The following is a 226,111-nucleotide window of genomic DNA, read 5'->3' as shown; positions in this document are numbered from 1 at the left end:
ATCAGCGAGTGCGTCTTGAGCACGCCGGAGGCGCCCAGCGCGCCGGCGGCGGCACCGATCAGCACCATCGGCACGAGGTCCGTGCCATCGGCCGTCGGCGGGGTGGCGATCGCCATCAGCGGCGCCATGATCGCGACGCCGCCCAGGATGTTGAGGGCGGTGTCGTCGCCGTTCGCATCCGACCAGCGCACGAGTCCGTCGAGGTCGGCGTCGTCGCCGCGGAACTCGCCGCGAACCTCCCACGATGAGCGGTCGGCCGCGAGCTTGAGGCCGATGAGGAACGAGACGATGCCGTCGGACGGGTTGGGCGGCAGGTCGTTCGACGCGGCGGGCAGCCGGCCCTCGGTGGCGGTCTCGATGTCGAACTCGCCGTAGATCTCCAGGCGCGTGAAGATGTCCTGCTCGATCCGCACGCGGACGCCGATCTTGCGGAAGCAGTCCGGTCGGCCGGGCTCCTGCGGCACCGGGTCGACGTCCGGCGTCACCGGCGTCGGGGAGGCCGGGCGGTCGAGCGTGGCGCTGCCGGAGAGGGTGACGTCCGCCGTGGTGGTCGAGGCGGTCGCGCGGCGCCACTCACCGGACCCGGACGGCGGCTCGCCAGCCGCGGGGGTGACGGCGCGGTCGTGGCCGTGCGCGGTGCCGAGCGCGACGTTCGTGATGCCGAGGTCGGCCAGCATCGCCTGCAGCACCGCCATACGTCGTTCGCTCAGCGCCCGGTTGTAGTCCCGCTGCTCGGGCCTGCCCTCGTAGGAGGCGAAGCCGTCGATCACCCAGGCGACGCCCGGGTAGCGGGCGAACCGCGTCGCGGCGCCGTCGCGGAAGAACGGGGCCGTCAACGATCCGCGCTGACCGAGCTGCGCCTGCTGGCTCGTGTTGCCGGCGTCGCGCTGGTAGGTCGCGAGGGCGGTCGCGGTCGCCGTCTCGTTCGCCCGCGGCGACGCGAACGTGAAGAAGCAGTCCTCCCTCACCTCGACGCCGACGACGCGTTCGCTGACGCTCACGGCCACCGACGATGCGCCGGGCGCGACGGCGACCGTCACCTCGCCGCCGGCCGCGGTCGTCTGGCTCCCGGCGGGCGTGGTCCAGGTGAGCTCGCCATGCGCCGCGGGCGCGTGCAGTACCACCTCGGTCGCCGTCTGGCGCGCGATGCGGATGACGACCTCTGCTGCAGGCGGGCGGGTGATGGTGGCCGGATTGGTGCTGGGTGCCGGCTCACCATCGCCGGGTCGCGCTGCCGTCCGGAGGGAGACGGTGAGCGCTCGCGTGGTGGTGTGCGCGCCGGCATCGTTGACCGTCGCGGAGACCGAGGCGGGCGTCGCCAGGGATCCCAGCGGGGCGCGGTCTCCCGAGACCGCGGTGCCGCCGATCACCAGCTGGTAGGTGTGCGGGGCGAGCCCGCCATTGGCGTCGGCGACGATTGTCGAGCCGGCCGGCGCCTCGGCGCTGGTGGCATCGGCGGCGATGGGGATGAGTTCACCGTTCGGGGTGTGGATGCGCAGCCCGAGCGTGGGCGCGCCGCCGCGGTTGACGACCTCCACCTGGAACTCGCCGCTCAGGCCGTCGCTGTCGCCGATGCCGACGTAGAGGTCGCGCACGCCGGCGCTGACCGCGATGCCCTGCAGGCCATCCGGTGCGACGAAGATCCGGGCCTCCGGCAGCCACAGCCCCTGCCAGTCGTCGGGGAGGCTGATCACGTCGGCGCCGGGGCTCGACGGGGTCTCGGTCTCGCTCATGTCCAGCACCGCGGAGCGGAAGGCGAAGCCGAACGTCGCGTCGGGGCCGCTCAGCGCATACGGCGGCACCATCTGGATGAACTCGTAGAGGCGCTCCGGCCCGGGGTCGTCGTCGTCGGTCGACGCGCCGAGCATCCGGGTCGAGAAGGCGCCGTCGGCCGGGCGCTCGATGCGGATCCGCACACGCGGCAGGCGGAACTCGACATGCTGCTTCGACGGGTCGGGTCGCAGCTGGCCGCGGCTGTCGAGCAGCGCCGGCACCAGGCGGGGCGGGCGGAACAGCAGGCCGGGCGTCCTCAGGGTCACGCGGATGCCGCCGTCGGGGTCGCCGCCGGGCGCATCCAGCGCGAGCGCCACCCTCACGTTGACGGTGGGGTCGGGCATGACGAGCACGCCGTCGTCCGCACCGCCCGGTCCCACGGCGGAGCGGCTGGGGACGATCGTGAGCGGGTCGTCGCCGCCGAGGTCGTCCTCCCAGACGCGCCACGGATCGCCGTTGCTGTCGACGATGTCCTCTGGCTCGTCATCCAGCCGAGCGAGCAGCGGTTCCAGGCGCTGCAGGGCTGCCGGATCCTCCACGCTGGAGGCGATATCGTCCCAGACGGCCATAGACGTCACTCCCTCGGCCGAGCCGAGGGCTTGGACCGGGCCTCCTACCGGTGACCCGAACCCCCGGACTCGTTCGTGAACGTATGCCCGCCCCGATCGGCGGTCAAGGGGCGCAATTTCGCGCGCGATGCCGGGCTTGCGCTGCGTGCGGGTCCGCGAGGCCCGCGCTGAGCGCGGGTGCTGCTCAGCCCTGAGCAGTCACCTCGAGCGGCGCGCCGGCGGAGGCGCGCCGCCTGGGCTTGAGCTTCAGCGCGTGCCGCTCGATGAGGAACCAGCTGGCAGCCGCGGCCGCCAGCGTCACGCCGATGCTCGCCGCCACGTAGAGGGGCACGCCCAACTCGTGCACGCCCGCCGATGCCAGCAGCTGCTGCACCGGGAATGCGTAGATGTAGGTGCCGTAGGAAAGATCGTTGCGCAGCCGCATCCGTGGATGCTGCACGAGTGCACCGATGCCGAACATGGCATAGGCGAGCGGCAATGCGCCCAGCAGGCGGTAGTCGGGCAGCCACATGGTGGCGATGGTTGCGGCGCTCGCGAGGGCCACGAGCGGCCAGGTGAGCGGTATGCGATGCGCGTAGATGTGCAGCAGCGCTCCGGCAAGGAACATGGTGCCGAACCGTGCGGCGGTCGCGACGTAGAAGTTCTCGATCGGGCCGTAGCCGGTGCCGATGACGGCCACGAGGCCAAGCACGAATGCGGCGGGCAGGATCCACGAGCGGCGCAGGAGCCCCAGCACGCCCAGCGCCAGCACGCCCACGTAGCAGAGGAATTCCCACCAGAGCGTCCACATCGAGCCGTTCCAGGTGGCCGTGAACGGCACCCCGAGCGGGGTGTCGCCGATGCGGTCCTGGAACATGCGAAGCGCCGCGTTCTTCAGCACGTAGGTGACGCTCTCGACGGAGATAGCGCTGCCGTAGCTGCCGCTGGTGGCGAGCATCGTCGCCACCGGCGCGATCAGGAACGCGGTCACGACCAAGCACACCCAGAAGGCGGGGAAGATCCGGAGCACCCTGGCCATCAGGTACGGGAACCACCGCGGGTTGCGCAGCCAGCTGCCGAGAATCAGAAAGCCGCTGATGGCGAAGAAGCCATCGACAGCGGTCTGCCCCATGAACTGCTGCAGCGGGTGCCACTCGATGCGGTTGCCCGAGAGCGGGAAGGAGTGCCAGACGATGACGAGCAGGGCGAGCGCAAGCCGCACAGCGTTGAGCGCGTTCGCGCGGGGCTCGTACCGCTCGGCGATTGTCGGCCCCATCAGCCTCATGCTCGCGAACCTACTCCTCGCTTGCGTCGCATCGGCCCTGCGCGGCTCAGGCTCTCGTCAGCGTCGCACACGACATGGGCGATCACGCTTCGCCCGCGACCGCGCCGGTAGCATCGAGGGTGGTGCCATCGGCGCCGCAGTGACCCCCGCATCCAGCCAGAGAGCGAGCGCATGAGCACCTCCGCCGCCAACGAGCCGAAGTCCGCCAAGGCGACCGACGGGGCAGCGTGGGATGCCCAGGTGCTGGCGGGCCAGTCCCGCGCCCACTACATGCAGTCGGATGCGTGGGCCAGGACCCGCGAGCAGAGCCCCTGGAGGGCGCTGCGCGACGTCGTCGCGGTGCCGACCGCCGACGGCGGTGAGCGCGAGCTGCCGATCCAGCTCTTCGAGCGCACCGCGCCGCTCGCCGGGCGCATGCTGTTCCTGCCGCGCGTCTCCGGCATCGACGCGGCGGCGATCGACGCGATCACCGCGCGCGCCAAGGCCTACCCGAAGCGCTGGTTCGGGTTGAAGATGGAGACGTTCCAGGCTGAGGACCCCGAGCTGATCGCCGCGTTCGAGCGCAACGGCTGGGTGCCCGCGGCATCCAGCCAGTATCAGCACGCGGTGGCCGTCGACCTGACGGGCTCGCTCGACGAGGTCGCGGCGCGCTTCAAGAAGCGCGCCCGCAACTCCTACCGCGCTGCCGAGAACAAGTTCGGCGTGACGGTCGAGAAGACCGAGATGACGCCCGACAACGAGGCGGAGATGCACCGGCTCATCGGCGAGACCAAGACGCGCTCGGGCGGCTACTTCCGCCACCCGGAGTACTTCCAGCGCATCTGGGATGTCTACAAGACGGTGGGCCAGGGCCACTTCTACGTCGCGTACTACGAGGGCGAGGTGCAGTCGATGGCGTTCGTGATGCGCTTCGGCGACACCGCCTGGTACAAGGATGCGGGCTCGATCCGCGAGAACGCGAAGATCTTCGCGCCCTACCTCATGCAGTGGAAGATCATGCAGGACCTGCACGGGCAGGGCGTCACGCTCTACGAGCTCGCGAACATCCCCGACCCGGTCGAGTGGGAGACGAGCGAGATCCGCGGCCTCTACACGTTCAAGACCGCGTGGGCGCAGGAGCCGGTGAAGTACATGCCGACGTACGAGCTGCCGCTGAGCAGTCGCTTCGCGCTCTGGCAGAAGGCGGGCCGCTGGCTGCGCGCGGTCTACACCCGCCGCACCGGCGACGCCTGGTACTGACCTCCGCCCCCGCCCCCGCCCCCGCCTCACCCCGCCCGCGCCCCCGCCCCGCCCACCCCACCCGAGCATCCGCGACTCCCGCCGGGGGTCGAGCGTCCCCGAACGGCGCGGTTGGCGACGGCAACGCGCCGTTTCGGGAAGCTCGACGGGGGAAGCGGGCGCGACTCTGCGGGTTCTCGCAGTGTCAGCGCGGGGTACGGCGCTGCGGTGACTATCCTCGCGGTGTGCGTGATGACGAGACCGAGATCCAGGGCGACCCAGCGGTGCCGACCTCGGGCGACGGCGCGCCGCGCGACGAGGCGATGACGGCCGAGCCGACGCCGGATGCGCGGGGTGCCGACGCGCCCCGGACGCACGAGACCGGCGCGGTGAAGCGCGAGGGCGAGTGGGAGGCGTGGGCGCACGCGCTGCGCTCCATCGGCGGCCGCAGTCCGCTCACCGACTTCATCGACACCACCGCCACCCGCATCGAGCTCTCCACCACCCACCCCGGCGGCCTGGCGCAGTTCATCACCGGTCGCCCGACCGCGCTCTCGAGTCTGATCCGCGACGACCTGGCACTGCGCGCCGCTCGCTCGGCCGCCGCCGCGATCGCGTCCAAGGGCGTCGAGCTCGCCGCCGCACGATCGATCGATGCCGTGCACCTCGGCATCGGCATGGCGCGCTTCCCGCACGGCGACCGCGAGGTCTACGGCCCGGTGCTGCTGCGCCCGCTCGTGGTGCGCCGCCGCGGGCGCGACTTCGAGCTGCAGCTGCTCGGGCGCCCGTTCGTGAACCCGCGGCTGGCGAGCATCCTGCGCGCGCACCACGGCGTGCGGGTCGACGAGCGCCAGCTCACCGAGCTCGGCTCCGGCAAGGGCACCTTCACGCCCAACGCGGTGCTCGACGCGCTCCGTCAGGCGGCGGCACACGTGCCCGGCTTCGCGGTCGAGGCGCGGCTGCTCGCCTCCACCTACGCCGACGTCGGCGAGCCGATGGCCGCCGACCTGCAGCAGCAGCAGCACGATGTGCTCGATGCCGTTCGCGGCGATGAGCAGGCCGCGTGGCGCGTGCGCGAGGGGCGCGCGGGCATCGACGAGACGCCGCAGGACAAGCGCGACCCCGAGATCGACCGCCTGGTGCTCGATGCGGATGTCGAGCAGGACGCCGTCATCGCCGAGGCCGCGGCCGGCAACTCGCTCGTCGTCGAGGCCCTGCCCGGCACCGGCCTGACGCAGACGATCGTCAACACCGTCGCGGCGCTCGTGAGCGACGACAAGCGCGTGCTGGTCGTCAGCCCCCGCCGTGCCACGCTGCGCGACATCGCCGATCGCCTGGCCGCGAGCAAGCTCGCGGGGCTCGCGGTGTCGGAGGCGACGCTGCGGCGCGACCTCATCGCGGCGATCCGGCGCATCGAGGGCTCCGAGCGCCCCGAGACGAACGAGATCGACGAGGCGATGCTGCGGCTGCGCAAGGTGCTGCTCGACTACCGCGCCGCGCTGCGTCGGGTCGATCCCGAGCTGCACGTGTCGGTGCTGGATGCGCTGAAGGAGCTCTCGCGGCTCGCCATGCTCCCGATTGCGCCCTCGACGCGGGCGCGCCTGAGCGCCGAGGCGACGCGGCAGCTCGCCACCGACCGTCCCCGCGTCGCCGCCACCGTGCGCAAGGCGGCCGATCTCGGCCAGTTCAAGTACGGGCCGAGCGACACGCCCTGGTTCGGTGCCTCGTTCGCCACCTCGGCCGACGCATCCGCCGCCTTCGAGGATGCGCAGGCGCTCGCCGGCGGCGACCTCCTCGCGCTGCAGAAGGAGGCGCGCACGGTCATCGGCGCCACGAAGCTGCGCCCCGCGGCGACGCTCACCGAGCTCGAGATCCAGGTGGCGCTGCTCACCGACGTGCGCGCGACGCTCGACGACATGACGCCGTCGGTCTACGACCGGCCGCTGGGCGAGCTGATCACGGCCACGGGCCCGCGACGGGAAGCGATCCAGTCGCTGGGCAGTATGCAGCGCCGTCGCCTGCGGAAGCTCGCCGAAGAGCACGTGCGCCCCGGCGCCCACGTGCCCGACCTGCACGACGTGCTGGTGGCAGCCCAGCAGCAGCGGCGGCTGTGGTCGAAGTTCGCCCCGGACGGCTCGATCCCGTCGGTGCCCGCGGGCCTCGCGGCGCTCGACGTCCGCCTGCGCGGGGTCGTGCATCGCCTCGACCGGCTGGATGCCGCGCTGCACCCGGAGACGAAGAGCGTCGACCTGCCGCTGGCAGAGCTGACGGATCGCATCGCCGAGCTCGCGGCTCCCAGCGACGCGCTGCAGAACATCCAGGAGCGCGCCCAGCTGCTCGCCTCGATCGAGCGCCTCGGCCTCGACGAGCTGCTCACCGACCTGGCCGACCGGCACGTCGGCGACGAGCAGGTCGAGCACGAGCTCGACCTGGCCTGGTGGCAGTCGGCGCTGCAGGCGATGCTCTCGAAGGAGCGGGCGCTGCTGCGCGGCAACACCGACGTGCTGCGCCGCCTCGAGCAGGATTTCGCGCTCGTCGACGAGGCGCACGTGGATGCGTCGAGCGCCCGGCTCGCGCACCAGATCGCGCAGCAGTGGCGCCTCGCGATCGACGACCACGCGAAGGAGGCGGAGGCGCTGCGGGCGCTCGTGCAGGCCGGTCCTGTCGACGCCGACGAGCTGCAGCGCGCCGCGCCACACCTGACGCGCGCGGTGGCGCCGGTGTGGCTCGCCTCGCCCTACGACCTGCATCGAGTGCCCAAGCGCATCCCGTTCGACACCGTCGTGATCGCCGACGCGGGCGCGATCACGATCGCCGAGGCGGCCGGGGCGATCAGCCGCGCCCGCCAGGTGATCGCGGTGGGCGACTCGGTGACGCAGACGCCCGCGCCGTTCGACGTCGGCATCTCCACGCTCGGCGTGCGGCCCAGCGCCGAGCTCTCGACGCCCGACGAGCTGCACGCCGAGTCGGCGCTGTCTCGCCTGGGCACGGTGCTGCCGACCCTGCACCTCACCCGCTCCTACCGCACCGGCGGCGCCGACCTGGTCGCGGCCGTCAACGACCGCTTCTACGAGGGCCGCATCGAGGCGCTGCCGTGGGCGGGCGCCTACCTCGGCCACGCCTCGCTCACCGCGCAGGTCGTGCACGGCGCCTACGGTCTGCCCGAGCAGGGAGCCGCCACGGTCGAGAGCCCGGACGCCGAGGTCGAGCGCATCGTGCAGCTGGTGACGCAGCACGCCAGGCAGCGCCCGCAGGATTCGCTCATGGTGGTGACGGCGAACGAGAAGCACGAGGTGCGGGTGCAGCAGGCCGTGATGGCCGCGCTCGCGGGCAGCAGCGCGCTCACCGACTTCGTGGTCGCCGACCGCGAGGAGCCCTTCGTGATCGTCGACGTGACGCACGCCAGCGCGCTCAGCCGCGACCGGGTGATCTTCTCGGTCGGCTACGGCCACACCCGGCACGGCAAGAATGTCGACTTCGGCTCGCTGGGTCAGCCGGGCGGCGAGCGACTCCTCGCTGTGGCCATGACCCGAGCGCGCAAGTCGCTGCAGATCGTCACCGCGTTCGACCCGGCGGAGCTCGACCCCGAGCGGCTCGAGCACGGCGCCGCGCAGCTGCGCGAGATCCTGCTGGATGCGATCGCCGGCGATCGCCCGCACTCGTACCACGGCGGCGATCCGCTCATGATCGACCTCGCGACGCGGCTGCGCCGCAGGGGCCTGCGCGCCGACGTCTCCTACGACGGCCAGCTGCCGCTGGTGGTCGCCAACGGCGGCATCTGCGCCGCGATCGAGGCCGACCACGACGATGGCGACCGCACGCTGCGGGAGGCGCTGCGCCTGCGCCCGGATGTGCTGCGGCGCTTCGGCTGGCACACCATGCGCGTGCACGCCTTCGAGCTGTTCACCGACCCCGAGGGCGTGGCCGACCGCATCGCGGAGCTCGTCGGGGCGGATGCGTCGACGTCGTGAGCGACGCGGGCTCGGCGCCCGAGCCGGCCGATGACGAGGCGGCAGCCGACGAGCAGCAGCCGACAGACGAGCAGCAGCCGCTCGTGATCCGTCGGCGCGGCCGTCGCGTCTCCACCGAGCCGCCGCCCGGCTACACGGGTGAGCCCGCGAGCGAGCGCCAGCAGTCGAGCGAGAACGACGCACGCCTCAGGGGCGACGTGCCCCCGCACTGGGGCTGACGCAGCTCGCCGAGTCGTCAGGCCGTGGGCGGGGTGCCCTGCTGCGCGCGCAGCAGGTCGCGAATGTCGTGCAGGATGTCGACATCCGTCTCGGCCGGCTCCTCGGGCAGGATGCCCTTGCGCAGGTCGTGGTATTCCTTCAGCTTCGTCATCGGCAGCACGAGCACGAAGTAGACGATCGCGGCGATGATGATGAAGTTGATGATCGCGGCGATCAGCAGGCCGATCTTGAAGATGCCGATCTCGGCACTTGCGAGCTCCTCGGCGTTGAACGCCTGCGCGAGCAGCGGGTTGATGATCGCCTCGGTGAACGCGCCGACGATGGCCGTGAACGCGGTGCCGATGACCACGGCGACGGCGAGCTCGACGACGTTGCCCTGCAGCAGGAACTTCTTGAAGCCCTCCATGGGGATCTCCTCGTGTGTGGGGTGCGGCGCGGTGCGCGGTGGCGCACGGTTCGGCTACGAGGCCGAGGACGCTCCGCCGCTCGGGGCGGGGGATGCGGCGGCGGGCTTGGCCTCGCCAGACGACTTGGGGGAGGCGCCCGTGCTCGACTTCGCGGAGCCGGCACTCGCTGCCGCGCGGGAGTCGGTGCGGTAGAAGCCGGAGCCGTTGAAGGTCACGCCGATCGAGCCGTACTGCTTGCGCAGCGCGCCGCCGCACGCCTCGCAGACCGTGAGCGCGGGCTCCGCGAAGCTCTGCCGGGCGTCGAAGGCATGACCGCACGCGGTGCAGGCGTAGGCATAGACGGGCATGGCTTCAGCTCCTGGTGGTGATGCGGGTGATCCCGGATGGGGTGACGACACCGTCGACGGGCTGGTCGTAGCTCGCGGAGGGCACGCTGTCGAAGAATTCGTCGTCGTGCACCACGGCATAGACCGGAGGACAGTCTGCCATGGCGGCGATGGTCCTGTCGAAGAATCCTCTGCCTCCGCCCAGGCGCGAGCCGTCGCGGCCGACCGCCGTTGCGGGGATCAGCATCAGATCCACGTCGTCGAGCGCGGTCGGCGGCAGCGCGTCGCTCTCGGGCTGCGGCATGCCCAGCGTCGCCTCGATCGTCTCGGTGCCGTCGTGCTCCGCCCAGTCGAGCAGGCCGTCCTCGCGGATGACCGGCAGCAGCACGCGGATGCCCTGCGCGCCCGCCCAGGCGAGGAAGCGTCGGGTGTCCGGCTCGTCCGGGGTCGACAGGTAGGCGGAGATCGTGCGCGCGCCGTGCGCGATCACGAGCTCCTGCAGGTGCGCCGCGATGGCGGACGCCTGCGCCTGGGCCCACGCGGCGCCGCGTTCGACGCGCAGCGTCCGCAGTTCGCGACGCAGCACGCGCTTGGCATCTTCGATGGCGGTTTCATCCTCAGTCACAGCCCGGAATCTAGCGGGTCGACGCGCGCACTGCACGATCCGGCGCGGGGCGGCGAGATGTCCCCGGCCGCCCCGGCCGCGACTAGTCTCGATCTGTGTTCGACACCGCGCCCCGGCTCATCTATGGCGACGTCACGCTGCGCGGCATCCGCCCGCGTGACGCGCGGGTGCTGGAGACAGAGCTGCTGCAGAACCGCCCGTGGCTCGAGCGCTGGGAGGCGACGCTGCCGGGCACGCGGCCGACCGGGCGCTTCGACACGCGAGCCTCGATCCGATCGCTGCTGGAGGCCGACCGGCAGGGCACCGCACTGTCGCTCGCGATCGAGGTCGACGGCGAGTTCGCGGGGCAGCTGAACGTCGCGAACATCACCGGCGGCGCGCTCGCTTCCTGCACGCTCGGGTATTGGATCGCCCGCCGCTTCGCCGGCAGGGGAGCGACGACCACGGCCGTCGCGCTGGCGACCGATCATCTGATGCGCGGCATGGGGCTGCACCGGGTGGAGATCTGCATCCGTCCGGAGAACGTGGCGAGCCTGCGCGTGGTCGAGAAGCTCGGCTTCCGCTATGAGGGCTGCCGCCGTCGCTACATCCACATCGACGGCGACTGGCGCGACCACCTGTGCTTCGCGCTCGTGCGCGAGGAGCTCGACGAGCCGGTGCTCGACCGGTTCCTGGCGGCCCGGGTGCCACCGTTCGACCGATCGGTCTACCCGATGCAGGTCGGCGGCGACCCGCGAGGCACAACTTCACCCTGAGGGTGAACGAACCGCCGCAGCACCTGCGGCGCTCGGGGTCGCGCCGCCACTACCGTGCAGACCATGCCAGAGCTTGCAGGTCTTGGGACATCACTCGTCCTCATCGTCGCCGTCGTGCTCTGGGTCGCCTATCTGGTGCCGGTCTGGACCCGCAAGCGCGAGTACCTGGCCACCGAGCGCAACGCGATCCGGCTGCAGCAGACGCTCCGCATCATGGCCGAGTCGGCGGAGGCGCCCGAGGAGGTGCAGCTCGAAGCCGACGCCCGCACGATCGCGGTGCAGCAGAAGGCCGTCGCCAAGGAGGCGCGCCTCAAGCAGGCGATGGAGCACGCCAAGGCCGTCGCCCGAGCCCGAGAGCTCGACGAGCAGATCAAGGCGGTCGAGCGCGAGGTGCGCGCGGCCGTGAAGTCGACGGTGTCGCGGTCGCAGCGCCTGCGCCGCACCCGCCTCGCGTGCTTTGCGCTGGTGCTGCTGGGCGCCGTGGCCATGGCTGCGGGCGCACTGGTGCCGGGGCTGCAGCTGCTGCTCGCGGTCGGCGCCGCGGTGGCGGTGCTGGGCGTGGCGGGGCTCGTCGCCGTGAACGCATCGGCAGCGAAGGTGCGGCGCGTCGCGGTCGCGACCGCGCCCCGCGTGAAGGATCTGGTCGAGGCGCGCGAGGTCGCGGCTGAGGCGGTCGCCAGCGAGACGCGCATGACGGCGGAGATCGTCGCCCGCAACGCGCTCCGCACCGAGGAGGTGCTGGGGTCGCGTCAGTGGACGCCGCAGTCGGTGCCGGAGCAGCGACTCCCGGCCACCTACACGGCGCCGCGCCACCCGAGCGACGAGCTGCTCGCGCGTGCTCGCCAGCAGCTGGCGGAGGATCGCCGCGCGATCTCCGGTCCCGTCGCGCGCGTCACCCAGCTGGAGCAGAGCTTCGACGCCATCATCGGCGGCGACGCGCCCGCGTCCGAGACCGAGCAGGAGCGCCGCCTGCACCCGACCGAGCCCGCGCTGCCGATCCGCCGGGTGCAGCAGGGCCGTGCCGTCGCTGTCGCCGAGTCGCTCGAGGTCACGCGTGCCGATGCGCCCATCGAGACGGCCCCCGACGAGCACCGCCTCGCGCCGCGCGTCGCGCAGCCCGCGGCGAGCGGATCGCGGTTCGCATCGATGGGCCTCGTCGACGACGCGCTCGCGGATGTCGACGTGCACGCGGCCTTCCTCCGTCGCGTCGGCTGAGCGACCAGGGCTGACCCGGCGATGGATTTCGTCGGTGGCGCGATCGTCGTATAGTCTTCTTCGGTCCGGGCCCGTGGCGCAGTTGGTAGCGCGTCTCGTTCGCAATGAGAAGGTCGGGGGTTCGATTCCCCCCGGGTCCACCCATGACACGAAGAAAGCCTCCGGCCATCGGCCGGAGGCTTTCTTCGTGCTCGCGCGCGCTACATCGAGAGCGTGTTGATGGTCTTGGTCACCGTGCCGCCGTCGTTGGCGAGGAACACGATCTGCCCGAAGTCGACGGTCGACCAGCCGTCGGTGTCGTCGGTCAGGGCCTCTGAGGCGAAGATGGCCCCGGTGGCCTCCTCTTCACTGCACGTCTCGAACTCGTAGGTGGCCTCGTTCTTCTCGAAGTTGCGACCCATCAGGAGGTACATGGGCTCCAGCAGCATCGAGAGGTCGAAGTCGTCGGTGCCCGGCCCGGACTCGCGCAGCTGCTTCCAGTCGCCGGACGGGTTCGTCTCGCCGTCGAGCCCGAGACCGGCGTTGACGCCAATGACGCGGTTCGCGGAGACCAGCGACATCTTGAGCTTGGTCAGACCGGGGAGTTTGAGATCGGCCATCGCTCCGGCGATCAGCTGGATCATCTCCTCGACCGCGCGCTGGACGTCCTCGTCGCTGTCGCCCTCGAGCAGTGAGAGTAGCAGCACGTAGAGGAACTCCGTGTCCGTCGTGCCCCGCATCTGCTGCAGATAGTCGTTCTTGCAGTGCTGCAGGAGCTCCCGCTGCAGCAGCTGCCAGTTCGGCAGGTAGCCGTTCTGGGCGATGATCCAGCGGGTTCCGGAGAAGGAGAAGGGGTGGCAGTTCTCGTCGGCCAGCACGACCTGCGCGTCGTAGGCGCCCGCCCGGACGTGGGCGAGCATCGTGCTCGCGCGGAGGCTTGGCACGATGCGCTCGACGTTGTCGTCGTAGAAGGCGGCGACGGGCCGGCGGTAGATGAACGGCTCCTCCGGCTTGAGGAAGTGCTCGCTCCACGCGCCGAACCCCCACCCGGCAAGCTGGAGCTCCGGGTGGCGCTCCGGGTCGAGCGCTTGGTTGATCAGGCTGTTCGTGGGCTCGAGCAGCAGTTGCTCCAGCGGAGTCTCCTGCCCGATGAAGGCGAGCACTCGGCACATAGGGGTCCTCCGCTGACGGTTGCTGGGTGATGGTCGCCGTCAGCCTATGGCCCGGTGAACTCGGCCGTGGACGGCGCGAACCGTCCGCGCCATGCTGAGCCCATGGGGGAGCGATACGAGGTCGGCGACCAAGGCAGCCCGAGACCGCTGCGGTACGCGATCAACGTCACGCTCGACGGCTGCTGCCATCACGAGGCGGGGCTGCTTCCCGACGAGGAGTCGATGCGCTTCTGGACGACCGAGATCGAGCGAGCGGATGCGCTGCTCTACGGCCGGGTCACCTACGAGATGATGGAGTCGGCCTGGCGCCGGCCGGTATCGGGTGCCTGGCCCGACTGGATGGAGCCGTGGGAGATCCCGTTCGCGGAGGCCATCGACCGGACGAGGAAGCACGTCGTGTCGAGCCGCCTCACCGGCGTCGATTGGAATGCCGATCTCGTGCGCGGCGACTTGGAGCAGGCGGTGCGACGGCTCAAAGGACAGCCTGGCGACGGTCTCGCGGTCGGCGGGGTCACGCTGCCGCTCGCGCTCGCCGATCTGGGCCTGATCGACGAGTACCTGTTCGTCGTGCAACCGGTGCTCGCCGGCCGCGGACCCACCCTGCTCGCCGGCTTGCGTGCACGCGTGCAACTCGAGCTCGAGGATCGCCACGAGTTCGCGTCTGGGGCGGTCGCTCTGCGGTACCGGCCGGCGCCGTGACACCGGCGAGCGTACGGTTCGTCAGAGGAGCAGCGGCAGCAGCGAGACGACGAAGCCCAGCAGCCCGAGGGCGGTCAGGATCCCGCCGAAGATCAGCAGCAGCCGCTGGGTCGCGCTGGGGCCGCCGAGGCGCATGCGCGAGGGGTGCCGGTCGCTCACCTGCGCATCCTGCTCATCGGCATCGTCGAGTCGCTGCCGCTCATGCCTCGAGAGCAGGCGCTCGTGGAAGCCGCCGCCCGCGTACCAGCGGGCACGAGCCCGATCGCCGAGCGGCACGACCGCGATCCTGGTCGGTGACCAGGAACCGCCGGATGCCCGCAGGAGCAGACCGGCGAGCAGCGTGGGGATGCCGGGCACCAGGCAGAGCCAGGACATGAGTTCGCCGATGCCCGCGGCTGCGTCGATCGGCTGCACGGCTCAACGGTAGCGGTGCGGCCGCGCCTCAGCCTCCCGGCTGCACCGCATCCTTGTCGCGCAGGATCGCGGGCAGCACGATGTGGGCCTCGGGGATCATGCCCGGCGTCACGCGCTGGCGGAAGATCCAGTAGCTCCAGGCCTGGTAGGCGAGGATGATCGGCAGGCCGACGACCACGACGATGGTCATGACGCCGAGCGTGTACGGGCCGCTGGCCGCATTCATGAGGGTGAGGTCGAACGCCGGATCGATCGTCGACGGCAGCACCCGCGGGAACATGCCGGCGAAGATCGCGGCGGTGCCGAACAGGCCGAAGCCCGCATAGCCGGTGAAGGCGAACCCTTCCTTGCGGCGGCGTGCCTGGCTGAGGCCGAACGCGCCGGCTGCCACCGCCAGCACGACGGCCGCCCAGGAGACAGCGTTGCCGCCGTGCTCGAGCTGCACCCAGATGGCCCACACGGCCGCCGGCAGCAGGCACAGCGGCGCCCAGCGCGCGGCGAAGACCGCGGAGCGCTCCCGCACGGGCCCGTCGGCCTTCAGCGCCAGGAAGGTGGCGGAGTGCGCGAGCGAGAAGCCCACGACCGCGAGCCCACCGAGGATCGCGGGCGCGGTCAGCCAGACGAACGGCCCGCCGACGCGGTCGCCGTTGGCATCGATCGGCAGGCCGAGCGAGGTGAGGCCGAGCATGGCGCCGACGCAGAAGGCGGCGACCAGGGAGCCGATGCCGATGCCCGCCGTCCACAGCGCCCGCCAGCGCTCCGTGTGCACCTTGCCGCGCCACTCGATCGAGACCGCGCGGATGATGAGGCCGAAGAGCGCGATCGTGAGCGGCAGGTACAGGGTCGAGAACAGCGACGCGTACCAGAGCGGGAAGGCGGCGAAGGTGCCGGCGCCCGCGGTGATCAGCCACACCTCGTTGCCGTCCCAGACGGGACCGATGGTGTTGAGCATCACGCGGCGCTCACGCTCATCACGGGTGCTGAAGAGCATCCGCATGCCGACGCCGAGATCGAACCCCTCCAGCAGCAGGTAGCCCATCCACAGCGCGGCGATGATGATGAACCAGGTGACGGCAAGCGGTTCCATGATGGCTCCTCGGGTGCTCTGGCGGCTCAGTAGGCGAACGACAGCACGTCGTGATCGCCGTCCTGCCGATCGGGGTCGTCGCTCTTGGCGTGGTCGGGTGCGAGCTCGGGCATCGCGCTCGCGACACCGCCGCGCACGTAGGTCGCGAGCAGGCCCAGCTCGACCACCATCAGCGCCGCGTACACGGCGGTGAGAGTGATGACGGAGAAGAGCATCTCGCCGGCCGTGACTGCGCCGGAGACCGCCGCGGCGGTGAACATGAACACGCCGTCGATGCCGGACGGGTCGGGGTTGGGCGCGACCACGAAGGGCTGGCGGCCGATCTCCGTGAAGATCCAGCCGGCGATGTTGCCAGCGAAGGGCGCGAGGATGCCGAGGATCGCCAGGCGCATGATCCAGGGCGATCGCGGCACCGTGCCCTTGCGGGTCAGCCAGAGCGCGACCAGCGCGCCGAAGGCGGTGATGCCGCCAAGGCCGATCATGAGGCGGAAGCCCCAGTAGGTGACCCACATCGGCGGCACGTACTGCACGTCGGTGCCCGCCAGGTCGCCGTAGATCGCCTCGTTCGGCACCGTCTCGCCGTACTGGTTCCGGTACTGCGGCTCGAGGTCGGAGATGCCGGGCATGTCGGCGCCCCATTCACCCGTGCCGAGGAAGCCGAGCAGGCCGGGGATCTCGATGACGGTCACCACCTGCGTGCAGTCAGTGGCACCCGGGTCGCCGATCGAGAGGATCGAGAAGGCCGAGCCGGTGTGGCAGGCGGCCTCCGCCGAGGCCATCTTCATCGGCTGCTGCTCGTACATGAGCTTCGCCTGCCAGTCGCCCGTGAGCCCGGTGCCGCCGAAGGCGACGATCGCCATGACCGCGCCGAACCGCAGCGACCACAGCCAGACGCTGTGGTCGGCCCTGTCGCGACCGACGACGCTCGGCGCCTCGCCGACGATGACGCGACCGGCGGCATCCCCTTCGGTGCCGACCGTGTCGATGCCGTCGTGGCGCCGCCGCCACAGGTGGTACCAGCTGATGCCGATGAGGAACATGCCCGCGACGATGAGCGCTCCGAAGATCGTGTGCGTGACGGCGGCGAGCGCGGTGCTGTTGGTGAGCACGGCCCACACGTCGGTCATCACGGGGCGGCCGTCGACGAGCTCGACGCCCACCGGGTGCTGCATCCAGGAGTTGGCGACGATGATGAAGTAGGCCGACAGCCACGAGCCGATCACCGCGCACCACAGCGCCGCCAGGTGGAGGCTTTTGCGCAGCCTGCCCCAGCCGAAGATCCAGATGCCGAGGAAGGTCGACTCGGCGAAGAACGCCAGCAGCCCCTCGAGCGCGAGCGGGGCGCCGAAGACGTCGCCCACGAAGCGGGAGTACTCGCTCCACGCCATGCCGAACTGGAACTCCTGCACGAGCCCGGTCGCGACGCCGAGGATGAAGTTGATCAGGTAGAGCTTGCCCCAGAACTTCACCATGCGCAGGAACTTCTCGTCGCCGGTGCGCACCCAGAGGGACTGCATGATGGCGATGCTCATGCCGAGCCCCAGCGTGAGGGGCACGAGCATGAAGTGATAGACGGTGGTGATGCCGAACTGCCATCTGGCGATGTCGAGGACGTCCACGCGGGGTCTCCTTCGCGAGCCTGCCGGCGGAGGGGGCCGCCTGCTGCAATTCTACATGATGTAGAACTAGTTCGACACGAGTGCGAAGCAGTTCGACGGCCGGTAGAATCATCGGCGACGGCATCCGCGCGGATGCCTGGGCTTGACTCGCGTGGCACGAGCGGCGGATTCGGAGGTGGCGCATGGGCACGCTTGGCGAGCTGGAGCGCGCGGTCATGGATGCCGTCTGGGATGCAGCGACGCCGCTGACGGCCTACGACGTGCAGGAGCTGCTGCAGCAGCAGGGGCGTGCGCTGGCCGCCACCACCCTGCTGACCGTGCTGTCGCGGCTGGAGAAGAAGGGCTTCGTGGCCTCCGACCGCGCCGCGCGCCCCTACCGCTACGCGGCCGTGGCCGCGCGTGCCGACCACGTGGCCGAGCTCATGCACGAGGTGCTGGGCGAATCGCGCGACCGCATGGCGGTGCTCGAGCGCTTCGTGGGCAGCGTCTCCGACGAGGATGCCGAAGTGCTGCGGCGGCTCCTGCGGAACGCGAGCTGACGGCGGCGATGACCGTGGTGCTGTCGGCCGCGAGTGCGCCCGACGGCGTGCTCGTGATCCCGCAGCTGCTCGTGCCGGCGGGCGCGCTGGTCTGGGCCGTGGTCGTGCTGTGGCTGGCGTCGCTGCTGCTCGCGTGGCCCGTGCCGGTGTTGCTCTCGCGCGCCGAGTGGCCGATGCGCTCCCCGGTCACGGCGCTGCTCGTCTGGCAGGGCGTCGGGCTCGCCGGTGGCCTGTCGATGATCGGCGCGCTCGCGCTGACGGGGCTCGCGATCGCGCCGCAGCATCCGTGGCTGGCGCTCGTCCCTGCCGCGCTGTTCGCGCTGTACCTGCTCACGCACCTCGGCGTCACGATCGTGCAGGTCACGCGCCAGCGGCACCGGCACCTCGCCCTGCTCGACATGCTGACCGCGCCGCACCCGACCAGGGCTCGCACGCGTGTGCTCGACGACGCGGTGCCCGTCGCCTACTGCTTGCCGCGCGGCGCGGGCTCGGTGACGGTGCTGTCGCAAGGGCTGCTGGATCGGCTCGATGCCGACGAGCTGGTGGCGGTCATCGCGCACGAGCGCGCCCACGTCGAGCAGCGGCATGACATCCTGCTGCTCGCGTTCCGCGCCTGGCGCTCCGCGCTGCCGTGGTTCCCGGTCGCCGCGCTCGCCGATGCCGAGGTCGCGGCGCTCGTCGAGATGCTCGCCGACGACCACGCCCGGCGCGAGGTGCGCGACCCGGTGCTCGCCCGCGCGATCCTGCAGGTCGGCGCGCACGGGGTGCCGGGCGCCGAGCCAGAGACCGACGCGGCTGGTTCCACGCGCGGTCGCGACCGCTTCCGCCGCCTGGCCCCGTAGCCGCCCTCCCGCCGGCGCCCGCAGCTCCTCCCGTCGCCCCACCCCGTCCGTCAACCGGCCCTGTGGTCCGGCAAGCGCCTGAGACGGTTGCCACACCACCAGGCCGGTCGACGGACGGCGGTGCGCGCGGCGCGGGCGTCAGTCAGGGCGAGCAGCCCACGCGCGAGCAGCGGAGCTTCGGTCAGCGCTAGGGCGATCAGCCCAGGAACGATCAGCGCAGCGTCACGACGACGTCGCTCGGGTGGCGGTCGGCCTCGCGGTGCGAGACGAGCACGACGACGCGGTCGGCGGTGGCGGCGCGGACGTCGGCCATCATCGCCGATGCCGTCGGGGCGTCGAGGTGCGCGGTGGGCTCGTCGAGCAGGATCACGTCGGCCCGCGTCAGCAGAGCGCGGGCGACCGCGAGCCGCTGACGCTCCCCGCCGGAGAGCGCAGAGCCGCCGCCGCCGACGCGGGTGTCGAGCCCGTCGGCGAGCGTGTCGAGCAGCGGTGCGAGGCCGGCCCGCTCGAGTGCGGCGCGCAGCACCTGCTCATCGGGCGCGTCGGCGCGGGCGCGCGCGAGCAGCAGGTTGCCGCGCAGGGTCGAATCGAACACGTAGGCGTCCTGCGGGCACCACGCGACGGCGGCGCGCCACGCGTGCTCATCGAGCTCGGGCAGCGGCGTGCCGTCGGCACGGATGACGCCGCGCTCGAGCGGCAGCGCGCCCATGATCGCCGAGAGCAGCGTCGACTTGCCGGAGCCGGAGGGGCCGTCGAGCACGAGCCAGCGCGCCACCGTGGCCGCCCCGTCGACACCCGTGACCGCCACGTGCGGCATACCGGGGTAGCGCACGGCGACGTCGTCGAGCTCGACCGCGGTCACGGGCGTCGCGGGCGTGACCTCGCCCCACTCGGGCCGCGGCGCCGGCCGCAGCACGGGACCGAGCCTGGCGAGCACCGCGCGCATGGCGGGGAGCCGGTGCACGGCGCCGACCAGGTCGGCGAGCGGCTCGAGCAGAGCGAGCGAAAGCAGCGCGATGACGGCGGCGCCTTCGGCGGATAGCTCGGGCGCGAGGACGGGGACAAGGAAGGCCAGGGTGCTGACAGCGGCCGTGATGACCGCGGTGCCGAGTCCTGCGGCCCAGGCGGCGCGACGCTCAGCGCTCGCGAGCCGCTCGGCGGACTCGTCGAGCTGGGCGAGGGCGGCGGCGGCCACGCCGTTGCCGCGCAGGTCGGGGGCGGATGTCGCGAGGGCCGCCGTGCCGCGCACGAGCTCGGAGCGGGCTGCCACGCGGTCGCCGGCGGCGCCGCGCTCGGCGGCGATCGCGAGGGCAGCGGCGAGCCCGGTCGCCAGCACCAGCACGAGCGCCACGACCACGGTGAGCTGCGGTGCGACGAGGGCGGTCGTGACGACGGTGCCCGCGATCACGACGGTGCCCACGCCGATCTGGGGGAGCACGCGCGGCAGCTGGTCGCGCAGCTCGTCGGCGAGAGTCACGAGGTAGTCGAGCGGCGCGCCGCCTTCGAGCAGGCGACGGGAGCCGGCGCCGCGCGCGGCGATCGCGCGCCACAGGCGCAGTCGCAGGTCGTCGACGACGCGGAACGCGGCGTCGTGCGTGACGAGCCGGTCGGCGTAGCGGCCCACGGAGCGGAAGATGCCGAACGCTCGCACGCCCACGATCGCGACCATCAGCACCATGATGTGCTCCTCGAGCGTCGCGCGCACGATCAGCCAGCCGGAGACAGCGGTGAGCGCGAGACCCATGGCGATGGCGACCGACGCGAGGGAGATGGAGGCGAGCGAGCGGCCGAGGTGGGGGCGGAGGAGGGTGCGGAGCTTGAGGCGGGGGGCCGGAGTCTCGTGGGGCGTGGTCTCGTGGCGCTGGGTCTCGTGACGCGTGTCGGCTGCTCCGGCGCGCTCCTCGACCGGCGGGAGGTCGGCGCGCTCCTCGACCTGCGTGGCGGGCGGGGCGGGCCGCGGGGCGCCGACCTGGATCGTCATGGTGGCGAGCGCGAGGGTCGCGGGCTCGTGGCTGGCGAGCACGACCACCGCGCGCTCCGCACGCCGCAGGATCGCCGCCCGCACCCGGTCGGCAGCGACCCGGTCGAGATGCGCGGTGGGCTCGTCGAGCACGAGCAGCGTCGCACCCGCGTCTACTCGCGCCAGCGCTCGCGCCACCGCGAGGCGGCGCTGCTCACCGGGGCTCAGCTCGGCGACGGCGCTGTCGGCGACGTGCCCGAGCCCCAGCTCCTCCAGGGCGGCGAGCGCGTCGCCGCCCTGCGAGTCGTCGGCGTACAGGGCGAGCTCCTCGCGGGGCGTGCCGGTGAACCCGCGGGGCGCCTGCGGGGCCCAGCCCACCGCATCCGCGCGCACGCCGTGCACCGCACCGCGCACGTCGGCGTCGGCGGGCAGCGTGCCCGACAGTGCGGCGAGCAGGGTCGACTTGCCCGCACCCGAGGGCCCCGCCACCGAGACGATGCCGGTGAGGCTCGCCGTGACGTCGACGAGCGTCGGATCGGCGCGCCCGGCGTAGCGCACGGCGAGGCCATCGAGGCGCGGTGCGCCGGTGGCGTCGCGCACATCCGCGGGCGCGGGTCGATCGATGATCGCCTGCGAGCGGTCGAGCGCCGAGAGGCCATCCTGCGAGGCATGGAAGGCCGTGCCGACCTGGCGTACGGCATTGAAGGCCTCAGGCGCGAGGATCAGCGCGAGCAGCGCCGGCTCCAGCGCCATCGTGCCCTGCAGCAGTCGCAGCCCCAGGAAGACGGCGACGATCGCGACCGAGATGGTGGCGACGAGCTCGAGCGCCAGGGCGGAGAGGAACGCCCAGCGGAGCGTCTCCTGCGTGCGGTCGCGGTAGCCGCGCTGCAGCTGCTCGAGCGCCTTCGCCTGCTCGTCGACGCGGCCGAGCCCGACGAGTACCGGCAGGCCGCGCGCCAGCTCGGCGAGGTGGTCGGCGAGCCGCGAGAGCGCGGTGAGCGCTGCGTCGGTGCGCTGCTGGGTGTGCTTGCCGATCAGCACCATGAAGAAGGGGATGAGCGGCACGGTCAGCACGATGATCACGGCGCTGACCCAGTCGGCACCCAGGATCCGGATGCCGACGAGCAGCGGCACGACGGCGGCGGCGATGATCGCCGGGATGGTCTGCACGTAGTAGTCGTCGAGGTCGTCGAGCCCGTCGGCGGCCAGCACGGCCGTGCCGCCGCCCCGGGGTTCGCCCGCCGCGATGCGGCGCCAGAGCTGCCCGCGGATGCGTCGCTTGACGTCGGTGGCGATGCGGCGCGCGAGCACCGAGGTCGACCATTCGGCGCCGGCGCGGAGCAGGGCACCGAGGATGCCGAGGATCACGATCGTGCGGATGCTCTCGGCTGTCAGGCCACCGTCGGCGAGCGCGGCGATCCCGCGTGCGATCGCCTCGGCGACGAGCACGAGCCCGCCTGCCCGCAGCGCGGCCAGCATGCCCAATGCGTACACGCGCCCCTTCGGCACCGGGCCGAGCGCCGGTCGGCGAAAGCCGGGCGCGTTCGCGCTGCGCCCGGCTTCCAGCACCCACGGGTCGACGCTCGGGCTGTCGGGCGTCGCGCGTGGCACCCCTCCAGCATCCCATCCGCGCCTATGGGTGGGCTTCCCTGCCGCATTCCTGATCGCCTGCTTCGTTGACCCCCGCGCGGGCGTGCGCGCACACTGACCGCAGGTGGCGAGAGGAAGGCGATGCAGTCGATGCGCACGGACCCGGTCGGGCAGGACGGCACGCTCGGGCAGGACGGCACGGTCGGGCAGGACGGTACGGTCGGGAGCGCCGCGCTGCGCGACGTGCTGCGACGCTACGACGCGAAGACGCGCAGGTGGTCGATCTCGAAGGACAGCGACTTCTGGCGCACGGTCGCGATGGCGCACGTGCTCGGCATTCGCGGCGCCGGCAAGCGCATCGCCATCATCGATGGCGGCTTCGACCGCGCAGTGCCGGCGCTGCGGGACGCGCCGCTGCTGGGGATGAATCCGGCGGATCCCGCAGCCCAGCTGCACGGCACGATCGTCGCGCTCCTGGTGCTGGAGGTGGCTCCCGAGGCGCAGCTCGAGCTGCACGCGGTCCGTGGCGAGCACGGCATCGACCCCGAGCGCGCCGCCGCCGCGTTCGCAGCGGCGACCGCCAACGGAGCCGACATCATCAACCTCAGCATCGGCCAGCAGCACGCTGTCGACCTGCGCGCGGCGGTGGGCAGCTGGCTCGCCGGCATCGAACGCTGGCCCGAGATGCAGCAGAGCGACTTCGACTTCTGGGTCGCCGATGCGCTCGGCCGCGCCGATCGCTGGGCCCCGTTCCTGACCGTGCCGGCGGATGCGCTGGTCGAGGCCGCGCGCGCGGCGCGCGAACGCGGCGTCACGGTCGTGGCCGCGGCAGGCAACGACGCAGAGCACTGCTTCACCCCAGCGGTGGATCCGGCCGCGATCTCGGTCGGTTTCCTGCGTGAGCGACGCAGTGGCGCATCCGCGGGCAAGGAGGTCGCCGTCGCGACGGGCCCCCGCTGGTACGACCAGACGACGTTCGTGGACGTCTCGATCGTGCAGCCGCTCGAGCTGCTTGGTTCCAGCCTCGCCGCGCCGCTGGTCGCGGGAGCGGCCGCGCTGATGCCTGTGCCGGAGCTGCTCGGCGCCTACCGGCGCGTCGCGGCGGTCGGCGCGCTCGCCAGCTCGCTCGTGGCGCGTCCCGACGGCGCCCAGTGGAGTCGACGGCAGATTGAGACGACCTGCGAGTTGTACCTGCGGGCGCTGAACGCCTCGCCGCACAGGCACGTCACGAGCGGTGTCGCCGGCCCGTGCGTCGACTGCGCGCTCTGGGAGGTGCAGGTGCTGAACGACTTCGGCCTGTTTCACCTCGAGCGGCGATCGATCGACGAGGCGCGCCGATTCCTGGCGTGCGCGGTCGATCTCGCTCCCGAGAACCCGCACGCACGAGGCAATCTCGGCATGACCCTGGCGCAGCACGCGGCGCGGGCTGTCGACGACGGCCGGGTGCAGGAGGCGAGCGCACTCCTGGGTCAGGCCGCCGAGCACTACGCGACGTCGACGCGCATCCGGCTGGCGAGCGACTCGTTGCGGACCGATGCATGGAAGTACGAGGCTCGGCAGCGGGAGTTCGCCCAAGGCTCAGCGGATCCTGCGTTGTGGCGCACCCGGTTCGACGCGCATGCTGAGCGGCACGGAGGCCACCCCGACGGCCCCGGCTGACGGAGGAGAGGATCCCATGACCGAGATCGAGCTGGTGTTCGCAGAGGAGGAGTTCGGCTCGCTGCGAGACGGGGTGCTCGCGCTCGAGCAGAGCGGCGAGCTCGAGAGCGATGCCGTCGCGCTGCGAGCGGTGCAGCAGCAGACGGGCGGGCCGAACGAGATGTTCGTCGTCGAGGCGCTGCTCATCGGCGGCGGCGTCCTGGCCGTGGCCAAGCTGCTGTACCGGTGGTGGAAGGAGGCGCAGCCGGGCATCGTCATCGACCAGCGCCCCGGCGCGACGAAGAACGTCTATCGTGACGCGGCGGTTCCCGGCAATGCGATCGTGACCTTCGGTGCCGACGGCGGGGCCGCCACCGTCACTGTGCAGGATGAGGCAGTGGATGCCACAGAACGCATCATCGGGAAGGTGCTGGACGTGCTCGCGAAGCCGGTCGAGGCGATCGGCACGACACTCGCTGAGGCGCTGCAGGGCGCGCTGAGCGGCGAGCAGGCCGCGGTGTCCGAGGGCGAGACGACCGACGGCGCGGCTGCCGAAGCCTGAGCGGGCTCAGTCGAGGAAGTCGGCCAGTCCCGTCAGCAGCCGGTCGATCTCGGCATCGTCGTTGTAGGGCGCGAGTCCGACGCGCACGCCGCCGTCAACGTCGAGCCGCAGCGCGGCGAAGGGCTCGAGCGCGTAGAAGCTGCCGGCCGGCGCGACGACGTCGCGCTCGGCGAGGAAGCGGAAGGCGTCGCCCGCGTCTCGGTCGGCGAGCGTGAAGAAGAGCGTCGAGGTGCGGTCGGCGGCGATCGAGTGCAGCGTGACGCGCTCGCCGAAGTCGGCGAGACCCTGCTCAATGCGGCCGCGCAGGCGCAGCTCGTGCTCGTCGATCGTCTCGTTGGCGGCGATGAGGCGCTCGCGACGGGACTCGCCGTCGCCGAGGCTGGCGATGAAGTCGACCGCGGCGGTCGCGCCGGCCATCACCTCGTAGGGCAGGGTGCCGAGCTCGAAGCGCTCCGGCACGCTGTTGCTCGAGGGCAGCAGCTTGTCGAAGCGCAGCGTCTCGAGCAGCGCGGGGTCGGCGGCGAGCGCGGCGCAGTGCGGGCCGAAGAACTTGTAGGGCGAGCAGACGAAGAAGTCGGCGCCGAGCGCCGTCACGTCGACCGACGAGTGCGCGGCGAAGTGCACGCCATCGACGTAGACGAGCGCGCCCACCGCGTGCGCGCGCTCCGCGATGCGCACGACGGGCGGCTTCGTGCCGAGCAGATTGGATGCGGCGGTCACGGCGACCAGCCGCGTGCGGTCGGTGATGATCGTCTCGAGCGACGACAGATCGAGCTCGGCGGTGACAGGGTCGAGCTCGAGCCAGCGCACCGTGACGCCGACGCGCTCGGCTGCCTGGATCCACGGCCGGATGTTGGAGTCGTGGTCGAGCTGGCTGACGACGATCTCGTCGCCCTGCTGCCAGTCCTTCGCGAGCGTGCGGGAGATGTCGTAGGTGAGCTGCGTGGCGCTGCGCCCGTAGACGATGCCTCGCGGGTCGGCGCCGAGCAGATCGGCGTAGGCGCTGCGGAACCCGGTGACGGCGGCATCCGCGTTCCGCTCGCCCAGCGTGACGGTGCCGCGGTTCGACAGCGGTGCGGTGAGCGTGCGGGCGATCGCCTCGCCGACGACCGTCGGCGTCTGCGTGCCGCCCGGGCCGTCGAAGTGCGCGAGGCCGGATGCGAGCGAGGGGAACTGGGTGCGCAGTGCGGCGACGTCGATGGTCACGGTGCTCCTTCGGCAGCGGCGCGCTCGGACGGCGCCGTCGAGGCAACTCTGCCACTCGCGAGCCGTGGGCCCGCTCAGCCGGAGCGCGGACGCCCCGAAATGCGGCTCGCGGACGCACGCTCAGGACTCGAAACGATGTTACGCAATTCTTGTCGAGGTGCCTGCCTGCGGGGGTACGGTGTCGCCGTGACGCATCTGCTCGTGACCGCAATGCCGTTCGCCGGGCACGTCCGGCCGATGACAGCGGTCGCGGGCGCGCTCCTCGATCGCGGGCATCGCGTCACCGCCTATACGGGCGCCGAGTACGCGGATGCGTTCGACGAGCTCGGCTGCGAGGTCGTGCTGTGGAAGGACGCGCGTGACTTCGACGAGCATCGCATCAGCGAGACATTCCCGGCGGTCGGCTTGCCCGGCAGGCTCGGCGATCTCGCCAACCTGCGCGACCTCTTCATCGGCACCGCTCCCGGCCAGGTCGAGGACATCGTCGCGGCCCACGAGCGGACGCCGTTCGATGCGATCGTGGGTGATGTGCTGGCGGTCGGATCGGGGCTCGCCGCCGAGGTGCTCGAGCTGCCGTGGGCGACGGTGTCGCTGGTGCCGCTGACCCTGCGCAGTCAGGATCTGCCGCCGTCTGGTCTCGCGCTGCAGCCGGGGCAGACGTGGCTCAGCCGGGTGCGCGATGCGGCGCTGCGAGCGATGGTGCCGACGGCGAAGGAGCCGATCGAGCAGGCCTACCGGGCCGCTCGCAAGGCGACCGGGCTGGGTCCCGGCAAGCCCTTCGACCAGGCGATCTACGCGGAGCGACTGGTGCTCGCCACCGGCTCGCCACAGCTCGAGTTCCCCCGCAGCGACCTGCCCGACAGTGTGGAGTTCGTCGGGATCCTCGAGCCTCGGATTCGGCCGATGGGGTCGCTGCCACTCTGGGCGGAGACGCTCGCGGACGAGCCACGGCCGGTGGTGCTCGTGACCCAGGGCACGTTCGACACCGATCCCGAGGAGCTGCTGCAGCCGGCGCTCGACGGGCTGGCCACCGACCACGTGCGCATCATCGCGACCACCGCGGGGCGCGACGTCGGCGACCGCGTGCCGCCGAACGCCCGGCTGGTCGACTTCATCGCGCTCGGTCCGATCCTCGGGCACGTGCGGGTGGGTGTCACGAACGGCGGTTGGGGCGGCGTGCTGGAGATGCTCGCGCACGGCGTGCCGCTCGTCGTGGCCGGCAGTCACCTCGACAAGCCGGAGGTCGCGGCGCGCGTGGCGTGGTCGGGTGCGGGCATCGACCTGCGCACGGGACACCCGCGACCCATCCGGCTCAGGAACGCGGTGCGACAGGTGATCCGCGAGCCGTCGTTCCGCGAGCGGGCGCTCGAGATCGCCGAGGAGTTCCGCAGGCTCGGGGGAGCGCGCCGAGCGGCCGAGTCGATCGAGAACGTGCTGCTGGCCGGGTGACGTGCCCGCGACGCGCCAGCGTCAGCGAGCCTGCGGCACGATCGTCAGCGCTCCTGCGGCACGACCGTCAGCACCCGGCGCACGAAGTCGTCGAAGGCATGCATGTAGTCCTGCAGGAACTGCTTCGTCGACTCGTTGACGACGTTGTCGTCGGCGTCATAGTCGTCTTCGTCGAAGGTGACATATGCCTCGATCTCGTTCATGAGCGGGGCGTTGCAGTACGACATGATCGCCTTGAGCTGCTGCTGGCCGACCGCCGTGCCGATGCCGCCTGGCGATGCCCCGGCGATGCCGACGGGCTTGCGCGCGAACGAGTTGGATCCGTAGGGCCGCGACGCCCAGTCGATGGCGTTCTTCAGCGTGCCAGGGATCGAGCGGTTGTACTCCGGGGTCACGATGAGGATGCCGTCGGCGGCTTCGATCTGCTGCTTGAGCGCCGTCGCCTCCGGCGGGTAGTTGTCGTCGAGCTCGCGGTTGTAGAGGCCGAGCGTGTCGATCTCGATGAACGAGCACTGCAGGGCGTCGGGCGCGAGCTTCATCATCGCGTGCGCGAGGCGGCGGTTGATGGACGACGAGGCGATGCTGCCGCAGATCACGCCGATCGAGTAGGGCGGTTCGTGGTGGAAGGTGTCAGCCATGGCGCCATAATGCACCCGTTGCCTGAGCGTCGGGCGTTCAGCCCGTGTAGCCGCGCGGGTTCTGCTGCTGCCAGCGCCACGCATCCCGCACCGCGTCGTCCAGCGACCGCGTCGCGCGCCAGCCGAGGCGGCCGAGTGCGAGCGTGGGGTCAGCAGTCGAGATCCCTGCGTCGCCGGGCCGCCGGGCGACGATCTCGTGCGGCAGCGCGCGCCCGACGGCCGCCTCGAACGCGCGCAGCACGTCGAGCACCGAGGAGCCCTCGCCTGTGCCGAGGTTGACGGTCAGCACGCCGGGCGTGAGCGCCTCGAGTGCGGCGACGTGGCCCTCGGCGAGGTCGACGACGTGGATGTAGTCGCGCACACCGGTGCCGTCATGGGTGTCGTAGTCGTCGCCGAAGATGCGCAGGCGCTCGCGAACACCGGCGGCGACCTGCGCGACGAACGGCATGAGGTTGTTCGGGATGCCCTTCGGGTCTTCGCCGATGTCGCCTGAGATGTGCGCACCCACCGGATTGAAGTAGCGCAGCACAACGGCCTGCAGGCCGGCGTTCGCCGCCGCCGCATCCGTGATGATCGACTCGATGACCGCCTTCGTGCGGCCGTACGGGTTCTCGAGATCGAGCCCGACCTGCGCGTCCTCGGTCAGCAACGCACCTGGCTGCTCGTAGACGGTCGCGGAGGAGGAGAACACGAAGCGCTCGACGGCGTGCTCGGCCATCGCCTCGAGGGTGGCGATCGCCGTGCCGAGGTTGACGCGGTAGTACTCGAGCGGCTTCGCGACCGACTCGCCAACGGCTTTGCGGCCGGCGAAGTGGATCACCGCGTCGATGCGGTGCTCGACGAGCAATCGGCCGACGAGCTCGCGGTCGCCGGCGTCGCCGATCACGAGCGGGATCTCGGTGTCCGCGAGGCGAGCGGCGCGGCGCACGGCCTCCTCGCTGGCGTTCGACAGGTCGTCGAGGATGACGACATCGTGCCCGTGCTCGATGAGGACGATCGCCGTGTGCGAGCCGATGAATCCGGCGCCACCGGTCAGCAGCACGCGCATGGGGCCTCCTGGGTTCGAGTGCGAGAGCAGTCTAGGCGGGGCGCTCGGCTGGGCTTGAGGACAAGCGTCCACGATGCTGAGCGAGACTGCTCGCCGAGTCTGAGGTGCGTGACGGATGATCGTGTCATGACGATCTACACGCTCGACAACGGTGTCGAGTACGAGGTGGCGGAATGCCCGCTCTGTGGGCTCGTCGCGCCCCGACCCCGTGCGTGGGACGGCCTGCTGCACTGTCAGTGCTGCGACATGATGTGGCGCGAGCTGCCGCAGGCAGCGGCCCTGCCCGGCGCAAGACCCGCGGCATAGGGATAGCGCGTCGAGGTGCGGCCGGGCCGGCGCCGCTTCAGGCTGCGGGCTGGAGGTACAGCTCGCTTGGATCGACGTCGGGGGCCCAGCCGCGTCGGCGACGCGGCGCGCGGACCTTGGGTATGACGACCCATCCGCTCGGCCCCTTGATGACCTGCAGACGCCCCCGATGCACCTCGTGATGATGGTGGATGCAGAGCATGATGCCGTTGTCGATATCGGTCAATCCGCCGAGGCTCCAGAACGTGATGTGGTGCGCCTCGCACCAGCTGATCGGCGCGCTGCAGCCGGGCGCTCGGCAGCCCTTGTCGCGAGCCGCGAGCGCGCGGCGCTGGGCTCTGGAGAACAGCCGCTGCGTGCGGCCGAGGTAGAGGGGGAGCCCGTCGGCGCCGGTGACGACGGCCTGGATATGCGCGTCGCACATCATCGCCATGGCGATCTCGACCGGCACAGGCTCGCCGGTGCGCTCATCGGTGGCACTCCCACCAGGTTCGCCGTCGAGCGCGGCTCGGTAGGTGGCTTCAGAGAGGTGGAGCACGACCGTTGGCGCTTCGCCGCCGACGCGCGGCGCGTCGCTCTGCTCGACGGCAGTGCTCATCATCGCGATGAGTGCATCGGCCATCTTCTGAGGCCGCGTGCGGTCGTCGATGACGAGCTCGGCCTGCTCGCGCTCCTCGTCGGTGAGGAACACGGGCTTCCGCGGTGAGGTGAACGGGTCCATGGCGGCGACGAGCACTGCTCCCTGATCTGGGGGTAGCGCGAACCGTCCGGCAAGCATGCCGTCGGCCCGGGTGCCGTAGGTGAAGCTGCGCCGCAGCAACTGCTCCTCGTAGCGCGGCTCGACGCCATCGGGATCGAGCCCGTTGCGCCACCTGCGGGCGAGCTTCGCCAGCAGGAGCGGGGTCATCGGCTGTTCGATCACGCCGTCGTCCGCGGGATGCGAGCCGCGTGCGCCGAGCGCCGACGCGGTGAGCGCTCGATCGGCGGCCTCGAGGTCTCCAGGGTTGGCGCGATCGGGCGAGTCGCCGAGGCCATCGATGATCGCGGCGGCCTGGTCGATCGTCACGGTGCCCGTCATGACGGCGTCGCCCAGCGCCGGGAATCGGGCAGGCACGGCTCCGCCCGAGAGAGCCACGCGCGGGCGCAGTGCGGCCGAAACCTCCAAGAGGCGTTTGCCGACCTGGTGCGCGATGCCGAACTCGGTGGTGAGCATGTCGAGCGGGTCGCGGTAGCCGCAGGCCACGGTGAAGCGGTCGTCCTTCGGCAGGCCGTCATGCCGCTTCGTGATGTCGTCGGCGATGCGGATCCGCAGCGCGTCGGTTGCGCGACCGAGGTCGCCGACCAGGCCGACGGCCAGGCGGCGCTGCTCGTCGTCGAGCCGGGGGAGCAGGGCATCGACCACCCCGGCTGCAGCAGCGATTGCGCCGATGGCCTCGTGGAGGGAGACCGCCACGTCGGCCGTCGTGCCGCTCGCCTGCTCCGTCATGATCGCTTCTCCCGTCTTCCTGGGGCGATTTTATCGAACGTACGTTCGATTCGCGCGAACTGTCCACAGGGCTGGGACGGGCGCGCCTCGTGATCGGGGAGCCTGCACGGGAAGGGCCGGCCCGCGCGGCAAGGGAGGACCGGAACGACCCGGGAAGGTGGCCAGACTCAGGGTCGAGCGGGCAGCGCCGCCTCGCCCTCCGCGAGGAAGCGGTAGACGAGCGCGTCGGCGCGCTGCTCCTTCGGCAGCGACAGCGCCGCGACGAGCACCCGTCGCGAGCTGAGCACGGGGGCGGGCGTGGTCGCGAGGTCGTACTCCGAGTAGCCGGTCGCGCCCCACTTCGACATCCGATGCTCCCAGTGGAAGAGGTCGTAGAAGTCGTAGCCGCGCAGCGCATCGACCGAGAACTGCGTCCACCCCATCCACCGCTCGAATTCCGCGACCAGCTCGGGGTCGCGGGCGAACGGCGAGGCCGTGAACTTGCTCGCGAGCAGCTCGGGGCGCAGCTCGCGATCCGCCGTGTTCGTGTACATCCCGGTGATGATCGCCCCGCCGACACCGAAGATCGTCGCCGCCTTCGCGGGCGCGGCCAGGTAGAGCGCGTTGGCGAGCGCCGCGTAGCGCTGGTAGGTGGGGAAGGTCGCGTTGTAGAGCGCCGCGAACGGCGACGTCGGCGACATCGGTGGCACGTCGATCGCCATGTGGTGCAGGCCGGCGGATGCCGCGATGCGGCTGGCCGTCAGCAGGTCGTTGCGGGTGCTCTTCTGCGGCCGATGCAGCGCGTGGTAGGTCAGCGCGACCGCGTCGGCGCGGCGCAGGTCGATGAGACCGGCCTCCAGCACGGCGCGCGAGTCGCGGCCCGCGGTGAGCGTCAGCACGGTCGCGTCCTCGACCGAGATCCAGTTGCGCACTTGCTGCTGCAGCGCATCCCTGAATCGGGTGGCCGCCTCGAGGGCGGGCAGCTCGACACGATCGGCACGCGGCCAGAACCGCTCGTGGGTGATGTCGCTGCCACGGATGGTGAGGCGCGCGTTGGCATAGACCTGGCCGACGCCGTCGTGGCTGGTGATGAGGCCCGGCAGCCACTTGCCCGCCGACTCTCGGTAGTCGGGGTGCGACATCACCCAGCGCACCCGCGAGCTGTCGAGCCCGCCGGTCAACTGGGAGAGGATCTCGGTGTGCGATGCGAGCGCGATGCCCGATGCGCCGCGACGCCAGAAGACAGAGCGCGTCGCGAGCGGGTCGCCGTAGACGTCGAGTCGGTCTCCCCGGGCGACGAGCACGACGTAGCGGCCGGAGATCCACGCGATCGTCTCGTCGAGCGCATCGGTCTGGGCTGCGACACCGCGCGCCTGGGTGACCGCCCGCACGATCCGGTCGGCGACCGTGCGTCGCCGGGTCGGGCCAGCATCGTCGAACGCGTGCCCCAGCACGAGCACCTCAGCTGCCGGAGAGGAGGATCGCTGCCGCTCGAGATCCGGATCGAGGCGCACGTGCCAGCGGCCGACGCTCGCGTGATCCCAGTACTCGTGCGGCGCGAAGGGCGTCGAGCCGTCGGTGACGACGAATCCCTTCGCGAAGGTGTTCTTGTAGCCCCACACCTTGAACGCCGGCCGCAGCTGGTGCTCTCGCTGGTGCAGCTCGCGCACCGCTTGCCGCCGCTGGCGCTCGCGGTGCTTGCCGAGCAGTGCGTCGAGCATGTGGCGTCCCATCGTGGGCTTTGTGACCGGTCGCTGCGCAACCGGTGTCTGCGACCGAGGCTAGCGAAGCGTCAGCGCGCGAGGCCCGCGCGACGCCGCGCGGAGCGACGACGCGCCGCGCGCACGATCGCCTCGATGGCGACCGCGATGAGCACGCCGATCACGGCGCCGGCAGTGTTCGCCACGACATCCTTCGCCGAGGCCACGCGCCCCGACAGCAGCACGTGCTGCACGAGCTCGATGCCGACCGTCGCCGCGAGGCAGAGCGCCAGCGCGAGCCACCAGCGGCGGGCGCCGAGCAGGAATACGAGCAGCGCGGCCAGCGGCACGAACATCGCGACGTTCGCGAGCACCTCGAGCCGCGTCCAGTAGACCCACTCGAGCATCTCGCGCGCGTGGAACCACTCGATGCCCTGCAGCACGCGCGGCTTGAAGCGCAGCAGCAGGTGTGAGGGCCAGAGGGTGAGCAGAGCCACGACCGGCAGCGCCAGCAGCAGCCCAATCGCGCCCACGCGACGCAGCGGCGCCGATGACCGGGGAACGAAACGCACCGAGACCCCGGGCGCGCCAGCAGCGCCATCGCGCCGCGATGCGGGGGGATCGATGCTGCTCATGCCTCGATTCTCCCGGTCCTGGCTGTGGCCCGCTCGGTGGCGGCTAGGTTCGAGCCATGTGCCGTCACCCAGAAGCGAGGCCACCGCACGAGGGACCCTTCCGCATCCTCACGGTCTGCACCGGCAACATCTGCCGTTCGCCGCAGGCCGAGCAGCTGCTGCGGGCGCGGCTGCCGCAGGCGGTGCCAGGCGCCGGCGAGTCGATGCTCGAGGTCACGAGCGCCGGCACGATCGCGCTCGACGGCAACCCGATGGAGCGCGACGCGGCAGCCGAGGCGATCCGGCTCGGCATCGCCGACACCGAAAGCCATCGGGCGCGACGGCTGCGGACCGCGCAGATCGAGCACGCCGACCTCGTCGTCGCGCTCGCGACCGAGCATCGCGGTGCCGTCGTCCGCGCGGTGCCGTCCGCGCCCCGGCGCACCTTCACGCTCATCGAGTTCACGCGCCTCGTTGAGATGCTCGCGGACGACCGTGCTTCTGGCCGGGTGGTTCCGCCCGGCACCGATGGTGCGGTGGCGTTCCTGCGCCGCGTCGTCGAGGCCGCTGCAGATGCGCGCGGCCTGCTGCCGCTCGCCGCGACGAGGGAGATCGACGTCGACGATCCGTATGGCAGATCCGCGCGCGCCTACCGGCGGTCGGCGGATGCGGTGGCCGAGCACGTCGATCGGCTCGGCATCGCGCTCGGCGCGCTCGCGAGAAGATAGAGAACGTGAAGCCCCTCAACACCCTCCGCACCGGCCTGTGGCACCTGCGGAAGGGCGGCGTGCAGCAACTGCAGGATTGGCGACTGCGCCGCACGATGACGGAGCGGAACGGCGCCAGCGGGCGTGCGCGCGACCTGGCGACCGAGATGCCCGTCTGGCCGGTCGCCGACCGCGGCACGCGCCGCCCACACCTGCGAGTCGGCACCATCATGGACACCTTCTCGGCCAGTGCGTGGGGCTACGAGTTCGACCTCGTCGAGCTGCAGCCGAAGGCGTGGCAGGAGCAGCTCGCGCAGCATCCGATCGACCTCTTGTTTGTCGAATCGGCTTGGTCGGGCTCCCGCGGCGCGTGGAAGTTCCAGCTCAGCGGCCCGAAGGCACCGCCCGAGGCGCTGCGCGCGCTCGTCGCACACTGCCGCGAGCAGGGCATCCCCTCGGTGTTCTGGAACAAGGAGGATCCGCCGCACTTCGACGACTTCCTCGAGACCGCGCGCCTCTTCGACCGAGTGTGCACGACCGACGCCAACCTGCTCGACCGCTACCAGGAGGCGCTCGGCCACGACCGCGTCGACGTGCTCGGCTTCGCCGCGCAGCCGGCGCTGCACCACCCGATGCGGCAGCAGGGGCTGCATCAGGAGCTGGATGTCGCCTTCGGCGGCAGCTACTGGTCGCACAAGTTCCCCGAGCGGCAGGCGCAGATGGATCTGCTGCTGGGCGCTGCCGCCGATGTCTCGGAACGACGCGGCATCGGCTTCGACATCTTCTCCCGGTTCGAGAACGATCCGAAGTATCGCTTCCCGGAGCGCTTCGAGTCGTTCGTGCGCGGCTCGCTCGACTATGACCGGATGCTGAGCGCCTACCGCGCCTACAAGGTGATGCTCAACGTCAACTCGGTCGTCGACAGCCCGACGATGCTTGCGCGCCGCGTCTTCGAAATCCTCGCGAGCGGCACTCCCGTGGTGACGACGCGCAGCCCCGCGGTCGAGCACTGGTTCGACGACTCGGAGATCTCGATCGTCGATGACGAGCAGGAGGCCGCGCTCGTACTGCGCGCGCTCGTTCGGTCACCCGAGCTGCGGGATCGGCAGGTGCATCTGGCGCAGCGACGCATCTGGCGCGAGCACACCTTCTCGCGGCGGGCCACGCAGGTGCTCGAGTCGGTGGGCATCGCTGACACGGCAGCGTGGCGCCGGCCGCGCGTGAGCATCGTCGCGCCGACCATCCGCCCGCATCTCGTGCCCGGCATCATCGCCACGGCCGGCCGCCAGGTCGACGTCGACGTGCAGCTGCTGCTCCTGCTGCACGGCTTCGACGCCGACGACGCCGACCTGCAGGCCATGGCCCGCGAGGCCGGTGTCGCCGAGCTCATCGTGCTGCGCGCCGACCGCGACACGACCCTCGGCACCAACCTCAACCGGCTCGTGCAGGCGAGCAACGGCGACGTGATCGCGAAGCTCGACGACGACGACCTCTACGGCGACCACTACCTGCTCGACTCCTGCTTCGCGCTCGACTACTCGGGCGCCGAGCTGGTCGGCAAGCATGCGCGATACCTCTACCTCGAGTCGCTGGATGCGACGGTGCTGCAGTCACCCGAGCGAGAGCACCGCTGGACCGACCTGGTGGGCGGCCCCACGATGGTCGGACCGCGCGCAACGTGGGAGGCGACGCCGTTCGAGGACCGCACGCTGGGGGAGGACACCACCTTCCAGCGGGCGGTGCTCGCGGCTGGCGGTGGCATCTACAGCGCCGACCGCTTCAACTTCATGCAACTGCGGGCTGCGCGCAGCGGCCACACGTGGCACATCGAGGACGAGCGGATACTGGCGAACGGCGATGTGCACTCGTTCGGGCGTGCGACGGACCACGTCCTGCTCTGACTGCGCTGGTGACCAGCGCTCCGCGATGGGCTACGAAGCCGCAGTGAACCCTGGGAGGCCGTGCACCTCGCGCAGCTGCCGCAGGACCTCGCGGTAGACCTCCGGGGAGTAGTGGAACGGAGCGAGCCCCCAGCGATGGCCGGGGTCTGCCAGCACGAGCTCCTCCGGCAGGGTGATCATCCGGAAACCGTGAGTACGGAGCTCGTCGTAGTAGCGCCGGAAGCGCTGGTTGGCATCCGACGCGCGCACGCCCATGCTCCACGGCGACGGCTTGCCTTCCGTGGTGCGAACCGCCCACGGCACCTCCAGCACCACGGTGCGGTCGAACAGGGCCAATTCCCGCAGCGATGCGACGAACGCGTCGAGCTGCGTACGCCAGAGCGCGAAGTGCTCGTCACTACCGAACGCGAGGTGCTCGGCCTCGTCGAGCCTCGCAGCGACGGAGGGCACCTTGATGGTGTCGATGCTGCGCGTGACGATCGAGCCATCCGCGAAGCGGTGCACGCCGTGGCGCTCATCGGCGAGATCCCAGAGCAGCACGTCGGTCTCGGCGGCGAGTGTTCGAAGGCGGTCGAGCAGTCCGCCAGAAAAATCTGCCTCGATCATGCGCGACTGGAACGCAGATGAGATGTCGGTGAGTTCCGGCAAGTGGTCAGACGCGTTGCTGCCAACCGAGAGCAGGGACTGCCTGGCGATGTAACCCCGGAGATCTACGGCATCGGTAGGAGCGAACTCGATCGTGTCCCGCGCAACGCAACTTCCGTAGACGAGCACGCGGGGACGAACTGGAACGGGATCGGTCACGGAACTCCAACACGGTGGTGCGCCCAAGAGGGCTTGTGGCGATCAAGGATAGGGGAAATCTCTATGCGCTGGATGGGGCCAAGTCAAGCCGCTTCCCTCAGGCGTACCCCAGGACACGCTAAGCGCGATACCCTCGTACCGCTCGCGCTGCAGAACTGACTGCGCGAATGTCGCGAACCAGGGGGACCGTCGGGTGAGTACGCCTTCGTCAATGCAGATCGTCAGCGTCATCGGATTGGGCTATATAGGCCTGCCGACGGCTGCAGTCTTGGCGCAGGCCGGCAAGACGGTTATTGGTGTCGACGTGAAGCAGTCGAACGTCGATGCGATCAATGCGGGTCGCGTGCCGTTCGTAGAGGAGGGCCTTGAGACAGTCGTCGCCGGCACCGTGGCACAGGGGAAGCTCAGTGCGCAGACCGAAACGCCCGAAGCTGACGCCTACATTGTCTCCGTCCCCACTCCGTTCAAAGGCGACCACGAGGCTGATCTCTCTTACATCGAGGCTGCCGCTCGGGGGATCGCGCCGAAGCTGAAGGGCGGCGAGCTGATCGTACTGGAGTCCACTTCGCCACCCGGTGCGACCGAGCAAATGGCCGAAGTGATCCTGAGTGAGCGCTCAGACCTTTCTGATGAGCCAGGTCTCGCGAACTCCCTTTACTTCTCGCACGCGCCTGAGCGAGTGTTGCCTGGCCGCATCATGATTGAGATGGTTGAGAACGACCGTATTATTGGCGGCACCACGGCAGAGGCCTCCGAGATGACCCGCGAGTTGTACGCGAGTTTCTGCAACGGCGAGCTGCTCGTCACCGACGCCAAGACTGCCGAGATGGCGAAGCTCACCGAGAACGCGTTCCGCGACGTCAATATTGCGTTCGCGAACGAGCTCTCGATCATTGCCGAACGTCAGGGCATCGACGTCTGGGAGCTCATCGAGCTCGCCAACCATCACCCGCGCGTCAATATTCTGCAGCCCGGCCCGGGCGTGGGCGGTCACTGTATCGCCGTGGACCCATGGTTCATCGTCTCGTCCGACCGTGAGTTCTCTAAACTCATCGCCACCGCGCGTAATGTCAATGATTCGAAGCCGGAAATGGTCGTCGCCAAGGTGCTCGAGCGAGCCGAGCGGTTCAAGGCTGCGACCGTGGCCGCGCTCGGCATCGCGTTCAAGGCGAATATAGACGATCTTCGCGAGTCGCCGAGCCGCAACATCGCGGCTGCGCTCGCGGAGCGCCTTGAAGGCGGCAGGGTGCTGGTTGTGGAGCCCAACGTCGAGGAATTGCCGAAGGAACTCGCCGAGCGCGAGAACGTCGAGCTCGTCGGACTTGAGGAGGGCATTCAGCGGGCTGACATTGTGCTTCTTCTGGTCGACCACGACCAGTTCAAGATTCTTGACCGCGAGCAGCTGTACGAGAAGATCGTGATCGACACCAAGGGCCTCTGGCGCCAACCAGGTCGGTGACCATTGTCCAAGAGCGATTCTGCCACCGCGCGGCGCTGGCGACGGGTCTGGCGCCGACGGGAAGCCATCGGGTGTCTCCAAGGCGCACGCCACGCGCTCGAAGATGCCAGCCACTGGTGCCGCGAGGCAGCAGAGGAGAGCGGATTGGCCGTACGCCTCGCTAGGCGTGCGGTCCGCTGTAATTCCGAAGGCTCGGTGCCGCGGATGGCATGCGTTGCCGCGACGCCGATAGATTTGCCAGGAACGTCTCGTGCGGTGCCCGGGCATTGGACGATGATCTGAGACGAGGGAAATATCATCATGGCGAGATTCGAACGGCTGCGCAGAGCGCAAGAGACGCAGCCTGAGCTGAAGAGCACGCCGAGCGCTGATGATCTGATACGAGCTCGCTCGCTCGCCGAGATGCCAGGCAGTTTCGAGCAAGCGCTCGCGGCCTATCGACAGGCGGTCGAGTCGACTGACCGAGACCAGCGCGTCGTGCTTGAGTACGCCCGGTTCCTCGTCGCGCATGCTAAAGGCGGGGCGGCTGAAGAAGTGTTGGCGCAGTTGCTTGCGCGCGACGGATCGCAAGTTGATGCGCTCGAGTTATACCTTGAATTGGTTCGCGAGCTTGAGCTATCGTCTCGTCGAGTAACCTGGGCCCTGTCACGGCTCTCGCACAGCATCGCTCAGAATCCCGGCGCCCATAGGGCGGCACTCGACTATGCCATTCCCTACAAGTTGAAGTCAGTGCTGGAAGTGATCGCGGCGGAGTCTGATCCGGTCAGCCGAGCGGTTGTGCGCATACATACTGCCTACTCTGACAAGGAACCGCTTGACGGAGTTCTCCGCTCGCTCGAAGTTGAGTTGAAACCGAATGACGTCATGCGCGCGCATCTCACCGCTCTTCTGGGTCGTGGAAATCGAGATGTCGCAACGAGGTTGCTCGCTGAAGCTGACCCGCGGGCGGTGCCGGTCAACGCTCTCCGGCGTGCGATTCGGAGAGCGCGAGCAGGCGGGCATGAACAGCGAGCGTTGCAGTATCTCGACGCCTACTTGCGTATTCTGCCGGATGACGGATGGGCACGTGGACTGCGGGCGGGTTTTCAGCGAGACGCTGACAGTAACTCGCGCCTCGCGAGGGAGGGCTATCCCTTCCCACTCCTGCGTGATGAACCCGTGTACAAGCCTCAACCGAAGCGCGTCTTCTATCTGCTGCACAATTCGCTGCCGCATCATTCTGCGGGCTACGCGACCCGCACGCACGGCCTGCTCTCGGAACTCAATAGGTCTGGGTGGCAAGTCGATGGTGTCACTCGGCTGGGCTACCCATATGACATGCCCGGGAAGTCCACGATTCCCGATGTCGATCGGTCAGAGGCCATCGGCGAGGTTACCTATCGCAGATTGAATCAAGGTCGCGAGATTGAGAAAAAGAACCCGCTGCTTCCTTACACTGACCGGTACGTTCAGTCGCTCCATGATCTAGCGCGCGAGCACCGACCGGCGCTGCTCCACGCAGCCTCAAATCATTGGAACGGGATTGCCGCCGTCCGAGCGGCGCGCGAGCTGGGAATCCCCTCGATCTACGAGGTTCGCGGGCTGTGGGAAGTGACGCGCGCGTCGCGCGACCCTGAGTGGATGCGCGGCAGCGGCTATCAGTTTATGGCACGGATGGAAACTGACGCGGCTAAGGGTGCGACTCGGGTGCTCGCAATTACCAACGCTCTCCGAGATGAACTGATTGAGCGGGGAGTAGACGAGCGCAAGATTTCGGTCGTTCCAAACGGCGTCGACACCGATCGATTCACGCCGATTGCTCGAGATGAGGAACTGGCAACACGACTCGGAGTCGTTGGGAAAACCGTAATCGGCTACGTCGGATCCATTCTCGACTATGAGGGCATTGACTTGCTGATAGAGGCGGCCGCTGAACTGGCCCGCTCGCGCTCTGATTTCCACCTCTTAATCGTCGGGGATGGCGCGGAGTTGGAGCGTCTCCGTGCGATGGTAGACGACCGATCCCTCGAGAGTGTCGTGACGTTCACTGGACGCGTTCCGCACGAAGAGGTCGAACGCTACTACTCCGTTATCGACATTGCGCCTTTTCCTCGGCTTCCTCTCCCCGTATGCGAGATGGTCTCACCGCTGAAGCCTTTTGAAGCGATGGCGATGGGGAAGGCCGTCGTCGCCTCGAACGTCAACGCACTGGCAGAGTTCGTTCGGCCGGGCGTCAATGGGCTTCTTCACGAGAAGGGGAACGGTGCCAGCCTCGCGGCCGAGCTGGAGCGACTGCTCGACGATCGCGACCTTCTAAGGCGTACAGGCGACGGCGCGCGTAGCTGGGTAGTTGAGCATCGCGACTGGCGTGTGCTGGCGCAGACGATCTCAGCGGCTTACTCCGACCTGCTCGGGTGAAAGGCCCGAATCGTAGCCGCAGCATCATGCGCTAGCGCGAACCGCCGTTCTGCTCGCGTGCAGTCGCTGCACATTGGTCTTGAATGGTCGTTCATCCAGCGCGATCGGTATCCGGCAGGGCGGCTGGAGATAAGACCATTGCAGCGCTCATGACCCGGGCCACGTTGCTCGCACGACGAGCATGACCGAAACTATGGCTATTCACGGCGCTTTGAACAACGTCTGACGCTTCTTGCGCAATTTTTACTCCAAGCAGATCGCGCACATCGGGCGTCAAGCAGGTTTCGAAGTCGCGAGCCAGGATCTCGAAGGCGCTCGGGCCGCCGGATTCCGGAGTCGGCTGCGGCGCTGTAGAGGCGTAGACCGCGCCGAACTCATCTGCGGCGTCGACAGGGACCCGAGTCACTCGTGAACGATCGTCATTGCTCGGAGCCTTCCCAGGCATGTCGTATTGCAGATCCATGACGCCCGGCAGCGAACTTTCCATGACATCGAACATCACACGTCGCCCGCTGCCGGCATGGCGAACCGCTGAATCCATTAGCCAGCTACTGAGAGGGGTCACGTTGACTTTGGTCTGTGCGAATAAACCGCCGTGGAAGCGCCCCCTGAACTCCCTGTAGTGCCGAACCAAAGGGTGGATGCTGTCGTCTTCGCGCTCCCACCGCTTGAGCAAGCGGGATATGTCCTCGCGCCATCCAGCGATCATCTCCGGGGGGCCGTCGCTGCTGAAGCCGTGCACAAAATCGTCCGCGTCTTTTTGCGGATAGAAGGGCCGGTGGCCCTCCCCGCCTAATCCTGAGAGATTAACGCTCCAGGAAGCGAGTCGAACTTTCGGCAAGTAGATCGGGAGATAAAGTCCCAGGCATAGATCGCGCCACCCTTCGTATGACTCCTTCGCCGAATACGGCACCACGTCGAGAGGAGCGAGCGGTCTATTGACTGTTGCGCCGTAGCGTGCTGCTATCTGTTCGGCGACCGCGAAGTCCGCTCGTTGCGCCACAGATTGGCCGGAGACGAGTTGCACCACTGTGTCGAGCGGTGTGGCCGCGGCCGCACTCGCGGTCAAGGCGAAGACGGCTCGAGAATCGATCCCACCAGAGAGGTCGGCAGTCAATCGCACCTGGTCGTCGCGCAGCAAGGTACGCAACCGGACTGTCCAGGTGTCCAGGAATCGTTTCAGGGCGAACCGGTAATCGAGCGCTTCGTTTAGCGGAGCCACCGTTACCTCGCGGGGGCCGCGTGCAGTGAGCACCAACTTGCGTCCGAGGGGGACGAGTCGAATGTCTGCGAAAACGGTATCCGGCGTGCTGAGCTGCTCGACGAACGTGGTCGGTAGGCGCAGGGCGACGAGTTGCGACGGATTGGGCCGCAACTCGATGCCCGCTGCCCGCAGGTGCTGGGCCATGCGTGACAGTGAATTTGAGACGCACCAAATCCCGTCCAAGGAATAGCAGAATAGCTTCATTAGCCCAGCATGATCTACGCCTATCTCCGGACCCTCGTTGCCCGGCACGACTGTGACGTAGCAACCGTCTTCTCCGGGGTACACGAACTGGTCGCTGATCTCTCGATATGCCGCTGCGCCAGGGCTTCCCACCACGAGGTCCACGCCTGCGAACGCATAGCCGAGGAAGAACGAATTCGGGACGCCCGTAAAGCTTGAAACAAGTAAGTCAGCTGTCCCTGTTCAGGGGCGCCCGATGTGGCGGCATTCAAGTTGTCGACCTCGTCTTCTTTATCGGGGCAATGGTACGCGATCGCGGTCGCGCGTCCATGGCTGAGCACCGTCGGAGGCGGATCGAACAGAGGGAGCCACTCAGATCGCCTCCTTGAGCATGTTCGCGACAGCGTTTTGAGGCGTCCCGCTCAGCGCGATGTGCGCTTGCGTGAGCAACGCTTCGACGTCTGTCTGATGCACCTGCGCCATGCGAAGGTGGTTGTCGAAGGAAGTCTGCCCGGGCCAAGGCTTCTCAATACGGTCCTGCAAGCTATCCAAGTTCGTCGTGAAGCCGGCGGTTTTTTCCAGGGCGTCGTTGAGAGCCAAGAGGTCAAGGTCGAGCGGGGCTCGATGACCTCCGCGCTTTGCTGACGTGAGGAAGTTCAGCGTTTCATAGCGTAGATTCTTGGCGCGCCTGATGTGTTCGAATACGCCTGCTCCGCTGCGATGACGAGTGAGCGCGAAGAAGCGAGTCCTCAGGGGATCCTGAAGCAGCAGCGGGGTGTGAAGTGCTGAGCCTTCGAGCCCAAGTACTACTTCGGCCGAAGACATCTCGCGAAGTTGTTGACTAATTGAATGCTCTTCGGGCCGAAACAACGTGAAACCGTGGCGAACTACGAGGTCATCGAGTTCGCGCTCGAGAAGAGTGAGTTCTTTACTAAGGCCAGTTCGAGATAGAAACAGGCGCTTGCCCGCGGTTGGTGAAGCCGGCGGGACCTGCCCGATCTTGCGCGTGAACTCCGGCAGGGCGAACTCCCCAATGCAAAGCCCAGGATACGGAAAAATGACTCTTTCCCACTCGACGGGCTCTGTCAGGAAAATCTGAGGGTTGCGGAGTCCGATCAGTTCTAGCGCGTGCTGCTGATACGGCTGGAGTTCAATGGCGTCCCAGAGCACCGGGATTTCGGGGTGCTCCAAGGCGTACCAGATGCGAGACAGGCCCTGGGTGAGAAAGTGGCCCCATCCTTGCTGCGGCGGGCCCAGATATATGACGGTTCCTGCGCGTTGGTGGATCGCCTCAACGAAGGGTCGAAAGTTGTAATACTGACGCCCTAGTGCGAAGTCGAGCGCCTCGACCACCGGAACCCTGTCGACCCAGGCGCCTATATAGCCGCGTGTGGTTAGCGCGCCGGACCCGAGCAGTTGTCGCGAGAAGGGTGCCATCGTTACGGCATGCCGCGTGCTGAAGAGCAGACCTTCGTCTGAGGCGCGGACATCTGGAGGGGGCGTGCCTCGGAGAGCGGCAGGCACCCAGCGGTGAGCGGAGCCGATCATGCCAGCGGGACGACCGTCGCCGCCGACGCGTCGGAAGGTGAGTAGAAGCTTCTCGTTGCTGCCGTCGTGCGTCCAGGCAAGCTCGGTGCCCTTAGGGACGAACTTCAGGAGGATGACGACCCTTGAGCGAGGATCTTCAAGCCGAACGAAGCAGTCATCGTCGATACCCCACTCCGACGGGAGCAAGCGTTCCACGGAGAGGCGATCGATCGGTAGGACTTCATTGACAGCCGTGGGCACTGCGTCAGTCTATCAATCGACGGCGCTCGCGCTCGGCGGCGCTTACTTCAAACCCACTCGAATGATGTGGAGGTCACAACTCACGCGCGGGTGACTCGGACTTCCGTGAAAGCGTTGAGGACAGGCTTCGCTGGCATCCGCCGTAGGATGGAGAAGCATTTCGACGATGCGCCTCCACGATGAAAATTCTTCTGCTCACGCACTACTATGCTCCCGAGAACGGCGCGCCGCAGCGCCGCTGGGCTGCGCTCATCCGTCGCTTCACCGACGCTGGGCATTCGGTCGATGTTGTCTGTCCCCCACCGCACTACCCGTCTGGGCGCTTGGCCGCAGGCGAGCGCAGAAAGCACGCTCCGGGTCGAGTCAGCACCGACGAGTTTGGAGCGCGTGTTTTTCGCGTCTCGTATCTGCCGCACGATGGCCGCATCCACACCCGGACCGCAGATCACCTCTGGGTTGCTCTGTCGACGATCAATCGTGCGCGTCGACTCATAAAGTCCGGGGCGATCGCACCCGACATCGTTGTGGCTACAGCGCCGGGACTCCCGACGCTAATCGCTGGGCGAGCTATTGCGCGCCGTTTTCATCTGCCGCTGGTCGCGGAGATGCGGGATGCGTGGCCAGACCTTGTCTCGCACACGCCAGGTCTGACGAGCGCGCGCGGTCCGGTAAACGCACTGAAGCGCTATGTTCACGAGTTGGTGACAGGCTTGCAGCGCGACGCAGCGCGCGTCGTGACGACTACCGATAGTTTCGCCAGCGTCCTTGCCGAGCGAGGCATTTTGAATGCCGCCGTAATCCGAAATGGTACGAACTCGGATCGGTATGCTGTGGTTCCGTACTGGAAGCGCGACCATGACGAGCTCCGGGTGCTCTACATGGGCACGATCGGACGCAGTCAAGGGCTGGAAGTAGTCCTTCACGCGGCCACGAGGCTGCTCCGAGAAGGAGTTCCGGTCGACGTGCGCATCGTCGGCCATGGTGCGGCGCTCGCACGGTTGCGGCAACTTAATAGCGCACTCGGCCTGCCGGCCCAGATACTGGACGCAGTACCTGGCAATGCCGTTGTCGACCACTACCGCTGGGCAGACACCTGTATCGTCTCGTTGCGCGACTGGCGGCCGTTCGATTGGACCGTTCCCTCAAAACTCTACGAACTCATGGCGGCTGGACGCCATATGTCAGCGATTGTCGCGGGAGAGAGCGCAGATCTGGTCCGAGAGGCTCAAAGTGGTGATGTGACGCCGCCCGGCGACGTCGATGGCCTCGTTGCACTGTGGCGCGACCTCCATGCCGACCCATTGCGCCTCGATATTGGAGCATCGGGGCGCGCATGGGTGGCAAGAAATGCAGAGTACAGCGCGCTTGCCGATCGCTATCTCGCGGTCCTCGCGGATGCCGTTAAGCAGGCAGAATAACCGGGTTTGATCTAGGCGAGCTCTTCGGCGAAGGCGACCTCGCGCTCGCCAACTCCGAGCAGTTCGGCGATCGCAGCCACCGCGCGTGCGGAAGCGTAGCCGTCCCCGTAGGGGTTCACCGCATTTGCCATCGTGGCGTACGCATCGGCATCGTTGAGAAGCCGGTTGGCTTCGAAGACAATGCGTTCGTAGTTAGTACCGACCAGTCTGACTGTCCCAGCATCCACCGCCTCAGGACGCTCGGTATTCTCTCGCATGACGAGTACGGGCTTGCCCAAGCTAGGCGCCTCTTCTTGAACGCCCCCGGAATCGGTGAGGATGATGCGCGCGGCACCCATCACCTTGGTGAACTCGGCGTAGGGGAGCGGCTCCGTGACAATGACGTTCGGCTTGCCCTCCAAGTGCGGGAGGACGGCTTCCCTGACCGCTGGGTTGCGATGCACGGGCAAGATGAGAATGTGGTCATCGTGTCGCTGGGCGAGGGCCGCGAGTGCGCGTCCGATCGCGTCCATACTGTCGCCCAGATTTTCCCGACGGTGCGTCGTCGCCAGAATGATCGGCCGCCCACTGGCGAGCGCGGCAGCCACCGCAGGATCGGTAGGTACAGTGTCCCAGTTCGAAGCCTCGACTAGCGCATCGATGACGGTGTTGCCAGTGACCACGATCGTGGACGGGTCGAAGGACTCGCGGAGAAGATTGGCTTGCGATCCTTTCGTGGGTGCCAGATGCAGTTTGGCTACCTGACTAATGAGCCTGCGATTCGCCTCTTCAGGAAAAGGGGAGTCGATGTTACCGGTGCGGAGCCCAGCCTCGAGGTGGACGACCGCGACCTGGCGATTGAAGGCTGCAATGGCGGCTGCCATGGCGGTCGAGGTGTCTCCCTGCACAATGACGACGTCTGGCTGCTCCTCCGCGATGAGCTCGTCGATCCCAGCGATCGCGCGGGAAACGATCGCGTTCAGCGGCTGGCCGGGCTTCATCAGGTTGAGGTCGTGCTTCGGCGTGATGCCGAACATCGCGTTGACCTGGTCGAGCATTTCTCGGTGCTGGCCCGTGACTACCGGAATCGACACGAAACGCTCATCGCGCTCGAGAGCCTCGAGGACTGTCGCGACCTTGATCGCTTCAGGCCGGGTGCCGTAGATCGTCATGACCTTGTGCTGTGCCATGTGTGCTCCGTTTCGACGCTTTATAGCTCGCGTGGCGAGCCCAGGGCAGGGGGGTGGGATTGGGTGGCGCTGACGAGCGCCTTCTTCGCGGCTTCATCTTTGCCGAGCGCGATGCTGTGCGCGTAGTAGCGGTACATGTTCGCTACATCGCCGGCTGGTCCGTCAGCGATGAGGTTGCCAGCATCGAGCCAGATGGCACGCGTGCACATGTCTTCGATCGTCTTCGCAGCATGGCTGACAAGAAAAACGGTGCCAGCTCGCGTGATCAAGCCGTGCATGGCCTCCTTCGAACGCTCGGCGAACGAAGCGTCACCAGTCGAGAGCGCCTCGTCGATCATCAAGATCTCAGGATCGGCCGCCACTGATATGGCGAATCGGAGCCGCGCTCCCATGCCCGACGAATACGTGTTCATGGGTTGCTTGATCGCGTCGCCGATGCCGGCCAGCTGCTCGATGCGCTCTTTGGCAAAGTATGCGTCGTCGGGCGTCATGCCCATAGCGAGCGTGCCGAGCCAAATGTTCTCCTCGCCCGAGAGCTCGGGCACCAGCGCTGCGCTCACGCCCAGCAGTTGCGGCTGTGCCGAGGCGACGACCGCGCCGGAAGTAGCCGGCTGCAAGCCAGCCAGCACGCGCAGCAGCGAGCTCTTGCCAGAACCGTTCAAGCCGACGAGCCCAATCATCTCGCCTTCGCGGGCTGCCATCGTGATGCCACGAAGCACCGGCCCCGTTACAGATTTCTTGCTGCCGCGGCGCCACCATGCTCCCCCGCGTGAACGGTCGACGGCGTAGCGCAGGCGAATGTTCTCGGCTGCAATCGTCACTTTGGGCTCGCCGCTGAGACGCCAGCCCGCCTGCAGTTCATTCACGGCCATAGCGCTCCTCATCCGACCAGAAGAGGAAGAAGCCGACGACCAGCGCGCCGACGGCCCACGCGGCCAGTTGGATCCAATTCTCGACTGGCGGAACCCGCCCGTCCATGAGCGTCATGCGGTACATGTTGAGCACGACGTAGATGGGATTCGCCTGGATTATCGCGAGGATCGTTGGATGATCGACGAAGCGCTCGATGGGAAAGATGACTGCTGATGCGTACATGAGCAACCTGGAAACGAAGCTCATTGCCTGGGCGAGATCCGGCATCCGTGCGCCCAGCCATCCGAAGAATAAGGCGAACCCGAGACTCAGGGTGAGTTGCAGGGCGAGGATCAGCGGGAATAGAGACCAAGCGACGTTCGGAGCCTCGTGGGGCGGGATCGCCATGATCAGAACAAACATCAGGACAATGGCTGGCATCGAGCTCATCAGGTCGCGGAGAACCATAGAGATGCCAAGCGCCGCTCGCGGAAATGCGAAGGCTCGAATCATGGCTTTCGAACTTCGTATGAGGGTGACGCCGGCGATGATTGCGCGCGATGACAGTTGGAACATGAAGACGCCGATGATGATGAATGCGACGAAGTTGTCCACGCCGCGGGTCACCTGCAGGATCACGCCGAAGATCACGCCGTAGAACGCGGCGTCGAGCAACGGACGCAGCACATACCAGGCGACGCCAAGTCGCTCGTTCGAGTATCGCGTGACTGCCTCACCCCGGGCGGCCGCCCAGATGAAGTGCCTGCGATCAAAGAGCTCGGTGAAATACTCGCGGAGCGGCGGACGAGTTCCTACTCGGCGGAGATGGGTGAGGTCGCCGTACTCCTGCTCGAGTCGCGCACGCATTGGAGCGGAGAGGGCCGAGGCGCCTGCCTTTCGCGTCGACCACGCTCGTCGCCACTGTGTCCGGAGCCCACGCGACTCAGGTCGTTGCGACGTGGATGTCATCCGATGCTAGGCAATCTGTGAGTGGGCGAGGTGGTCGCGCGGCGAGCGCACCGCCTGTGATTCTTCCACAGAATGCCTCAGGAGTGAGTCATGCTGAAGGAACGCCGATACACTCCGCCGAGCGCTGACCAGGTCAAGGCGGTCGCGCGTCGGCGCCCGCAGCTCACGGCGCTCTCCCTTGCCGACTCGTCGTGCAGTAGAGCGATGATGCCCGCCGACAGCGAGGAGGGATCACCAGGCAGCGTGGTCATGCCAGACCGCTCAAGTTCCTGCCCGATGGTCTCGAGCAACGGGGGCAGAGCGCTGACCAGCACGGGTCGACCGCTTGCCATCGCCTCGACCGGTTTCAGCGGCGACACGGTGCGAGTGACGTCCCGGTCGTGACGGGGCACGACGAACAGGTCGAGCGCGTCGCGATAGGTCACGACCGTGTCTCGGGCAACGCGGCCCGTGAACACCGCGCTATCGCCGAGTCCGCGGTCGATCGCCTGCGCCTGCAGCGCCTGGCGGGCACTGCCATCGCCGACCAGGAGCACGCGCACGTCATGACCCTCCGCTCGCGCGATGGATACCGCATCCAGCAGCACGTCGAAGCCCTCGTAGTCCACGAGCGACGACGTCGACCCGACCCAGAATCCGTCGCGCGGCAGTCCGAGCGACTCGCGAGCGTCCGCTGCGGCGGGCGGCGTCCGGTCGAGCAGCGCTGCATCGATGCCGTTCGGGACGAGGTGCACCCGCTCCCGCGGCACGCCGCGCTGCGCGAGGTCGTCGCGCATGCTCTCGGAGAGCGTGAAGACCACGTCGGCCGCCGAGGCAAGCTCTGCCTCCCGTTCGCGGGTGAGCCGGTACCGCTCGCTCGCCAGCGCGCGTTCACGCGCCGCGTCGCTGCCGAGACCCGCGACCCAGGTCTGCTCGAGCATCCCTCGCACCTCGTACGCCCACGGCAGCCCAAGGGCGAGCGCGACTTCGCGGGCGACGATCGCGTTCGGATAGTGCGTCGTGGTCTGGAGTGCGGCTGGACGAGCCGTCGCAGCGAGGGCCGCGAGTGCGTCAGCTTGCTGCGCGAGCCGGCCGTCGGGAGTCGCGGCAAGTCTGGCGGGCAGCGCGCGGTGGTACTCGATGCCATCGACCACATCGACCCCGGCCGCCGCCAGGCCCCCCACGACAACGGGGTAGCCGACCCGGGTCATCGCGATGGGCGCAAGCCCCGCTTCGCGCTGCGCCTTCAAGACCTCGTGCGACCGCATCGTGTAGCCCGACTGCGTGTGGGGGAGTGAGTTCGTCAGCAGGTGCAGCACGCCGGCGAGGCTGTCGCTCGGGACGCTCCGTTCACGGGGTGTCCAGCGCAGTCGAGTCCCAGGTGTCATGAGGGCGAGCTCTGCGCGAAGCGCCCGGTGCAGGCGGGATCCGCTGGCGTGCTCGGCGAGCAACGCAACGGCAGCGGATGCCTCCCCGATCTGCCAAGCCGCGCGGGCCCGAGACACCGGGTGGATGCGTGAGTCGTCGACGACGAGCTCTGGCCGCCCCGCGGCCTGCGCGATCTCGGCAGCGAGGCGGCTCAGGCTGCCGCGCACGGCGATCTCGCCGAGCAGGGCACGGGTCGCCGCGAGATCGCTCGTGAGCCACGCCTGCAGCAATTCGCGGTCGGCACCTCGCGCGGCTCGCGCGATCTGCGCGAGTGGCCGTCGAGCGGCCGGGAAGCGCCGGGCCAACTGAATGCCGAACGTCAGTGGATCGTCGACCACGGAGCGCATCACTGTCGACGCGGCCATCGACGCGTTGCCGGCAAGGCGGGGAATGCTCGTCGTGCGCGCCGAGGTGCTGCGAGTGGCGGCGCTTGGGGGCATGTGTCGATTCTCTCATTCCTGGTATCAAACTCCTGGTGTTGCGCAAGCTCAGTTGCGTGATCGCCGAGATTGGGGGACATCCAAATTCTGCGAAGTAAGCATCTTCGGCAGTTTGCTCAGAGTTTCTATAAGCATGTGGACGCTGGTATCGAGGCGGCGGAATGGCGCGATATCCTTATGCCATGGCAAAGAAGACTTTGATTCAGCTCGTTGACGACTTCTCGGGCGAGAGCATCTCCGACGGCGCGGGCCGCACGGTGCGCTTCGCGTTCGATGGAGCCGAGTACGAGATCGACCTCACCAATGAGCACGCGGAGGAGTTCGCAGACACGCTCGAGCGCTACATTCGTGCATCGCGTCGGGTCTCTGGTCGCCGCAAGTCGAGCGGGGGAGCCGCGCGCAGCGGGGGCAATTCTGAGACCGCGGCTATTCGGGAATGGGCCGAGTCGCAGGGGCTGAAGGTCGCGACGCGCGGCCGGATTCCGGCAGGCATTGTGGAGCGATACAACAACCGTTGATTCGGTTTTTCTGAGGGGCGCCGTCCGGGTGGGCGGCGCCTTTTGGGTTGGGGGCGCTGTCGGGCTGGGGGCGGATGCTCTTCACTCGACAGGGCTATCGCATGTTGGTTTCGTGACGCGTTCGGCCTGTGGCCGAACGCTCCTCAACCAACGGAGCTGCTCCTCAACCAACCGAACTGCTTCTCAACCAACGGGGCTGAGCGCCGGCGGGACTAGTTGCTGGGGCGGACGATGGCTCGGACGGCGGCCAGGGGGACCGGGACCCAGGTGGGGCGGTTGCGCAGCTCGTAGACGACCTCGTAGAGCGCCTTGTCGAGGAGGAGCGCTCGGTAGATCGGGTCCTGCGGGTCGACCGGCTCCAGCGCATCCGCATAGCCCTCCAGGAACTCGGTCTGGCGGGCGCGCACCCACTCGGCCGCGACCGCGCCATCGGCATTCGGCTCCTGCTGCAGCGCCGAGCCCGCGGCGTAGTCGAAGGAGCGCAGCATGCCGACCACGTCGCGCATCCGCGGCTCGTGCACCATTCGCTCGTGCATCGGGCGCAGCGGCTCGCCCTCGAAGTCGAGCAGCCGCCACCTGCCGCCCTCCGAGCGCAGCACCTGACCGAGGTGCAGATCGCCGTGGATCTGCTGCAGCTCGCCGAGCGACTCGATCTCGCGCAGCCGCTCAGTCGCGGCGTCAAGGTCGGCATCGATCTCGGCGAGCACGTCCGCGGCCTCCTGCCGCGCCCAGCCGAGCCGCTGCTCCAGGCCGGTCACGAAGCGCAGCGTGTCCTGCTGCTGCGCCTCGACCGTGCCCATCGCATCCGCCAGCGCGCGATGGACCGACGCGACCGTGGCGCCGAGCGCACGGGCGTCGGGCACGACCTGCGGCTCGCCGCGCAGCGTCGCGAGCGCGTGCAGTCGGTAGAGATCCCAGGCGTCTTGGGCATCGGGGACGAGTTCGGAGATTGCCAGCAGGTGCCCGGTGACCATGGCGTCGCCAGCAGGCCAGGTGGCGGCGATCGAGGCGAGCAGCTTGGGAACGTCGGCGCAGCCGGCGCGGGTGAGCGCGCCGGTGACCAGCACGTCGGGGTTATCGCCGGGGGAGACGACGCGGAAGACCTTCGCGATCCACGCCGGTGCGTCGCTGTTGCCGGTGCCGCCGATGATCGACGTGTTGGATTGCTCGCCCGTGATGACGTGGATGTGCGCGGCGTGCGCTGGCTCGCCGGTGGCGTCGCCCTCGAACCCGGCGACGGTGCGCGTGCCGGTAGCGACGTCGACGAGCGCCTGCACCGCCTCGGTGTCGAAGCAGGCGTCGATGAGCCAACGGTCGCCGATCTGCGCGATGGCGGCCGCGCCGCGCTCGTCGCGCCAGGCGACCGGCACCTGGAGCAGGGTGTCGCCGGCGCGCAGCAGCAGGATGGCCGCGTCGCCGAGGTCGTAGACCTGCTCGAGGACGACGTCGACCTGCTGGCCCTTCAGCGGGTACCAGCGGGTGGTGGGCATCCAGGCTGCGATGGCGCCGAGGACCTCGGGGTCGTCGTAGCGGCGAGCGTCGGTCGGTGTGGGTGCGCTCATGCTGGACACGATGCCAGGTATGGGTGGGCGCTGGCTGAGGAATCTGCGGCCGGCCTGCTGCCGCGGGGGCGGACTGGCGCTGCGACGACCCTCACATCGCCCGTCGCCACGAGCCGTCGCGCAGCATGAGCACGATCTGCGTGCCGAAGCGGTCGTGCGCCCCGAGGTGCACATAGGCGATGTCGGCGCCCGAGACGACCCGCTGGATCGGCACGCCGGTGTTCTGCTGCCACGCGTGCAGGCTCGTGGAACCGCTCACCTCGTGCTGCAGATCCGCGAGCACAGCGGCGATATCGCTCTCGGTATAGGCCAGTGCGGGGGCTTCGATCTCTTCTTGCATCGCAGCAATGTACCCCGTTCCTGTCCCCCAAAACAGTATAGGGAGCCGGGAGTTCCGTGAGCGTCGGCTGAACGCCCTGCCTGCTTCGAGTGTTCGGCTACGGGCGCTCGGTCGTGTGCAGCTGCAGGCCGTGCACGGTGGACAGCAGCTGCGAGACCGGGGCGATGAGGCCCTCCTTCGAGCAACTCACGCTGTACGCCGACTTCAAGCCCGACACCACGCCGACCGCAATCGCGCCGCTCGAGGAGGGCAGGCTCACGACCGGTCCGCCCGAGTCGCCCAGGCAGAAGGCACTGCTGCCGCTGGAGCGCACGATCTGCACGTGCATGCACTCCGGCCCCCGGCTGGTGCCGTAGCAGGTGACGTAGGCCTCGCCCGCGGTCAGGTCGCACTTCCAGCCGGTGACCTGCCCGGAGGAGCAGAGGCGGTAGCCCGATGGCGGCCAGGTGCTCTGCGAGCCGGTGATGTTCACCGTCGACGTCTCGCTCGTGTAGATGCGCGGCAGCGTGCGGGCGTCGTAGGAGGCGGCGATCACGCCGAGGTCGTAGGCTCGGGCGCCGTCGTTGAGCTCCCGCACGAGATCGCTCGTGCCGATCCGCGTGCCGTTGCGGTTGCGCACCGCGCGGCCGTCGGCGTAGTCGCTGCAGTGGGCCGCCGTGACGATGAGGGGCTGGTGGCCGTAGAAGCCCGTGAACCCGGACGTGCAGCTGACCCAGCCGCCGCTCGAGAAGTACGTCTGCACGCGCATGCCGCCGGAGAGCACGCTGGCGTCGTCGGAGCGTCCGGCTGCCAGGCCGGCGCCGGTCGGGCCCGCCTGCATCGCCGTGCCGCGCAGCATCCCGGTCGCCGCGGCGTTGACGGGGGCGGTGTCGGTCTCCTCGACCGTGACGTCGGCTCCCAGCTCGGCGGCGGCGCGTTCCGCCGTGTCGATCACGTCGAGCACTTCGCCCTCGAGCGCGATGTGCTCGGTGCCGACAGCCTCGGCGGCCTGCTGCGTCGGGACCTCGACTGCGAGCCCATCCGCGTTCAAGCCGATCGCGAAGGCGCCCTCGGTCGGCATCGCGGCCGCGAGGTCGTAGGCGATCTCGAGCAGCTCCTGCTCGCTGGACTCCTGGCGCACGAAGGAGATGCGGATGCCCTGCTCGGCGGCCGCATCGGCCATCGCGCGCACCTCGCTGGGCACGAAGCCGGCCCAGCCGATGTCGATCGTGCCGGCGGCCGGATCGCCCTCGATCGCGCCGAGGCGCGGGTGCGGCGTCTGCGCATCCCAGGTCGCGATCTGGTCTATCACGCCGAAGTGCGCCTCCTGCACCTCGGCCAGGTCGTCGGACGCCAGGGTCGGCGACGCGGGCGCGACCACGAGGGTGGCGCCAAGACCAACGGTTGCCATGGCGGCAAGGAGCAAAGAGCGGCGACGCAAGCGAGACCTCGTGACGAATCGAATTGGGCTGGGGGACCGATCGGAGTCTAGCGCCAACACTCAACCTTTGGTGGAAAGTTTGCGAACTGAGCACGGTATGGCCTGGCCGAGCTCCCGGTTGCGCCTGGTGGCGCGGAAGTTGCGTCGTCCGGTGGTGGTCGCGCCGATCCGAAAGGATGGCCGCATGGACGATCTCTGGTACTACCTCGGCATCCCGCCGCTCGCCGCGGTCGCCGTGGTCATCTCGACCACCGGGCTCTACGCGACGTTCCTCGTGCTCAGCCGCGTGCTCGGGCAGCGCGTGCTGGCACGGCTGTCGGGGTTCGACCTGCTGGTGGTGATCGTGTTCGGCGCGATCATCGGCCGGGCGATCCTCGGACAGGTGCCGACCTTCGCCGCCGGACTGGTCGCGATGGCGACCCTGCTCGTGCTGGAGGGCGCCATCGGCATGCTCTCGCGCAAGGGCCGGCTGCAGGCGATCGTGCACAATCGCCCGGTGCTGCTGATGGCGGGCTCGGAGCTCATCGTCGCCGAGCTGCGGCGCTGTCACGTCACGGTCGACGAGGTCCACTCGCAGCTGCGCCGGTCGGGCATCCGCAGCCAGGACGAGGTCGCCGCCGTGATCCTCGAGCCCACCGGCGAGCTGAGCGTCGTGCGGCGCGGCGTGCCGATCGCGCGGAGCCTGCTCGAGCGCGTGCGGAGTGCCGAGCGCATGCCGGAGGAGCTGCTCGCCGACGGATGACGGGACGTCACTACTCGGTGCTGCGCGATGCCACCGGATTGCCGACCGGGTCGGCCTGGACCGACGCTGCCCGGGATGGCATCCGTCGCACGATCCTGCGGATGAGCAGCCAGGCGAGCAGACCGACGATGGCGAGGATCACGAGGGCCGGCACCGCCTGGCCGAGGCCGAACAGGAAGGTCGCGCCCCACACGAGGAAGCCCTGCCAGCCGGCGACCAGCCCGTCCCAGAAGCTGGGCGTGCCGGTGGGGCCTTCGACGCCGGTGGAGCGGATCTGCACCTCGATGGTCGACATCGCGACGAGCTCCTCGAGCGAGCGCTGCTGCGACAGCAGTGACTCCAGCTCGGACGTGCGCTGCGTCAGCTGCGCCTCCACCTCGAGCAGCGTCTCGGTGTCGGCCGCGGTCTCCAGCAGCTCGGTGAGCCGCTCGACCGATGCGCGAGAGGCAGCGACCCGCACCTCCAGGTCGCGCACCTCATTAGTCACCACCTGCTCGCCGAGATCGAGCGTGGTGACCTCGGCCAGGCCGCGCAGCGCGTCGAGCAGGCCGTCGACCTCGGCGGCGGGCACGCGCACGGTGAGCGACGCCCACGCCGGCTCGAAGTCGGTGGATGCGCCTTCAGCGCGACGATCGATCGTGCCGCCGCGTGCCTGGGCGGCATCCGAGACGGCGTCGGCAATGCGCAGCGGATCACCCGCGCGCATCGAGACGCTGCCGGAGATGATCACGGCGCGATCCTCGTCGACGGACACCTGTGGGGCGCCACCCGAGGCGTCGGAGCCGTCGCTCTCGGCGCCGCCCTCTTCCGGCATCTCCCATCCGGTGTCGGGGCCGACGCCGGGGTCGACGGCAGGGGAGCTGCTGCTGACGCCGAACGCGCCGCAGCCGGTGAGGAGCACGGTCCCGGCGATCACGATGCCGGCCACGGAGAGGAGTCTGCGGGTCATGCTTCCAGCGTGCTCCGGAAGCCGCAGAAGCACAGCCCAACCTTTTTGACTTCTTGGGCGTCAGCCGGGTCTCGTGACGCGTGCGGCTGCGCCGCCCGCTCCTCGACCGACGGGAACGGGCGCACCGCCAGCGGGGACGAGCTGCTCGACCTGCGAAGTCGGCGCGGCGCTACTTGCGGGCCTTCGCCTCCTGCTTCGCGGCCTTCACCGCCGCCTTCGCGGCCTCGCGCTCGGCCTGCGCTTCGGCCTTGGCCTCAGCGGCGCGCAGGCGCTCCGTGGCCTTCTCCACCGCATCCGCCGCCTTCGCCTCGACCTGCCGCAGCTCGGCGCGCGCCTTGTCGACGAGCTTCGCCGCCTCGCGCACCTGCTTGTCGTTGGAGATCGCCGTGGGCAGCGCGCCGATCGGGTCATCATCCTCGACGCGCTCGAGCCAGCACTCGATGCCGTCGAGCAGCCGGTTGAGGCCGAAGCTGAAGCCAGCACCGGGGTCGCGCCGACCAGTCTCGAAGACGCCGTCGCGCACGGCCGGCGCGAGCAGCGGAAACCGCTCGTCGGTGACGAGCTCCGGCAGCGCGCGGCGCACGGTGTCGTCGATGGCCGCGTTGTTCGACCCCTTGGCATAGAGGCCGATGTAGCCGAGCAGGAGTAGCAGCGTCGCCATCTTGCCGCGGTCGGAGATGCGCTCGCCCTCGAGCGCGGCGAGACCGGCCTCGATGATCGCGAGCCGGTTGGGTGTCGTGGGGATCGAGCTCGGCGGGAGGTCTCCGAGCCACGGGTGCGCGTCATAGGTGGTGCGCACGAACATCGCCCATTCGCGCAGCCGCTCGCGCCAGGTGCCGCCGGCGCCAGGCACGGTCACCTCGCTCGCGGAGTCGAACATCAGCAGCAGCAGGTCGTCCTTGCCGGTGACGTAGCGGTAGAGGCTCATGGGCGCGACGCCGAGGCGCGCGGCGAGCTTGCCCATGCTGACCGCGTCGATGCCGTCGGCGTCGGCGAGCTCGATGGCCGCCTCGACGATGCGCTCGGTGGAGAGCTCGCGTTTGGGGCCACGATGCGGCATGGCTGCGACGCCCCAGGTGAGCGCATGCGCGTGCGGCAGGTCGGGGGTGTCGGCGTGGCCGGCGTCGGTCTCTGTGGTCACTGGCTGCTCATTGCTCGGCGGCCGGGGCGGGCCGTCACGGTCGCTCATCCGGGTGGGTGCCGGTGCGCTCGCCGGTCTCGAGGCTCGCGATGCGCGCCATCTCGTCGTCGCTGAGGCTGAAGGCGTCGACGTCGAGGTTCTCCCGCAGCCGCTGCGGATGCGTCGACTTGGGGATCAGCGCACCACCGAGCTGCAGGTGCCAGCGGATGATCGCCTGCGCGGGCGAGACGCCGTGGTCGGCGGCAATCTGCTGGATCGCCGGATCCTCGAGCACGCGGGCCCGGCCGAGCGGGCTCCATGCCTGCGTGACGATGCCGTGTTCGGCGTGGAAGGCGCGCAGCTCGTGCTGCGGCAGCCAAGGGTGCGACTCGATCTGGTTGATGGCGGGGGTGACGCCGGTCTCGTCGATGAGCCGCTGCAGGTGCTGCTCGGTGAAGTTGCTCACGCCGATGGAGCGCACGCGGCCCTCGTCGCGCAGCGCGATGAGCGCGCGCCAGACCTCGACGAACCGCTCCCTGGCAGGGCGCGGCCAATGGATCATGTAGACGTCGATGCGCGTGCCGAGCGCGGCCTCGCTCGCGTCGAACGCGGCCCTGGCCGCCTCGGGCGTCTGCTCGGGGTCGCCCCAGAACTTGCTCGTCACGGTCAGCTCGTCGCGGGTGACCCCGTGCGCGGTCGCGTGTGCGATCGCGGCGCCCAGCTCGTGCTCGTTGCCGTAGAACTCGGCGCCGTCGATCAGGCGGTAACCCGCCTCGAGTCCGGCTGCGACGACCTCCTCGGTGGCATCGAGCGGCACCTTGTAGAGCCCGAACCCGAGCGCGGGGATGGCGGAGCCGTCGTTGAGCTCGAGGGTGCGGGGCATGCGTCGATTGTGTCAGTCGAGCCGGGTGCCGGGTGCGGTCGGCTGGAGGACGGTCGTACCGCCGCCCGCGGACCCGGCCGGCCAGCCGCGCTCGCAGGTGCTCGGCTCTCGCGGACCTCGCCCGCCACCGCCGACCCGGTGCGCCGGGTCGACGAAGGCGGAAGGGGTCGGCGAAACGGGGCGGTGCCGGGCTGTGGCGTCGAACGCGGGGAGCGTGGCGCGCTCGGCGCGCGGCGTCGCCTCCGTCAGCGCGGCAGCTCGATCGGCGCCGTGTCCGGCGGCTCGCCGATGCCGTGTCGCAGGTCGGGCTGGTGGCGGCGGAAGACCGTCGCGACGGCGGCCGCGATCGCCACCATCACGACCGCCACCCACACCGCACCGACGCCGCCGACCGCGTCGATCGCGACGCCCGCGATCGCCGAGCCGACCGCGGCGCCGAGCAGCTGGCCCGTGCCGATCCAGGCGTACGCCTCCGGGGTGTCGGCGAACTTCACGGTGCCGGCGATGATCGCCGAGAACGCCGCGAGCGCCGGTGCCGTGCCGAGGCCCGCGATGAAGAGCGCGATCGACAGGCCGACCACCTCGCTCATCGGCAGCGCCATGAGCATGCCGAGCAGCACGATCCCGAGCCGGATGCCGAGCGACCACGGCGTGATGCCGCGGCCGCCCATCGCGAAGCCACCCAGCAGCGAGCCGATCGCCGAGACGGCGAGCACGATGCCCGCCTCGAGGGCGCCCTCACCGAAGGTCGCGACCACGCCGGCCTCGACGGCCGAGAAGCCGCCGATGAACATCGCCGAGACGACCACCGAGAGCAGCACCGGGGGCTTGCGCAGCACCCGGCCGAGCTTGCGCGTGGTGGGCGGGATGCGCAGCCGTCGCACCTGCGGCGACACGATGAAGAAGGCGGCGCCGACAGCCTGGATCACGAGCACGACCAGCAGCGTCGGGCCGGTGCCGATGAGCGCGACGAGCGCCACCAGCAGCACGGGGCCGAAGACCCAGATGATCTCCTGCAGCGCGGCGTCGAACGCGAACAGCGGGGACAGCAGCCGCTGCGGCACCATGCGCGGGTAGAGCGTGCGGACGGTCGGGGTGATCGGCGGCATGGCGGCGCCGGCGATGACGCCGGCCACGACATCCGCCCACAGGGGCAGGTTGAGCGATGCCATCGAGAAGAGGGCGGAGACGGAGACCGTGGTGGTGGCCACGAGCACCGCGACGGTGCCGAATCGCGCCATGAGCCGGGTGACGAACGGGCCTGCGACGGCCATGCCGATCGAGAACGCGGCGAGCACGAGGCCGGCGGCCGTGTAGGTGCCGTGCAGGTGCTCCATGTGCATGAGCAGCCCGAGCGAGTACATGCCCGCGGGGAAGCGGGCGATCAGCTGGGCCAGGATGATGCGAGCCAGCCCTGGGACTCGAAGCACCTCGGCATATGTGCGCACCACGTGATCCTAGGGCTCGAGGGATGCCTCGCGGGGGCGGCGCCCCGTGGCGCCGTCGAAGGGTCAGTCGGCGCGCGGCGTCTTGATCGAGAGGCCCGCGACCACGAACAGTGCCGCGGCGACCAGGTGGCCCCAGAACCAGACGGCGGTGAGCGTGGCGCCCTCCCAGGTGAAGGGGAGGACCGGGTTCCAGATCACGGCGATGACCACGAAGACCGGCACCCACCACCACTGCTTCGCCTGCACGGCGAACCAGACGACGATGAGTGCGAGGATCGCGATCACGTAGCGCAGCACCTCATCCCAGGCGCCCGCGAGCCAGAGCTGCGCGGCGACGAGCGCGAACGCGGCGAGGAGGCCGGGGGCGAACGCGTTGCGCTGGAACGTGGGGCCGTAGCGGTTGTCGTCCATCGTGCTCCAGGGTATTGGACCGGCACGTTCGTAGGTCGAGGAGGCGGCGGGCGGAGCCCGGCGCCGTCACGAGACCGGTGGCGCTGTCGTAGGTCGAGGAGGTGGCGGGCGGAGCCCGGCGCCGTCACGAGACCGGTGGCCGGGTGGTCTCGTGACGCGCGCGGCTGCGCCGCACGCTCCTCGACCGGCGGGGGCGCGCTAGGCCGCGAGGGCCTTGCGGATGCGCTGCGACGAGACGGGGCCGGCGGTGCCGAGCTGCTGCGCGAACAGGCTCACGCGCAGCTCCTCCAGCAGCCAGCGGGCGGTGACCAGCCGCTCGGCCTTCGCGGCCGCCTCGGAGCCGGGCACGGCATCCGCCACCTCCGGCGCGAGCGGCAGCGTGCCGCCGGCGGCGGCGAAGAGGGCGGTCGCCTGCTCGACCTCGGTCATCCAGGTGCGGTCGCGGTTGGCGGTCTCTGGCAGGCGCTTCACGCGGTGCTCGATCGCCCGCACGTAGACCTCGAGCCGCGTCAGGCGGTCGAGGCCGGTGCGGCTGACGAAGCCGTCGAAGATCAGCTGGTCGAGGTTGGCGCGGGCGTCGGTCAGCGCCGCCATGTGGGCGAGGCTCGCCCCTTCACGGATCGCCCGATCGGCGGTGCGCGCCGACGTCAGGATGCGCGCCACCTGGCTCGCGAGGGCGAACATGCGGTCGACGAGCCCGTCGGCGACCTTCGCGCGCAGCGCCTCGAACTCCTGCGTGGTGGCTGGCGGCAACGGGCCCAGCTCGGCGTCGATGATCGCGAGCATCAGGTCGTCGAAGAGCCGGTCGGTCGAGGCGTAGGGGCTCGCTCCCAGCGCCAGCTTCTCGGCACCGGTGAGGTTCGACTGCACGTATGGCGCCGGGCTCGGCACCTGGCGCAGCAGCAGCTGCCGCACCGCCGCCCGCTGATCGCGCTGCTGCGCCTCGCTCGTGCTGGCCAGCCGCACGCCCACCGTGCCCTTGCCCGTGATCGCATACCCGGGGTAGGCGCGCACCGTGTTGCCGCCCTGCTTCACATCGATGTGCGCCGGCAGATCCTCGACGAAGCCGGCCACCTCGTCGCGCTCCAGATCGCTCGTCACCTTCACGGCGACCTTCGCCACCTGCGTGCGCGCCTGCCCGGCGAAGCGGCGCTTGAGCGCCTCGAGTTCCTTGCCCTGGCCGAGGCGCCTGCCGCGCGCATCCTCCACCGCGAAGGTCGGCTTCAGGTGGTCGGGGATGCGTCCCCAGTCGACGTCGTCGGCGACCGCCTGCACGAAGGCGACACGGCTGATGCGGGTCGCCAGCACCTCGGCGAGAGAGCGGGCGGAGCCCGGTCCGGTGGTCGCGGCGCCGTCGCCGTGCCCGGGCTGCGCCGGCAGCTCGGCGAGCATGCTGCGCGCCCAGTCGGCCGCGGGCACGACGTGTTTGCGGATGTGCTTCGGCAGGCTCTTGATCATCGCCGTCAGGAGCTCTTCGCGCATGCCGGGCACGAGCCAGTCGAACCCGGCCTCGCTGAGCCGCGGCAGCACCGCGAGCGGCACGTGCACGGTGAGGCCGTCGTCGGCGGTGCCGGGCTCGAAGCGGTAGCTGAGCCGGAGGCGCTGCTCACCCTGCTGCCACGTGGTGGGGAACTGCTCCTGGTCGACGCGGAGCTCCTCGCCGGTGAGATCCGCTCGCGTCATCGTCAGCAGCGCGGGCGTCTGCTCGCGCGCCGTGCGCCACCAGCCCTCGAAGCTGCGCGTGGATGCGACATCGGCGGGGATGCGCGCGTCGAAGAAGTCGAACACGGCCTCGTCGCCGACCAGCAGGTCGCGGCGTCGCTGCCGCTCCTCGAGCCGCTCGATCTCGCGCCGCAGCTCGCGGTTCTTGCGGTCGAAGTCCTGCGGGGAATCCCATTCCCCCTCGACGAGCGCGTGCCGGATGAAGAGCTCGCGGGCGTGCTCGGCGTCGATGCGCGCGTACTGGATGCGGCGGCGCTCGACGATCGTGACGCCGAAGAGCGTGAGCTTCTCGTAGGCGACGACGGCGCCCTGCTTGCGCTCCCAATGCGGCTCGGAGACCTGGCGCTTGACGAGGTCGCCCGCGAGCGGCTCGGCCCAGGCGAGATCGATGGCCGCGACGTTGCGCGCGAACAGCCTGCTCGTCTCGACGAGCTCGGCCGCCATGACGGCGCGGGGCGGCTGCTTCGCGAGGCCGGAGCCGGGGAAGATCTGGAAGCGCGCGCCGCGGGCCCCGAGGTACTCGGCGCGCTGCCGCATGCGCCGCTTGCTCTCGCCCGGGCGGGGCTGCTGCGGCTTGCTGGTCTCGTCGATGGTGCCGATGCGCCCGAGGAGCCCTGCGAGCAGCGCCTTGTGCACGGCGACGGCGTCGACGGATGTCGCGAGCGAGCCTGCGCCTTCCGCAGGTCGAGGAGCGTCGGCGCGGAGCGGCGATGCGTCACGAGACCGGTTGGCGCCTCTGGTCTCGTGACGCGACCGGCCTCCGGCCGATCGCTCCTCGACCGACGGGCCGGGGCGCTGCGGGGCTCGCTTCATGCCCAGCGCCTTCGTGAGCTGCCGCACCACGTCCTGCCACTCGCGCACCCGCAGGAAGCTGAGGTGCTCCGCCTTGCAGAGCTTCCTGAACTGATTGCCCGACAGCGCCGCCTGCTGTTCCTGCAGATAGCGCCACAGCGCCAGCAGCGTGATGAAGTCGCTGGTCGGATCGGTGAAGCGGGCGTGCATCCGATCCGCCTCCTCGCGCCGCTCGAGCGGGCGCTCGCGAGGATCCTGGATGGTGAGCCCCGCGACGATCGCGATCACCTCGTGGGCGACGCCGGCGTCGCGACCGGCCACGGCCATCCGACCGAACCGAGGGTCGACGGGCAGCCGCGCGAGTTCGCGCCCGATCTTCGTGATCGTGCCCGCCTTGCTGATGGCGCCGAGCTCGAGCAGCAGGTCGTTGCCGTCCTTGATGTCGCGAGCGGCCGGCGGCTGCAGGAACGGGAACTCCGCGAGCGGGCCGAGCCCCAGGCTCGCGGCCTGCAGGATGACGGCCGCGAGGTTCGTGCGCAGGATCTCGGGGTCGGTGAATGCTGGCCGTTTGTCGAAGTCGGCCTCGCTGTAGAGGCGGATCGCGATGCCCGGCGCCACACGCCCCGCACGCCCGGCGCGCTGGTTGGCGCTCGCCTGGCTGATCGCCTCGATCGGCAGGCGCTGCACCTTCGATCGCGCCGAGTAGCGCGAGATGCGCGCGGTGCCGGTGTCGATCACGTGCCGGACGCCCGGCACCGTCAGGCTCGTCTCCGCCACGTTCGTGGCGAGCACGACGCGGCGACGGATGCCGGCCCGATTCGTCTTCTCGAAGACCCGGTGCTGATCGGCCGCGCTCAGCCGGCCGTAGAGCGGCAGGATCTCGGTGGTCTGGCCCAGCCTCCCCTCGAGCGCGCCCTGGGCGTCGCGGATGTCGGCCTCGCTCGGCAGGAAGACCAGCACGTCGCCCGCGTCGTCGCGCGCGATCTCGGCGAGCGCCGCCTCGATGCCGTCGATCGGGTCGAGGTCGACCGCCGGCTCGTCCGCTTCGCCGTCGTCATCCGCATCCATCTCCTCGCCCACCAGCGGGCGGTAGCGGATGTCGACCGGGAACGTGCGCCCGGAGACCTCGATGATCGGGGCGTCGTCGAAGTGCCGGCTGAACGACTCCGGATCGATCGTCGCGCTCGTGACGATCACCTTCAGGTCGGGGCGGCGGGGGAGCAGCCGCTTGAGGTAGCCGATGAGGAAGTCGATCGTGAGGCTGCGCTCGTGGGCCTCGTCGATGATGATGGTGTCGTAGCCCTTGAGATCGCGGTCGCGATGCATCTCGGCGAGCAGGATGCCGTCGGTCATCACCTTGATGCGCGTGGATGCGCTCACCTGGTCGGTGAAGCGCACCTTGTAGCCGACCTCGCTGCCCATCTCGACCGCGAGCTCCTCGGCGAGCCGCTCCGCGATGGTGCGGGCGGCGAGCCTGCGCGGCTGCGTGTGGCCGATGCTCGTGCGGCCGAGCTCGAGCAGCATCTTCGGCAGCTGGGTCGTCTTGCCGGAGCCGGTGGCGCCCGCGACGATCACCACCTGATGGTCGCGGATCGCCGCCATGATCGTCTCGCGCGCCTCGCTGACCGGAAGCTCGGCCGGGTACTCGATGCGCATCCCGCCATTCTCTCGCACCTGCCCGGCAGCCACCTGCCCGCGTCCCGCGGCCCGCATCCGCATCCGCGTATCCCGCATCCGCATCCGCATCCGCAGCCCGCAGCCCGCATCCGGCATCCGCATCCGCATCCCCGCTTCCGCCGATGCGCACCGCTTCCCGGACCCCGCGCACCAAGCCCGACCCGGTGCGCCGGGTCGCCGCAGGCGAAAGGGGTCGACGAGCGAACGGCTGCACGCGATGCGCTCGCGCGAACGACGCGACCGAGCCTCGCGCATCCACAGGCGCGCGATCCGAACGCTCACCAGTCGTGCGCACCATGCCACCGTGCACCATGCGCGCCAGCGAATCTCTCCCCATCCGTCGGGCCCGCGACCTCGCAGCGGCGCAGCCGGGGACTCGGCCGTCGCGGGACGCCGCCCTCTCGCGCCTCCGCCGCGGGGTCTACGCCGAGCAGGAGGGATGGGAGGCGCTCGACGAGACCGCGCGCTACCTCGTGCGCATGCGCGCCGTCGATGCGGCGCGATCGCGGCCGATCTTCGCGAGGGAGTCTGCGCTCGCGATCCACGACATCCCGTTCGGCCTCGTGCCCGCAGACGTCTACACGACCGGCGACGCCAGGACGGCCGGGCGGAAAGCAGGGATCGTGCACGCGCCCGCTGCACTCGGCCCCGGTGACGTGCAGGTCGTCAGCGGCCTGATCGTGTGCTCGCCCGCGTACGCATTGGCGGATGTCGCCCGGCGGCGAGATCCGCTTACCGCAGTCTCGGCGCTCGATCACGCGCTGCATCACCGCACCGTGACGAAGCCGATGGTGCTGGAAGCGCTGGGTCGCCAGAGCACGCGCGGCCGCGCGGCCGCGGAGTGGGCGGTCGCCTTCGCCGATGGTGCATCCGAGTCGGTGGGGGAGTCCTGGAGCCGAGTGCGGATCTTTCAGCTGGGCTTCGCTGCGCCCGAGCTGCAGCAGTGGGTGCGGGGCAGCAGCGGCGAGGAGCATCGCGTCGACATGCGATGGCGCCTCGCGGATCGCCGCCCGGTCTATGGCGAGTTCGACGGGCTGCAGAAGTACGGCGCGCTTGCGAACGAGGCGGGTCGCTCGGGCGTGCAAGCGCTCGCGCGTGAGAAGGCGCGCGACGACGATCTGCTCTTCACCGGCGACCCCGCCCACTGGGTCTGGGCCGATGTGCTGCGCCCTGTCGGCCTTGACCGCATCCTGACGGCATACCGGATTCCGCGCCTGCGGCCACCGCTGCCTGCGCTGCGCCGAGCGGCGTGACGCGCGTTCGTCGACCCGCTCGACCTTCCAGGACCCGGTCCACCGGGTCGACTTCGGCGGAAGGGGTCCGCGAGGCCACGGGGCGCGCGCAGCGGTTAGCGTGGGCGCATGGCGGAGATCAGGGTGCGTGCAGTGGCGGCGGGCGATCGGCAGCGGTGGGAGGAGCTCTTCCACGGCTACCGCACCTTCTACGAGCAGGCGCACGACCCGGCGATCGCCGAGCGCGTGTGGGGTTGGCTCCTCGATCCGTCGCACGAGAGCGAGGCCCTGGTGGCAGAGCGCGACGGCGCGCTCGTCGGGTTCGCGCATTGGCGCCGCTTCGCGCGACCCCTGGCGGGGGAGACTGGCATCTACCTCGACGACCTGTTCGCAGCCGAGTCCGCGCGCGGTCTGGGCGTCGGCCACGCACTGGTCGTGCGCTTGCAGGAGATCGCCGCGGCAGAGGGCGCGACGGTGGTGCGGTGGATCACCGCCGATGACAACGTCACGGCGCAGCGGCTCTACGACGGCGTCGCGACGAAGACCCGCTGGGTGACCTACGACGCGGCACCGGCGACCGAAACCCCAGCCTGACGCGACCGCGACCCCGCTCGCCCGAGCACCCGGCGGCCGACGCCTGATCCAGCACCCGCACCCTGGCGGTTCTCAGGGCCGCGCGGCAGGATGACGCCCATGGACATCATCGACAACGGCCCCCAGCGCAACGCGTTCGACATCGAGACCGCCACGCGCGAGAACACCAACTACCGCACGGTCGCCTGGAGCGGCGAGCACCTGCAGGTGGTGCTCATGTCGATCGAGCCCGGCAGCTCGATCGGCCTCGAGGTGCACTACGGCACCGACCAGTTCCTGCGCATCGACGCCGGCGAGGGCCGCGTCGTCATGGGACCGTCGAAGGACGATCTGGTCTTCGAGCACGCGGTCGGCGATGGCTGGAGCATCCAGGTGCCCGCTGGCAGCTGGCACGACGTCATCAACACCGGCGACGAGCCGCTGCGCCTCTACACCGTCTACGCCCCGACGCACCACGCGAAGGGCATCGTCCAGCCCACCGCCGCCGACGCCGAGGCTGACGAGGAGGCCGGCCGCGACGAGCCGCCGGCCTTCGCCGAGGAGATCGATACGAAGGGCGAGGACAAGGCCTGAGCCTCACCCGCCAACGCGAGACGCCCGCCGAGTGATCGGCGGGCGTCTCGTCGTTCGAGGGCGGATGCGTCAGTGACGCTCGGAGCCCTCGTGGTCGTCGTGCGGGGCGTCGCCGCTGTGCGTGACGTCGCCCGACGGGGCCGCCTCGACGTCGGTCTCCGCCGGCGGCGTGGCGAGATCGGGGTCTGCGCCGATCACCGTGGTGCCGTCATCCGCGGCCTCGCTCGGTCCGGGACGCTCGGCGGCCGCCTCCGCGCCGCTCAACGGGAGGCCTCGTCGTCGGTCGGGCCCGCGTCGCTTGCCGCGCCCGCAGCATCCGCGCGCTCGGCGGGACGCTCATCGGTGTGGGCGCCCGGATCGCCGCCGCCGGCGCCGAGCGATGCGCGCAGCCCCGCCTCCATCGCGGGGTTGCCGGGCAGGCTGCCGTCGTCGCCGGGCTGCGCGCCGCCAGGGCGCTGCTCGTGGTCGTTCGTGGTCATCGGTTCCTCCCTCGGTGATGCCGCAGCGCTGCTGTCGGCGTTGCCATGGTGATCTGCCGCACTGCCCTCGTCGTCGGCCTCGCCGCGATCGGGCACGGTGTGCTCGCCGGCTGACTCCTGCGCAAGAGCCTCCGTGCCCGAGGCACCGACACCCGCGTGGGCGGGCGAGCCGGCGGCGGCAGCACCGGCGACGCCGACCACCGCTGCCGCTCCCGTGACGGATGTGCTTGCCGCGGCCTCGGCGCGCGCCTCCCAGACCGCGTCGACGCCAGCCCCGGTCGATGCGGCGGAATCCCCGCCGGGTGCCATGCCGGGTGCCGGGTCGTCGGAGTCGTCGGTGTCGCCGTCGAACGGGTTGTCGCCGATCAGCGGCGGCAGCTCCTCGCCGAACTCGCCGCGTCGCTCCAGCACGAAGATCGAGCTGAGCATCGTCATGATCGCGACGCCGACGAACACCCAGCCGAGCACGCTGTTCGCCACCAGCCCCAGCGGGTCGGTGACGCGCATGTAGCTGAGCACCGCCAGCAGCGCACCGACGCCGACCAGCACGCTCGTGGTGACGACGAACCAGGTCGGCCGCGTGCGGCGAGTCGCGATGATGGCGCCGATGACCAGCGCAGCGAGACCGAGGAGGTAATGCATGCGGTCAGCCTAGACGCGAAAGCCTCCGGGGGCTCGACGAGGTCAGCGCTCGCGCCGCAGCCGCTCGACCCGTTCCTGGTAGTCGGCGCTGTCGATCTCGCCCCGGGCGTAGCGCTCATCGAGGATCGCGCGGGCGCGGAGCCCGATCTCGGGATCGACGCCGACGGAGCGCCGACGATCCATGGTCCCGGTTGCGCGCAGCACGAGTGCGACGAGCGCGCCGATCACGATGAGCGAGATGACGACGACGACCCAGACCCAGCCCCAGTGCATGCCCATCCAGTGGCCGTCGAACATCGGGGCCCCTATTGCTCCAACGAGCGCAGCGCGGCCCGCAGGCGCTCCGCGGCCTCGCTGGCGATCGGTCGCAGCGCCTCGTTCTCGGTCACGCTCACCATGAGATCCGGATCGAGCGCCTCGACGATCGACGTGCCCCCGTCAGCGGCCCGCACCGTGACGTTGCAGGGCAGCAGCAGGCCGATCGACTCCTCCGCCTCGAGCGCCCGGTGGGCGAGCGGCGGGTTGCAGGCGCCCAGGATCAGCTGCGGAGCCACGTCGATGTCGAGCTTTGCCTTCAGCGTCGCCGCCATGTCGATCTCGGTGAGCACGCCGAAGCCCTCGGCCTGCAGGGCGGCTCGCACGGCCGACACGGTCTCGGCATAGGGGAGGGGGATGGTGGCGGTGATGCCGTAGGCCATGGCTCGATCCGATCTGTCGATGCGGTCGTCGAGCGCGGCACGCGGTGCGGCTCGAGGACTCGTCTGCTGCGGGCGTGGGCTCACGGTACCGCCGTCGCGAAGCCGTTGGTAGGGCGCACTTGGCCGACACGCGAGGGGGCGGCGAGTGGGCGCTCGCGCCTACGATGGAGCGAGTGACCAGTCAGACCGCGCAGCCGTATGCCTCCGGGCTCTCGGGCTCCGGCAACCCCGCACACGGCGAGGCCGCAGGTCACCCGGGCTTCGGCTCCTGGGCGGCCGACCACCTGCCGCCCGCCTACCCGGAGCGCGCCGCCTGGGGCACCGTGCAGCCGCTGCGCGCCTGGCAGCAGGAGGCGCTCGAGCAGTACTTCCAGACCGAGCCGCGCGACTTCCTGGCGGCGGCGACGCCCGGAGCCGGCAAGACCACCTTCGCCCTCCGCCTCGCCTCCGAGCTGCTGCGTCGCGGCGCCGTGCACCGCATCACGGTCGTCGCCCCCACCGAGCACCTGAAGCAGCAGTGGGCGGATGCCGCGCACAAGGCGGGCATCCGCCTCGACCCCGACTTCTCCAACAGCGACGGCGACTACCCGCGGCAGTTCCACGGCGTGGTCGTGACCTACGCGCAGGTCGCCGCTCGCGCCGCGGTGCACGAGCGCATCACCCGCTCAGCACCCAGCCTCGTCATCCTCGATGAGGTGCACCACGCCGGCGATGCGCTCAGCTGGGGCGAGGCGGTGCTGGAGGCTTTCGGCCCGGCGACCCGCCGCCTTTCGCTCACGGGCACGCCGTTCCGCAGCGACACGGCCCCCATCCCGTTCGTCGAGTACGTGCGCGACGAGCGCGGCATCCGCACCTCCCGCACCGACTATGCCTACGGCTACGACGCGGCGCTGCGCGACTCGGTCGTGCGCCCGGTGCTGTTCATGGCCTACGCCGGCACCATGCAGTGGCGCACGTCGATGGGCGACGAGATGAAGGCCACGCTCGGCCACGGCGACACGAAGGACATCACCAACGGGGCCTGGCGCACCGCGCTCGATCCGGGCGGCGAGTGGATCCAGCAGGTGCTGCGCTCGGCCGACGTGCGGCTGACGCACGTGCGGCAGACGGTGCCGGATGCCGGCGGTCTCGTGATCGCGACCGACCAGGCCCAGGCGAGGCAGTACGCGCAGCTGCTGCACGCCATCACGGGGCAGGAGCCGACCGTGGTGCTCTCCGACGATGCGGGCGCCTCGGATCGCATCGGCTCCTTCGCGACCGGCCAGCAGCGCTGGATGGTCGCGGTGCGGATGGTCTCGGAGGGCGTCGACGTGCCGCGGCTCGCGGTCGGCGTCTACGCCACCAGCTCGTCGACGCCGCTGTTCTTCGCGCAGGTGATCGGCCGCTTCGTGCGCTCCCGCAAGCGCGGCGAGGTCGCCACCGTCTTCCTGCCGTCGGTGCCGCCGCTGCTGTCGCTGGCCGCAGAGCTCGAGCGCCAGCGCGACCACGCGCTCGACCGCGAGCAGGAGGACGACAAGCTGCTCGACGACGACCTCATGGCGGCGGCCGAGCAGGGCGATCGCGAGGACCGCGAGGCGGCGCCGTTCACCTGGGAGCCGCTCGAGTCGAGCGCCACCTTCGACCGGGTGCTGTTCGGCGATGCCGAGTTCGGCCAGCTGGTCGAGCCCGCCACCGAGGAGGAGCTCGACTTCATCGGCATCCCCGGCCTGCTCGACGCCGAGGAGGTCTCCGACCTGCTGAAGCGACGCCATGCGCGCCAGGCCGCGCGCATCCGCGACCGGCCGCCGAGCCAGGAGGCGCCCGAACCGCTCTACCGCAACATGCGCGAGGAGCGGCAGCTGCTCAACTCACTGGTTGCGATCGTCGCGAAGCGGCGCGGTGAGGCGCACGCGCTCGTGCACGCCGAGGCACGCCGCATCTGCGGAGGCCCGCCGGTGCCGCAGGCCTCGCTGCAGCAGCTGCGCGACCGCATCCACTACCTGCGGCGGGTGGTCGACAAGCGCTCCTAGGTGCGCCGCTAGTCGTGCTCGACCCAGCAGCCCAGCACCGCGGTCGCGATCGCGTAGGCCGCTTCGCCCTGCGTCATGTCGCCCGCGAATCCGTTCGGCAGGGCCGTCGCATCGACGACGAGCGTCTTGCCGTCGCGCAGGAACGCCACGATGCCCTCGTCGTTCGAGAACGACGGCAGGCCGAGGCCGAGGAGCCCCTCGATGTCATCGGCGTCGAGCGTGCGCTGCAGCTCGCCGTAGTGCTCCTCGCCGGCCGCGACGTCGGTCGTGTCGTGCACCGAGAGCTCCAGCGGTGCGCCCTCGATCTCGTACGTGCAGGTGAACATCGGCGCGTCCCAGGCGGACGACGGCGTGACCGCACTGTCCAGACGGAAGGTCGCCTCGACCGCGGTCGCCACCTGGCCGCCGCAGATCATCGCGGCAGCCTCGGATGGCTCGGTGTCGCTCGAGGCATGCTCGCCGTGCTCGGCGCCGTCCATCACGGTGCCGTCCGGCATCGTGTGGGTCTCGTCGGAGGAGTGCTCGCCGTGCTCGGCGCCATCCATCACGGTGCCGTCGGGCATCGTGTGGGATGCCGCGGGCGTCGGCTCCTCTGCGGGCGCGGCCGTGGCCGCGCAGCCGGTCACGAGCATCGCGGCGATGGCGATGGTGCCGATCCAGGTCATGCGAGCCATGGGAGTCATCCGTTCTCTTGCGATCGGGAGGGGTTCGTCGCCCGGACGAGAACGGTTTGCGAGAAGAGTCTCGAACTCGTCCAATCCGCCTGCAGCGGCGTGCCGAAGACCATCACAGAAGGGCGCAAAACTCTTGGGCCCGAGATTGTTTCGGAAGAGGTTTCTCCCATGAAGAAGAAGTCAATCCTGTTCGCTGCACCCGTGCTGGGGCTCGGCCTCGTGACCATGGGCGCCATGCCCGCGATGGCCGCAGACCACGCAGAGTCCTACTCGACGATGCTCGACGAGATCAACAACAGCGGCGCATCCGGCGAGGTGTGGATGGATGTCGAAGGCGACATGGCCACCGTGACCGTGAACGCCACGGGCCTGGCCGCCGAGTTCGACGGCTCCGCCTACCCGCATGTGCAGCACATCCACATCGGCGCACAGGGCACCTGCCCGTCGATGAGCGCTGACGAGAACGGCGACGGCATCATCAGCACCACCGAGGGTGGTCCGTTCTATGGCGAGATCGGCCAGACCCTCTCGGTCGGCGACGCCGACAAGACCCCCGCTGGTGCGCTCGACCTGATGGCTGCACCCTCCGGTGACACCATCACCTACGAGGAGACCTTCCAGCTGAGCCAGGCCACGATGGACTCGCTCGAGGGCGGCACGGCGGTTGTCGTCGTGCACGGTCTCGACCCGGCGACCCAGCCTGAGGGTGCGACGGAGCCGAGCGACCTGGCTCCCGAGCTGCCGCTCGCGGCAACCTCCCCGGCGCTCTGCGGTGCGCTCGCCATGGCTCCGGCCGGTGGCGTTGACACCGGGGTCGTGACCGCGGCGGGCTTCGGCGCGACCGAGTCGCAGATGGGCGCCGTTGCGCTCGGTGGCAGCCTCCTCGCTGCCCTCGCAGCTGCCGGCTACTTCATCGGCCGTCGCCGCACCGCGACCGACAGCTGAACAGCTGAGTAACGGATCGCATCGATGATGCATCACGGAATGGGCCGTCGTCTCCGCCTCACGGCGGGGGCGGCGGCCCTCCTGTTCACCCTCACCGCCTGTGGCGCCGCGAACGATGCGGAGCCGATGGCGGCCACGGCGCCGGCAGTCACCTCCGCCGCGCCAGGGCCCACCCCGTCCGCCGCACCGGAGACCGCGCCAGCGTCCGAGCAGGCGACCCTCGAGATGGCCGCATCGACGCCCGTGAGCGTCAGCATCCCGGCGATCGATCGCACCGCGGATCTCATCGAGACCGGCATCCGCGAGGATCGTGCGCTCGAGGTGCCGCCGGACGAGGAGGGCTCCCCGGCCAGCTGGTACACGGGCTCGCCGACCCCCGGCGAGCGCGGCGCGAGCGTGCTGCTCGGCCACGTCAACTCGCTCTCGGACGAGAGCGGCGTCTTCTACAACCTCGAAGCGCTCGAGGCCGGTGACGAGGTCAGCGTCACCCGCGCAGACGGATCGGTCGCGGTCTTCGAGATCTATAGGGTCGAGTCGTTCCCGAAGAGCTCGTTCCCGACCCGCGCCGTCTACTACCCGGTGTCCGACGCGGAGCTGCGGCTGATCACCTGCGACAACCTCGACGGCACCAACCCTGACTTCCCGAACAACCTGATCGTCTTCGCGAAGCTCGTCGAGGCGGCGTAGGCGGTCGGGCCGCGAAGCCCGACGAGCGAAGCAGGGTCCGTTGAGGCTCGCCGGATAGGCTCGGCACCATGCAGCAGCACGATGTCAGAGCCCGCAAGTCCGCCGAGAACCTACCCCGTGACGAGCAGCTCGCGTGGAAGATCGCACAGGTCGCCGTCGACCCGGTCGAGGTCGAGGCGGAGGTCGCGGAGATGATCGGGAACCGCATCATCGACAACGCCGCCGTTGCCATCGCGAGCCTCAACCGGGCGCCGGTCGTCTCGGCGCGCGAGCAGGCGCAGCGGCACCCCTTCGAGCCCGGCGCCGCGGTCTTCGGCGTCGACGACCGGGTGAGCCCCGAGTGGGCGGCCTGGGCGAACGGCGTCGCCGTGCGCGAGCTCGACTACCACGACACCTTCCTGGCCGCCGAGTACTCCCACCCGGCCGACAACATCCCGCCGATCCTCGCCGTCGCCCAGCACGTCGGCTGCGACGGTCGCGCGCTGGTGCGCGGGCTCGCGACCGGCTACGAGATCCAGGTCGACCTCGTGCGCGCGATCTCGCTCCACAAGCACAAGATCGACCACGTCGCCCACCTCGGCCCGTCGGCGGCCGCCGGCATCGGGACCATGCTCGGCCTCGAGGCCGAGACGATCTTCCAGGCCGTCGGGCAGGCGCTGCACACGACGACCGCCACCCGCCAGTCGCGCAAGGGCGAGATCTCGACCTGGAAGGCGCACGCGCCCGCCTTCGCGGGCAAGATGGCCGTCGAGTCGGTCGACCGTGCGATGCGCGGCCAGACCAGCCCCGTGCCCATCTACGAGGGCGAGGACGGCGTCATCGCCTGGCTGCTGGACGGCTGGGAGGGCTCCTACTCGGTGCCGCTGCCGAGGGCCGGGGAGCCCAAGCGCGGCATCCTCGACACGTACACGAAGGAGCACTCCGCCGAGTACCAGGCGCAGGCCTGGATCGACCTGGCGCGCAAGCTCGGCGCCGAGCGGCCCGAGCTGCGCGACCCCGAGCGGGTCGAGTCGATCGTGCTGCACACGAGCCACCACACGCACTACGTGATCGGCTCCGGCGCGAACGACCCGCAGAAGTACGACCCGACGGCGTCGCGCGAGACCCTCGACCACTCGATCCCGTACATCGTCGCGGTGGCGCTGCAGGATGGCGGCTGGCACCACGTGGACTCGTACGCGCCCGAGCGGGCCCAGCGTCCTGACACCGTCGAGCTGTGGAACAAGATCACCACGGTCGAGGAGTCGGTCTGGACCGAGCGCTACCACGACCCGGACCCGGACAAGAAGGCGTTCGGCGGCCGCATCGTCATCACCCTCACCGACGGCGAGACGGTCGAGGACGAGATCTTCGTCGCGGATGCGCACCCGGCCGGGGCGCGCCCCTTCGGTCGCGCGGAGTACGTGCAGAAGCTGCGCACGCTCGCGCAGGGCATCATCGACGACGAGGAGATCGAGCGCTTCCTCGGCCTGGTCGAACGGCTGCCCGAGCTGACGGTCGACGAGGTGCGGCAGCTGAACGTGCTCGCGCCCGCGGGCACGGTCGACGCCGGCACCACGCAGGGCCTCTTCTAGTGCTGTCGTCGCGCGTCACGCCGAACGAGAAGCGGAAGGCGCTGCGGGCGGGCCTCGCCTCCGGCAGCATCCAGCGCTTCCCGGGTGCGTTCACGCCGCTCACCGCGCCGCTCATCCAGCAGCTCGGCTTCGAGGGCGCCTACATCTCCGGTGCCGTGATGGCGGCGGAGCTCGGGCTGCCCGACATCGGGCTCACCACGCTGTCGGAGGTCGCGGAGCGCGGCCGGCAGATCTCGCGCATGACCGACCTGCCGACGCTCATCGACGCCGACACCGGCTTCGGCGAGGCGATGAACGTCGCCCGCGCCGTGCATGAGCTCGAGGATGCCGGCGTCGCGGGCCTCCACCTCGAGGATCAGGTCAACCCCAAGCGATGCGGGCACCTGGACGGCAAGGAGGTCGTCTCGACCGAGCTCGCCGCGCAGCGGATCGCCGCTGCTGTGCAGGCCCGGCGCGACCCCGACCTGGTGATCATGGCGCGCACCGACATCCGCGGCGTGCAGGGCCTGGGTGCCGCCGTCGACCGAGCGAAGGCCCTCGAGGCGGCGGGTGCCGACGCGATCTTCCCCGAGGCGATGGCGGACCTGTCGGAGTTCGAGGCGATCCGCGCCGCCGTGGACGTGCCGATCCTCGCCAACATGACCGAGTTCGGCAAGAGTGCGCTCTTCACCCACCAGCAGCTGCAGGACGTGGGCGTCAACATCGCCATCCACCCGGTGTCGCTGCTGCGCATCGCGATGGGCGCCATCGAGCGCGAGCTGGGCGTGCTGGCCGAGACGGGCACGCTCGACGGTGCCGTCGACCGCATGCAGACGCGGTCGCGGCTGTACGAGCTGAACGACTACGCGGCCTACAACAGCTTCGACGAGGGCGTGTTCAACTTCGAGGTGCCCGGAGGCTCGACCGCCGCATGAGTCTGCTCTTCTCGCCGGTCGCGATCGGCCCCGTTCGGGCGCGCAACCGCGTCTGGGTCTCGCCCATGTGCCAGTACTCCTGCGAGGAGCGGGACGGCATGCCGGGCCCGTGGCATCACGAGCACCTCGCCTCCTTCGCACGCGGGGGAGCGGGACTCGTGATGACCGAGGCCGCCGCCGTCGTGCCAGAGGGGCGCATCTCGCCGCAGGACGCCGGCATCTGGAACGATGCGCAGGTCGACGCCTGGGCGCCCATCGCGGCGCGCATCCGCGATCACGGCGCCGTGCCCGCGATGCAGCTCGCCCACGCCGGCCGCAAGGCCTCCACCTACCGCCAGTGGTCGGGCTCCGGCTCGGTGCCGACGGATGCGGGCGGCTGGCAGAGCGTGGGACCCACGACGGAGGCCTTCGGTTCGTTCGCGCCGCCGCGCTCGCTGACCTCGGCAGAGGTCGCCGCCGTGCCGGAGCAGTTCGCCGCCGCGGCCCGTCGCGCGGTGGCCGCCGGCTTCGACGCCGTGGAGGTGCATGCCGCCCACGGCTACCTGCTGCATCAGTTCCTCTCGCCGCTGTCGAACACGCGCGACGACGAGTGGGGCGCCGACGCGGCTGGGCTGCGCGTCGCGCTGCTGCGCCGCGTCGTCGAGGCCGTGCGCACGGCGGCACCGGATGCGGCCGTGATGGTGCGCCTGAGCGCGAGCGACTGGGTGCCGGGCGGCATCGACACCGCCATGACGATCGAGCACGTGCGGGTGGCGCTCGCCGCCGGCGCCGACTGGTTCGACCTCTCCTCCGGCGGCCTCGACGCGCGCCAGCAGATCACGCCCGCGCCCGCCTACCAGGTGCCGTTCGCGCGGGACGTGCGGGCGGCGACCGGCGCGAAGGTGAACGCGGTCGGCCTCATCGACTCGCCCGCACTCGCCGAGCAGGTGCTCGCCGACGGCGACGCCGACGCGGTGATGCTGGGGCGGCCGTGGCTGCGCAACCCGCACTGGGGGCTCGCGGCCGAGGCCGAGCTCGACGGCCAGCCCGACGCATCCGTCTGGCCGCCGCAGTACCTGAGGGCGCGGCTGGGCCGCTGATTGGGCGAGGCGTCGGCCCCGTCCGCGCTGAAGACCCCGGAGGATTCCTGCCGCTCAGCCCATGCGGCTGGATAATCCACCCGTGTGGCCGCTCCCGCACGAATCCTCCGGCTACATCGCGCTGCCCGCTCAGGCGAGCACCTGGTGACGATGCCATGGCGGATCTCGCGCGAAGATTCGGAGCGGTGTCGCACCATGCGGCATGCTTGATCCAGCGCCCAGCGTGGGGTGCCGCCGGACGAGACCCCTCCGGCTCCGCTCCGCGCACCACCGGCGCTTCCACGAACAACGGGAGACGTGATGACGATGGAACTGGACACCTACGCGCTCAGCGATGACGAGCTCGCGCTCGCCGAGGCGGTGCGCGACTTCGCGGACCGGGTCGTGGCGCCGGTCTCGTACGAGGCCGACCGCACGAAGACGCTGCCGATGGACGTCGTCGCGCAGATGGGCGAGATGGGCCTGTTCGGGATTCCGTTCCCGGAGGAGCACGGCGGCCAGGGCGGCGACTACTTCGCGCTCTGCCTGGCGATCGAGGCGCTCGCGCGTGTCGACCAGTCGATCGCGATCACGCTCGAGGCCGGGGTGAGCCTCGGCGCGATGCCGATCTTCCGCTTCGGCACCGACGAGCAGAAGGCAGAGCTGCTGCCGTCGCTGCTCGCGGGCGAGGCGCTCGCGGGCTTCGGCCTCACCGAGCCCGAGGCCGGCTCCGACGCCGGCGCCACCCGCACCACCGCGCGCCTCGACGGCGACGAGTGGGTCATCAACGGCTCCAAGCAGTTCATCACCAACTCCGGCACGTCGATCACGAAGTTCGTCACGGTCACCGCCGTGACGGGCGAGAAGGATGGCCGGAAGGAGATCTCCACCATCCTGGTGCCCAACGGCACACCCGGCTTCACGGTCGAGCCCGCATACGACAAGGTCGGCTGGAACGCCTCCGACACGCATCCGCTCACCTTCTCGGACGCGCGCGTGCCGGCATCGAACCTGGTCGGCGAGCGCGGTCGCGGATTCGGCAACTTCCTGCACATCCTCGACGAGGGCCGCATCGCGATCGCGGCGCTCGCGACCGGCGCCGCCGAGGGATGCCTCGAGGCGGCCGTCGACTACTCCAAGCAGCGCACGGTGTTCGGGGAGCCGCTCGCGACCCGGCAGGCGATCCAGTTCATGCTGGCGCGCATGCAGCTGCGCGTGCACAACGCCCGCCTCGCGTGGCACCACGCGGCTCGCCTGCGCGACGCCGGCAAGTCGTTCAAGGTCGAGTCGGCGATCGCCAAGCTCACCGCGAGCGACGCTGCGATGGACAACGCGCGCGACGCCACGCAGATCTTCGGCGGCAACGGCTTCATGAACGAGTACCCGGTCGCGCGCCACTTCCGCGACTCGAAGATCCTCGAGATCGGCGAGGGCACGAACGAGGTGCAACTGCTGGTGATCGCGCGTTCGCTCGGCATCGCCTAGTCGCGCTCGACGCAGCAGCAACGCGAAGCGCCCCGCCGGATCGGCGGGGCGCTTCGCGTTGCGGTCAGTCCTTCGACGGATCGCGATCGGTGGGCTCGTCGGTGCCGGCGGCATCCGAGCCCTCCGGGTGCAGCCTGGCCTCGCGCTCGCGCGCACGCTGCTCCCAGCGCTCCTCGCCCACGGTGAGCGAGGCGTCGCCGGATGCGGTGTGGTCGGGGCGATCCGGACCCTTCCGCTGGATGCGTCCCGGCTCGAGGTTGCGCAGCACGTCGGCCGAGCTGATCGACCCGGTGGTGGCATCCGTGTACCAATCGGAGAGCGCCGGATCCTCGGTGTCGAGCCACGCGCCCGCGCCGTCGTCGGCCACGACCTGGCTGGAGCCGAAGACGAAGTCGTCGCCGTGCTCCTCGATGCCGAGCCGCACGCCCTGCGCGATGGCGGCCTTGGCGTACTTGCGACGGATCATGAACGGGTCGGTGCGCAGCTCCTTCCCCCACGCGACCATGATGCCCATCACGACGAACGCGAATGGCAGCGCCGTCACCACCATGAGCGACTGCAGCCCGCCCAGCGCGGTCTGACCGCCCGCGACCAGCAGCGTCGCCGCCGTCGCGCCCAGCAGCACACCCCACGTGATCGTGACCCACATGCTCGGCTCCGGCTTGCCGCCCTGGCTCATCGAGCCCATGACGATCGATGCCGAGTCCGCCGAGGTGACGAAGAAGATCGTGATCGAGACGAGCGCGAGCACCGAGGTGATGACGCCGAGCGGCAGGTTGCCGAGCAGGGCGAACAGCTGCGCCTCGGCCGAACCGGCCTCGCTGATGCCGAGGCCCTCCATCTCCATCGCCATGGACGTGCCGCCGATGACGGTGAACCAGACGAGGCAGATGATCGAGGGCACGATGATGACGACCGTGACGAACTCGCGCAGCGTGCGGCCGCGGGAGATCTTCGCGATGAACATGCCGACGAAGGGCGTCCACGACACCCACCACGCCCAGTAGTAGGTGGTCCAGCCCGACAGGAACGCCTGCACGTCCTCGCCCTGCGAGCCGTTGCGCATGAGCATGGTGCCGAGCTCCTCGAAGAAGGAGACCATCGTGGTCGGCAGCAGGTTGAGCAGCAGCAGCGTGGGGCCGGTGACGAGCACGAAGATGCCGAGCGAGCCCGCGATCACCATGTTGATGTTCGACAGGGCACGGATGCCGCGCTTGATGCCCGAGACGGCGGAGACCACGAACAGGGCCGTCAGCACCGCGATCGTGCCGATGATGAACGCGTTGCCGACCTCGCCGATGCCGGTGATGATCTCGAAGCCGCGGCTGATCTGCAGCGCGCCGATGCCGAGCGAGATCGAGGTGCCGCCGAGCGTCACGATGATCGCGAAGATGTCGATGATCGAGCCGAGCCAGCCCTCGGTCTTCTGCCCGAAGATGGGCGTGAAGATCGCCGAGATGAGCGGGGAGCGGCCGCGCCGGTAGGCGGCGTAGGCGATCGCGCCGCCGACGAGCGCGTAGTAGGCCCATGCCATCGGACCCCAGTGCAGGACGGTCTGCGCGAGCGCCGCGCTCATCGCGTCGACCGTGCCGTTCTCGACCTCGAAGCCGTGCGGCAGATCCATGAAGTAGGTGAGGGGCTCGAGCGGGCCGTAGAACAGCAGGCCGATGCCGAGGCCGGCGGAGAAGAGCATCGCGATCCAGGACACGGTCGAGAACTCCGGCTCCTCGTCGTCCATGCCCAGCCGCACGCCGCCCGTGCGGCCGTAGCCGATGAAGAGCATGAAGACGGTGACGGCGATCGTCAGCGCGCCGAAGAGCCAGCCGAAGTTCACCGACACCCAGCCGAGCGCCGCCGAGCCGACGGACTGGATGCTCTCCGAGTCGACGATGCCCCAGATGATGACCGCTGCGACGAATGCGCCGGCGATGGCGAACACGGCCCAGTTGGTTGCGAAGGTCCTGCCGGTGCGCTCGACGCCGATCCCGGGAATGAGCGCGGGGTGCACGAGGCCGGGTGTGGTGACCTCTCGGACCACCTGCTTGACCGGGGGGCGCGCCTTGCGAGCGGGCATCTTCGGCGGGTTCTCGGACATAGGGAGTGTCTCGTTTCGTCTCATCTGCGAGCGTCGGTGCACAGCCCTTCCGGGCGTCGTGACGATACCGCGCGCCTTCCCGCCGCGCGTGTGCCCGATGCGGATCGTTGTGCCATCGTGACCAGCCCCGCCGGGTCGGCTCACGTCACGATCGTTCGTCGGGCGAACGAGATCGTGCAGGAAGGTGCCCTAGAGTCGACGGTGCGTCCCCGCCCACCCGTACACCGAGGAGCAGCATGGCCGAGCCCGACATCAAGAAGGGACTCGCTGGCGTCTACGCCGACACCACCGAGATCTCGAAGGTCAACCCCGACAGCAATTCGCTGCTCTACCGCGGATACCCCGTGCAGGAGCTCGCCGCCACCCAGCCGTTCGAGTCCGTCGCCTACCTGCTCTGGCATGGCGACCTGCCCACCGACGAGCAGCTCGCAGACTTCCGCGCGAAGGAGCGCGAGCTGCGCGACCTGCCCGCGAACGTGCGGACGGTGATGGATGCGCTGCCCGACTCCGCGCATCCGATGGACGTCGTGCGCACCGCCGTCTCGATCGTCGGAGCCAACGACCCGAGCGCCGACGACGACTCGGACGACCTCGAGAAGGCCTTCCGGCTCTTCGCCGTGCTGCCCGCGATCGTCAGCTACGAGCAGCGCCGGCGCAGCGGCAAGGAGCTCGTCGAGCCGCGCGACGACCTCGACTACGCCGCGAACTTCCTCTGGATGTCGTTCGGCGAGGAGGCGAACCCGGTCGTCGTCGACGCCTTCAACCAGTCGATGGTGCTCTACGCCGAGCACTCCTTCAACGCATCCACCTTCACCGCCCGCGTCGTCACCTCGACGCTCGCCGACCTCTACTCGGCGGTCACCGCCGCGGTCGGCGCGCTCAAGGGCCACCTGCACGGCGGCGCGAACGAGGCCGTCATGGACGTCTTCCGCGAGGTCGGCACGGCCGACAAGGCGGATGCGTGGATCGAGACGGCGCTCGCCGAGAAGCGCAAGATCATGGGCTTCGGCCACCGCGTCTACAAGAACGGCGACTCGCGCGTGCCGACCATGCGCGCGGCGCTCGAGCGGCTCGCCGAGCACTACGACGCGCAGGAGGTGCTCGACATCTACAACGCGCTCGAGCAGGCGATGGCTGACCGCAAGCCCATCAAGCCCAACCTCGACTTCCCCTCCGGCCCCGCCTATGCGCTGATCGGCTTCGACGTGCCGATCTTCACGCCGCTGTTCGTGGCCGCGCGCGTCACCGGCTGGACCGCGCACATCATCGAGCAGCGCGCGAACAACGCGCTCATTCGACCGCTCTCTGCCTACAGCGGACCGGACGAGCGCCACGTCGAGGGCGTGGACGCGTCCGACCTGCCAGAAGACACTTCAACCATCGAGGAGACCGCATGACCATTCCCCAGCTCGCACTCAACGACGGCCGCAGCATCCCGCAGCTCGGCTTCGGCGTCTTCAAGGTCGACCCGGCGGAGACCGAGCGCATCGTCACGGAGGCGCTCGAGGCCGGCTACCGCCACATCGACACGGCCACCATCTACGGCAACGAGGCGGGCGTGGGTCGAGCGATCGCAGCGAGCGGCATCGCCCGCGACGAGCTGTTCATCACGACGAAGCTCTGGAACGACCGCCGTGGTGCCGACGACACGCGCGCCGCGATGGGGGAGAGCCTGGAGCAGCTCGGTCTCGACCACGTCGACCTCTACCTGATCCACTGGCCGACGCCCGCCAACGGCAGCCCGGTCGAGACCTGGGAGACGCTCGCGAACCTGCGCTCCGAGGGCCTGACGACGTCGATCGGCGTCTCGAACTTCGATGAGCGCTACCTGCCCGAGATCCTCGAGACCGGCATCGTGCCCGCGATCAACCAGATCGAGCTGCACCCGCAGTTCCAGCAGCGTGCCGCGACGGCGCTCTCGGCGCAGCACGACATCGCCATCGAGGCCTGGGGCCCGCTCGGCCAGGGCAAGGTCGACTACTCCTCCGGCGTGATCGGCGAGATCGCCGAGCGCCTGGACGTCTCGTGGGCGCAGGTCGTCATCGCGTGGCACCTCGCTTCCGGGCGCATCGTCTTCCCGAAGTCGAGCCGCCGCGAGCGCATGGACGAGAACCTCGCGGCCGCAGCGGTGCGCCTGAGCGACGCGGATGTCGCCGCGATCGACGCGCTCGACCAGGGCGCCGACGGCCGCGTCTCGGCCGACCCCGCAGAGGTCAGCTAGCCGCACGCCCGGCTGTCGCACAGCCTCCGCGGACCCCTTCCGCCAATCGAGACCCGGTGCACCGGGTCGCGTGCGGCGGAGGGGGTCCGCTTCGTGCTGGCCCCCGCACCTCGCTGGGCCCCGCCCGCGAGGAGCCCCGCCCCCGTAGGTCGAGGAGCGCCGCGCGGAGCGCGGCGCGTCACGAGACCGGCTGCCCAGCCCCAGTTGTGCACAGGCGCTCGCCGGCGCGCGACGCCGCACGGCGCCGCTGTGGCACCGTGCGCGGCATGGACGCACCGATCAGCGCCGAGGCCGAGGCCTTCGTGCGCTCCCTCATCGACGACTGGCTCGCACCGCATCCGCACGAGTGCCTGGCCTGCTACCTCGACCGCGCCGTCGCGACCTTCGGCTGCAGCGGCGATCTGCGCCTCGCGCAGCGCTACCGAGATCGGCTGGCGCCTCGAGCCACTGCGCTCGAGCGGCGGCTCGAGGCGGGCGGCGGCTTCTGCGACTGCGAGGTGCTGATGAACGCGATCGAGCCGGCGCATCGCTTGTGGGAATCGCCCCCGCGGATGCCCCCGCTCGTGCCTGCCGCACCCGACGCGGACGCCGAGGACGACACGCTCGGCGACGACGCCGACTGGTACGACGACCGCTACGACGAGGCGCCAGAGCTCGAACCGCCGGTGACCATGCCGCCCTGCCGCGGCGTGCGGCGCGGCTCGACGCAGCCGTGCGGCAACTGGCAGCTGCGGTGGCGACCGCCCCGGCGCTTCCGGCGCGCGTGGAGCTGACGATGGTCGGGCGCGCGCGAGGCCCGCCGGAGCGTAGCGTGGCGGCATGCAGAACGATCCCGGCGAGCAGCACGCGCACGACAACCGGCTCGGCAGCACCACGAGCGACTACCTCCGGCTGCATGCCGACAACCCGCTCGACTGGCGCGAGTGGGGCGACGAGGCGTTCGCGGAGGCGCGCGAGCGCGGCGTGCCGGTGTTCGCCTCGGTGGGATACGCGACCTGCCACTGGTGCCACGTGATGGCGCGGGAGTCGTTCGCCGATCCGGCCATCGGCCAGCTGCTGCGTGAGGGCTTCGTCGCGGTGAAGGTCGATCGCGAGGAGCGCCCGGATGTCGACGCGGCGCTGATGGGTGCCGCCTCGGCCTTCACCCGCAACCTCGGCTGGCCGCTCAGCGTCTTCCTCACCCCAGACGGGTTGCCGTTCTTCGGCGGCACCTACTTCCCGCCGACGGCGCGACAGGGCGTCGCGGCCTTCAGCGAGGTGCTGGCGGCCGTGAGTCGCGCCTGGCGCGAGCAGCCGGATGCGGTGAGCGAGACCGGCGCGCGGGTGCAGGAGGCGCTGCGTTCGGCGAGCGAGCACTCCGACGACGGCGCGCGGCTGCCTGGCGGTGACGCCGTGCGCACCGCGCTCGCCGCAGTCGGCCAGCAGGAGGACGTCCGCTTCGGCGGGCTGGGAGAGGGGCAGAAGTTTCCGCAGCCCCCGCTCATGCTTACGCTCGCGACCGCTGCGGGGGACGATCCCGCGTCACCGCTGCGAGCACTGGCCGGGCGGCTGCTCGACGCCGCCGCGGGCGACGACGCGACGATCGACGCGGGGGAGTACTCCCACCTGCGGGGAAGAGACGGCGGCTTCTTCCGCTACGCCACCCAGCGCGACTGGTCGGTGCCGCACTTCGAGCGGATGCTCGTCGACAACGCGCAGCTGCTGCACGCCGCCTCGATCCTGGGCCGCGAGCGCATCGCACGCGGCCTCGTCGACTTCCTTGCGGACGGGCTGCGGCTGCCGAGCGGCGCGTTCGCGATCGCCGAGGATGCGGAGTCGCTCGTCGACGGGGCGCGCGTCGAGGGCGGCTGGCACCTGCCGGCGCACGCTGGCGCGCGCCGCGAGCGACCGCCGCTCGACCGGCTGGTCGTCACGAGCGCCAACGGCCTCGCGATCGAGGCACTCGCAGTCCGGGCGCTGCGCGACGACGACCACCGCGCGCTGGCCCTCGCCGAGGCCGCGGCCGCGCAGCTGCTTTCCCACCATGCGGCCGACCCCGCCAATCTCGTGCACGCCAGTCTCGACGACGAGCCCTCCCGCGCTGCCGCAACCGCAGCCGACGCCGGCTGCCTCGCGAGCGGACTGCTCGCGCTCACCGCCGCCACCGGGGCACCCCGCTGGGCGCTCGCAGCGCGCGACATCCTGGAGGCCGCGCCGGATCCCGCCGCGACCGCGTCGCAGGGGCCCGCGCTGCACCTGGGACCGGCCTCGGACGGCGACTCACCGTCTGGCCCGGCCGCGCTCGCGGGCGCGCTCCAGTCGCTGTTCGCGCTGACGGGGGAGCCGGCGCACCTCGAGCGCGCGATCCGGCTGCTCGACGCGAGCGTCGCGATCCGCAATCCGTTCGCCGGAGCCAGCACGCTGCGGGTCGCCCTGCAGCTCTCGGCGCCGCCGCGCACGCTCGTGCTGATCGGCGATCCGCCGCCGGCGCGCAGCGAGGCGCTGCGCCGCGCGCCCGGTGCGCTGCGCGCGACGCCGGAGCAGGCCGCGGAGCTCGCCGCCGCCGGCTTCGCCCTGCTGGAGGGCAAGACGATGCCGGGCGCCTACCGCTGCGAGGACTTCGTCTGCGCGCTGCCCGAGCGCTGGTGAGGTCAGCCGCTACTGCGGCAGCCGCGGGGGCCAGAAGCGCAGCTGCATGGCGGCGTCCGACAGCGTCATGCCGAAGGCAACCGGCATGAACCAGATCGCCACGGCGATGCTCGCGGCCAGCAGCACCACGATTGCCGCCCACCCTGCGGCGCGCCGCTCCACGTCGCCATCCTGGCCGCCCGGCGACGCCGGCGGCGGGATGGCGGCGTCGATGGCGGCATCGATGTCGGCGTCGAGCCTCGTCGCGGCGCCCTGGTCGGCGTCGGCCGCGTCGGCCGCGGCGAGCGCGCCGGCCGCGGTGCGGGCAATCTGCGGCGCACCCGCTGGCCGGTAGCGCCCCACCAGCAGCTGCAGCGCGGCCGCGAGCGCGAGCACCAGGAACGGCAGGAACACGATCGCGTAGAAGAGGAAGATCGTGCGATCGGGGAAGGCCAGCCAGGGCGCGTAGCCGGCAGTGATCGCGAGCAGCAGGAAGCCCGCGTTGCGATCGAGCCTGCGGCCGAGGTGGAAGAGCAGGAAGGCCACCGCCACGATGCCGCCGTACCAGAGCACGAGGTTGGGCAGCGCGGTGATCCACCAGACCCCACCGTCGGTCTCCGTCATCTCGAAGCCGGTGGGCCGGCCCAGCCAGAGCCACTCGATCGCGGGGGACTGGTAGGGGTGGTCCTTGTCGAGCCCCACGTGGAAGCCGAGCTGCTGCGCGTGGTACATCCACAGCGACTGCAGCCCCAGCGGCACCCACGCGAGCAGCCCGCCCCAGCGCAGGTCCACGCGCTCGAGCGCCAGCTGCGAGCCCCACCCGCCATCGAACCAGCCCGCGTAGCTGGCGATGTAGACCGCGACCGCCGGGCCTACCAGCAGCACGAAGCTCGCGGGCGCCTGGGTCAGCAGCGTGCCCAGCCACGGATGCCGGAATCCCGCCCTGCGTCGGTCGAGCACATCCATCAGCACTGTCCAGAGGCCGAACGCGGCGAGGAACGCCGCCCCCGACCACTTGGTCGCGCAGCCGGCCCCCAGCAGGGCGCCGGCGACCACGAGCCACGGGCGAGTCAGCATCGCGGCCCCGAAGCGCCGGGGCCGCTCGGCCAGGGCGCGCACGGTGCGCGCGGGCGAGCCGCGCCGATCCAGCAGCAGCGCACCCGCACCCGCGAGCACGAACACCGCGAGGATGCCGTCGAGCAGCGCCGTGCGGCTCATGACGATCGCGAAGCCGTCGATCGCCATCCAGAGGCCCGCGAGCGTCGCGAACGCGACCGATCGCAGCATGCCGCGCGCGACCGCATACGTCAGCGCCACCAGGGCGATGCCGGCGATCGCGCTCGGCAGCCGCCACCAGAACGGGTCGGCCATGCCGAACGCCGCCATCGCCATGCCGATGATCCACTTGCCGAGCGGCGGGTGCACCACGTAGTCGGCGTCCGACGTCAGCCCTCCGGGGTCGCCCTGCTCGAAGCGCTCGTTCGACCCCTCGGCCCAGTCGCCCTCGTAGCCGAGTTGCCACATCGACCAGCCCTCTTTGACGTAGTAGGTCTCGTCGAAGACCAGCAGCGGAGGATGCCCGAGGGCGGTCAGCCGCGCGACGGCGGCGACCGTGACGATCGCGAGCGGTGCCGCGATCTCGAGCGTGCGGCGCACGCGCGGCTCGCGCAGGCGCTGCTCCACGGCCGCGTAGGCGCCCGTGGCACGCTCCCGGCGAGACCGGGCGGCGACTTCCGGAGCGCCCGAGGTGGCGACGGCGCCGCGCGCAGCGGGGTCGGCGCTCGATTCGGTCACACGGGCGATTCTGGCACCTGGGCGAGCGTCGCCGTCGCAGGCTCGGCCGCATGCGTCACAGGCGAGCGCCCGATCCCGCCCGGCGTCGTCGCCGCTCGCCGTCAGCTGCCGCGTCGATAGCCTGGGCCGCGTGATCATCCTCGGCGCGACCCCCATCGGCAACCTCGGCGATGCCAGTGCGCGGCTGCGCGAGGCGCTCCAGGTCGTGCCGGTGATCGCCGCGGAGGACACTCGCACCACGAAGCAGCTGCTGCGGGCGCTCGGCGTCGAGACGCAGGCGCACTTCGTCGCCCTGCATGAGCACAACGAGCAGGCGGCGTCGCCCGCGCTCGTCGAGCGTGCCCGCGAGGAGGATGTGCTGGTGCTCACCGACGCCGGCATGCCTGCCGTCAGCGACCCCGGCTTCCGGCTCGTGCAGGCCGCGGTCGCCGCGGGCGTCGCCGTCACCTGCCTGCCCGGCCCCTCCGCCGTGCTCACCGCCCTCGCGCTCAGCGGCCTGCCGACCGACCGCTTCGCCTTCGACGGCTTCCTGCCCCGCAAGGGCGGCGAGCGCGACCGTGCCCTCGCTGCGGTCGCGCGTGAGGAGCGCACCCTCGTGCTCTTCGAGGCCCCGCACCGGCTGGTGGAGTCGCTCGAGGCGATCGAGCGCGCCATGCCCGAGCGGCGGATGGCCGTCTGCCGCGAGCTCACGAAGCGCTACGAGGAGGTGCGCCGCGGCACGGCCGGCGAGCTGCTGCCGTGGGCCCGCGAGGGCGTGCGCGGCGAGATCGTGCTCGTGATCGAGGGCGCGACGCCCGCGCTGACCGATCTCGACGCCGCGATCGCGCAGGTGCTGCGCCTCAAGCGGGACGGTATGCGCCTCAAGGAGGCCGCGGCCGAGGTGGCGGAGGCGACTGGGCACGCCCGCAACGCGCTCTACCAGGCCGCCCTCGCGCATCCGCCGTCGTAGTCGGGCCGTGGAGGCCTCGTAGGATTGACCCCATGCCCGAGCGCTTCACCGTGACGACGCCGATCTACTACGTCAACGACGTGCCCCACATCGGCCACGCCTACAACGAGGTGGCCACCGATGTGCTCGCCCGCTGGCACCGCCAGCGCGGCGATGACACGTGGATGCTCACCGGCACCGACGAGCACGGCCAGAAGATCATGCGCACGGCGGCCGCCAACGGCGTGAGCCCGCAGGACTGGACCGACCGGCTGGTCGAGACCGCGTGGAAGCCGCAGCTCGAGCTGCTGAACATCCAGAACGACGACTTCATCCGCACCACGGATGAGCGTCACAAGGTGGGCGTGCGCATCTTCCTCGAGCGACTCAAGGAGGCCGGGTACATCTACCACGGCGAGTTCGAGGGCCGGTACTGCGTCGGCTGCGAGGAGTACAAGACACCCGGCGACCTGGTGCCCGGCACCGGGGAGTTCGAGGGGCTGCAGGTGTGCGCGATCCACTCGCGCCCCGTGGAGGTCGTGCGCGAGGCCAACTACTTCTTCAAGCTGAGCGAGTTCGGCGATCGGCTGCTCGAGCTCTACGACCAGCGCCCCGACTACGTGCAGCCCGAGCACGTGCGCAACGAGGTGCGGCAGTTCGTCAAGCAGGGCCTCACCGACCTCTCGATCAGCCGCAACACCTTCGACTGGGGCATCAAGGTGCCGTGGGATGAGACGCATGTCGTCTACGTCTGGTTCGACGCGCTGCTGAACTACATCACCGCCAACGGCTACGGCGTCGACGAGGAGCGCTTCGCACGTCGCTGGCCCGCCACGCACATCGTCGGCAAGGACATCGCGCGCTTCCACGCCGTCATCTGGCCCGCCATGCTCATGGCGGCGGGACTCGAGAACTCCGACCACGTGTTCGCCCACGGCTGGCTGCTGGTCGGCGGCGAGAAGATGTCGAAGTCGAAGGCGACCGGCATCGAGCCGAAGCAGATCACCGAGGTCTTCGGTGTCGACGCGTTCCGCTACTACTTCATGTCGGCGATCGCGTTCGGCTCCGACGGCTCCTTCTCCTGGGAGGACCTGCACGCCCGCTACCACTCGGAGCTCGCCAACGGTCTCGGCAACCTCGCCTCGCGCGTGATCGCGATGGTGCACAAGTACTGCGACGGCGTCGTCCCCGACGTCGAGGCCGACGCCGACATCGCGCAGCTGGTGGCGGATGCCGTGGCTCGCGCCGACCGCGCCATCGACACATTCCAGATCCACGACGCGGTGGATGCCGCGATGTCGATCGTGGAGCGCCTGAACGGCTACATCACCGAGCAGGCGCCGTGGGTGCTGGCGAAGGACGAGGCGCAGCGCGACCGGCTCGCGGCGGTGCTCGCGACCAACGTGCACGGGATCGGCACGGCAGCGATCCTGCTGGCGCCCGTCATGCCCGACACCGCGCAGCAGCTGTGGGCCGCGGTCGGCGGCGAGGGCGACGTCACGGCGCAGCGCATCCAGCAGGCGCAGACCTGGCGCGGCACCGGCAGGGTGACGACCGTGCCCCCGCTGTTCCCGCGCGTCGAGCAGGAGCCCGCGGCCGGCTGAGCGGCGGTTCGCGCCGACGCGCCCCGCTAGTTCGCGGGCAGCGTCAGCGTGAAGCGGTGCTGCAGGCCCTCGACGACGACCTCGATACCGGCGCGAGCATCCACGTCGGCCGGCAGCTGCACCGTGTAGGTGCGAGCCGCGTCGGGTGCCGGGCACGCCGCCTCGGCCGCGAACGTCACCGAGATCCGGCTCGGCGACACCACCGTCGGCTGCCCCGCGATCGGCGAGCAGTCCTGCGACGCGGGCAGCGAGATCGCCAGCGCATCGGGCGCGTCCACCCACGTGGCGACGGCGCCCAGTCGCAGCACATCATCGATGGATGCGCCGCTGGCGGAAGGCAGGCCGGGCTCACCGTGGTCGCCGACCGCCGGCGCATCGATCCGCAGTTCGCTGCCGCCACCGCGCACATCGCTGGTCTGGGCGGATCCGTCGGCTGCCTGCTGCGCGGATGTCGACCCCTGCAGCGAACCGCACGCACTGACCGCCAGCACCGCGGCGACGGCCGCGACGCTCGCGAAGCGGGTGGGCATGAAGGGCAGGCTCCTCGGGTTCCTCGGGCTGGTGCTGCTGCGATGCTTCCACCGGGGCCGCAACGAGCCCTGAACGCACACCCAGCATTTCCTGTGGCGTCAGCATTCTAGGCTGAAGCCATGCCCGCGAGCCCCGACGGAACCACGCCCATCCGCCTCCCCGACACCCCGGCCGGCACCGAGCTGCCCGGCGGCGAATACATCCGCGAGCGGCACAACGACGGGAAGCGCGACATGACGCGGCCGCCCGCGCCCGAGCCGCTCGGGGCGCCGATCTACGACAACCACACGCACCTGGAGATCAAGGACGGCGAGGGCTTCTCCTACGCGGACGCGCTGGATGCGGCGGTCGCCGCGGGCGTCGCGGGCGTCATCCAGGTGGGCGGCGACGTGGAGTCCTCCGAGTGGTCGGCCGCGCTCGCCGCACAGGATCCGCGCGTGCTCGCCGCGGTCGCGATCCACCCCAACGAGGCGCCGGGCTACGCCACCGCGGGCACGCTCGACGAGGCGCTCACGGTCATCGATCGGCTCGCCCAGCAGCCGCGGGTGCGCGCGGTCGGCGAGACCGGGCTGGACTTCTTCCGCACCGGCGACGAGGGCCGGCGTGCGCAGTTCGCGTCGTTCGAGGCGCACATCGAGATCGCCAAGCGCCACCGCCGCGCCCTGCAGATCCACGACCGCGACGCGCACGACGCGGTGGTCGAGACGCTGTTGCGCGTGGGTGCCCCCGACGTAACGGTCTTCCACTGCTTCTCCGGCGACGAGCACCTCGCTCGCATCGCGGCCGAGCACGGCTGGTACCTGTCGTTCGCCGGCACCGTCACCTTCTCGAACGCCAAGAACCTGCACGGCGCCCTGCGGGTCGCCGACCGCAGCCGCATCCTGGTGGAGACCGACGCGCCGTTCCTCACGCCCGCGCCCTTCCGAGGCAGGCCGAACAGCCCCTACCTGACGCCGTACACGGTGCGGTTCATGGCCGAGCAGCTGGGCATCGACGCCGACGAGCTGGCAGCAGAGACGGCGGCGAACACGGTGCGCGCGTACGGCAGTTGGGACTGACGGCGGCGGAGCCTAGTTCGCGATCGCCGGGCGGATCTCGACGGTGATCTCGTCGTCATCGTCGTCATCATCGGTCTCGTCGTCGTTCCAGTCCTCGACGACCGCCTGCGTGATCGACGCATCTGCCCCGGCGACGGGGAACGCCCAGCCGAAGATCCGCAGATCCGCGGTGCAGGCGACCGTCGCGCTGGACTCGTCCCACTCGAACTCGATCTCGAGCATGCCGTCGTCGACCTCGATCGACTCGGCCGTGGGCTGGCACGTGGTCGAGCTGCTGCCAGCGCCGATGACGTGCACGAGCGTCGCGTCGGTGTTGCCCCACGCCACGAACGGCTCGCCGACCGGGATGTCGTCGATGCTGTAGGCGCCGAGGATCGCCTCGTCCTCGATGCGGTAGGGCGCGCCGGCGATCTCGCTCGGCTGCGGGTCGGCGGTCGCGGTCTCGGCAGGGGCTGTGTCGGTGGGCTCGGCCAAGGGCGTCGGTGCGCTCGTCTCGGCCTCGGCGGTGGGCGGCGCGGTCTCGGCGGGCTCGCCCGCCGACGTGCAGCCGGTGAGGGCGACGAGGCCGATGATCGTCAGCGGGAGGGTCCGTCGCATGTGGTGCAGCTCCTTGGTTCGCGGTCCGCGCGGGTCACGGAGATTCCAGCCTCCCACGCTGGCCCACCGGCCTGGACGAGCGCTGGGCGGCGGACCGGCGGCGGGTTGGCGCCAGACGCCAGCGCCGCGGCCCCAGATCGGCAGCGCGAGGGCGGGCGTCAGGGCAGCTCGAGCACGTCCTCGGGTTCGAGTGTGACCTCGACCGACCCTTCGAGCGCGCCGCGCACCGTGACCTCGACCGGCAGCGTCGCCGTGACGGCGGCAGGCAGGGTCACCCGCCAGCCGTGGACCGTGGCCTCGCCATCACAGCTCGCGCTCGCCGCGCGCTCGAACGTCACCTCGATCGTCCCGGGCCCGGTAGGTGCGGCGCCCACCGGCTGCGGCACGCAGTCGGTGGTGCCGGATGCCGCGAGCAGCACCGCGAGCGAGCGGCCCGGCTCCACCCATCGCACCTCGAGCAGGTTGCTGTTCGCCGCGGCGAGCGCCTCTTCCGGCAGCTGCTCGGTCGGGATCGGCTCCGGCTCGGGCACCGTGCCGCTGTCGGGGATCTCGCTCGGCTGCGGGTCGGCGCCGGGGCTGAGGAGCGTGTCGTCGGGGCCGAGCCGCAGATCCACGACGTCATCTGTGCCCCGCAGGTTCACGAACTGCACCGGCACGACGTTGCCCGCATCGATCGGCTGCGCGAGGTCGAGCTGCCAGCCGTGCAGCACGAAGTCGGCCGTGCACATCACCTCCGGATTCGGCGGGTCGAAGTGCACGGCGATCGAGGGCGTGCCGAGGTCGAGCTCGGCCGGATGCGGCTGGGGGATGCACTCGCCGCCACCGCCGGAGCCCCCGACGATGACCGCGATCGACGCGCCGGGCTCGACCCAGCGGAGCGCGGCACCGTTCGCCGAGACCTCGTCGAACAGGCCCGACGCCGCCAGCTCCGATGCGTCGAGCGCGACCGGAGCCGCGCCGGCCATGGTCGTGGAGGGCGATGGCGGGGCGGTCGTGCTGCCGGGGCCGATCGGCTGGCTGCAGGCGGCCACGAGCGCGGCGACGCCCGCGAGCGCGACGACGGCCAGCATCCGCGACCGGCCAGCGTGCCGGGGCGCCGACCGCCGAGGGTGCTGCGTGATGCTCATGGATGCTCCTCACTGGCGTCGGGATCGCGATTGTCTCGCGTGAGCCTATGATCCGCGTGCCCTCGCGCTCGGCATAGGCTCGACGGGTGCACGAGACGATCGACGGACCCTCCGCAGGCGGGCGACGCAGCGCCGAGACGCTGCTGGGCGCGTCGGAGATCCGCTCGCTGGCAGCGCAGCTCGACCTCACGCCCGCGAAGCGCTGGGGCCAGAACTTCGTCGTCGACGCGAACACGGTGCGCCGCATCGTGCGCACGGCGGATGTCGCCGGGCTCGACGTCGTGGAGGTCGGGCCTGGCCTCGGGTCGCTGACGCTCGGCCTCACCGAGGTGGACGCGCGGGTGGCGGCCGTCGAGATCGACCCGCGGCTGGCGGAGCTGCTGCCCCGCACGGCGGCGCGCAAGCAGCCGGACGCGCGGCTCGAGGTCGTGCAGCACGACGCGCTGACGCTCGAGGAGCTGCCGTTCGCGCCGCAGGCGATCGTCGCCAACCTGCCGTACAACGTGTCGGTGCCCGTGCTCATCCACCTGCTGGAGCGATTCCCCACGATCGACCGCGCGCTCGTGATGGTGCAGTCGGAGGTCGGGCATCGACTGGCCGCGCGCCCCGGCTCGAAGACCTACGGCTCGCCGTCGGCGAAGGTCGCCTGGTGGGGACCGTGGGCGCTCGAGGGCGACGTCTCGCGACAGATCTTCTGGCCGGTGCCGAACGTCGACAGCGTGCTGGTCGGCTTCCGGCGCGGCCCATCGATGGGCTCGGAGGAGCTGCGCCGGCGCACCTTCCGAGTGATCGACGGCGCATTCGGGCAGCGGCGCAAGATGCTGCGGCAGGCCCTCGCAGGGGCGTACGGATCGTCGGCGGCCGCCACCGAGGTGCTCGAGCGGGCCGGCGTCGACCCGACACTGCGCGGGGAGGCACTCGAGCTCGCGGACTTCATCCGCATCGCCGAGGCGGGGGAGCCCTCCGCCGGGATGGGATAGGCCTCGCTGCGCGCGAGCCGCCTGAGGCAGCAATGGTCGAGCGCATGGACAGGGGCATGGGAGCGGCGGCGACGCGTGCCGCGACCGGCCGCGACTACGACGAGTGGCGCGATCTGCTCGAGGCCGCGGGTGCGCTCGAGTGGAGACATCCGACGACCGTCAAGTGGCTGGTAGCGCAGCACGGGGTCGACCACTGGTGGGCGCAGGGCATCACCGTCGACTTCGAGCAGGATCGCAAGGGTCGGCTGCCGGGCCAGCAGGCGGACGGCACCTTCGCGGTGTCGATGACGCGCACGGTGCCCGGGGAGCGGCTCGAGGCGCTGGCCACGGTGCGCGCCGCGGTGGAGGCGGTGCACGGCGAGGCGCACCGCGCGAACCTCGGCGCGTCGCAACCGGTGGTGCGGTGGCGACTGCGCGACGGCACGCGCCTGGTGGCGGCCGCGCAGCCGCAGAAGCCCTCCGGCACGCCCATCAACCTGATGGCCGAGAAGCTGCCCGACGCCGCGGCGATGCAGACGGCGAAGGCCGCGATCGCTGCGCTCTTTGCCGCCGCCGTCGGCTGAGCCGCCCCCGCCCGCGCGCTCTCCGCGCCCTACCCGCGCCCTGCCGGCCGCCCGCGCCCTACCCGCGCCCTGCCGGCCGCCCGCGCCGCCCGGGCTGCCCGCCGGCCGCGGCGCCCGCGCCGCGGCCCGCGCGGGGACAGAGTTGTCGCTAGCGGCGCGCATTCGAGGCGCTTGCGAGCCGATAGCGACATTTCTCCGAGGCCGCATCCGCGCCGCCGCATCCGCGCCACCGCATCCGCGCCGCCGCATCCGCGCCGCCGCGTCCGCGCCATATGCTCCGCGTCCGCGTGGCGCAGAGTTGTCGCTAGCGGCGCGCATTCGAGGCGCTTGCGAGCCGATAGCGACACTTGTGCGTCGTCAGGCAGAGGGGGAGCGCGCGTCAAGCTCCGCGACGAGGCGCTTCGGCGCGGTGACGCGGAAGCTGGAGTCGATGAGCTCTGCCACCCGCTCCCAGTCCACGTGCGCGAGGTCGATGGCGATCCATCCGTAGGGGCCGAGGTAGGCGGGCTCCAGCGCACCCTCCTCGAGCATCGCCAGCCGCTCATCGGGCTCCAGCAGCACGCTCAGGCGCGGCGGATGCAGGCCCTCGCGGTGCTCCTGCTTCGTCGTGCCCGCGTAGTAGGCGAACACCTTGGTCGTGAAGAACGCGGGGTGACCGTGCGACACCTTCTCGGCCGCGCCCGGCATGGCGAGCGCGATGCGGCGGAGCCGCACCAGCACCGGATCCGCGGTCTCGAACATGAGCGGATGCGCCATGTGGGCAGGCTAGCGACGGAGCGCAGGCGGCGCGACGATTGCCGTGGAGGAGACGACTTCCCGGTGGCAGTAGGTTGGAATCGTGGGACGAGGCAGCACGGGCAGCACGGTGCGGGCGAAAGCGCCCGGCAAGATCAACGTGCACCTCGGCGTCGGCGCCCTGCAGGACGACGGCTATCACGACGTCGCGACCGCCTACCAGGCCGTCAGCCTCTACGAATTCGTCGAAGCGACCGAGGCCCCCGACTTCTCGGTGCGCTTCTCGGGGCCGATCCCGCACGAGCATCTCTCCACCGGCGCCGACAACCTCGCGATCCGCGCGGCCATGGCGCTCGCCCGGCGCGGCCGGGTGTCGAGCGGTGTCTCGCTCTCGATCGACAAGCACGTGCCGATCGCCGGGGGCATGGGCGGCGGCTCTGCCGACGCCGCAGCGACCCTCGTCGCGTGCGACGAGCTGTGGGGGCTGCACCTCGGCCGCGAGGCGCTGCACGAGATCGCCCGCGAGCTGGGCGCCGACGTGCCGTTCGCGCTCGCCGGTGGCACTGCGGTGGGCACCGGCCGCGGCGACCAGCTGAGCCCGGCGCTCGCGAAGGGACAGTTCCACTGGGTGCTGGCCTACGCCGACGCCGGCCTGTCGACGCCCGACGTCTACCGCGCGCTCGATGAGCATCGCGCGCTGCACGCCGCCGACATCGCACCCGCGCATGACGTGCCGACGGTGGATGCGCGGGTGCTGCAGGCGCTGCGCGCGGGCGACGCGAACATGCTCGCGGATGCGCTGCAGAACGACCTGCAGGCGCCGGCGCTGCGGCTGATGCCGCGGCTGGCGGGCACGCTCGAGTTGGGCGAGCGATCCGGCGCGCTCGCGGGCATCGTCTCGGGCTCCGGGCCGACCGTCGCCTTCCTCTGCGACAGCCTCGAATCGGCCATCGAGCTGCAGGTCTCGCTCTCCACCGCGAAGGTGGTCGCGGTGAAGGTCACCGGCCCCGTGCATGGCGCCCGCCTCATCGACTGACGCGCCCAGCGCCCAGCGCGCAGCGCCGCTGCGCCCAGCGCCAACGTCGAGCGCCGCCGAGTGCCCGTCATCGTCGTCGACCGGTGCTCCTGCGCGCCACCGGGGCTGGCACGCCCGCACCGATGGGGCGCATCCGCACCGATGAGGCGCATCGCATCGGTGGGGCGCATCCGCACCAGTCGGCGGGCCGGGCGCGGGCAGTGGGCGCGGCCGGCGCCGGCGTGCGGGACAATAGCGGGATATGGCACACCTCCTTGGCGCTGAGCGCGTCGGCATCGCCTTCCCCACCCGCACCGTCTTCGAGTCGATCTCGCTCGGGCTCGAGGACGGCGACCGCATCGGCATCGTCGGCCGCAACGGCGACGGCAAGTCGACGCTGCTGCGGATGCTCGCGGGGCGACTCGAGCCGACGAGCGGCCGCGTCACGCGCCGCGGCGGCCTGCAGGTGGGCGTGCTCGACCAGCAGGACACCCTCGACGGCGACACCACGATCGGCGAGTCGATCGTCGGCGACCGGCCCGAGCACGAGTGGGCGGGCGACGCGCGCATTCGCGACATCCTGAACGGCCTCGTCGGCGACCTCGACTGGCACGCCCGCGTCGGCGACCTCTCGGGCGGGCAGCGCCGCCGCGTCGCGCTCGCGCAGCTGCTGGCAGGCGACTGGGACGTGCTGTTCCTCGACGAGCCCACCAACCACCTCGACGTGCAGGGCATCGCCTGGCTCGCCGACCACCTCAACGCCCGCTACGCCGGCGGCCGCGGCGCGTTCGTCGCGGTCACGCACGATCGCTGGTTCCTCGATGCCGTCTGCACCGGCACGTGGGAGGTGCACGACAAGCTCGTCGAGCCCTTCGAGGGCGGCTACGCGGCCTACATCCTGCAGCGCGTCGAGCGCGATCGGATGTCGGCGGCCACCGAGGCGAAGCGGCAGAACCTGATGAAGAAGGAGCTCGCCTGGCTGCGCCGCGGCGCACCCGCCCGCACCGCGAAGCCGAAGTTCCGCATCGACGCCGCCACGCAGCTGATCGAGGACGAGCCGCCCGTGCGCGACCCCATCCAGCTCGCGCAGCTCGCCGCGACCCGGCTCGGCAAGGATGTCGTCGACATCGTCGACGCCTCGGTCGAACTGGGCGGCCGCACGATCCTGGACGATGTCACGTGGCGCATCGCACCCGGTGAGCGCGCCGGCGTGCTGGGCCGCAACGGCGCGGGCAAGTCGACGCTGCTCGCCCTGATCGCCGGCCGCATCCAGCCCACCGCGGGCCGAGTGAAGACGGGCAAGACGGTGAAGATCGCCGAGCTCACCCAGGAGCTCGCCGAGCTCAAGCAGCACGAGAACGATCCCGTGCGCACGGTCGTCGGGAGCCTCAAGTCGAGCTACGCCTCCGGCGGCAAGGAGCTCACGCCCGGCCAGCTGCTCGAGCGGCTGGGCTTCCGCAGCGGCGAGCTCTCCACCCCCGTGAAGGATCTCTCCGGTGGCCAGCGGCGCCGCCTGCAGCTGCTGCTGATCCTGCTCGACGAGCCGAACGTGCTCATCCTCGACGAGCCCACCAACGACCTCGACACCGACATGCTCGCCGCGATGGAGGACGTGCTCGACTCCTGGGCCGGCTGCCTCATCGTGGTCAGCCACGACCGCTACCTCATCGAGCGCGTCACCGACCACCAGTACGCGGTCATCGACGGCGGGCTGCGCCACATGCCGGGCGGCGTGGATGCGTACCTCGAGCTCTCGGGCACGGGCTCGGTCGCGCGCACGGCCGCCCGCGCGACCAGCGCCTCCGTCGGTGGAGGAGCCGCCGAAGGCGGCGCCCCGAGTCCTGGGGACGCCCCCACCCTCTCGGGCGCGGAGCGCCGCGCGCTCGAGAAGGAGGCCGCGAGCCTCGAGCGTCGGCTCGCGAAGGCGGACGCTGCGCGCTCGGCGCTGCTGGAGCGCTTCGAGCACGCCGACCACGGCGACTTCGACGCGCTCGCCGCGCTGCAGGCGCAGCTGGCCGAGGTCGAGGAGCGCGTCGCCGCGCTCGAGGAGGCGTGGCTGGAGGCCCACGAGGGGCTCGAGCGCTGATCGGCCCGCCTGCTCCGCTCGCATGGTCCGCTCGGATACAGTGACGAGAGCCGCGCGACCGCGGCCCCCGGTGATGCCGGCTGCAGGATGAAGGGAGCGCCGATGGCGGAGCAGACGATCCTCGTCGTCGATGACGACCCGGCGCTCGCCGAGATGATCGGCATCGTGCTCGCGGGCGAGGGCTACGACCTGGAGTACTGCGCCGACGGCGCCGAGGCGGTCGACCGCTTCCACGAGGTGCGGCCGGACCTGGTGCTGCTCGATCTCATGCTGCCCGGCAAGGACGGCATCCAGATCTGCAATGAGATCCGCGCGGAATCCGGCGTGCCCATCATCATGCTCACGGCGAAGGGCGACCCGACCGACATCGTCGTGGGACTCGAATCCGGCGCCGACGACTACGTCGTGAAGCCCTTCAACCCGAAGGAGCTCGTCGCGCGCGTGCGCACGCGGCTGCGCCCGCAGCACAGCGGCGACACCGGCACGCTCCGCGTCGCCGACCTCGACATCGACGTCGCCGGCCACCAGGTCACCCGCGGCGGCGAGCCCATCTCGCTCACGCCGCTCGAGTTCGAGCTGCTCGTCACGCTCGCGTCGAAGCCCAGCCAGGTCTTCTCGCGCGAGATGCTGCTGGAGCAGGTGTGGGGCTACCACTACAAGGCCGACACGCGCCTCGTGAACGTGCACGTGCAGCGGCTGCGCTCCAAGGTCGAGCGCGATGTCGACAACCCCGTGGTCGTGACGACCGTGCGCGGGGTCGGCTACCGCGCCGGCGCACCCCAGGGCTGAGCCAGCGGTGGCCGGACGACGCCGCACGCTGTGGGAGTGGGCGACCGGCCTGCTCCGGCGCTCGATGGGCGCTCGCGTGGTCGCTGCCAGCATGCTGCTGTCGACGCTCGCCCTCGTCACCGTGCTCGGCTACATGTCGGCATCCGTCGGCCAGAACCTGTTCGAGACCCGACGCGACGACGCGCTCGTCGAGGCCGTGCAGGCGCGCGGTCAGATGCAGCAGATCTTCAACGAGGCCGTGACGGAGAACCTCACGAGCGGTGAGCTGGATGCGCTGCAGGACACGGCGCTCGGCGCGATCTCCGACATCATCTCCAGCCGCACCTCGACCGAGTACGCGATGCTCCGCACCGACGGCCAGACCGAGACGCTGCTGACGATGAACGACGTGCAGTCGCAGGCGTTCGACGCCGACCTGCTCACGCAGGAGCTGCGCGCGGCGGTTGCCGACGGCAGCGAGCGCCCCTTCTACCAGTCCGTGCGGATCGCGACGATGAGCGGCGGTCAGCCTGGCCTGGTGGTCGGCACGACGGTCGACGTGCCGCTGACCGGCCAGTACGAGCTCTACCTGATGACGAGCCTGCAGTCGACGCAGGAGACGCTCGACTTCATGCACCGCACCATGCTCCTCGGCGGCCTCGCGCTCATCGCGCTCATCGCGCTCATCAGCTATCTCCTCGCGCGGCTCATCGTCGGCCCGGTGCAGATCGCCGCGGAATCGAGCGCGCGGATCGCCGCGGGCGAGCTCGACGTGCGCATGCCCGTGCGGGGCGAGGACGAGATGGCGAAGCTGGGCCGCTCGTTCAACCGCATGGCCGACTCGATCTCGCGGCAGATCAACGAGCTCGCGACGCTGTCGACGGTGCAGCAGCGCTTCGTCTCGGATGTCTCCCATGAGCTGCGTACGCCGCTCACGACGATCAGGCTGGCGGGCGACGTGCTGCACGACCGGCGCGCATCGTTCGACCCGGTCTCGGGTCGCACCGTCGAGCTGCTCTACACGCAGATCCAGCGCTTCGAGCAGCTGCTCGCCGATCTGCTGGAGCTGAGCCGCTTCGACGCCGGCGCCGCGCAGCTGGAGATCGAGCCGACCAACCTCGTGCGGCTCGCGGAGGGCGAGATCGAGGCGGTGCAGCCGCTCGCTGCCGAGCGCGGCACCGAGCTGCGGCTCATCGCGCCGGGCGGCCACTTCGAGGCGGAGGTCGACCCGCGTCGCATCCGCAGGATCCTGCAGAACCTGCTCGGCAACGCCATCGATCACGGCGAGGGCAAGCCGGTGGTGGTGATCGTCGACTCCTCGACCGACGCGGCCGCCATCGCGGTGCGCGACCACGGCGTGGGGATGACGGAGGTCGAGATGAGCCGCGTGTTCGACCGCTTCTGGCGCGCCGACCCGTCGCGCCAGCGACGGACGGGCGGCACCGGGCTCGGCCTCTCGATCAGCCGCGACGATGCCGCACTGCACGGCGGCTGGATCGACGTGTGGTCGAAGCCCGGCGCCGGCACCCAGTTCCGCCTCACGCTGCCGCGCGCGGGAGCGCGTGCGGTCGCCTCGCCGATCGAGCTGGAGCCGGACGACACGCGTCCCCTGGAGCTGTCGGCGACGACGCCGGAGGCGGCGCAGCAGCCTGCCGGGCCGGAGCTGCACCCGAACGCGCTCGTCGACCCGACGATCGCCACTAGCTCTGAGGAGGTCGAGCGATGAAGCGCGCGCTGATCGCCGTGGTGGCGCTGCTCGGCCTCGTCGGGTGCGTCGCGATCCCCGACTCCGGCCCGGTCGCGGAGGGCGAGGTCGACACGAGCGAGCAGAGCAGCGTGCTCGTCTTCCTCGCGCAGGAGCCGCAGCCCGGCGCCACGCAGGAGGAGGTCATCCTGGGCTTCCTCGCCGCTGCCATCAGCCCGAATGACGACTTCTCGATCGCGCGCGAGTACCTCGCGGGTTCGGCCGCATCCACGTGGGACCCGGATGCGCGGGTGATCGTGCGCTCGGGCGCGCAGCCGGAGGTGTCGCTCACGGGCGAGACCACGGCCGGCGCGCAGCTCACCGTGCAGTCGGAGGTCAGCTCGGGCGGCGCGCTGCAGCTGACCACCGGCAACCGCACGCTCGAGTTCGAGCTCGCGCAGGTCGACGGCGAGTGGCGCATCTCGCAGGCGCCCGACGGCATCGTGCTCTCGGCCTTCTACTTCGACCAGCTCTTCCGTGCCCACACGCTGCACTGGCTCACGCAGGACGGCACTCGCACCGTGCCGGAGCTGCGCTGGTTCGAGCGCTCCGCGACCACCCTGCCGGAGCGCATCATCGACGCGCTGCTCGCCGGGCCGTCCACCTGGCTCTCACCCGCCGTCTCCACCGCCGGAGCAGTGGAGGCGTCCCGAGTGGGCGCGCCGCGCGTCGACGGCACCACCATGACCGTCACGCTCGACATCGAGCAGATCCAGCAGCTGGGATCCGGCAGCCTGCAGCCGCTCGCCGGGCAGCTCGCGCTGTCGCTGCGCGACGTCGGCGTGCGCGAGGTGCGGCTGCAGGTCGAGGGGCTCGCGGGCTTCGTCGCCTCCAGCGCGGAGGCCGGCCCGTTCGACGAGGGCGACGTCGACCCGCGACCGCTCGTGCTCGAGGGCTCGACGCTGCACCCGATCGGCGGGGGAGCGCCAGCGCTTGACGATGTCGGCGCTACGCTCGCGGCGATCGGCGCGACCAGCTACACGGTCGGAGCAGCGGGCGGTGTGGCCCACACGGGCTCGACCGCGGCCTGGGTGGTGCCGGACGCGGAGCCGGTGGTGATCTCCACCGACGTCGGCGCGGTGCCGACCGTCGACGACAGCGGGTGGGTGCTGCTGCAGGAGCGCAGCGCCACCGCACGCCTGCTCGCGTGGCGCGGCGGCGAGCGCAACGAGCTCCCGCTGCCGCCGAGCTTCGACCGGGTGGCGGCGATGGAGCTCTCGCGCGACGGCTCCAGGCTCGCGATCGCCACCGCGGGCGGCGGCGTCGGTGGCGGAGCCAGCAGCCTCTGGGTGATGGCGGTCGTGCGCGATGCCGACGGCCAGCCGATGACGCTCGGCGAGCCCTACCCGCTGCCCGCGATCGAGGGCGCGGCCGCCGACATCACCTGGGTCAGCCCGACCCAGGTGGCGGTGCTGGCGACCGACGACGACCGCCCGCAGATCACGGTGCTCGCGATCGGCGGCGTCGCCGAGCAGCTGCCCTCACCCGGCGGCGGCGTGCAGGCGATCGTGGGCGGCAGCGAGGGCACGACGACGCTGCGCGCGCTCGGGGCGGACGGCGAGCTGCTGTCCCTCCGCGGTCGGGTCTGGAGCCCGGCGGCCGGCCTCGAGCCGCTCCGGCTCATCGCCACCCAGCAGTAGTCGGGCGCAGTCGCGCCATCCACAGGCAGACCATCTGCCCGCACCCGGCGACCTCGCCGTGCGGCACCATGCGGGCATGGCAGGCGCGTCGGCGATGCGGGAGGCGGCGAGCGTGCTGTGGCCGATCGCGTGCCCCGGCTGCGGTGCGCTCGACGTGGCGGTGTGCTCCGCGTGCAGGGATCTGCTGCTGGCCGGCCCGGTGCGGGGGATGCTCGACGACCTGCCGCTGGTCGCCGCGACCGAGTACCGCGGCGCCGCGAGAGCGCTCATCGTCGACTGCAAGGAGCACGGCGGGCGCGCGACCGCGCGCGTGCTCGGCGCAGGGCTCGCGCTCGCGATCGCCGCGCTGCCCCAGGCGTCCCTCGTGCGCGTGCCGTCGAGCCGCGCGGGCCTGCGGCAGCGCGGCTTCGACCCGGTGGCGCTCGTGGTGCGCGGTGCGAGCGCTCGGGCGCTGCCGCTGCGCCGCAGCCCGACTGCCCGCTCGGCGGGAGCCCAGAAGGAGCGCACCGCCGCCGAGCGCCAGGCGGCGGCACACGGCTCGCTCCTGCTGCCGGCACGCGCTGCGCGGAAGCTCGACGGGCGCCCGGTCGTGATCGTCGACGACGTCGTGACGAGCGGCGCGACCGCCCGTGAGGCGATCCGAGCGCTGCGCGCGGCAGGCTGCCGGCCCGTCGGCATCGCGGCTGTCGCGCGCACGATGCGGAGGGTTCCCGTGGGGCTGGCATGACGCAGGGTCCGCGGGGGTAGAGTGACCGCACGCAAGTCGGCGCAGCAGCCGCAGGCGCCGATGCCGATCACTACGGGAGGCCACGATGGACATCACGTTCGGCGCCAAGGGCGCAGACATCACAGACCGGTTCCGCGCATACGCTGAAGACAAGCTGACGAAGGTCACGCAGCTGCTTCCCCGCGCCACCGCCCTCGATGTCAAGCTCTCGCGGCACTCCGTTCCCCACACGTCCGTCGCCGGTGGCCGCGTGGAGATCACCGTCCACGGCCCGGGCTCGATCATCCGCGCGGAAGCCGACGGCCCCGACAAGTACATGGCCTTCGACTCCGCCTATCACCGCGTCATGGAGCGCGCACGCCGCGTCCACGACAAGCGCACCGACCACAGCGCGCGCAAGCGCACCCCGCTCCACGAAGCGGTCTCGAACGGCTTCAAGCAGGTCGACATCACGCCCGCGGATCCCGCCGTCGTGGAGGCCGTCCGCACCGGCTCCATCCCGACCGTCGAGCAGTCGCACGAGGGAGAGCCCGAGTGGTCGCCGGTCGTGATCCGCCAGAAGCGATTCCCGAGCAAGCGCATGAGCGTGCGCGAGGCCGTCGACCAGATGGAGCTCGTCGGCCACCCCTTCTACCTCTTCGTCGACGACGCCTCCGGTGAGTGCGCCGTGGTCTACCGCCGCAAGGGCTGGTCGTACGGCGTCATCACGCTCGACGACGAGGCGACCGAGCCCGTGGTGGAGGCCGAGCGCTCCGCGTCCTGACCCGCTACCAAGAGGCGTCCCGGCAGCGCTGGGGCGCCTCTTGGATCGCGTTGTTAGGATGAGCAGTCGGTTACCGAACCGTTATCTTTTCCCCGAGCACGGGAGGCATCCCACCGTGGCCAATATCTTCGAGAACATGCTGCGAGCCGGCGAGGGCCGACTGCGGCGCCGCCTGGAGCGCATCGCCAAAGATGTCACCGCGCTGGAGGACGCCTTCGAAGAGCTGACGGACGAGGAGCTCGCGGGGGAGACCGACGAGTTCCGCAGCCGCTACGCCGCCGGCGAGACGCTCGACGACCTGCTGCCGGAGGCGTTCGCCGCCGTGCGCGAGGCAGCGAAGCGCACGCTGGGCATGCGCCCCTACGAGGTGCAGATCATGGGTGCCGCCGCGCTCCACCTCGGCAACATCGCCGAGATGAAGACCGGTGAGGGCAAGACGCTCGTTGCGCCCATCGCCGCCTACCTCAACGCCATCACGGGCGAGGGCGTGCACGTCGTCACCGTCAACGACTACCTCGCCAGCTACCAGTCAGAGCTCATGGGCCGCGTCTTCCGCGCCCTCGGCATGACCACCGGCTGCATCATCGCGGGGCAGACGCCGGAGGTGCGTCGCGAGCAGTACGAGGCCGACGTCACCTATGGCACGAACAACGAGTTCGGGTTCGACTACCTGCGCGACAACATGGCGCACTCGAAGGACGCCATGGTGCAGCGCGGCCACGGCTTCGCCATCGTCGACGAGGTCGACTCGATCCTCATCGACGAGGCCCGCACGCCGCTCATCATCTCCGGGCCCGCCGCCGGCGAGGCGAACCGCTGGTTCGGCGAGTTCGCCCGCATCGCGAAGCGGCTGCGCCCGGATGTCGACTACGAGGTCGACGAGAAGAAGCGCACGGTCGGCGTGCTCGAGCCCGGCATCGAGCGGGTCGAGGATCTGCTCGGCATCGACAGCCTCTACGAGTCGGCGAACACGCCGCTGATCTCCTTCCTCAACACCGCGCTGAAGGCGAAGGCGCTCTTCAAGCGCGATTCGCACTATGTGGTGATGGATGGCGAGGTGCTCATCGTCGATGAGCACACCGGCCGCATCATGCAGGGCCGCCGCTTCAACGAGGGCATCCACCAGGCGATCGAGGCCAAGGAGGGGGTGCAGATCAAGGCGGAGAACCAGACGGTCGCGACCGTGACGCTGCAGAACTACTTCCGCCTCTACGCGAAGCTCTCCGGCATGACCGGCACCGCCGACACCGAAGCGGCCGAGTTCATGTCGACCTACAAGCTCGGCGTCGTGCCCATCCCGACGAACAAGCCGCTCGTGCGCATCGACAACTCCGACCTCGTCTACGCGACGGTGGAGGGCAAGTTCAAGCACGTCGTCGAGGACATCGTCGCGCGCCACCAGAAGGGCCAGCCCGTGCTGGTGGGCACCACGAGCGTGGAGAAGAGCGAGTACCTCTCCACGCAGCTCGCGAAGCACGGTGTCAAGCACGAGGTGCTGAACGCCAAGAACCATGCGCGCGAAGCAGCGATCATCGCCCAGGCCGGCCGCGTCGGCGCCGTCACCGTGGCCACGAACATGGCCGGTCGAGGCACCGACATCATGCTCGGCGGCAACGCCGAGCACCTCGCCGTCACCCGCATGCAGGAGCTCGGCCTCAGCCCGTCGGAGACGCCGGACGAGTACGAGGAGCGCTGGGACGAGGTCTTCGCCGAGGTCAAGGAGGCCGTGGCCGAGGAGGCAGCGAAGGTCATCGACGCCGGCGGGCTCTACGTGCTCGGCACCGAGCGCCACGAATCGCGTCGCATCGACAACCAGCTGCGCGGCCGCTCCGGCCGCCAGGGCGACCCCGGCGAGAGCCGCTTCTACCTGTCGATGCAGGACGATCTGCTGCGGCTGTTCGGCGGCTCGGTCGCCCAGCGCTTCATGGCTGCGGATGCCGACGAGGACGAGATCCCGCTGGAGTCGAAGATCTTCTCCCGCACGATCCGCACCGCGCAGGCGCAGATCGAGTCGCGCAACGCCGAGATGCGCAAGAACGTGCTGAAGTACGACGACGTCATGAACCGGCAGCGCGAGGCGATCTACGCCGACCGCCGCCACATCCTCGACGGCGACGACCTCGACACGCGCGTGCAGGGCTTCCTCGAGGGCACCATCCGCAGCATCGTCGCCGAGCACACGGTCGGCAACGACAGCGACGAGTGGAACCTCGAGTCGCTCTGGAACGACGCCAAGCAGATCTACCCCGTCGGCATCACGATCGACGAGGTGGTCGCCGAGGCGCAGCCGCGACTGACCGCCGACTTCGTCACCGAGCAGCTGCTCTCCGACGCCAGGATCGCCTACGCCAAGCGCGAGGACGAGCTCGGTGCGCCCGCCATGCGACTGCTCGAGCGGCGCGTCGTGCTGTCGGTCATCGACCGCAAGTGGCGCGACCACCTCTACGAGATGGACTACCTGCGCGAGGGCATCGGCCTGCGCAGCATGGCGCAGCGCGACCCGGTGGTCGAGTACCAGAACGAGGGCTTCGTGCTCTACCAGCAGATGATGTCGGCGATTCGCGAGGAGTCGGTGACGTTCCTGTTCAACCTCGAGGTGAAGGTGCAGCAGGGCGCGAGCGCCGCGGCACCCGCGATCGAGGGCGGCGGCCTGGAGGAGGTCGAGGAGGACACCTCGACGCTCATGTACTCGGCTCCGGATGAGGACGGCGAGGCGTCGGTGCACGACGCCAAGGGCAAGGAGCTCGGCGCCGAGACCGGCAAGGCGCGCGGGAAGAGCGGCAACCCGGCCGTCGCGGCGGCCGCGAGGTCGCAGGGCGCGGCCGGCAACCGGCAGCAGCGCCGTGCGGCGGCGAAGCAGCCGAAGGCCGTGAAGAAGGTCGGCGCGTTCGGTCAGGCGCAGGACCCCGAGGACGACTGAGCGCTCCGGACGTCGCTCCGCGGGTCAGCGCTCCGTAGGTCGAGGAGGCCGCGGCCCGCAGGGTCGCGGCCGTCACGAGGCCGGGCGCGGCGGGGCGTGCAGGTCTCGTGACGCACGCCCGCCGCGCGGGCGCGCTCCTCGACCAGCGGGGCGGGTTAGGTCTCGTGACGCACGCCCGCCGCGCGGGCGCGCTCCTCGACCTTGCGTCCTCCGGGCGCAACGCGGCGGAGCCGCATTGCGTCCTCCGGACTCAACGGTCGAGGGACTGCAGGCCGTTCCAGGCGGTGATGCCGAGCGGCGGGCCGTAGGCACCGGTCGAGCCGCCGTTGGAGTAGACGGCGGTGATGGTGCCGGCGCCAGTCGCCTCGTCGATGTTCGAGACCCAGCCGGAGCCCGAGGCGCCGTCGCCCATCTCGCAGTCGGCACCGTAGTTCGCGTCGCCACCGGCGCCGTAGTTCACCTCGTCGTCGGCGCAGTAGCGCAGCACCTCTGCGTCGAAGTCGTCGTTGCCCGGGTAGCCGGCGATCACGACGCCGTTCGTCTCGGCCGTGAAGCTCACTCCCTGGCCGCCCACCGCATCCTCGAGGGTCTGCCCGCCTCGCGGCGCAACGCGGATGAAGCCGAAGTCGAAGCCCATCCAGCCGTCGTCGTCGGCGCCGTCGAGCCAGCGGGTGTTGGCCTCGAGATACTGCTCCGGCACCCACATCTCCTCGACCTCCCAGGTGCCGTAGGGAGCCTCGCCCTGCTCGTAGCCGGGGGAGAAGCGGATGCGGTCGAAGTAGTCCCTGGTGTCGTCATCCCAGATGCAGTGGGCTGCGGTGATGACGATGAGCGCGGTCTGCGAGTTGATGACCGTGCCGCTGCACGTGAAGCGGCCGGCACTGGACTCCATCTCGATCCGCCCGGTCGTCGACAGCAGCAGGCTCTCGTCGCGGGTGTGCACGGCGCCCGCGTACAGCTCGTCGCCCGCGTCGGTCGTCGGCAGCGCGATGCCGGGCGCGATGACGGGCGTGCCGAGCGTGGGCGCGAGCAGCATGTCGAAGGCGGCGTCGGGGAAGAAGCCGTCGGCCGTCTCGCCCGGGTTGCCGGCATACAGCTCGCCGGTGTCGACGACCGTCTCGTCCGTCAGCGTGATCGGCGCATCCGGCTCGACGGGCGTCACCTCCGGCAGCGGCGTGTTCGACGGATTCGGTGCTTGCGTGCGGCTGGGGATCGGCTGCGGGGTCTGCGTCTGCGGCTGTGACGGCGCCGCGGCCGGGAGCGGCGGCGGCAGGATGCAGCCCGTGGTCGTGAGCACGGCGATGGCCGCGAGCACGGTGGCTGCACTTCGGAGGTGGCCCATGGTGGCTCAACGCTAGGGGCATCGGCCGTGCGACGCCAGAGCGGCGCTGACGACTCCGGTAGCCTCGACGGGCCCGACATACCAAGCATCAGCACCCGCTCCAGGAGGAATGATGGCCGACCGACCCGCGTCCGCGCTTCGCAGCGACTGGCATCCGCCGACCGTCTGGCGGCAGGTGCGCCGACCGGTCTTCCTGCCGGCAGTGCTCATCATCCTCGCCCTGGTCGTCTTCGCCGTCGTCTACAGCGGCACCGACGGCAATGCCTTCGTGGTGCTCAAGGACGCCATCACCCAGGGCGTCGGCTGGTGGTACGTGCTCGCAGCCACGGGCTTCGTCGCCTTCTCGCTCTACTGCGGCATCTCCCGCATCGGCAACATCCGCCTCGGTCGCGACGACGAGGAGCCCGAGTTCTCCACGATCTCCTGGTTCACGATGCTCTTCAGCGCCGGCATGGGCATCGGCCTCGTCTTCTACGGGGTCGCCGAGCCGCTCTCGCACATGATGACGCCCCCCGGCAACGCGGGCGTCGAGGCGGGCACGAGCGCATCCGGCCGGCTGGCGATGGATCTGACGCTCTACCACTGGGGACTGCACGCGTGGGCGATCTACGTGGTCGTCGGTCTCGGACTCGCGTACATGACCTTCCGCCGCGGGCGGCCGCTGTCGATCCGCTGGCTGCTCGAGCCGCTGCTCGGTCGCAAGCGCGTCGAGGGCTGGATCGGTCACGCCGTCGACACGGTCGCGATCGTCGGCACGCTGTTCGGCGTCGCGACGTCGCTCGGCTTCGGTGTGCAGCAGATCACCTCGGGGCTCGAGTTCCTCGGCTGGATCGAAGGCTCGCCGACGTTCACGATCGTGCTGATCGCCTCGGTGACGGGCCTCGCGACGATCTCGGTCGTCTCCGGTCTCGACCGTGGCCTGAAGTGGCTCTCGAACATCAACATGTCGCTCGCCGCGCTGCTGGCGATCTTCGTGCTGGCGCTGGGGCCGACGCTGGTCCTGATCCAGGCCATGGTCGCGAACGCCGGCAGCTACGCCAGCGCGCTGCCGGGGCTCATGCTCGAGACGTGGCCGCTCGCCGGTGACACCTGGGCCGGTGACTGGACGATCTTCTACTGGGGCTGGTGGATGAGCTGGGCGCCGTTCGTCGGCATGTTCATCGCGCGCATCTCGCGCGGCCGCACGATCCGGCAGTTCGTCTTCGGCGTGCTGCTCGCGCCCACGATCATCGGCGTCGCCTGGTTCACGATCTTCGGCGACTCCGCGATCCTGCGGCAGCTGGCGGAGGGCGACATGCTGGTCGACGGGGCCGTCGACGCGAACACCTCGCTGTTCCAGCTGCTCGACACCTTCCCCTTCGCCGCAGTCACGAGCGTGCTGGCGATCATCATCATCATCTTCTTCTTCGTCACCTCCTCCGACTCGGGCTCGCTCGTGATCGACATCCTCGCGACCGGCGGCGCGACCGTGACGCCGAAGCTCACGCGCGTCATGTGGTCGGTGCTCGAGGGGCTCGTCGCTGCCGTGCTGCTGCTCGTCGGCGGCTCGGCGTCGCTCACGGCGCTCCAGACGGCGTCGATCGCCACGGCCGTGCCGTTCTCGATCATCATGGTGCTCGCCTGCTTCGCGCTGCTGCGGGCGTTCCACTACGAGGTCGCGTCCACGCCGCGCTACATGCGCGCGAAGATCGCGTCCTCCGCAGCGGTGGAGCAGCCCGAGCCCGAGCTGCCGCCGCACGTCGGCGGGCACGGACGCCGCGATGTCGCGACCACCTTCGCGGGGCTGCCGCCGGCCACGGCCGAGGCTGCGCCGGAGGGTGGCGAGTTCCTGGTCACGCTGCACGAGGTGTCGTCGGCGGCAGTGGATGTCGATGCCGACGGTGTCGCCGTGCTCGACGAGGACCGCGTCGCGCAGGACCCGATCGCGGGCGAGGTGTTCGACACCCCGGAGTTCGCCGCCTCGCACGCCGGGCAGATGCTGGAGCAGGAGGAGGCTGCGGCCGAGCAGTCGGATCCGCAGGACCCGCAGGACCAGCGCCCCATTCGCTGAGCTGCGCCGTGGCGCTCGTGCCTGGCTACGCCGGCGGTGCGAGCGCCACCAGCAGGATCGCGGTCCAGTGGCAGAAGAACGCGATCACCGTGCAGATGTGGAAGAGCTCGTGGAACCCGAAGTGGCCGGGCACCGGGTTCGGCTTCTTCGTGCCGTAGAAGATCGCCCCGACCGTGTAGGCGAGGCCTCCGGCGATCACGAGCGCGGCCGTCGCGGCGTTGGCCGCCCAGATGTCGCCGAGGAACGCGACGGCGGCCCAGCCGAGCGCGAGGTAGATCGGCACGTAGAGCCAGCGCGGCGCGGAGAGCCAGAAGATGCGGAAGGCGATGCCGAGCAGCGCGCCGCTCCAGATGACCGTCAGCAGGATCCAGTCGGCGGGGGAGGCCAGCGTCAGCAGCGCGATGGGCGTGTAGCTGCCGGCGATGAGCAGGAAGATGTTCGCGTGGTCGAACCGCTTGAGCATCACGCGCGTGCGCTCGGACCAGGTGAAGCGGTGGTAGACGGCGGAGACGCCGAACATCAGCACGCCGGACATCGCGAAGACGGCGGTGGACCAGGTCGCGGTCGCGCCGTTGGCGAGCACCACGAGCACGATGCCGGCGACGAGCGCGAGCGGGGCGGTGCCGGCGTGGATCCAGCCGCGCCAGGTGGGCTTGCCCTCGATCTCGGCCTCGGCGATCGCGTCGCCGGCCGCTTCGATGAAGGGCAGGTGCGCGTCGGCGGCGCCGTCCATGACCTCGTCGACGAGGTCGTGCGACTCGCCGTGCTGAGGGGCGCCCTGGGGTTCGCGGGATGCTGCTGCCATGGCTACAGCGTACGCCGTACGCAGTAGCGCTCCGAGCATGCATCCGTGCCGCGCCCGCTAGATTCGGAACGTGCGACTGCGCAGCGCCCCGGGATCACGGCTGGTCTACCGCTACTACGAGCGGCGGCTCCGGCACGAGCTCGAGCGCGCTCCCGTGCCGCGCCACATCGCCATGATCATCGACGGCAACCGCCGCTGGGCGCGGGAGCAGAAGCACGCGACGGTCGGCCACGGGCACCGGGCGGGCGCGGTGAAGCTGCGCCAGTTCGTCGACTGGTGCGCGAGCGTCGATGTGGAGGTCGTCACGCTCTACCTGCTGTCGCGCGACAACCTCACCGGGCGCGCGTCGGCCGAGCTCGGCGAGCTGTGCGAGATCATCGCCGACCTCGCCGATGACCTGTCGCGGCAGCCGGGCCGACGCATCCGCCACGTCGGCGACGTGGAGGGCCTGCCCGCGCAGCTGGTCTCGTCGCTGCAGGCCGCAGCGGCGCGCTCGGCAGACAACGACGGGCTGCACGTCAACCTGGCCGTCGGCTACGGCGGCCGCCACGAGCTGGTCGAAGCGGTGCGGCGGATCCTCGCGAATGCGGACACATCGAGCCCTGCAGAGCTCGCCGAGCGCCTCACGCCCGAGCTGATCGCCGAGCACCTGTGGACGGCCGGCCAGCCCGATCCCGATCTGGTGATCCGCACCTCGGGCGAGCAGCGGCTGAGCGACTTCATGCTGTGGCAGAGCGCGCACAGCGAGTTCTACTTCGTCGAGGCCATGGGACCGGACCTGCGCGAGGTGGACTTCCTGCGCGCGGTGCGCGCCTACGGCCTGCGCGAGCGCCGCTACGGCAGATGAGCCGCGCCGCGGCGGCCGGTCGCTGCCGGCCCGGCGAATGTGTCGGGCAGGTGAACGTTCCGGGGACTGCGGAACCGCCCGTGTGTCCCTGCCTCGTGGTCGCCGATCTCGGGCGTATGTTCGGGTCAGCCGGGCAGATCCGCCCGGCGAGCGAGCGGCCATCGCGCCAGCGAGCACCACGGGAGGCGACGGCCGCGTGATCCGACCACAGGTCGGAAAGGGAGCATCACGTGCCTGACCTCGCCACCACCACCGCATCCGCAGCCGACGAGGCCGAGGGCCTCGCGACCCGCCAGCGCACCTACGTGCTCGACACGAGCGTGCTGCTGTCGGATCCGGGTGCGATCCACCGCTTCGCCGAGCACCAGGTGGTCATCCCCGTGACCGTCATCGCCGAGCTCGAGAAGAAGCGGCACGACCCCGAGATCGGGTACTTCGCACGGAAGGCGCTCCGCAACCTCGACGACCTGCGCACGGTGCACGAGCGGCTCGACTTCCCGGTGCCGACCGAGCACGGCGGCTCCCTGCGCGTCGAGCTGAACCACACCAACCAGCAGGTGCTGCCCAGCGGGCTGCAGCTGGGCGACAACGACTCGCGCATCCTCGCGGTCGCCTCCAACCTGTCGCACGACGGCCTCGACGTGTGCGTCGTGTCGAAGGACATGCCGATGCGGGTGAAGGCGGCGTCGATCGGGCTGGCGGCGGAGGAGTACCTCGCCGAGCAGGCGGTCGATTCCGGCTGGACCGGCATCACCGAGCTCGCGCTCTCGGGCGAGCAGATCAACGCGCTCTACGAGGATGAACGGCTCGAGACGTCGCTGGTCAAGGATCTGCCGCGCAACACCGGGCTGGTCATCTCCTCCGAGCGCGGCTCCGCGCTCGGGCGCGTGACGCGAGCCGGCGAGATCTCGCTGGTGCGCGGCGACCGCGAGGTCTTCGGGGTGCACGGCCGATCGGCCGAGCAGCGGCTTGCGATCGACCTGCTGCTCGACGACGAGGTCGGCATCGTGTCGCTCGGCGGCTCGGCCGGCACCGGCAAGTCGGCACTCGCGCTCGCGGCGGGCCTGGAGGCCGTGCTCGAGCGGCGCCTGCACAAGAAGGTGATCGTCTTCCGCCCCCTCTACGCCGTCGGCGGCCAGGAGCTCGGCTACCTGCCCGGCGACAAGGACGAGAAGATGAACCCCTGGGGGCAGGCGATCTACGACACGCTCGGCGCGCTGGTCGGAGACAACGTGCTCGACGAGGTCGCCGATCGCGGCTTGCTGGAGGTGCTGCCGCTCACGCACATCCGTGGACGCTCGCTGCACGACGCCTTCGTGATCGTCGATGAGGCGCAGTCGCTCGAGCGCAACGTGCTGCTCACGGTGCTCAGCCGCATCGGGCAGAACTCGCGCGTGGTGCTCACGCACGACATCGCGCAGCGCGACAACCTGCGGGTCGGCCGCCACGACGGGGTCGCGAGCGTGATCGAGACGCTGAAGGGCGAGGACCTCTTCGGGCACGTGACGCTGATGCGCTCAGAGCGGTCCCGCATCGCGGCCCTCGTGACGAGCCTGCTGGAGGGCTGACGCGGCATCCGGCCACCGCGCTCGACCCCTTCCGCCTTCCGCGACCCGATGCACCGGGTCGGCGCCGGCGGAAGGGGTCGGCTGCCGTCGGCCGTCGCCGGTAGCGTTGCGCCATGCTCCAGATGACGCGGTCGGAAGCACGGCGGATGCGGCTGGTCGCGCAGGGACTGCACGGGCGCGGCCGAGCGGGCGGCGCGGCGAGCGGAGCCGTGCCCGGGCCGACGCCGACCGAGGCGGTGCGGCGCATGGTCGCGATGCAGGGGCAGGATCTGGCGCAGGTGCTGCGCGCGATCGCGATCCGCTCGGTGCCGGGCACCACGCTGGCCGACGTGCGCGCCGCGTTCGACCGGGGCGAGCTCGTCCGCGCGTGGGCCATGCGCGGCACGCTCTTCGTCGCGACGCCGCAGGATCTCGCCGCGCTGCACGCGGCCGTGACGCCCAGGATGCGGCGGCAGGAATGGCGGATGTGCACCGACCGCGGCATCGAGGAGGACGTGGCGTTGCGCTCGGCGGAGGCGCTCATCGAGCACCTCTCGGCGGGCCCTCGCTCGCGGCGTTCGATGCTCGCCTGCTGGGATGCGGCCGGTGTCGAGACCGGCGGCGGCGCGGCTACCACCTGCTCGCACTGCATGCCTACGACGGGATCGTGCGCTTCGGCCCGTTCGAGGGGGAGGAGCAGCTGCTGCTCGGCGGCGCGGCGCCGCCGGTGGCCGATCCCGAGGCCGCCCTCGCCGAGGGGCTCGGCCGCTTCGTCGCCGCTCGTGGCCCGACCGCTGTCGATGATGCCGCCTGGTGGAGCGGGTTGCCGAAGACGCTCGTCCGAGCCGCGCTGGCCCGAGCGCAGGGCCTGGAGCCCGTGCTCGTCGGCGGCGAGCCGATGCTCGTCGCCTCCGATGCGGCCGCGGGCCGTCGCAGCGGCGTGCGGCTGGTGCCTGGCTTCGACGAGTGGATCCTCGGCTACCGCGATCGCTCGCACACGGCCAGCCCGGCGATGCTGCACGCGATGGTGCCCGGTGGCAACGGTGTCTTCAAGCCGGTCGTGCTCGTCGACGGTCGCGCGGTCGGCACGTGGCGGTGGCCGGCTCGGCAGGGCCGGCAGCCGGGCGAGCCGCTGCTGCAGCTCGTCGAGGACGTGCCCGAGGCGACGGCCGCGAGCATCCACCGCGCGGTGGCGGCCTGGCCGGATCACTGACCGCGTCGACGGCCGCCTCGGGATCGGCGGAAGCACGCTCGACGCTGATCGCCTTCGTGGCGCAGCGTCGCACCATCCGTCGGATTCACGGTGGGCGCAGCGGCGGCCTCCGCCTCGATCTCGTCGAGGGTCCGCTGCCAGAGCGCCGCCGGGGGCTGCACGGGCTCGACGAGCGCTGCGATGAGGATGTCGGCGGTGCGTCGCAGCGAGGCGACCTCGCAGGCGCACGCACGGCATTCGTCGACGTGCTCGCTCCGCTCGACCGCTTCACCCAATGCGAGCGCGGTGAGATCCTCGTCCGGCAGGTGCTGCATGCGACTCCTTCCCCGCACTGGGTATTCGGAGCGACGCCGCCGACGGTTGCTTTCTGGCGCGGGACGGCAGGCCACGGGTCGCGACGCCTCCGCGCACAGCCGTGCGGCGCCCGCGAGCGCGGGACGCCGTGTGCCCCGACGCGTCAGAGCTCGAGCGCACCCCGCCAGATGCTGTTGCCCGAATGCGTGGGGTCGCCGTCGAACGGCTCGATCGAGACGTCGACGATCGGGTAGGTCGCGAGATCGAGCCCGGGCGGCAGCGAGAGCTGCGTGGACTCGGCATCCATGACGCCCAGGCTCACCATCTGCTGCGCCTGCGTGTCGAGGAGCCACACGTCGAGGTAGCCGTCCACCTGCGGCAGCGACTCGACATCGACCACCAGCAGCCGCTGCCCGTCGCGCTCGATCACCTCGGCGCGCGCCGGGGCCACGGAGACCGTGGACTCGAGAGGATCGAGCACGGCATTGGCGACATCCGTCGACCGCGGGATTCCTCCCAGCTGGCCGATGAGCAGCACCGCGACCGACGCGGCGACCGCGGCCGACGCGGCGCATGCCGCCAGCAGTGCGCCGGTGCTGAAGCGCCGACGGCGACGACGCGCGACATGCGCGGACGCTCGCGGCGCGGGCGCGGGCGCGGGCGCGAGCGTCGCGGTGGCCGGCGAGCTCGCCAGCGCGCCGTCATCGGTGATCTCCGCGGCGATGCGATCCCAGATGCCGGCCGGCGGCGTGAGCGCAGGCACGTCCGCCGCGCGGTAGCGCTCGGCGGCACGGCGCAGCGAGGCGATCTCGTCGCGGCATGCCGCGCAGGCATCCAGGTGCTTGCTCTCCGGGTCTCCCACTAGGGCGAGCGCGGCGAGCTCATCATTCGACAGGTGCTCCATGCGTCTCCTCCCAACGGTCTCGGAGCCGGCGCAGTGCGCGCGACAGGTGGCTCTTCACGGTGCCGACCGGCATCGCGAGCGTCTCGGCGATCCAGGCGGTCGACCGGTCCTCGATCACGGCCAGGCGCACGATCGTGCGCTGCGGCTCTCCGATGCGCTCCAGCTGCTCCTGCACGGTCAGCGCATCCTCGACGGAGTCGAGCACGGGATCGCCCGCCCCCTGCTCCAGCGCCGCCGCGAGCGCCTCGGGCTCCGTCGCGAGCTCGTGCTGCGAGCGGGCACGCCAATGATCGGCGATGCGGCGCCGCGCGATGGTCACGATCCACGCGCCCAGCGGTCCCGCCGCAGGGTCGTAGGAATCGCGCGACCGCCAGACGGAGACGAAGGTCTGCTGCACCACGTCCTCCGCATCGTGCGGCGCCATCGCCCGCAGCGCGATCGCGTAGACCATCCCGCCCCAGCGCTCGTAGACGAGCCGCAGCACCTCCGGCGACGGATCGGCCGCGAAGGCCGCGCTCAAGCGCGCCGCTTCGAGATCCTCGGTCACCACGCGTCGAACGTAGCATCGCCGTCACCGCTCACGAGCCGATGGGGACGGCGGTCACGACGATGTTGTCCTCATAGGCCCCCGCGGCCGCATCCCACGCGCCGCCGCAGGTGACGAGCTGCATCGCATGCTCGCCGTCGCGCGCGAAGAGCGACTCGAGCGGCAGCGCGGCCTTGGAGATCTGCTCGATCGCCGTGATGCGGAAGCGCAGCAGGGCACCGGACTCGGTGGTGACCTCGACGACGTCGCCCGCGGAGGCGCGCAGCACCGACGCCATGGGGGCGGCGCCGATGTCGCTGTCGAAGTGCGCGGCCAGCACCGCGGAGCCTGCGTCGGCGCCAGGAGCCGGCCCGTACTCGTACCAGCCGAGCTCGGTCACGAGCTCCGGAACATCCATCTGGCCGTCCTCGCGCACGCCCACCGGCACGACACCGAGGTCGAGGCCGACCGAGGGCACCCGCACGGACGCGGGCTCGTCGACGAGCACCGGCGCGACGAGGGATGCATCCCTCGTGCCGACCCCGGTAGGCACGACTGCGGCGGGCGCCGCCGCCTCGGTGGTCGGCGCCTGGGATGGCGACGGCAATGGCGGGGCGGATGCCGCCGCGGCAGGCTGATCCTGCACGGTCGGCGCGATCGACTGGGTGACGAGCACGAGGCCCGTCACGACCGCCGCGGTGCCGAGCACCGCGAGAGCGACCGTCGCCCAGCGCGGCGTGCGACGGCGCTCGGACACGGGGGAGGGCTCCCGCCGCGACGAACGCGACGGGAGCCCTCGGTTGGTGCGCATGATCAGCTGCGCTCCCGGGCGGGGCGGAGCGTGCGCGAGGCGATCAGGCCGAGGCCGAGCACGCCGGCCAGGGCCAGGGTGATGCCGAGTGCGCGCTGGTCAGCAGCGCCTCCGAGGCCCGACGGCACGCCGCTGGGCGTGCTGTGCGCCTCGACGGTCTGCACCGCGAGGTCGAGGTTGCCGTCTTCGGCGCTGCCCCACGCGACCACGATGGTGTTGACGCCTTCAGCGAGGTCGAGGTCAGCCGGGCCGATCGCGACGTCTTCGGTGCCCGCAAGCACCACATCCGCCGTCACCATGCCGGCAGCGGTGTCGAGCGACGCCTCATCCGGGTTGGTCAGGCCTTCGACGATGGCGTCACCGTTGGCACGCACGTCGACGGCCGGAGCCGCGGCGAGGTGGCGGACGGTGAGGCGAGCGTCGCCGGCCTCGGTCGGCTCGGTGTCGTTCGCGAAGGCGGAGAGCATGGGGTCGCCGCTCTCGGACAGGTGCGCGACCAGCGTCAGGTTGGCCGACGCGGGAACCTCGACCCCCATCGCCTCGATCGCCGGGTCCGCCGAGTCAGGCGTGTCACCGTCTGCGAAGACCTGGATGTCGTAGGAGCCGGCCGCGAGCATCATCTCGTCGGTGAGCGTGCCGGGCTCGAAGTCGGCAATGGCTTCGTCGCCATTGATGTAGACGTCGACCGTGAGGCCGGGGACTGCGTGCAGCACCGACACCGTGGCGTCGCCGTCGGCGGCCATGGCGGGTGCGGCACCGAATGCCGTCAGGGCGACTGCGGCTCCGACGCCGATCGCGAGCTTGCGCTTCATGATGGTCTCCTCGATTCGTGCGACGCTCCATGCGCCGTCCTACCCCCATATCGGCGCGGAACCCCGGATCGGTTGCAGCGACCCGACGTTCGTGCATCCCGGGCGTGTCGCGTGGCTCAGGGGTGGCAGTGTCGAACGGCGCTGTGGAGAGCGCGCGCGCAGCCGGTGCCGGCATGGCTACGGTGACCGCATGACGGCGGCGGTGAGCGAGCAGGCGGAGGTCGCGGGGCTCCGGCCACCGGTGCGACTGCGCCCACTCGATACGCTCGGGCTGCCGCTGGCGGGCGCGGCCGCAGCGGTGCTCGCGGGCGAGGGATGGGATGTCGCCGCCGTGGCGCCGCTCGCCGCCGTCGCACTCGCCGCGCCCGCGCTCATCCGCATCGACACGGCCGAGCGCCGCCTCCCGAACGCCATCACCGTGCCGCTGCTGCTGATCGCGGCGCTGGCGTGCCTCGTGCGCCTGCTGGCTGGCGATCTTGCGCCGCTCGTCGGACTCGGCTGCGGAGCACTGCTGCTGCTCATGGCCGTGACCGGCGGGATGGGCATGGGCGACGTGAAGCTCGGCGCTGCCCTGGCGCTCGCGACCGCGACGCTCGGATGGTCGGTGCCGCTCGTCGGCCTGGCGGCATCCGTGGTCATTGGCGGCGTCGTGGGCATCGTGGCGCTGGCTGTCGGCCACCGCACGCTGGCCTTCGGGCCCTGGCTGCTCGCCGGCCACGCGATCGCCGCCGCCCTGGCGGCCCTCGGCCTCGCCTGACGCGCGTCAGCCTCGCGAGCCGGTCCGGCGCCGCTCCGCGCTACCGGCGCGTGTCAGGTTGTTGCTGTGGTTGGGGGGAATTGCAGCAACAGCTTGACACGCGCCCGGCCGCGACAGCGGCGGGAGCAGTAGCGGGACGGGCGCGGGCTCCGGTGGGATGCGCGCTCCGTCAGGCAGCGGGCTCGGTCAACGCCGCCGCATAGGCGCGCACCGAGCGGTTGTAGCGCGGCAGGGTGGGCTCGATCGCCTCGACGATGACGCGCATCGCCTCATCGTGGCGCCCGGCGGCGTGCAGTGCGAGCGCAAGGAACACCCGTGGCGCCGCACCGGTCGACGGATGCGTCGGCGCGGCCTCCAGCACCGCGATGGCGTCATCGACGCGGCCGGTGTTGCGGAGCGTCGAGCCGTACTGCACCGCGAGCTGCGCATGCTGCTCGGGCGCCAGCCCCAGCTCCCGCGCCCGCTCGTACTCGCGCTCCGCCTCGTGCTCGAATCCGTGCGAGTCGTACATGCCGCCCAGCTCGAACGCGGCCCGCCCATCCTCGCCGGGGTAGTCGCCAGCGAGCTCGCGCATCGCAGCGACCGCCTCATCGCGAGGCAGCGCGTCGGAGCGCTCCCAGAGGCTCGCGACCTGCGCCTCCCAGTCCGCGAGCGCGCTCACGCCTGCACTCGAGCAGTGGAGGTGTCGGTGCCGACATCCGCGCGCTCGGCCGCCGGCGTCGCGGCCGGGACGGCGTCGACGACCAGTCCCGTGTGGTGCGCCGCGAACGCCAGCTGGTCGGCGAACTCGAGCGCAGCGGCGTCTTTCGGCTTGCCCATTCCGTGCCCGGCGCGGGTGTCGACGGAGAGCAGCACGGGCGCATCCGATCCCGACGCCGCCTGCGCCCGCTGCAGCTCGGCCGCGAACTTGAACGAGTGCGCCGGCACGACGCGGTCGTCGTGATCGCCCGTGGTGATGAGCGTCGGGGGATAGGCGACACCCTCGCGCACGCGGTGCAGCGGCGAGTAGGCGCGCAGGTAGGCGTGCGCCTCGGCATCATCGGGGTCGCCGTAGTCGCTCGCCCACGCCCAGCCGATCGTGAAGCGGTGGAAGCGCAGCATGTCGAGCACGCCGACGCCCGGCAGTACCGCGGCCCACAGCTCGGGCCGCTGCGTCAGCGCCGCGCCCGCGAGCAGGCCGCCGTTGGAACGGCCGTGCAGCGCGAGCTGCTCGCTCGTCGTCACGCCCGTCGCCACCAGGTGCTCGGCGATCGCGAACAGGTCGTCGAAGACCTGCTGCTTGCGATCCTTCGTGCCGCCCTTGTGCCACTCGGAGCCGAACTCGCCGCCACCGCGCAGGTTCGGCACCACGAGCGCGCCACCGGCGGCGACCCAGGCGGCGAGCACGGCGCGGAAGCCCGGGTTCATGGGGATGTTGAAGCCGCCGTAGCCCCAGATGAGCGTCGGCCGCGGCGCGCTGCCGTCGTCGCCCTCGGGGCGAACGAGGAACGCGGCAACGGTCTGGCCATCGGTGGAGACGGTGCGGATGCGCGTGGTTGTCGCGGCGGGCGCATCGGGACCCGGGGTCGGGAGTGTGCGGTGCGAGACGAGCCTCGCGCCGTCGACCTCGATGCTGTGCCGGGTGCCGCGATCGACGAAGCTCGAGGTGCTCGCGAGCACCGTGTTCGAGTCCCGGCTCGCGTCCGAGCCGGTGATCGAGACGCCGTCGCCGAGCGGCACGGCGTCACCGAGCTCGCCGTCGAAGGTCGCCAGCTGCATGCGGTGGCTCGCGTCGTGCGAGTACTCCAGCACCAGGCCGCTCGCGGTGAGCGAGGCGTCGAGCAGCACGTCCTCCGGATGCTCGGCGACGACCGTCGACTCCTTGCCGGTCTCGAGTTCGAAGGCTGCGAGCCGGTAGCGCGCGGCGCCATCGTCGGTGACGGCGTAGAGCCGGCCCTGGCGGATGCCGACCCCGTTCCACTCGTGCTCGTGGCCGTCGACGAGCTGGGTCAGTGCATCGTCGCCGGCGCGTCCGGCGGCGAGGTCGTTGCCGCTCGACGCGCCGGTGTCGGTCGAGAGCACGAACCAGCGGTCGTGGCGCGGCCAGTGGCGGGCGAACATGCGCGGCTGGTCGGGGTCGGTCCACAGCACGACGTCGTCAGCGACATCGGTGCCGACGACGTGACGCATCAGACGCCCACCGCCCATCTCATCGGTGAGCGCGTCGCCGGTCGGCGCCTCGTAGGACCAGTAACTGAAGGCGCGGCTGTCGAGCCAGACCGCGGCGTTCCACTTCGTCCACGGGATCTCGTCGGCGAGATCCTCGCCGGTGGCGACGTCGCGGATGCGGATGGTGCGCCAGTCCGAGCCGCCGTCGGCCGCGCCCCAGGCGAGCAGCTTGCCGTCGGGGGAGACGCTCGCCATGGTGACGGCGACCGTGCCGTCGCTCGAGAGCGCGTTCGGGTCGAGCAGCACGCGCGGGCCGTCGCCTGCGTCGTCGAGCGCCTCGATCGAGTCGGCGACCACGAGCAGCGGCTGGTTCTCGCCGTCGCTCTGCCAGGCGAAGGCGCGGCCGCCGCGCAGCCAGGGACAGCCGCGCGTCGGGGCTTCGAGCAGCGCGGTGACCTGCTCGCGGAAGACGGCGCGGGCGGGCAGCTGCGCAAGCACCGGCTCGGCGAAGGCGTTCTGCGCCTCGATGAACGCGCGCGTCTCGGCCGAGTCGCCATCCTCGAGCCAGCGATACGGATCGGCGACCGCCTCCCCGTGGATCATCTCGACGGTCTCGTGCCTGCTCACCTCGGGATAGCGCATCCGCTCACCCTACGACGGCGAGCTTCCCCAACCCGAACGTTTCGCGGGCGAACCGCGCCCTTCGAGGAAGCTCGCGAAACCGCGCGACGGCGAGCTTCCCGAGGGCGCGCGCTTGGACGGGAGAACGCGCGATTCGGGGAAGCTCGCCGAACGCCGAACGCCGAACGCCGAACGCCGAACGCCGAACGCCGAACGCCGAACGCCGAACGCCGAAGCCCGAAGGCCGAGGGCCGAGGGGCGAGAGGCGGAGGACGGCGCCCGCGGGAGTGGCTACTTGGCGACGCCCGGGTGGGTCATCGAGAGCAGGTCGAGCGCCTTGTCCATGTCGGCCTCGGTCAGTTCGCCGCGCTCCACGTAGCCGAGGTCGATGACGGCCTCGCGCACCGTGATGCCCTGGGCGACCGAGTGCTTCGCGATCTTCGCGGCCGCCTCGTAGCCGATGAGGCGGTTGAGCGGCGTGACGATCGACGGGCTCATCCCGGCGAGCGCTGCGGCGCGCTCGATGTCGGCCTCGAGACCGGCAACGGTCTTGTCGGCGAGCACGCGCGACGCGTTCGAGAGCAGACGGATCGACTCCAGCAGCGCCGTGCCCATCACCGGGATCTGCACGTTGAGCTCGAACGAGCCCGAGGCGCCGGCCCACGCGACGGTGGCGTCGTTGCCGATCACGCGCGCGCACACCATGAGCACGGCCTCCGGCACCACCGGGTTGACCTTGCCCGGCATGATCGACGAGCCCGGCTGCAGGTCGGGGATGCGCAGCTCGCCGAGCCCCGTGTTCGGGCCGGAGCCCATCCACCGCAGGTCGTTGTTGATCTTGGTGAGCGAGACCGCGATCGTGCGCAGCGCGCCGGATGCCTCGACGAGGCCGTCGCGGTTGGCCTGCGCCTCGAAGTGGTTGCGCGCCTCGGTGATCGGCAGACCCGACGACGCCGCGATCTCGGCGATGACCTTCTCCGGGAAGCCGAGCGGCGTGTTGATGCCGGTGCCGACGGCGGTGCCGCCCTGCGGCACCTCGGCGACGCGCGGGAGCGCGGCCTCGATGCGCTCGATGCCGTAGCGGATCTGCGCCGCGTAGCCGCCGAACTCCTGGCCGAGCGTGACGGGCGTGGCGTCCATGAGGTGGGTGCGGCCGGGCTTGACGGCGTCGGCCCACAGCGTGGCCTTCTCCTCCAGTGCCTCGGCCAGGTGCTGGAGCGCCGGGATGGCCTGCTCGATGAGCGCACCGGTGACGGCGATGTGCACGGAGGTGGGGAAGACGTCGTTCGACGACTGCGACGCGTTCACGTGGTCGTTGGGGTGCACGGCGCCGTCGGCGTCGGCGCGGTGCTTGGTAGCGAGCGCGGCGAGCACCTCGTTCATGTTCATGTTCGACGACGTGCCCGAGCCGGTCTGGTACGTGTCCACCGGGAACTGGTCGTGGTGCGCGCCGCCGATGATCTCGTCAGCAGCGGCGACGATCGCTTCGGCGATCGAGCCGTCGAGCACGCCCAGCTCTCGGTTGGCGATCGCGGCCGCGCGCTTGATCCGTGCGAGCGCGACGATCTGCGCGGCTTCGAGGCCGGAGCCGGAGATGGGGAAGTTCTCGACCGCGCGCTGCGTCTGCGCCGCGTAGAGCGCGTTCTTGGGCACGCGCACCTCGCCCATGGTGTCGTGCTCGATCCGGTAGTCGACGTCGTTCACTTCGCTGTGCCTTTCGCTTGGCGGGATTCGTGTCTGGGTGGCTACTCGCCAGCAGTGAGCTGTGCGCTCACGGCCTCGGCGAACATCTGGAGCTCCGCGTCGTCGGCGGTGCCGCCGACGACCACCGTGGAGGCGCCCTGCTCGGTGGTGAGCACGTACTCGAGGTTGCCCGGATCCTCCAGCTGGCGCTGGTCGTGCTCGATCCAGGTGATCCCATCGATCGTGCGCTCGCCCGTGGGCGTCGCCTGGTCGATCGCGGCCACGAGCCAGGTGGGGTTCGCGTCGAGCGCCTGGCGGAAGAAGAGGAACTGCTGCTCGGGCGTGACGTAGCCTGCGTACCAGGTGATCACGTCATCGGCGCCGGTGCGCACCTCGGCGACATTCGCCGCCCACTCCTCGGGCAGGTCGGGCGCGAGCAGCGGCTCATCGGTGATGGCCTGGGCTCCGGCCGCGGCCGCCGGCACGTCGATCGGCTCCCGCTCTGGCACGTCCGGTCGCACCACCACGAGCACCATGACGAGCACGACGGCGAGGCAGACGATGAGCGCCGCGATCAAGTTGACGAAGCTGCGGTTCTCGCGGTGGCGTCGCGACGCGGCGGCCTTGCGCGCGAAGGTCTCGTCGGGCGTCTCCGGCCGGCCGAGCTCTGCGACGATGCGCGGCTCCTTGCGGCTCATGCCTCGTCAGCCCCCGGCGTGCCGCTCGCCGCGGTGTCGCTCGCGCGCGATGCATCGGCGCTGCGGGCGGCGTCGAGCCGCTGCTTGGCGCCCTGCAGCCACTGCTCGCAACGATCGGCCAGCGCGTTCCCGCGCTCCCAGAGCGCGAGCGACTCCTCGAGCGACGCACCGCCCGACTCGAGCGCCGTCACGACGCGCACGAGCTCGTCTCGCGCCTGCTCGTACGAGAGCTCGGCGACATCGTCATTCACGGGAGTGCTCACGGCCCGAGTCTACCGGCGTGCGCGTGTCTACCGGCGTGCGCGTGTCTACCGGCGTGCGCGGGCCCGCGTCGGGCCGCGTCGCCCATGCGTGCACGCTCAGGCCGGGTCGGGAGCGGCAGCGGCGGGGCCGGCGTCGGTGTGCACGGCGACGACGGATGCGTCCAGGCTCCCGGCCGCCACCGTCACGAGCAGCGGGTCGCCGGCAGTGGCGTCGCTGGCCGAGCGCAGCACGCTCCCCGCGGCCGTCTGCACGACCGCGTAGCCGCGATCGAGCGTCGCCTGCGGGCTGAGCGCCCGCAGCGTCTGCCGCAGGTGGTCGAGCCGCTGCCCGCCCAGGTCGACGGTGCGCGCGGTCAGCTCGTCGCTGCGCGCGGTCAGGCGAGCGAGATCCTGCGCGAGCGAGTCGATCATCGTCTCCGGCCGGGCGAGCGCCGGGCGGGTGCGGAACGCTTCGAGCCGCTCTGCTTCGCGCTGCACGTGCTGCGTGACGCGGGCGCGCAGCTGCGCGCGCGCCTGCGTGATGCGGTTGAGCTCCTCGGCGACGTCCGGCACGATCCGTTTCGCGGCATCCGTGGGCGTCGACGCCCGCAGGTCGGCGACCTCGTCGAGCAGCGGACGATCCGCCTCGTGCCCGATCGCCGAGACGATCGGCGTGCTGGCCGCCGCGACCGCGCGCAGGAGCGCCTCGTCGCTGAAGCCCAGCAGGTTCTGGAAGTCGCCGCCGCCCCGCGCGATGACGATGACGTCGACCTCGGGGTCGGCCTCGAGCCGCGCGAGCGCGGCGAGCACCGTCGGCACGGTCTGGTCGCCCTGCACCGCCGCGTGCTCGACGCGGAACTCCACGCCCGGCCAGCGCAGCTGGGCGTTGCGCAGCACATCCTTCTCGGCATCGGAGTCGCGCCCGGTGATGAGCCCGATGCGGTTGGGCAGGAACGGGAGCGGGCGTTTGCGAGCGGCTGCGAACAGCCCCTCGTCGGCGAGCTTCCGCCGCAGCGCCTCGAGCCGGGCGAGCAGGTCGCCGAGGCCGACATGACGGATCTGCTGGGTGACCATCGAGAGCGTGCCGCCGCGCGGCCAGTAGTCGGGCTTCACGAGTAGCACGGCGCGGTCGCCCTGCGCGAACTCGCCCTCGATGCGGCTGAGCGCCGAGCTCCAGACGTTGAAGGAGACGGTGGCGTCGCCGGTGACGTCCTTCAGCTTGCCGAACACGTTGCCGCGGGAGTTCGACCACTGGGTGATCTCGCCCTCGATCCACAGGTGGCCGAGCCGGCCGATGTAGCTCTTCAGCTCGGTGCCGAGCTGGGCGACGCTCCACGGCTCGTCGGGCGTGCCCGTGATGCGCTCGGCCATGCTGCTCCTCAGTCTGCTCGCTCGATGCGGCCTCCGGGGCCGCCGCCTCGCACCAACGGTAGACTGGGCGGGTGACGATCACGAATGGAAGGGTGCCGCTGGACATGCCGCGGCCCGCAGTCCGCCGAGGTCGGCTCCAGGATCGGCCCGTCGCGGGTGAGAAGCGCATCCTGCTCGCCGCCCCTCGCGGCTACTGCGCCGGCGTCGACCGCGCGGTGCTGGCGGTCGAGAAGGCGCTCGGGCAGTACGACGCGCCCATCTACGTCCGCAAGGAGATCGTGCACAACAAGCACGTCGTCTCGCAGCTGACCGAGCAGGGCGCGGTCTTCGTCGACGAGGTCGACGAGGTGCCCACCGGATCGCGCGTCATCTTCAGCGCGCACGGCGTCAGCCCGGCCGTGGTGCAGGAGGCGGCCGATCGCGGGCTGGAGGCGATCGACGCCACCTGCCCGCTCGTCACCAAGGTGCACCGCGAGGCCGTGCGCTTCGCGCGCGACGACTACGAGATCCTGCTCATCGGGCACGAGGGGCACGAGGAGGTCGAGGGCACCGCCGGACATGCTCCGGAGCGTGTCACGATCGTCAACAACCCCGACGAGGCCGACACGGTGGTGGTGCAGAACCCCGACCACCTCGTGTGGCTCAGCCAGACCACGCTCTCGGTGGACGAGACGATGGAGACGGTGCGCCGGCTGCGCATGCGCTTCCCGAACCTGCAGGATCCGCCCAGCGACGACATCTGCTACGCCACGCAGAACCGCCAGGTCGCCATCAAGAAGGTGGCTCCGGAGGCTGACCTCGTGATCGTGGTCGGCAGCGCCAACTCGTCGAACTCGGTGCGCCTCGTGGAGGTCGCGCTGGAGCACGGCGCCAAGGCCGCCTATCGGATCGACTACTCGAGCGAGATCCAGCAGGAGTGGCTGGAGGGCGTCGAGTCGATCGGTGTCTCCAGCGGCGCGAGCGTGCCGGAGGGGCTCGTGCGCGAGGTGCTGCAGGAGCTCGAGGATGCCGGCTACCGCAGCGTCACCGAGGTGCGCACGGCCGAGGAGGATCTGATCTTCTCGCTGCCCAAGGAGCTGCGCCCCAGCCGCAAGCGCTGACCGACGCGCATCCCCTGGTGGCGTCGAGGTGGCGTCGATACGATCGATCCATGACTGACGCACAGCCCCAGGGGGCAACGACGGACGCCCAGCCGCAGGACGACCGATGGGCCGACCAGATGGCCGAGGGCGAGGACTTCGACGAGTCGCTCGGCGAGCCGGCGGAGAACGATCGCGTGCTCGCGACCGACGACCTCGACGAGATCGACAACGAGGATGCGCCCGAGGGCGCCGAGGTGCGCGACGAGGAGTGGGAGTCCGACGACCCCGCCGACATCCCCGATGAGCACGGTGGCACGCAGGCCGGCATCGACACCGATGACAACGGTGTCGACGACACGGTGCTCCCCGAGGGCACCGACAGCATCATCGAGTCGAACGACTGGGAGTAGGCCGCTCCAGACGACGACGGGCCCCTCAGCGCGAGGGGCCCGTCGTCGTTCGCGCTACTTGCTCGACCAGCCTGCCGAGCCGAGCTGCTGCGTGGCCGACACGACGCGCGCAGCCATGGCCGACTCCGCCGCCTTGCCCCATGCGCGGGGGTCGTAGACCTTCTTGTTGCCGACCTCGCCGTCGATCTTCAGCACACCCTCGTAGCCGGCGAACATGCTGCCCGCGACCGAGCGCGTGTACGCGTACTGCGTGTCGGTGTCGATGTTCATCTTGATGACGCCGTTCGCGACCGCGGTCGAGATCTCCTCATCCGACGAGCCCGAGCCGCCGTGGAAGACGAGGTCGAGCGGCTTCGGGCCGGTGCCGTACTTCTCGGCGATGCCCTTCTGGATGTCCCCCAGCAGCTCGGGGCGCAGCTTGACGTTGCCCGGCTTGTAGACGCCGTGCACGTTGCCGAAGGTGAGCGCCGCCATGTAGCGGCCGTGCTCGCCGAGGCCGAGCGCCTCGACGGTCGCGATCGCATCGTCGAGCGTCGTGTACAGCTGGTCGTTGATCTCGTGGCTGACGCCGTCCTCCTCGCCGCCGACCACGCCGATCTCGACCTCGAGCACCTGGTTGAGCGCGTGCGTGCGGGGAAGGATCTGCTTGGCGATCTCGAGGTTCTCCTCGAGCGGCACGGCCGAGCCATCCCACATGTGCGACTGGAACAGCGGTGCGCGGCCCGCCTTGACCTCTTCCTCGCTCGCCTCGAGCAGCGGGAAGACGAAGCCGTCGAGTGCGTCCTGCGGGCAGTGGTCGGTGTGCAGCGCGACCGTGATGGGGTAGGCCTTCGCGACCTCGGTGACGAAGCGGGCGAACGCGATCGCACCGCCTGCCCGGTTCTTCACGCTCTGGCCGGCGAAGAAGTCGGCACCGCCGGTCGTGACCTGGATGATGCCGTCGGAGCCGGCTTCCGTGAGGCCCTGCAGCACCGCGTTGATCGTCGACGACGACGAGACGTTGATGGCGGGGTAGGCGAAGGCGTTCGTCTTCGCCTTGTCGAGCATCTCTGCATACTCTTCCGGTGTCGCGACTGGCATGGCACAGCTCCTGACTCGTCTGGGGCGCGGGTCGCCGTTCGCGGGCCGCGCGGGATCGGGATCAGTCTAGGTCGCGAGGCGCTCCCATGGGATGGATCGGTGACTCCCGTCGCGTGCTGCCCGTCGCGTGTTCGGCCGCGCGGTCTAGGCTTCAGGCACGCGCCGGCATCGCCGGGGGAGCGCCAAGGAGGCACCATGCACCAGCACGACGCCATCGTCCGCGCGGCACTCGACCGCATCGTGGTCGCGCTCGCCGAAGCGCGGGAGGAGCTCGACGCCCTCGACGCCGTCGCCGACGACGGCAACCACGGCACGCACATCCTGGCGGGCGCGACCGCCGCCAGGGCGGCAGCCGCCGACGCCGGCGAGGGGCAGGCGCTCGCCGCCGCCGCGACCGCGTGGGCGGCCGAGGAGGGAGGCGCCAACTCGCTGTGGGGTGCTATGGGCACGGCAGCGGCGAGCGCGCTCGACGAGGGGCCGGTGGCGATCGTCGATGCGGCGCTCAAGGCGCTCGAGTCGTCCACCGATGCTCACGTGGGCGACAAGTCGATCGTCGACACGCTCGCGCCCGCGCTCGGCGATGCGCACGTGCACCTCGAGCGCGGCGAGCCCGGCGTCGATGCCGCGGCGCACGCCGCCGGCGTCGCCGAGGAGGCAGCGGTCGAGACCGCAGCCTTCGAGGACCGCTTCGACGCCTCGACGCCCGACCTGGGCTACCCAGACCCCGGCGCGTCCTCGTCGGCGGTCATCCTCTCGGCGATCGCGGACGTGCTCGCGGAACTCGACTGAGACGTCAGCCGCGAAGGAAGCGCGCTACTTTCCCCGGACTTCCTCGCCGACGGCACCGCATCCGTCAGTAGGCTCGGAGGACGCCCGATCCAATGGAGGACTCCCCGTGCCGCAGAGCGAATCGCAGAAGGCCCCGGTCTTCGACAACCCCGACCGCAACCTCGCCATGGAGCTGGTGCGCGCGACCGAGGCGGCCGCTATCCGTGCGGTGCCGCACATCGGCCGCGGCGACAAGAACGCCGCCGACGGTGCCGCGGTCGACGCGATGCGCACCTTCCTGGCGACCGTCGCCTTCGACGGCGTGATCGTCATCGGCGAGGGCGAGAAGGACGAGGCGCCGATGCTCTTCAACGGCGAGCACGTCGGCAACGGCCGCGGCCCCTCCGCCGACATCGCGGTCGACCCGATCGACGGCACCTCGCTCACGGCGGCCGGCCGGCAGAACGCGCTGAGCGTCATCGCCGTCGCTGACCGCGGCACGATGTACGACCCGGTGGATGCCTTCTACATGGACAAGCTCGTCGCCGGCCCCGAGGCGCTCGGCGTGATCTCGCTCGAGCAGTCGATCGGCGACAACATCCGCGAGTTTGCGCGCGCCACGGGCAAGGACGTCGAGGACATCGTCGTCGCCGTGCTGGACCGCCCCCGCCACGCTGAGCTCATCGAGGACATCCGCGCGGCCGGTGCCGGCACGCGCCTCATGCGCGACGGCGACGTCGCCGGCGGCATCAACGCCTCTCGCTGGGAGAGCCGCATCGACATGTGCGCGGGAGCGGGCGGCACCCCCGAGGGCGTCATCACCGCGTGCGCGATCAAGGCGCTGGGCGGCTTCATGGAGGGCCGACTGTCGCCGCAGAGCGACGAGGAGCACCGCAAGGTGCTCGCTGCGGGCCACGACCTCGACCGCGTGCTGGGCCTCGATGACCTGGTCGCGAGCGACAACACCTACTTCGTCGCCACCGGCGTCACGGACGGGCAGCTGCTCGACGGCGTGCGCCGCAAGGGCCCGCTGATCCGCACCGAGTCGCTCGTGCTGCGCTCGAAGACCGGCACCGCGCGTCGCGTGATCGCCGAGCACCGCGCCGAGAAGTGGCTCGAGAAGGAGTGGTCGCGCAGCTGACGTGCTCGCGCACAGCATCCGACCGATCCGTCGGCTCGGCCCGGCTGCGTGCGGCACGATGGTGCCGTGAGCGGCATTCCGCACCCCCCATCGGGGAATCCAGGCGCCGGGCCCGCGGCTTCCGCGCGGCTCATCGGCGTCGACCTGGCGCGCCTCGTCGCCGTCGCGGGAATGATGGCCGCGCACACGTTCGGCGGCGCTGAATCGACCCCGGCCGCCATCGTCGCGCTCATCGACGGGCCGCCATCGACGCTCTTCGCCGTGCTCGGCGGCGTGAGCGTCACCCTCGCCGGGCGTGCCCGGCTGCAGGCAGGCGATCGAGCCGGCGCCATCCGGTCGACCGTGGCGCGCGGCGCGGTCGTGGCGGTGCTGGGCGTGCTGATCGCGCCGCTGGCGGGCGCGGTCTACGTGGTGCTCGTGCCCTTCGGCGTCGCCATCGCGCTCACCGCCCCGCTGCTGCTCGCGCGCTCGTGGCTGCTGGCTGCGCTCGCGGCAGTGATCGCGGTCGGCGGCGGCTCGGTGGTGGCGTGGGCGAGCACGCACCTGCCGTCGCTGCACCGCGGCTCGAGCGAGCTCGGACCGCTCGAGTCGCTGCTGGCGGCGCTCGACGACGTGCTGCTCACGGGGGTCTATCCCGCGCTCATCTGGCTCGGCTACCTGGTGATCGGGATGCTCGCGGCCCGGTGGCTGCTGGCGGCGAGGGCCAGCGGGACGGAGCGCGCGATGCTCACGCGGCTCGCGGGCATCGGCGCGCTGCTGACCGGCATCGGCGTGGCGATGAGCGAGCTCGCCGTGCTGCTGCTCACGGACACCGTCGCGCCGGGGGAGCCCTCGCTGGCGCGCGACCTGCTGCTGGCCAACGGCTACGGAGCGGCGCCCGACGAGGGGCTGCTCTGGCAGGCGCTGGCCGCGCCGCACACCGGCACGCCCGCCGACATGGCGCGCACGGCAGGCATTGCGCTCCTCGCCATCGGTCTGCTCGGCCTGCTGGTGCAGCGGATGTCGCCGCGCACCCGGCGCACGCTCGAGCCGCTGCGGGCTGCGGGCGGCGCTCCGCTGACGATCTACATCGTGCACGTGGTCGGCTACTCGGTCGCGGCCGGGGCGCTCATCGAGGCCGCCCCCACGCTCGTGACCGGATGGAGCGGCTGGGCGCTGCAGCTGGCGATCGCGCTCGCGATCGGGGCCCTGCTGGCGTCCAGCGGGTCGCGGGGGCCCTTCGAACGACTGGTCGGTCGTGCCGCGACCGTCGCGGGCGGAAGCACGGCTTGACCCAGTCCCGGACGCCGCGTACATTGCTAGTGAGTTATAGAACTGCTTGGCGATGGAAGCGAGGTGCAGCATGGCGCAGCCGAGTGTCGACGACGACACCCTCGACCGCATCTTCGCTGCGCTCGCCGATCGCACGCGCCGCCGCATCCTGCTGCGGCTGCGCTCGGGTCCCGCGACCGTCACCGAGCTCACCGCGCTCGCCGGTCTCAGCCAGCCCGCCGTCTCCAAGCACCTCAAGGTGCTGGGGGAGGCGGGGCTCGTGCGGGCCGAGCGCGATGCGCAGCGCATCCACCGCCTGATCGAACTCGCGCCGCTGATCCGCGCCGCGGTGTTCGTCTCGCAGTTCGAGGTGCAGGTCGACGCCCGACTCGACCGCCTCGATGCGCACCTCTCGTCGGGATCCCGGCCGGACGCATCCGGCCACCCACCGAAGGAATGATGATGAAGACACGATTCGAACTGCCCGATGACACCTCGATCGCCTACGAGCGCGACTTCGCCGCTCCGGCGAGCGAGGTATGGAAGGCCTACACCGACCCCGAGATCGTGCGCACCTGGATGCTCGGCCCCAACCCGGAGACCGAGTTCCCGACCTGCGAGATGGGCATGCGCGCCGGCGGCTCGTTCCGCTGGGTGTGGGTCGACAGCGACGGCGAGCTCGAGATCGCGGGGGAGGTGCTCGAGGCTGAGGAGCCGCACCGCATCGTCACCGTCGAGCGGATGGGCGGTTCGGCGATGCAGGGCATGGAGCTCCCGCCGTCGACGAACACCACCACGCTCACAGAGGTCGACGGCGTCACCACCATGCGGACCGTGACGGTCTACGCGTCGAAGGAGATCCGCGACGGCGCCTACGCGAGCGGCATGGATGTCGGCGTCGAGGCGAGCTACGACCGCCTCGCGGCCCGCTGGGCTGCCTAGCGCCCGCAGGCCCGCCCGCCCTCCCGCCCGCCGGCTCGCCCCGGTCGCTGAGCGGTGCGGTTGCGCCCGACTGGTGCTGGCCTGCCAGCCCTGCTCGGGCGCAACAGCACCAGTCGCCGGTTCGGTGCCGCGGCCGTGGCGGATGCGCGGATGCGCGGTGCGGCGCGGTGCGGTGCGGCGCGGTGCGGTGCGGGGGCGGCGGCGGGATGGTCACGATCCGGTCACGGTGGGGGCGTGCGTTTGACAATCCCTCAGGACGATCGCATGCTTGACCTGAGACCTGAACCACCTGTCAGGTTCTGACACCGTGAAGCCGCACGAGGGCGTGCCGACTCGCCAGCCGAGTATCGCCCGCTGAGGCTCGCACACCTCGAAAGGCAACTCATGCGCAGGACAACGAAGTTCGCCGGAGTGGGCGTCGCCATCGCGGCGCTCGCGCTCACGGCGTGCGCGCCGACCACCTCGGCACCGACCGATAGCGAAGCCTCCGGCTCCGAGGGCGCGACCGAGACGGTCGCCGTCAACGTCGGCATGATCACCTCGATCACCGGCCCGCTCGCCGCCTACGGCGAGAGCTACCAGCAGGGCTTCGAGGCAGGCCTCGACTACGCCACCGACGGCACGGGCGAGATCGACGGCATCGAGCTCAACATCGAGTGGATCGACGACCAGGGCAACCCGGACACGGCGGTCACCCAGGCCAAGGACGTCATCGGCCAGGGCTACCAGATCATCGGCGGCTCGGTCGCCTCCGGCGTCGCGCTCGCGGTCGCCGAGCAGGCGGCGCAGAACAACGTGCTGTTCCTCTCGGGCCCCGCCGCAGCGGACGCCATCACGGGCGTCAACGACCAGACCTTCCGCTCCGGCCGCCAGACCCTGCAGGATGTCGCGACCGCAGCCACCTTCCTCGACAGCGTCGACGGCTCGAACATCGTCGTGTTCGCGCAGGACAACGCGTTCGGCCAGGGCAACGTCGCATCGGTCGAGGCCGTGCTGGGCGCGCAGGGCGCGACCGTCACGCCGATCCTCGTCGCCGAGGACGCGACCGAGTTCACCCCGTTCGCGCAGCAGATCGCGGCCGCGAGCCCCGACCTGGTGTTCGTGGCGTGGGCCGGTGCCACCACCGGCGCCATGTGGGAGGCGCTCGCACAGCAGCAGGTGCTCGCCGACACGACCGTCGTCACCGGCCTCGCCGACCGCGCGTCGTACCAGGCGTACGGCCCGGGCTCGGGCGACATCCAGTTCCTGAACCACTACTTCCCGGGTGCGACCGACAACGAGGCCTCGCAGGCGATGGACGCCTACCTCGAGGAGCAGGGCAACGAGGCCGACCTCTTCACGCCCGACGGCTTCGTCGGCGCGCAGATGCTCGTGCACGCGATCACCGAGGGTCAGGGCGACGTCGACGCGATGATCGGCGCACTGGAGGGCTGGACCTTCGACTCGATCAAGGGCGAGCTCACCATCCGCGCAGAGGACCACGCGCTGATCCAGCCGATGTTCCAGGTGCGCCTGGTCGACGAGGCCGGCACCTGGGTGCCGGAGCTCATCGAGACCGCTGACGCCGAGGCAGTCGCCCCGGCCGTCGCGGGCGAGTAGGCAGCGACCGCGATGCCGGATCGTCCCGCGCTCGTCCTGGATGCCGTCGGCCTGCAGATCGGAGGCGCGCGCATTCTGCACGACGTCTCGATGCAGGTCGCGACGGGTGAGATGGTGGGGGTCATCGGCCCCAACGGCGCTGGCAAGACCACGCTGTTCAACATCATCTCGGGTGTCATGATCCCCACGAGCGGCTCGGTGCTGCTGGCGGGGAAGGATGTCACCACCCACAAGGTGCATCAGCGGGCGCGGGTCGGTCTCGGCCGCACGTTCCAGACATCCAGCGTCTTCCCCGGTCTCACCGCCGAGGAGAACGTGCGCCTCGCGGCGCAGTCGAAGCTCGGGGGAGCGACCAGCCCCTGGAAGTTCCCCCGAGCCGACGACGAGGCAGCGGGCGTCGCCGCTCGGTGCCTCGACGAGGTGGGCCTCGCCCACCACCTGACCACCTCGGCAGGCGTGCTGTCGCACGGCGACAAGCGCAAGCTCGAGATCGCCATGCTGCTTGCCACCGAGCCCGAGGTCGTGCTGCTCGACGAGCCGATGGCCGGCGTCGGCTCCGGCGATGTCGCCGGCCTCGTGGAGGTCATCCGCAGGCTGCACGCCTCCGGCCGCACCGTGCTGATGGTCGAGCACCACATGGAGGTGCTGCTCGGCCTGGTCGACCGGGTCGCGGTCATGCACCACGGCGAGCTGCTCGCCATCGACACACCGACGGCCATCATGGCCGATCCCGCCGTACAGAAGGCCTACCTGGGAGAGACCGTATGACCGCCATCCTGACCGTGCGCGGCCTCAACGCGCGGATCGCTGGCCAGCAGGTGGTCGAGAACGCCTCCTTCGATGTCGCCGAGCACGGCGTCACGGCACTGCTGGGCCGCAATGGCGTCGGCAAGTCGTCGACCATCAAGGCGCTGCTCGGCCTCTACGAGCGCACCGGCGAGGTCACCTTCGCCGGCGAGCGCATCGATGGCCTGATGACGCACCGCATCGTGCAGCGCGGCATCGCCTACGTGCCGGAGGACCGCGAGGTCTTCGGACAGCTGACGGTGGAGGAGAACCTGCGGCTCGCCGAGCGCGGCGGCACCGCCAACCGCGGCATCGTCGCCGAGCTCTTCCCCGAGCTCATTGAGCGCTCCCGCCAGCAGGCCGGCACGCTCTCCGGCGGTCAGCAGCAGATGGTGTCGCTCTCGCGCGCCCTCATGAACGAGAATCGGCTGCTGCTGGTCGACGAGCCGACGAAGGGCCTCGCGCCCCTGATCGTCGGCACCGTCACCAAGGCGCTCGAGGCCGCCGCCGAGCGCACCCCCATGCTGCTCGTCGAGCAGAACCTGCAGGTCGTGCGCGACCTCGCGCACACCGTCATCGTGCTCTCCGGCGGCACCGTGGTCCACACCGGCCCGGCCGCCGAATTCCTCGACTCCGATCTCGTGCACCGTCACCTCGGCGTCTCCACCGACGAGGAGGCTGCGTGAGCACCGTCCTGCTCCTGCTCATCACGGGCGTCGGCCTCGGCGCCCTCTACTTCCTGGTCGCGAGCGGTCTCTCGCTCATCTACGGCCTCATGGGGGTGCTCAACTTCGCGCACGGCTCGTTCCTGACGCTGGCCGGCTTCCTCGGCTGGGAGGTCGGACGCCGCCTCGGCGACGGCTCCTGGGCGGGCCTGCTGGTGGGGATGCTCGTCGGCCTCGTCGTCGGCGCCCTCGTCGCCGCGATCACCGAGCTCGTCTTCATCCGGCCGCTCTACAACCGCCACATCGAGCAGGTGCTCGTCACGGTCGGGCTCGGGCTCGCCTCGGTCGCGCTCTTCGAGGGCATCTGGGGCACGGACCCCATCCAGATCCGCCTGCCGTCCTGGCTGGGGGAGACGACGAACGTGCTCGGCGCCAACATCCCGAACGATCGCTGGCTGCTGATCGGCAGCGCCGTCGTGGTGCTCGCACTCATCGTGCTCTTCCTGCAGCGCACGAGCTACGGCCTCATCATCCGCGCGGGCGTCGAGAACCGCACGATGGTCACCGCGCTCGGCATCGACGTGCGCCGCGCGTTCACGATCGTCTTCGCGATCGGCGGCGCGGCCGCGGGGCTCGGCGGCGTGCTCGCCTCGGTCTACTACGGCCAGGTGGCCGCGCACCAGGGCACCTCGCTGCTCATCTACGCCTTCATCGTCACGGTCATCGGCGGCCTCGGCTCGCTCACGGGCGCGGCCATTGCATCCGTGCTCGTCGCCGTCGTCCAGCAGTTCGCCAACTTCTATCTGGGTGGCACGGGCGACCTCGCGATCGTGCTCGCGCTCGCCGCGGTCCTGCTCATCCGACCCACCGGCCTCATGGGCAAGGTCAAGCACTAGGAGACGATGATGCGCACCTTCCTGAAATCCCCCTGGGGCACGCTCGCCATCGGCGCCGTCGTCGTGGTGCTCGCCGCGATCCTGCCGCTGCTCAACATCAGCATCCCCGGCGTGCTGCCCGGCCCGACCTACACGCCGGGCACGCTCACGGTGCTCGCCTACGCGATGCTCATCGCGGCGCTCGCGCTCAGCTACCACCTGATCTTCGGCATCGCCGGCCTGCTGTCGTTCGGCCACGCGATGTTCTTCGCCGCGGGTGCCTACGGCCTCGGCATCATCCTGAAGCTGCTCGCGCCCAGCGGGATGCCGGTTGCGGTCGTCTTCATGGTCTCGATCGTGCTGACGCTGCTCGTGGCGCTCGTGCTCGGCAACCTCGTCGGCGCGCTCGCGCTGCGGGTCACCGGCATTTCGTTCGCCATGGTCACCCTCGCGGTCGCCCAGGCGATGAACGTGCTCATCCGTCGCAACGTCGGCGGCCTCACGGGCGGTGAGGAGGGCGTGCGACTGGACGTCTCGGTCGTGCCCGACATGCTCGTCGGCGTCGTCAACACCCGCAACCTCTACTGGCTGGCGCTCGGCATCCTGGTGCTCGTCTACCTGGCGTGCGTGTGGGTGGAGCGCTCACGGCTCGGTCACGTCGTGGCCGCGTCGCGCGAGAACGAGCTGCGCGTGACGGTGCTGGGCCTGCGCCCCTACTTCGTGCGGCTGTTCCTGTTCGCCGCCGCGGCGGTGCTCGCGGCCGTCGCGGGCATGGGCTTCATGCTGCTGCAGTCGGCCGCCACCCCGCGCATCTCGGCCAGCGACTTCACGCTCACGCTGCTCGTGATCGTGGTGCTCGGCGGCGTCGGATACCGCTGGGGCGCGATCGTCGGCGGCATCGTCTACACGCTGCTCGACCAGCGGCTCTCGGCGCTCGCCTCGTCGGCGTGGATCCAGGACCTGCCCGCGGTGCTGCGGATCCCGCTGTCGGAGCCGCTGTTCATCCTCGGCATGCTGTTCGTGCTCGTGGTCATGTTCGCGCCCGGCGGCATCGTCGGTCTCGCTGGGCGGGTGACGAAGCGGCGCGAGCGGAAGCAGGAGGCCGAGGAGCCCGCGGTGCTGCAAGACGTGGAAGCCTAGGCAGATGGCACCCGATGCGACGACGCCGGGCCCGTTGACCCTGGGCCGATGGACGACCGACCGCGCCGCGACCGACTCCGCGCGCCCGGCGATCGTCGATCGCGGCGTCGTCGTCTCGTACGGCGAGCTCGAGGCGCGGGCGACGTCGCTCGCGCATGCGCTGGGCGAGGCCGGGCACGGCCGCGGGTCACGGATCGCCACCATCACCGGCTCCACGGCAGACCAGGTCGTGCTGCTGTTCGCCTGCGCCAAGGCCGGCGCCATGCTCGTGCCGCTCTCGTGGCGCCTCACCGCGGCAGAGCTGGCCGCGCAGCTGACGATCGCCGACCCCTCGCTGCTGCTGGTCGAGGACGACCACCGGCCCGTCGCCGAGGCGGCGCTCGCGCAGCGCGCCGACCACCGCATCCCCATCACCATGCTCGGCGCCGCGGGCGTCGAGCACCAGGTGCCGGAGGCGGCACGGCCGCTCGGCCACGGGAGCCCGGCCGACGACGACGGCCTGCTGATGCTCTTCACCTCCGGCACCACGAGTGCTCCGAAGGCGGTCGTGCTCACGCATGCGAACTGCGCGTGGGCGAACCTGGCGCTCTCGCGCGCGACGCCGCTCACGCCGGAGGACGTCGTGCTGCAGGTGCTGCCGCAGCATCACGTCGCCGGCTGGAACGTCCAGCCGCTGCTGGCGTGGTGGGTGGGCGCCCGCGTCGTGCTCGAGCGCACCTTCGACGCCGGGCGCGCGCTCGCGCTCATCGAGCGCCACCGCGTCACGGCGACCATGGGCGTGCCGACGACCTTCCGCGCCCTCATCCAGCACCCTGACTTCGCCGCGCGCGACCTGTCGAGCATCCGCACCGCCGTCGTCGGCGGCGGCATGCTCGATCCGCGCGCCGCCGAGCAGCTGCAGCAGCGCGGCATGCGCGTGCAGCAGGGCTACGGCCTCACCGAGGCGGCCCCCAACGTCACGCTCTGCCACGACGACTCCGATGCCGGCACCGTGGGCCGCGCCTACCCGCATGTCGACCTCGCGCTGCTCATCGACGATCGGGTCGTGCACGGACCCGGAGCGGGCGAGCTGCTCGTGCGCGGGCCGGCCGTCTTCCCCGGCTACTTCCGCGATCCCGAGGCGACCGCTGCGGCGATGCACGGGTCGTGGCTGCGCACCGGCGACCTCGTCGCGCGCGATGCCGCGGGCCGCATCCGCATCGTCGATCGGGTGAAGGACATCGTGCGATCCGGCGGCGAGTCGATCGCGCCGATCGAGGTCGAGCTGGCGCTGCTCGATCACCCCGCCGTGCACGACGCGGCCGTCGCGGGCGTGCCGAGCGAGCGCTGGGGCGAGGCGCTGGTCGCCTGGGTCGTGCTGGCGGAGCCGGTGGCAGACGCGGCGCTGCGCGCCCACCTGGACGGTCGCCTGGCCGACTTCAAGCACCCCAAGCGGTTCCTCGTCGTCGACGAGATTCCCCGCACCAGCAGCGGCAAGCCGCTCCGTCGTGCGCTCACGGCCGCTTTCGCGGCAGAGACGGCGGATGCCCCGTGAACCAGCCGAGGACGAAGCGCGGCGAGCAGACCAAGGCCAAGCTGCTGATCGCCGCCGAGGAGGTGTTCGCCGAGCAGGGCTACCAGGCCGCCTCGATCTCGCGGATCACCGACCGCGCAAGCGTCGCGCAGGGCACCTTCTACCTGTACTTCGCGTCGAAGCTGGATCTCTTCGAGCACCTGGTGGAGGACCTCAACCGGCGCGTGCGTGCAGCGATGAGCGACGGCGCCGCCCGCGGCCGCAACCGGGCGGAGGCCGAGCGCGAGGGCTTCCGTGAGTTCTTCGCCTTCACCGCCGAGCACCCCGCGCTCTACCGGGTGGTGCGTGAGGCCGAGTACGTCTCGCCCGGCGCCATGCGCAACCACTACGAGCGCATCGTCGAGGGCTACCGCGAGGGTCTGGCGCGAGCGAAGGCGAACGGCGAGATCGGCGACATCGACCCGGAGGTGGCCGCCTGGGCGCTCATGGGCGTCGGCGAGATGATCGGCATGCGCTACGTCCTGTGGCCGACCGCGGAGACTGGGGCCTACGGCACCGCCGCGACCTCCGTGCCGGATCATGTCTTCGATGAGATGGTCGCGTTCGTGCAGCGGGCCCTCGGCACCGCAGCGGACGCCCCGACGGCGGTGCACTCGACCAGTGCACATCCGGCCACCGATACCGTCGCGACCGCGACAGAGACCAAGGAGGACTCATGAGCACGCTCGCTGGACGCAGGGCTGTCATCACCGGCGGAGCCGCCGGCATCGGCGCCGCCATCGCTCGCGCGTTCGCCGCGGAGGGCGCCGAGGTGGTCATCGCCGACCGCGACGGTGCTGCCGCCCGGTCGCTCGCGACAGAGCTCGGCGGCGAGGCGTGGGAGGTCGACTTCCTCGACACCGCAGCCCTCGAGTCGCTCGAGCTGCGCGCCGACATCCTCGTGAACAACGCGGGCATCCAGCGCGTCGCCCCGATCGAGTCGTATGAGCCGCAGATGTGGCGCACGATCCACACGCTCATGCTCGAGGCGCCGTTCCTGCTGATCCGCGCGGCGCTGCCCGGCATGTACGAGCGAGGCTTCGGCCGCGTCATCAACCTCTCGAGCGTGCACGGCCTGCGCGCATCCGCCTTCAAGTCGGCGTACGTCGCCGCGAAGCACGGGCTCGAGGGCCTGTCGAAGGTGACCGCGCTCGAGGGTGCCCCGCACGGCGTCACCTCGAACTGCATCAACCCCGGCTACGTGAAGACCGCCCTGGTGGAGGCGCAGATCGCCGACCAGGCCGCGACGCACGGCATCCCGGAGGACGAGGTGCTCGAGAAGGTGATGCTCACCGAGGCTGCGATCAAGCGCCTGGTGGAGCCCGAGGAGGTCGCCTCGCTCGCCACCTGGCTCGCCGGCCCGCACGCCGGCATGGTCACCGGCACCTCGTACGTCATCGACGGCGGATGGAGCGCTCGATGACGGCACAGCCCGAGGTCGCCCTGCCCCGCAGCGGCGGCACCGAGACGCCGCTGCGCGTGCCGGTCGACGGCGGCGAGCTGGTCGCGACGCTGTGGAACGCCGACGCCCCCGGGGAGCCGGTGGTCGCCATCCACGGCATCACGGCGAACCACCGCTCGTTCACGCCGCTCGCTCGACGGCTGGATGCGCCGCTGCTCGCCGTCGACCTGCGCGGTCGCGGCGCCTCCCGCACCCTGCCCGCGCCCTTCGGGCTCGTGCAGCACGCGGAGGACGTCGCCGCCGCGATCCGGTACGCGGGGTTCGCGAGCGTGCGCGTCGTGGGGCACTCGATGGGCGGCTTCGTCGCCGTGCGGCTCGCGCACGCGCACCCGGAGCTCGTGAGCTCGATGCTGCTGGTCGACGGCGGTCTGCCGCTGCCACCGGCGCCGGAGGGCTCGGCGCAGTCGCCGGAGGATCTGCTGGGCCCGGCCATCGAGCGCCTCACGATGCACTTCGCCTCGAACGACGCCTACCGCGACTTCTGGCGCGAGCACCCGGCATTCGGGCCCTACTGGAGCACCGCGATCGAGGAGTACGTCGACTACGACCTGGTCGAGGTCGCCACGCCCGGCACCGGCGAGACAGTGTTGCGGCCATCGGCGAACCCCGACGCGGTGGTCGCGAACCTGGTCGAGCTCGACGGCCGCGACGGCTACACCGAGGCGCTGCTCTCGCTCACCACGCCGACCGCGATGCTGCGCAGCCCTCGGGGCCTGTTCGACGAGCCGCCCGGGCTCTACGATGACGCATGGATCGCGGCCTGGAGGGCACGCCTGCCGGCGCTCTCGATCACGGACATCGAGCACACGAACCACTACACGATCCTCATGGGCGAGGGCGTGGATGCGGTGGCCGAGGCGCTCAGGCGCCTCACCTCCGTGAGCGAGACAGATGCAGGCGGTACGCCCGCCGCCCAGACAGATGCAGGCGGCACGCCCGCCGCCCAGGCACATGCAGGCGGCACGCCCGCCGCCCAGACACACGCAGAGCAGAAGGAGGCACGCTGATGGCGATCGACAAGACCTATGCGTCCGCGGCGGAAGCAGTCGCGGACATCCCCGAGGGCGCCACGCTCGCCGTCGGCGGCTTCGGGCTCTCCGGCAACCCGATGGCGCTCATCCGGGCGCTCGAGGAGCGCGGCGTGAGCGGCCTCAAGGTCGTCTCCAACAACTGCGGCGTCGACGACTGGGGCCTCGGCCTGCTGCTCCGCAACGGGCAGATCGACAAGATGACCTCTTCCTACGTGGGTGAGAACAAGGAGTTCGAGCGCCGCTACCTCACGGGCGAGCTCGAGCTCGAGCTCACGCCGCAGGGCACGCTCGCCGAGAAGCTGCGCGCCGGCGGCGCGGGCATCGGCGCCTTCTACACCCGCACGGGGGTCGGCACCCAGGTCGCCGAGGGCGGCCTGCCGCAGCGCTATAACGCCGACGGCTCCGTCGCGAAGGCCTCGGAGCCCAAGCCCACCGCGACCTTCGACGTGAACGGCGAGGCGAAGGAGTTCGTGCTCGAGGAGGCCATCACCACCGACTTCTCGCTCGTGCATGCGCTGCGCGGCGACCGGCACGGCAACCTCGTCTTCAACAAGGCCGCCCGGCAGTTCTCGCCGCCCGCCGCGATGGCCGGCCGCATCTGCATCGCGCAGGTCGAGGAGCTCGTCGAGCCCGGCGAGATCGACCCGGATGCCGTGCATCTGCCCGGCGTGTTCGTGCACCGGATCATCGAGGTCGGCACCGACATCGAGAAGCGCATCGAGCGCCGCACGGTCACCGAGCAGTAGAGGAGAGCTGAGATGGCACTGACACGCAATGAGATGGCCGCCCGCGCGGCGCAGGAGCTCGACGACGGCATGTACGTCAACCTCGGCATCGGGCTGCCGACGCTCGTGCCCAACTACGTGCCCGACGACGTCACCGTCGTGCTGCAGAGCGAGAACGGCATCCTCGGCGTCGGCCCCTACCCGACCGAGGAGCACGTCGACCCGGATCTGATCAACGCCGGCAAGGAGACGGTGACGACGCTGCCTGGCACGTCGTTCTTCGACTCCGCCACGTCGTTCGCCATGATCCGCGGCGGCAAGATCGACGCGGCGATCCTGGGCGCCATGCAGGTCTCTGCCGCGGGCGACATCGCCAACTGGATGATCCCCGGCAAGATGGTCAAGGGCCCCGGCGGTGCGATGGATCTCGTGCACGGCGCCGCCCGCGTGATCGTGCTCATGGAGCACGTCGCGAAGGACGGCACGCCGAAGATCGTCGACGAGTGCTCGCTGCCCCTCACGGGCAAGGGCGTCGTCGATCGCATCGTCACCGACCTGGCCGTGCTCGACGTCACGCCCGAGGGGCTACGACTGGTCGAGCTGGCGCCGGGCGTCACGCTCGAGGAAGTGCGTGAGAAGACCGAGCCGGAGATCCTCGCGTGACGACGATCCTGGACGGCATCGAGGCCGCCACCGTCACAACCGATCGACTGACCGCATCCGTGCTCCGCCGCGATGCCGGCGAGGGCACGCCGGTCGTGCTCATCCACGGCAACGTGTCGTCGTCGCTGTTCTTCCAGCCGCTGATGCTGGCGCTGCCGCGACCGTCGATCGCGATCGACCTGCGCGGCTTCGGCGACAGCGAGACGCTGCCGGTCGACGCGACGCGCGGCCTGCGCGACTTCTCGGAGGATGTCGCATCGGTGCTGGATGCGCTCGGCATCGCGAGCGCGCACATCCTCGGCTGGTCGATGGGCGGCGGCGTCGTGCTGCAGCTGCTGCTCGACCGGCCCGATCTGGTGCGTTCGCTGACGCTGCAGGCGCCGCTGCCGCCGCAGGGCTTCGGCACGCGGCTCGACGGGTCGTTGTGCACGCCGGATGCTGCAGGCACCGGCGGCGGGGGAGCGAACGGCGACTTCGTCGCACGACTCGCGGCCGGCGACACCACGGCCGATGAGCCCTCGAGCCCGCGCAGCGTCTACCGCAGCAGCTACGTCGCACCCGGCTTCCAGGATGAGCACGAGGACCTGTGGGTCGAGTCGATGCTGACGACGAAGACCGGCGACGACAACTATCCCGGCGATGGCGTGCCCTCCGAGTCGTGGCCGGGATTCGCGGCGGGCGACCGCGGCATCCTGAACGCCATGTCGGCGAAGCACCTCGACCTGACCGGCATCGTCAATGTGGCTGAGAAGCCGGCGATCCTGTGGCTGCGCGGCGCGCACGACGCCATCGTCGGCGACGAGTCGTTCTTCGACTTCCACACGCTCGGCAAGCACGGCATCGTGCCCGGGTGGCCCGGCGAGGACGCCGCGCCGCCGCAGCCGATGGTGGCGCAGACGCGGGCAGTGCTCGAGCGGTACGCCGAGAACGGCGGCAGCTACCGTGAGGTCGTCTTCGAGAACGCGGGCCACTCGCCCCACCTCGAGGACCCGGAGCGCTTCCGCACCCTCCTCCTGGAACACCTCGCCGCCACCGACTAGCGCCCCGTAGTTCGAGGCACACCTACCCCCGTAGGGTCTCGTGACGCGTGCGGCTGCGCCGCCCGCTCCTCGACCGGCGAGCAATCCGTAGGTCGAGGAGCGCTCGCCGGAGGCGCGCGCGTCACGAGACCGGTCGTGAGTCATTTCCGCTCCGCCGCGCCCTCGCATCCTTCGACCGCGACCCGACCCTGGGCGTTGCTCAGCGCGTCCCTCGATCAGCATCCGTCGCTTGCGCCGGCTCCAACCCTGCACCTGCTTCGCGGCGGCGTACGCCTCGTCGATGCGCTCGAACCATGCCGAGTACACGAGCCGTACGGGCCGTCGACGCTTCGTGTACGTGGCGCCCGTGCCGTCGCTGTGCTGGGCGAGCCGGCGCTCGAGGTCCCAGGTACTGCCGACGTAGTAGGAGCCATCGGCGCACTCGAGGATGTACATGTACGGCATCGGTGCAGGATGGCCGAGCGCGGCTGCGGTCGGGGAACGGAGACGGGGCGCTGTGGATGCCGCAGGTTGGTTCCGGTCTCGTGACGCGCACGGGCTGCGCCCGGGCGCTCCTCGACCTACGGGGTGGGGAGGGGCTGCGGCGGGCGCTCCTCGAGCTGCGGGACGGGAGAGGGCCCCGCATCCGGCTGGATGCGGGGCCCTCGGCGTCGAGCGGAGTGTTACTCCGTGGCCGTCAGGCCGTCGACGTACTCCTGGTTCGCTTCGATCCAGTCCTCGACGATGTCCTCGTAGTCGCTGGCGTCAGCGTCGCTGTTGAACATCTCGTTCTCGAGCGAGAAGAGCAGCTCCGAGTCCATCTTGAAGGCCTGCAGCCACTGCGTGAGCTGCGGGTAGTCCTCTTCGAAGCCGGCGCGGGCGATCGAGTGGATGCCCTCCGCGTCGCCGAGCGTGCCCTCGGGGTCCTCGAGGTCGCGGATCGGGAACTCGTCGTATGCCCAGTGCGGACGCCAGAGCGTCACGACGATGTTCTCGTCGGCGTCGATCGCCGAGCTCAGCTCTGCGAGCATCGCGGGCGTCGACGAGGTGACGAACTCCATACCGTCGAGGCCGTAGGTCGGGATGACCTCGTCCTGCGTCGCGGCCGTCAGGCCGGCGCCCGGCTCGATGCCGACGATGCGGTTGTCGAAGGCGTCGGCGTTGTCGGCGAGCTCCTCGATCGACGTGATCGGGGCGTTCTCGTTCACCGCGAGCGTGAGCACGGCGTCGTCGTTCCAGGAGCCGAGGTCTACGAGGTCCTCGCCGAACTCCTCCATGTAGTCGGCGTGCGTCATCGGCAGCCAGCCGTCGAGCGCCACGTCGTAGTCGCCGCTGGCGATGCCAGCGAAGACGGGGCCGGCGTCGGCGTACTCGAGCTCGACGTCGTAGCCCTGCTCCTCGAGCACGGCCTGCCACAGGAACGAGGCGGCCTCGCCCTCGGGCCACCCGTTGAAGACACCGATCGTCAGATCAGTCATGTCCGAGGTGGCCCCGCCGCCACCCTCGGGAGCCTCCGGCTCCGAGTCGGCTGCCGAGCAGCCTGCCAGTGCGAGCGCACCGACTGCCGCGAGTGCGGTGCCTCGAATGAATCGCTTGTGCATCGTTCGTCCTCTCTCGTTTCGTGTCATGTGTCCATCAACGACCGCTGGGGACGGCCGCTTCGGTCTGAGGAGCCGCCGCAGCGGCCGTGTCGTTCGCCGTGATCGCGCCTGCGCCGGCTGCCGCCCGGCGGGACCGGGCGCGTGCGATCGGGCTGTGCTCCTGCAGGCTGCCCAGCGCATTGGTCATGCGGTCGAGCACGATCGCGAGGATCACCACGGACAGCCCTGCCTCGGCACCGAGTCCGACATCGATGCGCTGCAGCGACTGCACGATCGGCTGGCCCAGGCCACCTGCACCGACCATGGCGGCGATGACGACCATCGACAGCGACAGCATGATGATCTGGTTGACGCCGGTCATGATGGTCGGCAGCGCGAGGGGCAGCTGGATCTGACGCAGGATGCGGCCCGGCGAGGCGCCGAAGGCGGTGCCGGCCTCGACGATCTCCGCGTCCACACCGCGGATGCCGAGCTCGGTCAAGCGCACGCCAGGTGCCATCGCGAACGCGATGGTGGCGATGATGCCGGGCACGACGCCGATGTTGAACAGGATGATCGCCGGGATCAGGTAGACGAAGGCGGGCATCGTCTGCAGGAAGTCGAGGACCGGGCGCACGAGCGTCGAGACCGTGTCGTTGCGCGCGGCCCAGATGCCGAGCGGGATCGCGATCAGCAGGGCGAAGAGTGCAGCGACGAGCGTCAGCGCGAGCGTCGCCATCGCGTTGTCCCACTGGTTCACGAAGACGATCACGAACAGCCCGACGATGGTGCCGACGCCCATCTTCCAGCCGCGCACCGCGAAGGCGAGCGCAGCCAGGATGAGGATCATCACGATCGCCGGCGGCTCGATGAGCACGAACTCGACGACGTCGTACAGCCACTGCACGATCGTCTTGATGATCGAGAAGAGGATGGCCGCGTTGGCGGTGATCCAATCGACGGCACCCTCGACCCAGTCGCCGAGCGGAAGGCGGAGATCATCGAACATCGGGAACCTCCGTGGCGTCGAGCGTCTGGGTGACGAGCTGCGGATCGATCGCCGGTGGGATGTCGATCACGGTGAACTCCGAGGTGTCGGTCGAGACGTTGCCGAGCGCGGCGAGCAGCAGCACGCGCGGCACGATGCCGAGCAGCCGCTCGTCCGCGTCGACCACCGCGATCGGCAGACCGCTCGTGATGGCGAGCTCCGGCAGATCCGACAGGCTGGTGTCGGGGCTGACCGTCGGCACGGTGGCGTCGATGAGCTTCGCGAGGTCGGTCTCGCCCTGCTGGATGGCGCGCAGCACCTCGCGGTCCTTCACGGCACCGAGCACCTTGCGGCCCGTGCCGGTGACGAGGAGCCCCGAGATCTGCATGTCGCGCATGATCTTGAGCGCACCGCGCGGACCCATGGTGACCGGCACGGCAGCGGCGGGCGGCTCCATGACGCTCGCGGCGGTGAGCACACGGGTGCGGTCGACGTCCTGCACGAACTGGGCCACGTAGTCGTTGGCCGGGTCGGTCAGGATGTCCTCCGGCGTGCCGATCTGCACGATGCGGCCATCGCGCATGACCGCGATCCGGTCGCCGAGGAACATCGCCTCGTTGAGGTCGTGCGTGATGAAGACGATGGTCTTACCGAGCTCGGCCTGCAGCTCGACGAGCTGCTCCTGCATCTCGCGGCGGATGAGCGGGTCGAGCGCACTGAACGCCTCGTCCATGAGCAGCACCGGGGTGTCGGCGCAGAGCGCCCTGGCGATGCCGACGCGCTGCTGCATGCCGCCGGAGAGCTCGCTCGGGAAGCGGTTCTCCCAGCCATCGAGCCCGACGCGACCGATCACGGTGCGCGCCAGCTCGAGCCGGCGCTCGCGGTCGACGCCCTGGATCTCGAGGCCGTACGCGACGTTCTCGAGCACGGTGCGGTGGGGGAGGAGGGCGAAGTGCTGGAAGACCATCGACACCTGCGAGCGGCGCACGGCGCGCAGTCGCTTCGGTTCGATTCCGGTGACGGGAGCGCCCTCGATCTCGACCGATCCGCTGGTGGCCTCGAGAAGCCCGTTCAACATGCGGATCAGCGTCGACTTGCCCGAGCCGGACAGGCCCATGACCACGAAGATCTCGCCGCGCTTGACGTCGAAGGAGGCATCGATCACTGCGGCGGTGCCGAGCTTGGCCACCTCTTCGCGGGCGGCGCCCTGCTCGAGTCGGGCGGCGGCCTCCTTGGCGCGCTTGCCGAACACCTTCGTCAGGTGCTCGACACGCACGACGATGTCGTCGTCGACGACGGGCTCATCGCCTCTCGCGCGGGGTTCGCTCACGTTCGCTCCTGTCGCCCCATCGGGGTCTCAGTCGTGGACGGGTGCGGCCGCACAGGCGGTGTTCGTCTGCCGTTTGCGAGAGACGAGCTCAGTCGCGAAGCGGCACCATACGTACGCCGACATGGGGTCGCCAGCGTCCGCGTCCTTGGGGGATCGGACAGCCGGAACAGCTGACCAAGGAACGACGTTACCGAAAGCCAGAATCTGGCGTTTGATCGTCGCGCCGGCGGCAGGGCAGGATTCCGCGGAATGTCGCGGATCTTGCGTCACGCGTCCGCGCCGATCGTAATGGCTTCGTTATGGCGTGGGGGACAAGAGCGGCTTGCTCACTGCCACCAGGGCCGCTCGCGCTGGGCAGCGCGACGCCGCGCCTCGAGCTCGCGCACGGCTTCGTGACGCTCCCCGATCTCATGGATCGCCGAGACGCAGCACGCGACGAGCTGCGTGATGTCGTCGACTTCGTGCCGCCGCGCCGCGCCGATGATGATCGCGGCGCAGGCCTCGGCGTCGCCCGCCGCATCGTGGTGCCGAAAGTCGTCGAAGCCCGCCGCCAGCGCCGCCACCGGCAGCCGGTAGGACTCGAGCGCATAGGTCTTGCGCGCGATGCGCAGCGAGTCGGTCCAGCGCATGTCGGGGACAGGCAGCAGCGACGCCTTCGCCGCGGCCCGCATCACGCCCTTGTCGAAGCCGGCGTTGTGGGCGACGTAGACGTCGTCGCCCCCGAACGCCAGGATCTCCCGCTGCGTCGCCGCCCAGTCGGGCGCGCCGAGCACGTCGGCCTGCCGAATGCCGTGGATCTTGACGTTCCACTCCCAGAACTCGTCGTAGGGAGCCGGGGGCCGGATGAGCGTCGACCAGCGCTCGACGATCATGCCGTCGCGCACCTTGACGAGACCGACCGCGCACGCCGATGCCGCATTGCCATTGGCGGTCTCGAAATCGATCGCGGTGAAGTCGAGCGCCATGTGTTCATCCTCGCAGGGCCCGCCCACACGCAGCGCCAGTGCGCCGCGTGCGTCTGCCAGCATGGACGGCATGGCCAACCCCACCCTCGACGCGCTGCAGACCATCGACACCACCGATCACGCCGGCGCGTGGGCGATCGTGCGCGACGCCGTGCTCGTGGTGCCGGCGGTGGTCGAGAACCCGCGCGATCCGGGATCCGGCAAGTTCCTGGTGCTGCCGCACCGCGACATGCAGCTGGTGGTGGCGTTCACGGCCACCGCTCGCATCGGCGGCTTCGCGACCCGAACGCGCAACCACCTGCAGCTCACCGGCGCCGAGCTCGCCGCCGGCATCCCCGCGGGTCACGCGATCGTGCTCGACCCCGGCCACGACGACGGGCGCGTGTTCCTGCCGGAGGTCATCGCGGCCGACGCGCAGCCCGAGGCACCCGCGGGCGACTGACGTCCAGCCTCCGCCCGCGCTGCCGGCGAGCGCCTAGGTGCAGGCGCCCACCTGCTCCGTGCGCTCCACGGAGCCCGACACCGCGTCGAGCGCGGTCGCACCCGTGACGAGCGTCGTGTCGATGACGACCTCGGTCGCCGGCTCGCGCCCGTAGGAGACGAAGGTGAACACGCCCTCCTCCTGCGCCACCTGCAGCCAGTCGACGCCGCCGACGGAGACGCACTGCTGCGTCGACGGCGCCGGCGCGGGCATGCCGCAGCGCAGCGTGACCGCGCTCGGGTCGCCCCAGGCGGCGGTGCCCTGCGCGGTGGTGGCGCGTCGCTCGAGCGCCGCAACACCGGCCCCGCCCCCGATCGACTCGGGCAGCGTCACGATGACCTCGGCGCACTCGGGATCCGACGCCTCGTCAGCGGGCGGCAGCGAGACCGCCCTCGCGCATCCGGTGAGGGCCAGCAGGGCCAGTGCGGTGGCGGCGAAGAAGCGGATGCGAGGCACCGGACGAGCCTATCGATCACCGCGAGGGCCGCCTGAGGCTAGCGTTGCCGTCATGGACGACCCCACGCTGCACGAGGCCGGCGAGCTCGAGGCGCTGCGCCGATTCCTGCCGCTGCTGCCGGTCGGGGACGTGACCGACATCGGCCCGGGCGACGACGCCGCGGTGGTGCGCGCCGCCGACGGGCGCTTCGTCGTGACGACCGACACCATGCTCGAGGGCGCCGACTTCCGGCTCGGCTGGTCGTCCTGGCACGACCTGGGCTGGAAGGCCATCGCGACCAACCTGATCGACGTCGCCGCCATGGGCGCCCGCCCGACGTCGCTCGTGGTGGCACTGGCGGTCGCGCCGTCCACCCGGGTGTCGGCGCTCGAGGCGTTCGCCCGCGGCATGGCCGATGCGATCGCCGAGATGGCGCCCGGCTGCGGCGTCGTCGGCGGCGACCTCGGCACCGCGCCGCACGCGACCATCGCCGTCACCGCGTTCGGCGATCTCGCCGGCCGTGCCCCGGTGCTGCGGTCGGGGGCGAGGGCGACGGATGCGGTGTGGTGCGTCGGCGGTCTCGGCCTTGCAGCCACGGGGCTGCGGCTGCTCTTCTCGCAGGCGCAGGATGAGGCGGCGCAGCCGGTGGGCGAGGCTGCCGAGCGGCTGCGCACCGGCGCGCATGGCCGCGCGGTCGCCGCGCAGGTCGCGACGGTGTCGCCCATCGCCGCCGGCACCCTGCTGCGCGACCTGGGCGCCACCGCGATGCTCGACGTCTCCGACGGCCTCTCGCTCGACGCGGCGCGCATCGCGCGTGCATCCGGTGTGCGCATCGCCCTCGATCGCGCCGGCGTCGAAGGCGCCGCCCACGAGGCGCTGGCGCTGGGCGCAACCCTGGAGGCGGCGCTCCACGGCGGCGAGGATCACGCGCTGCTGTGCACGCTGCCGGGCGACGTCACCCCGCCGGCCGAACTGGCCGGCCACCCGGTGCACCGGCTCGGCCGCGTCGAGCCGCTCGCCGAGGGAGCGCCCGCCGGGGTCACGCTCGACGGCGCGCCGCTCGAGCCGCGCGGCTGGGATCCCTACCGGGCGTAGTCAGCAGCACGCGTCGTCAGCGGTCGGCAGGGGCGCCGACGGTCGTCAGGTAGTGCAGGCGGGTGTCGCCGTAGTCGCGCGTGCGCTCGACCTCGAGGTCACCGGGCGGATCGAGCGGCCCCGCCTTGCGCGCGCGCTCGACGACGACCGTCGCCGGGTGCTGCAGCAGCGGTGCGAGGTCGATGAGCACCGCATCGAGCTCGCCGTCCGGCAGGTCGTAGGGCGGGTCGATGAAGACCAGGTCGAAGCTGCGGCCGGATCGGTGCAGGAACTGCGTGGCCGCCACCGGCTCCACGAGCGCCAGCGCGGCGCCGGAGGCCGCGACCGCCGTCGCATTCCGCTGCGCGACCTTCGCGGCCGCCTTGTCGCGCTCCACGAGCACGACCGACTCGGCGCCCCGGCTGGCGGCCTCCAGCCCCAGCGCGCCGGAGCCGGCGAAGAGGTCGAGCACCCGGGCACCATCGCATTCGCTGCGCGCGTCGAGCGCGCTGAACATCGCCTCGCGCACCCGCTCCGCCGTCGGGCGGGTGCCGCGCACCGGCACGTGCAGGCGCACGCCGCCGGCGAGGCCTCCGATGATCCGCGTCATGCGATCATCTTCGCGCATCCGGAACCTGCGCAGCACGCAGGATGGCCGCCGACAGTGGGCGGCCCGACGTACCCTGGCTCCGTGGCGACGAAGGATGCGAGCGGCTCCGCCCTGCCCGACGGGCTGCAGCGGCCGCTCGAGCGCGTGCTCGGGAAGGGCCCCGCGGGCAAGCTCGAGCGCGCGTTCGGCATGACGACGCTCGGCGATCTGGTCTGGCACCTGCCGCGCCGCTACGCGAAGCGCGGCGAGCTGACTGAGCTCGCGAGCCTCGTGCCGGGCGAGCACGTGACGGTCGTCGCCCGCGTCGCCTCCGTCGAGCACCGCGATCTGCAGCGCGACCAGCGGGGCCGACCGCGCACCCTCACCCGCGTGACCATCACCGACGGCGAGAGCGAGCTCGAGCTCGCCTTCTTCAACCAGCGATGGCGCGGCGAGCAGCTGCGCCAGGACATCACGGCGCTCTGCTCCGGCACCGTCGGCGTCTACCAGGACAAGCGCCAGCTGGCCCACCCCGATGTGGAGCTGTTCGACGAGGCGGAGGGCATCGACGCGGAGCAGTGGGCGAATCAGCCCGTGCCGATCTACCCCGCGACCGCCACCCTCCCGACCACCAAGGTGCAGGCGCTCGTCGCGCTCGCGCTCGACGCGCTCGGCGAGGTGCCCGACCCGGTGCCGGCGGCGGTGCGCTCGGAGCACTCGCTCCTGCCGCTGACCGAGGCGCTGCGCATGGCGCACGCGCCCAAGCTCGAGCAGGAGGCCTACCGCGCGCGCCACTCGCTCGCCTGGCACGAGGCCTTCCTGCTGCAGACCTACCTGCTGGCCACGCGCGACTGGTTCGACACGCTGCCGACCGCACCGCGGCATCCGGGCCCGCTGCTCGAGCGCTTCGACGCCGCGCTGCCGTGGCAGCTCACCGACGACCAGCGCCAGGCCGGGGAGGCGATCGCGGCCGATCTCGCGAGCGGCACCGCGATGCACCGGCTCGTGCAGGGCGAGGTCGGTTCCGGCAAGACGGTCGTCGCCACGCGCGCCATGCTCGCGGTCGCGGAGTCGGGCGGCCAGTCGGCGCTGCTCGCGCCCACCGAGGTGCTGGCCGTGCAGCACCTGCGCTCGATCACGCGCGCGCTCGGCCCGGAGCTCGCCGCCGAGCTGCAGCCGACGCTCCTCACCGGCCAGATGCCGGCGGCCGAGCGCAAGCGCGCCATGCTGCGGATCGCCGCGGGGCAGGCCCGCATCGTGGTCGGCACCCACGCGCTGCTGAGCGACAAGACCACGTTCGCCGAGCTCGCCCTCGTCGTCATCGACGAGCAGCACCGATTCGGCGTCGCCCAGCGCGAGGCCCTGCGCTCCAAGGGCCTCCACCCGCACACGCTCGTGCTCACCGCCACGCCCATCCCTCGTACGATCGCCATGACGGCGTTCGGCGACCTCGACGTCTCCACCATCCGATCGCTGCCCGCCGGGCGCAGCCCCATCCAGACCTTCGTGGTGGACAAGTCGAATGCCGGCGTCTTCAACCGCATCTGGCATCGGATGCGGGAGGAGCTCGAGGGCGGCAGGCAGGCCTTCGTCGTCTGCCCGGCGATCTCGCCCGGCACGCTCGAGGGCATCGAGCCGCGCAGCGATGCCGAGGGGGATGCGCCCGCCGACGCCGCCCAGGCGGTGGTCGTCGACGACGTGATGACGACGCTGCGACAGCTGCGCACCAGCCCGGCGCTCGAGAGCCGCAGGATCGAGCAGCTCACGGGCGCGATGTCCACCGAGGAGAAGGATGCGGTGATGACCGCGTTCCGTGCCGGCGAGATCGACGTGGTCGTCGCCACCACGGTGATCGAGGTCGGCGTGGACGTGCCCAACGCGACCATGATGGTGGTGCTGTCGGCAGACCGCTTCGGCGTCTCGCAGCTGCATCAGCTGCGCGGCCGCGTCGGCCGCGGCGAGCACGCGGGCCTGTGCATGCTCGTCACCTCGACCGATCCCGAGAGCGACGCGCGCGTGCGACTCGACGCCGTCGCGGGCACGCTCGACGGCTTCGAGCTCGCGGAGGTCGACCTCGAGCAGCGCGGGGAGGGCGACGTGCTGGGCGTGGCGCAGTCGGGCGGGCGCAGCGGGCTCAAGGTGCTGCGGGTCGCGCGCGACGGCGGCATCATCGAGGCCGCCCGCGACGCGGCGCAGCGGGTGCTCGCCGACGACCCGACGCTCGAGCGCCACGGCGCGCTGCGGCTGGCGGTGCACGCCAGGCTCGACCCCGACGCTCGCGCCGCCCTCGTCACCGCCTGACCCGCTCACGGGCGATCCCGGCCGCCGCCGGCAGGCACGACGCATAGCGAGGGCCGTTAGGCTGGGCGGCATGCCCCGCATCGCCGTCGTGCCCGGTTCGTTCGACCCCGTCACCCTGGGGCACATCGATGTCATCGCGCGAGCCGCGAAGATCTTCGACGAGGTGCACGTGGTGGTCACCCACAACCCCGACAAGCACGCGTTCCTGCCGGTTGTCGAGCGCGAGCAGCTCATCGAGCGCTCCATCGCCGAGGCGCGCATCGACGGTCGGATCCGGATCGCGAACTGGTCGATGGGCCTGCTCGTCGACTACTGCCAGCAGGTCGGGGCGGAGGTGCTCGTGAAGGGCATCCGCTCGTCCACCGACCTCGCCTACGAGACGCCGATGTCGATCGTGAATCGCAACCTCGCGGGAGTCGAGACCATCTTCATGCTCCCGAACCCCGAGAACGCCCACGTCTCGTCGAGCCTCGTGCGCCAGGTGTCCGAGCTGGGCGGCGACATCAGCCCCTACGTGCCCCGAGCTGTCGCCACCCGCCTCCAGCAGCGATGACCGCCGTCGCGCCCGGCGCCTCCCGGCCGCGCGACGATCGCGCGCCGGCGGCCGACCTCGAGCTGACCGCCGTCCGCGGCATGGGCGAGATCCGCCAGGGCGACGACCTGCCCACGATGATCGGCGACGCGCTCGAGCCGCTGCGGCCGCGGGACGGCGACATCGTGGTCGTCACGAGCAAGATCGTCTCCAAGGCGGAGGGGCGCATCCGTGCCGCCGCCGAGCGCGAGCAGGCAATCGACGAGGAGTCGGTGCGGCTCGTCGCATCCCGCCCCTACCCGGGCGGCGTCACGCGCATCGTGGAGCATCGCACCGGCCTGGTGCTGGCCGCCGCCGGCGTCGACGCCTCGAACACCGACGAGGGCACCATCCTGCTGCTGCCGATCGACTCGGATGCGTCGGCACGGTCGATCGCCGCGGCGCTGCGGTCGCGCTTCGGCGCGCGCATCGGCGTGCTCGTGACCGACACGCTCGGCCGCGCCTGGCGCGTCGGCCAGACTGACGTCGCGATCGGCGCCGCCGGCATCCGGGTGCTGGAGGTGCTCTCCGGCCAGTTGGACGCGGGCGGCCGACCGCTCGCCGTGACGGCACCCGCCGTCGCCGATGAGATCGCCGGCGCCGCCGACCTCGTGGCCGGCAAGAGCGACGGGGTGCCCGTCGTGCTGGTGCGGGGGATGGCTCGACACGTCGGCGATCTCGACGAGCCCGGCGCGACGCGGCTCGTGCGGCCGCAGGAGGAGGACATGTTCCGGATGGGTGCGGATGAGGCCTACCGGGCCGGCTTCGAGGCCGGAGCCCGAGCGGCGGAGGAAGCGGCGTCGGCGGGAGACCCATCGTGAGCGACCTCGGTCCAGGAGCCCGCGCGGGTGCCGCGCTCGACGTCGCGGCGACTGCGGGCGAGCGCATCGAGCGAGCGGTCGCGAGCGTCATCTCCGGCAAGCGCGAGGAGATCCGGACGGTGCTCACGGTGCTGCTCGCCGAGGGCCACGTGCTGCTCGAGGACGTGCCGGGCGTCGGCAAGACGCAGCTCGCGCGCGCGTTCGCGGCGGCCATCGGCGGCACCGTCCGCCGCATCCAGTGCACGCCCGACCTGCTGCCGAGCGACATCACCGGCATGTCGGTGCTCGATCAGACCAGCGGCGAGCTGCGGTTCCAGCCGGGGCCGGTGTTCGCCAACATCGTGATCGCCGACGAGATCAACCGCGCGAGCCCGAAGACGCAGGCGGCGCTGCTGGAGTGCATGGCAGAGGGCCAGGTCACGGTCGACGGGGTCACCCACGTGCTGCCGAGGCCGTTCCTGGTGGTCGCGACGCAGAACCCGATCGACATGGAGGGCACCTACGCGCTGCCGGAGGCGCAGCGCGATCGCTTCATGGCCAGGCTCGAGCTCGGCTACCCCGACGAGGACGCCGAGCACGCGATGGTCTCGGCGCGCGAGACCGCGCAGCCGCTGGACGCGGTGCGCGCCGTGATGGGCGAGGCCGCGTTCCAGGCCGAGATCGATGCCGCTCGCGGCGTGCGCGCGCATGAGCTCGTGGAGCGCTACGCGGTGCGCATCGCTCGAGCCACCCGCGCGCATCCCGACGTGCGGCTGGGCGCGAGCCCCCGCGCCACCCTGCAGCTCGTGCGCGCCGCGAAGGCCCACGCCCACCTGCTGGGCCGCGACTGGCTCTCACCCGACGATGTGAAGGCGCTCGCCCGCCACGTGCTGCCGCACCACCTGGTCATGCACGACCCGCACGCGCGCATCAGCGAGGCGCGCGCCGTGGTGGCGGAGGCGCTCGCCACGACGGTCGCTCCCGTCATGCGCTGATGGCCGCAGGCGAGCGCACGCGACCGCGATCGGGCTCGGCCGCGCGCACGGAGCCGCAGGCGGGCGCCGGCACGACGCGCGTGCGGCTCACGGCCCGCGGCGGGAGCCTGCTGCTGGTCGGCCTGCTGCTGGTGGTCGCCGCCTACTGGGAGCGGCAGGCCGTCATCCTGCTGCCCGCCGCGCTCTGCTTCGCGGTCGTGCTGCTGGGCGCCTGGTGGGCGCTCGGTGCCGTCGGTGCCGTGCGGCTGGCGCTGCCCGGGGTCGTGGAGGAGTGGGAGGAGGCGTCGCTCGTCATCGTGGGCGACCGTCGGCACGCGGGTGCCACGTGGTCGACCTGGATGCCGGGCACGGAGCGCACCGTGCTCCTCGATGGCGAGCTCGATGCGGCAGGACGCGCCGAGGTGGATCTCGGCGGGCATCCGCGAGGCCGCTGGCGGCTCGCCCCGGTCGACGTGACCGCGCTCGACCCGTTCCGGGTCATGCGATCCACCCGCACGGTCGACCCGCGAGCGAGCCTGGTGGCGGGGCCCGAGGTGCTCCGGCTCAGCCCGTCGACCCTGCGCGCCGCGCGCGAGGAGGGGCGGCTCGCGCAGTCGCGCACGGCCGACAGCGTGGATGCGATGGTGCGCGAATGGCGCACCGGCGACCCGCAGCGGCGGGTGCACTGGCGCCAGTCCGCGAAGCGGGGCCAGCTGATGGTGCGGCAGGAGGCGAACCCGGCGCGCGATGACGACGTGGTGGTGGTGGACACGGCGGCAGCCGCGGGCGCCGATCGCGACGCGCAGGATCGCCTCGCCCGCGCCGCCTGCTCCCTCATCCGAGCACTGGCCAGCCACGAGCGCACCGTGGTGGTGCGGGAGACCGGCGAGCCGAGCATCCTGCGCGCCGACTGGCGCGACCTGCGCGCGGCGCTCGCGGCATTCGCATCCATGGAGGCCGCGGCGCCGGAGGTGCCGTCGCCGCGCGACGGCGTCCCCGCGCACGTGGTCGCGCTGGAGGAGTCGGCGCCGGAGGCGTGGACGCTGCCGCCCGGCTCGACGCTCTGGCTGGTCGCCGCGCGCGATGCCGCGCCGCGCCGCGTGCCACCCGGCTCGCGCGTGCGCGTCAATCGATGGATCGACCGGGTCGGCCCCGTTCGGGAGCTGTCGTGACCGCCCCGGGTGCGCGGCTGACGGAGGCCGGCACCGCTGCCCGGGAGCATCCCGGCGCAGAGCCGGACGCCGCGCATCCGCGGCGCCGTGACCGCGCGGGAGTGGTGGAGACGCTCGCGCTCGCGCTGCTGCCGGTCGCCTGGCTCTGGTCGACGATCTCGGTGCTCGGGCAGGCATGGCTGCTGCCGGTGCTGGTCGCGGTCGGATCGATGGCGCTCGCGGCCGCGCTGGCGCGCTCGGTGGGGGCGCTGCTGGGCACGCTCGCCGCGGCGCTCGTCGGTGTCGCCTGGGTGACTGCCATGACCGCTGACGACACGGCGGTGCTCGGCATCGTGCCGACCCCGGAGTCGCTCGGCGCGACGCTCGCGGCGCTCAACCGCGGCATCGTCGACATCGCCTGGGCGGTGTCGACGCCCATCGATGCCACCGGCGCCGTGCTCGCCGCGGTGGTCACGGCAGCGATCGCGCTCGCGCTGCTGGTCGACGTGCTCGGCCACGCGCTGCGCGTTCCGGCGCTCGCGATCATCGCGGCGGCAGCGCCGCTCGTGCTGCCGATCGCGTTCCGCATCGACGTGCCCTGGTGGCACGCGCTCCCCGGTGTGATCGCTGCCGCGCTGGTGCTCGTCGCTCCCGCGATCGATGAGCGCGTCGCCGCCGGCCGCGGCTGGGTCGCGCCGCTCGCGCTCGTGGCCGTGGCGGCGGTGCTCTCTGCGGCGGTGCCGCTGCTGGCGCCGTCGCCGCGCGAGACGGCGGTCGACCTGCCGACGATCGAGGAGCTGTTCACGCCCGCGACGCCGGTGCTGGATGCCGACATCGACCTGGGCGACCAGCTGCGCCGGCCCGCTGACCGACCCGTGTTCAGCTACTCCACCACAGACGGCGAGCCGACCGTCACGCGCCTCATGACGCTCCCGCTCGCGGGCGAGGACGGCTTCGAGGCGACGGCGCCGGAGACGGGCAGCCCGGAGGTGCTCGTCGAGGGCGCCGATCGTGGCGCCGGCATGCAGATGACGGTCCGGATGGCCGACGTGCGCGCGCTCAGCCTGCCGACGCCGGAGCGCGTGAGCGGCGTGCGGGCGCCCGCGGGCTCGAGCTGGGATCAGGCGAACGACGCGCTGCGCATCAGCGCCGACGTCGAGACCGACGGGCTCGAGTACACGGCGCTCGGTTCGCGGTCGCCGGGTCTGGACGCGATCGCGGAGACCAGCGGCTCGAGCGGCCACGATCCGTACCTCGCGATGCCGGAGGCGGCGTCGGCGATCGCCGCGCAGGGGGCGGCGCTCGTTGACCCGGACATGACCGCGATGCAGCGCGTCAACGCCGTGCACGACTACATGACCGACGGGCTCTGGAACTACTCCGAGCAGCTCGACCTGCCGGGGTTCGCCGGGGCGAGCGGCGACGGCTGGGCGGCGCTGGAAGGGTTCCTCGAGACGCGCAGCGGCTACTGCGTGCACTACGCCAGCGCGAGCGCCGGGCTGCTGCGCGGCGCCGGGGTGCCGGCCCGAGTGGTCGTCGGCTTCCTGCCCGGCAGCCCCATCGCGGGCGGCTGGGCGGTCTCGACCAACGAGATGCACGCGTGGGCAGAGGCCTGGATCGACGGGGCCGGCTGGGTGCGCGTGGAGACGACGCCGGGCGCAGGCACCGGGACCGCGAGCCCCGAAGGCGCCCAGGTCACGCAGAGCCCCGAGCCCGAGCCGACCGAGACGCCGGAGCCCGCCGAGACTCCGTCGCCGACCGAGACCGCGGCTCCGAGCGACTCCCCGTCCGCCACCCCGGCCGCGCCCACCCCGAGCGGCGGCGCGGCGCCCGGCGGCGATGCCGGCGTGGTGCTCGATCCCGCGCTCGTGCGTGCGGTCCTGACCGTGCTCGGCGTCATCCTCCTGCTGCTGCTGCCGGCGATCGTGCGGGCGGCGCAGCGAGCGCAGCGGCTGCGCCGCGGTCCGCCGGGCGGTTGGCTCGAGCTGCGCGCGACGCTCGCCGATCTCGGCACCAGGCTGCCGGCATCCGCGACCCCCGGTGAGCTGCAGGCGACGATCGCGACGCGGGTGCCTGCCGATGCCGAGCGCGCCGCCGACCGCGTCAGGCTGGCGGCCGAACGGGCGGTGTTCGACGCGGGTGCGCGCGAGCGCGGAGCGGTGGACGACGACGTGCGCGCCGTGCGGCGGGCGCTCGCGGCTGCGGCGCCCTGGTGGCGCAGGCTGCTCGCGGCAGCGCTGCCGCCCAGCCTGCTCGGGGTGGTCGCGCCGCAGGACCGCTGAGCGCTTGCCGCCTGATCGCTGCCACCGGGAGCTCGGCCGGCGAGCCGCAGCCCCGGCCGATCGCTCGTGGCACGACGGGGCATCTCGATCGACGTAGGCTGGTCGGCATGCTGTGGTCGATCGTGATCCCCGTCAAGGGCTCGGTCGGCAAGTCGCGCCTCGACGCGGGCGACGCCAGGGCGGCGCTCGCGGTGGCGTTCGCCCGCGACACCATCGCCGCCGCCTGCGCCAGCGCATCCGTCGACCGCGTCGTGGTCGTCACGGGCGATCCCGACGTCACCCGCGACCTGGCCGGCATCGAGGTCGTCGACGACCCCGCGCACGGCCTGCACGCGGCGATCCAGGCGGGCGTGGCGACGCTCGCACCGGAGCAGCCCACCGCCGTCATGCTCGGTGACCTCCCCGCACTCACGCCCGAGGCGCTGGATGCCGCCCTCGAGCTCGCAGCGCGCGAGCAGCGCTCCTACGTGCCCGACGCGATCGCGACCGGCACGACGCTGCTCGCCGCGCTGCGGCCCGATGCGCTGCGGCCGCACTTCGGCCCGGGCTCCGCGGAGCTCCATCGCCGGGCCGGGCACATCGAACTGGCCGTGCCGCCGGATTCGGGACTGCGCGTCGACGTCGACGAGCTCGCCGATCTGCACATCGCGATCGATCTCGGCGTCGGTGAGCACACCGAGGCCGTGCTCGTCCAGGCGTCGCTCGCGGCCTGACCGGCGCGCGGACCGAAGATCGAGGAGCGGGCGTGCGCAGCACGCGTGCGTCACGAGGCCGGAGGCGGCGCGGGTTCCGGTCTCGTGACGGCAGCGGCTTCGCCGCCGCCTCCTCGACCTACGAGCAGACCGTAGATCGAGGAGCGGGCGTGCGGAGCACGCGCGCGTCACGAGATCGGAGCCCTCTGCCCGCGCCGAGCTACGCCAGCGACTGCGCGAGCGCGAGCGCATCCCGCGCCACCTGCGCGGCCGGGCCGCCGGGCGTCAGCAGCAGCGGCCGGGCCTCCGCGCGCATGCCGAGGCCGCGGATGCCCTCCACACCCGCCGCGTCCTCCTCGGCGACGAGCCAGCCGTCCAGCAGCCCGCCGCGCGACCGAGCGCCGTAGTGCTCCGCGACCGCAGCGGCATCCGCATCGACGCCGATGACGCGCAGGCACGTCGCGGCCATGCCGCGCAGCGCCCGGCCGCCGATGATCGGGGAGACGCCGACGATCGGCGCCGATGCAGTGCGCAGCGCGTCGCGCACGCCGGGGATGCCGAGGATCGTGCCGATCGAGACCACCGGGTTCGACGGTGCGATGAGCAGCACGTCCGCGTCGTGGATCGCCGCCTGCGCCGCGTGCGAGATGCGGGCGCGCTCGACGCCGTGCTGCACGAAGCGCGTGGCGGGCGCCTGCGCGCGGGTGCGCACCCACCACTCCTCGAAGTGCAGGATGCCCTCGTCGGTGACCACGTGCGTCGGCACCTCGTCGTTCGTGACCGGCAGCAGCGTCGCGCCGAGCTGCCAGCGGGCGGAGAGCCGCGCGGTGGCATCCGTGAGCGTCGCTCCGTCGCGCAGCAGCGAGGTGCGTGCCAGGTGGGTGCCGAGGTCGAGGTCGCCGAGGGTGAACCACGGCCAGCCCACGCCGTAGGCGGTCAGCTCGCCCGCCACCCGCTCGCTCTCGCTCGCGCGGCCCCACCCGCGCTCATCGTCGTTGACGCCTGCGAGCGCGTACATGAGCGAGTCGAGATCCGGGCACACCTTCACGCCCGCCAGCCACATGTCGTCGCCGACGTTCGCGACGACGGTGATCTGGTCGTCCGCAGACTTGTCGCTATCGGCGCTGAAAGTGGCGTCATGCGAGCCGTTAGTGACACTTCTGCCGTCGGAGGCGCTCGCCGCCTCCCCACGAGCGGCGGCGAGCGCTTCGCGCAGCCCCAGCGTGAACCTGGCGCCGCCGACGCCGCCTGCTAGCACGGTGATCTTCACGAGCCCTGCCTCCTCATCTGCGTGCTCCCATCGTGCGCGGCTGCTGCGCTGTGGTCCAGCCTGCGATAGCGGATCGCGACCCCGGCGGGGTCGGCGTCGATCGTCGCCTCCACGCCGTACACGCGACGGATGCGCTCGGGCGTCAACACGGCATCCGGCGTGCCCTCCGCGACCACGCTGCCGCGATCGACGAGCACCACGCGATCGGCGTGGGTGGCGGCGAGCGCGAGGTCGTGCACCGTCAGCACGACGGGCCGGTCGACGGCGATGCGACGGATGAGGTCGAGCAGGTCGAGCTGCCAGGCGACGTCGAGGTGGTTGGTGGGCTCGTCCAGCAGCAGCGCGGCCCGCGCGGGGTGGGGAGCGGATGTGGCCTGCTGCGCGAGTGCACGCGCGAGGTGCACGCGCTGCAGCTCGCCGCCGGAGAGCTCGCCCAGGCGGCGATCGGCGAGGGCCGTCGCCCCCGCGTCGGCCAGGGCGGCCTCGACCAGCCGGTCGTCGCCGAGCGCGAAGCCCAGCATGCGATGGTGCGGCGTGCGGCCGAGGCGGACAGCCTCGCGAGCGATGAGCTGCGGCACCGGGTCGGTGAGCTGCTCGACGAGCGCGATCCTGCGCGCCCGCCGACGTGCAGCCATGGTGTCGAGCCGCTCGCCGTCCAGGAGCACGCTGCCGGCGAGGGTGGCGCGCTCGGGGACGACGCCGGCGATCGCCCGCAGCATCGTCGACTTGCCGGCCCCGTTCGGGCCGACGAGCGCGGTGATCTGCCCCGCAGGCGCGTTCCAGCTGACGTCGTCGACGAGGGTGCGGCCGCGCACGCTGACGCTGAGGCCGGACACCGCGAGCCCGCTCACGTGCGCACCCGCCCGGTGAGCATGAGCGCGGCGAAGATCGGCGCGCCGAGCAGCGCCGTGACGATGCCGACCGGCAGCTCCCGCGGGTCGAAGGCAGCGCGGGCGACGGTGTCGGCGAGCAGCAGCACGATGGCGCCGCCGAGGGCCGATGCGGGCAGCAGCAGGGCGTGCGAGGCGCCGACGATGAGGCGCACCGCGTGCGGCACGACCAGGCCGACGAAGCCGATCGCGCCCGAGACCGATACGAGCACGCCTGTCACGAGCGCGCATCCCACGAGCAGCGCCCAGCGCGTGCGACGCGCGTCGACGCCCAGCGCGCCCGCGGCGCTGTCGCCGAGCGCGAGCGCGTCGAGCATGCGGCCGGTGGCGAGCAGCGGCAGGGAGAGGGCCGCGCCGGCGAGTGCGATCGTGGCGCTCGACCAGTCGATCGAGGCGAGCGAGCCGAGCAGCCAGGCAAGGATCTCGCGGAAGGCATCGCCGGCCGCGCTCCAGAAGATCACGAGCGAGACGAGCGCGGCGGCGGCGGATGCGACCACCACCCCCGCGAGCACGGTGCGGGTGGGCGTCGCGCCGCCCGCGGCAGCGGCGAGCCCGAGCGTCGCCAGCAGCGCCAGCAGCGCGCCCGCGAAGGCCGCCACGGGCAGCAGCACGCCGAGCCCGGCGATGAGCACGAGCACCGCCCCGACCGAGGCGCCGGAGGAGACGCCCAGCAGGTAGGGGTCGGCGAGCGGATTGCGCACGAGCGCCTGCATGACGGCGCCCACGACCGCGAGCCCGGCGCCGACCGCGCAGGCCGCGAGCACGCGCGGCAGCCGCAGGTCGACGACGATCGCGTCGTCGACGGTGCTGAGCGGAGTGGTGCCGATGCCCAGGCGGGCGGCGAGCGCACCGAGCGCATCGGCGGGCGCGATGCCGGCGGCGCCGACGCACACCGCGGCGAGCGCGGCCGCGAGCAGCAGCGCGGCCAGCAGCGGCAGCGACCACCAGCGTCGGCGGCGCGATCGGGCGGGCGGATGCGGCGCTGATCCGCCCGGCCCCGACTCGCCGAGCCCCGTTGCGCGCGGCCCCGGCCCGCTCGGGTCGGCGGCAGCGGGCGCGATGTCAGCGGGTGCGGTGTGGTCGGGTGCGGTGCGCGTCATTCGAGATCCATCGATCGCGCGCCATCGGCGACGAGCTGCACCGCGTCGACCGTGCCGACGCCGGCTTCGGCGGTCGGGAACGGCACGACCACGAATCGCTCCTGCTGCACGGCCTCCAGCTGCGCCGTGGCCGCATTCGCCCGCAGCCGATCGATCTTCGACGCGGCCGTGTGCCAGGGGGCGTCCACCAGCACGATCACGTCGGGGTCGCTCGCCGCGAGCGCCTCCCACGACATCGTCGTCCACGTCTCGTCGATGTCGCCCGCCACGTTCGCCAGCCCCGCCGCCTCCAGCACGAGCTGCGGGGCGCCGGAGCCCGCGCCGACGTACGGCGCGTCCTCGCCGGACGAGTACCAGAGCGCCGTCGCCGAGGTCTCGGCCGGCTCGATCGCCGCCAGCGCATCGCGCTGCTCCTGCGCGAGCGTCGCGCCCGCCTCCGGCACGCCGAGCGCGGCACCCGCGTCGCCGAACTCGTCGAAGAGCGCATCCCAGGTCAGCGCGGGCACGTCGGTCGACCAGCAGGCGGCGGGGGAGACCCACGTCTGCACGCCCAGCTGCTGCAGCTGCTCGCGATCGCCGACCGCTTCTGGGGCGAAGGCCGATTCCCACCCCGCCACCACGGCATCCGGTTCGAGCGCCAGCACGGCCTCGCGCGAGGGCATGCCCTCGATCGTCGGCGCGTCGAGCTCGGCGCCGTCGGCCGCGGCGAGCGGCCCGTCGAGGAAGGCGGTCGAGACCAGCGCGTCGCCGAGGCCGAGCGCCACCACCAGCTCGGCGGCGGTCGACTTGATCGCCACGATGCGCTCGGCGGGCTGCGCCAGCGCGGTCACGGCGACGCCGCAGTCGTCGATGGCCGCCGTCGGCCTCGTCGTGGCACCCGGGTCCACCAGCGGCTCGGTCGAGCAGCCGGCGAGCATGAGCGCGAGCGCGCCGATCGCTGCGACGGTGGCGGTGCGGCGCCGGGTGGCGAGTGCGGGCATCTGGTGACTCCTGGGCATGCTGACGCGAACGTGGAGAAGCTGGTTCGCGCGCGGAGGTGATGCCCGGCGCACCACGATGCTACCGCTGCCCCTATCGCTTGGCGACGGTCTGAGGTTGACTGGCCCCCCGGCGAGTGCCGGGCCGCGACGAGGAAGTTGAGGACAGCATGACGACGGTGCGAGCAGCGATCTCTCAGACCACCTGGACGGGCGACAAGGCGTCGATGCTCGACCGGCACGAGGCCTTCCAGCGCCAGGCCGCCGAGCAGGGCGCGCAGGTCATGTGCTTCCAGGAGCTCTTCTACGGCCCCTACTTCGGCATCACGCAGGACAAGCAGTACTACGACTACGCCGAGCCCGCCGACGGCCCCACCGTGCAGCGCTTCGCGGCGCTCGCGAAGGAGCTCGGCATGGTCACGATCCTCCCGATCTACGAGGAGGAGCAGACCGGCGTCTACTACAACTCGGCGGTCGTGGTCGATGCCGACGGATCGATCCTCGGCACCTACCGCAAGCACCACCTGCCGCACCTCGACCGCTTCTGGGAGAAGTTCTACTTCCGGCCCGGCAACCTCGGCTACCCGGTCTTCGAGACCGCCGTCGGCAAGGTGGGGCTGTACATCTGCTACGACCGGCACTTCCCCGAGGGCTGGCGCGAGCTCGGGCTCGCCGGTGCGCACATGGTCTTCAACCCCAACGCCACGAAGCCAGGCCTGTCCAACCGGCTGTGGGAGGTGGAGGGGCCCGCCGCGGCGGTCGCCAACGGCTACTTCGTGCTGCAGCCCAACCGCGTCGGCCGGGAGGACAACGAGTACGGCGAGCTCGCGGTCGACTTCTACGGCACCAGCCAGGTGATCGACCCGCGCGGCAACTTCGTCGGCGAGCGCGGTTCGGCGACTGAAGAGGAGCTGCTGGTGCGCGACCTCGACATGGATCTCGTGCGCCAGATGCGCGACGACTGGCAGTTCTATCGCGATCGCCGGCCCGACTCCTACACCCGGATCGCGCAGCCGTAGGGGCGACCGATGACCACGACCCTCATCCGCGGCGGCACCGTCGTGACCGCCACCGGCCGCTCGCTCGCCGACGTGCTCGTCGACGGCGAGACGATCCGCGCGGTGCTCCAGCCCGGCAGCGAGCTGCTCGGCGTCGACCTCGCACGATCGGTCGACCGCGTCATCGACGCGACCGGCAAGTACGTCATCCCCGGCGGCATCGACGCCCACACCCACATGGAGCTGCCGTTCGGCGGCACGCAGGCGAGCGACACCTTCGAGACCGGCACGCGCGCCGCGGCCTGGGGCGGCACGACCACGATCGTCGACTTCGCCGTGCAAGCATTCGGCCAGCGTGTCGAGGAGTCGCTCGCCACCTGGCACGAGAAGGCAGCCGGCAACTGCGCCATCGACTACGCCTTCCACCAGATCGTCGGCGACGTGAACGAGGCATCGCTGCAGGCGCTGCGGGGGCTCGAGGCCGAGGGCATCACGAGCTACAAGCTGTTCATGGCGTACCCGGGCGTGTTCTACTCCGACGACGCGCAGATCCTGCGGGCGATGCAGGTCGGGGCGGAGACCGGCCTCATGACGATGATGCATGCCGAGAACGGCCCGGCGATCGATGTGCTCGTCGAGCAGCTGCTGGCGGCCGGCAAGAGCGAGCCGTACTACCACGGCATCGCCAGGGCGTGGCAGATGGAGGAGGAGGCGACGCATCGCGCGATCATGCTCGCCGACCTCACGGGCGCGCCCCTCTACGTCGTGCACGTGAGCGCGAAGCAGGCCGTCGCGCAGCTTGCCCAGGCTCGCGACAAGGGCCAGAACGTCTTCGGCGAGACGTGCCCGCAGTACCTCTACCTCTCGCTCGAGGATCAGCTGGGTGCCTCCAGCGACGAGTGGGGCAGCTTCGAGGGCGCGAAGTTCGTCTGCTCGACACCGCTGCGCTCGAAGCACGAGCACCACCAGGACGAGCTGTGGAGCGCCCTGCGCACGAACGACCTGCAGATGGTCTCCACCGACCACTGCCCGTTCTGCATGAAGGATCAGAAGGAGCTGGGGCTCGGCGACTTCTCCAAGATCCCGAACGGCATCGGATCGATCGAGCACCGCATGAACCTGCTCTACCAGGGCGTCGTCGACGGCCACATCACGCTCGAGCGCTGGGTCGAGATCACGGCGACGACCCCGGCGCGGATGTTCGGGCTCGCGGGCAGGAAGGGCGCGATCCAGCCCGGTGCGGATGCCGACATCGTCGTCTACGACCCGAACGGGCACACCTCGATCGGGCTCGAGCAGACCCACCACATGAACATGGACTACGCCGCCTGGGAGGGCTACGAGATCGACGGGCACGTCGACACGGTGCTGAGCCGCGGCCGCGTCGTGGTCGACGGCGACCGCTACCTCGGCTCGCCCGGTGACGGCTCGTTCGTCAAGCGCGGCCTGAGCCAGTACCTGCTGTAGGGGAGAGCGCATCATGGACTTCGGAGCCGTCTTCCAGACCAACCCGCCGGCGAGCCGCACCGTGCAGCTCGCGCAGCTGGCCGAGGTGCACGGGTTCGACAGCGTGTGGACCTTCGACAGCCATGTGCTGTGGCAGGAGCCCTACGTCATCCACTCCGCCATCCTCGCCGCCACCCGGCGAGTGACGGTCGGCCCGTTCGTGACCAACCCGGCGACGCGCGACTGGTCGGTCACCGCATCCGCCTTCGCCACGCTCAACGAGATGTACGGCAACCGCACGATCTGCGGCATCGGCCGCGGCGACTCGGCGGTGCGCGTGGGCGGCGGCGAGCCGACGACGCTCGCGACGCTGCGCCAGGCCGTGCACGTGATCCGCGAGCTCGGCTCCAGCCGCGCGGTCGACGTCGGCGATGTCACGCTGCGGCTGCCGTGGTCGCAGGGCTCCGAGCTGCCGGTGTGGGTGGCGGCCTACGGACCCAAGGCGCTGCAGCTCACCGGCGAGGTCGGCGACGGCTTCATCCTGCAGCTCGCCGATCCCGAGATCACCGCCTGGATGATCGAGCGCGTGCGCACGGCGGCGTCCGACGCGGGGCGGGATCCGATGTCGATCACGATCTGCGTCGCGGGGCCCGCCTACGTCGGCGACGACATCGCGCACCAGCGCGACCAGTCGCGCTGGTTCGGCGGCATGGTCGGCAACCACGTCGCCGACATCGTCTCGCGCTACGGCCAGAGCGGGGCGATCCCGGCCGACCTCGCCGACTACATCGCGCAGCGCGAGGGCTACGACTACAACAGCCACGGCAAGGCCGACAACGACCACGTCGACTTCGTGCCCGACGCCATCGTCGACCGCTTCTGCGTGCTCGGCACGGCGGACGACCACATCGAGAAGCTCACGCGGCTGCGCGAGCTGGGCGTCGACCACTTCGCCGCCTACGTCATGCATGACGACAAGGAGGAGACGCTGCGGCAGTACGGCGAGCGCATCATCCCCGCGCTGCGCGAGCACGCGAGCGCCCGCTCGTAGCCCGAGACCCGCGCAGCCATCACCTTCCGTCGGTCGAGGAGGCCGTCGCCGCAGGCGCCGGCCGTCACGAGACCCACGCAGCCATCACGAACCCACGATGCGACCCCGGTAGCATCCGGGCATGACGACTCTCGACCTGGGCCACGCCGACCTCGGCGAGCTCGATCCCGCCGACGGCGATCGCGCGCGCGACCTCGACCGCCACATCCTGCACTCCTGGTCCAAGCACGGCACCGTGAACCCGCTCACGGTCGCGCGCGGCGAGGGAGCTCTACTGTGGGATCACGACGGTCGCGAGTACCTCGACTTCTCCAGCCAGCTCGTCAACACCAACATCGGCCACTCGCACCCGAAGGTCGTCGAAGCGATCCAGCGGCAGGCGGCGTCGCTCGCGACCGTCGCGCCCGCCACCACCAACCTCGTGCGCGGCGAGGCGGCCGAGCGCATCCTGTCGAAGATCGACGACATGGCCGCCGTCTTCTTCACGAACGGCGGGGCGGATGCGGTCGAGAACGCGATCCGGATGGCTCGCGTGCACACCGGCCGCACGAAGGTGCTCTCGCACTACCGCTCGTACCACGGCAACACCGGCGCTGCGATCAACGCCACCGGCGACGCCCGCCGCGTTGGCAATGAGTTCGCGGTCGGGCACGTGCACGCCTTCGGGCCGTTCCTCTACCGCTCCGAGTTCTGGGCGGAGACCGAGGAGCAGGAGTGCGAGCGCGCGCTGCAGCACGCCCGTCGCGTCATCGAATCGGAGGGTCCCACGACCTTCGCCGCGATCATCGTCGAGCCGGTGCCGGGCACCGCGGGCATCCTGGTGCCGCCCGCCGGCTACCTGCAGGGCCTGCGCGATCTGGCCGACCGCTACGGCATCGTGCTGATCTTCGACGAGGTGATGGCCGGCTTCGGCCGCACCGGCGACTGGTTCGCGCACCAGCACGACGGCGTGCGGCCCGACCTCGTCACCTTCGCGAAGGGCGTGAACTCGGGCTACGTGCCAGTCGGCGGCGTGATCATCAGCGAGGAGCTGCTCGCGACGTTCCGCGAGCGCCCCATCCCCGGCGGACTCACCTACGCCGGCCACCCGCTCGCCGCGGCATCGATCGTCGCGTCGATCGATGCGATGACGGACGAGGGCATCGTCGAGCACGCCGCGCATCTGGGCGCCGACATCCTCGGACCGGGCCTGCGCGAGCTCGCCGACCGCCACGCGATGATCGGCGAGGTGCGTGGCCGCGGCTGCTTCTGGGCGCTCGATCTCGTGGCCGATCGCGACACCCGCGAGCCCGTCGACGCCGCCGTCATCGGCTCGCTGAAGGGCGCGCTGCTCGAGCGCGGCTATGTGCCGTTCGCGGCCGACAACCGCATCCACGTCGTGCCGCCGCTGGTGATGGCCGACGACGATGCGCGGCGCGGCCTGGAGATCCTCGACGAGGCCTTCTCGGCGCACGGCTGAGGCGACGCCGGGCCGCCCGGGCTGACAGACTCGATGCATGAGCATTCATCTGCTGGGCGGCGGCTGGGCCGAGGACGAGTCGAGCTGGACGGGTCGATTCATCGATGAGGCGCGCGAGCGTGCCGACGGCCCGCCGACGATCGTCGTGGTGCTGTGGGCGGCGGATGCGGCTGAGGGCGAGCGCTACCATGCGGACTACCGCGACGACATGACGAAGCTCGGCGCCGGCACGGTGACGATCGTGCAGCTGACACAGGAGCGCACGCTGCTGCCGACCGACCTCGGCAGCGCGGACGGCATCTTCATCGGCGGCGGGCTCACGCCCGGCTATCACGCTGCGGTCATGCCCGCCGCCGACACCATCCGCGGCCTGGTCTCCACGGGCGTGCCCTACGCGGGCTTCTCCGCCGGCGCGATGATCGCCGGCGACGTCGCCCTGCTCGGCGGCTGGCGCATCGGGGGCGTGCCCGTCACCGCCGAGTCGAATGCCGAGGGGCTCGACGACGTCACGCTCGACGCGGGCCTCGGCCTCGTCGACCTGGTCGTCGACGTGCACTGCGCGCAGTACGGCACGCTGTCGCGCGCCGTCGCGATCGTCGACGCGGGGATGGCCGACCGCGTGGTCGCGATCGACGAGCTGACGTCGCTGATCATCGGCGTCGGCGGCCTGCAGGTCGCGGGCCAGGGGAACGTCTGGGCGGTCGACGGCTCGGGCGCCGCCGCGCACGCGGCATCGGGCACGGGTGCCGGTGCCGACGCGGAGCCTCGGCGCACCTCGGTCGCGATCCTCTCGGCATGACCGCGGCACCGCTGTCCGAGCTGGTGGAGGCGGGCTGGGCGGATGCGCTCGCACCCGTCGAGCAGGTCGTGCACGGGCTGGGCGAGCGCCTGCGCAAGGAGGTCGCCGAGGGGCGGCCCTATCTGCCGGACGGCGGGCGTGTGCTGCGCGCGTTCACGCAGCCGCTCGACGCGGTGCGGGTGCTGATCGTCGGCCAGGATCCCTATCCGACCCCAGGGCACCCGATCGGTCTGTCGTTCGCCGTCGAGCGGCACGTGCGTCCGCTGCCGCGCTCGCTCGCGAACATCTACCGCGAGCTCCACGACGACCTCGGCATCGAGCCTGCACCGCACGGCGACCTGAGCGCGTGGAGCGACCAGGGCGTGCTGCTGCTCAACCGGGTGCTGACGGTGGGCGCGGGGCAGCCCGCGTCGCATCGCGGCTGGGGCTGGGAGCAGGTGACGGATGCCGCGATCCGTGCCCTCGTCGCCCGCCGTCGCCCCGATGGCTCCCGCACGCCGCTCGTCACCATCCTCTGGGGCGCGCAGGCGCAGGCTCTCGCGCCGATGCTGGAAGGCGTGCCGGTGATCGCCGCACCGCATCCGTCGCCGCTCAGCGCGCATCGCGGCTTCTTCGGCTCGCGGCCGTTCTCGCGAGCGAACGCCGAGCTCGAGGCGATGGGCGCGTCGCCGATCGATTGGCGCATCCCGACCGAACCCGCCTGATCCAGTACCGCGCCACGGCAGTGCCGGGCGTGGCGCGAGGCCGCGATCGGCGCGCCGCGATGTCGGCGCAGGTGCGGCTGAGCGTCGCCGCAGGGTTCTGTAACGGCGTTGCGCAATGCGCGCGGATCGGAGCATCCTGGGCGAGCGGCGACGAACGTCGCGCGGAGGGGGCGTCATGGCCGACGCGCAGCACCGAGCGGAGACCACCTATGCCGTGCCGACCGCGTGGGCGGCGGTGCTCGCCCTTGCCATCGGGCTGCTCACCGGGTTCGGGATCGCCTTCGTCATCGTGCCGCTCTCGCATGCGCCTGCGACCGGTCTGAACTTCGGCCTCATCCTCGGGGTCCCGGCGGCGGTCGCCGTGGTGTTCGCGCGGCGCACTGTCGCGCAGGGCGCGCGCACCTGGACGGTCGGACTCGTCGGCGTGCTCGCCGTGGTGGTGGTCGCGGCGATGCTGTTCGCGCTCGCGCGGCTCGACGCCCAGCTCGCTCCGATCGGGGGAGCGCTCGGCACCGTGACCGGCATCTTCTCGCTCACGGCAGGGCTTTGGATGGTCCGTCGTCGCCACGACCGCGGGTCGGGGCTCATGCACCGGCGACCCTGAGCTGGTCGATCCGCGCCTGCCCGTGTCAGTCCGCGGTGGCACGATGGATGCCGTGACCGAGTACGACGAGTGGCGCGACCAGCGAGAGCGCACCGACATGCAGGCCGCCGCGGCCGCGAGCGACGTGCGCGCGACCGTCACCGACCTGGGCCCCGGATTCTGGATGGTGTCGGTCGCGGGTGCCACGCGCGGCTTCGTGATCCAGGTCGAGGTGCGCGGCGAAGTGCGATTCGACGCCCGCCTGCGGCACATGAACCCCGGGCAGGGCACCCGCATCGGTGAGTACTGGGAGCTGGAGAAGGCGATCGCCGCGATCCTGGCCGAGCCGCCGCGGTTCGTGGGCAGAGACCCGTTCCGCGAGCTCACCAACTACGCCACGCGCGACCAGATGCGGGAGCGCACCGAGCGCAGGCGGCTGCAGCGACGCGCGGGCAGGTTCTTCGGATGAGCGCGCTGCACGAGCTGAGCGCGCTGGAGCTGTGGCGGCTGCTCCACGCGCGAGAGCTGAGTGCGGTCGAGGTCGCCCGCCACTTCCTCGATCGCATCGAGCGCGTCGACGAGGCGAACGCGTTCGTGCACGTCGATGCCGAGCTCGCGCTCGAGCGGGCCCGAGCGGCCGACAGCGCCGACGATCGCACCGGCATCATCCACGGCCTGCCGTTCGCCGACAAGGACCTCACGCCACGCGCGGGCCAGCCGGCGAGCATGGGCAGCCGCTGGCTCGCGGGTGCGATCGCCGAGCAGACCCACCCGCTCGCGCGGGTGCTCGACGGCGGCGGCGGCGTCGTGCTCGGCCGCACCGCCTCGCCCGAGTTCGGCTTCGCCGGCTACACCCGCTCCGCGCTGCACGGCGCCACGACCCTGCCCGGCCATCCGTCGCTGCACGCGGGCGGGTCCTCGGGCGGCGCCGCGGCAGCGGTCGCGCAGGGCCTGCTGCCGTTCGCGCCCGGCTCCGACGGCGGCGGCTCGATCCGCATCCCCGCCGCCACCTGCGGGCTGGTGGGGCTGAAGCCCACGCGCGGCCGGATCCCCGCGCAGGGCGGCATCGGCGCGGTCGGCGGGCTCGCGACCGCGGGAGCGATCGCGCGCTCCGTCATCGACGTCGCGCTGCTCACCGACGCGCTCATCGGCCGCGTCAACGGCGTCACGCCGCATCCGCTCACCCTGCGCTCGCCCGAGCGCGACGACGGCTCGCTGCTCGCCGCCGCGATGCGCGGGCAGGGCAGATTCCGCATCGCCGTGCTGACCGGCGGCACGCCGTGGGACTCGGTCGCCGACATCCGCGTCGCGCCGGAGGCGACGGATGCGGTCGACGCCACCGTCCGCGCGCTCGAGGCGTTCGGCCACGAGCTCGGCGAGGTGGCGCTGCCGGAGGCAGCCGGCGATCTCGGTGTGCCGGGGGTCCACGGCTACCCGGGCGCGTTCACCGACCTCTGGCGGGGCGGGGCCGCCACCATCCCGATCCCGGTCCCGGAGCGCGGCCGGCTCGAGCCGCTGGCACGCTGGATCATCGACACGAGCGATGGCCTCACGGCGGGCGGCCTGGCGAGCGCGCAGCTGTGGGCGACCGAGTACGAGCGGCGGGTGCTCGCCGCGTTCTCGCCATGGGACGCGGTGCTGACGCCGACCACGGCGCTGACGCCGCGGCCGCTCGACTGGTATCCGATCGACGACGGCGAGGCCGACTTCCACGCGCAGGTGCTGCACACGCCCCACACCTCGTTCGTGAACCTGACCGGGCTGCCGGCGATCTCGCTGCCCGTGCACCAGACGGCCGAGGGCCTGCCGATGGGCGTGCAGCTCATCGGGCGGCCCGGGGAGGAGGCGACGCTCCTCGCCATCGGCCGTCAGCTCGAGCGGCGCATCCCCTGGACGGAGCGCGTCACCGCCCGCATGGCGCCCTAGGCGCAGTGCCGAGACGCGCGCCGCGCATCGCGGCAGGCGCCGGTGGACGTGGTCACTGCTGCCGAGGCTTGGGCAGATAGCCGCCCTTCTCGAGTCCCGCCTCGATCTCGAAGCGGTTCTTCGTGGCCTCGGTGCCGGAGGCGACGTACATCGGGATGAACCACAGGCCGTAGCGCTCCCACTGCTGCCGGTGCACGTCTTCGTGCTCGAGCACGTCGGGGGAGTCGGAGTCGCGGGTCAAGTAGGTCGAACCGATCGTCGTGCCGCCGCGTCCGAATGCCCAGCTCGGGAGCCCGCTGATGACCGTGAGCTCGCCGACCTGGCGCTCCGTGCCCCCGAGGATCCTGCCCCAGAGCCGTGCCGCCTGGGTGGCGAGCGCGGCGCCGGCCTTTGCGACGGGCGGGGCGGTGGCGGCGCGGAACGCGGGCCCGCCGGCCCTGCGGCCGAGTGCGCCGAGGCCCGCCCCGATGGCGATGAGTGGGCTGGATCTGCGATCTCCCATGACGCCGACGATACCGCGCGGATACGCTGATGGCATGTGCCCGAATCCGGACCACGACCCCGACGCAGCGCCCGCGCAGTCGCCGATGCGGGTCGCGCTGGTGTCGATGCACACCTCTCCGGCGGATCGCCCGGGCAAGGGCGACGCAGGCGGCCTCAACGTGCTGGTGCTCGAGAGCGCGATGGCGCTGGCGACCCGCGGCAACCACGTCGACATCTTCACCCGCTCCGCCGGGGCACCGCACTCGGAGTCGCTCGCGCCAGGTGTCACGCTCTATGCGCTCGAGACCGGCGGCGGCATCGTGCGGAAGCACGAGCTGCCGAATCTCACCGACGCCTTCGGGGAGCAGGTCGAGCGCGCCGCGCTCGCCGCCAGCGAGCCCTACGACGTGCTCCACGCGCACTACTGGCTCTCGGGACTCGCGACGCTGCCGGTCTCGCTCTCGCTCGGCATCCCGATCGTGCAGACGTTCCACACGCTGGCGGCCGAGAAGAACCGCAGCATCGGCGACGGCGATCGGCCAGAGCCCGAACGGCGCCTGCTGACCGAGCGCTACCTGGCGAGCGAGGTGGACGCGATCGCGGCGGTCTCGCGCGCCGAGGTCGATGTGCTCTGCGATGGCGTCGGGGCCGCGGCCGAACGGGTCTGGCTCGTGCCGCCCGCGGTCGACACGGTGCTGTTCCAGCCTGCATCGCTCAGCGCCCGCCTGGAGGTCCGCAGCCGGCTGGGCGTGCGTGCCGAGGACGATCTGGTGGTGTGCGTCGGGCGAGTGCAGCCGCTCAAGGGGCAGGACCTCGCGGTGCGCATGCTGCAGCACCTGCCCGGCACGATGCTCGTGCTGGCCGGCGACGCGTCGCCCGGCTCGGAGCGCTACCTCGAATCGCTCCATGACCTCGCGCGCGAGCTGGGCGTCGAGCGACGCGTGCGGCACATCGGCAGCGTCGACCGCGTGGCGCTCGCGCAGCTGCTGGATGCTGCGGATGTCGTCGTGGTGCCCAGCCGCACGGAATCCTTCGGACTGGTGCCGCTGGAGGCATCCGCCTCCGGCACCCCGGTGGTCGCAGCGCGCGTCGGTGGCCTGCTCGAATCGGTCATCGACGGCGAGACCGGGATCCTGGTCGACGGCCGCGACCCGATGGAGTGGGCACAGGCGGTGGGCTCGATCCTGGAGGACGCCGATCTGCAGGTCGAGTTCGGCATGGCCGGCCGTCGCGCCGCGAGCCGGCGCGACTGGCAGGACGTGGCGTTCGAGCTCGAGCAGCTCTACCGCACCACGGTCCGCGCCCGCTCCGCCTAGCCCCCGCCCCGTCCCCGTAGGTCGAGGAGCCCTCGCGCGCAGCGCGAGCGCGTCACGAGACCGGTCCATTCCGTAGGTCGAGGAGCACTCGCGCGCAGCGCGAGCACGTCACGAGACCGAAGACGAGGTGCCGAGCACCAGCCCGACCCCTCGTCCCCTTCAGCCTCGGCTCAGCGGTCGACCACCTCAGCGTCGACCGCGTCGCCCGACCCTTGCTGCGACTGCGACGAGCCCGACTCCACCGCCTGCTGCTCGCGATGCTTCAGCGCGGCCAGGCGCGCCTCGATCTCGGTCTGGCGACCGACGTCCTCCAGCGCCTCGAACTGCGCGTCGAGCGACGAGGCGGCGAGCTCCTGCTGGCCCATCACCTTCGCCTCCTCGCGGCGGATCTTCTCTTCGAAGCGGCCGATCTCGCTGGTCGGGTCGAGGATGTCGATCGACTTCACGGCGTCGTGCACCTGCGACTGGGCGTCCGCGACCTTCGCGCGGGCGATGAGCTCGGAGCGCTTCGACTTCAGCTCGTCGAGCTTCCCCTTCATCGTGTCGAGGCCGGTCTTCAGCTTGTCGACCACCTCGTTCTGCGACTGGATCGACGGCTCGGCGGCACGCGCCTCCGACTCCGACTGCATCTGCTTGCCGATCGCGACCTTGGCGAGGTTGTCGAACTTCGCGGCGTCGGCCGAGCCCGAGGCGCGCAGGTCATCGGCACGCTGCGAGGCCGCGAGCGCCTTGCGGCCCCAGTCCTCGGCCGCGCGCACGTCCTCCTGGTAGTCCTGCTCCTGCAGGCGCAGGTTGCCGATCGTCTGAGCGATGGCTGCCTCTGCATCGGCGATCGAGTTCGTGTAGTCACGAACCATCTGGTCGAGCATCTTCTCCGGGTCCTCGGCCTGGTCGAGGAGCGCGTTGATGTTGGCCTTCGCGAGCTGCGCGATGCGGCCGAGGATGGACTGCTTGGACATGGTGTTCCTTCCTGCGGGTTGCCGCCGTTGGCGGCCGGTCGATGGTGTCTGTCGGATGTGGTGCTGGGGTCTCGTGGTCGCTGGTCAGTTGCCGAAGCTGCCGCCTCCGCCGCCGAAGCCGCCTCCTCCGCCGCCGAAGCCGCCGCCGAAGAATCCGCCGCCGCCGCCGCCGAATGAGCCGCCGCCGCCGGAGAAGAGGTCGCCGAGCCCGCCGCCGCCACCGCCGCCGGAGCCGCCGGCGAACGGGTCGGAGTAGCCGCCGCGGCTGCCGCCGCCGGCGTCGCGCATGATGTCGCCGAGGATGTAGCCGAGCAGGCCACCGGTGAGCATGTCGCCGCCGCGCCCACCGCGGGAGCCGCGGTAGTACGGGTTGCGGGCCTGCCCGCCCCAGCCGCCGATGTCACCCGAGGCATCCCGCATGGCCTGCTCCGCGTGCTGCGACGCCGCTTGCGCGAACTGCGCTGCCTGCCCCGGATCCTGCTGCTGCAACCGCAGCGCCTGCGCGAGCTCCTGCTGCGCGGTCGCCAGCAGCTGACGGGCGTGCGAGCCGACTGCGATGCGGCGCGTGGCGATGAAGTCCTCCGCCCGGTCGATGTTGGCGCGAGCAGAGGCGATCCAGCGCTCGAGGCCTGCCTGCTGACGCATCGCCTGCGCGCCGCTCTCGCGCACCTGTCCGGTCGCCTCGTCGAGGCGCTGATTCGCCCGCTGCAGGTTCGCGAGCACGGTGAGCGTGTCGGTGGGGCGCTGCTGGGCGACCGCCACCTGCTCCTCAACGTGCTGGATGAGCGGGCCGAGGTCGGTCGTGGCCGTGCTGCGCAGCGTCTTCGCGGCAGCGATGTCGCCGATCGAGTCCTGCACGAGGTTGTCGAGCTGCCGCCTGGAGTTGCCGAGGTCGCCCTCGGCGCGCTCCACCGCGGCCAGCAGGCCGGATGCCTGCGCGAGCGCCGCCTCGGCGGCGTGCACGGCCAGTGCCGCCTCGGAGCCGTTGGACGCCGCCACGGCCGCTCGACCCGCCGCGAGCGACTCGTCGATGTTCGGCAGCTGCCGCTCGGCGCCCGCGATGTTCTCGCGCACCGGGTCGATCGAGGCGCCCGAGTGCACGTCGTCGAGGCGGTCGAGGATCTGCTTCGCATTCGCGATCCGGCCGTCGAACGCCTGCCGCGACTGCGAGAGCTGCTCCAGCACCTGCGGGGCGTTCTGCTCCAGGTCGCGCAACTGGCCGAAGGAGGTCGCGTGGCTCGCGAGCTCGGTGCCGGCGCCGTGCGCGATCTGCAGGATGCGGCTCGACCACTCGTGCACTTCCTGGTCGGTGTCGGGAAACGCGTCGTCGAGCTGCTGCTGCAGCTGGAACGCCTCCGTGAGCCCGCCCTTCGCCTTGTCGAGCGCCTCGCGATAGGGGCGCACGGCCTCGTCGCCGAACTGCGCGCTCGCGAACGCGAGCTCCTGCTCGCTCTGCTGCACGGTGTCGTCGAGCTGCACGAGCGCGATGTCCGCGCGCTGCTTGAGCTCCTGGAGGCTGAGCTGCTGCTGCTCGGCGGCGACCCGCTCGCCCTTGCGCTTCCGACTCGTCCGCACGCCGCGCGAGATCGCCCACGCGCCGCCGCCCACGACGACCGCGCCGCCGACGAGTGCCACGACAGGCCAGACCGCCGAGCCGTCGACGTTGACTTCCGTGCCGCCGTCGGTCCCGCCGGTGTCGCCGGTGCCGCCGTTCGCGAGCGCGTCCGCCACCGCATCCGCGGTCGCCATCACGCCTCCCGCCACGTCGCCGTTGTTGAGCGCCGGCAGCAGCGCGCTCTGCGCCACGGCGTCGACGTCGCTGTCCGAGAGCGGATACCCGCTGGCGCGCGCATAGCCCCACTCACTGTCATCCCACGCGACCGTCAGCAGCAGCGCATCCTGACCGAGCCCCGAGGCCTCCGCGCTCGCGACCGACCAGTCGATGCGCGACATGCCGTCGTAGGAGTCGACCACCACGGCGTAGACGTCGCCCTCGGAGGCGGCATTGTGCTGCTCGAGGTAGCTGTTGACCTCGTCGACGTCGCCCGAGAACTGACCGGTGGTGTCGACGAAGGCGTCTCCGGCCAGATCGACCGGATCCTCGGTGACGAGCGCACCGGCCGAGAGCCCCAGCAGTCCTGCGGCGCCGAGCGCCAGCACGGTCAGTGGGCGGACGATCCGGACCTGCATGTGCGCTCCCTGCCGTCGGCGTCTCGGTTGCCGACCTGGCGCGAGTCTAGCCAGCGCATCTTGCCGCGAGCCATGGCGCAGGGGCGCCGGGTGCCGCTTTCAGCGAACGGTCGCGCGTGGTCGCCGCCGAGCACGCGGCGCCGGTCGCAGCGGTGCCCGACGGACCCGCCTGCGACCGCCAGCGCTCATTCCCAGGGCGAGCCGGCGACCGCGATCGGCGCCGCGCCATCCACGCCCACGATCGCGACGGGCGTGGGGGCGGATGGGGTGCCCTCACCGCACGCACCCGGCTCCAGCGTCGCCGTCGCCACGGTGAGCGCCGCCGTCTCGCCCGCCTCCAACACGATCTGCTCGCGGCTCTCGCCCGGCTCGACCCGGGCGACGCCGTCGCTGACGGCGAACGCATCGATCGAGACAGTCGTGACCCGAGCGCCGTCGTCGCCGACCACGCGCACCTGCACCGGCGTCGCTCCGCCCGGCCGCTCGGCGAACGCGAGCACCAGCCCGAGCTCGCCCGCGCGCTGCAGGCCGCAGAGCGGTGCCGCTTCGGTGGTGGCCGGCGCGGCCGCGCTCGCTCCCGAGTCCGGCTGCGCGTTGTCGCTGCCGTCGGTGTCTTCTTCGCCGCCGCCCTCGCCGCCGAAGTCGGGCGATGCAGGGGCCGATTCGGGATTCGCCCCCGAATCGACCGAGACGCTCGTGCCCGGCCGCAGTCCGGTGATGCCCGGTGCGACGAGCGGCGCGAACAAGAGCACGCCCGCGACGGTCGCGGCCGAGGAGAGCGCGATGGTCTTCGGGCGCCGGCGCCGCTTCGCGCCCGCGAGCACCGCATCCGCGTCCAGGTGCGCGCTCGGGGTCGGGATGTCCTGCAGCCGTCTGCGCAGCTCGTCGTCGTGGTTCACGCGCGGCCCTCCCGCTCCAGGATCTCTCGCAGCTTGTGCAGCGCATCCGACAGGTATCGCTTGACCGCGCCCGACGAGATGCCGAGCTCTGCGGCGATCTGGTCGACGGTGCGGTCCTCGTCGTAGCGCAGCACGATGCAGGCGCGCTCGCGCGGGCTCAGCCGCTGCAGCCGCGCCGCCATGTCGAGCCGCTCACCGGTCAGCGTCGAGCCGGAATCGACCCGCTCGCGCTCGCCCACGAGCGGCGCGATCCTGCGCCACCGCTGCCCGCGGCGCGCCCGATCGAGGAATCGGTTGGCGATCGCCTTCCGCACGTAGGCCTCTGCCTGCTCGACCTCGAAGCCGTTGCGCAGCCGCCCGAACGTGGCTGTGAGCGCATCCTGCACCATGTCGCGGGCCTCCTCCTCATCGCCGCTGAGGAGCATCGCGTACCGCACCAGCGCATCGCCGCGCTCCGCGACGAGCTCTGCGCAGACCTGCTCCCACCTGGCTGCCACGAGACTCCCTCTGCTCTCTAAGACGAACGACCGCGGTCGAAGGTTGGGGTCAGTCTGCCGTGGCCGCAGTCGAGGCGGGCTCGTCGGTCGCGGCGAGGCGCATGCGCGCGGCGAGACGGGGGTTGGCTGCGTCGAGGTGCGCGAGCACGGATGCGCGCGTCTCCTCCGACTTGTTCTGGCTCATCTTCGCCTTCGCATCGAACGAGCGCACGGTGAGCCGCAGGCCGACCGTGCCCATCGCCATGCCGCGGTTGCCCTCGTCGTCGAGGTCGAGACGCACGCCGTGCTCGGGCGCGTACTGCCGCTCGAAGTGGGCGACGAGGCGGCGCAGCGTCTCGAGGTTCGCCTCGGCATCCAGCACCGCGACGTCGCAGGTGAGCGTCGCCTGCTCGAAGTTCCAGGTGGGAATCTGGCCGGCGTCATCGCCCAGGTACCAGCTGGGGGAGACGTAGCCGTGCTCGCCCTGCGCGATCGCGAGCATCGTGTGCGGGCCGGGCTCGAGCAGTCCATGCAGCCGCGCATCCGCCCGACCCAGGTGCGTCTCGAGCACGATCGTGTCGCCGACGCCGGCGTCGTCCGGTGCCAGCAGCACGGGCGACGGCGAGGCGACGGGGCCGGATGCGGGGTGCGAGATCAGCTGCATCCACGGCGCGCGCCCGATGAGGTCGCGCACCTCCGATGCACCGATTCGATAGAGCGGGTTCGGCTGCATGCCCCCCATCGTCGCGCACTCGCGCCCGTTGCGGCGCCTCGCGCGCTCCCGCGCGCCGCCTCCCGCTCCCGCGCGCCGCGCCCCGCGCCGCCTCCCGCTCCCGCGCGCCGCGCCGCGCGCCGCCTCCCGCTCCCGCCGCACGCCGCGCCCCCGCCGAGCCTCACGCCGCGCCGCGGCCGAGCCCCCCGCCTCTCACCGCGCCCCACCCCCTCCGCCCCCTCCGCCCCGACGCGCGGCAGATGTGTCGCAAGCGGCTCGCAAACGCCCGCTTTGCGAGCCGGTAGCGACATTTCTCGCACCGGTGGGTCGAGCGCCGCGGGCGTCGACCGCAGGCTCGGGGCGCTGTATCTCTCCACATGCGAGCACTCGCGTTCCGCGAGCGGATGCGCGCCTGCCGCATCCTCCGTTCCATGCGCCCCCACACGCCCCTGCCGCACCCGTTCGACGAGGGAGCATTCACGCTCGCAGCCGCGCGGCGGGCGGGCGTCGGCACCGGGCGGCTCCGTGGCCGCGACCTCGAGCGGCCGTTCCGCGGCGTGCGCTCGGCCCCGATCACCGCCGTGCGCGAGCTCGCGCTCGCCTACGCGGAGCGGATGCCGCCGGACCACGCCTTCGCGGGACGCACCGCGGCGCGACTCTGGGGTCTGCCGCTCGCCCAGGAGTGGACGCGCGAGGAGCCGCTCGACGTCGCTCGACCCGCTCGGTCCAACCGCGCTCGCTCCAAGGGCATCCGCGAACTCGCTGTCGACTCCGGGCGCCTCGGCCGCGTCGTGCCCGACGGCCTGCTTGTGCTCGATCCGCCGTCGACCGCGCTCACGCTCGCGCGCGAGCTCTCGCACGAGCACCTCGTGCAGGTGATGGATGCGCTGCTGACGCCAGCCAAGCGCTAGCCCCAGCTGCGATTGCCGCGAGAGCAGGGCGATGCCTACGCGACGCCGGAGCAGCTGGCCGCATTCGCTGAGCGCTGCGCGGGGCTCGCGGGCGTGCCGGCGCTGCGAGCGGCGCTGGCCGACGCGCGCGTGGGCTCCGAGTCGCGATTCGAGACGCTGACGAGGCTCCTGATCGTCGAGGCGGGACTGCCGGAGCCGCAGGTGCATCCGCTCGTGGTCGTCGACGGCATCGACCTGCATCCCGATCTCGGCTATCCGCGGCTGAAGATCGCGATCGAGTACGAAGGTGACGGTCACCGCGAGCTCACGACCTGGATCCGCGACATCGACCGCTACGCACGGCTCGAGGCTGCGGGCTGGATCATCGTGCGGATCACCCGAGGCGATCTCGCGCGCCGCGGAGCCGCCCTCGTCGAGCGAGTGGCGCGAGCGCGGGCCCGCCGCGCGTAGCGCCCCGATGCCGCGGCATCCCCTGTCCCTCGCCGTCGCCCGCACCCCAACCAGCCGCAGAGTTGTCGCTATCGGCTCGGAAGAGCCTCGCTTGCGAGCCGCAAGCGACAACTCTGCCGACGGGCGGGCGGGCGGGCGGGGCGGGAGAGGGGCAAGAGGGGCGGCGAGGGCGAGGGCGTAGGGAGCGCGAAGGGCGCGGCCCCCGAGGGGATCGCGCCCTTCGGCAGCGAGCGGGTCAGACCAGCGCGGCCTGCGCCTGCAGCGCGTGCTCCAGGCGCCACCGCACGTGGTTGAGCTGGCGCACGAGACCGGTCGGCAGCGAGTGTCCGAACTGGCCGAAGAACGCCTCCAGGTCGACCAGCTCGGTGAGCCACGCCTTGGGCTCCACCTCGAACAGCTCGGCGAGCACCTCGGGGTCGAGGTCGAGGCCGTCGAGGTTGAGCGCACCGGACGCCGGCATGACGCCGATCGCCGTGTCGACGCCCTCGGTGGTGCCGGCGACGCGGCCCGCGATCCACTCCAGCACCCGAGCGTTCTCGCCGAAGCCGGGCCACAGGAATCCGCCGTCGTCGTCGCGGCGGAACCAGTTGACCGAGAAGATCTTCGGCGCGTGGCGGCCGAGGCGGTGGCCCATGTCGATCCAGTGCGAGAAGTAGTCGCCCATGTTGTAGCCGCAGAAGGGCAGCATCGCGAACGGGTCGCGGCGGATCTCGCCGACGGTGCCCTCGGCCGCGGCCGTCTGCTGGCTCGAGACGGTGGCTCCGATGTAGACGCCGTGCTCCCAGTCGCGGGCCTGCATCACCAGCGGCACCTGCGTGGGGCGGCGGCCGCCGAAGATGATCGCGTCGAGCGGCACGCCCTGCGGGGCATCCCAGTCCGGCGCGATCGATGGCGCCTGCTCCGCACGCACCGTGAAGCGGGCATTCGGGTGCGCTGCCGGACCGTTGGCCGGGTCGTACGGGCGTCCCTGCCAATCCGTGAGGCCCTCGGGGACCTCCTTCGTCATGCCCTCCCACCAGACGTCGCCGTCCTCGGTGAGCGCCACATTGGTGAAGATGGTGTCGTGCTCCATCATCGCCATCGCAGTGGCGTTGGTCTTCTCGCTCGTACCGGGCGCGACGCCGAAGAAGCCGTTCTCGGGGTTGATCGCCCACAGCCGGCCGTCGCTACCGGGGCGCATCCACACGATGTCGTCGCCGAGCGTCTCCACGGTCCAGCCGGGGATGGTGGGCTGCAGCATCGCCAGGTTGGTCTTGCCGCAGGCCGAGGGGAATGCGCCGGCGAGGTGCATGGTGCGGCCATCCTCGTGCCGCATGCGCAGCAGCAGCATGTGCTCGGCGAGCCAGCCCTCGTCGCGCGCCTGCACCGATGCGATGCGGAGCGCGAAGCACTTCTTCGCCAGCAGCGCGTTGCCGCCGTAGGCCGACCCGAACGACCAGATCTCTCGCGTCTCGGGGAAGTGCGAGACGTAGCGGGTCGAGTTGCACGGCCACGGCACGTCCTGCTCGCCGTCCGCGAGCGGCACACCGACCGAGTGCACGGCAGGTACCCAGTCCGTCGTGCCGTGCATCGCCTCCAGCGCGGCAGTGCCGACGCGCGTCATGGCGTGCATCGAGGCGACCACATAGGGGGAGTCGGTGATCTCGATGCCGAGCTTCGAGATGGGACCGCCGACCGGCCCCATCGAGAACGGGATGACGTACATCGTGCGGCCGCGCATCGCGCCGTCGAAGAGGCCGCCAAGCACCTGGCGCATCGCGCTCGGATCGCGCCAGTTGTTCGTCGGGCCCGCATCGCGCTCATCCTCGGCGCAGATGAAGGTGCGGCTCTCCATGCGAGCGACATCGTCAGGGTGCGAGCGCGCGAGGTAGCTGTTCGGTCGCTTCGGCACCGGCACGATCGTGCCGGCCTCGAGCATCACATCGACGAGGCGCTGGAACTCCTCCGGCGTGCCGTCAGCCCATTCGATGCGTGCGGGCTCCGTCAGCTCGGCGATCGACGCCACCCAGGCGACGACGCCGGGATCGGCGCCCTCAGGTGCGTTGACCCGGGACGGCTTCACGGGCTTGGCGGATGAGCGGGTCGGCGCGGGGGGAAGGATCGTCATGGTTCGAGTCTTCTGCGCCGGGCGAGCGTGCGGACCGCAATGCTTCAGAAGAAAGTTCGCATCCTTCACACTCACGAAACTTACCGCCACAGGGGTGGCGTGAGCAAGCTCAGAACATCGCTTCCAGGAAATATGGCGAAGATTCAGTTGAACTTTCGTAGACTGGGGCAATGGTCGACGCAGCAGTTCTCGGGCACCGCATCCGGCATTTCCGCACGGCAGCGGATCTCACCCTCGATGCGCTCGGCGAGCGCATCGGCCTCGCCGGCAGCCAGCTCTCGCTGATCGAGAACGGGCATCGCGAGCCGAAGCTCAGTCACCTGCAGGCGATCGCCGATGTGCTGGACGTCTCCACGTCGCAGCTGCTCGACCCCGAGCCGCCGACGGAGCGCTCGCGGTTGGAGCTCGACCTCGCTCGGCTGCAGGAGGGTGCGAGCTATCAGCGCCTGGGGCTGCCAGCGGTGCGGCCGACGCGCTCCATGAGCGAGGAGACGCTGCGCGCCCTGGTGGGCCTGCATCGGGAGCTGGATCGCCGCGCGCGCGAGGCGATCGCGACACCCGAGCAGGCCCGCAGGGATGCCACGGAACTGCGCCATGCGATGCGGGCTGCCGACAACACGCTGCCGGAGCTCGACGAGCTGGCCGAGGAGCAGCTGCGCGCGGTCGGCTACGAGGGCGGCAGCCTGACGCACCGCACCGTGAGCGAGATCGCGGCGCGGCTCGGCTTCGAGCTCGTCTACGTCACCGATCTGCCGCACTCGACGCGCTCGGTGACCGACCTCGAGACCGGCCGCATCTACCTGCCGCCGGCCTCCATCCCCGGCGGGCACGGCCTGCGCTCGATGGCGCTGCAGGCGATCGCGCACCGCCTCCTCGGGCACCGAGAGCCACACGACTACCGAGAGTTCCTGCGCCAGCGCCTCGAGATCAACTACTTCGCCGCGGCCACGCTCATGCCGCGGACGCGCTCGATCGAGTACCTGCGGCGCGCCAAGCGGGAGCGCAACCTCGCGGTCGAGGACTTCCGCGATGCGTTCGGCGTGACCCACGAATCGGCCGCCATGCGCTTCAGCAACCTCGCGACGCGCGACCTGGATCTCAAGGTCCACTTCCTGCGGGTGCAGGAGGACGGGGCGCTCTCCCGGGTCTACGAGAACGACGGCCTGCCGATCCCGGTGGACGCATCCGGCCATGCCGAGGGCCAGCTGGTGTGCCGCAAGTTCGCGGCCCGCAGCGCATTCGAGCGCACCTCGCGCACGACGGAGTTCTACCAGTACACCGACACCCCTGGCGGCACCTTCTGGTGCTCGACGCAGATCGGGTCGGGCGCCGACGGCGAGTTCTCCATCTCCTTCGGCGTGCCCTTCGACGACGCGAAGTACTTCCGCGGTGCGCAGACCGCGTTCCGCCAGCGCTCCGAATGCCCCGATGAGCGCTGCTGCGCCCGACCGGACGACGCGCTCGCGGGCCGCTGGCGGCACAAGTCCTGGGCATCGGCACGCATGCACCAGCACACGCTCGCGCCGCTGCCGAGCGGCACGTTCCCCGGCGTCGACGACGCGGAGCTCTACGAGTTCCTCGAGCGCCACGCACCGGAGCTCTGATGGCGCTCCTCCGCTGGATGCGCGCGGCTCGCTCCCTGCCGACGGCCGGCCTTGGCAGGCGGTCGGCCCGCCCGTACCCTGGAATCGCCACGTCGACCGAGGGAGCCGACATGACGGGGACCGAGAATGCTGCGGATGCGCCAGAGCAGGTCCTCCGCCGCGGCGCCGCGCAGCTGGCGGCGCAGCACCCGGCGATGGACGAGCGCTCCGTGGAGCGCATCGTGTTCGACTCGCACGCATCCCTCGCTCGGGCAGCGCGCTCCCACGCGCATCTGCCGCCGCTCGCGCTTCGGTTCGCCGCCGACCGGCTGCGGGCGATCGAGCGCGGCGAGCGGCGCGACGACGACGGGCCGCTGCGGATCCTGGTGGAGTCGATCCGCAACGACGGCATCTCGCAGATGGCCGCCGCCTATCTGAACGAGCTCGGCGAGGGCCGGGTCGAGGCGCTCTCGGCGGCGATCAATCCGGCGGTCGAGGTGCTCCGGACCGTCGCTGACGTCATGGAGGAAGACGGGGTGCCGCTCACCGAGCAGTACCCGAAGCCCGCGACCGAGGACGTCGCTCGTGCCGCCGACGTCATCGTCACCATGCTCATCCGTCACCCCTTCGACGCGGTCGAGGGCCAGCGGATCGAAGCCTGGGACTTCGACGACCCCGCGGGTCTCGGCACCGACTCGGTGCGGCGCATCCGTGATCGCGTGCGCCGGCAGGTGCAGGAGTTCCTGGACGAGCTCGACGGCTGAGCTGCCGCTGACGAGGGAATCAGCCCGCGGCGGGTGGGCGGATGCGGTCGCGAGCGCGCAGCTCAGGCCGTCGGCCGGAAGCGGCGCAGCGTCAGCGAGTGCAGCACGACAAAGACGCTCGAGAACGCCATGGCGGCGCCGGCGATCAGCGGGTTGAGCAGTCCGGCCATCGCGAGCGGGATCGCCAGCACGTTGTAGGCGAAGGCCCAGAAGAGGTTGCCGCGGATCGTGCGCAGCGTGCGGCGTGCGAGCGCGACCGCGTCGGCGGCGCCCGCGAGGTCGCCGTGCACGAGCGTGATGTCGGCGGCCTGCTGCGCCGCGTCGGTGCCGGTGCCCATGGCGAGGCCGAGATCGGCGGCAGCGAGCGCGGCGGCATCGTTCACGCCGTCGCCCGCCATGGCGACCTTCGCGCCGCCGGCCTGCTCGGCACGCACGGCGTCGACCTTCTGGGCGGGGGAGACCCCGGCGAGGACGCGCTCGATGCCGACCTCGTCGGCGACGGCGCGGGCGGCCCGCTCGTGGTCGCCGGTCAGCAGCATCACGTCGATGCCGAGCCCCGCGAGCCGCTCGACGGCCGCGCGACTGGAGGGCTTGACCGTGTCACGCACCGCGACGACGGCGCGCATGGTGCCATCCCACGCGATCGCGAGCGCGGTCGCGCCCTTCGCCTCGGCGGCCTCGAACGCTGCGGCGAGCTCGGGCGGCATCGTGACGCCCCAGTCGTCGGCGAGCCATGCCGGCTTGCCCACCTGCACGGCGCGCCCGTCGACCATGCCCACGACGCCGGCGCCCTGCGCGGCGCGCACGTCGGTCGCGACCCGTGTCTCGCCCGCCGCCGCCACGATTGCGCGCGCGATCGGGTGCTCGCTCGCTCGCTCGACGGCGGCCGCGCTGCGGAGTGCCTCGTCGGCATCCTCACCGGTCGCGGCGGTGACGCTCTCCACGCTCATCCGGCCCTCGGTGACGGTGCCGGTCTTGTCGACCAGCATCGTGGTGATGCCGCGGCTCGACTCGAGCACGCGCGCGTCGCGGATGAGGATGCCGAGCTCGGCCCCGCGCGTCGTGCCGGCCAGCAGCGCGGTCGGGGTCGCGAGGCCCAGCGCGCACGGGCAGGCGATGATGAGCGTCGCGACGGCGGCGGTGAACGCCGCGGTCACGTCGCCGGTGAGCACGAGCCAGCCGATGAGCGACAGCAGCGAGAGCACCAGCACGGTCGGCACGAAGAACTGCGAGACGCGATCGGCGATGCGCTGCACGTCGGCCTTGCCGTCCTGCGCGCGCTCGAGCAGCGCGGCGATGCGGCTGAGCTCGGTGTCGGCGCCGACGCGGGTCGCCTCCACCACGAGCATGCCGTGGCCGTTGATCGTGGCCCCGACGACCTCGCTGCCCGGGGTGACCTCCACGGGCAGCGATTCACCGGTCAGCAGCGATGCATCGATCGCCGACGCGCCCTCGACGACCACGCCGTCTGCCGCGACCTTCTCGCCCGGCACGACGCGGAAGCGGTCGCCGACCACGAGGTCGCCGACCGGGATGCGCGTCTCGAGCCCATCGCGGATCACGCTCGCCTCCTTGGCGCCCAGCCGCGCGAGCGAGCGCATCGCCTGCTGGCTCGAGCGCTTGGTGCGGTGCTCGATGGTGCGGCCCGCGAGCAGGAAGACGGTGACGATCGCCGCGACCTCGAGGTAGAGCTCGTCGCCGTGGCTGCCGAACCAGCGCATCTCCATGTGCATGCCGATGCGCCCGGCGTCGCCGAGGATCAGCGCCCACAGCGACCATCCGAGCGCTGCGATCACACCGAGCGAGACGAGCGTGTCCATGGTCGCCGCGCCGTGGCGCAGGTTGACGGCGGCAGCGCGGTGGAACGGCCAGGCGCCCCACGTGGCCACCGGCAGCGTGAGCGCCAGCGCCACCCACTGCCAGCCGGGGAACTGCAGCAGCGGCACCATCGAGAGCAGCAGCACCGGCGCGCCCAGGATCGCGGATGCGGTGAGGCGCGTCGTGAGGCTCGTGCCGCTGGCGTCGCGATCGCCGGCGGCTTCGAGCTCGGGCACCGCGGCGGTGTAGCCGGTCTGCTCGACGGTGCGGATCGCATCCGCGATCGTCACACCGTCGGGCAGCGTGACGCGGGCGACCTCGGTGGCGTAGTTGACGCTCGCCTCGGCGCCGGTCAGCTTGCTCAGCTTGCGCTCAATGCGGTTCGCGCACGAGCTGCAGGTCATGCCGCCGATCTCGAGGTCGACGGTCGTCTGGGTGTCAGTCACGAGCGCCACTATACCCCCTGGGGGTATAGCAGTCCACCTGTGCCCGTCGGTCGAGGAGCGCGCACCGCAGGTGCACGCGTCACGAGACCCCGCTGCCCCGTTGGTCGAGGAGCGTGCACCGCAGGTGCACGCGTCACGAGACCCGCGCGAAGCGCAGAAGCGCCGCCCCCGACCTCGGGGACGGCGCTCTCTGGCAGGAGGCTCAGGCCTCCACGAGCGTGTAGCCGGCCTCGCTGACCGCGGCGCGCACGTCGTCGAGGCGCAGCGGGGCGTCGGAAGCGACCGTGACGGTCGAGCGGCCGCCGGCGACCAGCTGCACGTTGACCTGCTCGACGCCGGCGAGCCCGGCGAGCTCCTCAGTGACGGAGGAGACGCAGTGGCCGCAGGTCATGCCCTCGACCTGGAACGACTGCGAGGTGCCGGCGTCGGTCGACGTGGCCTCAGCCGAGGTGGAGCAGCAGCCGCCGCCGCAGCATCCGCCTGCCTGCTCGTCGGTCGCGGCGGGGGTGGAGGTGATCTCGACGTTCTGGAGCATGGGATGCCTTTCGTTCATGGGTCGCACCGTGGTGCGCCGCGGGATCGTGGTGGTCGGTGCCGGAAGGGGAGCGGTCAGGAGCGCACGAGGCGCGCGATCGCGGCGCTGGCTTCGGCGAGCTTCTGCTGCGCGACCGGGCCGCCCTGGGCGGATGCCTCGGCGACGCAGTGCGCGAGATGATCCTCGAGCAACTGAAGCGCGACGGTCTCGAGCGCCTTCGTGGCGGCCGAGACCTGCGTGAGGATGTCGATGCAGTACACGTCCTCATCGACCATGCGGGCGACGCCGCGCACTTGGCCCTCCGCGCGACGGAGGCGCTTCAGCAGCGCATCCTTGTCGGCGGCGTAGCCGTGGGGAGGTGCCGGGGTTGCAGTGTCAAGGGTCATGATGCACCTATCATACCCCCGAGGGGTATGCGCGACAACCCTCAGGCGGCGACGGCGTTCGCGTGCTCGGGCGTTGCCCAGCTGCGCCAGATGGCGGCGAGCATCGAGGTGAAGAGCGCGTCCGCCTGCTCGGCGCCGTAGTGGCCGAGCAGCTCGAGGGAGATGAAGCCGTGCACGCCAGCGAAGATCGTATGCGTCGTCGTCGAGGCCTCGCCGTGCAGGATGCCCTCGTCGATGGCCGCGCTGACCGCGCGCCGCAGCGGCTCGATCGTGCTCTCGCGAGCCTCGGCGACAGGCACCGAATCGTGAGCCCGGCCGAAGACGACGTGGAACATGGCCGGGTGCGTGATCGCCCAGGCCCGGATGGCGTGCGTGAGCCCCAGGATCCGCTGGATGGGGTGCTCGACCTGCGCCGCCTCCTGCGCGTCGATGAACGATCGCGCGGCGCGCAGCGTGATGGCTTCGAGCAGCTCGCCGCGCGAGCCGAAGAGGGAGTAGACGGCCGACGTGGAGGTGCCGACGGATGCGACCAGCGGGCGCAGCGAGAAGTCTGGGCCGTCGACCGCCATCAGATCGGTCGCCGCCTCCAGCAGTCGCTGGCGCAGGTGCTCATCGTGCAGTCTCGGTCGTCCCATGCGCGTAAGCGTACGCTGTTTTGGGGATATTCTCAGCATTGTCTGCAACGCTGAGCGGTTGCCGTGTCGCACGCCGATGCGCCTGTCCGGCGAGGTCGTCTCTGCACGAACGACGAAGGCGGCCCGCAGGCCGCCGTGTCCGTGCCCCCAGCAGGATTCGAACCTGCGGCCTTCTGCTCCGGAGGCAGACGCTCTATCCCCTGAGCTATGGGGGCCGGGCTGCACGAGGCAGCAGCGCCCAATCTATCACCGCGGCTGACGTTGCTCGCACGCGGCGAGCGCGACCGCCCAGCTCGGAGCTGGATCGAGGCGCGAGGACCGCCTCGGCGCTCCGACCTCAGCGTTCAGGCGTCCGAACTCAAGCCAGCCTCAAGATCGAGGAATGCCTGGTCGACCAGATCGCCGATCGTGCCGGCCGCGCCGTCGGTGTTGTCCCAGACGCGGATCGCGGTCCTCACCGCAGCGGTCGCCGCGCCCGCGACCAGCCTGGGATGGGGGTCGGTCTCCGGGTCGACGCCCGTGCGCTCCGCGATCGCGACGCGGATGAGGCTCTCGAGCTCGTCGAACTGCGCCATGCGGTGCGGCACGAGCGCGGGGTATCGGTCGACCAGCTGCTCCTTGGCGCGCAGCGCGTCGAGCTGCTCCTGCGTCCATCCGCGGAGCGCCGCGGTGAGCACCACGCGCAGCGAGTGCAGCGGCGGCTCGTCGAGGGGGCGCTCGTGCAGCCCCACCAGCAGCTCCACCGGCGCGTTGTTGTAGGCAGCGACGATCGCGGCCTCCTTCGACGTGAAGTAGTTGGAGACCGTGCGGGGAGAGACGAACGCGCGCTCGGCGATCTGGTCGATCGTCACATGGTCGAGGCCGCGCTCGGCGGTCAGCATGAAGGCCGCGTCGGCGATGGTGCGCCGCGCGAGCTGCTTCTTGCGCTCCCGCAGGCCAGCGGGCGGCTCGGCGTCGCCGAGCGGTGTGGCGTCACTCATGGCGACCCGCTGCCGCAGATGCGAGGAGGCGTCTGGCGAGGCGTCGCGGCTGATGCTGGCACGCACTCGTCGGCGCAGCCGTGTGATGGTTCATGGTGCAATTCTGAGCGGTAACGACGTTATCGTCAAGCCGGACAGGCCGAAACCCGAACTTTGCTGAGCATGCACGAAGGCTCCTGAGCAAAACCTGGGCGACAGCATCGTTGCGCTCTGAGCAACACTCGTGTCACGCTCCTCTCGATCGCTTCCCCAGGGCGATCTCCCGAAGCAGCGGGTCCCCAGCCCCGCACCTGTCACGAAGGAACTGTCCCATGCACGCACCGTTCGGTGCGGTCCCTGCGAGCGTCGCGGAGGCCGTCGGCATCGCCAGCGAGCGACGACGCGATCTGGCGTCGTTGACGTACTTGCTGGTGCGCCAGGGCGATCTCTCCATGGCACGCCGCGATGAGCTGGTCGCAGCGGGCGTGGACGATGAGGCTGCGATCCGCATGCTCATCGACGACGGCACCATCTCCGGTGCGCAGGCGGCGCTCGCCAGAGCCATGCAGGCGGGCGTGCCGTTCGTCGTGCTGAGCGAGATCTCGGTGGACAGCGCCGCCGTCGCGAGGGTGCCGAGCGCCACCGCGCGGCGTCACTCGATCCTCCCGTTCGCCGTCGAGGACGGTCGCCTGGTCGTCGCCATGTCCGACCCGGCCGATGTGCTGGCGATCGACGACATCCGTCAGGCCGCCGGCATGCCGGTGCAGCCGGCCGTCGCCGAGCGCGGCGACCTGCTGGCCGCGATCGACCGCTTCCACCGCGCCGATAGCGAGCTGCACGACATCACCGCGACGCTCCAGGAGGATGAGCGCGAGGAGGAGTCGGCGGGCTTCGGCATGGCCGATGCGGCCGATGAGGATGCGCCGATCGTGCGCTTCGTCAACCTGCTCGTCACGCAGGCAGTGCAGGACCGCGCCAGCGACATCCACATCGAGCCCGCCGAGCGATCGGTGCGCGTGCGCTACCGCGTCGACGGCGTGCTGCACGAGATGCCCGGCGCTCCCAAGAACATGCAGCAGGGCATCATCTCTCGCCTCAAGATCATGAGCGACATCGACATCGCCGAACGACGCCGGCCGCAGGACGGCCGCATGTCGGTCATGCACGAGGACCGCAAGATCGACCTGCGCGTGGCGACGCTGCCGACCGTGTGGGGCGAGAAGGTCGTCATGCGCATCCTCGACACCGGCAGCCTGAAGCTCCAGCTCTCCGACCTCGGGCTGCTGCCGCACAACTTCGACCGCTACCAGGCCTCCTTCAAGAAGCCCTACGGCATGATCCTGGTCACCGGACCCACCGGCTCGGGCAAGTCCACGACCCTCTACACGACGCTCAACGAGGTCGCTCGGCCCGAGGTCAACGTGATCACGGTCGAAGACCCGGTCGAGTACCGGATGCCCGGCATCAACCAGGTGCAGGTGCACCCGAAGGCGGGCCTCAGCTTCGCCGCCGCGCTGCGCTCGATCCTGCGCTCCGACCCCGATGTCGTCCTCATCGGTGAGATCCGCGACCACGAGACGGCGCAGATCGCCATCGAGGCCTCGCTCACCGGCCACCTCGTGCTCTCGACCCTCCACACGAACGACGCGCCCAGCGCGGTCACGCGACTGACGGAGATGGGCATCGAGCCCTTCCTCGTCGGGTCGGCGCTCGACTGCATCGTGGCCCAGCGACTCGTGCGCAAGCTCTGCGACCGCTGCAAGCAGCCGGATGCTCGCCAGCCCGAGCAGTTCGCCGCGATGGGCTTCGACGTCGGCCCGACCACGGAGGTGTTCCAGCCCGTCGGCTGCACGCACTGCTCGAAGACCGGCTACCGCGGTCGCATCGCGATCCACGAGGTGATGAGCGTGACCGAGGAGATCGAGCGGCTCACCGTCGCGCGCGAGTCGACTGCCGAGATCGCGCGCGTCGCGGCTTCGCAGGGCATGCGCTCGCTGCGGCAGGACGCGTGGCACAAGGCATCGATGGGGCTCACATCGATCGACGAAGTGGTGCGGGTGATCGTATGACCAACCTCGAAGAAGCAACCGGCGAGACCCGCGCGAGCCTGCGGCAGCGTTCCGCGCAGACGCGCTTCGAGCCCTCGGGCGAGGCGGCACCGGAGCTGCCGGAGCCGCGCGGCGACGAGCAGGATCTGCTGGTCGCGCTGCAGTGGGTCGTGCGCGTCGGGGCATCCGACCTCCACGTGACCGCCGAGTCCCCGCCGACCATGCGCGTCGACGGATCGCTCGTGCCGCTCGAGGAGTTCGGCATCTGGTCGAGGGAGCGTGTCGAGCGCGCGATCAATGCCATCCTCACCGGCCCGCAGCGCGAGCAGTTCGAGCGCGAGCTCGAGCTCGACTTCGCCTTCCAGCTCTCTGACACCGCGCGATTCCGCGTCAACATCTACCAGCAGCGCTCCGCGCAGGGCGCGGCGTTCCGCCTGATCCCCACGCGCATCCGCTCGATCGAGGAGCTCGAGCTGCCGCAGAGCATCTCGCGCTTCGCGACGCTGCCGCGCGGACTCGTGCTCGTCACGGGCCCCACGGGCTCGGGCAAGTCGACGACCCTCGCGGCCCTCATCGACCTCGTCAACCGCACGCGTGCCGAGCACATCATCACGGTCGAGGATCCGATCGAGTTCCTCCACCCGCGCAAGAAGGCGGTCGTGAACCAGCGCGAGGTCGGCCACGACACCCGCAGCTTCGCGTCGGCCCTCAAGCACATGCTGCGCCAGGACCCGGATGTCGTGCTGATCGGTGAGCTCCGCGACCTCGAGACCATCTCGGTCGCCCTCACCGCCGCCGAGACCGGCCACCTCGTCTTCGCGACCCTGCACACGCAGAGCGCCGCGCAGACCATCGACCGCATCATCGACGTCTACCCGCCGCACCAGCAGAGCCAGGTGCGCGCGCAGCTGGCCGCCACGCTGCAGGGCGTCGTCTGCCAGACGCTCGTGCCCAAGAGCGGCGGCCGTGGACGCGTCGCCGCGAGCGAGGTCCTCGTCGCCACATCCGCCATCTCGAACCTCATCCGCGAGGGACAGACGCACCAGATCCCCAGCGCGCTGCAGGCCGGGGCCTCGCTCGGCATGCGCACGATGGATCAGCACCTCGCCGAACTCGTCAACCGCGGCATCATTCGCGAGGAGGCGGCGCGCGACAAGGCGCAGAGCGTCGACGAGATGCTCGACATGCTCACCACCGCAAGCACCGGCGCCGGGCTCGACGCCGGCGTCGACTTCGGTGACACCTTCTCGAGGGGGCAGCGAGCATGACCATCGCGAAGACGTGGCAGTACCGCGGCCGTGACGCTGGTGGCAAGACGGTCAAGGGGCGCATCGACGCGCCGAGCCAGGGTGCCGCCATCTCGCGCATGCGGGAGATGGGGCTGACGCCCGTCAGCGTCGACGAGAAGGGCGCCGGCACCGGCCTCCAGCGCGACATCGAGCTGCCGTTCGGCAAGGGCGTCGGGCTCAAGGACCTCGCGATCATGAGCCGGCAGATGTCGACCATGACCTCCGCGGGCCTGTCGCTGCTGCGGGCGCTGAAGATCCTCGCGGAGCAGACCGAGAACAAGACGCTGCGGAAGCTCCTCGACGAGGTGCGCAGCGACGTCGAGACCGGCGGCTCACTGTCGGGCTCGTTCGCCAAGCACGGCGAGGTGTTCCCGCCGCTCATGGTGCAGCTCATCGCCGCGGGCGAGACCGGCGGCTTCCTCGACGACGCGCTCAACTCGGTGGCGACCTCCTTCGAGAAGGAGGTCAAGCTGCGCAACACCGTGAAGTCGGCGATGGCCTACCCGATGGTGGTCGTCAGCATGGCGCTGCTCGCCGTGGTCGGCATGCTGTGGTTCATCGTGCCGATCTTCGAGAAGATGTTCTCGGACATGGGCGGCGAGCTTCCGCTGCCGACGCAGATGCTCGTCGTGATCTCGGGCAACATGGTGTGGCTCGGGCCGCTGCTCATCATCGGCTCGATCGCCTTCAGCGTGTGGTGGGGCAAGCACAAGCACGACGACGCCGTGCGAGCGGCCGTCGATCCGGTGCTGCTGAAGCTGCCCGTCTTCGGCGTGCTCATGCAGAAGATCGCGCTCGCTCGCTTCACCCGCAACTTCGCGGCCCTGCTCGGCGCTGGCGTGCCCATCGTGCTCGCCCTGCGCGTCGTCGGCGAGATCTCCGGCAACGCCGTGATCCGACAGGCATCCAATCGCATCGCCGAAGCTGTCCGCGAGGGTCGCGCCGTGGCCGACCAGTTGGCGCAGGAGCCCGTCTTCCCTCCCATGGTGGTGCAGATGATCACGGTGGGCGAGGACGCCGGCTCCATGGAGATGATGCTCGCCAAGATCGCCGACGCCTACGACGACGAGGTCGAGGCGACCACGTCCCAGATGACTTCGATCATCGAGCCGATCCTCATCGCAGGCGTCGGGACTCTGATCGGGGCGATGATCGTCGCCCTCTATATGCCCATCTTCACCATCTTCGAGCAGATCTGAGGTGATGGGCCTTCGTGTTCACGCTGCTCCCAGATGACTCTCCCTCTCATCCTGACCCCAACCCCAACACAGATAGGTAAGACCATGCAGAAAATGCTCCGCGTGCTCGGCGACCGCCGTGCTGCACTCCAGAACGGCGAAGAGACCCAGAAGGGCTTCACGCTCATCGAGCTGCTCGTCGTCGTCATCATCATCGGCATCCTCGCCGGCATCGCCATCCCCGTCTTCCTGAACCAGCGCGAGAGCGCCTGGCGCGCCGAGGTCGAGTCGGACCTGAAGAACGCCGCGCTCGCGGCGGAGACGCACGCTGTCCAGAACGCGGGCTCGTACGCGGCGCTCGACGGATCCGAAGCAAACCTCGTGGCTGCAGGCTTCCAGAAGTCCAACACCGCGACCGGTATCACGGTCACCGCGACCGCTGGCGGCTTCACGATCACGGCAGATCACCCGGACCTGGGCGACAACCTCTCGTACGACAGCGCAGCGGGCGGCCTGCAGGCTTGGCCGTGAGCTAAGCCGGCACCAGGTGGCCGCGGCGACATCAGCCGCGGACACGCCCCCACACCAAGAGAGGAGAGCACCTTGCGCAGCATCCGTGCACGGTTCACGCCCGTCGCCGACGGCGACCGCGGCATGACGCTCATCGAGGTCTTGGTGGCGATGTTCGTCTTCGCCATCATCTCGACGCTCGTGCTCTCCTCTCTGGTGCAGATCACCACACTCACCCAGCAGTCACGCGCGCAGCATGTGGCAGCCAACCTCGCCGCGGGCGAGATCGACTTCGCGCACGACACCCCAGATCTCTTCACCCTGCTGAACGACACGCGCGACGTGACGGTCAACGGCACCATCTTCCACGTGCGGCGCGAGACCGCCTGGGTCGGCGACACCAGCTCCACCGTCTCGTGCGGTGGCGGCAACCTGCGCTTCAAGCGCGTGCACGTCACCGTGACGTGGGACGGCATGCGCGCGAGTGCCGAGCCCGTGCGCGCCGACACCCTCATCAGCCCAACCGAGCGCATCAACGATCCCTCCAAGGGCACGGTGCTCGTCTCCATCATCGACTCGATCGGCGAGGGCGTGGGCGGCGCGACCGTCTCGCTCACCGCGACATCGGGCGGCGCGAGCATCCCGAACGTCACGAGCGATGCGCAGGGCTGCGCCTACTTCCTCCAGGTGCCGAAGGGCACCTACGACGTGACGATCGCGAAGAGCGGCTACACGGGCGTGCTGCAGGAGACGCCGCTGCAGCGCGACGTGAGTGTGCAAGCGGGGTCGTCGACCACCGTGGGTCTGCAGTACGACCTCGCGGCGCGACTCGACCTCACCTTCGCGCCGGGCAGCTCCGCTCGCATGCCGAGCTCGATGCCCCTCACACTGCTGAGCACCTATGGCGTTCGCACCTACACGCTGCCGACCACAGCTGCCCGACAGACCGTCGGGGCGCATCCACGCGTCAGCTATCGCGTGGTCGCAGGCGAGTTCCAGCAGGCGAACGGCGATGAGTGCGATGCGCTCGACCCGACGGCCTGGACCGAGGGCATCGTCGGCGTGGAGAATCTCGCACCCGGCGTCGCGACCGAGATCAGCGGCGAGCCGGGCGCCACGGTGACTGCCGACGTGCCGATGGGCATCGTCCGCGTGCCGCTCGCGATCGTGACGCTGCGCGCGACCGCGAGAACCGGTCGTCCGGACGACCCGACCTGCGACGCGAGCATCCAGCTCGAATACAAGAACGTGCCGCTCGGCGGCGTCATCGCGGTGCCCTACGGCACCTGGGAGTTCACGGCAATCGGCTTGCCGGTGAGCGTGACGCCCCTGAGCCGGGGAGCGAACCTCTCTGGGAACGTCGTCACGCTCGATCCCCGCGAGGTGGCGCCATGAGTCGCGCGCCTCGCGACCTCGATCGCGAACGAGGACTGACGCTCATCGAGCTGCTCGTCGCGATCTCGCTGCTGGCGATCGTCACGACGCTGATCACGACCATGGTCGTCTCGGTGTCCCAGAACTTTTCGCGGCAAGAATCGCAGCAGGACAGCACGAACCAGGCCGCGCTGGCGATGCAGAAGATGACGCGCGTCATCCGCGCCGGCACCGAGATCGATTCGAGCGGCTGGCAGCCCGCCCCCGTCTTCTCCGCAGCGGCACCCGGATCCCTGACCATGAACGCCTATGTCGATGTCGACAACACTGATGAAGGACCCACGCGCGTCACGCTCGCCATCAACACCGCATCCGGAGAGCTCGTCGAGACGCGCTACGCCTCCAGCAAGTCAGGCGGCATCTGGGTCTACAGCAGCACCCCCAGCCGCACCCGTGTGATCGCCCGAGACGTGACGTCGGCGGCGCCGTTCACATTCCTGCGCGCCAACGGCACTGCGCTGCCGGCCCGGGTGCTCACCGAGCCAGAGCGGCGCGAGATCGCCGCAGTGCACGTGAGGATCGCCGTGCAGACGCACTCGAACAGCGGCGCCTCGCTGGCGGAGATGGATTCGATCGTGTCGCTGCCGAATCTCGATGTGACTAGGACGAGGACAACACCATGATGCGACGCACCCTGACCGGGCTGCCTGGCGCGCGAGCGATGCGGATGCCTGTGGATGATCGCGAGCGCGGCATCGCGCTCATCCTGGTGATCGGCATTGGGGCGCTCGTGACCGCGCTGATCGCGACGGCCGTCGTCTTCACCGTCTCGGGCATGCGCTACGCGAAAGACGACGTGAACTGGAACGGTGCCCTCAGCGCCGCGTATGCCGGCATCGAGGAGTACCAGAGCTGGCTCTCCGAGAACCCCGACTACGTGCGCTTCGGAAACGACGACGCACCGTTCAGCGCCAGCAGCACCCTGCTCGAGGACCGGAGCAATCCTGCATTCGGCTTCGACGGAGCCTGGGCGACCGTGCCAGGGTCGGACGGCACCGCGAGCTACCGCTACGAGGTGGACACCTCCGCCTATTACAGCGAGGGCGTGCTGCGCGTGCGATCGACCGGACGGGTGGGGGAGGAGACTCGCTCCATCGTCGCCGACCTGCGGCAGTCGGGCTTCGTGCACTACCTCTACTTCACCGACCGCGAGATCCAGGACCCGGCCCTCAACAAGTACGGCAGCGTCTGCTACAGCTATGCCTGGTCGACGCCGCCCCGGCCGACAGGGTGCGGCGTCATCCACTTCGCGTCGAACGACGTCATCGACGGACAGGTGCACTCGAACGACATCATCTATGCGTGCGGATCGACCTTCCGAGCAGCGGTCACCACCTCGTGGAACCCCCTGATCGGGCCCCGCCACCGGTGCACGAGCTCGGGAGGCGCGGCGTCGTTCGCGGTGCCAGATCCGCAGCGCGGGCAGACGCCCTCGTACCTCCCGGTGCTCGGCATGCCCGAGACGAACGGACAGATTCGCTCGGCGGCGGTCGACTCCGGCTGCGTCTACACCGGTCCGACGACGGTGCAGCTGCTCTCCAACGGCAAGATGGTCGTGCGATCGCCGCTGACGCGCAGCGTGCTGCCCTCGTCCGCGGCCTGCGGCGTTCCGGGCACGGGCTCGGGCCAGCTGGGCTCCTCGACGGGCGCCACCGTCTCGGTGCCGGACGCAGGCGCGGTTTATGTGCAGAACGTGCCGTCGGTCGTCGGCGACGCGAACTACCGGAAGGTGCCCAGCGGCTGCGCGAACGGCAACGACGTCGGGTTCCCGCTCTCCAACGAGCACCTCCCCGACACGGTTGCGGGCGTGGCGCCCTACGGCTGCCACAGTGGCGACCTCTTCATCAAGGGCACGCTCAACGGACAGGTGACCTTCGCGGCCGAGAACTTCGTGTACATCACGGGCAACACGACGTACGTGGATCGGGACGACGACATGCTGGGCCTGATCGGCAACAACATGGTCTACGTCTGGAATCCCGAGTTCGAGACCTGCAACAAGAATGGGAAGAACTGCACGTCGTACGGCACCGACTCACCGAACATCACGATCGAGGCCGCGATCCTGTCGCTGCGCAGCTTCGCGGTGCAGAACACGAGCGTGCGCGGCGATGTCGGCACCCTCACCGTGCGTGGCTCGATCGCACAGGCCTATCGCGGGATCGTCCAGGTCATGGGCTACTACGGCAGCGGGTACGACAAGAACTACCTCTACGACCCGCGCCTACGCTTCCGCTCGCCGCCCCACTTCCTCTCGCCGGTGACGACGTCCTACGGCGTCTCCACCTGGATCGAAACAGATCCGGCGATCAACGCAGACGGGACCTGGCGATGATCGCCGCGGCCACCGCGGTCACCGGCGGCTTCGGGCTCCTGATCGGCTCGTTCCTCAACGTCGTCATCTTCCGGGTGCCGGCCGGGCGATCGATCGTGCGACCGCCGAGCGCGTGCGGAGGGTGTGGCAGCGAGATCCGCCCGTTCGACAACGTGCCGGTGCTCAGCTGGCTGCTGCTGCGCGGCAAGTGCCGCGACTGCGCCTCGCCGATCTCGGTGCGCTATCCGTTCGTCGAGCTGCTCACGGGCGTCGCGTTCGCGGCGATCGTGCTGCGCTTCGCGCCCTGGGTGGCATTCGAGACTTCGCTCGCCGCCGGCATCGGCGCCGTCGCCGAGACCCTCGCCTTCCTGGTGCTCGCGGGCATCGGCATCGCTCTCGCCTGGATCGACCTCGACACGCACCGGCTGCCCGACGCGATCGTGCTGCCGTCCTACCCGGTGCTGGCCGCGCTGCTCGGCATCGCCGGACTCGTCACGGGCGACCCGGGCGCCATGCTGCGCGCGGCGCTCGGCGCGGCCATCCTGTGGTCGGGCTACCTGCTCATGGCCTTCGCCTACCCGCGTGGCATGGGGATGGGCGACGTGAAGCTCGCGGGCGTGATCGGCATGGCGCTCGGCTGGCTCGGCTGGCCCGAGCTGGCGGTCGGCGCCTTCGCCGCCTTCCTGCTCGGCGGGCTCTTCGCACTCGTGCTCGCGCTGCTCGGACGGGTGGGTCGCGGCAGCGGCATCCCGTTCGGCCCATGGATGCTCGCTGGCGCGGGCGTCGCGATCTTCGCGGGTGCGCCGATCTGGCACGCATACCTGCGCCTCGTAGGACTGGAATAAGGGGATATCGATGAGCAACAGCATCGTCGGGCTCGACATCGGCGCCACGGGCATCCGTGCCGCAGAGGTCACGCGCACGCGCAAGGGCCCGAAGCTCGTGCGCTATCACTCGCTCGCACTCCCCAGCGGCGTGCTGCAGCGAGGCGAGGTCATCGAGCCGCAGGTGATCACCTCGGCGCTGAAGACGCTGTGGAAGCAGGGGAAGTTCTCGACCAACCGTGTCGTGCTCGGCATCGGCAACGACAAGGTGATCGCTCGCGAGCTCACGGTGCAGAACGCACCGCTGCCGATCATCCGCGAGTCGCTGCCCTTCCAGGTGCATGACCTGCTGCCGGTGCCCGTCGCCGACGCGATCCTCGACTTCTATCCCATCGCCGACGCGGGCCACGGTCAGGTGCAGGGCCTGCTCGTCGCCGCCATGAAGGAGGGCGTGCTCGCCACCATCGACGCTGTCCGGCGTGCGAAGCTCGAGCCGCAGTCGGTGGACTTCGTGCCGTTCGCGATCAGCCGCGCGCTGCTGCCCGTCACGGATGCCGAGGACGCGGTCGCGGTCGTCGATGTCGGCGCGCACACCACGTCGGTCGTGATCGTCAGCGGCGGCGTGCCGCAGTTCGTGCGCATCATCCCCACGGGCGGCGATGAGGTGACGCATGCGCTGCATTCCAGGCTCGACATCGACCGGCAGACTGCAGAGGCCGCGAAGCGTGCGCTCGGCCTCGGCGTGCAGGAGATCGCTCCGCACGACCAGCCGGCGGTCGACGCGATCCGCGAGGTCACGGGAGAGCTGGTCACCGGCGTGCGCAACACCATCACCTACTTCGCCTCAGCGCGCCCAGGACTCCCGGTGCGGAGCGCGATGCTGACCGGCGACGGCGCGAGCCTCGCGGGCTTCACCGCGGCGCTGGGCGAAGTGCTGCGGATGCCCATCCAGCGCGGCAATCCCTTCGGCGCCCTCGCGGTGCGCGACCGAGATCGCGATCGCACGGCGGCAGATTCGACGCGGGCGGTCGTTGCCGTCGGCCTGGCGATGCGGAGCGCAGCATGAAGGTCTTCGGTCTCACCATTGGCGATGGCCCCGCAGCGGGGCAGACGCTGGTGCTCGGCGGATCGCCCGGCGTCGACCTGCTGCCACGGGAGGTGCGCGAGACTCGCAAGAGCAACCGCACGCGCCGCGGCGTCATCGCGGTCGCCGTGCTCGCGATCGTCGCCACTGCGGGCGGTGGCGCCGCGGCGACCTATGCCGCGATCCTCGCGGAGGTGCGACTGGCTTCCACCGCGCAGCGCACCGAGGCGCTGCTCGCGCGCCAGGCGGAGTTCGTCGAGGTCACCACGCTGCAGCGCCAGATCGAGGAGCGCACCGCGGCGAGACAGGTGATCACGGGCACCGAGATCGACTGGCAGGCGGTGCTCGCCGACGTCCGTTCGAAGCTGCCCGCCGGTGCCGTCGTCACCGAGCTCTTCGTCGACGGCGCATCGCCGATGCAGGCCTACGTGCAGGCCGGCGTGCCGCTGCAGGGGCCGCGCGTCGCGACCGTCTCCATCTCCGTCCAGACCTCGAGCATCATGTCGGCCGCCGACGTGGTCGACGCGCTGGAAGCGGTGCCGGGCTTCGCCGATGTGCAGGTGCCGACCAACACGGCCGCCGACGCAGGCGTCGCCGAGACCACCTTCGTGCTGCACCTCGGGGAGGGCGCCTACACCGGTCGCTACGCACCGATCGATGTCGGTCCAGCGGAGGCACCCGCTGCCAATGCCAGCGGAGACGCGACAGACAACGCGGAAGCCGCCAGCACTGATGCCGAGGAGAACTGATGAACGCCAAGGACCGGCTCTGGAGCCTGGGCGCCGCGCTGCTCGCGGTCGGCGTCGCACTCGGCGGGTGGTTCGGCGCGATATCGCCGAGCCTTGACGCTGCTGCGCGCGCAGACGACGATCGCTCCGCGGTCGAAGCGCAGAACATGGTGCACGAGACGCGGCTGATCGCGCTCGAGGAGGCCGCCGTCGGGATCGACGCATTGCACGCCGAGCACGACGCTCTCGTTGAGGGACTACCGTCGGGCGAGGAGTATGCGGCGTTCCTCCGACAAGTCGATGCTCTCGCCCAGCAGAGCGGTGTCACGCTCAGCGGTGTCACGACGGACGCCGCGATGGTCTATCTGCCGCCGCTCGATGAGACCGCGCCGCCCCCGGCCGAGAGTCCGGCTGAACCGGCGGAACCGGCGGAGGGCGATGACGCGGAGGCTCCGGCGCCGGCGGCCGCGCCGGAGGCGGTCAACGGCGCGCCGATGCCCTTCACCAGCCCGCTGATCACCGGCGACAACCTCGCGGCGATCCCCGTCACGGTCTCTGCCATGGGCAGCACCGAGCAGCTGTCGGCGTTCCTGAACGCGTTGCAGATGGGCACCCGCCTGATCTCGGTCTCGTCCGCGACGTTCACCGAACCGACAGCGGCGGACGTCGGGCAGATCGACCCCGCTGCTGATCCCGCCCAGGCCGCCCCCGCGCAGCTCGGCGCCGGGCAGCTCGACGTCGTCGGCTTCCTGTACGCGATGCCCACCGAGCAGCCCGCGCCGTAGCGGCTGAGGGCCAGGTCGCTGTGGGAGAATCCTCGCGATGCGAACCGCCCATGCTGCCTTCTCCATGTCGCTCGAGGGCGATACCAGTTTCGTGCTGCTGGCGCTGCCCGCAGAGGCGTACGGGTCGGATGACCGGATCTCGGTCACGCTCGACGGCACGCCCGTCGAGTGGAGCATCGAGCCGGGCGCGCACGACACGCGCGAGCTCACGTTCACGGCCGGTGCGGGCACGCTCGACGTCGACATCCGCTCGACGCTGACGCATCTGCAGCGGCCCGTCGATGGCGGCGATCCCGCGCGCTATCTCGAGGACTCCCGCTACGTCGAGGCCAGTGCGCTGCGTGGCTTCGTCGACGAGCGCTTCGGTCGCGCGAGCGGCTTCGAGCAGATCGACGCCATGCGCAACTGGATCGCGCGCGGCTTCACCTACGAGCCGTCGCTCTCGGAGATCGACGACTCGGCCGCGACGACGCTCGAGAAGAGCGGCGGCATGTGCCGCGACTACACGCACGTGATGATCGGGCTCGCGCGGGCCGCCGGCATCCCCGCTCGCTACGCCGGCGTCTACGCGCCGGGGCTGCTGCCGCCGGACTTCCACGCGGTCGCCGAGGTGTACGTCGACGGCGACTGGTGGGTGGTCGACGCCACGGGGCTCGCGCCGCGCGGCAGCCTCATCCGCATCGCGACGGGCGCGGATGCGCTCGAGACCGCCTGGGCGACGACGACCGGCAAGCCGGTGCGGCTCCGGTCGCTGACCGTCGAGGCGGAGGACGACGGGCTGCCGGAGGGCACCGTCGACGACCCGCGGCAGCGGTATCGGATCCTGTAGCCCGGCCTCGTGACGGCCGCGACCTGCGGTCGCGGCCTCCTCGACCTTCGGGGGTGACGGCAGCGACCTTCGGTCGCCGCCTCCTCGACCTACAGGGGTGGCGCGGTCGCGGCCAACGGAGCGCTCGTCAGTCGAGGTTGGAGGCGACGTCGTCGACGACGGGGCGCGCATCCTGCTCGCTCACGAAGTAGACAGAGGCCACGCTGATGAGCGCGTCGTTCGCGAGGGTGGTCGCGATGCCCTCGTCGCCGACCGTCTCGAAGCCCGGGTAGTCGCTCGTCGATGCGTCCTGCTGCACGGCGATCAGCAGCCGGTCCGACCCGGTCACGTGCTCGTACACGCAGACGGTGCCACCCGCCTCCGCGATCTCGCCGATCGCGCCGGGCAGCTGCCCCTGCTGGTTGGAGGGCGCGAAGTTGGGGTTGAAGTCATAGAGCTGGTCGGCGGTGTAGACGTCCGAGCACGGCAGCTCGCCCGCCACGGGCGCGGTCGTCGGGAGCACCGTCGGTTCCGGCTCGGCGTCGATCGGCTCGTCCGTGGCGCCGGGCGTCTCGATCGGCTCGGAGGTGGCGGAGGCGCTCGGAGAGTCGGTTGCAGCATCCGTGGGGGCCAGCGCACCCGGCTCGCAACCGGTCAGCGCCATGGCTGTCACCGCGGCCACGATCGCGACGGGCAGGGGGCGGCGCAGGTGCAGGCGAGGGCGTGACATGCAGCCAGAATAGGGCGCACGGCCGACGAGCCGGAGCGGGCGCGCGGACTAGAATCGAAGGATGCAGCCCTCTGATCTCTCTGTTGCCGTGCTCGCCGCCGTCCGCTCGGCGGTCGGGCGACGAGCGGCAGAGGTCGAGGTGAGCGAGACCGACATCGTGCTCGAGCGCCCGCGCAATCGCGACCACGGCGACTGGACGACGAACGCCGCCATGCGCTTCGCGAAGAAGGCGGGCGCCAATCCGCGCGAGCTCGCCGACGAGGTCGCCGCCTCGCTCGCGGAGATCGACGGCATCGCGCGCGCGGAGGTCGCCGGACCGGGCTTCATCAACCTCACGCTCGCGGCGGGCGCCGCGGGCGAGCTCGCCCGCACGATCGTCGAGGCCGGGGATGCCTACGGCTCGGGGGAGAGCCTGAAGGACATCCGCATCAACCTCGAGTTCGTCTCGGCCAACCCGACCGGACCCATCCACATGGGTGGCACGCGCTGGGCGGCGGTCGGCGACAGCCTCGGCCGCGTGCTCGAGCGCCAGGGCGCGCTCGTCACGCGTGAGTACTACTTCAACGACCACGGCGGCCAGATCGATCGCTTCGCGCGCAGCCTGGTCGCGGCCTTCCGCGGCGACCCCACGCCCGAGGACGGCTATGGCGGCGCCTACATCGCCGAGATCGCGCGCAAGGTCGACGACGCCTATGACGGCGACCTGCTCGACCTCGACGACGCCGATCTGCAGGAGGAGTTCCGGGCCCGCGGCGTGCAGCTCATGTTCGACGAGATCCGCCGCGACCTGCACGAGTTCGGGGTCGACTTCGACGTCTACTTCCACGAGCACCAGGTGCAGACGGATGGTTCCGTCGACCGGGCGATCGAGACGCTGCGCGAGCGCGGCCACGTCTTCGAGCAGGATGGCGCGCTCTGGCTGCGCACGACCTCGTTCGGCGACGACAAGGATCGCGTGCTCGTGCGCTCCAATGGCGCACCGGCGTACTTCTCCGGCGACCTCGGGTACTACCAGAACAAGCGTGAGCGCGGCTTCGAGCAGAACATCATCATGCTCGGCGCCGACCACCACGGGTATGTCGGCCGGATGATGGCGATGTGCGCCGCGTTCGGCGACACGCCCCACGTGAACCTCGAGCTCCTCATCGGCCAGATGGTGAACCTGCTGCGCGACGGGCAGCCGGTGCGCATGTCGAAGCGCGCGGGCACCATCGTCACGATGGAGGACCTGGTGGATGCGGTCGGTGTCGACGCCGCCCGCTACGCGCTCGTGCGCTCGAGCGCCGACACACCGCTCGACATCGACCTCGAGCTGCTGACCCAGCGCACGAACGACAACCCTGTCTACTACGTGCAGTACGCGCACGCCCGCATGTCGGCGGTCGCCCGCAACGCGGCGGCAGCGGGCATCGACCGCAGCGAGTTCGACCCGTCGCTGCTCGAGCACCCGAGCGAATCCGCGCTGCTCGGTGCGCTCGCCGACTTCCCGCGCGTGCTCGCGCAGGCGGCTGAGCTGCGCGAGCCGCACCGCGTCGCGCGCTTCGCCGAGGAGCTCGCCGGGCTCTACCACCGCTGGTACGACGCCTGCCGCGTGACGCCGGTCGGCGACGAGGAGGTCACCGCGGTGCATCGCACGCGCCTGTGGCTGAACGACGCGACCGGCCAGGTGCTGCGCACGGCGCTGACCACGGTCGGCGTCTCCGCGCCCGAGCGGATGTAGCCGCCCGGCCCGGTGTCCACTGTGCTCAGGAGCTCGCCGCCGACCGGCCCGTCACGAGCAGGGGACTGATCCGCGATATGTCCCCAACAGAGGACGGATTCGCGATCTGTCCCCAACAGAGGACTCAATGTCCTCTCTTCGGCACGCGTCCTCTCCTCGCGACCTTCGCGGTCGGAGGACCGACGCGGGTCACCGGGGCGAGCGCTGGGACTCCGCCTCGCCGGTCGAGCGCCGCGCCGCCGAGCGGTAGGCCGAGACGCTGGGCTCGCCGGGGATCCAGAAGCGCCACGGGAACGCGGATGCATCGCCTCCCGGCCCGCTGACGCCCACGCGGGGGCCGGTGCGGTGCGGCGGCGGTTCGGCGGCGGGGGTGAACGTCCAGGTGGTCTCGAGACGGGCCTGCGGCCCTCCTCGACCGACGGTGGTCGTGCGCGCCGCGGCGCTGACGAACGCGGCGCCGTCGTCGGCGAGCGTCGCGCCCAGCGCCTGCGCGACGTTGCCCGGCCCCCGCGCGAGCTCGCCCGTCGGAGGAGCCGCCCGCCGCACCGAGCGGCGCTCGAGCGCGAGCGAGTGGCCGTCGATGACCTCGCCCGCCCGCACGAGCACGCCCCATCCGGAGCCCTCCGGCCCGGCAACGATGTTCACCGCGTGATGCAGGCCGTAGGTGAAGTAGCAGTAGACGTGCCCGCCCGGGCGGAACATCGTCGCGTTGCGCGCCGTCTTGCCGCGGAAGGTGTGCGCGCCCGGGTCGTCGGTACCGCGGTAGGCCTCGACCTCGGTGAGCCGCAGCGCGACCGTGCCCGACTCGTCGGCTCGTGACAGCACGCCGCCGAGCAGCAGCGGGGCAAGCTCGAGCGGGTCGCGCTCGAACCAGGCGGCGTCGAGATCAGGCACGCTGGCACGCTATGTCATGCGCCTGGCCGTCGGCGGGAGAGCGCGGGTTCCTCGATTGAGCGCGGCGGGGATCGGTAGTGTCGCCGAGCATGAGACGACACCGCATCGCCGTCGCTGCGATCGGCGCGAGTCTCACGATCCTGACCGGATGCTCCGGCCCGGCGCAGCCGGCCGAGCCGATGTCGACGCCGCAGCAGGGCGGCCAGGAGGCGAGCAGCGCCACGCCCGACGAGGCTGCCGATCAGCGCTTCCCCGAGGTGCTCGACGCCGAGCTCACGGCGACCGGCGACGACTTCACGGTCGCCGTCACGATCTCGTCCCCGTACGACTCGCCCGAGCGCTACGCCGATGGATGGCGAGTGCTGACGGCCGACGGCACGGTGCTCGCCGAGCACGAGCTCACGCACGACCATGCGAGCGAGCAGCCGTTCACCCGCACCAGCAGCCCGTTCGCGATCCCGGACGACGTCGTGGAGGTCACGGTCGAGGGCCGCGACCTGGCCAACGGCTACGGCGGCGACACCGTCACGGTGGCAGTGCCCCGCTGAGCGGCGGCGAACGGCAGCCATGCCCGGCCTCGTAGGATGGTCAGCAGCGCCACAAGCGCAGTCGCCGCCTGCATGCCAGGCCACCCCATCTCCACCCGGACGGAGCTCCCGTGCCGCACCCGCTTGCCCCGCAGCTGCCAGACACGCACGACGCGAACGCGCTCGTCGACGGCGTCTGGCCCGCCAGTGCCGAGCGCGTCGACGGCTCGGTGCATGTCGGGGGAGTGGCGCTGAGCGAGATCGCCGCTGAGCACGGCACGCCCTTCCTGCTCCTCGACGAGACCGTTGTGCGCGAGCGTGCCAGGCGCATCCGCATGGCGTTTGAGGCGGCCTTCGAGACCGTCGACGTCTACTACGCGGGCAAGGCGCTGCTCACCGCCGACGTGGCCCGGTGGATGCGCGACGAGGGCCTGCGGCTCGACGTCGCCACGGGCGGCGAGCTCGCGGTCGCGCTTCGCGCGGGCGTCGATCCGGCGGCCATCGGCTTCCACGGCAACAACAAGTCCGAGCTCGAGATCGACGCGGGCGTGAGGGCGGGCGTCGGCACCTTCGTGATCGACGCTGCGGTGGAGGCCGAGCGCGTCGCCGCGGCCGCAGCGCGCGCCGGCCGCGTGCAGCGCGTGCGCCTGCGGATCTCGGTGGGCGTGCACGCCTCCACCCACGAGTTCCTCGCCACCAGCCACGAGGACCAGAAGTTCGGCATCCCCGTCGCCGAGGCGCCCGCGCTCGTCGCGCGCATCCGCGAGCTGCCGAGCCTCGACCTGGTCGGGCTGCACACGCACATCGGCTCGCAGATCTTCGACGCCGACGGCTTCGCCGAATCCGCGCGCCGCATGCTCGCGCTGCACGCGTCGCTCGGCGACACCGAGGCCCTGTCAGAGCTGAACCTCGGCGGCGGATTCGGCATCGCCTACACCGCCGCCGACAGCCCCGAGCCGATCGAGGCGATCGCGGCGGGCCTCGCGGATGCGGTGCGCGCGGCCGCAGACGAGCTCGGCATCGCGGTCCCCAGGATCGCCATCGAACCCGGCCGCTGGATCGTGGGGCCCGCAGGCATCACCGTCTACACCGTCGGCACCGTCAAGCCCGTGGCGCTCGACGTCGGCACCCGCACCTATGTCTCCGTCGACGGCGGCATGGGCGACAACCCGCGCCCCGCGCTCTACGGTGCGCAGTACGCCGCCCGGATCGTCAGCCGCGCATCCGACGCCGAGCCCACGCTCGTGCGCGTCGCCGGCCGCCACTGCGAGTCGGGCGACATCGTCGTCGACGCCGAGTGGCTGCCCGGTGACGTGCGGCCGGATGACCTGCTCGCGGTCGCCGCCACCGGCGCCTACTGCCACTCGCTCGCCTCGAACTACAACCTCGCGCCCCGCCCGCCGGTGCTGGCAATCTCGGCAGCCGAGAGCGGCGGCGCGACGGTCCGCACGCTCGTGCGGCGTGAGACGATCGAGGATCTCCTCGCTCGCGACACCGGCTTCGGCGCCGGATCCGACGTGAGCGCACCGACATCGACCGACGAGACCCACGGAGCCGCATCCGCATGAACTCCTACCGTTCCCTCCGCATCGCGCTGCTCGGCGCCGGCAGCGTCGGCTCGCAGGTGGCGAAGCTGCTGCTCGAGCAGCAGGAGGAGCTCGCGGCTCGCGTCGGCGCCCCGCTCGAGCTCGTCGGCATCGGCGTGCGCGACGTGGACGCCGAGCGCGACGTGCCGCTGCCGCGGGAGCTGCTCACGAGCGACCTCGGCACGCTCATCGCCGGCGCCGACATCGTGGTCGAGCTGCTGGGCGGCATCGAGCCGGCCCGCACCCTGCTGCTCGACGCGCTCGCCGCAGGCGCCGACGTCGTGACCGCCAACAAGGCGCTCGTGGCCGCGCACGGTCCCGAGCTGTTCGACGCGGCCGAGATCGTGGGCGCGCAGGTCGCCTACGAGGCCGCGGTCGGTGGCGCGATCCCCATCATCCGCCCGCTCGAGCAGTCGCTCGCGGGCGACCGGGTCACGCGCGTGATGGGCATCGTCAACGGCACCACCAACTTCATCCTCGACCGCATGCACACGCAGGGCGCCTCGCTCGAGGAGGCGCTCGCCACGGCGACCGCGCTGGGATACGCCGAGGCCGACCCCACCGCCGACATCGAGGGCTTCGACGCCGCCAGCAAGGCGACCATCCTCGCCTCGCTCGCGTTCCACACCGAGGTGCCGGCATCCGAGGTGCACCGCGAGGGCATCACGGGCGTGACGGATGCGATGGTGCAGCAGGCGGAGCGGAGCGGCCGGGTGCTGAAGCTCGTCGCGATCTGCGAGCGGATGCCCGGCGACCCGAACGACCCGGACGCGGTCGACCGCGTCTCGGCGCGGGTGCACCCGGTGTCGCTGCCGGGCACGCATCCGCTCGCCGCGGTGCACGAGGCGATGAACGCCATCTTCGTGACCGCCGAGTCGGCGGGCGACCTGATGTTCTACGGCGCTGGCGCCGGCGGTCCCGAGACCGCATCCGCGGTGTTGGGCGACCTGGTCTCGATCGCGCGCCGCCACGTCGCCGGCGGCCCCGGCATGGCCGGGTCGACGCATGCGAACCTCGGGCGCGCGCCGTTCGCCGATGTGCGGGCGCGGCACGAGATCGCACTGACGGTCGCCGACAAGCCGGGCGTGCTCTCGGTGGTCGCGGGCCTCGTGGCGCTGCACGGAGTATCCGTGGAATCGGTGCGGCAGGATGCGCGCGACGCAGCCGCGACGCTCGTGCTCGGCACCCACACGGCAACGGAGGGGCGCATCGCGGACGTGCTCGCGGCGCTCGAGGAGCAGGACGACGTGGAGCGGATCGACAGCGTCATCCGTCTCATCGACTAGGGAGAGAAGCATGGCGAATCAGTGGCAGGGCGTGCTGCGCGAGTGGGCCGACGTGCTCGACGTGACGGATGCATCGACGGTCGTGACGCTCGGAGAGGGCGGCACGCCGCTCATCGAGTCGCGCGTGCTCTCGCAGATGACCGACGCGCGGGTGTTCGTGAAGTTCGAGGGGCTCAACCCGACGGGCTCGTTCAAGGACCGCGGCATGACCGTGGCGGTCTCGCGCGCCGTGGAGCGCGGCGCGAAGGCGATCGCGTGCGCCTCGACGGGCAACACCTCGGCGGCGGCGGCGGCCTACGCGGCGGCCGCGGGCATCCAGGCGATCGTGCTGGTGCCGGAGGGCAAGATCTCGATGGGCAAGCTCGCCCAATCGGTCGTGCACGGCGCCCGCATCGTGCAGGTGCGCGGCAACTTCGACGACTGCCTCGAGATCTCCAAGGAGCTCGCCGAGCGCTACCCCGTGCACCTCGTGAACTCGGTGAACGACGACCGCATCGAGGGGCAGAAGACCGCCGCGCTCGAGATCGTGGATGTGCTCGGCGACGCCCCCGACATCCACTGCATCCCGGTCGGCAACGCGGGCAACATCACGAGCTACTGGCGCGGCTACTCGCTCGCCGAGCACAGCGGCATGGCCACGAAGCGTCCCCGGATGCTCGGCTTCCAGGCCGCGGGCGCTGCGCCCATCGTCACCGGCAAGCGCGTGCACGAGCCCGACACCGTCGCGACGGCGATCCGCATCGGCAACCCCGCGTCGTGGCAGCAGGCGCTCGACGCCCGCGACGAGTCCGGCGGCTTCATCGGCGCCATCGACGACGCGGGCATCCTGAAGGCGCAGCGACTGCTCGCCTCCTCCACCGGCGTCTTCGTCGAGCCCGCCTCGGCGATCTCGGTCGCCGGCCTGCTCGAGCGCCACGCCGCGGGCGAGATCCCCGCAGGCTCGACCATCGCGCTGACCGTCACCGGCCACGGGCTGAAGGACGCCCAGTGGGGGCTGAAGCTCGAGGACGGCTCGGACGCCGCTCCGGAGTCAGCCGACGCCGACACCACGCAGGTCGCGCAGCTGCTGGGGCTCGCGTGACGAGCGAGACGGCCGCAGCCGGCGGCATCCCCATCGGGCGCCGCGTGCGCGTGCGCGTGCCCGCGACCAGCGCCAACCTGGGCCCGGGCTTCGACACGCTCGGCCTGGCGCTCAACGTGCACGACGAGCTCGAGGTGGAGGCGACGGCCTCCGGCGTGCAGGTCGAGGTGACGGGAGTTGGCGAGGCCGGCACGGAGCTCAGCGTGCCCACCGATGAGACGAACCTCGTGGCGCGCTCGATCCTGCACGTCTTCGATCGAGTCGGCGTCGAGGCACCCGGGCTGCGTCTGACCGCGACCAACAGCATCCCGCACGGGCGGGGCATGGGCTCGTCCGGTGCCGCGATCGTCTCGGGCGTGCTCGCCGCGAAGGGGCTGCTCGAGGGCATCGTCGAGATCGCGGATGACGACGTGCTGCGCTTCGCGACCGAGCTCGAGGGGCACCCCGACAACGTCGCCCCCGCGATCTTCGGCGGGCTCACCATCGCCTGGGTGGACGAGACGGGCCCGCGGCACAAGCAGCTCGCCGTGCACCGCGGTGTCTCGGTGCTGGTGGCGGTGCCGGAGGCGACGATGTCGACCAAGCTCGCGCGCAGCCTGCAGCCGGAGGCCGTGCCGCATGCGGACGCCGTCTTCAACGTGTCGCGCTCGGCGCTGCTCGTCGCCGCCCTCACCCAGAGCCCGGAACTGCTGTTCGACGCCACCGAGGATCGACTGCACCAGTCGTATCGCGCGAGCGCGATGCCCGAGACGAGCGCGCTGGTCGGCGACCTGCGCGCCGCCGGCCATGCCGCGGTGGTGTCGGGCGCGGGGCCATCCGTGCTGGTGCTCGCCACCGATCCCGCCGCGCGGCTGGAGGCTGCCGCGATCGTCGAGGATCGCGCGCAGGCCTGGTCTGCGCGCCTGCTCGCCGTCGATATTCGCGGTGGTACAGTGGAGCCCATCCCCACCAGCGCCGCGGCGTAGCCCGGCTCGGGGTGTTGATCGACTCCACTCTCTGCATTTCTGATGCGTTCGACCGCCGACCAGCTCTCGTAGCTGTCGTGGCCGTGGACGCAGCGGGAGACAAGGTCCCATGCCTGCGGCATCGCGCGCGGGCCCATATCGAAGGAGCACTCGCGCTATGACCAGCGAGACCACCGACACCGTTCCGGCAGCAGAGACTGCCGTCACCTCCGCCGACACAGCGCAGTCTGCCTCTCCGGCCGACGCGCAGCCTTCGGAGGCACCGACCGAGGCCGCGGCGCCGCCGAAGCGCCGCTCGCGCCGCGCGACGACGTCGTCCGTCGCCGAGCAGGCTGCTGCGCCCGCCGCCGAGGCAGTCGCGCCGACTGCCGATGTGGCATCCGCGCCGGCCGCCGACGAGGCCCCGGCCGAGAAGGCCCCCGCGAAGCGCCGCACGAGCACCCGCCGCACCGCCGCGGAGAAGCGTGCCGACGAGGCAGCCGCTGCCGAAGCCGGCGCCGAGCAGGCCGACGCTGCGCAGGCCGGCGCTGTGCAGGTCGACGCCGAGCAGCCCGCCGACGCCGGATCGCCCGACGCCGACACCTCGGCGAAGCGCCCGGCGCGTCGCAGCAGCCGCTCGCGCAAGACGGATGACGCGACCACGGATGCCGCCGACCAGGGGAGCACCGACCAGGCCAGCACCGACCAGGGCAGCGCCGACCAGGCGCCCACGGATGGGACTGACGCCGCACAGAGCGACGCCGCACAGTCGAACGACGAGCAGCCTCGCAACGGCAGGGGCGGCGCGAAGAAGTCCGGCGGGCGCAACGGCAAGGGCCGCAAGAGCGACACCGAGCGGGCCGACACCGAGCAGGCCGACACCGAGCGGGCCGACACCGAGCAGGCCGATGCCGACGCAGCGAGCGCCGAGCAGGCCGAGGGCGACCAGTCGGACGTCGATCAGGACGAGCGTGGAGGCCGCGGTCGCCGCCGCGGTGGCCAGAACGGCCAGAGCCAGAACGGCCAGAGCCGGAACGGCCAGAACCAGGACAACCAGGCTCAGGGCAACCAGGGCCAGCGGAATCAGGACCAGGACGCGCAGGACCGCGACGACCGCAACCGCGACGATCGCGGCCAGGACGACCAGGACGACCAGGACGACAACCAGCAGGGCGGCTCGCGCCGCCGCCGCAGCCGTGGCAAGGGCAACCAGAACGGCGACCAGGGCGGTCAGTCGCGCGGTCAGCAGCAGGACGACGACCAGGACGATGACGGCGGCTCGCGCCGCGGCCGTGGCCGTGGCCGCAACCAGGGCGGCAGCCAGGGTGGCAATCAGCCGCAGCAGCAGGCCGAGCAGGACGGCGCCTCGCGCCGCAGCCGCGGTCGCGACCGCACCCGCACGCGCGGCCACGACGCCGAGACCGAGATCCACGAGGACGACGTGCTGCTGCCCGTCGCCGGCATCCTGGACGTGCTCGACAACTACGCGTTCGTGCGCACGTCCGGCTACCTCCCCGGCTCGAACGACGTCTACGTCTCGCTCGCGCAGGTGAAGAAGCACGGCCTCCGCAAGGGCGACGCCGTCGTCGGTGCCATCAAGCAGCCGCGTGAGGGCGAGCAGCAGTCGAGCCGTCAGAAGTACAACGCGCTCGTGCGCGTCGACTCGGTCAACGGCCAGACGGCTGAGGAGTCGCTGAGCCGCGTCGAGTTCTCGAAGCTGACGCCGCTCTACCCGCAGGAGCGCCTGCGACTGGAGACGACCTCCAACAAGCTCTCGACTCGCGTGATCGACCTGGTGGCGCCGATCGGCAAGGGTCAGCGCGGCCTCATCGTCTCGCCGCCCAAGGCGGGCAAGACCCTCGTGATGCAGGCCATCGCGAACGCGATCGCCGAGAACAACCCCGAGGTCCACCTCATGATCGTGCTGGTCGACGAGCGGCCCGAGGAGGTCACCGACTTCCAGCGCACCGTCAAGGGCGAGGTCATCGCATCGACCTTCGACCGGCCCGCCGAGGATCACACGATCGTCGCCGAGCTCGCGATCGAGCGCGCCAAGCGCCTCGTTGAGCTCGGGCACGACGTGGTGGTGCTGCTCGACGGCATCACGCGTCTCGGACGCGCCTACAACCTGTCGGCTCCGCCGTCGGGTCGCATCCTCTCGGGTGGCGTCGACTCGAGCGCGCTCTACCCGCCGAAGAAGTTCTTCGGTGCCGCGCGCAACATCGAGCACGGCGGCTCGCTCACCATCCTCGCCACCGCGCTCGTCGAGACGGGGTCGAAGATGGACGAGGTGATCTTCGAGGAGTTCAAGGGCACCGGCAACATGGAGCTCCGCCTGTCGCGCCACATGGCCGACAAGCGCATCTTCCCCGCCGTCGACGTCAACGCCTCCGGCACGCGCCGCGAGGAGATGCTCATGGGCGTCGAGGAGACGAAGGTCATGTGGAAGCTCCGCAGGGCGCTCGCCGGCCTCGACACCCAGCAGGCGCTCGAACTGGTGCTGAAGCAGCTCAAGGAGACGCAGTCGAACGTCGAGTTCCTCATGAAGGTCTCGAAGTCGGTGCCCGGCCAGCACGACAAGGACTGACGTGTTCGAGTCGGTCTCGGGGCTTCTCGCCGAGCACGCCGACCTCGAGCAGCAGCTCGCTGATCCGGCGCTGCACGCCGATGCCGTGCGTGCGCGTCGGGTCAACCGGCGCTATGCGGAGCTCAGCCAGGTCAAGGCGGCGCACGAGCGCTGGCGCGGCGCGCTCGACGATCTCGATGCCGCGCGCGAGCTCGCCCGCGAGGACGACGCGTTCGCCGATGAGGTGCCTGCCCTCGAGCAGGTCGCCCACGAGGCCGAGGAGAAGCTGCGCCGTCTGCTGATCCCGCGCGACCCGGATGACGGGCGCGACGTGATCATGGAGGTCAAGGGCGGTGAGGGCGGCGAGGAATCGGCGCTGTTCGCCGCCGACCTCGTGCGCATGTACTCGCACTACGCGACCAGCCGCGGCTGGAAGGTCGAGATGCTCGAGTCGACCGCGAGCGACATGGGCGGCTACAAGGATGTGCAGATCGCCATCAAGTCGTCGTCCAACGACCCCGCCGAGGGCGTCTGGGCGTCGCTGAAGTACGAGGGCGGCGTGCACCGCGTGCAGCGCGTGCCAGCGACCGAGTCGCAGGGCCGCATCCACACCTCCACCACCGGCGTGCTGGTGTTCCCGGAGGTCGACGCACCGGACGAGATCCAGATCGACCAGAACGACCTGAAGATCGACGTCTACCGCTCGTCCGGCCCCGGCGGCCAGAGCGTGAACACCACCGACTCGGCCGTGCGCATCACGCACGTGCCGACCGGCATCACGGTGTCGATGCAGAACGAGAAGAGCCAGCTGCAGAACCGCGAGGCGGGCATGCGCGTGCTGCGTGCGCGCCTGCTCGCGCGTCAGCAGGAGGAGCTCGACGCTGCGGCATCCGATGCGCGGCGGTCGCAGATCCGCGGGATGGATCGCTCGGAGCGCATCCGCACCTACAACTTCCCCGAGAACCGCATCGCCGACCACCGCACCGGCTTCAAGGCCTACAACCTCGACACGGTGATGGATGGCGCGCTGCAGGCGGTCATCGACTCGTGCATCAGCGCCGACGAGGAGGCGCGCCTCGCCGCCCTCGCGGGCGACGAGGACTGACGCAGCCCGTGCTGCTGGGCCCGCCGACCGACGTCGTCGCGGGCCCGCGCGCCAAGGCGCCGCTCGCATGGGCGGCGCCTTCTGGCGCTTCTGGAGCGTCGAGGTCGCCTCCGAGACGGGTCTCGGGCTCGCGGTGATCGCGCTGCAGACCCTGGTCGTGCTCGATCTCGGGGGAGGGGCGACCGAGGTCGGGTGGCTGTCATCGGCGAGGTTCCTGCCCTACGTCGTGCTGGGCCTGCTGGTCGGCGCGATCGTCGAGGGGATGCGGCGGCGCACCGTCATGATCGTCAGCGACCTGCTGCGCACGCTGGTGCTCGGCGGGCTCGCCGCCGTCTGGCTGGCGGGCGGCGGCGCATTCTGGGTGCTGCTGCTCGCGGTGCTGCTGCTGGGCACGGCGAGCCTTGTGAACGATGCGGCATCGCAGGCGTTCGTGCCACGCCTGGTGGGTCGTGAGCGCCTGCTGGCCGCGCACCAGCGGCTCGATCTCGGCTCCAACGCGGCACAGTCCGCGGGTCCCGCCGCGTCCGGCGCCATCATCGCCTGGCTCGGCGCGCCTGTCTCGCTGCTGCTCGCCGCGGGCGCCCACCTGGTCTCGGCGATCGTGCTGTGGAACCTGCCGCCCGACGACCGTGCGCCGCGGCGCGCGCATGGGATGGGACGCGCGATCGGGCGCGGTCTGCGCTTCGTGCACCGGCATCCGCGGCTCGGACCGTTCGCGCGGTGGACGCACGTGTGGTTCCTCTGCAACGGCGCCGCGATGACGCTGCTCGTGCCGCTCGTGCTGCTCGAGCTGGATGCCGGCGCGGCGGGGCTCGGCCTCGTGCTCGGTGTGCTCGGTGGCGCGACGCTGCTGGGGACGTCGCTCGCGGGCGTCGTCGCTGGGCGACTCGGCATGGCTCGCACGATCATCCTGGAGCACGCGGTGATGCCGGTCTCGTGGGGCATGGTGGCGCTCGCGGCGCTGCTGCCGCTCGCCGACACCGCAGGGCTCGCGCTCGTGCTCGCCGGGTTGTCGGTGACCGGTCTCGCGATGGGGCTGTCGAACCCGAGCGAGATGGCGCTGCGGCAGCGTGCGACGCCCGACCGCATGCAGGCGCGCATGAACGCCACGATGCGCACGGTGAACCGGGCGATGATCGTGGTGGCGGCGCCGCTGGGCGGCCTGCTCGGCGACGCGATCGGCATCGGCCCCGCGCTCCTGATCGTGTGCGCCGGCTTCGCGGTGGCGGCCGTCGGCATGGCCTCGTCGCCGCTCGCGCGCGGTCGCACCGCCCGCTGAGCGCGCCGCCGCCGCCCGCCGTGCCACCGCGGCGCCGACTGGTGCAGGTGCGCCCGACCCGGGCTGGCGCGCCAGCCCCGTTCAGGCGCAGCGGCACCGCTCGCCGCGCCGACCGGCACATGGCGCGCCGACCGGCACACGGCGCGCCGCCGCCGCTTGCTACGCTCGCGCCATGATCGCCGCTGCCGCCAATCCGCTGCTGCCCGCGGGCTACGACCTGCTCTGGACAGCGGTGCTGGTCGTCACGCTTGCGCTGCTCGCGACCGCACTGTGGCAGGCGCTCCGCTCGCCGGCGCATTCCGGCACCGAGCAGCTGCTGTGGGCACTGCTCATCGTCGCAGCGCCCGTGCTCGGCGCACTCGCATGGTTCGCACTCGGCAGGCAGCGCCGCCACGCCGCGCCGCCCCGGCGCGCGGCCGATCGCTCCGTCGCCTGACGCTCACGCCTGCACGCCGGCATCGTGGGGCTTGCCGACCCGGCCGGACAGGTGGATCCTTGTCGCGGTGGTCACGGCCGACTCAACGATGAGGAGCGTCCGATGTCCAGAACACACTCGAGAGCGACAGCGACCGCGGTCACTGCAGTCCTCTGTCTCAGCCTGATCGCGTTCGCCGGCCCGTCGGCGAGCGCCGGTCCGCGATCCTCCGATCCCGTCGAGGTCGCGTCCGACCTCCACAACCCGCGCCAGCTCTCGATCGGCCCCGGCGGCGCGCTCTACGTCGCCGAGGCGGGTGTCGCGGATTCCTGTGCTCCGGCCGACGAGCTCGGGCCCGAGTTCGAGCTGTGCGGACTCACGGGATCGATCACCGAGGTGCGCCGCGGTCAGCAGCGGCGGGTCGTCACCGACCTGCCCACCATGACCTTCAACGGCGAGGTGATCGGAGCATCCGACGTCGACGTGCGCGGCAACCGCATCGCCGTGCTCACCGGCGGTCCGACTGCCGCCGCAGCCGCGCGCGACAGCGTGCCCGCCGAGTACGCGACCTTCGGAACGCTGCGCACGGGCTCGCTGCGCCACGCACCGATCTCCGGCGACGATCTGCGCCTCGTGGCCGACATCAGCGCCTACGAGGTCGCGAACAATCCGGACGGCAACGATCCGGCAGACACCAACGCCGTCGGGTTCGCCCCGCTGCACGCCCGCAGCTGGGCCGTCGTCGATGCCGGCGGCAACACGCTGCTGAGGGTCGGCAGGAACGGCGAGCAGACGGTCGCGGTGTTCCCCAATGGGGCGCCGGTGCCCAACCCGTTCGGACCCGGGCAGATCCCGCCGCAGGCGGTGCCGACGGATGTCGCGGTCGGTCCCGACGGCGCGTACTACGTGTCGCAGCTGACCGGCTTCCCCTTCCCGGCCGGCGGCTCGACGATCTGGCGCGTGACGCGGGATGGGGATGTCTCGGCGTACGCCACCGGCCTGACGATGGTGACGAGCTTGGCGTGGAAGGGCCGCACCCTCTACGCCGTGCAGCTCGACGACGACAACTTCTTCGATGGGCACGTCGGCTCGTTGCGGAGGATCACGCCGGGCGGATCGGTGCACGAAGCGGTGGTCGCCGACCTGTCGGCGCCCTACGGGTTGGCCGTTCGCGGGAACTCCGCGTTCATCAGCATCGACTCGGTGTCCTCGGGCGACGGCTCGGTGATCAAGGTCGACCTGCGCTGAGCGGCTCGACGAGCGGCAGGGCTGCACTCGAGCGGTGCGGTTGCGCCCGAGCGGTGGCGGCACGCCAGCACCGCTCGGGCGCAGCAGCACCAGTGGAGGCGGATGCGGGTGCGACCGCGCGTGCGGATGCGGATGCGGGTGCGGATGCGGGGGCGGGCGCGGGCGTAGGCTCGCGGCCATGGCTAGGGTGACGCTGCTCTGCGGTCCCGCCGGCGCGGGCAAGACGACGCTCGCGCGCGAGCTCGAGGAGGCCGGCGCGCTGCTGCTCTCCTACGACCGCGAAGCATGGGCGCGAGGCGTGCGGGATGGCAGGCCCTCTGCCGAGCTCATGCATGAGATCGACGTCGAGCTGCACGAGCGGCTCGCGGATGCGATCCGCGCCGACCGCAGCGTGGTGCTCGACGCATCGCTGTCGACCAGGGCGGTGCGCGATCGGTGGCGGATGCGCTGCGGCGCCATGGATGTGCCCATCGACTTGGTCGTCGTCCGTGCACCGCTCGAGGTGCTGCGCGTTCGGATGCAGGGGCGCGAACCCGGGCCGGACTCCGTGGTGCTCGACGATGATGCGCTCACCGCCTACGTCGACCGCTTCGAGTGGCCGGGGGAGCACGAAGAGCACCGCATGGTGCAGACCGGCTGAGCGCGCCCGGCCGGCGTGGGCGACGCCCGCTCGAGCGGCCCGGGCAGCGTGCGAGGATGAGCGCATGGAAGCTGGCCTCGTCGTCGTCGCGCTCCTGCTGGTCGTCGCCGCGGCCGTCGATATCGTGGTCGTGCACCTGGCGGGCGTCGGGCGCATCGCGCGCACGAGCCCGATCGGGATCCGCGCGCGGGCGACGCTCGCGTCGGATGAGACGTGGCGCAGCGCGCATCGCGCTGCGACGCCGGTGACCTGGCTGACGGGTGCCATCGCCGTGATCGCCGCGCTCGCCGCGCTCGGGTTCGCGGCGGGTGGCGCGTCGACGGAGGCGACGGTGCTCGTGGTGTTCGGCGCCATCGTCCTCGCCGTCGGGATCGCCCTTGCCGTGTGGCGAGGCATCGCCTCGGTGCGCTGACCCCAGCGCTGGCACCGGCCCTGCACCCTGCGCCGACACCGGCGCGAGCCTGGTCGCCGACGCGGTCGTTTGCTAGCCTCGACCCTGGATCCGGCGCCGGATCCGCGGACGAGGGAGCCGTACCCGCATCGCGACAAGACGGCCGGAAGGACTCGTCATGGCGTGGGTGATCTTGGTCGCATCCGGTCTGCTCGAAGCAGTCTGGGCGGCCGCGATGCAGGCGTCGAAGGGCTTCACGAAGCGCAAGCCGACGGTGCTGTTCGCTGCCGCGATGATCGCCTCGATGGGCGGGCTCGCCTGGGCGATGCGCGAGATCCCGACCGGCACCGCCTACGCGGTGTGGGTGGGTGTCGGCGCCGTCGCGACCGTGCTGCTGCAGCTCGCTCGCGGCATGGAGCGGCTCACGCTCGCGCGGTCGCTGCTGCTGATGCTGCTGGTCGGCTGCCTCGTCGGCCTCAAGGTGGTGAGCTGAGATGACGCGCCGCACCGCATGGATCGTGCTGCTGGGCAGCGCCGTGCTCGAGGCCGTCTGGGCGACCGCGCTCGGGCAGTCGGAGGGCTTCACGAGGCTGGCGCCGTCGATCGTCTTCGTGATCGCGGGCATCGTCAGCTTCATCGGACTGGAGCGGGCCGTGCGAGTGATCCCGCTCGCCACCGGCTACGCCGTCTGGACGGGCGCCGGGGGAGCGCTCACGGTCGTCTGGGCGCTCGCGACCGGCGTGCAGCCCTTCAATCCGATCGTGCTGCTCTTCCTCGCCGGCATACTCGTAGCCGTTGCGGGCCTGGCGCTCACCGAGCGCACCGAGGAGCCCGAGCCCGCCGAGCCCGCACCGCCCGCCGCCCCGCCGGCCTGACGCGCCGCCCCGCCAGCGGTACCGAACTGCCGCCTGCACCCGCGCGGCGCGACACATCCGTACCGGTGCGGCGCGACCCGCGCGCGGCGGTACCGGGAGCGGTACCGAAGGGTCGCGCGGGACCGCGCTGCGCGACACGTTCGTACCGGTGCGGGCGCGGCGCTGGCCGCAGGCGGGCCGGCGGGCGGCCGGCGAGGCGAGCGGCTCGCTAGATCACGTACTCAATGCGCGGCAGCTCCGCGTCGGCGAGCTTGCCGACGGGCTTCGCGGGGATGCCGACCAGCGTCGTGCCCGAGGGCGCATCCCGCAGCACGACCGCGTTCGCGCCCACCTTGACGTCGTCGCCGAGCGCGATGGGCCCGAGGATCTTCGCCCCGGCGCCCACGAGCACTCGGTGCCCGAGGGTCGGATGCCGCTTCACCGACGCATTCGCCGTGCCGCCGAGCGTGACCCCGTGATACAGCATCACGTCGTCGCCGGTCTCGGCGGTCTCACCGATCACGACACCCATGCCGTGGTCGATGAAGAAGCGCCGCCCGAGGCGGGCGCCCGGGTGGATCTCGACGCCGGTGGCGAAGCGCATCCACTGGCTGCCGGCACGCGCCAGCGAGCGAGCACCCGCATGCCACAGCCGGTGGTGGATGCGGTGCGCCCAGACGGCGTGCAGGGTCGAGTAGGTGAGCGCGATCGTCAACGGGCCGCGTGCTGCGGGATCGTGCCGCTTCGCGTTCGCGATGTCCTCACGGATGTGGAGCCAACCCATGCGCTGCCCTTCAGGCGAGGTCGGCGTAGATCGGCATCGAGAGGTAGCGCTCGCCGGTGTCGCACACGATCGCCACGATCGTCTTGCCCGCCGACTCGGGTCGCTTCGCGATCTCCAGCGCAGCCCACACGATCGCGCCGGAGGAGATGCCCGCGAAGATGCCCTCCTTCGACGCCAGCTGACGACCCAGGCGCACCGCGTCGTCGAGCTCGACGTCGACGACCTCGTCGTAGACATCGGTGTCGAGCAGATCGGGCACGAAGTTGGCGCCGAGCCCCTGGATCTTGTGGGGGCCTGCCTGCCCCTTCGTGAGCAGCGGCGAGTCCGCGGGCTCCACGGCGACGATGCGGATGTCGGGGCGCAGCTCCTTCAGGCGCCCGCCGGCGCCGGTGATGGTGCCGCCCGTGCCGATGCCGGCGATGAAGATGTCGACCTCGCCGTCGGTGTCCGCCCAGACCTCCTCGGCCGTCGTCTCGCGGTGCACCCGCACGTTCGCCTCGTTCTCGAACTGACGCGCCAGGATCGCCCCCGGGGTCTCATCGACGATCTGTCGCGCGCGCTCCACGGCGCCCCGCATGCCGTCCGGGCCGGGGGTCAGCACGAGCTGCGCGCCGTAGGCCTTCAGGATCGCGCGGCGCTCGACCGACATCGTCTCCGGCATCGCGAGGATCACGGAGTAGCCGCGGGCCGCACCGACCATCGCGAGCGCGATGCCGGTGTTGCCGCTGGTGCCCTCGACGATCGTGCCGCCCGGCTGCAGGTCACCCGATGCCTCTGCTGCCTCGATGATCGCCTTGCCGATGCGGTCCTTCACGGACGCGCCGGGGTTGTGCGACTCGAGCTTGACGAGCACCGTGGCGTCGGATTCGTTGAGCCGCTGCAGGCGCACGAGGGGAGTGCCGCCGATCGTGCCGGTGACGTCGTCAGAGATGCGGGCCATATCGTTGCCTTTCATCGGGTGGAAGCAGTGCTTGTACTCTACGGGTGCCTTTCTGTCCCAGCGCTGAAAGCGCGCTCGGCATTCCCGAGGCGGCCGGACGGGCCCGCTGGCGGTAGCGTCATCTCGTGGCGCAACCGGCTGTGGCAGAGATCATCCGCGATGCGCGTGCGCGACTGGCGGCGGTCGGCGTCGACGGCCCGGATGCCGAGCTGCTCGCCGCATGGGCCGCTGGCCGCAGCCTCGGCGAGCTGCGCATCGACATGGCGCTGGGGCGTGCGCTCGACGCGGATGCGCTGACGCGCTTCGGTGCGGCCGTCGCCCGGCGGCTGGCTCGCGAGCCGCTGCAGCACATCACCGGTCGCGCACCCTTCCGGCACATCGAGCTCGCGGTCGGCCCCGGCGTCTTCACGCCGCGACCGGAGACCGAGCTGCTCGTCGACGTCGCGCTCGATCATCTGCGCCAGCTGCAAAGCGGCACCACGACGGTGCTGGATGTCGGCACCGGCACCGGCGCGGTGGCGATCTCCATCGCGCGGGAGAGCGAGGCGCGGGTGGTCGCCGTGGAGGCGAGTCCGGCAGCGTTCGTCTGGGCGCGGCGCAACATCCTCGAGCTGTCGCCGCAGACCGTGCTGCTGCACGGCGACGCGCGCGACACCGCGGCGCTCGCCGCGGTCGGCATCGTGCCGGGGTCGCTGGCGGCGCTCGTGTCGAACCCTCCCTACGTGCCGCACGCCGCCGTGCCCGCCGACCACGAGGTGCGCCACGACCCGGAGACCGCGCTCTACTCGGGAGCGGATGGGCTCGATCTCATCCGCGACCTCATCGCGCTCGGCGCCCAGCTGGTCGAGCCCGGCGGCCTGGTCGCCTTCGAGCACACCGAGGAGCAGGGAGCGATGGTGCGGCAGCTGCTCGCGTCGGGCGGCTTCCGCGACGCCCGCACCCACCGGGATCTCGCCGGCCGCGACCGCGTCACCGCCGCCATCCGCTAGCCCCGCCCCCGGTACCATTGGCGGGTGCCCGCCATCCACGACTGCGCCGACCCCGCATCCCTGCTCGCGGGAGTGCGTGCCGCCCGCACGGCGGTCGCCGCCGGACAGAGCATCGTGATGCCGACCGACACGGTGTACGGTATCGCCGCCGACGCGTTCTCGCACGCCGCCGTCGCCGGCCTGCTGGCCGCGAAGGGCCGCGACCGCGGCTCGCCGCCGCCGGTGCTCGTCGCAGACCGCGCCATGGCGAGCGCGCTCGCCGAGCAGGTGCCCGCCGAGCTCGAGCCGCTGCTCGAGGCGCACTGGCCGGGCCCGCTCACCGTCATCCTGCGCGCCCAGTCGTCGCTCACCTGGGATCTGGGCGATACCGGCGGCACGGTCGCGATCCGCGTGCCCGACCATCCGATCGCGATCGAGCTGCTGCGCGAGACCGGGCCGCTCGCGGTCTCCAGCGCCAACCTGCACGGGCAGCCGGCACCGACGGCGACCGCGGGTGCGGTCGAGATGCTCGGCGATGCCGTCGCCGTGGTGCTCGACGCCGGCGAGGTCGGCGGCAGCGCGAAGCCGGGGGAGCAGAACGGCTCCACGATCCTCGACTGCTCCACACCCGGCGTCTTCCGCATCGTGCGCCAGGGCGTGCTGCCCCGCGAGCAGATCGCCGCGGTGCTGGGCGAGCTGCTCGCCGACGGATGATGCCGTGACCTTCCTCCTGATCACGCTCGCGGCGGCGGTCATCACCTTCGTCGCCTGCCAGATCGTGCTCCGCTTCGCCCTGAAGCACGGCATCCACCCGCCGGTCCGTGAGCGCGACGTGCACTCTCGTCCGACGCCGCGACTGGGCGGCGTGGCGATGTGTGTGGGCGTGCTCGCCACCTTCGGCATCGCCGCGCTCGTCCCCGAGTTCTCGGGCATCTTCGCCGAACCCGCGCGCATCTGGGCACTGCTGGGCGGCGCCGTGGCGATCTGCGCCATCGGCGTGCTCGACGATCTGTACGACCTCGACTGGATGCTGAAGCTCGGCGCGCAGATCCTGGTCGCCGCCGGGGTCGCGTTCTGGGGCGTGCAGATCGTCAGCCTGCCGATCGCGGGCCTCACGCTGCCGTCGTCGACGATGGCGATCGTGCTGACGGTGCTCATCATCGTGCTGGTGATGAACGCCGTGAACTTCATCGACGGGCTGGACGGCCTGGTCGCGGGCACGACGATCATCGGCTCGACGGCGTTCTTCGGCTACATCTGGATGATCAGCCAGAACCTCGGGCAGCAGAACGCCTACTTCTCGCTCGCGAGCCTCATCACGGCCATCATCGTGGGCGTGTGCCTCGGCTTCCTGCCGACCAACTGGCATCCGGCCCGCATGTTCATGGGCGACGGGGGAGCGCTCATGCTGGGCCTGCTCACCGCCGCCAGCGCCATCGCGGTCACGGGGCAGATCGACCTCGGCACCATGGGTGGCCGCAGCCAGATCCTCCCCGCCTTCATCCCCGTGCTGCTGCCGCTGGCGATCCTGGTGCTGCCGATGACCGACTTCGTGCTCGCCGTGGTGCGCCGCGTCATCAACGGCAACAGCCCCTTCGCCGCCGACCGCAAGCACCTGCACCACCGGCTGCTCGACATGGGGCACTCGCACCTCGGCGCGGTGCTCATCTTCTACACCTGGACGACGGTGGTCTCCGCCGGCTGCCTGCTCTTCCTGATCTGGCCGTGGTGGGTCGCGGTCGGCGTGATGCTCGTCGGCTTCCTGCTCTCCGCGCTGCTCACGGCAGCCCCGGTCAGCAAGCGCGTCTGGCGCACGACGCGACGGGTGATGCGCGAACGGCGCTCGCCGCATGGGAAGATCGAACCGACCGAGATCGACGTCCGCGTCGACACGCAGGCCGAGCCGCAGGGAGACACCCGGTGAACACGACCCAGATCATGCAGCGCATCCTGCTGTGGGGCGGCGTCCTCGCCGCGGCGGTCGCGCTGGTCGGCGGTGTCGTCGGATGGTTCCTGGCCGCAGGCGCGGGCCTCGCGTCGGCGCTGGTCGGCACCGCGCTCGCGATCGTCTTCTGCATGCTCACCGCCGGCAGCATCATGCTGGCGCTGAAGGTGTCGAAGGGCGAGATGGTCTCGGGCGCGTTCTTCGGGATCGTGCTGGGCGGCTGGCTGCTGAAGTTCGTGCTGTTCATCGTGCTCGTCTTCGTGCTCGGCGGGCAGGAGTGGCTGCACCGTGGCGTCGCCTTCGGGTCGCTGCTCGCGGCCGTGCTGGGATCGCTCGCCATCGACGTGATCGTGATCGCCACGAGCCGCCAGCCGACGATCGACAGCGACGCCGACGACGAGACGCAGGGCCGCCCTGCATCCGGCGCCCGCGCGTGAACGTGGCGAGCGAAGTGGCCGACCGCGCGACACCGCTCTGGTAGTGTTCTGAGTGCTCCCCCCCGATGCGCCGCTCTTCTGAGAGCCTGGCTGCGCGAGGGGGTGTGACGACGTCGAACCGGCGCCAGGCGCCATGAGGTTGAGGAAGAAACGCTGAACGCCTTGATGACGCTGCTGGCCTCCGCTGGAACCGAGCCCGAGCCGTTCCACCCGCCGAGCATTGCCGACTTCTTCCCGCAGGTCTTCCTGTTCGCGGATCCGACGATCCCGTGGTTCGACGGCGAATCGCCCATCTTCGGCATCAACCGCATCATGCTGGTGCGCTTCATCGCCGCGGCTGCCGTCATCCTCATCTTCGTGCTCGGCACCCGCAAGATGCGGCTGATCCCGACGCGCGGCCAGAGCCTCATCGAGATGGGCCTCGGCTTCGTGCGCGACGGCATCGCCTACGACCTGCTGGGCGAGAAGGACGGCAAGCGGTTCCTGCCGATCATCACCACGATCTTCTTCATGGTCCTGGCGATGAACCTCACGGGCGTCGTCCCGTTCCTGAACATCGCGGGCACGTCCGTCATCGGTGTGCCGCTGGTGCTCGCGCTCGTGTCGTACATCGCGTTCATCTACGCGGGCGTCAAGAAGCATCCGGGCGCGTTCTTCAAGAACTCGCTCTTCCCCTCCGGTGTGCCGTGGCCGCTCTACATCATCGTCACGCCGATCGAGCTCGTCTCGACCTTCGTGCTGCGCCCCATCACGCTGACACTCCGACTGATGATGAACCTCTTCGTCGGCCACCTGCTGCTCGTGCTGTTCTTCGCCGCGACGCACTTCTTCCTCTTCAGCGCCGGCGGACTGTTCCCGGTGCTGGGCATTGGAACCCTCGCGTTCGGCTTCGTCTTCACGGCCTTCGAGCTGCTCGTCGCCGTGCTGCAGGCCTACGTCTTCGCCATTCTCACCGCTGTCTACATCCAGCTCGCGCTGGCTGAAGAGCACTGACCAACCCCCGGACTCCCGGAACACAACGGAAGGAAACACCGTGGACAACGCCACGACCATTCTCGCCGAGATCAACGGCAACATCGGCACGGTCGGCTACGGCCTCGCCGCGATCGGCCCGGCCATCGGCGTCGGCATCGTCGTCGGCAAGACGATCGAGGGTGTTGCGCGTCAGCCCGAGCTCCAGGGCCGCCTGACGGTCCTGATGTTCATCGGCATCGCGTTCACCGAGGCGCTGGCCTTCATCGGCATCGCCACGTACTTCTTCATGACGGCCTGAGCCACTGATGATGAGAACTGCACTCCGGATGGCGGAAGAGGAGGCGACACAGAATCCTCTGCTGCCCGCCTTCTACGACATCCTCTGGTCAGCGGTCGTCTTCATCGTCCTGCTCGCCATCTTCTGGAAGGTCGTCCTGCCTCGCATGCAGGCGCTGCTCGACGAGCGCGCCGCAGCGATCGAGGGCGGCATCAAGAAGGCCGAGGAGGCGCAGGCCGAAGCCGCTGCCGCGCTGGAGTCGTACAACACCCAGCTGGCGGAGGCTCGCGCCGAGGCGTCGCAGATCAAGGACAAGGCTCGCGCCGACGCC

The 226,111-nt window shown here is 71.1% G+C and carries 209 protein-coding genes, 2 tRNA genes, 2 pseudogenes and 1 riboswitch (2 of these 214 only partly in view); of the genes and pseudogenes, 128 read left to right on the top strand and 85 right to left on the bottom strand.

The annotated features are described in order from the left end of the window. Nucleotides 1-2,342, bottom strand: the 5' portion of a protein-coding gene (locus tag ABG090_RS09985; protein WP_347754332.1) for a hypothetical protein. Its footprint begins 4,393 nt before the window's first position; only the first 2,342 of its 6,735 coding nucleotides appear in the window; it begins with the start codon at nucleotides 2,340-2,342; its stop codon lies off the left edge, out of view. 184 nt (nucleotides 2,343-2,526) lie between these two features. Further along, complete coding sequence (locus ABG090_RS09980) at nucleotides 2,527-3,597, bottom strand: acyltransferase (protein ID WP_347754331.1); 1,071 nt, start codon at nucleotides 3,595-3,597, stop codon at nucleotides 2,527-2,529. A 180-nt stretch (nucleotides 3,598-3,777) separates the two neighbouring features. On the opposite strand from ABG090_RS09980, the gene ABG090_RS09975 reads away from it, so the two are divergent. From ABG090_RS09975 to ABG090_RS09965, 3 genes are all read left to right on the top strand, one after another. Then, nucleotides 3,778-4,845: a GNAT family N-acetyltransferase gene (locus ABG090_RS09975; RefSeq protein WP_347754330.1), complete on the top strand. Its 1,068-nt coding sequence runs from the start codon at nucleotides 3,778-3,780 to the stop codon at nucleotides 4,843-4,845. A 224-nt stretch (nucleotides 4,846-5,069) separates the two neighbouring features. Beyond that, the gene (locus ABG090_RS09970; RefSeq protein ID WP_347754329.1) at nucleotides 5,070-8,795 is read left to right on the top strand and encodes an AAA family ATPase; all 3,726 of its coding nucleotides are present in this window, start codon (nucleotides 5,070-5,072) and stop codon (nucleotides 8,793-8,795) included. Further along, nucleotides 8,792-9,013: a hypothetical protein gene (locus tag ABG090_RS09965; protein WP_347754328.1), complete on the top strand. Its 222-nt coding sequence runs from the start codon at nucleotides 8,792-8,794 to the stop codon at nucleotides 9,011-9,013. The genes ABG090_RS09970 and ABG090_RS09965 overlap by 4 nt, the downstream gene beginning before the upstream one ends. Before the next feature lie 17 nt (nucleotides 9,014-9,030). On the opposite strand, the gene mscL is transcribed toward ABG090_RS09965, so the two are convergent. Genes mscL through ABG090_RS09950 form a run of 3 tightly spaced genes read right to left on the bottom strand, consistent with a single transcriptional unit; the run spans nucleotide 9,031 to nucleotide 10,372 of the window. Beyond that, complete coding sequence (gene mscL, locus ABG090_RS09960; RefSeq protein WP_347754327.1) at nucleotides 9,031-9,420, bottom strand: large conductance mechanosensitive channel protein MscL; 390 nt, start codon at nucleotides 9,418-9,420, stop codon at nucleotides 9,031-9,033. A 54-nt stretch (nucleotides 9,421-9,474) separates the two neighbouring features. Then, entirely contained in the window at nucleotides 9,475-9,768 is a 294-nt protein-coding gene (locus tag ABG090_RS09955) for an FmdB family zinc ribbon protein (protein WP_347754326.1), read from the bottom strand. Nucleotides 9,769-9,772: 4 nt separating this feature from the next. Further along, on the bottom strand, nucleotides 9,773-10,372 hold the full coding sequence (locus tag ABG090_RS09950; protein WP_347754325.1) for a 5-formyltetrahydrofolate cyclo-ligase: 600 nt from the start codon (nucleotides 10,370-10,372) through the stop codon (nucleotides 9,773-9,775). Nucleotides 10,373-10,467: 95 nt separating this feature from the next. Between ABG090_RS09950 and ABG090_RS09945 the strand changes: the two genes are divergently transcribed. The 3 genes from ABG090_RS09945 to ABG090_RS09935 all read left to right on the top strand — a co-directional run bounded on the left by ABG090_RS09945 (nucleotide 10,468) and on the right by ABG090_RS09935 (nucleotide 12,482). Beyond that, a complete protein-coding gene (locus ABG090_RS09945) occupies nucleotides 10,468-11,127 on the top strand; it encodes a GNAT family protein (RefSeq protein WP_347754324.1) in 660 nt (219 codons plus the stop codon). A gap of 63 nt (nucleotides 11,128-11,190) precedes the next feature. Next, nucleotides 11,191-12,342 (top strand): hypothetical protein, encoded by a 1,152-nt coding sequence (locus ABG090_RS09940; RefSeq protein WP_347754323.1) that lies wholly within the window; start codon nucleotides 11,191-11,193, stop codon nucleotides 12,340-12,342. A gap of 67 nt (nucleotides 12,343-12,409) precedes the next feature. Further along, a tRNA-Ala gene (locus ABG090_RS09935) sits at nucleotides 12,410-12,482 on the top strand. A 60-nt stretch (nucleotides 12,483-12,542) separates the two neighbouring features. On the opposite strand, the gene ABG090_RS09930 is transcribed toward ABG090_RS09935, so the two are convergent. Continuing rightward, nucleotides 12,543-13,493 (bottom strand): class II glutamine amidotransferase, encoded by a 951-nt coding sequence (locus tag ABG090_RS09930; protein WP_347754322.1) that lies wholly within the window; start codon nucleotides 13,491-13,493, stop codon nucleotides 12,543-12,545. A 102-nt stretch (nucleotides 13,494-13,595) separates the two neighbouring features. On the opposite strand from ABG090_RS09930, the gene ABG090_RS09925 reads away from it, so the two are divergent. Beyond that, the gene (locus ABG090_RS09925; protein WP_347754321.1) at nucleotides 13,596-14,192 is read left to right on the top strand and encodes a dihydrofolate reductase family protein; all 597 of its coding nucleotides are present in this window, start codon (nucleotides 13,596-13,598) and stop codon (nucleotides 14,190-14,192) included. Nucleotides 14,193-14,213: 21 nt separating this feature from the next. Here the strand turns inward: ABG090_RS09925 and ABG090_RS09920 are convergent, their stop codons facing one another. From ABG090_RS09920 to ABG090_RS09910, 3 genes are read right to left on the bottom strand one after another with little or no spacing between them, the layout of a single operon-like run. Then, nucleotides 14,214-14,606 carry a hypothetical protein gene (locus ABG090_RS09920; RefSeq protein ID WP_347754320.1) on the bottom strand — a complete coding sequence of 131 codons (393 nt, stop codon included), beginning with the start codon at nucleotides 14,604-14,606 and terminating at the stop codon, nucleotides 14,214-14,216. A 28-nt stretch (nucleotides 14,607-14,634) separates the two neighbouring features. Beyond that, complete coding sequence (gene cydB / locus ABG090_RS09915) at nucleotides 14,635-15,693, bottom strand: cytochrome d ubiquinol oxidase subunit II (protein ID WP_347754319.1); 1,059 nt, start codon at nucleotides 15,691-15,693, stop codon at nucleotides 14,635-14,637. Nucleotides 15,694-15,719: 26 nt separating this feature from the next. Next, entirely contained in the window at nucleotides 15,720-17,312 is a 1,593-nt protein-coding gene (locus ABG090_RS09910) for a cytochrome ubiquinol oxidase subunit I (RefSeq protein WP_347754318.1), read from the bottom strand. 182 nt (nucleotides 17,313-17,494) lie between these two features. Here ABG090_RS09910 and ABG090_RS09905 point away from each other — a divergent pair, with 182 nt between their 5' ends. Both ABG090_RS09905 and ABG090_RS09900 read left to right on the top strand, forming a co-directional pair. Next, the gene (locus ABG090_RS09905; RefSeq protein ID WP_347754317.1) at nucleotides 17,495-17,851 is read left to right on the top strand and encodes a BlaI/MecI/CopY family transcriptional regulator; all 357 of its coding nucleotides are present in this window, start codon (nucleotides 17,495-17,497) and stop codon (nucleotides 17,849-17,851) included. 8 nt (nucleotides 17,852-17,859) lie between these two features. Continuing rightward, the gene (locus tag ABG090_RS09900) at nucleotides 17,860-18,693 is read left to right on the top strand and encodes a M56 family metallopeptidase (protein WP_347754316.1); all 834 of its coding nucleotides are present in this window, start codon (nucleotides 17,860-17,862) and stop codon (nucleotides 18,691-18,693) included. A gap of 211 nt (nucleotides 18,694-18,904) precedes the next feature. On the opposite strand, the gene cydC is transcribed toward ABG090_RS09900, so the two are convergent. Continuing rightward, nucleotides 18,905-22,264: a thiol reductant ABC exporter subunit CydC gene (gene cydC / locus ABG090_RS09895; RefSeq protein ID WP_347754315.1), complete on the bottom strand. Its 3,360-nt coding sequence runs from the start codon at nucleotides 22,262-22,264 to the stop codon at nucleotides 18,905-18,907. A 120-nt stretch (nucleotides 22,265-22,384) separates the two neighbouring features. Here cydC and ABG090_RS09890 point away from each other — a divergent pair, with 120 nt between their 5' ends. Further along, on the top strand, nucleotides 22,385-23,902 hold the full coding sequence (locus ABG090_RS09890; protein WP_347754314.1) for a S8 family serine peptidase: 1,518 nt from the start codon (nucleotides 22,385-22,387) through the stop codon (nucleotides 23,900-23,902). 16 nt (nucleotides 23,903-23,918) lie between these two features. Then, complete coding sequence (locus ABG090_RS09885) at nucleotides 23,919-24,443, top strand: hypothetical protein (protein ID WP_347754313.1); 525 nt, start codon at nucleotides 23,919-23,921, stop codon at nucleotides 24,441-24,443. 6 nt (nucleotides 24,444-24,449) lie between these two features. On the opposite strand, the gene ABG090_RS09880 is transcribed toward ABG090_RS09885, so the two are convergent. Further along, nucleotides 24,450-25,649 carry a cysteine desulfurase-like protein gene (locus ABG090_RS09880; RefSeq protein WP_347754312.1) on the bottom strand — a complete coding sequence of 400 codons (1,200 nt, stop codon included), beginning with the start codon at nucleotides 25,647-25,649 and terminating at the stop codon, nucleotides 24,450-24,452. A 186-nt stretch (nucleotides 25,650-25,835) separates the two neighbouring features. Here ABG090_RS09880 and ABG090_RS09875 point away from each other — a divergent pair, with 186 nt between their 5' ends. Then, nucleotides 25,836-27,098 (top strand): glycosyltransferase, encoded by a 1,263-nt coding sequence (locus ABG090_RS09875; RefSeq protein ID WP_347754311.1) that lies wholly within the window; start codon nucleotides 25,836-25,838, stop codon nucleotides 27,096-27,098. A gap of 44 nt (nucleotides 27,099-27,142) precedes the next feature. On the opposite strand, the gene ABG090_RS09870 is transcribed toward ABG090_RS09875, so the two are convergent. Together ABG090_RS09870 and galE are read right to left on the bottom strand one after the other, a co-directional pair. After that, on the bottom strand, nucleotides 27,143-27,736 hold the full coding sequence (locus ABG090_RS09870) for an NADPH-dependent FMN reductase (protein WP_347754310.1): 594 nt from the start codon (nucleotides 27,734-27,736) through the stop codon (nucleotides 27,143-27,145). A gap of 37 nt (nucleotides 27,737-27,773) precedes the next feature. Beyond that, nucleotides 27,774-28,784, bottom strand: coding sequence for a UDP-glucose 4-epimerase GalE (galE, locus tag ABG090_RS09865; protein WP_347754309.1), 1,011 nt, complete (start codon nucleotides 28,782-28,784; stop codon nucleotides 27,774-27,776). A gap of 126 nt (nucleotides 28,785-28,910) precedes the next feature. Between galE and ABG090_RS09860 the strand changes: the two genes are divergently transcribed. Continuing rightward, a complete protein-coding gene (locus ABG090_RS09860) occupies nucleotides 28,911-29,090 on the top strand; it encodes a hypothetical protein (RefSeq protein ID WP_347754308.1) in 180 nt (59 codons plus the stop codon). A gap of 37 nt (nucleotides 29,091-29,127) precedes the next feature. On the opposite strand, the gene ABG090_RS09855 is transcribed toward ABG090_RS09860, so the two are convergent. The 3 genes from ABG090_RS09855 to ABG090_RS09845 form a co-directional block, all read right to left on the bottom strand. Continuing rightward, nucleotides 29,128-30,576 carry a DUF222 domain-containing protein gene (locus tag ABG090_RS09855; protein ID WP_347754307.1) on the bottom strand — a complete coding sequence of 483 codons (1,449 nt, stop codon included), beginning with the start codon at nucleotides 30,574-30,576 and terminating at the stop codon, nucleotides 29,128-29,130. A gap of 167 nt (nucleotides 30,577-30,743) precedes the next feature. Beyond that, complete coding sequence (locus tag ABG090_RS09850) at nucleotides 30,744-32,276, bottom strand: hypothetical protein (protein WP_347754306.1); 1,533 nt, start codon at nucleotides 32,274-32,276, stop codon at nucleotides 30,744-30,746. A gap of 71 nt (nucleotides 32,277-32,347) precedes the next feature. Then, nucleotides 32,348-32,890, bottom strand: a complete 543-nt coding sequence (locus ABG090_RS09845) for a VanZ family protein (RefSeq protein WP_347754305.1) — start codon at nucleotides 32,888-32,890, stop codon at nucleotides 32,348-32,350. A 56-nt stretch (nucleotides 32,891-32,946) separates the two neighbouring features. On the opposite strand from ABG090_RS09845, the gene ABG090_RS09840 reads away from it, so the two are divergent. Both ABG090_RS09840 and ABG090_RS09835 read left to right on the top strand, forming a co-directional pair. After that, nucleotides 32,947-33,597, top strand: coding sequence for a low molecular weight phosphatase family protein (locus ABG090_RS09840; RefSeq protein WP_347754304.1), 651 nt, complete (start codon nucleotides 32,947-32,949; stop codon nucleotides 33,595-33,597). 5 nt (nucleotides 33,598-33,602) lie between these two features. Next, nucleotides 33,603-35,477, top strand: coding sequence for a glycosyltransferase (locus tag ABG090_RS09835; protein WP_347754303.1), 1,875 nt, complete (start codon nucleotides 33,603-33,605; stop codon nucleotides 35,475-35,477). A gap of 30 nt (nucleotides 35,478-35,507) precedes the next feature. Here ABG090_RS09835 and ABG090_RS09830 read toward each other — a convergent pair whose 3' ends face one another. Next, nucleotides 35,508-36,251, bottom strand: a complete 744-nt coding sequence (locus tag ABG090_RS09830; RefSeq protein WP_347757588.1) for a DUF6270 domain-containing protein — start codon at nucleotides 36,249-36,251, stop codon at nucleotides 35,508-35,510. A gap of 241 nt (nucleotides 36,252-36,492) precedes the next feature. On the opposite strand from ABG090_RS09830, the gene wecC reads away from it, so the two are divergent. Both wecC and ABG090_RS09820 read left to right on the top strand, forming a co-directional pair. After that, a complete protein-coding gene (gene wecC, locus ABG090_RS09825; RefSeq protein WP_347754302.1) occupies nucleotides 36,493-37,740 on the top strand; it encodes a UDP-N-acetyl-D-mannosamine dehydrogenase in 1,248 nt (415 codons plus the stop codon). Nucleotides 37,741-38,040: 300 nt separating this feature from the next. Next, nucleotides 38,041-40,137 (top strand): glycosyltransferase, encoded by a 2,097-nt coding sequence (locus ABG090_RS09820; RefSeq protein ID WP_347754301.1) that lies wholly within the window; start codon nucleotides 38,041-38,043, stop codon nucleotides 40,135-40,137. Between the two features lie 91 nt (nucleotides 40,138-40,228). Here the strand turns inward: ABG090_RS09820 and ABG090_RS09815 are convergent, their stop codons facing one another. Both ABG090_RS09815 and ABG090_RS09810 read right to left on the bottom strand, forming a co-directional pair. After that, nucleotides 40,229-41,545 carry an asparagine synthase-related protein gene (locus ABG090_RS09815; protein ID WP_347754300.1) on the bottom strand — a complete coding sequence of 439 codons (1,317 nt, stop codon included), beginning with the start codon at nucleotides 41,543-41,545 and terminating at the stop codon, nucleotides 40,229-40,231. A 411-nt stretch (nucleotides 41,546-41,956) separates the two neighbouring features. Beyond that, nucleotides 41,957-43,372: a glycosyltransferase 61 family protein gene (locus ABG090_RS09810; protein WP_347754299.1), complete on the bottom strand. Its 1,416-nt coding sequence runs from the start codon at nucleotides 43,370-43,372 to the stop codon at nucleotides 41,957-41,959. Nucleotides 43,373-43,551: 179 nt separating this feature from the next. Between ABG090_RS09810 and ABG090_RS09805 the strand changes: the two genes are divergently transcribed. After that, nucleotides 43,552-44,790: a glycosyltransferase family 4 protein gene (locus tag ABG090_RS09805; RefSeq protein WP_347754298.1), complete on the top strand. Its 1,239-nt coding sequence runs from the start codon at nucleotides 43,552-43,554 to the stop codon at nucleotides 44,788-44,790. Nucleotides 44,791-44,801: 11 nt separating this feature from the next. Here ABG090_RS09805 and wecB read toward each other — a convergent pair whose 3' ends face one another. From wecB to ABG090_RS09785, 4 genes are all read right to left on the bottom strand, one after another. Then, nucleotides 44,802-45,959: a UDP-N-acetylglucosamine 2-epimerase (non-hydrolyzing) gene (wecB, locus tag ABG090_RS09800; RefSeq protein WP_347754297.1), complete on the bottom strand. Its 1,158-nt coding sequence runs from the start codon at nucleotides 45,957-45,959 to the stop codon at nucleotides 44,802-44,804. 20 nt (nucleotides 45,960-45,979) lie between these two features. Continuing rightward, nucleotides 45,980-46,831, bottom strand: a complete 852-nt coding sequence (locus tag ABG090_RS09795) for an ABC transporter ATP-binding protein (protein ID WP_347754296.1) — start codon at nucleotides 46,829-46,831, stop codon at nucleotides 45,980-45,982. Continuing rightward, nucleotides 46,818-47,678: an ABC transporter permease gene (locus tag ABG090_RS09790; protein ID WP_347754295.1), complete on the bottom strand. Its 861-nt coding sequence runs from the start codon at nucleotides 47,676-47,678 to the stop codon at nucleotides 46,818-46,820. Before ABG090_RS09790 ends, ABG090_RS09795 begins: the two co-directional genes overlap by 14 nt. A gap of 179 nt (nucleotides 47,679-47,857) precedes the next feature. Then, nucleotides 47,858-49,627 carry a glycosyltransferase gene (locus tag ABG090_RS09785; RefSeq protein WP_347754294.1) on the bottom strand — a complete coding sequence of 590 codons (1,770 nt, stop codon included), beginning with the start codon at nucleotides 49,625-49,627 and terminating at the stop codon, nucleotides 47,858-47,860. A 182-nt stretch (nucleotides 49,628-49,809) separates the two neighbouring features. Between ABG090_RS09785 and ABG090_RS09780 the strand changes: the two genes are divergently transcribed. Further along, nucleotides 49,810-50,145 carry an Lsr2 family protein gene (locus ABG090_RS09780; protein ID WP_347754293.1) on the top strand — a complete coding sequence of 112 codons (336 nt, stop codon included), beginning with the start codon at nucleotides 49,810-49,812 and terminating at the stop codon, nucleotides 50,143-50,145. A gap of 212 nt (nucleotides 50,146-50,357) precedes the next feature. Here the strand turns inward: ABG090_RS09780 and ABG090_RS09775 are convergent, their stop codons facing one another. The 3 genes from ABG090_RS09775 to ABG090_RS09765 form a co-directional block, all read right to left on the bottom strand. Next, nucleotides 50,358-51,707: a hypothetical protein gene (locus ABG090_RS09775; RefSeq protein WP_347754292.1), complete on the bottom strand. Its 1,350-nt coding sequence runs from the start codon at nucleotides 51,705-51,707 to the stop codon at nucleotides 50,358-50,360. 91 nt (nucleotides 51,708-51,798) lie between these two features. Then, nucleotides 51,799-52,047: a hypothetical protein gene (locus tag ABG090_RS09770; RefSeq protein ID WP_347754291.1), complete on the bottom strand. Its 249-nt coding sequence runs from the start codon at nucleotides 52,045-52,047 to the stop codon at nucleotides 51,799-51,801. A gap of 97 nt (nucleotides 52,048-52,144) precedes the next feature. Then, entirely contained in the window at nucleotides 52,145-53,437 is a 1,293-nt protein-coding gene (locus ABG090_RS09765) for a trypsin-like serine protease (protein ID WP_347754290.1), read from the bottom strand. 214 nt (nucleotides 53,438-53,651) lie between these two features. Between ABG090_RS09765 and ABG090_RS09760 the strand changes: the two genes are divergently transcribed. Next, nucleotides 53,652-54,209, top strand: a complete 558-nt coding sequence (locus ABG090_RS09760) for a YetF domain-containing protein (RefSeq protein WP_347754289.1) — start codon at nucleotides 53,652-53,654, stop codon at nucleotides 54,207-54,209. 10 nt (nucleotides 54,210-54,219) lie between these two features. Here ABG090_RS09760 and ABG090_RS09755 read toward each other — a convergent pair whose 3' ends face one another. The 6 genes from ABG090_RS09755 to hrpA form a co-directional block, all read right to left on the bottom strand. Next, on the bottom strand, nucleotides 54,220-55,158 hold the full coding sequence (locus ABG090_RS09755) for a DUF4349 domain-containing protein (RefSeq protein ID WP_347754288.1): 939 nt from the start codon (nucleotides 55,156-55,158) through the stop codon (nucleotides 54,220-54,222). 169 nt (nucleotides 55,159-55,327) lie between these two features. After that, nucleotides 55,328-56,299: a TetR/AcrR family transcriptional regulator gene (locus tag ABG090_RS09750; RefSeq protein ID WP_347754287.1), complete on the bottom strand. Its 972-nt coding sequence runs from the start codon at nucleotides 56,297-56,299 to the stop codon at nucleotides 55,328-55,330. 34 nt (nucleotides 56,300-56,333) lie between these two features. Then, nucleotides 56,334-57,161: an aldo/keto reductase gene (locus ABG090_RS09745; protein WP_347754286.1), complete on the bottom strand. Its 828-nt coding sequence runs from the start codon at nucleotides 57,159-57,161 to the stop codon at nucleotides 56,334-56,336. Between the two features lie 245 nt (nucleotides 57,162-57,406). Then, on the bottom strand, nucleotides 57,407-58,609 hold the full coding sequence (locus ABG090_RS09740; protein ID WP_347754285.1) for an MFS transporter: 1,203 nt from the start codon (nucleotides 58,607-58,609) through the stop codon (nucleotides 57,407-57,409). Between the two features lie 63 nt (nucleotides 58,610-58,672). Continuing rightward, a complete protein-coding gene (locus tag ABG090_RS09735; RefSeq protein WP_347754284.1) occupies nucleotides 58,673-59,020 on the bottom strand; it encodes a DUF6804 family protein in 348 nt (115 codons plus the stop codon). A 198-nt stretch (nucleotides 59,021-59,218) separates the two neighbouring features. After that, complete coding sequence (gene hrpA, locus ABG090_RS09730) at nucleotides 59,219-63,190, bottom strand: ATP-dependent RNA helicase HrpA (RefSeq protein ID WP_347754283.1); 3,972 nt, start codon at nucleotides 63,188-63,190, stop codon at nucleotides 59,219-59,221. A 332-nt stretch (nucleotides 63,191-63,522) separates the two neighbouring features. Between hrpA and ABG090_RS09725 the strand changes: the two genes are divergently transcribed. The 3 genes from ABG090_RS09725 (at nucleotide 63,523) to ABG090_RS09715 (ending at nucleotide 65,610) form a co-directional block, all read left to right on the top strand. Next, nucleotides 63,523-64,464 carry a hypothetical protein gene (locus ABG090_RS09725; RefSeq protein ID WP_347754282.1) on the top strand — a complete coding sequence of 314 codons (942 nt, stop codon included), beginning with the start codon at nucleotides 63,523-63,525 and terminating at the stop codon, nucleotides 64,462-64,464. 108 nt (nucleotides 64,465-64,572) lie between these two features. After that, nucleotides 64,573-65,037, top strand: coding sequence for a GNAT family N-acetyltransferase (locus tag ABG090_RS09720; protein ID WP_347754281.1), 465 nt, complete (start codon nucleotides 64,573-64,575; stop codon nucleotides 65,035-65,037). Between the two features lie 99 nt (nucleotides 65,038-65,136). Beyond that, on the top strand, nucleotides 65,137-65,610 hold the full coding sequence (locus ABG090_RS09715; RefSeq protein WP_347754280.1) for a cupin domain-containing protein: 474 nt from the start codon (nucleotides 65,137-65,139) through the stop codon (nucleotides 65,608-65,610). A 69-nt stretch (nucleotides 65,611-65,679) separates the two neighbouring features. Here the strand turns inward: ABG090_RS09715 and ABG090_RS09710 are convergent, their stop codons facing one another. The 4 genes from ABG090_RS09710 to ABG090_RS09695 are packed head-to-tail and all read right to left on the bottom strand — an operon-like array spanning nucleotide 65,680 to nucleotide 67,429. Beyond that, nucleotides 65,680-65,874 (bottom strand): hypothetical protein, encoded by a 195-nt coding sequence (locus ABG090_RS09710; protein WP_347754279.1) that lies wholly within the window; start codon nucleotides 65,872-65,874, stop codon nucleotides 65,680-65,682. Further along, complete coding sequence (locus ABG090_RS09705) at nucleotides 65,871-66,731, bottom strand: hypothetical protein (RefSeq protein WP_347754278.1); 861 nt, start codon at nucleotides 66,729-66,731, stop codon at nucleotides 65,871-65,873. Before ABG090_RS09705 ends, ABG090_RS09710 begins: the two co-directional genes overlap by 4 nt. 42 nt (nucleotides 66,732-66,773) lie before the next feature. Further along, complete coding sequence (locus ABG090_RS09700) at nucleotides 66,774-67,028, bottom strand: SHOCT domain-containing protein (protein WP_347754277.1); 255 nt, start codon at nucleotides 67,026-67,028, stop codon at nucleotides 66,774-66,776. A gap of 8 nt (nucleotides 67,029-67,036) precedes the next feature. After that, the gene (locus ABG090_RS09695; RefSeq protein ID WP_347754276.1) at nucleotides 67,037-67,429 is read right to left on the bottom strand and encodes a DUF302 domain-containing protein; all 393 of its coding nucleotides are present in this window, start codon (nucleotides 67,427-67,429) and stop codon (nucleotides 67,037-67,039) included. Nucleotides 67,430-67,713: 284 nt separating this feature from the next. Between ABG090_RS09695 and ABG090_RS09690 the strand changes: the two genes are divergently transcribed. Then, nucleotides 67,714-69,438, top strand: coding sequence for a DEAD/DEAH box helicase (locus ABG090_RS09690; protein WP_347757586.1), 1,725 nt, complete (start codon nucleotides 67,714-67,716; stop codon nucleotides 69,436-69,438). 8 nt (nucleotides 69,439-69,446) lie between these two features. Here the strand turns inward: ABG090_RS09690 and ABG090_RS09685 are convergent, their stop codons facing one another. Further along, entirely contained in the window at nucleotides 69,447-70,112 is a 666-nt protein-coding gene (locus tag ABG090_RS09685) for a hypothetical protein (protein WP_347754275.1), read from the bottom strand. Between the two features lie 168 nt (nucleotides 70,113-70,280). Here ABG090_RS09685 and ABG090_RS09680 point away from each other — a divergent pair, with 168 nt between their 5' ends. From ABG090_RS09680 to ABG090_RS09655, 6 genes are all read left to right on the top strand, one after another. Continuing rightward, entirely contained in the window at nucleotides 70,281-71,057 is a 777-nt protein-coding gene (locus ABG090_RS09680; protein ID WP_347754274.1) for a hypothetical protein, read from the top strand. A gap of 24 nt (nucleotides 71,058-71,081) precedes the next feature. After that, entirely contained in the window at nucleotides 71,082-71,744 is a 663-nt protein-coding gene (locus ABG090_RS09675) for a sortase (RefSeq protein WP_347754273.1), read from the top strand. 68 nt (nucleotides 71,745-71,812) lie between these two features. Next, nucleotides 71,813-73,318 (top strand): MmgE/PrpD family protein, encoded by a 1,506-nt coding sequence (locus tag ABG090_RS09670; protein ID WP_347754272.1) that lies wholly within the window; start codon nucleotides 71,813-71,815, stop codon nucleotides 73,316-73,318. Then, complete coding sequence (prpB, locus tag ABG090_RS09665) at nucleotides 73,318-74,232, top strand: methylisocitrate lyase (RefSeq protein ID WP_347754271.1); 915 nt, start codon at nucleotides 73,318-73,320, stop codon at nucleotides 74,230-74,232. Before ABG090_RS09670 ends, prpB begins: the two co-directional genes overlap by 1 nt. Further along, nucleotides 74,229-75,311: an NADH:flavin oxidoreductase/NADH oxidase gene (locus ABG090_RS09660; protein WP_347754270.1), complete on the top strand. Its 1,083-nt coding sequence runs from the start codon at nucleotides 74,229-74,231 to the stop codon at nucleotides 75,309-75,311. Before prpB ends, ABG090_RS09660 begins: the two co-directional genes overlap by 4 nt. A gap of 300 nt (nucleotides 75,312-75,611) precedes the next feature. Further along, the gene (locus ABG090_RS09655) at nucleotides 75,612-76,775 is read left to right on the top strand and encodes an acyl-CoA dehydrogenase family protein (protein WP_347754269.1); all 1,164 of its coding nucleotides are present in this window, start codon (nucleotides 75,612-75,614) and stop codon (nucleotides 76,773-76,775) included. 64 nt (nucleotides 76,776-76,839) lie between these two features. Here ABG090_RS09655 and ABG090_RS09650 read toward each other — a convergent pair whose 3' ends face one another. Next, entirely contained in the window at nucleotides 76,840-78,870 is a 2,031-nt protein-coding gene (locus tag ABG090_RS09650) for a BCCT family transporter (RefSeq protein WP_347754268.1), read from the bottom strand. A 236-nt stretch (nucleotides 78,871-79,106) separates the two neighbouring features. Between ABG090_RS09650 and ABG090_RS09645 the strand changes: the two genes are divergently transcribed. From ABG090_RS09645 to ABG090_RS09630, 4 genes are all read left to right on the top strand, one after another. Further along, nucleotides 79,107-80,267 (top strand): bifunctional 2-methylcitrate synthase/citrate synthase, encoded by a 1,161-nt coding sequence (locus ABG090_RS09645; protein WP_347754267.1) that lies wholly within the window; start codon nucleotides 79,107-79,109, stop codon nucleotides 80,265-80,267. Next, complete coding sequence (locus ABG090_RS09640) at nucleotides 80,264-81,091, top strand: aldo/keto reductase (RefSeq protein WP_347754266.1); 828 nt, start codon at nucleotides 80,264-80,266, stop codon at nucleotides 81,089-81,091. The genes ABG090_RS09645 and ABG090_RS09640 overlap by 4 nt, the downstream gene beginning before the upstream one ends. Before the next feature lie 266 nt (nucleotides 81,092-81,357). Continuing rightward, nucleotides 81,358-81,864, top strand: a complete 507-nt coding sequence (locus ABG090_RS09635) for a DUF2695 domain-containing protein (protein WP_347754265.1) — start codon at nucleotides 81,358-81,360, stop codon at nucleotides 81,862-81,864. Nucleotides 81,865-81,910: 46 nt separating this feature from the next. Beyond that, nucleotides 81,911-83,719, top strand: a complete 1,809-nt coding sequence (locus ABG090_RS09630) for a DUF255 domain-containing protein (RefSeq protein WP_347754264.1) — start codon at nucleotides 81,911-81,913, stop codon at nucleotides 83,717-83,719. Between the two features lie 9 nt (nucleotides 83,720-83,728). Here ABG090_RS09630 and ABG090_RS09625 read toward each other — a convergent pair whose 3' ends face one another. Further along, nucleotides 83,729-85,492, bottom strand: coding sequence for a phospholipid carrier-dependent glycosyltransferase (locus ABG090_RS09625; RefSeq protein WP_347754263.1), 1,764 nt, complete (start codon nucleotides 85,490-85,492; stop codon nucleotides 83,729-83,731). 130 nt (nucleotides 85,493-85,622) lie between these two features. On the opposite strand from ABG090_RS09625, the gene rsmI reads away from it, so the two are divergent. Then, nucleotides 85,623-86,441, top strand: a complete 819-nt coding sequence (gene rsmI / locus ABG090_RS09620) for a 16S rRNA (cytidine(1402)-2'-O)-methyltransferase (protein WP_347754262.1) — start codon at nucleotides 85,623-85,625, stop codon at nucleotides 86,439-86,441. Between the two features lie 32 nt (nucleotides 86,442-86,473). Next, complete coding sequence (metG, locus tag ABG090_RS09615; RefSeq protein WP_347754261.1) at nucleotides 86,474-88,024, top strand: methionine--tRNA ligase; 1,551 nt, start codon at nucleotides 86,474-86,476, stop codon at nucleotides 88,022-88,024. 26 nt (nucleotides 88,025-88,050) lie between these two features. Here the strand turns inward: metG and ABG090_RS09610 are convergent, their stop codons facing one another. Continuing rightward, nucleotides 88,051-88,554 (bottom strand): hypothetical protein, encoded by a 504-nt coding sequence (locus ABG090_RS09610; protein ID WP_347754260.1) that lies wholly within the window; start codon nucleotides 88,552-88,554, stop codon nucleotides 88,051-88,053. 234 nt (nucleotides 88,555-88,788) lie between these two features. Between ABG090_RS09610 and ABG090_RS09605 the strand changes: the two genes are divergently transcribed. Beyond that, nucleotides 88,789-89,613: a TatD family hydrolase gene (locus ABG090_RS09605; protein ID WP_347757584.1), complete on the top strand. Its 825-nt coding sequence runs from the start codon at nucleotides 88,789-88,791 to the stop codon at nucleotides 89,611-89,613. A 12-nt stretch (nucleotides 89,614-89,625) separates the two neighbouring features. Here the strand turns inward: ABG090_RS09605 and ABG090_RS09600 are convergent, their stop codons facing one another. Further along, nucleotides 89,626-90,210, bottom strand: coding sequence for a hypothetical protein (locus ABG090_RS09600; RefSeq protein WP_347754259.1), 585 nt, complete (start codon nucleotides 90,208-90,210; stop codon nucleotides 89,626-89,628). Between the two features lie 158 nt (nucleotides 90,211-90,368). After that, nucleotides 90,369-91,337 carry a hypothetical protein gene (locus ABG090_RS09595; protein ID WP_347754258.1) on the bottom strand — a complete coding sequence of 323 codons (969 nt, stop codon included), beginning with the start codon at nucleotides 91,335-91,337 and terminating at the stop codon, nucleotides 90,369-90,371. Nucleotides 91,338-91,423: 86 nt separating this feature from the next. Here ABG090_RS09595 and rsmA point away from each other — a divergent pair, with 86 nt between their 5' ends. Next, on the top strand, nucleotides 91,424-92,317 hold the full coding sequence (gene rsmA, locus ABG090_RS09590) for a 16S rRNA (adenine(1518)-N(6)/adenine(1519)-N(6))-dimethyltransferase RsmA (RefSeq protein ID WP_347754257.1): 894 nt from the start codon (nucleotides 91,424-91,426) through the stop codon (nucleotides 92,315-92,317). A 44-nt stretch (nucleotides 92,318-92,361) separates the two neighbouring features. Beyond that, on the top strand, nucleotides 92,362-92,880 hold the full coding sequence (locus ABG090_RS09585; protein ID WP_347754256.1) for a DUF4287 domain-containing protein: 519 nt from the start codon (nucleotides 92,362-92,364) through the stop codon (nucleotides 92,878-92,880). A 357-nt stretch (nucleotides 92,881-93,237) separates the two neighbouring features. Here ABG090_RS09585 and ABG090_RS09580 read toward each other — a convergent pair whose 3' ends face one another. Continuing rightward, entirely contained in the window at nucleotides 93,238-93,636 is a 399-nt protein-coding gene (locus ABG090_RS09580) for an MmcQ/YjbR family DNA-binding protein (RefSeq protein ID WP_347754255.1), read from the bottom strand. An 82-nt stretch (nucleotides 93,637-93,718) separates the two neighbouring features. Here ABG090_RS09580 and ABG090_RS09575 point away from each other — a divergent pair, with 82 nt between their 5' ends. The 8 genes from ABG090_RS09575 to secA all read left to right on the top strand — a co-directional run bounded on the left by ABG090_RS09575 (nucleotide 93,719) and on the right by secA (nucleotide 105,278). After that, a complete protein-coding gene (locus ABG090_RS09575; RefSeq protein WP_347754254.1) occupies nucleotides 93,719-94,651 on the top strand; it encodes a 4-(cytidine 5'-diphospho)-2-C-methyl-D-erythritol kinase in 933 nt (310 codons plus the stop codon). Nucleotides 94,652-94,892: 241 nt separating this feature from the next. Then, a complete protein-coding gene (locus tag ABG090_RS09570) occupies nucleotides 94,893-96,716 on the top strand; it encodes an ABC-F family ATP-binding cassette domain-containing protein (RefSeq protein ID WP_347754253.1) in 1,824 nt (607 codons plus the stop codon). Nucleotides 96,717-96,818: 102 nt separating this feature from the next. Then, complete coding sequence (mtrA, locus tag ABG090_RS09565; RefSeq protein WP_347754252.1) at nucleotides 96,819-97,505, top strand: MtrAB system response regulator MtrA; 687 nt, start codon at nucleotides 96,819-96,821, stop codon at nucleotides 97,503-97,505. A gap of 7 nt (nucleotides 97,506-97,512) precedes the next feature. After that, the gene (mtrB, locus tag ABG090_RS09560) at nucleotides 97,513-99,210 is read left to right on the top strand and encodes an MtrAB system histidine kinase MtrB (RefSeq protein ID WP_347754251.1); all 1,698 of its coding nucleotides are present in this window, start codon (nucleotides 97,513-97,515) and stop codon (nucleotides 99,208-99,210) included. Continuing rightward, nucleotides 99,207-100,868 carry an LpqB family beta-propeller domain-containing protein gene (locus ABG090_RS09555; protein WP_347754250.1) on the top strand — a complete coding sequence of 554 codons (1,662 nt, stop codon included), beginning with the start codon at nucleotides 99,207-99,209 and terminating at the stop codon, nucleotides 100,866-100,868. The genes mtrB and ABG090_RS09555 overlap by 4 nt, the downstream gene beginning before the upstream one ends. Before the next feature lie 76 nt (nucleotides 100,869-100,944). Further along, nucleotides 100,945-101,595 carry a phosphoribosyltransferase family protein gene (locus ABG090_RS09550; RefSeq protein ID WP_347754249.1) on the top strand — a complete coding sequence of 217 codons (651 nt, stop codon included), beginning with the start codon at nucleotides 100,945-100,947 and terminating at the stop codon, nucleotides 101,593-101,595. A gap of 85 nt (nucleotides 101,596-101,680) precedes the next feature. Next, nucleotides 101,681-102,358: a ribosome-associated translation inhibitor RaiA gene (gene raiA / locus ABG090_RS09545; RefSeq protein ID WP_347754248.1), complete on the top strand. Its 678-nt coding sequence runs from the start codon at nucleotides 101,681-101,683 to the stop codon at nucleotides 102,356-102,358. Nucleotides 102,359-102,473: 115 nt separating this feature from the next. Next, complete coding sequence (gene secA / locus ABG090_RS09540) at nucleotides 102,474-105,278, top strand: preprotein translocase subunit SecA (RefSeq protein WP_347754247.1); 2,805 nt, start codon at nucleotides 102,474-102,476, stop codon at nucleotides 105,276-105,278. A 250-nt stretch (nucleotides 105,279-105,528) separates the two neighbouring features. On the opposite strand, the gene ABG090_RS09535 is transcribed toward secA, so the two are convergent. Then, the gene (locus ABG090_RS09535; RefSeq protein WP_347754246.1) at nucleotides 105,529-106,620 is read right to left on the bottom strand and encodes a hypothetical protein; all 1,092 of its coding nucleotides are present in this window, start codon (nucleotides 106,618-106,620) and stop codon (nucleotides 105,529-105,531) included. A gap of 112 nt (nucleotides 106,621-106,732) precedes the next feature. Between ABG090_RS09535 and ABG090_RS09530 the strand changes: the two genes are divergently transcribed. Beyond that, nucleotides 106,733-108,670: a BCCT family transporter gene (locus ABG090_RS09530; RefSeq protein WP_347754245.1), complete on the top strand. Its 1,938-nt coding sequence runs from the start codon at nucleotides 106,733-106,735 to the stop codon at nucleotides 108,668-108,670. A 25-nt stretch (nucleotides 108,671-108,695) separates the two neighbouring features. On the opposite strand, the gene ABG090_RS09525 is transcribed toward ABG090_RS09530, so the two are convergent. Next, entirely contained in the window at nucleotides 108,696-109,475 is a 780-nt protein-coding gene (locus ABG090_RS09525; RefSeq protein WP_347754244.1) for a hemolysin III family protein, read from the bottom strand. 70 nt (nucleotides 109,476-109,545) lie between these two features. Here ABG090_RS09525 and uppS point away from each other — a divergent pair, with 70 nt between their 5' ends. From uppS to ABG090_RS09510, 3 genes are all read left to right on the top strand, one after another. Next, entirely contained in the window at nucleotides 109,546-110,322 is a 777-nt protein-coding gene (uppS, locus tag ABG090_RS09520) for a polyprenyl diphosphate synthase (protein ID WP_347754243.1), read from the top strand. A gap of 230 nt (nucleotides 110,323-110,552) precedes the next feature. After that, nucleotides 110,553-111,890, top strand: coding sequence for a PhoH family protein (locus tag ABG090_RS09515; RefSeq protein ID WP_347754242.1), 1,338 nt, complete (start codon nucleotides 110,553-110,555; stop codon nucleotides 111,888-111,890). A gap of 367 nt (nucleotides 111,891-112,257) precedes the next feature. Then, a complete protein-coding gene (locus ABG090_RS09510) occupies nucleotides 112,258-113,082 on the top strand; it encodes a crosslink repair DNA glycosylase YcaQ family protein (RefSeq protein WP_347754241.1) in 825 nt (274 codons plus the stop codon). Here the strand turns inward: ABG090_RS09510 and ABG090_RS09505 are convergent. The 5 genes from ABG090_RS09505 to ABG090_RS09485 all read right to left on the bottom strand — a co-directional run bounded on the left by ABG090_RS09505 (nucleotide 113,076) and on the right by ABG090_RS09485 (nucleotide 116,429). Further along, nucleotides 113,076-113,396, bottom strand: coding sequence for a hypothetical protein (locus tag ABG090_RS09505; protein ID WP_347754240.1), 321 nt, complete (start codon nucleotides 113,394-113,396; stop codon nucleotides 113,076-113,078). The genes ABG090_RS09510 and ABG090_RS09505 overlap by 7 nt on opposite strands. Nucleotides 113,397-113,539: 143 nt before the next feature. Beyond that, complete coding sequence (locus ABG090_RS09500; RefSeq protein WP_347754239.1) at nucleotides 113,540-114,280, bottom strand: anti-sigma factor; 741 nt, start codon at nucleotides 114,278-114,280, stop codon at nucleotides 113,540-113,542. Then, nucleotides 114,261-114,830 (bottom strand): sigma-70 family RNA polymerase sigma factor, encoded by a 570-nt coding sequence (locus ABG090_RS09495; RefSeq protein ID WP_347754238.1) that lies wholly within the window; start codon nucleotides 114,828-114,830, stop codon nucleotides 114,261-114,263. Before ABG090_RS09495 ends, ABG090_RS09500 begins: the two co-directional genes overlap by 20 nt. A 28-nt stretch (nucleotides 114,831-114,858) precedes the next feature. Then, on the bottom strand, nucleotides 114,859-115,563 hold the full coding sequence (locus ABG090_RS09490) for a class F sortase (RefSeq protein WP_347754237.1): 705 nt from the start codon (nucleotides 115,561-115,563) through the stop codon (nucleotides 114,859-114,861). Between the two features lie 56 nt (nucleotides 115,564-115,619). Continuing rightward, nucleotides 115,620-116,429, bottom strand: coding sequence for a DUF4397 domain-containing protein (locus tag ABG090_RS09485; protein ID WP_347754236.1), 810 nt, complete (start codon nucleotides 116,427-116,429; stop codon nucleotides 115,620-115,622). Nucleotides 116,430-116,619: 190 nt separating this feature from the next. On the opposite strand from ABG090_RS09485, the gene ABG090_RS09480 reads away from it, so the two are divergent. After that, nucleotides 116,620-117,186 (top strand): prepilin peptidase, encoded by a 567-nt coding sequence (locus tag ABG090_RS09480; protein ID WP_347754235.1) that lies wholly within the window; start codon nucleotides 116,620-116,622, stop codon nucleotides 117,184-117,186. A gap of 169 nt (nucleotides 117,187-117,355) precedes the next feature. Here ABG090_RS09480 and ABG090_RS09475 read toward each other — a convergent pair whose 3' ends face one another. The 6 genes from ABG090_RS09475 to xseA form a co-directional block, all read right to left on the bottom strand. After that, entirely contained in the window at nucleotides 117,356-117,847 is a 492-nt protein-coding gene (locus ABG090_RS09475; protein WP_347754234.1) for a tetratricopeptide repeat protein, read from the bottom strand. Then, entirely contained in the window at nucleotides 117,844-119,976 is a 2,133-nt protein-coding gene (locus ABG090_RS09470; protein WP_347754233.1) for a prolyl oligopeptidase family serine peptidase, read from the bottom strand. The genes ABG090_RS09475 and ABG090_RS09470 overlap by 4 nt, the downstream gene beginning before the upstream one ends. Before the next feature lie 270 nt (nucleotides 119,977-120,246). Then, the gene (locus ABG090_RS09465) at nucleotides 120,247-121,659 is read right to left on the bottom strand and encodes a class II fumarate hydratase (RefSeq protein ID WP_347754232.1); all 1,413 of its coding nucleotides are present in this window, start codon (nucleotides 121,657-121,659) and stop codon (nucleotides 120,247-120,249) included. A gap of 41 nt (nucleotides 121,660-121,700) precedes the next feature. Beyond that, complete coding sequence (locus tag ABG090_RS09460) at nucleotides 121,701-122,336, bottom strand: DUF4245 family protein (RefSeq protein WP_347754231.1); 636 nt, start codon at nucleotides 122,334-122,336, stop codon at nucleotides 121,701-121,703. Then, nucleotides 122,333-122,599, bottom strand: a complete 267-nt coding sequence (locus ABG090_RS09455) for an exodeoxyribonuclease VII small subunit (protein ID WP_347754230.1) — start codon at nucleotides 122,597-122,599, stop codon at nucleotides 122,333-122,335. The genes ABG090_RS09460 and ABG090_RS09455 overlap by 4 nt, the downstream gene beginning before the upstream one ends. Before the next feature lie 96 nt (nucleotides 122,600-122,695). After that, nucleotides 122,696-123,949: an exodeoxyribonuclease VII large subunit gene (gene xseA / locus ABG090_RS09450; protein WP_347754229.1), complete on the bottom strand. Its 1,254-nt coding sequence runs from the start codon at nucleotides 123,947-123,949 to the stop codon at nucleotides 122,696-122,698. 104 nt (nucleotides 123,950-124,053) lie between these two features. Between xseA and ABG090_RS09445 the strand changes: the two genes are divergently transcribed. Continuing rightward, entirely contained in the window at nucleotides 124,054-125,049 is a 996-nt protein-coding gene (locus ABG090_RS09445) for a 4-hydroxy-3-methylbut-2-enyl diphosphate reductase (protein ID WP_347757582.1), read from the top strand. 50 nt (nucleotides 125,050-125,099) lie between these two features. After that, complete coding sequence (locus ABG090_RS09440) at nucleotides 125,100-125,441, top strand: hypothetical protein (RefSeq protein ID WP_347754228.1); 342 nt, start codon at nucleotides 125,100-125,102, stop codon at nucleotides 125,439-125,441. A 54-nt stretch (nucleotides 125,442-125,495) separates the two neighbouring features. Here the strand turns inward: ABG090_RS09440 and fbaA are convergent, their stop codons facing one another. Continuing rightward, nucleotides 125,496-126,521, bottom strand: coding sequence for a class II fructose-bisphosphate aldolase (gene fbaA / locus ABG090_RS09435; RefSeq protein WP_347754227.1), 1,026 nt, complete (start codon nucleotides 126,519-126,521; stop codon nucleotides 125,496-125,498). A 195-nt stretch (nucleotides 126,522-126,716) separates the two neighbouring features. On the opposite strand from fbaA, the gene ABG090_RS09430 reads away from it, so the two are divergent. From ABG090_RS09430 to ABG090_RS09350, 17 genes are all read left to right on the top strand, one after another. After that, the gene (locus ABG090_RS09430; RefSeq protein WP_347754226.1) at nucleotides 126,717-127,310 is read left to right on the top strand and encodes a DAK2 domain-containing protein; all 594 of its coding nucleotides are present in this window, start codon (nucleotides 126,717-126,719) and stop codon (nucleotides 127,308-127,310) included. A 166-nt stretch (nucleotides 127,311-127,476) separates the two neighbouring features. After that, the gene (gene glpX, locus ABG090_RS09425) at nucleotides 127,477-128,430 is read left to right on the top strand and encodes a class II fructose-bisphosphatase (protein ID WP_347757580.1); all 954 of its coding nucleotides are present in this window, start codon (nucleotides 127,477-127,479) and stop codon (nucleotides 128,428-128,430) included. Nucleotides 128,431-128,496: 66 nt separating this feature from the next. Continuing rightward, a complete protein-coding gene (locus tag ABG090_RS09420) occupies nucleotides 128,497-129,702 on the top strand; it encodes a hypothetical protein (RefSeq protein WP_347754225.1) in 1,206 nt (401 codons plus the stop codon). A gap of 70 nt (nucleotides 129,703-129,772) precedes the next feature. Continuing rightward, a complete protein-coding gene (locus ABG090_RS09415) occupies nucleotides 129,773-130,141 on the top strand; it encodes a metalloregulator ArsR/SmtB family transcription factor (RefSeq protein ID WP_347754224.1) in 369 nt (122 codons plus the stop codon). Between the two features lie 2 nt (nucleotides 130,142-130,143). Beyond that, the gene (locus ABG090_RS09410) at nucleotides 130,144-130,623 is read left to right on the top strand and encodes an SRPBCC domain-containing protein (RefSeq protein ID WP_347754223.1); all 480 of its coding nucleotides are present in this window, start codon (nucleotides 130,144-130,146) and stop codon (nucleotides 130,621-130,623) included. Nucleotides 130,624-131,007: 384 nt separating this feature from the next. Further along, nucleotides 131,008-132,222, top strand: coding sequence for a substrate-binding domain-containing protein (locus tag ABG090_RS09405; RefSeq protein WP_347754222.1), 1,215 nt, complete (start codon nucleotides 131,008-131,010; stop codon nucleotides 132,220-132,222). 12 nt (nucleotides 132,223-132,234) lie between these two features. Then, nucleotides 132,235-132,990, top strand: coding sequence for an ABC transporter ATP-binding protein (locus ABG090_RS09400; protein WP_347754221.1), 756 nt, complete (start codon nucleotides 132,235-132,237; stop codon nucleotides 132,988-132,990). Continuing rightward, entirely contained in the window at nucleotides 132,987-133,694 is a 708-nt protein-coding gene (locus tag ABG090_RS09395; RefSeq protein WP_347754220.1) for an ABC transporter ATP-binding protein, read from the top strand. Before ABG090_RS09400 ends, ABG090_RS09395 begins: the two co-directional genes overlap by 4 nt. Continuing rightward, complete coding sequence (locus tag ABG090_RS09390; protein ID WP_347754219.1) at nucleotides 133,691-134,569, top strand: branched-chain amino acid ABC transporter permease; 879 nt, start codon at nucleotides 133,691-133,693, stop codon at nucleotides 134,567-134,569. Before ABG090_RS09395 ends, ABG090_RS09390 begins: the two co-directional genes overlap by 4 nt. Nucleotides 134,570-134,578: 9 nt before the next feature. After that, on the top strand, nucleotides 134,579-135,688 hold the full coding sequence (locus ABG090_RS09385) for a branched-chain amino acid ABC transporter permease (protein WP_347754218.1): 1,110 nt from the start codon (nucleotides 134,579-134,581) through the stop codon (nucleotides 135,686-135,688). 4 nt (nucleotides 135,689-135,692) lie between these two features. Next, a complete protein-coding gene (locus ABG090_RS09380) occupies nucleotides 135,693-137,222 on the top strand; it encodes an AMP-binding protein (protein WP_347754217.1) in 1,530 nt (509 codons plus the stop codon). After that, nucleotides 137,219-137,920 carry a TetR/AcrR family transcriptional regulator gene (locus ABG090_RS09375; RefSeq protein WP_347754216.1) on the top strand — a complete coding sequence of 234 codons (702 nt, stop codon included), beginning with the start codon at nucleotides 137,219-137,221 and terminating at the stop codon, nucleotides 137,918-137,920. The genes ABG090_RS09380 and ABG090_RS09375 overlap by 4 nt, the downstream gene beginning before the upstream one ends. Further along, nucleotides 137,917-138,663 carry a 3-hydroxybutyrate dehydrogenase gene (locus tag ABG090_RS09370; RefSeq protein WP_347754215.1) on the top strand — a complete coding sequence of 249 codons (747 nt, stop codon included), beginning with the start codon at nucleotides 137,917-137,919 and terminating at the stop codon, nucleotides 138,661-138,663. Before ABG090_RS09375 ends, ABG090_RS09370 begins: the two co-directional genes overlap by 4 nt. After that, nucleotides 138,660-139,709 (top strand): alpha/beta hydrolase, encoded by a 1,050-nt coding sequence (locus ABG090_RS09365; protein ID WP_347754214.1) that lies wholly within the window; start codon nucleotides 138,660-138,662, stop codon nucleotides 139,707-139,709. The genes ABG090_RS09370 and ABG090_RS09365 overlap by 4 nt, the downstream gene beginning before the upstream one ends. Next, a complete protein-coding gene (locus ABG090_RS09360) occupies nucleotides 139,709-140,479 on the top strand; it encodes a CoA transferase subunit A (protein ID WP_347754213.1) in 771 nt (256 codons plus the stop codon). Before ABG090_RS09365 ends, ABG090_RS09360 begins: the two co-directional genes overlap by 1 nt. Before the next feature lie 12 nt (nucleotides 140,480-140,491). Further along, nucleotides 140,492-141,121: a CoA transferase subunit B gene (locus tag ABG090_RS09355; RefSeq protein WP_347754212.1), complete on the top strand. Its 630-nt coding sequence runs from the start codon at nucleotides 140,492-140,494 to the stop codon at nucleotides 141,119-141,121. Further along, a complete protein-coding gene (locus ABG090_RS09350) occupies nucleotides 141,118-142,161 on the top strand; it encodes an alpha/beta fold hydrolase (RefSeq protein WP_347754211.1) in 1,044 nt (347 codons plus the stop codon). Before ABG090_RS09355 ends, ABG090_RS09350 begins: the two co-directional genes overlap by 4 nt. Nucleotides 142,162-142,401: 240 nt before the next feature. On the opposite strand, the pseudogene ABG090_RS09345 reads toward ABG090_RS09350, so the two are convergent. From ABG090_RS09345 to ABG090_RS09325, 5 genes and pseudogenes are all read right to left on the bottom strand, one after another. Then, a pseudogene (locus ABG090_RS09345) lies at nucleotides 142,402-142,596 on the bottom strand (GIY-YIG nuclease family protein); the annotation flags it as partial. Between the two features lie 227 nt (nucleotides 142,597-142,823). Continuing rightward, nucleotides 142,824-143,741 carry a glycine betaine ABC transporter substrate-binding protein gene (locus ABG090_RS09340; RefSeq protein WP_347754210.1) on the bottom strand — a complete coding sequence of 306 codons (918 nt, stop codon included), beginning with the start codon at nucleotides 143,739-143,741 and terminating at the stop codon, nucleotides 142,824-142,826. Nucleotides 143,742-143,775: 34 nt separating this feature from the next. After that, nucleotides 143,776-144,729, bottom strand: a complete 954-nt coding sequence (locus tag ABG090_RS09335) for a proline/glycine betaine ABC transporter permease (RefSeq protein ID WP_347754209.1) — start codon at nucleotides 144,727-144,729, stop codon at nucleotides 143,776-143,778. Continuing rightward, on the bottom strand, nucleotides 144,719-145,984 hold the full coding sequence (locus ABG090_RS09330; protein ID WP_347757579.1) for a glycine betaine/L-proline ABC transporter ATP-binding protein: 1,266 nt from the start codon (nucleotides 145,982-145,984) through the stop codon (nucleotides 144,719-144,721). The genes ABG090_RS09335 and ABG090_RS09330 overlap by 11 nt, the downstream gene beginning before the upstream one ends. Before the next feature lie 380 nt (nucleotides 145,985-146,364). Then, nucleotides 146,365-147,003: an exonuclease domain-containing protein gene (locus ABG090_RS09325; RefSeq protein WP_347754208.1), complete on the bottom strand. Its 639-nt coding sequence runs from the start codon at nucleotides 147,001-147,003 to the stop codon at nucleotides 146,365-146,367. Nucleotides 147,004-147,073: 70 nt separating this feature from the next. Between ABG090_RS09325 and ABG090_RS09320 the strand changes: the two genes are divergently transcribed. Then, complete coding sequence (locus tag ABG090_RS09320) at nucleotides 147,074-147,445, top strand: SseB family protein (RefSeq protein ID WP_347754207.1); 372 nt, start codon at nucleotides 147,074-147,076, stop codon at nucleotides 147,443-147,445. Nucleotides 147,446-147,478: 33 nt separating this feature from the next. On the opposite strand, the gene ABG090_RS09315 is transcribed toward ABG090_RS09320, so the two are convergent. Next, nucleotides 147,479-147,940, bottom strand: coding sequence for a DUF3515 domain-containing protein (locus ABG090_RS09315; protein ID WP_347754206.1), 462 nt, complete (start codon nucleotides 147,938-147,940; stop codon nucleotides 147,479-147,481). 52 nt (nucleotides 147,941-147,992) lie between these two features. Between ABG090_RS09315 and thiL the strand changes: the two genes are divergently transcribed. Next, on the top strand, nucleotides 147,993-149,015 hold the full coding sequence (gene thiL / locus ABG090_RS09310; RefSeq protein WP_347754205.1) for a thiamine-phosphate kinase: 1,023 nt from the start codon (nucleotides 147,993-147,995) through the stop codon (nucleotides 149,013-149,015). A 16-nt stretch (nucleotides 149,016-149,031) separates the two neighbouring features. Here the strand turns inward: thiL and rsmD are convergent, their stop codons facing one another. Next, entirely contained in the window at nucleotides 149,032-149,604 is a 573-nt protein-coding gene (rsmD, locus tag ABG090_RS09305; protein ID WP_347754204.1) for a 16S rRNA (guanine(966)-N(2))-methyltransferase RsmD, read from the bottom strand. Between the two features lie 81 nt (nucleotides 149,605-149,685). On the opposite strand from rsmD, the gene ABG090_RS09300 reads away from it, so the two are divergent. The 7 genes from ABG090_RS09300 to cofC all read left to right on the top strand — a co-directional run bounded on the left by ABG090_RS09300 (nucleotide 149,686) and on the right by cofC (nucleotide 158,375). Beyond that, nucleotides 149,686-151,884 (top strand): ATP-dependent DNA helicase RecG, encoded by a 2,199-nt coding sequence (locus ABG090_RS09300; protein ID WP_347754203.1) that lies wholly within the window; start codon nucleotides 149,686-149,688, stop codon nucleotides 151,882-151,884. Nucleotides 151,885-151,954: 70 nt separating this feature from the next. Beyond that, a complete protein-coding gene (coaD, locus tag ABG090_RS09295) occupies nucleotides 151,955-152,437 on the top strand; it encodes a pantetheine-phosphate adenylyltransferase (RefSeq protein WP_347754202.1) in 483 nt (160 codons plus the stop codon). Next, complete coding sequence (gene cofE, locus ABG090_RS09290) at nucleotides 152,434-153,276, top strand: coenzyme F420-0:L-glutamate ligase (protein WP_347754201.1); 843 nt, start codon at nucleotides 152,434-152,436, stop codon at nucleotides 153,274-153,276. The genes coaD and cofE overlap by 4 nt, the downstream gene beginning before the upstream one ends. Further along, nucleotides 153,273-154,250 (top strand): AAA family ATPase, encoded by a 978-nt coding sequence (locus ABG090_RS09285; protein WP_347754200.1) that lies wholly within the window; start codon nucleotides 153,273-153,275, stop codon nucleotides 154,248-154,250. Before cofE ends, ABG090_RS09285 begins: the two co-directional genes overlap by 4 nt. Continuing rightward, nucleotides 154,250-155,401 (top strand): DUF58 domain-containing protein, encoded by a 1,152-nt coding sequence (locus ABG090_RS09280; protein WP_347754199.1) that lies wholly within the window; start codon nucleotides 154,250-154,252, stop codon nucleotides 155,399-155,401. Before ABG090_RS09285 ends, ABG090_RS09280 begins: the two co-directional genes overlap by 1 nt. Next, nucleotides 155,398-157,662, top strand: a complete 2,265-nt coding sequence (locus tag ABG090_RS09275; RefSeq protein ID WP_347754198.1) for a transglutaminase-like domain-containing protein — start codon at nucleotides 155,398-155,400, stop codon at nucleotides 157,660-157,662. The genes ABG090_RS09280 and ABG090_RS09275 overlap by 4 nt, the downstream gene beginning before the upstream one ends. Before the next feature lie 107 nt (nucleotides 157,663-157,769). Next, on the top strand, nucleotides 157,770-158,375 hold the full coding sequence (gene cofC / locus ABG090_RS09270) for a 2-phospho-L-lactate guanylyltransferase (protein ID WP_347754197.1): 606 nt from the start codon (nucleotides 157,770-157,772) through the stop codon (nucleotides 158,373-158,375). Between the two features lie 199 nt (nucleotides 158,376-158,574). Here the strand turns inward: cofC and cofD are convergent, their stop codons facing one another. The 4 genes from cofD to ABG090_RS09250 are packed head-to-tail and all read right to left on the bottom strand — an operon-like array spanning nucleotide 158,575 to nucleotide 162,594. After that, nucleotides 158,575-159,624, bottom strand: a complete 1,050-nt coding sequence (cofD, locus tag ABG090_RS09265) for a 2-phospho-L-lactate transferase (RefSeq protein ID WP_347754196.1) — start codon at nucleotides 159,622-159,624, stop codon at nucleotides 158,575-158,577. Continuing rightward, nucleotides 159,621-160,475 (bottom strand): ABC transporter ATP-binding protein, encoded by an 855-nt coding sequence (locus ABG090_RS09260; protein ID WP_347754195.1) that lies wholly within the window; start codon nucleotides 160,473-160,475, stop codon nucleotides 159,621-159,623. The genes cofD and ABG090_RS09260 overlap by 4 nt, the downstream gene beginning before the upstream one ends. Beyond that, the gene (locus ABG090_RS09255) at nucleotides 160,472-161,614 is read right to left on the bottom strand and encodes an iron chelate uptake ABC transporter family permease subunit (protein WP_347754194.1); all 1,143 of its coding nucleotides are present in this window, start codon (nucleotides 161,612-161,614) and stop codon (nucleotides 160,472-160,474) included. Before ABG090_RS09255 ends, ABG090_RS09260 begins: the two co-directional genes overlap by 4 nt. Further along, nucleotides 161,611-162,594 (bottom strand): helical backbone metal receptor, encoded by a 984-nt coding sequence (locus ABG090_RS09250; RefSeq protein WP_347754193.1) that lies wholly within the window; start codon nucleotides 162,592-162,594, stop codon nucleotides 161,611-161,613. Before ABG090_RS09250 ends, ABG090_RS09255 begins: the two co-directional genes overlap by 4 nt. Before the next feature lie 167 nt (nucleotides 162,595-162,761). Between ABG090_RS09250 and ABG090_RS09245 the strand changes: the two genes are divergently transcribed. The 9 genes from ABG090_RS09245 to ABG090_RS09205 all read left to right on the top strand — a co-directional run bounded on the left by ABG090_RS09245 (nucleotide 162,762) and on the right by ABG090_RS09205 (nucleotide 171,557). Then, a complete protein-coding gene (locus tag ABG090_RS09245) occupies nucleotides 162,762-163,610 on the top strand; it encodes a nitrilase-related carbon-nitrogen hydrolase (protein WP_347754192.1) in 849 nt (282 codons plus the stop codon). Nucleotides 163,611-163,619: 9 nt separating this feature from the next. Next, complete coding sequence (gene hydA, locus ABG090_RS09240) at nucleotides 163,620-165,056, top strand: dihydropyrimidinase (RefSeq protein ID WP_347754191.1); 1,437 nt, start codon at nucleotides 163,620-163,622, stop codon at nucleotides 165,054-165,056. A 13-nt stretch (nucleotides 165,057-165,069) separates the two neighbouring features. Beyond that, the gene (locus ABG090_RS09235; protein WP_347754190.1) at nucleotides 165,070-166,086 is read left to right on the top strand and encodes a TIGR03842 family LLM class F420-dependent oxidoreductase; all 1,017 of its coding nucleotides are present in this window, start codon (nucleotides 165,070-165,072) and stop codon (nucleotides 166,084-166,086) included. A gap of 121 nt (nucleotides 166,087-166,207) precedes the next feature. Next, on the top strand, nucleotides 166,208-167,545 hold the full coding sequence (locus ABG090_RS09230; protein WP_347754189.1) for an aspartate aminotransferase family protein: 1,338 nt from the start codon (nucleotides 166,208-166,210) through the stop codon (nucleotides 167,543-167,545). A 37-nt stretch (nucleotides 167,546-167,582) separates the two neighbouring features. Next, nucleotides 167,583-168,344: a Type 1 glutamine amidotransferase-like domain-containing protein gene (locus tag ABG090_RS09225; RefSeq protein ID WP_347754188.1), complete on the top strand. Its 762-nt coding sequence runs from the start codon at nucleotides 167,583-167,585 to the stop codon at nucleotides 168,342-168,344. Beyond that, nucleotides 168,341-169,048: a uracil-DNA glycosylase gene (locus ABG090_RS09220; protein ID WP_347754187.1), complete on the top strand. Its 708-nt coding sequence runs from the start codon at nucleotides 168,341-168,343 to the stop codon at nucleotides 169,046-169,048. Before ABG090_RS09225 ends, ABG090_RS09220 begins: the two co-directional genes overlap by 4 nt. Nucleotides 169,049-169,223: 175 nt before the next feature. Continuing rightward, nucleotides 169,224-169,652 (top strand): hypothetical protein, encoded by a 429-nt coding sequence (locus tag ABG090_RS09215; protein ID WP_347754186.1) that lies wholly within the window; start codon nucleotides 169,224-169,226, stop codon nucleotides 169,650-169,652. Nucleotides 169,653-169,704: 52 nt separating this feature from the next. Further along, the gene (locus tag ABG090_RS09210) at nucleotides 169,705-170,100 is read left to right on the top strand and encodes a hypothetical protein (RefSeq protein ID WP_347754185.1); all 396 of its coding nucleotides are present in this window, start codon (nucleotides 169,705-169,707) and stop codon (nucleotides 170,098-170,100) included. Further along, nucleotides 170,097-171,557 carry an amidase gene (locus ABG090_RS09205; RefSeq protein WP_347754184.1) on the top strand — a complete coding sequence of 487 codons (1,461 nt, stop codon included), beginning with the start codon at nucleotides 170,097-170,099 and terminating at the stop codon, nucleotides 171,555-171,557. The genes ABG090_RS09210 and ABG090_RS09205 overlap by 4 nt, the downstream gene beginning before the upstream one ends. A gap of 52 nt (nucleotides 171,558-171,609) precedes the next feature. Here ABG090_RS09205 and ABG090_RS09200 read toward each other — a convergent pair whose 3' ends face one another. Continuing rightward, nucleotides 171,610-172,059, bottom strand: coding sequence for a hypothetical protein (locus ABG090_RS09200; protein WP_347754183.1), 450 nt, complete (start codon nucleotides 172,057-172,059; stop codon nucleotides 171,610-171,612). A gap of 34 nt (nucleotides 172,060-172,093) precedes the next feature. Between ABG090_RS09200 and ABG090_RS09195 the strand changes: the two genes are divergently transcribed. After that, complete coding sequence (locus tag ABG090_RS09195; protein WP_347754182.1) at nucleotides 172,094-173,356, top strand: glycosyltransferase; 1,263 nt, start codon at nucleotides 172,094-172,096, stop codon at nucleotides 173,354-173,356. Between the two features lie 170 nt (nucleotides 173,357-173,526). Here the strand turns inward: ABG090_RS09195 and ABG090_RS09190 are convergent, their stop codons facing one another. The 5 genes from ABG090_RS09190 to ABG090_RS09170 form a co-directional block, all read right to left on the bottom strand. After that, nucleotides 173,527-174,315 carry a PspA/IM30 family protein gene (locus ABG090_RS09190; RefSeq protein WP_347754181.1) on the bottom strand — a complete coding sequence of 263 codons (789 nt, stop codon included), beginning with the start codon at nucleotides 174,313-174,315 and terminating at the stop codon, nucleotides 173,527-173,529. Nucleotides 174,316-174,399: 84 nt separating this feature from the next. Then, entirely contained in the window at nucleotides 174,400-176,505 is a 2,106-nt protein-coding gene (locus ABG090_RS09185) for a TPM domain-containing protein (RefSeq protein ID WP_347754180.1), read from the bottom strand. Nucleotides 176,506-176,690: 185 nt separating this feature from the next. Then, a complete protein-coding gene (locus tag ABG090_RS09180; protein ID WP_347754179.1) occupies nucleotides 176,691-177,404 on the bottom strand; it encodes a hypothetical protein in 714 nt (237 codons plus the stop codon). Further along, entirely contained in the window at nucleotides 177,401-177,901 is a 501-nt protein-coding gene (locus ABG090_RS09175) for a sigma-70 family RNA polymerase sigma factor (protein WP_347754178.1), read from the bottom strand. Before ABG090_RS09175 ends, ABG090_RS09180 begins: the two co-directional genes overlap by 4 nt. Before the next feature lie 49 nt (nucleotides 177,902-177,950). After that, complete coding sequence (locus tag ABG090_RS09170) at nucleotides 177,951-178,613, bottom strand: FMN-binding negative transcriptional regulator (protein ID WP_347754177.1); 663 nt, start codon at nucleotides 178,611-178,613, stop codon at nucleotides 177,951-177,953. Between the two features lie 410 nt (nucleotides 178,614-179,023). Between ABG090_RS09170 and ABG090_RS09165 the strand changes: the two genes are divergently transcribed. Both ABG090_RS09165 and ABG090_RS09160 read left to right on the top strand, forming a co-directional pair. Continuing rightward, on the top strand, nucleotides 179,024-179,503 hold the full coding sequence (locus ABG090_RS09165) for a hypothetical protein (RefSeq protein ID WP_347754176.1): 480 nt from the start codon (nucleotides 179,024-179,026) through the stop codon (nucleotides 179,501-179,503). 12 nt (nucleotides 179,504-179,515) lie between these two features. Next, the gene (locus ABG090_RS09160; protein ID WP_347754175.1) at nucleotides 179,516-179,953 is read left to right on the top strand and encodes a hypothetical protein; all 438 of its coding nucleotides are present in this window, start codon (nucleotides 179,516-179,518) and stop codon (nucleotides 179,951-179,953) included. A gap of 235 nt (nucleotides 179,954-180,188) precedes the next feature. On the opposite strand, the gene ABG090_RS09155 is transcribed toward ABG090_RS09160, so the two are convergent. Further along, nucleotides 180,189-182,060, bottom strand: a complete 1,872-nt coding sequence (locus tag ABG090_RS09155; protein WP_347754174.1) for a phosphoenolpyruvate carboxykinase (GTP) — start codon at nucleotides 182,058-182,060, stop codon at nucleotides 180,189-180,191. A gap of 170 nt (nucleotides 182,061-182,230) precedes the next feature. On the opposite strand from ABG090_RS09155, the gene ABG090_RS09150 reads away from it, so the two are divergent. Together ABG090_RS09150 and ABG090_RS09145 are read left to right on the top strand one after the other, a co-directional pair. Then, nucleotides 182,231-183,664: a helix-turn-helix domain-containing protein gene (locus ABG090_RS09150; protein WP_347754173.1), complete on the top strand. Its 1,434-nt coding sequence runs from the start codon at nucleotides 182,231-182,233 to the stop codon at nucleotides 183,662-183,664. Nucleotides 183,665-183,774: 110 nt separating this feature from the next. Beyond that, nucleotides 183,775-184,407 carry an arsenate reductase ArsC gene (locus ABG090_RS09145; RefSeq protein WP_347754172.1) on the top strand — a complete coding sequence of 211 codons (633 nt, stop codon included), beginning with the start codon at nucleotides 183,775-183,777 and terminating at the stop codon, nucleotides 184,405-184,407. A 62-nt stretch (nucleotides 184,408-184,469) separates the two neighbouring features. Here ABG090_RS09145 and ABG090_RS09140 read toward each other — a convergent pair whose 3' ends face one another. The 6 genes from ABG090_RS09140 to ABG090_RS09115 form a co-directional block, all read right to left on the bottom strand. Next, entirely contained in the window at nucleotides 184,470-186,629 is a 2,160-nt protein-coding gene (locus ABG090_RS09140) for a heavy metal translocating P-type ATPase (RefSeq protein WP_347757577.1), read from the bottom strand. Nucleotides 186,630-186,873: 244 nt separating this feature from the next. Continuing rightward, a complete protein-coding gene (locus ABG090_RS09135; RefSeq protein ID WP_347754171.1) occupies nucleotides 186,874-187,206 on the bottom strand; it encodes a cation transporter in 333 nt (110 codons plus the stop codon). A gap of 74 nt (nucleotides 187,207-187,280) precedes the next feature. Continuing rightward, on the bottom strand, nucleotides 187,281-187,592 hold the full coding sequence (locus ABG090_RS09130) for a metal-sensitive transcriptional regulator (protein ID WP_347754170.1): 312 nt from the start codon (nucleotides 187,590-187,592) through the stop codon (nucleotides 187,281-187,283). 41 nt (nucleotides 187,593-187,633) lie between these two features. Beyond that, nucleotides 187,634-188,227 (bottom strand): TetR-like C-terminal domain-containing protein, encoded by a 594-nt coding sequence (locus ABG090_RS09125; protein ID WP_347754169.1) that lies wholly within the window; start codon nucleotides 188,225-188,227, stop codon nucleotides 187,634-187,636. Between the two features lie 142 nt (nucleotides 188,228-188,369). Next, a tRNA-Arg gene (locus ABG090_RS09120) sits at nucleotides 188,370-188,442 on the bottom strand. A gap of 129 nt (nucleotides 188,443-188,571) precedes the next feature. After that, entirely contained in the window at nucleotides 188,572-189,207 is a 636-nt protein-coding gene (locus ABG090_RS09115; RefSeq protein ID WP_347754168.1) for a TetR family transcriptional regulator, read from the bottom strand. Between the two features lie 431 nt (nucleotides 189,208-189,638). Between ABG090_RS09115 and ABG090_RS09110 the strand changes: the two genes are divergently transcribed. The 12 genes from ABG090_RS09110 to ABG090_RS09055 all read left to right on the top strand — a co-directional run bounded on the left by ABG090_RS09110 (nucleotide 189,639) and on the right by ABG090_RS09055 (nucleotide 202,209). Next, entirely contained in the window at nucleotides 189,639-191,255 is a 1,617-nt protein-coding gene (locus tag ABG090_RS09110) for an ATPase, T2SS/T4P/T4SS family (RefSeq protein ID WP_347757575.1), read from the top strand. After that, nucleotides 191,252-192,502 carry a type IV pilus twitching motility protein PilT gene (locus tag ABG090_RS09105; protein ID WP_347754167.1) on the top strand — a complete coding sequence of 417 codons (1,251 nt, stop codon included), beginning with the start codon at nucleotides 191,252-191,254 and terminating at the stop codon, nucleotides 192,500-192,502. Before ABG090_RS09110 ends, ABG090_RS09105 begins: the two co-directional genes overlap by 4 nt. Further along, the gene (locus ABG090_RS09100) at nucleotides 192,499-193,722 is read left to right on the top strand and encodes a type II secretion system F family protein (RefSeq protein ID WP_347754166.1); all 1,224 of its coding nucleotides are present in this window, start codon (nucleotides 192,499-192,501) and stop codon (nucleotides 193,720-193,722) included. The genes ABG090_RS09105 and ABG090_RS09100 overlap by 4 nt, the downstream gene beginning before the upstream one ends. 84 nt (nucleotides 193,723-193,806) lie before the next feature. Next, the gene (locus tag ABG090_RS09095) at nucleotides 193,807-194,232 is read left to right on the top strand and encodes a prepilin-type N-terminal cleavage/methylation domain-containing protein (RefSeq protein ID WP_347754165.1); all 426 of its coding nucleotides are present in this window, start codon (nucleotides 193,807-193,809) and stop codon (nucleotides 194,230-194,232) included. Between the two features lie 72 nt (nucleotides 194,233-194,304). Then, on the top strand, nucleotides 194,305-195,606 hold the full coding sequence (locus ABG090_RS09090; RefSeq protein ID WP_347754164.1) for a carboxypeptidase regulatory-like domain-containing protein: 1,302 nt from the start codon (nucleotides 194,305-194,307) through the stop codon (nucleotides 195,604-195,606). Continuing rightward, complete coding sequence (locus ABG090_RS09085; RefSeq protein WP_347754163.1) at nucleotides 195,603-196,268, top strand: type II secretion system protein; 666 nt, start codon at nucleotides 195,603-195,605, stop codon at nucleotides 196,266-196,268. The genes ABG090_RS09090 and ABG090_RS09085 overlap by 4 nt, the downstream gene beginning before the upstream one ends. Then, nucleotides 196,265-197,980: a hypothetical protein gene (locus ABG090_RS09080; RefSeq protein ID WP_347754162.1), complete on the top strand. Its 1,716-nt coding sequence runs from the start codon at nucleotides 196,265-196,267 to the stop codon at nucleotides 197,978-197,980. Before ABG090_RS09085 ends, ABG090_RS09080 begins: the two co-directional genes overlap by 4 nt. Further along, nucleotides 197,977-198,804 carry a prepilin peptidase gene (locus ABG090_RS09075; RefSeq protein WP_347754161.1) on the top strand — a complete coding sequence of 276 codons (828 nt, stop codon included), beginning with the start codon at nucleotides 197,977-197,979 and terminating at the stop codon, nucleotides 198,802-198,804. The genes ABG090_RS09080 and ABG090_RS09075 overlap by 4 nt, the downstream gene beginning before the upstream one ends. A gap of 10 nt (nucleotides 198,805-198,814) precedes the next feature. Beyond that, complete coding sequence (gene pilM / locus ABG090_RS09070; protein ID WP_347754160.1) at nucleotides 198,815-199,849, top strand: type IV pilus assembly protein PilM; 1,035 nt, start codon at nucleotides 198,815-198,817, stop codon at nucleotides 199,847-199,849. Beyond that, complete coding sequence (locus ABG090_RS09065) at nucleotides 199,846-200,616, top strand: hypothetical protein (protein ID WP_347754159.1); 771 nt, start codon at nucleotides 199,846-199,848, stop codon at nucleotides 200,614-200,616. Before pilM ends, ABG090_RS09065 begins: the two co-directional genes overlap by 4 nt. After that, nucleotides 200,616-201,380 (top strand): hypothetical protein, encoded by a 765-nt coding sequence (locus ABG090_RS09060; RefSeq protein WP_347754158.1) that lies wholly within the window; start codon nucleotides 200,616-200,618, stop codon nucleotides 201,378-201,380. Before ABG090_RS09065 ends, ABG090_RS09060 begins: the two co-directional genes overlap by 1 nt. Nucleotides 201,381-201,417: 37 nt before the next feature. Then, complete coding sequence (locus ABG090_RS09055) at nucleotides 201,418-202,209, top strand: transglutaminase family protein (protein WP_347754157.1); 792 nt, start codon at nucleotides 201,418-201,420, stop codon at nucleotides 202,207-202,209. Between the two features lie 127 nt (nucleotides 202,210-202,336). On the opposite strand, the gene ABG090_RS09050 is transcribed toward ABG090_RS09055, so the two are convergent. After that, nucleotides 202,337-202,918 carry a hypothetical protein gene (locus tag ABG090_RS09050; protein WP_347754156.1) on the bottom strand — a complete coding sequence of 194 codons (582 nt, stop codon included), beginning with the start codon at nucleotides 202,916-202,918 and terminating at the stop codon, nucleotides 202,337-202,339. 61 nt (nucleotides 202,919-202,979) lie between these two features. Here ABG090_RS09050 and argS point away from each other — a divergent pair, with 61 nt between their 5' ends. Then, nucleotides 202,980-204,638 (top strand): arginine--tRNA ligase, encoded by a 1,659-nt coding sequence (argS, locus tag ABG090_RS09045; protein WP_347754155.1) that lies wholly within the window; start codon nucleotides 202,980-202,982, stop codon nucleotides 204,636-204,638. A gap of 189 nt (nucleotides 204,639-204,827) precedes the next feature. Here the strand turns inward: argS and ABG090_RS09040 are convergent, their stop codons facing one another. Continuing rightward, the gene (locus ABG090_RS09040) at nucleotides 204,828-205,532 is read right to left on the bottom strand and encodes a DNA-3-methyladenine glycosylase (protein ID WP_347754154.1); all 705 of its coding nucleotides are present in this window, start codon (nucleotides 205,530-205,532) and stop codon (nucleotides 204,828-204,830) included. 89 nt (nucleotides 205,533-205,621) lie between these two features. On the opposite strand from ABG090_RS09040, the gene ABG090_RS09035 reads away from it, so the two are divergent. From ABG090_RS09035 to ABG090_RS08970, 14 genes and pseudogenes are all read left to right on the top strand, one after another. Continuing rightward, complete coding sequence (locus ABG090_RS09035) at nucleotides 205,622-206,080, top strand: hypothetical protein (RefSeq protein ID WP_347754153.1); 459 nt, start codon at nucleotides 205,622-205,624, stop codon at nucleotides 206,078-206,080. A gap of 110 nt (nucleotides 206,081-206,190) precedes the next feature. Then, nucleotides 206,191-207,627: a diaminopimelate decarboxylase gene (gene lysA, locus ABG090_RS09030; protein ID WP_347754152.1), complete on the top strand. Its 1,437-nt coding sequence runs from the start codon at nucleotides 206,191-206,193 to the stop codon at nucleotides 207,625-207,627. Next, the gene (locus ABG090_RS09025; RefSeq protein WP_347754151.1) at nucleotides 207,624-208,931 is read left to right on the top strand and encodes a homoserine dehydrogenase; all 1,308 of its coding nucleotides are present in this window, start codon (nucleotides 207,624-207,626) and stop codon (nucleotides 208,929-208,931) included. The genes lysA and ABG090_RS09025 overlap by 4 nt, the downstream gene beginning before the upstream one ends. A gap of 10 nt (nucleotides 208,932-208,941) precedes the next feature. Then, on the top strand, nucleotides 208,942-210,012 hold the full coding sequence (gene thrC / locus ABG090_RS09020) for a threonine synthase (protein WP_347754150.1): 1,071 nt from the start codon (nucleotides 208,942-208,944) through the stop codon (nucleotides 210,010-210,012). Continuing rightward, on the top strand, nucleotides 210,009-210,977 hold the full coding sequence (gene thrB, locus ABG090_RS09015) for a homoserine kinase (protein WP_347754149.1): 969 nt from the start codon (nucleotides 210,009-210,011) through the stop codon (nucleotides 210,975-210,977). Before thrC ends, thrB begins: the two co-directional genes overlap by 4 nt. 157 nt (nucleotides 210,978-211,134) lie before the next feature. Beyond that, entirely contained in the window at nucleotides 211,135-213,543 is a 2,409-nt protein-coding gene (gene rho / locus ABG090_RS09010; protein ID WP_347754148.1) for a transcription termination factor Rho, read from the top strand. Nucleotide 213,544: 1 nt separating this feature from the next. Continuing rightward, nucleotides 213,545-214,627 carry a peptide chain release factor 1 gene (prfA, locus tag ABG090_RS09005; RefSeq protein ID WP_347754147.1) on the top strand — a complete coding sequence of 361 codons (1,083 nt, stop codon included), beginning with the start codon at nucleotides 213,545-213,547 and terminating at the stop codon, nucleotides 214,625-214,627. 67 nt (nucleotides 214,628-214,694) lie between these two features. Further along, the gene (locus ABG090_RS09000) at nucleotides 214,695-215,906 is read left to right on the top strand and encodes an MFS transporter (RefSeq protein WP_347754146.1); all 1,212 of its coding nucleotides are present in this window, start codon (nucleotides 214,695-214,697) and stop codon (nucleotides 215,904-215,906) included. Between the two features lie 270 nt (nucleotides 215,907-216,176). Next, nucleotides 216,177-216,230 (top strand): annotated as a pseudogene (locus tag ABG090_RS08995) (hypothetical protein); the annotation flags it as partial. A 214-nt stretch (nucleotides 216,231-216,444) separates the two neighbouring features. Next, entirely contained in the window at nucleotides 216,445-217,569 is a 1,125-nt protein-coding gene (locus tag ABG090_RS08990) for a ScyD/ScyE family protein (RefSeq protein WP_347754145.1), read from the top strand. Nucleotides 217,570-217,747: 178 nt separating this feature from the next. Continuing rightward, nucleotides 217,748-218,209, top strand: a complete 462-nt coding sequence (locus ABG090_RS08985; RefSeq protein WP_347754144.1) for an ATP-binding protein — start codon at nucleotides 217,748-217,750, stop codon at nucleotides 218,207-218,209. Nucleotides 218,210-218,273: 64 nt separating this feature from the next. Then, nucleotides 218,274-218,621, top strand: a complete 348-nt coding sequence (locus tag ABG090_RS08980; RefSeq protein ID WP_347754143.1) for an SdpI family protein — start codon at nucleotides 218,274-218,276, stop codon at nucleotides 218,619-218,621. A gap of 83 nt (nucleotides 218,622-218,704) precedes the next feature. Then, nucleotides 218,705-218,768, top strand: a riboswitch (guanidine-III (ykkC-III) riboswitch). Between the two features lie 10 nt (nucleotides 218,769-218,778). After that, complete coding sequence (locus ABG090_RS08975) at nucleotides 218,779-219,093, top strand: multidrug efflux SMR transporter (RefSeq protein ID WP_347754142.1); 315 nt, start codon at nucleotides 218,779-218,781, stop codon at nucleotides 219,091-219,093. Nucleotide 219,094: 1 nt separating this feature from the next. Continuing rightward, nucleotides 219,095-219,475, top strand: a complete 381-nt coding sequence (locus ABG090_RS08970) for an SMR family transporter (RefSeq protein ID WP_347754141.1) — start codon at nucleotides 219,095-219,097, stop codon at nucleotides 219,473-219,475. 208 nt (nucleotides 219,476-219,683) lie between these two features. On the opposite strand, the gene epsC is transcribed toward ABG090_RS08970, so the two are convergent. Together epsC and cysK are read right to left on the bottom strand one after the other, a co-directional pair. Further along, nucleotides 219,684-220,238: a serine O-acetyltransferase EpsC gene (gene epsC / locus ABG090_RS08965; protein ID WP_347754140.1), complete on the bottom strand. Its 555-nt coding sequence runs from the start codon at nucleotides 220,236-220,238 to the stop codon at nucleotides 219,684-219,686. Nucleotides 220,239-220,248: 10 nt separating this feature from the next. Further along, nucleotides 220,249-221,178, bottom strand: coding sequence for a cysteine synthase A (cysK, locus tag ABG090_RS08960; RefSeq protein WP_347754139.1), 930 nt, complete (start codon nucleotides 221,176-221,178; stop codon nucleotides 220,249-220,251). Between the two features lie 125 nt (nucleotides 221,179-221,303). Between cysK and prmC the strand changes: the two genes are divergently transcribed. The 7 genes from prmC to ABG090_RS08925 all read left to right on the top strand — a co-directional run. Further along, a complete protein-coding gene (prmC, locus tag ABG090_RS08955; protein ID WP_347754138.1) occupies nucleotides 221,304-222,167 on the top strand; it encodes a peptide chain release factor N(5)-glutamine methyltransferase in 864 nt (287 codons plus the stop codon). A 24-nt stretch (nucleotides 222,168-222,191) separates the two neighbouring features. Next, entirely contained in the window at nucleotides 222,192-222,860 is a 669-nt protein-coding gene (locus ABG090_RS08950) for an L-threonylcarbamoyladenylate synthase (RefSeq protein ID WP_347754137.1), read from the top strand. Between the two features lie 4 nt (nucleotides 222,861-222,864). Continuing rightward, complete coding sequence (locus tag ABG090_RS08945; RefSeq protein WP_347754136.1) at nucleotides 222,865-224,070, top strand: MraY family glycosyltransferase; 1,206 nt, start codon at nucleotides 222,865-222,867, stop codon at nucleotides 224,068-224,070. Next, a complete protein-coding gene (locus tag ABG090_RS08940; protein WP_347754135.1) occupies nucleotides 224,067-224,528 on the top strand; it encodes a hypothetical protein in 462 nt (153 codons plus the stop codon). The genes ABG090_RS08945 and ABG090_RS08940 overlap by 4 nt, the downstream gene beginning before the upstream one ends. A 165-nt stretch (nucleotides 224,529-224,693) precedes the next feature. Next, nucleotides 224,694-225,521: a F0F1 ATP synthase subunit A gene (atpB, locus tag ABG090_RS08935; protein WP_347754134.1), complete on the top strand. Its 828-nt coding sequence runs from the start codon at nucleotides 224,694-224,696 to the stop codon at nucleotides 225,519-225,521. Between the two features lie 40 nt (nucleotides 225,522-225,561). Continuing rightward, nucleotides 225,562-225,801 (top strand): ATP synthase F0 subunit C, encoded by a 240-nt coding sequence (gene atpE / locus ABG090_RS08930; RefSeq protein ID WP_347754133.1) that lies wholly within the window; start codon nucleotides 225,562-225,564, stop codon nucleotides 225,799-225,801. Nucleotides 225,802-225,811: 10 nt separating this feature from the next. Further along, on the top strand, nucleotides 225,812-226,111 hold the 5' portion of the coding sequence (locus ABG090_RS08925; RefSeq protein ID WP_347754132.1) for a F0F1 ATP synthase subunit B. The gene runs 243 nt beyond the window's last position; 300 of the gene's 543 nt are visible here — the first part of the coding sequence; the start codon lies at nucleotides 225,812-225,814; its stop codon lies beyond the right edge, outside the window.

The sequence above is a fragment of the Agrococcus sp. ProA11 genome, assembly GCF_039880525.1.
GTDB classification, from domain to species: domain Bacteria; phylum Actinomycetota; class Actinomycetes; order Actinomycetales; family Microbacteriaceae; genus Agrococcus; species Agrococcus chionoecetis.
Note: the sequence above shows the minus strand (reverse complement) of the source record. Positions and strands in the feature narration are given on the sequence as shown.

Excerpts from the sequence above, each read along its gene's own strand:
- ABG090_RS09115 (WP_347754168.1), bottom strand. The coding sequence starts at position 189,207 with ATGAGTGACGCCACACCGCTCGGCGACGCCGAGCCGCCCGCTGGCCTG.
- hydA (WP_347754191.1), top strand. The coding sequence starts at position 163,620 with ATGACCACGACCCTCATCCGCGGCGGCACCGTCGTGACCGCCACCGGC.
- ABG090_RS09720 (WP_347754281.1), top strand. The coding sequence starts at position 64,573 with ATGGCGGAGATCAGGGTGCGTGCAGTGGCGGCGGGCGATCGGCAGCGG.
- glpX (WP_347757580.1), top strand. The coding sequence starts at position 127,477 with ATGGAGCTGGTGCGCGCGACCGAGGCGGCCGCTATCCGTGCGGTGCCG.
- ABG090_RS09780 (WP_347754293.1), top strand. The coding sequence starts at position 49,810 with ATGGCAAAGAAGACTTTGATTCAGCTCGTTGACGACTTCTCGGGCGAG.
- ABG090_RS08985 (WP_347754144.1), top strand. The coding sequence starts at position 217,748 with ATGGCTAGGGTGACGCTGCTCTGCGGTCCCGCCGGCGCGGGCAAGACG.
- ABG090_RS09905 (WP_347754317.1), top strand. The coding sequence starts at position 17,495 with ATGGGCACGCTTGGCGAGCTGGAGCGCGCGGTCATGGATGCCGTCTGG.
- ABG090_RS09755 (WP_347754288.1), bottom strand. The coding sequence starts at position 55,158 with ATGACCCGCAGACTCCTCTCCGTGGCCGGCATCGTGATCGCCGGGACC.
- ABG090_RS09395 (WP_347754220.1), top strand. The coding sequence starts at position 132,987 with ATGACCGCCATCCTGACCGTGCGCGGCCTCAACGCGCGGATCGCTGGC.
- ABG090_RS09370 (WP_347754215.1), top strand. The coding sequence starts at position 137,917 with ATGAGCACGCTCGCTGGACGCAGGGCTGTCATCACCGGCGGAGCCGCC.
- rho (WP_347754148.1), top strand. The coding sequence starts at position 211,135 with ATGACCAGCGAGACCACCGACACCGTTCCGGCAGCAGAGACTGCCGTC.
- ABG090_RS09600 (WP_347754259.1), bottom strand. The coding sequence starts at position 90,210 with ATGCGACGGACCCTCCCGCTGACGATCATCGGCCTCGTCGCCCTCACC.
- ABG090_RS09325 (WP_347754208.1), bottom strand. The coding sequence starts at position 147,003 with ATGGCGCTCGACTTCACCGCGATCGATTTCGAGACCGCCAATGGCAAT.
- ABG090_RS09075 (WP_347754161.1), top strand. The coding sequence starts at position 197,977 with ATGATCGCCGCGGCCACCGCGGTCACCGGCGGCTTCGGGCTCCTGATC.
- ABG090_RS09415 (WP_347754224.1), top strand. The coding sequence starts at position 129,773 with ATGGCGCAGCCGAGTGTCGACGACGACACCCTCGACCGCATCTTCGCT.
- ABG090_RS09165 (WP_347754176.1), top strand. The coding sequence starts at position 179,024 with ATGCGCCCCCACACGCCCCTGCCGCACCCGTTCGACGAGGGAGCATTC.
- ABG090_RS09845 (WP_347754305.1), bottom strand. The coding sequence starts at position 32,890 with ATGAGCAGCATCGATCCCCCCGCATCGCGGCGCGATGGCGCTGCTGGC.
- ABG090_RS09060 (WP_347754158.1), top strand. The coding sequence starts at position 200,616 with ATGAACGCCAAGGACCGGCTCTGGAGCCTGGGCGCCGCGCTGCTCGCG.
- ABG090_RS09320 (WP_347754207.1), top strand. The coding sequence starts at position 147,074 with ATGGCCAACCCCACCCTCGACGCGCTGCAGACCATCGACACCACCGAT.
- ABG090_RS09200 (WP_347754183.1), bottom strand. The coding sequence starts at position 172,059 with ATGGGAGATCGCAGATCCAGCCCACTCATCGCCATCGGGGCGGGCCTC.
- coaD (WP_347754202.1), top strand. The coding sequence starts at position 151,955 with ATGCCCCGCATCGCCGTCGTGCCCGGTTCGTTCGACCCCGTCACCCTG.
- ABG090_RS09550 (WP_347754249.1), top strand. The coding sequence starts at position 100,945 with ATGGCAGGCGCGTCGGCGATGCGGGAGGCGGCGAGCGTGCTGTGGCCG.
- ABG090_RS09485 (WP_347754236.1), bottom strand. The coding sequence starts at position 116,429 with ATGAAGCGCAAGCTCGCGATCGGCGTCGGAGCCGCAGTCGCCCTGACG.
- ABG090_RS09135 (WP_347754171.1), bottom strand. The coding sequence starts at position 187,206 with ATGCTCCAGAACGTCGAGATCACCTCCACCCCCGCCGCGACCGACGAG.
- ABG090_RS09735 (WP_347754284.1), bottom strand. The coding sequence starts at position 59,020 with ATGGACGACAACCGCTACGGCCCCACGTTCCAGCGCAACGCGTTCGCC.
- ABG090_RS09230 (WP_347754189.1), top strand. The coding sequence starts at position 166,208 with ATGACGACTCTCGACCTGGGCCACGCCGACCTCGGCGAGCTCGATCCC.
- cydB (WP_347754319.1), bottom strand. The coding sequence starts at position 15,693 with ATGGAACCGCTTGCCGTCACCTGGTTCATCATCATCGCCGCGCTGTGG.
- ABG090_RS09460 (WP_347754231.1), bottom strand. The coding sequence starts at position 122,336 with ATGAGCCGCAAGGAGCCGCGCATCGTCGCAGAGCTCGGCCGGCCGGAG.
- ABG090_RS09050 (WP_347754156.1), bottom strand. The coding sequence starts at position 202,918 with ATGTCACGCCCTCGCCTGCACCTGCGCCGCCCCCTGCCCGTCGCGATC.
- ABG090_RS09610 (WP_347754260.1), bottom strand. The coding sequence starts at position 88,554 with ATGCCCACCCGCTTCGCGAGCGTCGCGGCCGTCGCCGCGGTGCTGGCG.
- ABG090_RS09530 (WP_347754245.1), top strand. The coding sequence starts at position 106,733 with ATGGCCGACCGACCCGCGTCCGCGCTTCGCAGCGACTGGCATCCGCCG.
- ABG090_RS09840 (WP_347754304.1), top strand. The coding sequence starts at position 32,947 with ATGTGCCGTCACCCAGAAGCGAGGCCACCGCACGAGGGACCCTTCCGC.
- ABG090_RS09785 (WP_347754294.1), bottom strand. The coding sequence starts at position 49,627 with ATGCCCCCAAGCGCCGCCACTCGCAGCACCTCGGCGCGCACGACGAGC.
- ABG090_RS09525 (WP_347754244.1), bottom strand. The coding sequence starts at position 109,475 with ATGGCAGCAGCATCCCGCGAACCCCAGGGCGCCCCTCAGCACGGCGAG.
- ABG090_RS09675 (WP_347754273.1), top strand. The coding sequence starts at position 71,082 with ATGATGCATCACGGAATGGGCCGTCGTCTCCGCCTCACGGCGGGGGCG.
- ABG090_RS09645 (WP_347754267.1), top strand. The coding sequence starts at position 79,107 with ATGGCCGAGCCCGACATCAAGAAGGGACTCGCTGGCGTCTACGCCGAC.
- ABG090_RS09745 (WP_347754286.1), bottom strand. The coding sequence starts at position 57,161 with ATGCCCCGCACCCTCGAGCTCAACGACGGCTCCGCCATCCCCGCGCTC.
- ABG090_RS09815 (WP_347754300.1), bottom strand. The coding sequence starts at position 41,545 with ATGGCCCAGCACCTGCGGGCAGCGGGCATCGAGTTGCGGCCCAATCCG.
- galE (WP_347754309.1), bottom strand. The coding sequence starts at position 28,784 with ATGCGCGTGCTGCTGACCGGTGGCGCCGGATTCATCGGCTCGCACACG.
- ABG090_RS09655 (WP_347754269.1), top strand. The coding sequence starts at position 75,612 with ATGACGATGGAACTGGACACCTACGCGCTCAGCGATGACGAGCTCGCG.
- atpB (WP_347754134.1), top strand. The coding sequence starts at position 224,694 with ATGACGCTGCTGGCCTCCGCTGGAACCGAGCCCGAGCCGTTCCACCCG.
- ABG090_RS09380 (WP_347754217.1), top strand. The coding sequence starts at position 135,693 with ATGGCACCCGATGCGACGACGCCGGGCCCGTTGACCCTGGGCCGATGG.
- cofE (WP_347754201.1), top strand. The coding sequence starts at position 152,434 with ATGACCGCCGTCGCGCCCGGCGCCTCCCGGCCGCGCGACGATCGCGCG.
- metG (WP_347754261.1), top strand. The coding sequence starts at position 86,474 with ATGCCCGAGCGCTTCACCGTGACGACGCCGATCTACTACGTCAACGAC.
- ABG090_RS08990 (WP_347754145.1), top strand. The coding sequence starts at position 216,445 with ATGTCCAGAACACACTCGAGAGCGACAGCGACCGCGGTCACTGCAGTC.
- ABG090_RS09215 (WP_347754186.1), top strand. The coding sequence starts at position 169,224 with ATGGCCGACGCGCAGCACCGAGCGGAGACCACCTATGCCGTGCCGACC.
- thiL (WP_347754205.1), top strand. The coding sequence starts at position 147,993 with ATGGACGACCCCACGCTGCACGAGGCCGGCGAGCTCGAGGCGCTGCGC.
- ABG090_RS09430 (WP_347754226.1), top strand. The coding sequence starts at position 126,717 with ATGCACCAGCACGACGCCATCGTCCGCGCGGCACTCGACCGCATCGTG.
- ABG090_RS09635 (WP_347754265.1), top strand. The coding sequence starts at position 81,358 with ATGGACGCACCGATCAGCGCCGAGGCCGAGGCCTTCGTGCGCTCCCTC.
- ABG090_RS09335 (WP_347754209.1), bottom strand. The coding sequence starts at position 144,729 with ATGTTCGATGATCTCCGCCTTCCGCTCGGCGACTGGGTCGAGGGTGCC.
- ABG090_RS09770 (WP_347754291.1), bottom strand. The coding sequence starts at position 52,047 with ATGCAAGAAGAGATCGAAGCCCCCGCACTGGCCTATACCGAGAGCGAT.
- ABG090_RS09445 (WP_347757582.1), top strand. The coding sequence starts at position 124,054 with ATGCCGCGGCCCGCAGTCCGCCGAGGTCGGCTCCAGGATCGGCCCGTC.
- ABG090_RS09100 (WP_347754166.1), top strand. The coding sequence starts at position 192,499 with ATGACCATCGCGAAGACGTGGCAGTACCGCGGCCGTGACGCTGGTGGC.
- mtrA (WP_347754252.1), top strand. The coding sequence starts at position 96,819 with ATGGCGGAGCAGACGATCCTCGTCGTCGATGACGACCCGGCGCTCGCC.
- ABG090_RS09385 (WP_347754218.1), top strand. The coding sequence starts at position 134,579 with ATGCGCACCTTCCTGAAATCCCCCTGGGGCACGCTCGCCATCGGCGCC.
- ABG090_RS09680 (WP_347754274.1), top strand. The coding sequence starts at position 70,281 with ATGAAGAAGAAGTCAATCCTGTTCGCTGCACCCGTGCTGGGGCTCGGC.
- ABG090_RS09890 (WP_347754314.1), top strand. The coding sequence starts at position 22,385 with ATGCAGTCGATGCGCACGGACCCGGTCGGGCAGGACGGCACGCTCGGG.
- ABG090_RS09535 (WP_347754246.1), bottom strand. The coding sequence starts at position 106,620 with ATGGGCCACCTCCGAAGTGCAGCCACCGTGCTCGCGGCCATCGCCGTG.
- ABG090_RS09705 (WP_347754278.1), bottom strand. The coding sequence starts at position 66,731 with ATGCATTACCTCCTCGGTCTCGCTGCGCTGGTCATCGGCGCCATCATC.
- ABG090_RS09630 (WP_347754264.1), top strand. The coding sequence starts at position 81,911 with ATGCAGAACGATCCCGGCGAGCAGCACGCGCACGACAACCGGCTCGGC.
- ABG090_RS09725 (WP_347754282.1), top strand. The coding sequence starts at position 63,523 with ATGCGCGCCAGCGAATCTCTCCCCATCCGTCGGGCCCGCGACCTCGCA.
- ABG090_RS09145 (WP_347754172.1), top strand. The coding sequence starts at position 183,775 with ATGACGGGGACCGAGAATGCTGCGGATGCGCCAGAGCAGGTCCTCCGC.
- ABG090_RS09055 (WP_347754157.1), top strand. The coding sequence starts at position 201,418 with ATGCGAACCGCCCATGCTGCCTTCTCCATGTCGCTCGAGGGCGATACC.
- cysK (WP_347754139.1), bottom strand. The coding sequence starts at position 221,178 with ATGGCCCGCATCTCTGACGACGTCACCGGCACGATCGGCGGCACTCCC.
- ABG090_RS09775 (WP_347754292.1), bottom strand. The coding sequence starts at position 51,707 with ATGAGCGCACCCACACCGACCGACGCTCGCCGCTACGACGACCCCGAG.
- cofC (WP_347754197.1), top strand. The coding sequence starts at position 157,770 with ATGCTGTGGTCGATCGTGATCCCCGTCAAGGGCTCGGTCGGCAAGTCG.
- ABG090_RS09700 (WP_347754277.1), bottom strand. The coding sequence starts at position 67,028 with ATGTTCGACGGCCACTGGATGGGCATGCACTGGGGCTGGGTCTGGGTC.
- ABG090_RS09660 (WP_347754270.1), top strand. The coding sequence starts at position 74,229 with ATGAGTCTGCTCTTCTCGCCGGTCGCGATCGGCCCCGTTCGGGCGCGC.
- ABG090_RS09185 (WP_347754180.1), bottom strand. The coding sequence starts at position 176,505 with ATGCAGGTCCGGATCGTCCGCCCACTGACCGTGCTGGCGCTCGGCGCC.
- ABG090_RS08980 (WP_347754143.1), top strand. The coding sequence starts at position 218,274 with ATGGAAGCTGGCCTCGTCGTCGTCGCGCTCCTGCTGGTCGTCGCCGCG.
- ABG090_RS09140 (WP_347757577.1), bottom strand. The coding sequence starts at position 186,629 with ATGACCTGCAGCTCGTGCGCGAACCGCATTGAGCGCAAGCTGAGCAAG.
- ABG090_RS09220 (WP_347754187.1), top strand. The coding sequence starts at position 168,341 with ATGACCGCGGCACCGCTGTCCGAGCTGGTGGAGGCGGGCTGGGCGGAT.
- ABG090_RS09360 (WP_347754213.1), top strand. The coding sequence starts at position 139,709 with ATGGCGATCGACAAGACCTATGCGTCCGCGGCGGAAGCAGTCGCGGAC.
- ABG090_RS09155 (WP_347754174.1), bottom strand. The coding sequence starts at position 182,060 with ATGACGATCCTTCCCCCCGCGCCGACCCGCTCATCCGCCAAGCCCGTG.
- epsC (WP_347754140.1), bottom strand. The coding sequence starts at position 220,238 with ATGGGTTGGCTCCACATCCGTGAGGACATCGCGAACGCGAAGCGGCAC.
- ABG090_RS09225 (WP_347754188.1), top strand. The coding sequence starts at position 167,583 with ATGAGCATTCATCTGCTGGGCGGCGGCTGGGCCGAGGACGAGTCGAGC.
- ABG090_RS09980 (WP_347754331.1), bottom strand. The coding sequence starts at position 3,597 with ATGGGGCCGACAATCGCCGAGCGGTACGAGCCCCGCGCGAACGCGCTC.
- ABG090_RS09860 (WP_347754308.1), top strand. The coding sequence starts at position 28,911 with ATGACGATCTACACGCTCGACAACGGTGTCGAGTACGAGGTGGCGGAA.
- ABG090_RS09410 (WP_347754223.1), top strand. The coding sequence starts at position 130,144 with ATGAAGACACGATTCGAACTGCCCGATGACACCTCGATCGCCTACGAG.
- ABG090_RS09930 (WP_347754322.1), bottom strand. The coding sequence starts at position 13,493 with ATGTGCCGAGTGCTCGCCTTCATCGGGCAGGAGACTCCGCTGGAGCAA.
- ABG090_RS09855 (WP_347754307.1), bottom strand. The coding sequence starts at position 30,576 with ATGACGGAGCAGGCGAGCGGCACGACGGCCGACGTGGCGGTCTCCCTC.
- ABG090_RS09080 (WP_347754162.1), top strand. The coding sequence starts at position 196,265 with ATGATGCGACGCACCCTGACCGGGCTGCCTGGCGCGCGAGCGATGCGG.
- ABG090_RS09255 (WP_347754194.1), bottom strand. The coding sequence starts at position 161,614 with ATGACGCGCACCGCACCCGACCACACCGCACCCGCTGACATCGCGCCC.
- fbaA (WP_347754227.1), bottom strand. The coding sequence starts at position 126,521 with ATGCCAGTCGCGACACCGGAAGAGTATGCAGAGATGCTCGACAAGGCG.
- ABG090_RS09650 (WP_347754268.1), bottom strand. The coding sequence starts at position 78,870 with ATGTCCGAGAACCCGCCGAAGATGCCCGCTCGCAAGGCGCGCCCCCCG.
- ABG090_RS09580 (WP_347754255.1), bottom strand. The coding sequence starts at position 93,636 with ATGGCGCATCCGCTCATGTTCGAGACCGCGGATCCGGTGCTGGTGCGG.
- ABG090_RS09130 (WP_347754170.1), bottom strand. The coding sequence starts at position 187,592 with ATGACCCTTGACACTGCAACCCCGGCACCTCCCCACGGCTACGCCGCC.
- ABG090_RS09925 (WP_347754321.1), top strand. The coding sequence starts at position 13,596 with ATGGGGGAGCGATACGAGGTCGGCGACCAAGGCAGCCCGAGACCGCTG.
- ABG090_RS09595 (WP_347754258.1), bottom strand. The coding sequence starts at position 91,337 with ATGAGCATCACGCAGCACCCTCGGCGGTCGGCGCCCCGGCACGCTGGC.
- ABG090_RS09065 (WP_347754159.1), top strand. The coding sequence starts at position 199,846 with ATGAAGGTCTTCGGTCTCACCATTGGCGATGGCCCCGCAGCGGGGCAG.
- ABG090_RS09205 (WP_347754184.1), top strand. The coding sequence starts at position 170,097 with ATGAGCGCGCTGCACGAGCTGAGCGCGCTGGAGCTGTGGCGGCTGCTC.
- ABG090_RS09480 (WP_347754235.1), top strand. The coding sequence starts at position 116,620 with ATGACGGCGGCGGTGAGCGAGCAGGCGGAGGTCGCGGGGCTCCGGCCA.
- ABG090_RS09150 (WP_347754173.1), top strand. The coding sequence starts at position 182,231 with ATGGTCGACGCAGCAGTTCTCGGGCACCGCATCCGGCATTTCCGCACG.
- ABG090_RS09190 (WP_347754181.1), bottom strand. The coding sequence starts at position 174,315 with ATGTCCAAGCAGTCCATCCTCGGCCGCATCGCGCAGCTCGCGAAGGCC.
- ABG090_RS09790 (WP_347754295.1), bottom strand. The coding sequence starts at position 47,678 with ATGCGTGCGCGACTCGAGCAGGAGTACGGCGACCTCACCCATCTCCGC.
- ABG090_RS09940 (WP_347754323.1), top strand. The coding sequence starts at position 11,191 with ATGCCAGAGCTTGCAGGTCTTGGGACATCACTCGTCCTCATCGTCGCC.
- ABG090_RS09870 (WP_347754310.1), bottom strand. The coding sequence starts at position 27,736 with ATGGCTGACACCTTCCACCACGAACCGCCCTACTCGATCGGCGTGATC.
- ABG090_RS09570 (WP_347754253.1), top strand. The coding sequence starts at position 94,893 with ATGGCACACCTCCTTGGCGCTGAGCGCGTCGGCATCGCCTTCCCCACC.
- ABG090_RS09500 (WP_347754239.1), bottom strand. The coding sequence starts at position 114,280 with ATGGAGCACCTGTCGAATGATGAGCTCGCCGCGCTCGCCCTAGTGGGA.
- ABG090_RS09125 (WP_347754169.1), bottom strand. The coding sequence starts at position 188,227 with ATGGGACGACCGAGACTGCACGATGAGCACCTGCGCCAGCGACTGCTG.
- ABG090_RS09035 (WP_347754153.1), top strand. The coding sequence starts at position 205,622 with ATGAGACGACACCGCATCGCCGTCGCTGCGATCGGCGCGAGTCTCACG.
- ABG090_RS09470 (WP_347754233.1), bottom strand. The coding sequence starts at position 119,976 with ATGCGCTATCCCGAGGTGAGCAGGCACGAGACCGTCGAGATGATCCAC.
- ABG090_RS09000 (WP_347754146.1), top strand. The coding sequence starts at position 214,695 with ATGGGCGGCGCCTTCTGGCGCTTCTGGAGCGTCGAGGTCGCCTCCGAG.
- mscL (WP_347754327.1), bottom strand. The coding sequence starts at position 9,420 with ATGGAGGGCTTCAAGAAGTTCCTGCTGCAGGGCAACGTCGTCGAGCTC.
- ABG090_RS09400 (WP_347754221.1), top strand. The coding sequence starts at position 132,235 with ATGCCGGATCGTCCCGCGCTCGTCCTGGATGCCGTCGGCCTGCAGATC.
- ABG090_RS09605 (WP_347757584.1), top strand. The coding sequence starts at position 88,789 with ATGACGCGGCCGCCCGCGCCCGAGCCGCTCGGGGCGCCGATCTACGAC.
- ABG090_RS09170 (WP_347754177.1), bottom strand. The coding sequence starts at position 178,613 with ATGCAGCCGAACCCGCTCTATCGAATCGGTGCATCGGAGGTGCGCGAC.
- ABG090_RS09585 (WP_347754256.1), top strand. The coding sequence starts at position 92,362 with ATGGACAGGGGCATGGGAGCGGCGGCGACGCGTGCCGCGACCGGCCGC.
- ABG090_RS09105 (WP_347754167.1), top strand. The coding sequence starts at position 191,252 with ATGACCAACCTCGAAGAAGCAACCGGCGAGACCCGCGCGAGCCTGCGG.
- rsmD (WP_347754204.1), bottom strand. The coding sequence starts at position 149,604 with ATGACGCGGATCATCGGAGGCCTCGCCGGCGGCGTGCGCCTGCACGTG.
- ABG090_RS09760 (WP_347754289.1), top strand. The coding sequence starts at position 53,652 with ATGGACGATCTCTGGTACTACCTCGGCATCCCGCCGCTCGCCGCGGTC.
- argS (WP_347754155.1), top strand. The coding sequence starts at position 202,980 with ATGCAGCCCTCTGATCTCTCTGTTGCCGTGCTCGCCGCCGTCCGCTCG.
- ABG090_RS09715 (WP_347754280.1), top strand. The coding sequence starts at position 65,137 with ATGGACATCATCGACAACGGCCCCCAGCGCAACGCGTTCGACATCGAG.
- ABG090_RS09805 (WP_347754298.1), top strand. The coding sequence starts at position 43,552 with ATGAAAATTCTTCTGCTCACGCACTACTATGCTCCCGAGAACGGCGCG.
- ABG090_RS09250 (WP_347754193.1), bottom strand. The coding sequence starts at position 162,594 with ATGCCCGCACTCGCCACCCGGCGCCGCACCGCCACCGTCGCAGCGATC.
- pilM (WP_347754160.1), top strand. The coding sequence starts at position 198,815 with ATGAGCAACAGCATCGTCGGGCTCGACATCGGCGCCACGGGCATCCGT.
- ABG090_RS09085 (WP_347754163.1), top strand. The coding sequence starts at position 195,603 with ATGAGTCGCGCGCCTCGCGACCTCGATCGCGAACGAGGACTGACGCTC.
- thrC (WP_347754150.1), top strand. The coding sequence starts at position 208,942 with ATGGCGAATCAGTGGCAGGGCGTGCTGCGCGAGTGGGCCGACGTGCTC.
- ABG090_RS09095 (WP_347754165.1), top strand. The coding sequence starts at position 193,807 with ATGCAGAAAATGCTCCGCGTGCTCGGCGACCGCCGTGCTGCACTCCAG.
- ABG090_RS09195 (WP_347754182.1), top strand. The coding sequence starts at position 172,094 with ATGTGCCCGAATCCGGACCACGACCCCGACGCAGCGCCCGCGCAGTCG.
- ABG090_RS09405 (WP_347754222.1), top strand. The coding sequence starts at position 131,008 with ATGCGCAGGACAACGAAGTTCGCCGGAGTGGGCGTCGCCATCGCGGCG.
- ABG090_RS09355 (WP_347754212.1), top strand. The coding sequence starts at position 140,492 with ATGGCACTGACACGCAATGAGATGGCCGCCCGCGCGGCGCAGGAGCTC.
- ABG090_RS09340 (WP_347754210.1), bottom strand. The coding sequence starts at position 143,741 with ATGCACAAGCGATTCATTCGAGGCACCGCACTCGCGGCAGTCGGTGCG.
- ABG090_RS09365 (WP_347754214.1), top strand. The coding sequence starts at position 138,660 with ATGACGGCACAGCCCGAGGTCGCCCTGCCCCGCAGCGGCGGCACCGAG.
- wecB (WP_347754297.1), bottom strand. The coding sequence starts at position 45,959 with ATGGCACAGCACAAGGTCATGACGATCTACGGCACCCGGCCTGAAGCG.
- ABG090_RS09975 (WP_347754330.1), top strand. The coding sequence starts at position 3,778 with ATGAGCACCTCCGCCGCCAACGAGCCGAAGTCCGCCAAGGCGACCGAC.
- xseA (WP_347754229.1), bottom strand. The coding sequence starts at position 123,949 with ATGGCCGAGCGCATCACGGGCACGCCCGACGAGCCGTGGAGCGTCGCC.
- raiA (WP_347754248.1), top strand. The coding sequence starts at position 101,681 with ATGGACATCACGTTCGGCGCCAAGGGCGCAGACATCACAGACCGGTTC.
- ABG090_RS09820 (WP_347754301.1), top strand. The coding sequence starts at position 38,041 with ATGGCGAGATTCGAACGGCTGCGCAGAGCGCAAGAGACGCAGCCTGAG.
- ABG090_RS09850 (WP_347754306.1), bottom strand. The coding sequence starts at position 32,276 with ATGCTCGACGCACTGCTCGGCAAGCACCGCGAGCGCCAGCGGCGGCAA.
- ABG090_RS08970 (WP_347754141.1), top strand. The coding sequence starts at position 219,095 with ATGACGCGCCGCACCGCATGGATCGTGCTGCTGGGCAGCGCCGTGCTC.
- ABG090_RS09280 (WP_347754199.1), top strand. The coding sequence starts at position 154,250 with ATGGCCGCAGGCGAGCGCACGCGACCGCGATCGGGCTCGGCCGCGCGC.
- ABG090_RS09900 (WP_347754316.1), top strand. The coding sequence starts at position 17,860 with ATGACCGTGGTGCTGTCGGCCGCGAGTGCGCCCGACGGCGTGCTCGTG.
- ABG090_RS09505 (WP_347754240.1), bottom strand. The coding sequence starts at position 113,396 with ATGCAGCACCTGCCGGACGAGGATCTCACCGCGCTCGCATTGGGTGAA.
- ABG090_RS08975 (WP_347754142.1), top strand. The coding sequence starts at position 218,779 with ATGGCGTGGGTGATCTTGGTCGCATCCGGTCTGCTCGAAGCAGTCTGG.
- ABG090_RS09670 (WP_347754272.1), top strand. The coding sequence starts at position 71,813 with ATGCAGCAGCACGATGTCAGAGCCCGCAAGTCCGCCGAGAACCTACCC.
- ABG090_RS09955 (WP_347754326.1), bottom strand. The coding sequence starts at position 9,768 with ATGCCCGTCTATGCCTACGCCTGCACCGCGTGCGGTCATGCCTTCGAC.
- ABG090_RS09440 (WP_347754228.1), top strand. The coding sequence starts at position 125,100 with ATGACTGACGCACAGCCCCAGGGGGCAACGACGGACGCCCAGCCGCAG.
- ABG090_RS09245 (WP_347754192.1), top strand. The coding sequence starts at position 162,762 with ATGACGACGGTGCGAGCAGCGATCTCTCAGACCACCTGGACGGGCGAC.
- ABG090_RS09795 (WP_347754296.1), bottom strand. The coding sequence starts at position 46,831 with ATGGCCGTGAATGAACTGCAGGCGGGCTGGCGTCTCAGCGGCGAGCCC.
- hrpA (WP_347754283.1), bottom strand. The coding sequence starts at position 63,190 with ATGCGCATCGAGTACCCGGCCGAGCTTCCGGTCAGCGAGGCGCGCGAG.
- ABG090_RS09640 (WP_347754266.1), top strand. The coding sequence starts at position 80,264 with ATGACCATTCCCCAGCTCGCACTCAACGACGGCCGCAGCATCCCGCAG.
- ABG090_RS09235 (WP_347754190.1), top strand. The coding sequence starts at position 165,070 with ATGGACTTCGGAGCCGTCTTCCAGACCAACCCGCCGGCGAGCCGCACC.
- ABG090_RS09695 (WP_347754276.1), bottom strand. The coding sequence starts at position 67,429 with ATGGCCTACGGCATCACCGCCACCATCCCCCTCCCCTATGCCGAGACC.
- ABG090_RS09025 (WP_347754151.1), top strand. The coding sequence starts at position 207,624 with ATGAACTCCTACCGTTCCCTCCGCATCGCGCTGCTCGGCGCCGGCAGC.
- ABG090_RS09885 (WP_347754313.1), top strand. The coding sequence starts at position 23,919 with ATGACCGAGATCGAGCTGGTGTTCGCAGAGGAGGAGTTCGGCTCGCTG.
- wecC (WP_347754302.1), top strand. The coding sequence starts at position 36,493 with ATGCAGATCGTCAGCGTCATCGGATTGGGCTATATAGGCCTGCCGACG.
- ABG090_RS09765 (WP_347754290.1), bottom strand. The coding sequence starts at position 53,437 with ATGGCAACCGTTGGTCTTGGCGCCACCCTCGTGGTCGCGCCCGCGTCG.
- ABG090_RS09685 (WP_347754275.1), bottom strand. The coding sequence starts at position 70,112 with ATGGCTCGCATGACCTGGATCGGCACCATCGCCATCGCCGCGATGCTC.
- ABG090_RS09110 (WP_347757575.1), top strand. The coding sequence starts at position 189,639 with ATGGCACGCCGCGATGAGCTGGTCGCAGCGGGCGTGGACGATGAGGCT.
- ABG090_RS09555 (WP_347754250.1), top strand. The coding sequence starts at position 99,207 with ATGAAGCGCGCGCTGATCGCCGTGGTGGCGCTGCTCGGCCTCGTCGGG.